General features: G+C 67.8%; 202 protein-coding genes, 2 tRNA genes and 1 riboswitch (2 of these 205 cut by a window edge). Of the genes, 96 read left to right on the plus strand and 108 right to left on the minus strand.

Annotation, left to right across the window (positions count from 1 at the left end; genetic code table 11):
- The 4 genes from FIU88_RS02045 to trmJ form a co-directional block, all read right to left on the minus strand.
- Positions 1-1,023 carry the 5' portion of an aminotransferase class V-fold PLP-dependent enzyme gene (locus tag FIU88_RS02045; protein ID WP_152477990.1) on the minus strand. The gene continues 126 nt to the left of window position 1, outside the view, so the window shows 1,023 of its 1,149 coding nt (coding positions 1-1,023); it begins with the start codon at positions 1,021-1,023; its stop codon lies beyond the left edge, outside the window.
- 21 nt (positions 1,024-1,044) lie between these two features.
- Positions 1,045-1,515 (minus strand): Rrf2 family transcriptional regulator, encoded by a 471-nt coding sequence (locus FIU88_RS02050; protein WP_016855161.1) that lies wholly within the window; start codon positions 1,513-1,515, stop codon positions 1,045-1,047.
- A 106-nt stretch (positions 1,516-1,621) separates the two neighbouring features.
- Complete coding sequence (cysE, locus tag FIU88_RS02055) at positions 1,622-2,506, minus strand: serine O-acetyltransferase (RefSeq protein ID WP_016855160.1); 885 nt, start codon at positions 2,504-2,506, stop codon at positions 1,622-1,624.
- Between the two features lie 126 nt (positions 2,507-2,632).
- A complete protein-coding gene (trmJ, locus tag FIU88_RS02060) occupies positions 2,633-3,415 on the minus strand; it encodes a tRNA (cytosine(32)/uridine(32)-2'-O)-methyltransferase TrmJ (RefSeq protein WP_152477991.1) in 783 nt (260 codons plus the stop codon).
- 145 nt (positions 3,416-3,560) lie between these two features.
- On the opposite strand from trmJ, the gene FIU88_RS02065 reads away from it, so the two are divergent.
- Positions 3,561-4,355 carry an inositol monophosphatase family protein gene (locus tag FIU88_RS02065; RefSeq protein ID WP_152477992.1) on the plus strand — a complete coding sequence of 265 codons (795 nt, stop codon included), beginning with the start codon at positions 3,561-3,563 and terminating at the stop codon, positions 4,353-4,355.
- Between the two features lie 232 nt (positions 4,356-4,587).
- Entirely contained in the window at positions 4,588-4,944 is a 357-nt protein-coding gene (locus tag FIU88_RS02070; RefSeq protein WP_253742680.1) for a hypothetical protein, read from the plus strand.
- A 106-nt stretch (positions 4,945-5,050) separates the two neighbouring features.
- On the opposite strand, the gene FIU88_RS02075 is transcribed toward FIU88_RS02070, so the two are convergent.
- Complete coding sequence (locus FIU88_RS02075; RefSeq protein ID WP_016855156.1) at positions 5,051-5,950, minus strand: LysR family transcriptional regulator; 900 nt, start codon at positions 5,948-5,950, stop codon at positions 5,051-5,053.
- A 118-nt stretch (positions 5,951-6,068) separates the two neighbouring features.
- On the opposite strand from FIU88_RS02075, the gene trpB reads away from it, so the two are divergent.
- Together trpB and trpA are read left to right on the plus strand one after the other, a co-directional pair.
- On the plus strand, positions 6,069-7,304 hold the full coding sequence (gene trpB / locus FIU88_RS02080; protein WP_152477993.1) for a tryptophan synthase subunit beta: 1,236 nt from the start codon (positions 6,069-6,071) through the stop codon (positions 7,302-7,304).
- Between the two features lie 11 nt (positions 7,305-7,315).
- Positions 7,316-8,149 (plus strand): tryptophan synthase subunit alpha, encoded by an 834-nt coding sequence (gene trpA / locus FIU88_RS02085; RefSeq protein WP_152477994.1) that lies wholly within the window; start codon positions 7,316-7,318, stop codon positions 8,147-8,149.
- Between the two features lie 84 nt (positions 8,150-8,233).
- Here the strand turns inward: trpA and secF are convergent, their stop codons facing one another.
- The 5 genes from secF to queA form a co-directional block, all read right to left on the minus strand.
- Entirely contained in the window at positions 8,234-9,157 is a 924-nt protein-coding gene (gene secF / locus FIU88_RS02090; RefSeq protein WP_016855153.1) for a protein translocase subunit SecF, read from the minus strand.
- Positions 9,158-9,166: 9 nt separating this feature from the next.
- A complete protein-coding gene (gene secD, locus FIU88_RS02095; protein ID WP_152477995.1) occupies positions 9,167-11,014 on the minus strand; it encodes a protein translocase subunit SecD in 1,848 nt (615 codons plus the stop codon).
- Between the two features lie 144 nt (positions 11,015-11,158).
- Positions 11,159-11,497, minus strand: a complete 339-nt coding sequence (gene yajC, locus FIU88_RS02100; RefSeq protein WP_016855151.1) for a preprotein translocase subunit YajC — start codon at positions 11,495-11,497, stop codon at positions 11,159-11,161.
- Positions 11,498-11,578: 81 nt separating this feature from the next.
- On the minus strand, positions 11,579-12,697 hold the full coding sequence (gene tgt / locus FIU88_RS02105; protein WP_216647309.1) for a tRNA guanosine(34) transglycosylase Tgt: 1,119 nt from the start codon (positions 12,695-12,697) through the stop codon (positions 11,579-11,581).
- A gap of 74 nt (positions 12,698-12,771) precedes the next feature.
- On the minus strand, positions 12,772-13,809 hold the full coding sequence (gene queA / locus FIU88_RS02110) for a tRNA preQ1(34) S-adenosylmethionine ribosyltransferase-isomerase QueA (protein ID WP_152477997.1): 1,038 nt from the start codon (positions 13,807-13,809) through the stop codon (positions 12,772-12,774).
- A 140-nt stretch (positions 13,810-13,949) separates the two neighbouring features.
- Between queA and FIU88_RS02115 the strand changes: the two genes are divergently transcribed.
- Positions 13,950-14,036, plus strand: a tRNA-Leu gene (locus tag FIU88_RS02115).
- A 580-nt stretch (positions 14,037-14,616) separates the two neighbouring features.
- On the opposite strand, the gene FIU88_RS02120 is transcribed toward FIU88_RS02115, so the two are convergent.
- The 4 genes from FIU88_RS02120 to FIU88_RS02135 are packed head-to-tail and all read right to left on the minus strand — an operon-like array spanning position 14,617 to position 19,290.
- The gene (locus tag FIU88_RS02120) at positions 14,617-15,018 is read right to left on the minus strand and encodes a heme-binding protein (RefSeq protein ID WP_152477998.1); all 402 of its coding nucleotides are present in this window, start codon (positions 15,016-15,018) and stop codon (positions 14,617-14,619) included.
- A 31-nt stretch (positions 15,019-15,049) separates the two neighbouring features.
- A complete protein-coding gene (locus tag FIU88_RS02125) occupies positions 15,050-16,537 on the minus strand; it encodes an aldehyde dehydrogenase (protein WP_152477999.1) in 1,488 nt (495 codons plus the stop codon).
- A complete protein-coding gene (locus FIU88_RS02130) occupies positions 16,534-17,643 on the minus strand; it encodes a mandelate racemase/muconate lactonizing enzyme family protein (RefSeq protein WP_152478000.1) in 1,110 nt (369 codons plus the stop codon). Before FIU88_RS02130 ends, FIU88_RS02125 begins: the two co-directional genes overlap by 4 nt.
- A complete protein-coding gene (locus tag FIU88_RS02135; RefSeq protein WP_152478001.1) occupies positions 17,644-19,290 on the minus strand; it encodes a GMC family oxidoreductase in 1,647 nt (548 codons plus the stop codon).
- Positions 19,291-19,609: 319 nt separating this feature from the next.
- On the opposite strand from FIU88_RS02135, the gene FIU88_RS02140 reads away from it, so the two are divergent.
- From FIU88_RS02140 to FIU88_RS02170, 7 genes are all read left to right on the plus strand, one after another.
- Complete coding sequence (locus tag FIU88_RS02140) at positions 19,610-21,247, plus strand: BCCT family transporter (protein WP_152478002.1); 1,638 nt, start codon at positions 19,610-19,612, stop codon at positions 21,245-21,247.
- 102 nt (positions 21,248-21,349) lie between these two features.
- The gene (locus tag FIU88_RS02145) at positions 21,350-21,970 is read left to right on the plus strand and encodes a GntR family transcriptional regulator (RefSeq protein WP_172977637.1); all 621 of its coding nucleotides are present in this window, start codon (positions 21,350-21,352) and stop codon (positions 21,968-21,970) included.
- Positions 21,971-22,202: 232 nt separating this feature from the next.
- A tRNA-OTHER gene (locus FIU88_RS02150) sits at positions 22,203-22,344 on the plus strand.
- Between the two features lie 829 nt (positions 22,345-23,173).
- Positions 23,174-23,920 carry a ribonuclease activity regulator RraA gene (locus tag FIU88_RS02155; RefSeq protein ID WP_152478004.1) on the plus strand — a complete coding sequence of 249 codons (747 nt, stop codon included), beginning with the start codon at positions 23,174-23,176 and terminating at the stop codon, positions 23,918-23,920.
- Between the two features lie 48 nt (positions 23,921-23,968).
- A complete protein-coding gene (locus tag FIU88_RS02160) occupies positions 23,969-24,976 on the plus strand; it encodes a tripartite tricarboxylate transporter substrate binding protein (RefSeq protein WP_172977638.1) in 1,008 nt (335 codons plus the stop codon).
- A 175-nt stretch (positions 24,977-25,151) separates the two neighbouring features.
- The gene (locus FIU88_RS02165) at positions 25,152-25,646 is read left to right on the plus strand and encodes a tripartite tricarboxylate transporter TctB family protein (protein ID WP_152478005.1); all 495 of its coding nucleotides are present in this window, start codon (positions 25,152-25,154) and stop codon (positions 25,644-25,646) included.
- A 62-nt stretch (positions 25,647-25,708) separates the two neighbouring features.
- Complete coding sequence (locus FIU88_RS02170; protein WP_152478006.1) at positions 25,709-27,238, plus strand: tripartite tricarboxylate transporter permease; 1,530 nt, start codon at positions 25,709-25,711, stop codon at positions 27,236-27,238.
- Positions 27,239-27,682: 444 nt separating this feature from the next.
- Here the strand turns inward: FIU88_RS02170 and FIU88_RS02175 are convergent, their stop codons facing one another.
- Together FIU88_RS02175 and FIU88_RS02180 are read right to left on the minus strand one after the other, a co-directional pair.
- Positions 27,683-29,263 (minus strand): aldehyde dehydrogenase (NADP(+)), encoded by a 1,581-nt coding sequence (locus tag FIU88_RS02175; RefSeq protein ID WP_152478007.1) that lies wholly within the window; start codon positions 29,261-29,263, stop codon positions 27,683-27,685.
- 195 nt (positions 29,264-29,458) lie between these two features.
- Positions 29,459-30,235 carry an SDR family NAD(P)-dependent oxidoreductase gene (locus FIU88_RS02180; protein WP_016855138.1) on the minus strand — a complete coding sequence of 259 codons (777 nt, stop codon included), beginning with the start codon at positions 30,233-30,235 and terminating at the stop codon, positions 29,459-29,461.
- A gap of 477 nt (positions 30,236-30,712) precedes the next feature.
- On the opposite strand from FIU88_RS02180, the gene FIU88_RS02185 reads away from it, so the two are divergent.
- The 4 genes from FIU88_RS02185 (at position 30,713) to FIU88_RS02200 (ending at position 34,524) form a co-directional block, all read left to right on the plus strand.
- Complete coding sequence (locus FIU88_RS02185) at positions 30,713-31,678, plus strand: tripartite tricarboxylate transporter substrate binding protein (protein WP_016855137.1); 966 nt, start codon at positions 30,713-30,715, stop codon at positions 31,676-31,678.
- Between the two features lie 33 nt (positions 31,679-31,711).
- Positions 31,712-32,185 (plus strand): tripartite tricarboxylate transporter TctB family protein, encoded by a 474-nt coding sequence (locus FIU88_RS02190; RefSeq protein WP_152478008.1) that lies wholly within the window; start codon positions 31,712-31,714, stop codon positions 32,183-32,185.
- Positions 32,182-33,699, plus strand: coding sequence for a tripartite tricarboxylate transporter permease (locus FIU88_RS02195; RefSeq protein WP_040478163.1), 1,518 nt, complete (start codon positions 32,182-32,184; stop codon positions 33,697-33,699). The genes FIU88_RS02190 and FIU88_RS02195 overlap by 4 nt, the downstream gene beginning before the upstream one ends.
- A gap of 129 nt (positions 33,700-33,828) precedes the next feature.
- Entirely contained in the window at positions 33,829-34,524 is a 696-nt protein-coding gene (locus tag FIU88_RS02200) for a FadR/GntR family transcriptional regulator (protein ID WP_016855134.1), read from the plus strand.
- Positions 34,525-34,658: 134 nt separating this feature from the next.
- On the opposite strand, the gene FIU88_RS02205 is transcribed toward FIU88_RS02200, so the two are convergent.
- On the minus strand, positions 34,659-35,513 hold the full coding sequence (locus tag FIU88_RS02205) for a hypothetical protein (RefSeq protein ID WP_216647293.1): 855 nt from the start codon (positions 35,511-35,513) through the stop codon (positions 34,659-34,661).
- 113 nt (positions 35,514-35,626) lie between these two features.
- Here FIU88_RS02205 and FIU88_RS02210 point away from each other — a divergent pair, with 113 nt between their 5' ends.
- Entirely contained in the window at positions 35,627-36,481 is an 855-nt protein-coding gene (locus FIU88_RS02210) for a LysR family transcriptional regulator (protein WP_172977639.1), read from the plus strand.
- A 214-nt stretch (positions 36,482-36,695) separates the two neighbouring features.
- Here FIU88_RS02210 and FIU88_RS02215 read toward each other — a convergent pair whose 3' ends face one another.
- The gene (locus FIU88_RS02215) at positions 36,696-36,950 is read right to left on the minus strand and encodes a hypothetical protein (protein ID WP_152478011.1); all 255 of its coding nucleotides are present in this window, start codon (positions 36,948-36,950) and stop codon (positions 36,696-36,698) included.
- Between the two features lie 149 nt (positions 36,951-37,099).
- Between FIU88_RS02215 and aldA the strand changes: the two genes are divergently transcribed.
- The 11 genes from aldA (at position 37,100) to FIU88_RS02270 (ending at position 50,868) form a co-directional block, all read left to right on the plus strand.
- Positions 37,100-38,524, plus strand: a complete 1,425-nt coding sequence (gene aldA / locus FIU88_RS02220) for an aldehyde dehydrogenase (protein WP_152478012.1) — start codon at positions 37,100-37,102, stop codon at positions 38,522-38,524.
- 188 nt (positions 38,525-38,712) lie between these two features.
- Entirely contained in the window at positions 38,713-39,948 is a 1,236-nt protein-coding gene (locus FIU88_RS02225; RefSeq protein WP_152478013.1) for a mandelate racemase/muconate lactonizing enzyme family protein, read from the plus strand.
- Positions 39,949-39,952: 4 nt separating this feature from the next.
- A complete protein-coding gene (locus FIU88_RS02230) occupies positions 39,953-41,575 on the plus strand; it encodes a GMC family oxidoreductase (protein ID WP_152478014.1) in 1,623 nt (540 codons plus the stop codon).
- Between the two features lie 80 nt (positions 41,576-41,655).
- The gene (locus FIU88_RS02235) at positions 41,656-42,411 is read left to right on the plus strand and encodes an IclR family transcriptional regulator (protein ID WP_253742682.1); all 756 of its coding nucleotides are present in this window, start codon (positions 41,656-41,658) and stop codon (positions 42,409-42,411) included.
- Between the two features lie 38 nt (positions 42,412-42,449).
- Positions 42,450-43,355 (plus strand): LysR substrate-binding domain-containing protein, encoded by a 906-nt coding sequence (locus FIU88_RS02240; protein ID WP_152478016.1) that lies wholly within the window; start codon positions 42,450-42,452, stop codon positions 43,353-43,355.
- A gap of 220 nt (positions 43,356-43,575) precedes the next feature.
- Complete coding sequence (locus FIU88_RS02245) at positions 43,576-44,541, plus strand: NAD(P)-dependent oxidoreductase (RefSeq protein ID WP_152478017.1); 966 nt, start codon at positions 43,576-43,578, stop codon at positions 44,539-44,541.
- Positions 44,542-44,695: 154 nt separating this feature from the next.
- Positions 44,696-46,117 carry an aldehyde dehydrogenase family protein gene (locus tag FIU88_RS02250; RefSeq protein WP_152478018.1) on the plus strand — a complete coding sequence of 474 codons (1,422 nt, stop codon included), beginning with the start codon at positions 44,696-44,698 and terminating at the stop codon, positions 46,115-46,117.
- 1,210 nt (positions 46,118-47,327) lie between these two features.
- Positions 47,328-47,972, plus strand: coding sequence for an ABC transporter permease (locus FIU88_RS02255; protein ID WP_301339552.1), 645 nt, complete (start codon positions 47,328-47,330; stop codon positions 47,970-47,972).
- A gap of 46 nt (positions 47,973-48,018) precedes the next feature.
- Positions 48,019-49,176: an ABC transporter ATP-binding protein gene (locus tag FIU88_RS02260; protein ID WP_152478020.1), complete on the plus strand. Its 1,158-nt coding sequence runs from the start codon at positions 48,019-48,021 to the stop codon at positions 49,174-49,176.
- A 4-nt stretch (positions 49,177-49,180) separates the two neighbouring features.
- Positions 49,181-49,912: an ABC transporter permease gene (locus tag FIU88_RS02265; protein WP_152478021.1), complete on the plus strand. Its 732-nt coding sequence runs from the start codon at positions 49,181-49,183 to the stop codon at positions 49,910-49,912.
- Between the two features lie 74 nt (positions 49,913-49,986).
- A complete protein-coding gene (locus FIU88_RS02270; protein ID WP_152478022.1) occupies positions 49,987-50,868 on the plus strand; it encodes a glycine betaine ABC transporter substrate-binding protein in 882 nt (293 codons plus the stop codon).
- A gap of 589 nt (positions 50,869-51,457) precedes the next feature.
- Here FIU88_RS02270 and FIU88_RS02275 read toward each other — a convergent pair.
- Entirely contained in the window at positions 51,458-52,270 is an 813-nt protein-coding gene (locus tag FIU88_RS02275; RefSeq protein ID WP_253742685.1) for a DUF1206 domain-containing protein, read from the minus strand.
- 22 nt (positions 52,271-52,292) lie between these two features.
- Positions 52,293-52,907, minus strand: a complete 615-nt coding sequence (locus tag FIU88_RS02280; protein WP_152478023.1) for an exopolysaccharide biosynthesis protein — start codon at positions 52,905-52,907, stop codon at positions 52,293-52,295.
- Positions 52,908-53,069: 162 nt separating this feature from the next.
- Here FIU88_RS02280 and FIU88_RS02285 point away from each other — a divergent pair, with 162 nt between their 5' ends.
- A complete protein-coding gene (locus FIU88_RS02285) occupies positions 53,070-53,687 on the plus strand; it encodes a LysE family translocator (RefSeq protein ID WP_172977640.1) in 618 nt (205 codons plus the stop codon).
- A gap of 103 nt (positions 53,688-53,790) precedes the next feature.
- Here FIU88_RS02285 and FIU88_RS02290 read toward each other — a convergent pair whose 3' ends face one another.
- A complete protein-coding gene (locus FIU88_RS02290; RefSeq protein WP_152478024.1) occupies positions 53,791-55,443 on the minus strand; it encodes an acyl-CoA dehydrogenase family protein in 1,653 nt (550 codons plus the stop codon).
- Positions 55,444-55,518: 75 nt separating this feature from the next.
- Entirely contained in the window at positions 55,519-56,367 is an 849-nt protein-coding gene (gene kynA, locus FIU88_RS02295; protein WP_152478025.1) for a tryptophan 2,3-dioxygenase, read from the minus strand.
- Positions 56,368-56,532: 165 nt separating this feature from the next.
- On the opposite strand from kynA, the gene FIU88_RS02300 reads away from it, so the two are divergent.
- From FIU88_RS02300 to FIU88_RS02320, 5 genes are read left to right on the plus strand one after another with little or no spacing between them, the layout of a single operon-like run.
- Positions 56,533-57,081, plus strand: coding sequence for an NUDIX hydrolase (locus tag FIU88_RS02300; RefSeq protein ID WP_152478026.1), 549 nt, complete (start codon positions 56,533-56,535; stop codon positions 57,079-57,081).
- Positions 57,078-58,001, plus strand: a complete 924-nt coding sequence (locus tag FIU88_RS02305) for a MoxR family ATPase (RefSeq protein WP_152478027.1) — start codon at positions 57,078-57,080, stop codon at positions 57,999-58,001. Before FIU88_RS02300 ends, FIU88_RS02305 begins: the two co-directional genes overlap by 4 nt.
- Positions 57,998-58,930 (plus strand): DUF58 domain-containing protein, encoded by a 933-nt coding sequence (locus tag FIU88_RS02310; protein ID WP_152478028.1) that lies wholly within the window; start codon positions 57,998-58,000, stop codon positions 58,928-58,930. Before FIU88_RS02305 ends, FIU88_RS02310 begins: the two co-directional genes overlap by 4 nt.
- Complete coding sequence (locus tag FIU88_RS02315; RefSeq protein ID WP_152478029.1) at positions 58,927-61,077, plus strand: DUF3488 and transglutaminase-like domain-containing protein; 2,151 nt, start codon at positions 58,927-58,929, stop codon at positions 61,075-61,077. Before FIU88_RS02310 ends, FIU88_RS02315 begins: the two co-directional genes overlap by 4 nt.
- A complete protein-coding gene (locus FIU88_RS02320) occupies positions 61,064-61,549 on the plus strand; it encodes a glutathione peroxidase (RefSeq protein WP_016855121.1) in 486 nt (161 codons plus the stop codon). The genes FIU88_RS02315 and FIU88_RS02320 overlap by 14 nt, the downstream gene beginning before the upstream one ends.
- Before the next feature lie 13 nt (positions 61,550-61,562).
- Here FIU88_RS02320 and FIU88_RS02325 read toward each other — a convergent pair whose 3' ends face one another.
- Both FIU88_RS02325 and FIU88_RS02330 read right to left on the minus strand, forming a co-directional pair.
- Positions 61,563-62,117, minus strand: a complete 555-nt coding sequence (locus tag FIU88_RS02325) for a cytochrome b (RefSeq protein ID WP_016855120.1) — start codon at positions 62,115-62,117, stop codon at positions 61,563-61,565.
- 98 nt (positions 62,118-62,215) lie between these two features.
- Positions 62,216-62,608 carry a hypothetical protein gene (locus FIU88_RS02330; RefSeq protein ID WP_016855119.1) on the minus strand — a complete coding sequence of 131 codons (393 nt, stop codon included), beginning with the start codon at positions 62,606-62,608 and terminating at the stop codon, positions 62,216-62,218.
- Positions 62,609-62,774: 166 nt separating this feature from the next.
- Between FIU88_RS02330 and fabV the strand changes: the two genes are divergently transcribed.
- The 3 genes from fabV to FIU88_RS02345 all read left to right on the plus strand — a co-directional run bounded on the left by fabV (position 62,775) and on the right by FIU88_RS02345 (position 65,352).
- Entirely contained in the window at positions 62,775-63,971 is a 1,197-nt protein-coding gene (gene fabV / locus FIU88_RS02335; RefSeq protein ID WP_152478030.1) for an enoyl-ACP reductase FabV, read from the plus strand.
- 55 nt (positions 63,972-64,026) lie between these two features.
- Entirely contained in the window at positions 64,027-64,236 is a 210-nt protein-coding gene (locus tag FIU88_RS02340) for a hypothetical protein (protein ID WP_152478031.1), read from the plus strand.
- A gap of 114 nt (positions 64,237-64,350) precedes the next feature.
- Positions 64,351-65,352 (plus strand): GlxA family transcriptional regulator, encoded by a 1,002-nt coding sequence (locus FIU88_RS02345; RefSeq protein WP_172977641.1) that lies wholly within the window; start codon positions 64,351-64,353, stop codon positions 65,350-65,352.
- A 108-nt stretch (positions 65,353-65,460) separates the two neighbouring features.
- Here the strand turns inward: FIU88_RS02345 and FIU88_RS02350 are convergent, their stop codons facing one another.
- Both FIU88_RS02350 and FIU88_RS02355 read right to left on the minus strand, forming a co-directional pair.
- Complete coding sequence (locus tag FIU88_RS02350) at positions 65,461-66,369, minus strand: DMT family transporter (RefSeq protein WP_152478032.1); 909 nt, start codon at positions 66,367-66,369, stop codon at positions 65,461-65,463.
- A gap of 92 nt (positions 66,370-66,461) precedes the next feature.
- Positions 66,462-66,620: an SDR family NAD(P)-dependent oxidoreductase gene (locus FIU88_RS02355; RefSeq protein WP_253742687.1), complete on the minus strand. Its 159-nt coding sequence runs from the start codon at positions 66,618-66,620 to the stop codon at positions 66,462-66,464.
- Positions 66,621-66,726: 106 nt separating this feature from the next.
- Here FIU88_RS02355 and FIU88_RS02360 point away from each other — a divergent pair, with 106 nt between their 5' ends.
- On the plus strand, positions 66,727-67,608 hold the full coding sequence (locus tag FIU88_RS02360; RefSeq protein ID WP_152478033.1) for a LysR substrate-binding domain-containing protein: 882 nt from the start codon (positions 66,727-66,729) through the stop codon (positions 67,606-67,608).
- A gap of 43 nt (positions 67,609-67,651) precedes the next feature.
- Here the strand turns inward: FIU88_RS02360 and FIU88_RS02365 are convergent, their stop codons facing one another.
- Entirely contained in the window at positions 67,652-68,284 is a 633-nt protein-coding gene (locus tag FIU88_RS02365) for a class I SAM-dependent methyltransferase (RefSeq protein WP_152478034.1), read from the minus strand.
- Between the two features lie 189 nt (positions 68,285-68,473).
- On the opposite strand from FIU88_RS02365, the gene FIU88_RS02370 reads away from it, so the two are divergent.
- The 6 genes from FIU88_RS02370 to astB are packed head-to-tail and all read left to right on the plus strand — an operon-like array spanning position 68,474 to position 74,825.
- The gene (locus FIU88_RS02370) at positions 68,474-69,688 is read left to right on the plus strand and encodes an aspartate aminotransferase family protein (protein ID WP_152478035.1); all 1,215 of its coding nucleotides are present in this window, start codon (positions 68,474-68,476) and stop codon (positions 69,686-69,688) included.
- A gap of 50 nt (positions 69,689-69,738) precedes the next feature.
- A complete protein-coding gene (locus tag FIU88_RS02375; RefSeq protein ID WP_016855110.1) occupies positions 69,739-70,809 on the plus strand; it encodes an arginine N-succinyltransferase in 1,071 nt (356 codons plus the stop codon).
- On the plus strand, positions 70,809-71,855 hold the full coding sequence (astA, locus tag FIU88_RS02380) for an arginine N-succinyltransferase (RefSeq protein ID WP_152478036.1): 1,047 nt from the start codon (positions 70,809-70,811) through the stop codon (positions 71,853-71,855). Before FIU88_RS02375 ends, astA begins: the two co-directional genes overlap by 1 nt.
- The gene (astD, locus tag FIU88_RS02385; RefSeq protein WP_152478037.1) at positions 71,855-73,324 is read left to right on the plus strand and encodes a succinylglutamate-semialdehyde dehydrogenase; all 1,470 of its coding nucleotides are present in this window, start codon (positions 71,855-71,857) and stop codon (positions 73,322-73,324) included. Before astA ends, astD begins: the two co-directional genes overlap by 1 nt.
- 11 nt (positions 73,325-73,335) lie before the next feature.
- Positions 73,336-73,470 carry a hypothetical protein gene (locus FIU88_RS19475; RefSeq protein WP_301339546.1) on the plus strand — a complete coding sequence of 45 codons (135 nt, stop codon included), beginning with the start codon at positions 73,336-73,338 and terminating at the stop codon, positions 73,468-73,470.
- A 14-nt stretch (positions 73,471-73,484) separates the two neighbouring features.
- The gene (gene astB, locus FIU88_RS02390; protein ID WP_152478038.1) at positions 73,485-74,825 is read left to right on the plus strand and encodes an N-succinylarginine dihydrolase; all 1,341 of its coding nucleotides are present in this window, start codon (positions 73,485-73,487) and stop codon (positions 74,823-74,825) included.
- Positions 74,826-74,919: 94 nt separating this feature from the next.
- On the opposite strand, the gene FIU88_RS02395 is transcribed toward astB, so the two are convergent.
- From FIU88_RS02395 to FIU88_RS02430, 8 genes are all read right to left on the minus strand, one after another.
- Positions 74,920-75,462, minus strand: coding sequence for an ureidoglycolate lyase (locus FIU88_RS02395; protein ID WP_152478039.1), 543 nt, complete (start codon positions 75,460-75,462; stop codon positions 74,920-74,922).
- 17 nt (positions 75,463-75,479) lie between these two features.
- Positions 75,480-76,886, minus strand: coding sequence for an amidase (locus FIU88_RS02400; RefSeq protein WP_152478040.1), 1,407 nt, complete (start codon positions 76,884-76,886; stop codon positions 75,480-75,482).
- Positions 76,883-77,566 (minus strand): DUF2848 domain-containing protein, encoded by a 684-nt coding sequence (locus FIU88_RS02405; RefSeq protein ID WP_152478041.1) that lies wholly within the window; start codon positions 77,564-77,566, stop codon positions 76,883-76,885. Before FIU88_RS02405 ends, FIU88_RS02400 begins: the two co-directional genes overlap by 4 nt.
- Before the next feature lie 88 nt (positions 77,567-77,654).
- Positions 77,655-78,941: a TRAP transporter large permease gene (locus tag FIU88_RS02410; protein ID WP_016855103.1), complete on the minus strand. Its 1,287-nt coding sequence runs from the start codon at positions 78,939-78,941 to the stop codon at positions 77,655-77,657.
- Entirely contained in the window at positions 78,941-79,516 is a 576-nt protein-coding gene (locus FIU88_RS02415) for a TRAP transporter small permease subunit (protein ID WP_152478042.1), read from the minus strand. The genes FIU88_RS02410 and FIU88_RS02415 overlap by 1 nt, the downstream gene beginning before the upstream one ends.
- Before the next feature lie 53 nt (positions 79,517-79,569).
- The gene (locus FIU88_RS02420) at positions 79,570-80,652 is read right to left on the minus strand and encodes a TRAP transporter substrate-binding protein (protein WP_152478043.1); all 1,083 of its coding nucleotides are present in this window, start codon (positions 80,650-80,652) and stop codon (positions 79,570-79,572) included.
- Between the two features lie 108 nt (positions 80,653-80,760).
- Entirely contained in the window at positions 80,761-81,561 is an 801-nt protein-coding gene (locus tag FIU88_RS02425; protein ID WP_253742689.1) for a putative hydro-lyase, read from the minus strand.
- 109 nt (positions 81,562-81,670) lie between these two features.
- Positions 81,671-82,570 (minus strand): LysR family transcriptional regulator, encoded by a 900-nt coding sequence (locus FIU88_RS02430; RefSeq protein ID WP_172977642.1) that lies wholly within the window; start codon positions 82,568-82,570, stop codon positions 81,671-81,673.
- Between the two features lie 361 nt (positions 82,571-82,931).
- Between FIU88_RS02430 and FIU88_RS02435 the strand changes: the two genes are divergently transcribed.
- Together FIU88_RS02435 and FIU88_RS02440 are read left to right on the plus strand one after the other, a co-directional pair.
- Complete coding sequence (locus tag FIU88_RS02435; protein WP_152478045.1) at positions 82,932-83,681, plus strand: trimeric intracellular cation channel family protein; 750 nt, start codon at positions 82,932-82,934, stop codon at positions 83,679-83,681.
- The gene (locus FIU88_RS02440) at positions 83,678-84,808 is read left to right on the plus strand and encodes a DUF3541 domain-containing protein (RefSeq protein WP_152478046.1); all 1,131 of its coding nucleotides are present in this window, start codon (positions 83,678-83,680) and stop codon (positions 84,806-84,808) included. Before FIU88_RS02435 ends, FIU88_RS02440 begins: the two co-directional genes overlap by 4 nt.
- Here FIU88_RS02440 and FIU88_RS02445 read toward each other — a convergent pair.
- The 5 genes from FIU88_RS02445 to nhaD all read right to left on the minus strand — a co-directional run bounded on the left by FIU88_RS02445 (position 84,730) and on the right by nhaD (position 91,926).
- Entirely contained in the window at positions 84,730-85,548 is an 819-nt protein-coding gene (locus FIU88_RS02445) for a PEP-CTERM/exosortase system-associated acyltransferase (RefSeq protein WP_152478047.1), read from the minus strand. The two genes, FIU88_RS02440 and FIU88_RS02445, sit on opposite strands and share 79 nt — an antisense overlap.
- Before the next feature lie 51 nt (positions 85,549-85,599).
- Complete coding sequence (locus tag FIU88_RS02450) at positions 85,600-88,425, minus strand: EAL domain-containing protein (RefSeq protein ID WP_152478048.1); 2,826 nt, start codon at positions 88,423-88,425, stop codon at positions 85,600-85,602.
- A 44-nt stretch (positions 88,426-88,469) separates the two neighbouring features.
- The gene (locus FIU88_RS02455) at positions 88,470-89,690 is read right to left on the minus strand and encodes a hypothetical protein (protein ID WP_216647294.1); all 1,221 of its coding nucleotides are present in this window, start codon (positions 89,688-89,690) and stop codon (positions 88,470-88,472) included.
- Entirely contained in the window at positions 89,659-90,108 is a 450-nt protein-coding gene (locus FIU88_RS02460) for a hypothetical protein (protein ID WP_216647295.1), read from the minus strand. The genes FIU88_RS02455 and FIU88_RS02460 overlap by 32 nt, the downstream gene beginning before the upstream one ends.
- 345 nt (positions 90,109-90,453) lie before the next feature.
- Complete coding sequence (nhaD, locus tag FIU88_RS02465) at positions 90,454-91,926, minus strand: sodium:proton antiporter NhaD (RefSeq protein WP_253742691.1); 1,473 nt, start codon at positions 91,924-91,926, stop codon at positions 90,454-90,456.
- A gap of 247 nt (positions 91,927-92,173) precedes the next feature.
- Here nhaD and FIU88_RS02470 point away from each other — a divergent pair, with 247 nt between their 5' ends.
- Complete coding sequence (locus FIU88_RS02470) at positions 92,174-92,887, plus strand: DUF3581 domain-containing protein (RefSeq protein WP_016855092.1); 714 nt, start codon at positions 92,174-92,176, stop codon at positions 92,885-92,887.
- 115 nt (positions 92,888-93,002) lie between these two features.
- Here the strand turns inward: FIU88_RS02470 and chrA are convergent, their stop codons facing one another.
- A complete protein-coding gene (gene chrA / locus FIU88_RS02475; protein WP_152478050.1) occupies positions 93,003-94,190 on the minus strand; it encodes a chromate efflux transporter in 1,188 nt (395 codons plus the stop codon).
- Between the two features lie 116 nt (positions 94,191-94,306).
- Between chrA and FIU88_RS02480 the strand changes: the two genes are divergently transcribed.
- On the plus strand, positions 94,307-95,275 hold the full coding sequence (locus tag FIU88_RS02480) for a magnesium transporter CorA family protein (RefSeq protein WP_152478051.1): 969 nt from the start codon (positions 94,307-94,309) through the stop codon (positions 95,273-95,275).
- A gap of 205 nt (positions 95,276-95,480) precedes the next feature.
- A complete protein-coding gene (locus FIU88_RS02485; protein ID WP_152478052.1) occupies positions 95,481-96,719 on the plus strand; it encodes a DUF3422 domain-containing protein in 1,239 nt (412 codons plus the stop codon).
- A gap of 57 nt (positions 96,720-96,776) precedes the next feature.
- Here the strand turns inward: FIU88_RS02485 and FIU88_RS02490 are convergent, their stop codons facing one another.
- The 5 genes from FIU88_RS02490 to FIU88_RS02510 all read right to left on the minus strand — a co-directional run bounded on the left by FIU88_RS02490 (position 96,777) and on the right by FIU88_RS02510 (position 100,752).
- A complete protein-coding gene (locus FIU88_RS02490) occupies positions 96,777-97,469 on the minus strand; it encodes a hypothetical protein (protein WP_152478053.1) in 693 nt (230 codons plus the stop codon).
- 77 nt (positions 97,470-97,546) lie between these two features.
- Positions 97,547-98,401 carry a hypothetical protein gene (locus FIU88_RS02495; protein ID WP_152478054.1) on the minus strand — a complete coding sequence of 285 codons (855 nt, stop codon included), beginning with the start codon at positions 98,399-98,401 and terminating at the stop codon, positions 97,547-97,549.
- Positions 98,388-99,077 (minus strand): hypothetical protein, encoded by a 690-nt coding sequence (locus tag FIU88_RS02500; protein WP_152478055.1) that lies wholly within the window; start codon positions 99,075-99,077, stop codon positions 98,388-98,390. The genes FIU88_RS02495 and FIU88_RS02500 overlap by 14 nt, the downstream gene beginning before the upstream one ends.
- Entirely contained in the window at positions 99,074-100,189 is a 1,116-nt protein-coding gene (locus tag FIU88_RS02505) for a beta-ketoacyl-ACP synthase III (RefSeq protein ID WP_152478056.1), read from the minus strand. The genes FIU88_RS02500 and FIU88_RS02505 overlap by 4 nt, the downstream gene beginning before the upstream one ends.
- Positions 100,186-100,752 carry a diguanylate cyclase gene (locus FIU88_RS02510; protein WP_152478057.1) on the minus strand — a complete coding sequence of 189 codons (567 nt, stop codon included), beginning with the start codon at positions 100,750-100,752 and terminating at the stop codon, positions 100,186-100,188. Before FIU88_RS02510 ends, FIU88_RS02505 begins: the two co-directional genes overlap by 4 nt.
- A gap of 327 nt (positions 100,753-101,079) precedes the next feature.
- Between FIU88_RS02510 and FIU88_RS02515 the strand changes: the two genes are divergently transcribed.
- Positions 101,080-101,529 (plus strand): hypothetical protein, encoded by a 450-nt coding sequence (locus tag FIU88_RS02515; RefSeq protein WP_152478058.1) that lies wholly within the window; start codon positions 101,080-101,082, stop codon positions 101,527-101,529.
- A 51-nt stretch (positions 101,530-101,580) separates the two neighbouring features.
- Here FIU88_RS02515 and arfB read toward each other — a convergent pair whose 3' ends face one another.
- Both arfB and FIU88_RS02525 read right to left on the minus strand, forming a co-directional pair.
- Entirely contained in the window at positions 101,581-101,994 is a 414-nt protein-coding gene (arfB, locus tag FIU88_RS02520) for an alternative ribosome rescue aminoacyl-tRNA hydrolase ArfB (protein ID WP_046079486.1), read from the minus strand.
- Between the two features lie 63 nt (positions 101,995-102,057).
- Positions 102,058-102,273 carry a DUF3820 family protein gene (locus tag FIU88_RS02525; protein WP_016855083.1) on the minus strand — a complete coding sequence of 72 codons (216 nt, stop codon included), beginning with the start codon at positions 102,271-102,273 and terminating at the stop codon, positions 102,058-102,060.
- 195 nt (positions 102,274-102,468) lie between these two features.
- Here FIU88_RS02525 and FIU88_RS02530 point away from each other — a divergent pair, with 195 nt between their 5' ends.
- On the plus strand, positions 102,469-103,101 hold the full coding sequence (locus tag FIU88_RS02530; RefSeq protein ID WP_152478059.1) for an SDR family oxidoreductase: 633 nt from the start codon (positions 102,469-102,471) through the stop codon (positions 103,099-103,101).
- A gap of 6 nt (positions 103,102-103,107) precedes the next feature.
- Here the strand turns inward: FIU88_RS02530 and FIU88_RS02535 are convergent, their stop codons facing one another.
- Positions 103,108-103,989 carry a sensor domain-containing diguanylate cyclase gene (locus FIU88_RS02535; RefSeq protein ID WP_253742693.1) on the minus strand — a complete coding sequence of 294 codons (882 nt, stop codon included), beginning with the start codon at positions 103,987-103,989 and terminating at the stop codon, positions 103,108-103,110.
- Positions 103,990-104,290: 301 nt separating this feature from the next.
- On the opposite strand from FIU88_RS02535, the gene FIU88_RS02540 reads away from it, so the two are divergent.
- Both FIU88_RS02540 and FIU88_RS02545 read left to right on the plus strand, forming a co-directional pair.
- Positions 104,291-104,665, plus strand: a complete 375-nt coding sequence (locus tag FIU88_RS02540; RefSeq protein WP_152478061.1) for a hypothetical protein — start codon at positions 104,291-104,293, stop codon at positions 104,663-104,665.
- Between the two features lie 345 nt (positions 104,666-105,010).
- A complete protein-coding gene (locus FIU88_RS02545; protein ID WP_152478062.1) occupies positions 105,011-105,553 on the plus strand; it encodes a YgjV family protein in 543 nt (180 codons plus the stop codon).
- Positions 105,554-105,591: 38 nt separating this feature from the next.
- Here FIU88_RS02545 and bfr read toward each other — a convergent pair whose 3' ends face one another.
- The 3 genes from bfr to FIU88_RS02560 form a co-directional block, all read right to left on the minus strand.
- Complete coding sequence (bfr, locus tag FIU88_RS02550; protein ID WP_016855078.1) at positions 105,592-106,059, minus strand: bacterioferritin; 468 nt, start codon at positions 106,057-106,059, stop codon at positions 105,592-105,594.
- A 175-nt stretch (positions 106,060-106,234) separates the two neighbouring features.
- Positions 106,235-107,437, minus strand: a complete 1,203-nt coding sequence (pncB, locus tag FIU88_RS02555; RefSeq protein WP_152478063.1) for a nicotinate phosphoribosyltransferase — start codon at positions 107,435-107,437, stop codon at positions 106,235-106,237.
- A 118-nt stretch (positions 107,438-107,555) separates the two neighbouring features.
- Entirely contained in the window at positions 107,556-108,320 is a 765-nt protein-coding gene (locus tag FIU88_RS02560; RefSeq protein ID WP_152478064.1) for a DUF1499 domain-containing protein, read from the minus strand.
- A 215-nt stretch (positions 108,321-108,535) separates the two neighbouring features.
- Between FIU88_RS02560 and nfsA the strand changes: the two genes are divergently transcribed.
- Together nfsA and FIU88_RS02570 are read left to right on the plus strand one after the other, a co-directional pair.
- Positions 108,536-109,267 carry an oxygen-insensitive NADPH nitroreductase gene (gene nfsA / locus FIU88_RS02565; protein ID WP_016855075.1) on the plus strand — a complete coding sequence of 244 codons (732 nt, stop codon included), beginning with the start codon at positions 108,536-108,538 and terminating at the stop codon, positions 109,265-109,267.
- A gap of 160 nt (positions 109,268-109,427) precedes the next feature.
- Positions 109,428-110,060 carry a hypothetical protein gene (locus tag FIU88_RS02570; RefSeq protein WP_016855074.1) on the plus strand — a complete coding sequence of 211 codons (633 nt, stop codon included), beginning with the start codon at positions 109,428-109,430 and terminating at the stop codon, positions 110,058-110,060.
- A 2-nt stretch (positions 110,061-110,062) separates the two neighbouring features.
- On the opposite strand, the gene mapR is transcribed toward FIU88_RS02570, so the two are convergent.
- A complete protein-coding gene (gene mapR, locus FIU88_RS02575; RefSeq protein WP_152478065.1) occupies positions 110,063-111,472 on the minus strand; it encodes a GntR family transcriptional regulator MpaR in 1,410 nt (469 codons plus the stop codon).
- Positions 111,473-111,622: 150 nt separating this feature from the next.
- On the minus strand, positions 111,623-111,910 hold the full coding sequence (locus tag FIU88_RS02580) for a hypothetical protein (protein ID WP_016855072.1): 288 nt from the start codon (positions 111,908-111,910) through the stop codon (positions 111,623-111,625).
- A 196-nt stretch (positions 111,911-112,106) separates the two neighbouring features.
- Here FIU88_RS02580 and FIU88_RS02585 point away from each other — a divergent pair, with 196 nt between their 5' ends.
- Entirely contained in the window at positions 112,107-113,471 is a 1,365-nt protein-coding gene (locus FIU88_RS02585) for a nitrate/nitrite transporter (protein WP_152478066.1), read from the plus strand.
- Positions 113,472-113,564: 93 nt separating this feature from the next.
- Here the strand turns inward: FIU88_RS02585 and FIU88_RS02590 are convergent, their stop codons facing one another.
- Positions 113,565-114,455, minus strand: a complete 891-nt coding sequence (locus FIU88_RS02590; protein WP_016855070.1) for a LysR family transcriptional regulator — start codon at positions 114,453-114,455, stop codon at positions 113,565-113,567.
- A gap of 118 nt (positions 114,456-114,573) precedes the next feature.
- Between FIU88_RS02590 and FIU88_RS02595 the strand changes: the two genes are divergently transcribed.
- Both FIU88_RS02595 and FIU88_RS02600 read left to right on the plus strand, forming a co-directional pair.
- On the plus strand, positions 114,574-115,992 hold the full coding sequence (locus FIU88_RS02595) for a coniferyl aldehyde dehydrogenase (RefSeq protein ID WP_152478067.1): 1,419 nt from the start codon (positions 114,574-114,576) through the stop codon (positions 115,990-115,992).
- A gap of 43 nt (positions 115,993-116,035) precedes the next feature.
- Positions 116,036-116,713 carry a type 1 glutamine amidotransferase domain-containing protein gene (locus FIU88_RS02600; RefSeq protein WP_016855068.1) on the plus strand — a complete coding sequence of 226 codons (678 nt, stop codon included), beginning with the start codon at positions 116,036-116,038 and terminating at the stop codon, positions 116,711-116,713.
- An 84-nt stretch (positions 116,714-116,797) separates the two neighbouring features.
- On the opposite strand, the gene FIU88_RS02605 is transcribed toward FIU88_RS02600, so the two are convergent.
- Both FIU88_RS02605 and FIU88_RS02610 read right to left on the minus strand, forming a co-directional pair.
- Positions 116,798-117,793: an ion transporter gene (locus FIU88_RS02605; protein ID WP_152478068.1), complete on the minus strand. Its 996-nt coding sequence runs from the start codon at positions 117,791-117,793 to the stop codon at positions 116,798-116,800.
- A 129-nt stretch (positions 117,794-117,922) separates the two neighbouring features.
- Positions 117,923-119,011 carry a nitronate monooxygenase family protein gene (locus tag FIU88_RS02610; protein ID WP_152478069.1) on the minus strand — a complete coding sequence of 363 codons (1,089 nt, stop codon included), beginning with the start codon at positions 119,009-119,011 and terminating at the stop codon, positions 117,923-117,925.
- 187 nt (positions 119,012-119,198) lie between these two features.
- On the opposite strand from FIU88_RS02610, the gene FIU88_RS02615 reads away from it, so the two are divergent.
- Positions 119,199-119,642, plus strand: a complete 444-nt coding sequence (locus FIU88_RS02615; RefSeq protein ID WP_152478070.1) for a GNAT family N-acetyltransferase — start codon at positions 119,199-119,201, stop codon at positions 119,640-119,642.
- Positions 119,643-119,674: 32 nt separating this feature from the next.
- Here FIU88_RS02615 and FIU88_RS02620 read toward each other — a convergent pair whose 3' ends face one another.
- Positions 119,675-120,331 (minus strand): 5'-methylthioadenosine/S-adenosylhomocysteine nucleosidase, encoded by a 657-nt coding sequence (locus FIU88_RS02620; RefSeq protein WP_152478071.1) that lies wholly within the window; start codon positions 120,329-120,331, stop codon positions 119,675-119,677.
- Positions 120,332-120,535: 204 nt separating this feature from the next.
- Here FIU88_RS02620 and FIU88_RS02625 point away from each other — a divergent pair, with 204 nt between their 5' ends.
- The 3 genes from FIU88_RS02625 (at position 120,536) to FIU88_RS02635 (ending at position 125,048) form a co-directional block, all read left to right on the plus strand.
- A complete protein-coding gene (locus FIU88_RS02625) occupies positions 120,536-120,880 on the plus strand; it encodes a DUF427 domain-containing protein (RefSeq protein WP_152478072.1) in 345 nt (114 codons plus the stop codon).
- A gap of 169 nt (positions 120,881-121,049) precedes the next feature.
- Positions 121,050-122,810 (plus strand): hypothetical protein, encoded by a 1,761-nt coding sequence (locus FIU88_RS02630; protein ID WP_152478073.1) that lies wholly within the window; start codon positions 121,050-121,052, stop codon positions 122,808-122,810.
- Positions 122,811-122,900: 90 nt separating this feature from the next.
- Positions 122,901-125,048 (plus strand): P-loop NTPase fold protein, encoded by a 2,148-nt coding sequence (locus FIU88_RS02635; protein ID WP_152478074.1) that lies wholly within the window; start codon positions 122,901-122,903, stop codon positions 125,046-125,048.
- Positions 125,049-125,187: 139 nt separating this feature from the next.
- On the opposite strand, the gene recD is transcribed toward FIU88_RS02635, so the two are convergent.
- The 3 genes from recD to recC are packed head-to-tail and all read right to left on the minus strand — an operon-like array spanning position 125,188 to position 134,980.
- Entirely contained in the window at positions 125,188-127,413 is a 2,226-nt protein-coding gene (gene recD / locus FIU88_RS02640; protein ID WP_152478075.1) for an exodeoxyribonuclease V subunit alpha, read from the minus strand.
- On the minus strand, positions 127,410-131,372 hold the full coding sequence (recB, locus tag FIU88_RS02645) for an exodeoxyribonuclease V subunit beta (RefSeq protein WP_152478076.1): 3,963 nt from the start codon (positions 131,370-131,372) through the stop codon (positions 127,410-127,412). The genes recD and recB overlap by 4 nt, the downstream gene beginning before the upstream one ends.
- The gene (recC, locus tag FIU88_RS02650) at positions 131,369-134,980 is read right to left on the minus strand and encodes an exodeoxyribonuclease V subunit gamma (RefSeq protein ID WP_152478077.1); all 3,612 of its coding nucleotides are present in this window, start codon (positions 134,978-134,980) and stop codon (positions 131,369-131,371) included. The genes recB and recC overlap by 4 nt, the downstream gene beginning before the upstream one ends.
- Positions 134,981-135,149: 169 nt before the next feature.
- On the opposite strand from recC, the gene FIU88_RS02655 reads away from it, so the two are divergent.
- From FIU88_RS02655 to FIU88_RS02695, 9 genes are all read left to right on the plus strand, one after another.
- Positions 135,150-135,479 (plus strand): hypothetical protein, encoded by a 330-nt coding sequence (locus FIU88_RS02655; protein WP_152478078.1) that lies wholly within the window; start codon positions 135,150-135,152, stop codon positions 135,477-135,479.
- An 86-nt stretch (positions 135,480-135,565) separates the two neighbouring features.
- Positions 135,566-136,240, plus strand: coding sequence for a GntR family transcriptional regulator (locus FIU88_RS02660; protein WP_152478079.1), 675 nt, complete (start codon positions 135,566-135,568; stop codon positions 136,238-136,240).
- Between the two features lie 255 nt (positions 136,241-136,495).
- Positions 136,496-137,458 (plus strand): tripartite tricarboxylate transporter substrate binding protein, encoded by a 963-nt coding sequence (locus FIU88_RS02665; RefSeq protein WP_152478080.1) that lies wholly within the window; start codon positions 136,496-136,498, stop codon positions 137,456-137,458.
- A gap of 64 nt (positions 137,459-137,522) precedes the next feature.
- The gene (locus tag FIU88_RS02670; RefSeq protein ID WP_172977643.1) at positions 137,523-137,984 is read left to right on the plus strand and encodes a tripartite tricarboxylate transporter TctB family protein; all 462 of its coding nucleotides are present in this window, start codon (positions 137,523-137,525) and stop codon (positions 137,982-137,984) included.
- Positions 137,985-137,999: 15 nt separating this feature from the next.
- Complete coding sequence (locus FIU88_RS02675) at positions 138,000-139,511, plus strand: tripartite tricarboxylate transporter permease (RefSeq protein WP_152478082.1); 1,512 nt, start codon at positions 138,000-138,002, stop codon at positions 139,509-139,511.
- A complete protein-coding gene (locus FIU88_RS02680; protein ID WP_152478083.1) occupies positions 139,508-140,257 on the plus strand; it encodes an SDR family NAD(P)-dependent oxidoreductase in 750 nt (249 codons plus the stop codon). The genes FIU88_RS02675 and FIU88_RS02680 overlap by 4 nt, the downstream gene beginning before the upstream one ends.
- 3 nt (positions 140,258-140,260) lie before the next feature.
- Positions 140,261-141,367 (plus strand): AbrB family transcriptional regulator, encoded by a 1,107-nt coding sequence (locus FIU88_RS02685; RefSeq protein WP_152478084.1) that lies wholly within the window; start codon positions 140,261-140,263, stop codon positions 141,365-141,367.
- Positions 141,368-141,386: 19 nt separating this feature from the next.
- Positions 141,387-142,817: an MmgE/PrpD family protein gene (locus FIU88_RS02690; RefSeq protein ID WP_152478085.1), complete on the plus strand. Its 1,431-nt coding sequence runs from the start codon at positions 141,387-141,389 to the stop codon at positions 142,815-142,817.
- A gap of 135 nt (positions 142,818-142,952) precedes the next feature.
- A complete protein-coding gene (locus FIU88_RS02695) occupies positions 142,953-143,441 on the plus strand; it encodes a metallophosphoesterase (protein ID WP_152478086.1) in 489 nt (162 codons plus the stop codon).
- An 86-nt stretch (positions 143,442-143,527) separates the two neighbouring features.
- Here the strand turns inward: FIU88_RS02695 and FIU88_RS02700 are convergent, their stop codons facing one another.
- The 9 genes from FIU88_RS02700 to FIU88_RS02735 form a co-directional block, all read right to left on the minus strand.
- On the minus strand, positions 143,528-145,051 hold the full coding sequence (locus tag FIU88_RS02700; RefSeq protein WP_152478087.1) for a malonyl-CoA synthase: 1,524 nt from the start codon (positions 145,049-145,051) through the stop codon (positions 143,528-143,530).
- Positions 145,048-146,415: a malonyl-CoA decarboxylase gene (locus FIU88_RS02705; protein ID WP_152478088.1), complete on the minus strand. Its 1,368-nt coding sequence runs from the start codon at positions 146,413-146,415 to the stop codon at positions 145,048-145,050. The genes FIU88_RS02700 and FIU88_RS02705 overlap by 4 nt, the downstream gene beginning before the upstream one ends.
- Before the next feature lie 13 nt (positions 146,416-146,428).
- Positions 146,429-147,763: a TRAP transporter large permease gene (locus FIU88_RS02710; protein ID WP_152478089.1), complete on the minus strand. Its 1,335-nt coding sequence runs from the start codon at positions 147,761-147,763 to the stop codon at positions 146,429-146,431.
- 1 nt (position 147,764) lies between these two features.
- Positions 147,765-148,289 carry a TRAP transporter small permease subunit gene (locus FIU88_RS02715; protein ID WP_152478090.1) on the minus strand — a complete coding sequence of 175 codons (525 nt, stop codon included), beginning with the start codon at positions 148,287-148,289 and terminating at the stop codon, positions 147,765-147,767.
- Positions 148,290-148,351: 62 nt separating this feature from the next.
- Positions 148,352-149,353: a TRAP transporter substrate-binding protein DctP gene (dctP, locus tag FIU88_RS02720; RefSeq protein WP_152478091.1), complete on the minus strand. Its 1,002-nt coding sequence runs from the start codon at positions 149,351-149,353 to the stop codon at positions 148,352-148,354.
- 368 nt (positions 149,354-149,721) lie between these two features.
- Positions 149,722-150,213 carry a methylated-DNA--[protein]-cysteine S-methyltransferase gene (locus FIU88_RS02725; RefSeq protein ID WP_152478092.1) on the minus strand — a complete coding sequence of 164 codons (492 nt, stop codon included), beginning with the start codon at positions 150,211-150,213 and terminating at the stop codon, positions 149,722-149,724.
- Positions 150,214-150,239: 26 nt separating this feature from the next.
- Complete coding sequence (locus tag FIU88_RS02730; RefSeq protein ID WP_152478093.1) at positions 150,240-151,619, minus strand: DNA-3-methyladenine glycosylase 2 family protein; 1,380 nt, start codon at positions 151,617-151,619, stop codon at positions 150,240-150,242.
- Between the two features lie 318 nt (positions 151,620-151,937).
- Entirely contained in the window at positions 151,938-152,066 is a 129-nt protein-coding gene (locus FIU88_RS19290; RefSeq protein ID WP_016855834.1) for a putative transporter small subunit, read from the minus strand.
- 56 nt (positions 152,067-152,122) lie between these two features.
- A complete protein-coding gene (locus FIU88_RS02735) occupies positions 152,123-153,835 on the minus strand; it encodes a sodium:solute symporter family protein (RefSeq protein ID WP_152478094.1) in 1,713 nt (570 codons plus the stop codon).
- Positions 153,836-154,429: 594 nt separating this feature from the next.
- Between FIU88_RS02735 and kynU the strand changes: the two genes are divergently transcribed.
- From kynU to FIU88_RS02755, 4 genes are all read left to right on the plus strand, one after another.
- Positions 154,430-155,662 carry a kynureninase gene (gene kynU / locus FIU88_RS02740; RefSeq protein ID WP_152478095.1) on the plus strand — a complete coding sequence of 411 codons (1,233 nt, stop codon included), beginning with the start codon at positions 154,430-154,432 and terminating at the stop codon, positions 155,660-155,662.
- Positions 155,662-156,459 carry an alpha/beta hydrolase gene (locus FIU88_RS02745; RefSeq protein WP_152478096.1) on the plus strand — a complete coding sequence of 266 codons (798 nt, stop codon included), beginning with the start codon at positions 155,662-155,664 and terminating at the stop codon, positions 156,457-156,459. The genes kynU and FIU88_RS02745 overlap by 1 nt, the downstream gene beginning before the upstream one ends.
- Before the next feature lie 87 nt (positions 156,460-156,546).
- Complete coding sequence (locus tag FIU88_RS02750; RefSeq protein ID WP_152478097.1) at positions 156,547-157,854, plus strand: DUF2252 domain-containing protein; 1,308 nt, start codon at positions 156,547-156,549, stop codon at positions 157,852-157,854.
- A gap of 197 nt (positions 157,855-158,051) precedes the next feature.
- Complete coding sequence (locus tag FIU88_RS02755; protein WP_152478098.1) at positions 158,052-159,530, plus strand: YdiU family protein; 1,479 nt, start codon at positions 158,052-158,054, stop codon at positions 159,528-159,530.
- 52 nt (positions 159,531-159,582) lie between these two features.
- Here the strand turns inward: FIU88_RS02755 and FIU88_RS02760 are convergent, their stop codons facing one another.
- From FIU88_RS02760 to katG, 4 genes are all read right to left on the minus strand, one after another.
- Positions 159,583-160,122 (minus strand): GNAT family N-acetyltransferase, encoded by a 540-nt coding sequence (locus tag FIU88_RS02760; protein ID WP_152478099.1) that lies wholly within the window; start codon positions 160,120-160,122, stop codon positions 159,583-159,585.
- A gap of 45 nt (positions 160,123-160,167) precedes the next feature.
- The gene (locus FIU88_RS02765; RefSeq protein ID WP_152478100.1) at positions 160,168-161,217 is read right to left on the minus strand and encodes a homocysteine S-methyltransferase family protein; all 1,050 of its coding nucleotides are present in this window, start codon (positions 161,215-161,217) and stop codon (positions 160,168-160,170) included.
- A 253-nt stretch (positions 161,218-161,470) separates the two neighbouring features.
- The gene (locus FIU88_RS02770; protein WP_152478101.1) at positions 161,471-162,394 is read right to left on the minus strand and encodes an AEC family transporter; all 924 of its coding nucleotides are present in this window, start codon (positions 162,392-162,394) and stop codon (positions 161,471-161,473) included.
- A 222-nt stretch (positions 162,395-162,616) separates the two neighbouring features.
- A complete protein-coding gene (gene katG, locus FIU88_RS02775) occupies positions 162,617-164,794 on the minus strand; it encodes a catalase/peroxidase HPI (protein ID WP_172977644.1) in 2,178 nt (725 codons plus the stop codon).
- A 433-nt stretch (positions 164,795-165,227) separates the two neighbouring features.
- Here katG and FIU88_RS02780 point away from each other — a divergent pair, with 433 nt between their 5' ends.
- A complete protein-coding gene (locus tag FIU88_RS02780) occupies positions 165,228-166,727 on the plus strand; it encodes a CoA-acylating methylmalonate-semialdehyde dehydrogenase (RefSeq protein ID WP_152478103.1) in 1,500 nt (499 codons plus the stop codon).
- An 82-nt stretch (positions 166,728-166,809) separates the two neighbouring features.
- Here the strand turns inward: FIU88_RS02780 and FIU88_RS02785 are convergent, their stop codons facing one another.
- Positions 166,810-167,481, minus strand: coding sequence for a hypothetical protein (locus FIU88_RS02785; protein WP_152478104.1), 672 nt, complete (start codon positions 167,479-167,481; stop codon positions 166,810-166,812).
- A gap of 112 nt (positions 167,482-167,593) precedes the next feature.
- A riboswitch (TPP riboswitch) is annotated at positions 167,594-167,706 on the plus strand.
- Here FIU88_RS02785 and FIU88_RS02790 point away from each other — a divergent pair.
- Both FIU88_RS02790 and ilvD read left to right on the plus strand, forming a co-directional pair.
- Entirely contained in the window at positions 167,696-169,081 is a 1,386-nt protein-coding gene (locus tag FIU88_RS02790) for a sodium:solute symporter (protein ID WP_152478105.1), read from the plus strand. It overlaps the preceding riboswitch by 11 nt.
- 69 nt (positions 169,082-169,150) lie before the next feature.
- Positions 169,151-170,839, plus strand: coding sequence for a dihydroxy-acid dehydratase (gene ilvD / locus FIU88_RS02795; RefSeq protein WP_152478106.1), 1,689 nt, complete (start codon positions 169,151-169,153; stop codon positions 170,837-170,839).
- Between the two features lie 99 nt (positions 170,840-170,938).
- Here the strand turns inward: ilvD and FIU88_RS02800 are convergent, their stop codons facing one another.
- Positions 170,939-171,610, minus strand: a complete 672-nt coding sequence (locus tag FIU88_RS02800; protein ID WP_152478107.1) for a hypothetical protein — start codon at positions 171,608-171,610, stop codon at positions 170,939-170,941.
- An 89-nt stretch (positions 171,611-171,699) separates the two neighbouring features.
- Positions 171,700-171,975 carry an XRE family transcriptional regulator gene (locus FIU88_RS02805; RefSeq protein ID WP_026068532.1) on the minus strand — a complete coding sequence of 92 codons (276 nt, stop codon included), beginning with the start codon at positions 171,973-171,975 and terminating at the stop codon, positions 171,700-171,702.
- A gap of 248 nt (positions 171,976-172,223) precedes the next feature.
- On the opposite strand from FIU88_RS02805, the gene FIU88_RS02810 reads away from it, so the two are divergent.
- The 6 genes from FIU88_RS02810 to FIU88_RS02835 all read left to right on the plus strand — a co-directional run bounded on the left by FIU88_RS02810 (position 172,224) and on the right by FIU88_RS02835 (position 179,961).
- On the plus strand, positions 172,224-173,642 hold the full coding sequence (locus FIU88_RS02810; protein WP_016855816.1) for an APC family permease: 1,419 nt from the start codon (positions 172,224-172,226) through the stop codon (positions 173,640-173,642).
- Positions 173,643-173,819: 177 nt separating this feature from the next.
- The gene (gene glaH, locus FIU88_RS02815) at positions 173,820-174,800 is read left to right on the plus strand and encodes a glutarate dioxygenase GlaH (RefSeq protein ID WP_152478108.1); all 981 of its coding nucleotides are present in this window, start codon (positions 173,820-173,822) and stop codon (positions 174,798-174,800) included.
- Positions 174,801-174,891: 91 nt separating this feature from the next.
- Entirely contained in the window at positions 174,892-176,088 is a 1,197-nt protein-coding gene (gene lhgO / locus FIU88_RS02820; protein WP_152478109.1) for an L-2-hydroxyglutarate oxidase, read from the plus strand.
- 192 nt (positions 176,089-176,280) lie between these two features.
- Positions 176,281-177,243 (plus strand): TAXI family TRAP transporter solute-binding subunit, encoded by a 963-nt coding sequence (locus FIU88_RS02825; RefSeq protein ID WP_152478110.1) that lies wholly within the window; start codon positions 176,281-176,283, stop codon positions 177,241-177,243.
- A 23-nt stretch (positions 177,244-177,266) separates the two neighbouring features.
- Positions 177,267-177,890, plus strand: coding sequence for a DUF1850 domain-containing protein (locus FIU88_RS02830; protein ID WP_152478111.1), 624 nt, complete (start codon positions 177,267-177,269; stop codon positions 177,888-177,890).
- A 64-nt stretch (positions 177,891-177,954) separates the two neighbouring features.
- Entirely contained in the window at positions 177,955-179,961 is a 2,007-nt protein-coding gene (locus FIU88_RS02835) for a TRAP transporter permease (protein ID WP_152478112.1), read from the plus strand.
- Between the two features lie 89 nt (positions 179,962-180,050).
- On the opposite strand, the gene FIU88_RS02840 is transcribed toward FIU88_RS02835, so the two are convergent.
- Positions 180,051-180,842 (minus strand): YbaY family lipoprotein, encoded by a 792-nt coding sequence (locus FIU88_RS02840; RefSeq protein ID WP_172977645.1) that lies wholly within the window; start codon positions 180,840-180,842, stop codon positions 180,051-180,053.
- A 305-nt stretch (positions 180,843-181,147) separates the two neighbouring features.
- On the opposite strand from FIU88_RS02840, the gene purE reads away from it, so the two are divergent.
- Positions 181,148-181,657 carry a 5-(carboxyamino)imidazole ribonucleotide mutase gene (gene purE, locus FIU88_RS02845; RefSeq protein WP_016855809.1) on the plus strand — a complete coding sequence of 170 codons (510 nt, stop codon included), beginning with the start codon at positions 181,148-181,150 and terminating at the stop codon, positions 181,655-181,657.
- A 27-nt stretch (positions 181,658-181,684) separates the two neighbouring features.
- Entirely contained in the window at positions 181,685-182,797 is a 1,113-nt protein-coding gene (locus tag FIU88_RS02850; protein ID WP_152478114.1) for a 5-(carboxyamino)imidazole ribonucleotide synthase, read from the plus strand.
- A gap of 96 nt (positions 182,798-182,893) precedes the next feature.
- Here the strand turns inward: FIU88_RS02850 and FIU88_RS02855 are convergent, their stop codons facing one another.
- Positions 182,894-183,898 (minus strand): YeiH family protein, encoded by a 1,005-nt coding sequence (locus FIU88_RS02855; protein WP_152478115.1) that lies wholly within the window; start codon positions 183,896-183,898, stop codon positions 182,894-182,896.
- 99 nt (positions 183,899-183,997) lie between these two features.
- Between FIU88_RS02855 and FIU88_RS02860 the strand changes: the two genes are divergently transcribed.
- Positions 183,998-184,918: a LysR substrate-binding domain-containing protein gene (locus tag FIU88_RS02860; protein ID WP_152478116.1), complete on the plus strand. Its 921-nt coding sequence runs from the start codon at positions 183,998-184,000 to the stop codon at positions 184,916-184,918.
- Positions 184,919-185,074: 156 nt separating this feature from the next.
- Here the strand turns inward: FIU88_RS02860 and FIU88_RS02865 are convergent, their stop codons facing one another.
- A complete protein-coding gene (locus FIU88_RS02865) occupies positions 185,075-185,863 on the minus strand; it encodes a TraX family protein (protein WP_152478117.1) in 789 nt (262 codons plus the stop codon).
- 206 nt (positions 185,864-186,069) lie between these two features.
- Between FIU88_RS02865 and cadR the strand changes: the two genes are divergently transcribed.
- Positions 186,070-186,528 carry a Cd(II)/Pb(II)-responsive transcriptional regulator gene (gene cadR, locus FIU88_RS02870; protein ID WP_152478118.1) on the plus strand — a complete coding sequence of 153 codons (459 nt, stop codon included), beginning with the start codon at positions 186,070-186,072 and terminating at the stop codon, positions 186,526-186,528.
- Between the two features lie 6 nt (positions 186,529-186,534).
- On the opposite strand, the gene iadA is transcribed toward cadR, so the two are convergent.
- The 9 genes from iadA to FIU88_RS02915 all read right to left on the minus strand — a co-directional run bounded on the left by iadA (position 186,535) and on the right by FIU88_RS02915 (position 195,219).
- The gene (iadA, locus tag FIU88_RS02875) at positions 186,535-187,692 is read right to left on the minus strand and encodes a beta-aspartyl-peptidase (protein ID WP_253742695.1); all 1,158 of its coding nucleotides are present in this window, start codon (positions 187,690-187,692) and stop codon (positions 186,535-186,537) included.
- A 62-nt stretch (positions 187,693-187,754) separates the two neighbouring features.
- A complete protein-coding gene (locus tag FIU88_RS02880) occupies positions 187,755-188,534 on the minus strand; it encodes a transporter substrate-binding domain-containing protein (RefSeq protein ID WP_152478119.1) in 780 nt (259 codons plus the stop codon).
- 326 nt (positions 188,535-188,860) lie between these two features.
- Entirely contained in the window at positions 188,861-189,628 is a 768-nt protein-coding gene (locus FIU88_RS02885; protein ID WP_016855800.1) for a transporter substrate-binding domain-containing protein, read from the minus strand.
- Positions 189,629-189,765: 137 nt separating this feature from the next.
- Positions 189,766-190,497 (minus strand): ABC transporter permease, encoded by a 732-nt coding sequence (locus tag FIU88_RS02890; protein ID WP_152478120.1) that lies wholly within the window; start codon positions 190,495-190,497, stop codon positions 189,766-189,768.
- Positions 190,497-191,201: an ABC transporter permease gene (locus FIU88_RS02895; RefSeq protein WP_016855798.1), complete on the minus strand. Its 705-nt coding sequence runs from the start codon at positions 191,199-191,201 to the stop codon at positions 190,497-190,499. Before FIU88_RS02895 ends, FIU88_RS02890 begins: the two co-directional genes overlap by 1 nt.
- 24 nt (positions 191,202-191,225) lie before the next feature.
- Complete coding sequence (locus FIU88_RS02900) at positions 191,226-191,996, minus strand: ABC transporter ATP-binding protein (RefSeq protein ID WP_016855797.1); 771 nt, start codon at positions 191,994-191,996, stop codon at positions 191,226-191,228.
- Between the two features lie 218 nt (positions 191,997-192,214).
- Positions 192,215-193,207: a succinylglutamate desuccinylase gene (locus tag FIU88_RS02905; protein WP_152478121.1), complete on the minus strand. Its 993-nt coding sequence runs from the start codon at positions 193,205-193,207 to the stop codon at positions 192,215-192,217.
- Between the two features lie 267 nt (positions 193,208-193,474).
- Positions 193,475-194,494, minus strand: a complete 1,020-nt coding sequence (locus FIU88_RS02910) for an SMP-30/gluconolactonase/LRE family protein (RefSeq protein WP_152478122.1) — start codon at positions 194,492-194,494, stop codon at positions 193,475-193,477.
- A gap of 116 nt (positions 194,495-194,610) precedes the next feature.
- Positions 194,611-195,219 carry a lipocalin family protein gene (locus tag FIU88_RS02915; RefSeq protein WP_216647296.1) on the minus strand — a complete coding sequence of 203 codons (609 nt, stop codon included), beginning with the start codon at positions 195,217-195,219 and terminating at the stop codon, positions 194,611-194,613.
- Between the two features lie 157 nt (positions 195,220-195,376).
- Here FIU88_RS02915 and wrbA point away from each other — a divergent pair, with 157 nt between their 5' ends.
- Entirely contained in the window at positions 195,377-195,973 is a 597-nt protein-coding gene (wrbA, locus tag FIU88_RS02920; RefSeq protein WP_152478123.1) for an NAD(P)H:quinone oxidoreductase, read from the plus strand.
- 52 nt (positions 195,974-196,025) lie between these two features.
- Here the strand turns inward: wrbA and FIU88_RS02925 are convergent, their stop codons facing one another.
- Positions 196,026-197,105 (minus strand): tartrate dehydrogenase, encoded by a 1,080-nt coding sequence (locus FIU88_RS02925; RefSeq protein WP_152478124.1) that lies wholly within the window; start codon positions 197,103-197,105, stop codon positions 196,026-196,028.
- A 105-nt stretch (positions 197,106-197,210) separates the two neighbouring features.
- Here FIU88_RS02925 and FIU88_RS02930 point away from each other — a divergent pair, with 105 nt between their 5' ends.
- A complete protein-coding gene (locus tag FIU88_RS02930; RefSeq protein WP_152478125.1) occupies positions 197,211-198,161 on the plus strand; it encodes a LysR family transcriptional regulator in 951 nt (316 codons plus the stop codon).
- Entirely contained in the window at positions 198,158-199,483 is a 1,326-nt protein-coding gene (locus tag FIU88_RS02935) for a glycosyltransferase (RefSeq protein WP_152478126.1), read from the plus strand. The genes FIU88_RS02930 and FIU88_RS02935 overlap by 4 nt, the downstream gene beginning before the upstream one ends.
- A gap of 66 nt (positions 199,484-199,549) precedes the next feature.
- Here the strand turns inward: FIU88_RS02935 and FIU88_RS02940 are convergent, their stop codons facing one another.
- From FIU88_RS02940 to FIU88_RS02950, 3 genes are all read right to left on the minus strand, one after another.
- A complete protein-coding gene (locus FIU88_RS02940) occupies positions 199,550-200,227 on the minus strand; it encodes a TVP38/TMEM64 family protein (protein ID WP_016855789.1) in 678 nt (225 codons plus the stop codon).
- A 91-nt stretch (positions 200,228-200,318) separates the two neighbouring features.
- On the minus strand, positions 200,319-201,257 hold the full coding sequence (locus tag FIU88_RS02945; protein WP_016855788.1) for a glycine betaine ABC transporter substrate-binding protein: 939 nt from the start codon (positions 201,255-201,257) through the stop codon (positions 200,319-200,321).
- A gap of 74 nt (positions 201,258-201,331) precedes the next feature.
- Entirely contained in the window at positions 201,332-202,504 is a 1,173-nt protein-coding gene (locus FIU88_RS02950; protein WP_152478127.1) for a TauD/TfdA family dioxygenase, read from the minus strand.
- A gap of 107 nt (positions 202,505-202,611) precedes the next feature.
- Between FIU88_RS02950 and FIU88_RS02955 the strand changes: the two genes are divergently transcribed.
- Positions 202,612-203,481, plus strand: a complete 870-nt coding sequence (locus FIU88_RS02955; RefSeq protein WP_016855786.1) for a LysR substrate-binding domain-containing protein — start codon at positions 202,612-202,614, stop codon at positions 203,479-203,481.
- Here the strand turns inward: FIU88_RS02955 and FIU88_RS02960 are convergent.
- From FIU88_RS02960 to FIU88_RS02970, 3 genes are read right to left on the minus strand one after another with little or no spacing between them, the layout of a single operon-like run.
- A complete protein-coding gene (locus tag FIU88_RS02960; RefSeq protein WP_152478128.1) occupies positions 203,478-205,196 on the minus strand; it encodes a glycosyltransferase family 39 protein in 1,719 nt (572 codons plus the stop codon). The two genes, FIU88_RS02955 and FIU88_RS02960, sit on opposite strands and share 4 nt — an antisense overlap.
- Positions 205,193-205,501 carry a lipid-A-disaccharide synthase N-terminal domain-containing protein gene (locus FIU88_RS02965; protein ID WP_152478129.1) on the minus strand — a complete coding sequence of 103 codons (309 nt, stop codon included), beginning with the start codon at positions 205,499-205,501 and terminating at the stop codon, positions 205,193-205,195. The genes FIU88_RS02960 and FIU88_RS02965 overlap by 4 nt, the downstream gene beginning before the upstream one ends.
- Positions 205,498-206,259, minus strand: coding sequence for a glycosyltransferase family 2 protein (locus FIU88_RS02970; protein ID WP_152478130.1), 762 nt, complete (start codon positions 206,257-206,259; stop codon positions 205,498-205,500). Before FIU88_RS02970 ends, FIU88_RS02965 begins: the two co-directional genes overlap by 4 nt.
- A gap of 227 nt (positions 206,260-206,486) precedes the next feature.
- Here FIU88_RS02970 and FIU88_RS02975 point away from each other — a divergent pair, with 227 nt between their 5' ends.
- Entirely contained in the window at positions 206,487-207,149 is a 663-nt protein-coding gene (locus FIU88_RS02975; protein ID WP_152478131.1) for a response regulator transcription factor, read from the plus strand.
- Complete coding sequence (locus FIU88_RS02980) at positions 207,146-208,633, plus strand: ATP-binding protein (protein ID WP_152478132.1); 1,488 nt, start codon at positions 207,146-207,148, stop codon at positions 208,631-208,633. Before FIU88_RS02975 ends, FIU88_RS02980 begins: the two co-directional genes overlap by 4 nt.
- On the opposite strand, the gene FIU88_RS02985 is transcribed toward FIU88_RS02980, so the two are convergent.
- From FIU88_RS02985 to FIU88_RS03020, 8 genes are all read right to left on the minus strand, one after another.
- Positions 208,585-209,391 (minus strand): zinc-dependent peptidase, encoded by an 807-nt coding sequence (locus FIU88_RS02985; RefSeq protein WP_152478133.1) that lies wholly within the window; start codon positions 209,389-209,391, stop codon positions 208,585-208,587. The genes FIU88_RS02980 and FIU88_RS02985 overlap by 49 nt on opposite strands.
- A gap of 4 nt (positions 209,392-209,395) precedes the next feature.
- Positions 209,396-210,985 carry a bifunctional GNAT family N-acetyltransferase/carbon-nitrogen hydrolase family protein gene (locus tag FIU88_RS02990; RefSeq protein WP_016855779.1) on the minus strand — a complete coding sequence of 530 codons (1,590 nt, stop codon included), beginning with the start codon at positions 210,983-210,985 and terminating at the stop codon, positions 209,396-209,398.
- A 177-nt stretch (positions 210,986-211,162) separates the two neighbouring features.
- Positions 211,163-211,429 (minus strand): DksA/TraR family C4-type zinc finger protein, encoded by a 267-nt coding sequence (locus FIU88_RS02995; protein ID WP_152478134.1) that lies wholly within the window; start codon positions 211,427-211,429, stop codon positions 211,163-211,165.
- An 87-nt stretch (positions 211,430-211,516) separates the two neighbouring features.
- On the minus strand, positions 211,517-212,422 hold the full coding sequence (locus FIU88_RS03000; protein WP_152478135.1) for a DMT family transporter: 906 nt from the start codon (positions 212,420-212,422) through the stop codon (positions 211,517-211,519).
- A 225-nt stretch (positions 212,423-212,647) separates the two neighbouring features.
- Positions 212,648-214,255 (minus strand): choline dehydrogenase, encoded by a 1,608-nt coding sequence (locus tag FIU88_RS03005; RefSeq protein WP_152478136.1) that lies wholly within the window; start codon positions 214,253-214,255, stop codon positions 212,648-212,650.
- A 60-nt stretch (positions 214,256-214,315) separates the two neighbouring features.
- Positions 214,316-215,824, minus strand: a complete 1,509-nt coding sequence (gene betB, locus FIU88_RS03010) for a betaine-aldehyde dehydrogenase (protein ID WP_152478137.1) — start codon at positions 215,822-215,824, stop codon at positions 214,316-214,318.
- A gap of 17 nt (positions 215,825-215,841) precedes the next feature.
- Complete coding sequence (locus FIU88_RS03015; protein WP_216647297.1) at positions 215,842-216,621, minus strand: SDR family NAD(P)-dependent oxidoreductase; 780 nt, start codon at positions 216,619-216,621, stop codon at positions 215,842-215,844.
- Positions 216,608-217,837, minus strand: a complete 1,230-nt coding sequence (locus tag FIU88_RS03020; protein ID WP_172977646.1) for a TauD/TfdA family dioxygenase — start codon at positions 217,835-217,837, stop codon at positions 216,608-216,610. The genes FIU88_RS03015 and FIU88_RS03020 overlap by 14 nt, the downstream gene beginning before the upstream one ends.
- 307 nt (positions 217,838-218,144) lie before the next feature.
- Here FIU88_RS03020 and FIU88_RS03025 point away from each other — a divergent pair, with 307 nt between their 5' ends.
- Both FIU88_RS03025 and FIU88_RS03030 read left to right on the plus strand, forming a co-directional pair.
- On the plus strand, positions 218,145-219,047 hold the full coding sequence (locus FIU88_RS03025; protein WP_152478139.1) for a LysR substrate-binding domain-containing protein: 903 nt from the start codon (positions 218,145-218,147) through the stop codon (positions 219,045-219,047).
- Between the two features lie 89 nt (positions 219,048-219,136).
- Complete coding sequence (locus tag FIU88_RS03030; RefSeq protein WP_253742696.1) at positions 219,137-220,108, plus strand: ABC transporter substrate-binding protein; 972 nt, start codon at positions 219,137-219,139, stop codon at positions 220,106-220,108.
- Positions 220,109-220,511: 403 nt separating this feature from the next.
- Here FIU88_RS03030 and FIU88_RS03035 read toward each other — a convergent pair whose 3' ends face one another.
- From FIU88_RS03035 to glcF, 4 genes are all read right to left on the minus strand, one after another.
- Positions 220,512-222,149: a BCCT family transporter gene (locus FIU88_RS03035; protein WP_152478140.1), complete on the minus strand. Its 1,638-nt coding sequence runs from the start codon at positions 222,147-222,149 to the stop codon at positions 220,512-220,514.
- A 471-nt stretch (positions 222,150-222,620) separates the two neighbouring features.
- Complete coding sequence (locus FIU88_RS03040; RefSeq protein ID WP_152478141.1) at positions 222,621-222,929, minus strand: hypothetical protein; 309 nt, start codon at positions 222,927-222,929, stop codon at positions 222,621-222,623.
- A gap of 179 nt (positions 222,930-223,108) precedes the next feature.
- Positions 223,109-223,510 (minus strand): heme-binding protein, encoded by a 402-nt coding sequence (locus FIU88_RS03045; RefSeq protein WP_152478142.1) that lies wholly within the window; start codon positions 223,508-223,510, stop codon positions 223,109-223,111.
- 371 nt (positions 223,511-223,881) lie between these two features.
- Positions 223,882-224,846, minus strand: the 3' portion of a protein-coding gene (gene glcF / locus FIU88_RS03050; RefSeq protein ID WP_152478143.1) for a glycolate oxidase subunit GlcF. The gene runs 277 nt beyond the window's last position; the window shows 965 of its 1,242 coding nt (coding positions 278-1,242); its start codon lies off the right edge, out of view; the stop codon is at positions 223,882-223,884.

Here is a 224,846-nt window from a genome sequence, read left to right on the forward strand (position 1 = left end):
GCCCTTCAGGACATAGGACGGCTCGACGCTGGCGGAGTTGCAGGCCGAGCCGGTGGACAGCGCGATCTCGCGCAGCGCCATCAGCAGCGACTCGCCGTCGACGCCCTCGAAGGCCAGGTTGAGGATGTTGGGCACCGCCTGGGCGCTGGCGGTGTTGCGGTGCACGCCCTCGAGGTCCTCGAGCCCGGCCAGGAAGCGGTCGCGCAGGGTGGTGATGCGGGCCTGGTCGTCCTCGCCCTCGCGGCCGGCGATGGCGAAGGCCTCGCCCATGCCGGCGATCTGATGGGTCGGCAGGGTGCCCGAGCGCATGCCGCGCTCGTGGCCGCCGCCGTGGATCAGCGCCTCGAGGCGCAGGTCCGGGTCGCGCTTCACGTAGAGCGCGCCGACCCCCTTGGGGCCGTAGGCCTTGTGCCCGGACAGAGACATCAGGTCGATGCCCTGGGCCGTCACGTCGAGGGCGATGCGGCCGGTGGCCTGGGCGGCATCGGTGTGGAAGACCGCGCCGCCGGCGTGGGCGACCTCGGCCAGCGCGGCGATGTCGTTGAGGGTGCCGAGCTCGTTGTTCACCGCCATCAGCGACACCAGCACGGTGTCCTCGCGCATGGCGCCCCGCAGCGCCTCGGGGGTGATGCGGCCGTCGCGCTCGGGCTCAAGCCAGGTCACCTCGAAGCCTTCCCGCTCGAGCGCATGGGCGGTGTCGACCACGGCCTTGTGCTCGATGGTGGAGGTCACCAGATGACGGCCGCGCTCGCGATTGGCACGCAGGTAGCCGGTCAGCGCCAGGTTGTCGGCCTCGGTGGCGCCGCTGGTCCAGACGATCTCGCGCGGGTCGGCGCCGATCAGGTCGGCGACCTGGCGGCGCGCGCTCTCCACCGCCTGTTCGGCCTGCCAGCCGGGCATGTGGCTGCGCGAAGCCGGGTTGGCGAAGGTGCCTTCCAGGGTCAGATAGCGGCTCATCACCTCGGCGACCCGCGGGTCGACGGGGGTGGTGGCGGCATAATCGAGGTAGACGGATGCGCTCATGGAATCGGACCGGTAAGGGGTTCAGGGCGAGACGGTGGGGATCTGGTCGTCGTCGAGGCGGCGCCGCTGGCGTTCGGCGATGCGCTGGAAGGCCTCGCGACCGGCCAGCTGGCCCAGGGTCACGCCTTCGAGGTAGCCGTGAATCTGGTCGGACAGCTCGTTCCACAGATGGTGGGTCAGGCAGGTGTCGCCCTGCTGACAGTCCGACAGCCCGCCGCAGCGGGTGGCGTCCACCGATTCGTTGACCGCATCGATCACCCGGGCCACCGAGATGGCGTCCGGCGCCAGCGCCAGCAGGTAGCCGCCGCCCGGACCACGCACGCTGTCCACCAGGCCGCCGCGCCGCAGGCGGGCGAACAGCTGCTCGAGATAGGACAGCGAGATTTCCTGGCGACGCGAGATGTCGGCGAGGCTGGTCGGACCCTCGTCGGCGTGCATGGCCAGGTCGAGCATGGCGGTGACGGCGTAGCGTCCCTTGGTGGTCAGGCGCATGGGGGCATTACCTCGGGGCCGGCGCGGCGCTCGGCCAGCCGCGAGGCGGGCCGATTCCGGCGGCGTCGGATCGGGTCAATATTATGGGGAAACCCGAGTATGGCGGTCAACCATTCTGGCGGTGGCGGGCGGCGCGCTCCCGCCGCTCGCCGTCGGCGTCGTCCCGTTCGTCCGCGTCCTTGTCGTCCTGCTGCGGGCCGCAGCAGCTGTCGACGTCGGCGAGGATATTGGCGAAGTCCTCGTCGCGCAGCTCGGGCAGGTGGCTGTCGCGGAAGCCGGCGTCGATGTGGCGCAGGGTGGTGCACATGCGCTCGAGGCGCTCGTCCACCGCGTGCATGTGATCGAGCATGGCCTGCATCGAGCGGGCCACCGGGTCCGGCATGTCCTGGCTGACGCCGTAGGCGTCGAAGCCGAACTTGCGGCGCATGGCCTCGCGGCGCTCGGGATCGACCTCGAGCGGGGTGACGGTGTCGGGCTCGTCGCGCTTGACCACCTTGCCGGGGATGCCGACCACGGTGGCGCCGGTCGGCACCTCCTTGGTGATCACGGCGTTGGAGCCGACCTTGGCCCCGGCGCCGACGGTGAACGGGCCGAGGATCTTGGCCCCGGCGCCGACGATCACGCCGTCCTCCAGGGTCGGGTGGCGCTTGCCCTTGTTCCAGCTGGTGCCGCCCAGGGTCACGCCCTGGTAGAGGGTGACGTCGTCGCCGACCTCGGCGGTCTCGCCGATCACCACGCCCATGCCGTGGTCGATGAAGAAGCGCCGGCCGATGGTCGCCCCGGGGTGGATCTCGATGCCGGTGAACCAGCGCGCCAGGCTCGACAGGGTGCGCGCCAGCCACTTGAGGTTCTTCTGCCACAGCCGGTGGCTGAGCCGATGGACGAGCAGGGCGTGCAGTCCGGGATAGTTGGTGAGCACTTCCAGGAAGTTGCGCGCCGCCGGGTCACGGTCGAATACGCTGTTGATGTCTTCGCGCAGACGTTGAAACATGCGGCGGTCCTTGGTTGAAGAGCCAGGCGTTGCGGGGCAAGCGGCCGAACGGGAGCGGTAACCTGTTAATAGTGGGGGTGCGGCGGGCCGGCTTCAAGCCGTGGCCCGCCGCGCCCCGGCATCGCGTCAGTCGCCCTCGGGCCCGCGCGAGGCGCGCTCGCCGGTGGCCGGCTGCTCCGGCCGGGCGAGCTTCTCGGTGTTCGAGAGGATGCCGCGCAGGATGTTGAGCTCCATGCGCTCCGGGCGAGCGCGCAGCGTGAAGCGACGCAGCCGCGCCATCAGCTGGCGGGGCTGGGCCGGGTCATGGAAGCCGATCGCGATCAGGGTGCGCTCGAGGTGCGTGAAGTAGTGCTCCAGCTCCTCGTGGCTGGCCAGCGGCTGGGCGTCGTCCTTCTCCGCCGGCGCCTCGCCGTGTGCCATCCACGCCAGCCGGCACTCGTAGGCCAGCACCTGCACCGCCGCGGCCAGGTTCAGCGAGCTGAAGTCCGGGTTGGTGGGGATGTGCACGTGGGCGTGGCAGCGCTGCAGCTCGGCGTTGGTCAGGCCGCTGTCCTCGCGACCGAAGACCAGCGCCACGCGGCCGTCCGCGGCGGCCAGCTCCTCGGGCAGCCGCTCGCCCAGCGCGCGGGGCGTGATCATCGGCCAGGGGAGGGTGCGCGAGCGGGCGCTGGCACCGACCACCAGGGTGCAGTCGGCGACCGCCTCCTCCAGGGTCTCCACGGTGCGGGCGGCGTGGACCAGCGCATCGGCGCCGGAGGCGCGGGAGACGGTATCGGCGGTGAGCGGCTCGCAGCGCGGCGCCACCAGGGCCAGGTCCGCCAGGCCCATGTTGTGCATGGCGCGGGCGGTGCCGCCGATGTTGCCGGGATGGCTGGTGCCGATCAGGACGATGCGGATGCGCTCGAGCATGGGGAGAGCCTGCCTGGTATTGCGTCGATGGTGGAGGAGCGAGAGTCTAGCATGGCGCGGCTTTGCGTGGCGCGGCACCCGTGCTTCTGCTAGGATGCGCGCCGATCTCCGTTCTTTAACACCACCGACTCCCCAAGGCCCGATCATGCATCCGATGGTCCAGTACGCCCTGCGTGCCGCACGCAGCGCCGGCGAACAGTTTCTGCGTATCCGTGAGCGTATCGAGAACGCCCACGAAGAACACAATCTCGACAAGCTGCTCGAGGACACCGCCCGCAACGCCGAGGCGCTGATCACCCGCCAGCTCTCCCGTGGCTACCCCCAGCACGGCGTCGTCGGCCGCTACACGCCGCACCGCGCCGGCGAAGGCGAGGGCGCCGACGTGCTGTGGCGCATCGAACCCTTCCACGGCTATTCCAACCTGGCCGTCGCCGCGCCGAGCTTCGCGCTGTCGCTGGTGTGCCTGGTCAAGGGCCGCCCGGAGCATGCGGTGGTGATCTGCCCCTTCAGCGATGACGAGTACCTGGCCAGCCGCGGCCGCGGTGCCCAGCTCAACGGCAAGCGCCTGCGCGTCTCCAAGGCCACCGCGATTCCCGGCTCCCGCATCGCCATGAGCCTGCCGGAGAGCTGGGTCCGCGAGCGCCAGCTGCCTTCCTACCTGACCGTCACCCAGCAGCTGGCGCCGCAGGTGGACCTGATGCGCGCCTCCGGCTGCGGCCTGCTGGATCTCGCCGAGCTGGCCGCCGGCCGCGTCGACGCCGCCTTCGTGATGGGCATCGACGAGCAGGACCTGCTGGTCGGCTCGCTGCTGCTCAAGGAGACCGGTGCCCTGCAGGGCACGCCGGACGGCCAGCCCTCGGTGACCACCGACGGTCAGCTGATGGCCGCCGGGCCGCGGATGTTCAAGGCTCTGTTGAAGCAGCTCAAGCCGCACTTCTGAGCCTCGGCGCCTGACGACGTCGGCGGATATCGAGACGCCCCCGCGGCCTTGCCGCGGGGGCGTCTCGCGTTTCCGGGCAACAGCGACAGAAGTATGACGTTCTCGAGACTGTTTTGCGCGCGTCACTGGGTGTAGCTTTGGGGAGGTCGGCGGCATTTTCGCCCCGGCTCCATGCACCCCGGCCACCCGCTCTCCCCCGGCCGGGCCATGCCCCTCATTCGCGAGAGGAGTGATGATGGAACCGCTCAGCTATTACTACTACAACGTGCTGGAAAGCCTGGAGAAGCCGTGTGACGTGCCGGCCCTGCACCTCCAGGAAGGCTATGACCTGCTGTACCGCTACGGCGGCCGGGTCGAGATGGACCTGATCCGTCGCGCCGAGGCGGCCAGCGCGAATGGCGAGCCCTACCACTGGCACGAGGCGCTGGACGACGAGCAGCAGGACAAGCTGCGTCGCGCCCTGGCCGACGAGAATCCGGCCAAGATCCTCAAGGTGATGCAGCGCAACGGCTACGCCGGGGTGCTCTATCATCATGCCCGCGAAGTCTTCGCCCCCGATGCGGCCGACGAGGCGCAGGGCGTCGCCTAGGCATTCCCCGGGCGACCCCCGACGCCGCCCACCCGGCGGCACGCGGACCGAGAAGCCCCCGGCGACCCCGGGGGCTTTTTGCTGCCTGGCGGGCGAGGCTGCCTCGTCAGTGGGTGGCGCGGGCCAGTTCCTGCCTCAGCCACTCGATCAGCCGATCGATGTCCCGCCGCGGGGCGCCCGCCGGCAGCCACAGCCCGAGCCGGGCCGGGGTCTCGATGAAGCCCCAGGGCGCGATCAGCCGGCCGGTGCGCAGGTCCTCCTCCACCAGGTAGGACGGCGCGATGGCCACGCCCAGGCCCACCAGTGCCGCCTCGAGCATGTAGTGGAGGTGCTCGAAGGACTGGTCGTGGCGCATCGTCGCGGGGTCCAGCCCCCTGGCCGCGAACCACTGCGACCAGGCCTGGGGCCGCGACCGGGTGTGCAGCATCGGCAGTGTGGTCAGGTCGGCGGCGGGTGGGGGGGCATCGGAGGCGGGCGCGTCGAGCCGCTCCGGCGCCAGCACCGGCCCCATGCGTTCCGGCGCCAGCTCGACCACCCGCACCCCGTCGGGCCAGGGCGGCTCGGCGAAGCGCAGCACGGCGTCGACGTCGGTACCGAGCCGGCCGGCCACCTCCTCGTCGGCGGTCAGGTGCAGGTTCAGCTCCGGGCACTGGGCCTTCAGCCGATCCAGCCGGGGAATGAACCAGCGGGCCAGGAAGCTGCCCGGGCAGCCGAGCACCAGCGGCGCCTCCGAGGCGCGCCGGCGCAGCTGGGTGCAGGCCTGGCCGAGGCGCTCGAAGGCCTGTGAGGTCGAGGCACGCAGCAGCTCGCCCTCCTGGGTCAGCGCCAGGCCGCGGCCCTGGCGCCGGAACAGCGTCACGCCGAGCTGTTCCTCGAGCTGCTTGAGCTGGCGGCTGACCGCCCCATGGGTGACGTGAAGCGCCTCGGCGGCGCGCGTGACGCTCAGCGTGCGGGCCGTCTCGTCGAAGGCGCGCAGGGCATTCAGCGAGGGCAGTCGATCACTCAAGGCGGGCTCCTGACATGTCAGCTTTTCTCACAGATTAGCGAGCAATGATCGCTTATCACAGGGGGCGGCGCGATTTATCGTGGTGGCCATTCCCCACTGATCGTCAGGAGTCGTCACCATGGGTCTGCCACACCCCACCGCCGAGATCGCCCCCGATGCCGATGGCTTCTTCGGCCGCTTCGGTGGCCGCTTCGTCGCCGAAACCCTGATGCCGCTGATCCTCGAGCTGCAGGAAGCCTACGCGTCGGCCAAGCAGGATCCCGAGTTCCACGCCGAGCTGGACGCGCTGCGCCGCGACTACATCGGTCGCGAGAGCCCGCTGTACCTCGCCGAGCGGCTGACCGAGGCGCTCGGTGGCGCGCGGATCTATCTCAAGCGCGAAGACCTGATGCATACCGGCGCACACAAGATCAACAATTGCATCGGCCAGGTGCTGCTGGCCCGGCGCATGGGCAAGCGGCGCATCATCGCCGAGACCGGCGCCGGCATGCACGGCGTGGCCACCGCCACCGTGGCGGCCCGCTTCGGCATGGAATGCATCATCTACATGGGCAGCACCGACATCGATCGCCAGCAGCCCAACGTGCAGCGCATGAAGCTGCTGGGCGCCAAGGTGATCCCGGTGACCAGCGGCACCGGCACCCTGAAGGACGCGATGAACGACGCCCTGCGCGACTGGGTGACCAACGTCGCGGACACCTTCTACATCATCGGCACCGTGGCCGGCCCGCACCCGTATCCGGCCATGGTGCGCGACTTCCAGTCCGTGATCGGCCAGGAGGCGCGCGAGCAGCTCGCCGAGAAGGAGGGGCGGCTGCCCGATTCGCTGGTGGCCTGCATCGGCGGCGGCTCCAACGCCATGGGCCTGTTCCACCCCTTCCTCGAGGACGAGGGCGTGCGCCTGATCGGCGTGGAAGCCGCCGGCGAAGGGCTGGAGACCGGCAAGCACGCGGCCAGCCTGCAGGGCGGCAGCCCCGGCGTGCTGCACGGCAACCGCACCTTCCTGCTGCAGTCCGCCGAGGGCCAGATCACCGACGCGCACTCGATCTCGGCGGGCCTCGACTATCCGGGCATCGGCCCCGAACACGCCTGGCTGCACGAGGTCGGCCGCGCCGAATACGTCGCCGTGACCGACGACGAGGCGCTGGACGCCTTCAAGACCCTGTGCCGCCTGGAAGGCATCATCCCGGCGCTGGAGTCGTCCCACGCCATCGCCCATGCGATCAAGCTGGCGCCGACGCTGCCCGAGGACCACGTGATGGTGCTGAACCTGAGCGGGCGCGGCGACAAGGACATGACCACCGTCACCGAACGCCTGGCCGACGAGCTGGCAGACGACGCACCGGCAGAATGAGGAGAGAGACGATGACCCAACGCCACGACCGCATCGCGCGCCGCTTCGACGAGCTCAAGGCCGCCGACCGCGCCGGCCTCGTCACCTTCATCAGCGCCGGCGATCCCGACTACGCCACCAGCCTCGAGACCCTGCTGGCGCTGCCCGAGGCGGGCGCCGACGTGATCGAGCTGGGCATGCCGTTCACCGACCCGATGGCGGACGGCCCCTCCATCCAGGCCTCCACGCTGCGTGCCCTGGAGGGCGGCCAGACCATGGCCAGGACCCTGGACATGGTGCGCGCCCTGCGTGAGCGCGACGACGCCACGCCGGTGGTGCTGATGGGCTACTACAACCCCATCTACTGCCGGGGCGTCGAGGCCTTCCTCGCCGAGGCCGCCGAGGCCGGCGTGGACGGGCTGATCGTGGTCGACCTGCCGCCGGAGCACGACGCCGAGCTGTGCCTGCCGGCAAAGGCCCACGGCCTCGACTTCATCCGCCTGGCGACCCCGACCACCGATGCCAAGCGCCTGCCGCTGGTGCTCGAGAACACCTCGGGCTTCCTCTACTACGTCTCCAGCACCGGCGTGACCGGCGCCGCCGCGCCGTCCGCCGAGCGCGTGGCGCAGGAGGTCGAGGCCATCCGCGCGCACTCCGCGCTGCCGATCGGCGTCGGCTTCGGCATCCGCACCCCCGAGCAGGCCGAGCGCATCGCCCGCTTCGCCGACGCGGTGGTGGTCGGCTCGGCGCTGACCGACACCGTGGCCGCGGCCGAGAGCCCCGCCGAGGCCTCGCGCGGCGTGCTCGAGCTGACCCGCTCGCTGGCCGGCGCGGTGCGCCGCGCCCGGGAGACGGCCGAGGCCTGAGCCTCGTCTCCGCCTGGCCCACCGCCAAAACGAAAAAAGCCACCCCGAGGGGTGGCTTTTTGCTGGGCGCGAGGCGGCCGGCCGTCAGGGCAGCTCCTCGGCCTCCGGGTCTTCCTTCTTGGTCGGGATCAGATCCTCGCGGCTGAGCTTCAGCGGCAGCAGCAGGGCCGCGGCCACGTAGATCGACGAGAAGGTACCGACACCGATGCCGATGATCAGCGCCACGGCGAAGTTGTGGATCATGTCGCCGCCCAGGGTCACCAGCGCCAGCAGCACCAGCAGGGTGGTGCCGGAGGTGGCCAGGGTCCGCGACAGGGTCTGGTTGATCGCCTCGTTGAAGATCGCCGGCATGTCGTCGATGCGCGACTTGCGGATGTTCTCGCGGATGCGGTCGTAGACCACGATGGTGTCGTTGAGCGAGTAGCCGATCACCGCCAGCACCGCCGCCAGCACCGTGAGGTCGAACTCGAAGCCGAACAGGGCGAAGGCGCCGATCACGATCACCACGTCGTGGATCAGGGCCAGCAGGGCGCCGAGGGCGAACTTGTACTGGAAGCGGAAGGCGACGTAGAGCATCACGATGCCCAGCGCCACCAGCATGCCCATGCCGCTCTGGTCGCGGAGCTGATCGCCGACCTGGGCGCCGACGAACTCGGCGCGCACCAGGTCGACGCTGGCGCCGCCCTGCTTCAGCAGGTCGACCACCTGGTCGCCGACGCCGGCGTCGAAGGCCTGCTGCAGGCGGATCAGCACCTCGGTGGAGGCGCCGAAGGTCTGCACCGCCACGTCCTGGAAGCCGGCGGCCTCCAGGGCCTCACGCACGCTGGCCAGCGCCGGCGCGGTGGCGTAGCGGACCTCGATCAGGGTGCCGCCGGTGAAGTCCAGGCCCAGGTTGAGCCCGTTGATCAGCAGGGCGACGATTGACGCCAGCAGCATCAGCCCGGAGGCGATGAAGGCCAGCCGGCGTTTGCCCATGAAGTCGAGCTGTCGATTGATGAACGATTGCATGGCCTTCTCCTAAATCCAGAGCTTCTTCATGGGCTTGCGGCCGTACCACAGGTTGACCATGGCGCGGGTCACCATCAGCGAGGTGAACAGCGAGGTCAGGATGCCCAGCGACAGCGTCACGGCGAAGCCCTTGACCGGGCCGGTGCCGATCGAGAACAGGATCAGCGCCACCAGCAGGGTGGTGATGTTGGCGTCCACGATCGAGGTGAAGGCGCGCTCGTAGCCGGCGTGGATGGCCTGCTGGGCCGAGAGCCCGCCGCGCATCTCCTCGCGTATGCGCTCGAAGATCAGCACGTTGGCGTCCACCGCCATGCCCAGGGTCAGCACGATACCGGCGATGCCGGGCAGCGTCAGCGTGGCGCCGAGCAGCGACATGGCCGCCACCAGCAGCACCAGGTTGAAGGCCAGCGCGATGTTGGCGATCACCCCGAACGCCTTGTAGCGGATCAGCATGAAGGCCACGACCAGCAGCAGGCCGATCTGCACCGAGAGGATGCCGCGCTCGATGTTCTTCTCGCCGAGGCTCGGCCCGATGGTGCGTTCCTGGGCGAAGTAGATCGGTGCGGCCAGGGAGCCCGAGCGCAGCAGCAGCGCCAGGTCGGCCGCCTCGGTGGGCGAGTCGAGCCCGGTGATGCGGAAGCTGTTGCCCAGCGCGCTCTGGATGGTGGCCAGGCTGATGATGCTGCGCTCGGTGTAGGGCGAGCGAACGACGGTCTCCTCGCCGTCCTCCATCACCGTGCGTTCGCGGGTCTTGTGCTCGATGAACAGCACCGCCATGTTGCGCCCGATGTTGGTGCGGGTGGCGCGGTTCATCAGGGTGCCGCCGGTGCCGTCCAGGTTGATGTTCACCTGGGGGCGACCGTTCTCGTCGAAGCTGCGGTTGGCATTCGAGACGCTGTCGCCGGTGATGATGACGTCACGCATCAGGCTGGCGGTACGCGCTTCGTTGCGGAATTCGTAGCTCTCGGTCTCGGCCTCCGGGGTGTCCGGGCGCGCCTCGAGGCGGAACTCCAGGTTGGCGGTGGCGCCGACGATGCGCTTGGCCGCGGCGGTGTCCTGCACGCCGGGCAGCTCGACGACGATGCGCGCCGGCCCCTGGCGCTGCACCAGCGGCTCGGCCACGCCCAGCTCGTTGACGCGATTGCGCAGCGTGGTCAGGTTCTGGTTGACCGCGTAGTCCTGGATTTCCTGCACGGCGGTATCGGTCAGCGTCATGGCCAGGCCGGCGCCGCGGTCGCGCTCGAGGTCGCTGTACTCGAACTCGGGGAAGTCGCGGCTGATCAGGCTGCGGGCCTCGTCGCGGTCTTCCTCGTTCATGAAGTCCATGGCGATCGAGCGTTCCTCGACCTCGGTGTTGCGGTAGCGGATCCGCTCGTCGCGCAGGGTCTCGCGCATGGCGCTGGCGTTGACCTCGAGACGCTGGGTCAGCGCCGCTTCCATGTCGACCTCGAGCAGGAAGTGCACGCCGCCGCGCAGGTCCAGGCCCAGGGTCATGGGGGAGGCGGCCAGCGATTCCAGCCAGCTCGGCGTGGACTCGGCCAGGTTCAGCGCCACGACGTAGTCGTCGCCCAGGGCCTCGCTGAGCATGTCGCGAGCCTGGATCTGTTCGTCGGCGTTGTCGAGGCGGATCAGGACGCTGCCGGCGTCGCGTTCGACGGAGCGGATGTCGATGTCGGCGTCGGTCAGGGAGCTCTCGAGGCGCTCGAGCTGGCGCTCGTCGAGAGTGAAGTCGCCCCCGTCACTGCTGATCTGTACCGCCGGATCCTCGGGGAAGAGGTTGGGGAGAGAGTAGATCAGTCCGACGGAGAGCACGAGGAGTATCAGCAGATACTTCCACAGGGGATAACGATTGAGCATGGGGGCCCTGCCCTCAGGTTGCTGATGATGGGACGGACGCTGCGCCATCACGAGCACCGGGCGGAGCCGGTCGGCCGGGCCCCGCCTCGGTGGTCGCAGGGCAGCCCGCACGGCCGGGTGGTCGTGCGGGCGCGGGGCATCCGATCAGATGGACTTGAGCGTGCCCTTGGGCAGAACGGACGCCACGGCGGTCTTCTGGACGCTGACCTCGGTGCCTTCGGCGATTTCCATGGCCAGGAACTCGCTGTCGTCGCTGACCTTGGTGATGCGGCCCATGATGCCGCCGCCGATGACGATCTCGTCACCCTTGGACAGGCCGGCGATCAGCTGCTTGTGCTGCTTGGCCCGCTTGGCCTGGGGGCGCCACAGCAGGAAGTAGAAGATCAGCACGAAGCCGACCAGCATCACGATCTGGGCGATGCCACCGCCCGGAGCGGCGCCAGCGTCCTGGGCCATGGCCGGGGAAATGAGGAAGTCCAGCATGTACGACGATCTCCTGAGTCGCGGGGAAACAAGACGCCTTCCAGCGGCGCTCGACGGCCGGCCACCCGGGCCGGCCGTCGATCAATTCGGAGCGGGGGGAACCGGCAGACCGCGCTGCGCGTAGAACCCTTCCACGAAGTTCGCCAATGTACCCGCTTCGATAGCACCGCGCAAACCAGCCATCAGGCGCTGGTAATGGCGCAGATTGTGGATGGTATTGAGCATCGAGCCGAGCATCTCGCCGCAGCGGTCGAGGTGATGCAGGTAGGCGCGGGAGAAGTTCTGGCAGGTGTAGCAGTCGCACGCCTCGTCCAGCGGACGGGTGTCGTGGCGGTGCTTGGCGTTGCGGATCTTGACCGTGCCTTCATCGGTGAACAGGTGGCCGTTGCGGGCGTTGCGGGTCGGCATCACGCAGTCGAACATGTCGACGCCGCGGCGCACGCCTTCCACCAGGTCCTCCGGCTTGCCCACGCCCATCAGGTAGCGCGGCTTGTCGGCCGGCATCCACTCGGGCAGGTAGTCGAGCACCTTGATCATCTCTTCCTTGGGCTCGCCCACCGACAGGCCGCCGATGGCGTAGCCGTCGAAGCCGATCTTCTCTAGGCCCTCGAGCGAGGCCTCGCGCAGCTCGGGATACATGCCGCCCTGGATGATGCCGAACAGCGCCGAGGGCGAGTCGCCGTGGGCGTCGCGGGAGCGCTGGGCCCAGCGCAGCGACATCTCCATCGATTTCCTGGCTTCCTCCACGGTCGCCGGGTAGGGCGTGCACTCGTCGAAGATCATCACGATGTCCGAGCCCAGCGAGCGCTGCACGGCCATCGATTCCTCGGGGCCCATGAACACCTTGGAGCCGTCCACCGGCGAGCGGAAGTGCACGCCCTGCTCGGTGATCTTGCGCATCTCGCCGAGCGAGAAGACCTGGAAGCCGCCGGAGTCGGTGAGGATCGGCTTGTCCCACTGGGCGAAGTCGTGCAGGTCGCCGTGCTCCTCGATGACCTCGGTGCCCGGGCGCAGCCACAGGTGAAAGGTGTTGCCGAGGATGATCTCGGCGCCGATCTCCTTCACCGACTCGGGCGTCATGCCCTTGACGGTGCCGTAGGTGCCGACCGGCATGAAGGCGGGCGTCTCGACCGTTCCGCGGGGGAAGGTCAGGCGGCCGCGGCGCGCCCGGCCATCACTGGCCAGGTGCTCGAAGTTCATGAAGCATTCGTCTCGCATGGGGTCTCTCGAAATTCGTCGAAGCGGTCGGCCGGCGCACGGCCGAGCGGCTCGGGTCAGCGGGCGCGCGTCAGCAGCATCGCGTCGCCGTAGCTGAAGAAGGCGTACTCTTCGCGCACCGCCTCGCGGTAGGCGTGCATCACGGTGTCATAGCCGGCGAAGGAGGACACCAGCATCAGCAGGGTCGATTCGGGCAGGTGGAAGTTGGTGATCAGGGCGTCGACCACCCGCCAGTCGTAGCCGGGATAGATGAAGATGTCGGTCTCGCCGCTATAGGGGGCGATCTCGCCGTCGTCGCTCTGCAGGCAGGCCGACTCCAGGCAGCGCACGCTGGTGGTGCCCACCGCGATGACGCGGTTGCCCCGGGCGCGGGCGGCGCGCACCTGCTCGCAGGCCGCCTCGGAGACCTCGATCCACTCGCTGTGCATCTCGTGGTCGCGGATGTCGTCGGCGCGCACCGGCTGGAAGGTGCCGGCGCCCACGTGCAGGGTGACGAAGGCGCTTTCCACGCCCTTCTCGGCCAGGGCCTCGAGCAGCGGCTCGTCGAAGTGCAGCCCCGCGGTGGGGGCCGCCACCGCGCCCTCGCGACGGGCGTAGACGGTCTGGTAGCGCTCGCGGTCGGAGAGCTCGTCCTCGCGGGTGATGTAGGGCGGCAGCGGCATGTGGCCGTGCCGCTCCAGCAGCTCCACCAGCGGCGTCTCGCCGAGGAATCGCAGCTCGAACAGCGCCTCGCGGCGACCCTCGACCACGGCGCGGATGCCGCCCTCGAACGCGATCTCGGTGCCGGGCTTCGGCGACTTGCTCGAGCGCAGGTGGGCCAGGCCGCGATGGGCGTCCAGCGGACGCTCCAGCAGCATCTCGACGCGCCCGCCGCTGGCCTTGTGGCCGTGCAGCCGGGCCGGGATCACCCGGGTGTCGTTGAACACCAGCAGATCGCCCGGATCGAGCGTCTCGAGCAGGTCGGGGAAGCGGCGGTGCGCGAGCGATCCGCTCTCGCCGTCGACGCACAGCAGCCGGCAGTCGCTGCGTTGCTCGGAGGGATAGCGGGCGATCAGCGCCTCGGGGAGCTCGTAGTGGAAATCGGCGCGCTGCATGGAGTGAAACGTCCGGATGGTGGGATGAGAAGGGCGGCTCGGCCGAGCCTTGGCAAGCCGCCTAGGATACCCTGTCGTCGCCGCGAAGTCAGGGGTCGCGATTGACCTCCGGCCCGGCCCACGTATAATGCAGCGCCGTTGCCGGTGTGGCGGAATTGGTAGACGCAGCGGATTCAAAATCCGCCGGGTGCAAGCCCTTGTCGGTTCGAGTCCGACCACCGGTACCATTTCAGAATCAAATGCTTAGCAGCATTTATCCCTTCTTTGCAGTCCTCCCCTCCTCGGTGTTTGGTCGCAGATGGCCGCATTCAGCGACGGCAGCCGCGCGCCAATATCATCGAGTCCAGCGTCGAACATGTGGCTGTATCGACTGGTCACGATCAGGCTCGAGTGCCCCAACAGATCCCGCACCGTGGTCATGCTCTTGCCGCTTGGCCCAGGGGCGCAAGATTCTACGGCCGGCGTTCGCGTTCCAGTACCTAAAGATGCTTCTGCAAGACTACGAGCACGAGATGTTCAGTGCCCTGAATTGCCCCGTGCTTCGTATACACCGTCAGACCTTATGCGGAAGCCTTCTTACGATCTCATGAGGCCACATCGATTCCTGAATCCAAAGCCCCAAGTTTGAAGTCGCCAAAAAAGCGACGGAGTGAGAGTGTGAATCTCGCTTGGTTTCTGCTCACCCGGTATTAATCTTACAGGGTGAGCAGCGCCTAGGAAGGAGTTCAAGAGCACCTGGGGCGTTATTTAATTCAATGTATGGCTGGAGTTTCCGCCTTAACTAGCCATGTTGGTGCGGCTGTTGTATCAAAGTATGGCGCCATGAGCGGCATTGGCTACCTGTGCATCCTGTTCAGGGGTTACGCCTGATACACCAATAGCGCCTATCACTTTGTCATCGACTAAAATAGGGGCTCCGCCGGTCATGAGTCCTTTCAACGGGGCCGACAGGAAAGCGTGGCGGCCCGTGTTGATCATTTCCTCGAAAACATGCGTTGCCTTCCTTCCTAGAGCGGCGGAGCGTGCTTTCTCTTCTGCTACATGAGAAGACATGGGCGCCGCGCCATCCATGCGAAGGAGTCCCAAAAGATGACCGCCGTCATCTGTTATGGCTATGGTTACAGCCCAGCCATTTTCAAGAGCTTCCTGATGGGTGGTGTCGAGAATTCTCTTTACTTCACTTTCGCCAAGTATTGCTTTGTAGTTCATGCTGTGATCTCGGAAGTAAATAACTTCTTGTTTAAAGCTTGACGGTCACGTTCTTGTTGCGCAGGTAGTTGTCCAGTGCCAGCGGCCCTTTCTCGCGACCGAAGCCTGAGTGCTTGGTCCCGCCCACCGGGGCGTATATGCCGCCGGCAAAGTACTGGTTGATGGTGACCTGGCCGGCATCGATCTCGGCGGCCAGGCGCAGTGCCCGGGAGACGTCGCGGCTGTAGACGCAGGCGGCAAGGCCGTAGTCGGTGCCATTGGCAATCGAGAGGGCTTCCTCGTCGCTGCCGACCACCTGTACCGCCAGCACCGGGCCGAAGATCTCTTCCTGCACCAGTCGGTCATCTCGCTCCAGACGATCGATCACGGTGGGCTCGAAGAACAGGCCCTTGCCGCTCTCGGGATCACGGGTCACCTTGCCGCCGCAGCGGAGGGTCAGGCCGCGGGCCTTGGCATCATCGACATAGGACGCGATCTTGGCCAGGTGGTCGGCGGAGTTGATGGCGCCGATGTCCCGTCCCTTGAGGCCATGTCCCAGTGTTAGGTCTTTCACCCGTGGTAGGAAGGCCTGCATGAAGGCTTCGTGCTGCGACTCGTGAATCACCAGTCGCGAGCCGGCGGTGCAGACCTGGCCGGCGTTGTAGTAGATGGCCCAGACCATGTCCTCGGCGACCTTGTCGATATCGGCATCTTCCAGTACCACTGCGGGCGACTTGCCACCGAGTTCCAGCAGCACGCTCGAGACGTTGTCCGCGGCGGACTTCATCACGTGCTTGCCGGTGGCGACCGAGCCGGTGAAGGTCACGTGCTGGACCAGTCGGTGGGCGGTGAGAGCGTCGCCGATTTCCTGGCCGTAGCCGGTGACCACGTTGACCACGCCGTCGGGCAGGCCGGCCTCGCTGAACAGGGATGCCAGGGTCAGGGTGGACAGGGAGGTCAGCTCGGAGGGCTTGATCACCGCGGTGCAGCCCGCCGCCAGGGCCGGGGCAAGGCCGCGTACCGCGGTCAGCAAGGGGAAGTTCCACGGTGCGACGTGGGCGGTCACGCCCACCGGTTCGCGCCGATTGATCGAGACGAAGCCCTCGCCCAGCGGGGTGGTGGTGCCTTCGATCTTGTCGGCGAGCCCCGCGTAGTAGGCCAGTTGAGAGGCGGCGCCTTGAATGTCGGCTTCGGCCTCGGCGTAGGGCTTGCCTGAATCCAGGCATTCGATCACCGACAGCAGTTCGCTGTGGTGGCGGACCGTGTCGGCCAGGCGAAACAGGTGCTCGGCCCGCGCCGCCGGTGCCAGACGCCGCCACTGGTCAAAGGCGCGCTGGCTGCCGGCGACGGCGGCCTCGACGTCCTCGGGGGTGCCCCGGGCGATGTGGGCGATCACGCTCTCACTGCCCGGATCCGTGACCTCGATGGTCTCGCCGGCAGTGGACGCCTGCCACTGGCCGTCGATGAAGTGACGCGGTGTCAGGTGCGGCGTCGGATCAACCACGCCGGCCTGATCGCAGAGAGTCTTGAGTGCAGTCATGAGAGTTCGCTCGCTCGGTAGTGGGCGGATTGCAGCCAGTCCTGGCGCACGCGAATGCCCCAGCCCGGCTCGTCGGGGATGGCGACCTTGCCATCCTTGGCCACCGGGAAGTTGTCGTAGATGCCGTACTGCCACGGGTAGTAGTCGTCTTCCTCGATGGAAAACTCGAGATAGGGGCCAGCATTGTCGATGGCGCCCTGCAGGTGCAGGGTGAAGATGGTCACCAGGCTCAGGTTGGCGGTGTGGGGGGTGACGACGCGTCCGGCCTTGCGCGCCATCTCCACCACTTGCAGGGTGCGGGTGATGCCGCCCATGTAGCAGATGTCGGGCTGTAACACGTCGACCACGCGGTCATCGATCATCTTCTGCCAGGCCGGCAGATAGTGATCCTGCTCGCCGCCGGTCACGTCCAGTGATAGCGCCGCGGTGACCCGGCGGGTCCAGCCCATCTCCCAGTAGGGACAGGGCTCTTCGAAGTGCTGGATGCCGTTGTCCTGGAGCAGGTGACCGACCTCGATGGCGCGCTCGGGACGGAAGCCGCTGTTGGCATCGGCCAGCAGGTCCACGTCGGGGCCCAGGGCGCGACGAATGGTCGGGATGATGGCCTCGGTGCGGCCTGGCCATTCGTCCAGATTGCGTCCGCATTCGGCGCCGACACGGAACTTGAAGGCGTCGTAGCCGTGGCGATCCTGCAGTCGCAGGAAGCGTTCGGCTTCCTGCTCGGGGGTGATATCGCGCTTCATGCTGGAGGCGTAGACCCGCAGGGGGCGAGGCGTGCCGCCGAGCAGCTCGCACACGCTCTTGCCTTGCGACTTGCCTAGCCAGTCCCACAGTGCGGTCTCGACACCGCACAGGGCGCGGTAGAGATAGGAACCGAGAAACTTGTGCTGGCGCTCCAGCACCAACGCCACGCCGTCGGCGATATCATCGATGCCGTTGATCTCGCGGCCTTCGAACCAGGGTACTACCTGGCGGTGCATGACCTCGACGCTGATATCGGCATTATAGGTGGATACCTGCCCCAGGCCCTGGCTGCCGTCGGCCATGGTGACCCGGACGATGCCCACGTCCTCGGTGTGGAAGGACTCTACCTTGATGATCTTCATTCATGTATTCCAGGACTGGCGGATGATGTCGGCGGCCACCTCGGCCACCATCAGGGTGGGGGCCTGGGTGTTGCCGGAGGTGATATTGGGAAAAACGGAGGCGTCGACGACCCGCAGGCCCTCGGCGCCGTGTACTTGCAGCGAAGGATCGACCACCGAGTTGTCGATGCTGGTGCCCATGGCGCAGCTGCCGCAGAGGTGGTAGATGGAACCGCAGGAGGCCGCGAAGTCGTCGAGGATGGCCTCGTCGCTGTGCATGTCCGCGTAGCCGCGATGATCGATCAAGATGTCCTCGAGAGGTCCCGCGCTGGCCAGCCTGCGTACCTGGCGAAAGGCCTCGAGCAGCTCCGTCCTGTCCCTCGGATCGGACAGATAGCGGTTGCGAATCGCCGGGGCCTCATCGGGATCCGCGCTTTTCAGGGTGATGGATCCTCGGCTATGCGGGCGGCAGACGTTGTAGAACAGCGAGACTTCCGCGTGCTTGTGGAGCTTGAGCTTGCCTCCCGAGGCTTCCGGCAGTGCATAGGAAATGGGGTTGAAGAACACCTGTGCCTTGGCGCTGCCACGGGAGGGTTGCTGGACGTGCTCCTGGAGGGGGTATTCATCCATAGGGACGAAGGCGCCGGCGTGCTTGACCCCGAAGGCCAGCGGTCCCTGGCGCCTGGTGAGGTAGCTCCAGCCCGCGGCGAGCTTGCCTATGGGGCTGTTGAGCGTGATGTTCAGGGTCGGTTCGCGACTGTGATAGAACAGGCTTCCACACAGGTGGTCCTGGAGATGCTGACCCACGTTTGGATTGTCGATAATGCTGGCGATGCCCAATGCGGCCAGGGCATCGGCGTCGCCCACTCCCGACAGCTGAAGCAGCTTGGGGGAATCCACGGCTCCGGCGCACAGGATGATTTCCTGGCGGGCCTTGATGATGCGGCGTACGCCGGCCCGCTGGATCTCGAGGCCGACCGCGCGCTGTCCTTCGAATACCAGACGCCTTGCCTGGGTTCCCGTCATCAGCGACAGGTTGGAGCGTTTGAGTGCCGGCACCAGATACTCCCGGGCACTGGAGGAGCGCAGGCCGCCGCGCACGTTCATGTCGTAGAAGCCGTATCCGTCGAGTCGCTCGCCGTTGAAGTCAGGGTTGTAGGGTAGGCCTATGGCGTCACAGGCGCCGAAGAAGGCATGGCACAGGTCCGGGGCGCTATCGCGGGTGGAGCGAATGCCGATACGGCCGTCGCGACCATGCTGGCTGACATCCGCGCTGTAATGGCGCTCCAGGCGCTGAAAATAGGGCAGTACCGCCTCGTAGGACCAGCGTGGCGAACTGACCTCGGCCCAGTCATCGAAGTCCTGGGGTTCACCGCGCACATAGATCATGGCGTTGATCGCTCCGGATCCCCCGACCCCCTTGCCCCTTGGCTGATAGACCTGCTGGTGGCCCAGCTCTGGTTCCGGCTCCGAGCGATAGCAGTAGTTATAGCGCGGGCTGTTGAAGTGGTAGACGAATCCCGCCGGTACCGAGATCGTCGGGCTATTGCCACGAGAGCCCGCCTCGATCACCAGCACCCGCTTGTCAGGATCCTGTGACAGCCGCTCGGCTAGCACGCAGCCGGCGGAGCCCGCGCCAATGATGATGATGTCGGCCTCGGAAACCATGTGCTTGCTCCAGTCAGGTAAGGCAACGATGCGGCAAATCTAGCATTTTAGATTGAGGGGTGTGAAGGCGGGAATTTTCTGTGTTGTCGAAGTTGTTATTCGACCTTGGTCGCATTTCTGGATGCTTTCCGCTTGACGATATAAAAATAACTAATTGAAAATTATGAAAAAGGTGCGAATTGGCATCCCGTTTTCCCGTGCGGGTGAGAAGGGTTTGGAGAGTTTCATGTTGAAAGCCGAGGTTTTGTCTAGCATGTTAGATTGCGAGATTTTGATCCCGTCCTGCGGGGCTTTCATTTCAACCTGAAAGGCTATGCCCATGCTTCAACAGAAAATAAGAAAGGAAATCGCCGGCATTGATCTGGCGGTGTTCATGCCGGCCCTTGTGCTCACTCTGGTGCTGGCCGTCGTCTTCTCCGTCTGGCCCGAGAGAAGCGGCGAGCTGCTCCACGAAATTCATGCCTTCACCACCAACGAGCTCGGCTGGTTCTTTCTGCTGGCGACCGTCGGTGCGATGAGCTTCTGCCTGTACCTGGCCATGTCCCGCTATGGCAAGGTAGTGCTCGGAGATCGAGACACACGTCCCGAATTCTCGACGCTGACCTGGCTGGGAATGATATTCACCTCCGGTACCGGGGGCAGCCTCTTGTACCTCAGCGCCGCGGAGTGGATATGGATCATGCAGTCGCCACCCTTCGGTGCCGAGCCCGGCAGCGCCGAGGCGGCGCGTTGGGCCAGCGCATTCGGTATGTTCCACTGGGGGCCATCTGCCTGGGCCTGGTACATCGCCTGCGCGGTGCCGATCGGTTACGCCATGTACGTGCGCAAGCAGCGCAACTTGAAGCTCAGCGAGCTGACCCGTCCGGTCTTGGGGCGCTGGACCGATGGCCTGATTGGGCATGCCATCAACTTCCTCTACATGTTCGGCATCATCGGTGGTGTCATGACTTCGATCGCGCTGGGTACGCCGCTGATCTCGAGCACCTTCGCCTACGCCTTCGGCATGGAAGCGGGCAGCGCCATATTGGATGTCTTCGTGATCTTTCTGTGGACCTTCATTCCCATGATGGCGCTGATACTCGGTCTGCAGAAGGGCGTGGCACGTCTATCCAACTTCAACGTCCGACTGGATATTGCCCTGCTGCTGGGCGTGCTGGTGTGCGGCCCGCTGTCTTTCACCCTCAATCAGTCGGTGGATGGCCTCGGCCTGATGCTGCAGAACTTCGTCTATATGAGCTTCGCCACGGACGTGATCCGCGATACCGGCTTCCCTCAGGCCTGGACGATCTTCTACTTCTCCTGGTGGGTGGTGTATGCCCTGCCTTATGGGCTGTTCATCGCCAAGATCTCCCGGGGGCGCACCATTCGTGGCATCGTCTTCGCTGGTCTGGCGGCAGGGTCGCTGGGCTGCATGGTCTTCTATATGGTGTTTCCGGCCTTTGGTATTCATCTCCAGACCAGCGGCCAACTAGATCTTATCGGCGTGATGAACGATGCCGGGCGTGGCGAAGTGGTCAAGGTCATGCTTGAACAGCTACCGGCCGCGGGGCTTTTCATCGTGGTGTTCGGACTGGTGGCTCTTCTGTCCTACGTTAGCGGTCAATGTGCCGTGGGGTACTCGCTGGCTTCGGCTACCCAGAAGACACTGCTCCCCGAGCAGGAGGCATCCCGCTATAATGCGTCGTTCTGGCTGGTGCTGGTCGGGCTGGTGTCTATGGCGCTGTACTTTCTCAACCCTGAGAGCTTGACGCCGCTGCAGACGATCTCGATCCTGACAGGCTTTCCGCTGTGCTTTGTTATCGCGATCGTGGGGCGCAGTTTCATGCTGATGCTGGATCGAGACCTGTTTAACGAAACGGCAGTTAGGGATATCGACGGCAGGAAGTATTTGACCCCGGTCACCGAGGGGATCGAGTCGCCGGATGATGGCCCTGTCACTCGGGCCGAGCTCGGCTGAGGGTCGCAGTCGATCGCTGATCCAACGGGCTCGGTGTCAGTGGCACCGAGCCCGTTAGCGTGATCGCTGGTTGCCGGGAGAATGATGACGAGGAGATGGAAGATGAGTGGCACCGCCGAGACGATGTCGCAGCAGGCATACAGCATCATCAAGGATCGTGTACTCAACGGCACCTACGCCCTGGATCAGAAGATCTCGATTAAAGAGTTGACCGAGGGACTGGGGATCGGTCGCAGCCCGGTGGGTGAGGCGTTGAAGCGGCTAGAGCACGAAGGGCTGATTACCATCTCGCCCAAGAGCGGCAATCGCATCTGGAATCCGACTCTCGCCGAGCTCGAGCAGTTGATGGCCTTTCGCAAGATGATGGAGGTCGGAGCACTGAGAATGGCTAGAGATGTGTTCAAGCTCTCCGACGACTTGCTGAAGCTGTGTCACCACATGGATGAGGCGATGGAGGACGAGGACTGGATGCGTTATGAGGCTTTCGACTATCAGTATCACATGACCTTGATACAGTCGTCGGGCAACCAGTACCTGATCGATTCCTATCGGCTGGTGGCCGACAAGATCCGCCTGGCTCGCAACAACATGACTCGGACTTTCGGCCAGTCTAATGCCGGTCACTACGATATCGCCAACGCACTCAAGCGAAATGCCTTCATGGCCGAGCGAGAGCTCGATAAACACTTGACTGTATCACGAGAGCGATTCACTCGGTCTTGATCTGTTCGGTCAAGGAGTCAGGTGCTCGCCTTGGAAGATGGGAAATCTCGCCTGATCCAGCAATAGCTTTCAGGATGGTGATCTTAAGCGCTTTACGTTTGGCGCGAACTGATAATCGCAGCTCTCGTGCTGGAAATGCGCTTTTAGAAAGCACGCTGCCCTACGCGATAGACGTCCGTCCGCGGTAATGGAGTCCGGGTGTCTGGTCGCAGATGACTTTGTGGTCAAAGTGGCTGGTGTAATAAGTGTAAGCATATAAGTCGCTGGTTATTAATAAAAGCCCCGTTGCAAGCGCGGCCTAGAAATGTCGAAAAACGGATTCAAAATCCGCCGGGTGCAAGCCCTTGTCGGTTCGAGTCCGACCACCGGTACCATCCTGCCTGAGAGCCCAGGAAACATCCGGTTTCACAGGGTTATAGCCTGGATAGGACCCAGAGGCGCGACACTTCGGTGATCCACTCTTGAGTTCTTGCCTGCCTTGCGGAACCTGCCTGACGCGCAGCCGTCACCACACGAACTGGTATACCCGGATCGTCATTCCCCATGACTTCCGTGATGATTGCGGCCCTGGATGCAAGCCACCAGCGCAGACCTGCGGTATCCAGTCCTCCCGAGTCTTGCTCCAGAAACACCTGTGCCGGTGTTCGCTAGCCGAGCCGCTTTCGAGGGCGCTCATTCGGCGTCATGACCATGTTGTGCCGCGTGATGGTCTGGACCGCGCCCCGGTGCGGCTTCAGCAGGAGAATCATGGCCGCTTGCGTCAGCTCGGCCGAGATCCCGGGCGGTCGTGCCGCCAGCAGATAGCCGCATCGACGCTCGACCGGCGTGACCAGACCCGCTTCCAGCGGCCCTGTCGGGCCGCTTTTTTGTGTCCGTCGGTCAGGGGGCGGGCGAGCCGTGCCGTCCCGCAGGCGAGCGGCCCTGGGGCGCTCGCACCGGCAACCTGCTGAAGAAAGGGATCAATAAATACAAATATTGCCTTTTTAGACCTATGTCTAATGATGAGGTTGTGGGCAGTTGTCGAGTGAGAAATTTCATTAAAACTCAATAGAAACAATGTTTTATGTCATGATCGATTCTTCTCTCTCGTTTGATCTCGCGCTCACCATCCTTGCCTTGGCCTTATTTGTAAAAAGTTGTTTGAAAAGCATGCCTCCCCTTCCTATAGTGATCCTGCCATCCACAGAGCCACTCGGCGGAATCATGAACATCATCAACGATTATCCTCACGCAGAGCTGTCCAACCTGACCCGTGAACGCCTGATGACGGCGTCGACGGCGTCACTCCATACCCTGCTGCACAAGCGAGGCCTGAAGAACACCTACATCCAGGGCGTGGGCCGCATGAACGACAGCCAGGTCAAGATGGTGGGGCAGGCCTATACCCTGCGCTACATCCCGGCCCGGGAAGACTTGGATGTGGTTGCGGCCTTCCGCGACCCGGAGCACCCCCAGCGCCTGGCGGTGGAAAGCGTACCGCCGGGGCGCGTGCTGGTGTCCGACTGTCGCCAGGACGCGAGCGCCGCCAGCGCCGGGAGCATCCTGCTGACCCGGCTCCAGGTGCGCGAATGCGCGGGCTTCGTGTCGGATGCCGGGGTGCGTGACTCCGAGTATGCCGAGAGCATGTCCATGCCGGTGTTCTGCACCAAGCCCAGCGCGCCGACCAACCTGACCAAGCACCATGCGGTGGATATCCAGCAGCCCGTCGGGTGCGGTGGCGTACCGGTCTATCCCGGCGATGTGCTGGTCGGCGACGGCGACGGCGTCATCGTGGTGCCGCTGGAGCTCGCCGATGAAGTCGCCGAAGAGGCCATCGGCATGGAGGCCTTCGAGGACTATGTGCTGGACAAGGTGAACGCCGGCGCCGCCGTCATCGGCCTCTATCCGCCGAATGAGCAGGCCCAGGAGGAGTACCAGGCTTACCTGCGCCGGCAGGAAACCCGCGGCTGACCGCGGGCGATTTCGATCCAACGACAATCACAACCATCAGGAGCCGCCATGTTCGCTTTCAACACTCTCGACTCATCCCTTCGTCAACGCCTCGCCAAGGGAGTGGCGGGCGCGACCCTGGCCACCGCGGCCCTGGCCGCCGTGGCCAGCGTGCCCGTTGCCCAGGCCGATTTCCCGCAGCGCGATATCCGCATGATCGTGCCCTGGCCGGCCGGTGGCGGTGCCGACGCCATCTCGCGCAAGATCAGCAGCCTGGCCGAGGAGTCCCTGCCGACGTCCATCTATGTGGAGAACATCGGCGGGGCGGTGACCGCCACCGGCCTCATGCAGCTCGCCAAGGCCAGGCCCGATGGCCACACCATCGGCGTGCTGACCTACGACAGCGTCGTCACCCTGCCGCGGGGCAACATGGTGCCGGGCTACTCGCTGGACAAGCTCGAGCCCTTCGCCCGTGTCACCCAGGAAGCCGACGCCATCGTGGTGTCGAAGCAGTCCGGCTATTCGTCCTATGAAGAGCTGATCGAGGCGGCCCGGGCCAACCCCGGAACGGTCCGCATCGGGGTAGCGCCCCAGGGCTCCGGCCCCTACCTGGCGGTGCGGCGGCTGGAGGCGGCGACCGGCGTGTCCTTCAATGTGATTTCCTACCCCGGCTCCTCCACCGCCGAGGCGGAGGCGCTGCTGTCCGGCGAGATCGACGCCGCCATCTCGAGCCTCGGCGACTTCTCCGGCATCCTGTCGTCGGGTGACGCCATGGGCGTGGTCGAGCTGTCCGGTTCCCAGAACCCCGCCTATCCTGACGTGCCGCCGATCTCCGAGTTCGACGTGGAGCTCGAGACCGGCAGCTTCATCGTGCTCGCGGTCCCGGCCAATACCTCCGAGGAGGCCATCGAGACCCTCGAGTCCACCTACCATCAGGCCTTCGAGAGCGAGGAGTTCCAGCAGTGGGTCACCGGCATCGGTGTCACCCCGGGCTGGCTGGGCAGCGATGAGGTCAACGAGTGGATCGAGGACTACCAGCAGCGGACCTTCGCCGCGATGGATGAGCTCGACCTGTAGCTCCCGGTGATCTCGTGAGGCAGCGTCGTCGCCTGCCGCCCGGTGCCGGCCTCGTCAGGTAAGTCATGGCGTGGCCACGGGGGGTGACGGCGGCGGCCTGCCATCCTGCCGCGAGTTTCGATTCAACGATCATTGCGTGTCGGTCTCCCTGGCCGGAGGCCGAGAGAGGTGCTGCATGTCTCGTTTGCTGTTTTCTTCCCTGTTCGGATCCGGTGCGGCCAGGTTTCATGGCGTGCTGGGGCTGTTGTCGCTGGGCTACCTGATCGGTGCCCTGGCGATGGGGCCGCCCCTCGAGGGGGGCAAGTTGACCCCGTCTTTCTTCCCGCTGTTGATCGGCCTGCTCGCCACCTTGCTGTGTGGCCTGCAGTGGTGGTCGGCCGTGCGCGCCGGGGCCCCCGACGCGGCCGAGGAGGCGCCATCGGGAAGCGTCAGCCGGCGACGCTTCCCGCCCGAGCTGGCCTTGATGCTGGCGACCCTGGCCTACGTGCTGCTCTTCCAGCCGCTGGGGTATGCGCTGTCTACCCTGGCCTATGTGCTGACGGTGATGCTGATGTTCTCCGGGCGCGAGAAGTGGCCGAGCAAGGCCGCCATCGCGCTGGCGATCACCGAGGCGGGGTATCTGTTGTTCCACCAGGTCTTCAATGTCCGTCTGCCGATGCTGTGGGGGTGAGCCATGACGACTGACGCAACCCGCCCGTCGATGCATGCCGGGCGCCTTTCCGGGGGTAACCCATGGATTTCCTGACTCAGGTGATGGCGAGCTTCGGCCTGTTGCTCGACCCCACCGTACTGTTCTACGTGGTGGCCGGCTTTTTGATCGGCACCATCTTCTCGGCGATTCCCGGGCTGACCGCGACCCTGGCGCTGGCGCTGTTGCTGCCGCTGACCTACAGCCTGGACGTGACCACGGCGCTGATGGCCTGCGCCAGCATCTACATGGCCGGCATGTGCGGTGGCAGCATCACCGCCACCACCATCAATATTCCCGGTGCCCCGTCCTCGATGATGACGGCGGTGGAAGGCTACCCGATGCAGCAACGGGGCGAAGGCCCCCTGGCGCTGGGCCATGCCTCCTTCGCCTCGATGATCGGCGGGGTGTTCGGCGCGGTGTTGCTGGTGCTGCTGGCGCCGCTGATCGCCGACCTGTCGCTGCTGGTGCAGACCACCGGCAAGTGTGCGCTGATCCTGTTCGCGCTGATCGTGATCGTCATCGCCCAGCGTGGCAACGTGCGTCGCGCGGCCATCGCCGCCTGCCTCGGCCTGATGCTGGCCACCGTGGGGCTCGATGCCATGGTGCCGGTGGCCCGTTTCAGCTTCGGGATGGGGGACCTGGCGGCGGGGATCGACCTGATGCCGGTGATCATCGGTACCTTCGCCATCAGCGAGCTGTTGACCCAGCTGGCCGAGAACGACGCGGCCAAGCGCATCCGCGAGCAGCTCAAGGGGGTGGCGAAGATTCGTCGCCGCGACTTCATTCCCCCGCGCTCGGCGATCCGTCGCATCGGGGCGGCCTGCTACCTGAAGTCGTCCACCATCGGTTATCTGGTCGGCACCCTGCCCGGCGCCGGTGGTTCCATGGGCGGCTTCCTGGCCTATGTGGAAGCGGTGCGCACCTCTCGCGAGCCCGACAGCTTCGGCAAGGGCAACCCTCAGGGGATCGCGGCGGCGGAAAGCGCCAACAACGCGGTGTGCGGCGGCGCCCTGGTGCCGATGCTGACCTTCGGCATTCCCGGCGACCCGATCACCGCCATCGTGCTGGGGGTCCTGGTGATCAACGGCATCCAGCCCGGGCCCCAGCTGATGGAGTCCCAGGCCGGCCTGATCGCGCCCATGCTGGCGGCGCTGATCTTCAGCGCGCTGATCCTGATCCCGCTGACCATGTACCTGCTGGGGCCCTACTTCATCCGCATCGTGCGCATTCGCCGCGACGTGCTGTTCGGCTCGATCGCCATGCTGGCGGTGGTGGGCAGCTACGTGGCCACCTACTCGACCTTCCAGATGATGATGACCCTGGTCATGGGCGTGCTGGCCTTCTACCTGAGAAAGCACGGCTACCCGGTGGTGACCCTGCTGCTCGGATTCATTCTCGGCCCGGGGCTCGAGGAGTACCTGCGTCGCACCCTGACGCTGTCCAGCGGGGATCTGACGGTGTTCGTGACCCAGCCGGACAGCCTGTTCTTCATCGTGCTGACCGGCATCTTCGTCTACTTCCTGGCGATTCGTAAGCCGGTGCGGTTGAAGGGGAGCGAAAACGCCGGCTGAAGCAACGAAACGACCCAAGCGGGACGCTTCGGCGCCTGCCCCCTGGCACCTCGCCATGGGCAGGCGCCTTTTTTGCGTGGGGCATTCGCTCGCTCGACCACGAGCCGTGTAGGCCCCTGGCAGCGCCGTGGCGAGCCGCAAGAGCCGGCCATGGGGTCTCGCGTGGCGTTGCCTCCGTGTTCCGGGGCCCGCCGCCAGGAGGCGGAGGCCATGCTGGCCGGCGAACGACAACAACGGGCCGGGCAGGCTCGGGGGGGGCATGCGGCTTCAATGAGTCGCGGGCGGGGGGATCCCGAGAGATTGCATGGAGACGCTGTCCACGGCTTCCAGGGAGCATGCCGCCGTGTCCAGGGGGAGCGCGGGACAGATCATGAAGAAGGCCCTCGCCGATGGCGAGGGCCTCTTGGGTGGTCGATGGCGCCGGGCCCGATGCGGGCCCTCGGTTCAGCGCTTGCCGTTCACCTGGCGCGGCAGGCCGAGTGGGTTGTCCGCCTTGAGGCTGTCCGGGGCCAGCGCCTCCGGCATCGCCTGGTAGCACACCGGGCGCAGGAAGCGCTGGATCGCCGCGCTACCCACGGAGGTGGTGCGGGAATCGGAGGTCGAGGGCCAGGGGCCGCCGTGGACCATGGAGTGGCAGACCTCGACGCCGGTGGGCCAGCCGTTGAACAGGATGCGGCCGGCGCGACGCTCGAGCAGCGGCAGCAGCCGGTCGGCCAGCGCGTAGTCGGCCTCCTCGAGATGGACCGTGGCGGTCAGCTGACCTTCCAGGGCGGCCAGCACCTGCTGGATCTGCTCCGCCGAGTCGCATTCGACGACCAGCGCGCAGGCGCCGAACACTTCGTCGTGCAGGGCATCATTGCCCATGAAGGCCGTGGCGGTGGTGCGGAACAGGTGGGGCTGGCAGGGGCAGGCGAGGTGCCCGGTGGCCTTGCCCTTGGCGACCAGCGAGACGTCCGACGACTCGTCAAGCCGGGCCACGCCCTGCTGATAGGCGGCGTGGATGCCGGGGGTCAGCATCAGTTGGGGCGAGGCCTCGCGTACCGCCTCGCCGGCGCGATCGACGAAGCGTTCCAGGGCGGGGCCGGAGAGGGCCAGGATCAGCCCGGGGTTGGTGCAGAACTGGCCGGCGCCCATGGTCAGCGAGGCGACGAAGGCCTCGCCCAGCGCCTCGGCGTTGGCCTCGAGATGCTGCGGCAGCAGCAGGACCGGGTTGATGCTGCTCATCTCGGCATAGACCGGGATCGGCTGGGGGCGTGCCTGGGCGGTACGCAGCAGGGCGGTGCCGCCATTGCGCGATCCCGTGAAGCCTACCGCCTGGATGCGCGGGTCCTTGACCAGGGCCTGGCCGAGCTCGCTGCCGCTGCCATACAGCAGCGAGAACACGCCTTCCGGCATGCCGCAGACCTGGGCCGCCTGCTGGACGGCGCGTCCCACCAGCTCGGAGGTGCCGGGGTGGGCGGAGTGGGCCTTGACGATCACCGGGCATCCCGCGGCCAGCGCCGCCGCGGTGTCGCCGCCGGCGACGGAGAAGGCCAGCGGGAAGTTGCTGGCGCCGAACACCGCTACCGGGCCCAGCGGTACCTGTTGCTGGGCCAGGGAGGGGCGCGGCATGGGAGTGCGTTCGGGCAGGGCGTCCTCGACGCGCACATCCAGGTAGTCGCCGCTGCGCAGCACCTCGGCGAACAGTCGGAGCTGTCCGCAGGTCCGGCCGCGTTCGCCTTCCAGGCGAGCCTTGGGCAGCCCTGTCTCGGCCATGGCGCGCTCGGTCAGGGTGTCACCGAGGGCATCGATATTGTCGGCCGCGGCTTCGAGAAAGGCGGCACGCGCTTCAAGCGGCAGGCGGCGGTAGGCCAGGAAGGCGTCCTCGGCCAGCCGGCAGGCGTGCTCGACTTCGGCCTGGCCGGCCAGCGAGTACCGGGGGGCGAGGGCTTCGCCGGAGGCGGGGTTGATCGCCTCGATGCTCTGGGCGCCGGTGGCGCCGGCCTGGGAGGCGAAACCGATCAGGTGATGACCTTCGAGAGTCATGGGGGCTCCTGAACATGGGGATGATGTCGATGAAGGGGGCTCGGCAGAGGGGCGCGGGGGCTGGCCCGGCGGGCCAGGGTGCCACGGTGCCGACGCTTGGCGGAGCGGCCGGAACAAGGGGCCGGCCGCGAGGGGCTCAGGACGCAGACGGCGCCGGCATGATCCTGCCGGCGACCGGGGCTTGAGCGATCCGCCTCAGGGGCACATCTGGCCGCCGTTGACGTCGATCACCTGGCCGGTGATGTAGCCGCTGGTGGCGTGAGACGCCAGGAACAGGAAGGACGGGGCGACCTCTTCGGAGGTGCCCAGGCGACCCATGGCGATGGTAGAGGCGATCTTTTCCTTCACCTCCGCGCTCTTGTCGGCGTGGAAGGCGGTGTCGATGGTGCCGGGGGCAACGATGTTGAAGCGCACGTTATCCTTGGTGAATTCCTTCACCCAGTTGCGATGCAGGTTGTGCAGCATGGCCTTGCTGCCGCCGTACAGGGAGGCGCCGAGGCCGCCGCCTTCACGGCCGGCGATGGAGCCGGTGCTGATGACGCTGGCGGTTTCGCCACGCTTCTCGGCGGAGGCCTTGAGATGCGGCATGGCGAAGCGGGTGGTCATGATCACGGAACGCAGGTTCAGGTCCATCACCAGCTCGAAGTCGTCGTCCTCGAGGGATTCGAGACCCTTGCGGACACCGAGGCCGCCGGCGTTGTTGACCAGCACGTCGAGGCCGCCGAACTGTTCGACGAATGCGTTGACCAGGGCCTCGCACTCGCCGCTCTTCGTGAGGTCGCGCTCGTAGTAGGCGAAGCGGGCGCCCTCGCTTTCCAGCTGGGCGATCAGCTCCTCGGCGGCGCCGTCCTTCTGGCTGCTGTTGATGCCGACGATGGCGCCGGCACGGGCGAACGCGACCGCGGCGGCACGACCAATGCCCTTGGTAGAGCCGGTGATGAGGACGGTCTTGTCATTGAGATCGGTGAACATGCAATGCTCCTGAACGAATCGGGCCTGCATCAGGCCGCGGGCTGAAGGAGGATGGCGTGAGGGCCGGGCCGGGCTGGGTCGTGACCGGGCCCCGGCATGGCCCGCCAGTCGATGTTCGCTCAACCTTAGACCAGAGCCCGGAGGGTTTCAAACAAATAATAACAAATCGGCGTGTCTTGAAACGCCAATGAGTCTCCGAGATGCTTTATCGGATATCCTGCCGGTGTGTATCCGGCATGTCTTTGTTTATTTAATATTCTGATATTATTGCTGTTTTTGGTTTTCCTTGAGCGTCTATCACGGGCCTGGATGAGCGCCCTTGCCGCGTCGAGGTGGCGGCGTTAGCATAAAGTATAAGTTGTAATAACTTGTCTATTGCATGAGGGCGGGTCACTCTTGCTGGTGTATTTCCCGGCAGCGAGTCTCGCAGGCCCTGCCGGGGGGCTTTTAAACGCTTACCGACAAGAGAGATAACTCATGCGAAAGCTCACCCGTCTCTTCTGTGCCTCCCTGCTGGTGGCTTCTTCGACGGTTGCCCTCGGCGATGACTATCCTGCCAAGCCCATCACGTTGATCGTTCCCTGGTCGGCCGGTGGTGGCACCGATGCGGTCGGTCGGCAGTTTGCAGCGGGCCTGCAGGACGAGCTGGGGCAGCCGGTCAACGTGGTCAATCGCACCGGCGGGTCCGGCGTCGTGGGCCACATGGCGATGAAGATGGCGCCGCCCGATGGCTATACCCTGGGCCTGGGGACGGCCGAGATCGCCACCTACCAGCATATCGGTACCGCGGCTCTGTCCTACGAGGACTTTACACCGATCGCCCTGCTCAACCTGGACTATGCGGCCTTCACCGTGAATGCCGACTCGCCCTGGCAGACCCTGGACGAGGCGCTGACCGATATCGCCGAGTCGCCCAATGAATACACGGTGTCCGGGTCCGCGCCGGGCGCTGCCTATCACCTGTCCTTCGCCGGCTTCCTCGATCAGCAGGGCATCGACCCCAACACGGTCAATCTGGTGCCCAGCGAGGGGGCGGCGCCGGGGCTGCAGGAGCTGGCCGCCGGGGGAGTGGACATCGTGTTCTCGTCGCTGCCCGAAATCGAGTCCATGCGTGAGTCCGGCCGTGTCCGCACGCTGGCCGTGCTGGCCAATGAGCGTGAGGAGGCCTTCCCCGATGTACCGGCCGCCAAGGAAGTGACCGGCGACGACTGGTCCCATGGCTCCTGGCGTGGCCTGGTGGCCCCCGAGGGGCTGCCGGAGGACATCGCGCAGCGGCTCGAGGCCGCCGCGGAGAGCGTCTGGAACTCCGAGAACTTTCAGTCGTTCATGAGCGGGCGCGGTTATGGCGCCGTATGGAAGGGGCCCGAGGGCTTCGAGGCGTTCATGGCCGAGCAGGACAGCAATAACGAGACCATCATCGACAAGCTGGGGCTGGCCCAGTGATGGGGTCGCTCCGACATCCGGGAGGTGTTCGAGATGCGCACCAGTGATGCGGTGTCGGGCGCGATGGCGGCAGCCCTGGGGGCTGCCCTCATCGTGGCGTCGGCCGACCTGAGCCCGCTGCCGCGCCAGGTCTACGGGGCCGGCACCTTTCCCAAGGTGGTGGGTGGGCTGCTGCTGCTGATGGGGGGCTTGATGGTGATCAAGGGGCTGAGACAGCGCCAGCCCTGGTGCCGCTGGACGAGCAAGGTCGCGGCTCGCCCCTTCCTGCTGACGCTTGCCGCCGTGGTAGCGAGCGTGGTCGCCTACGTATGGCTGACGCCGGTGCTGGGCTTCCCCATCGTGGCCTTCGTGCTGCTCAGCCTGCTGTTTCGTGCCTATCACCGCCGCGGGTGGGCGCGGGCAATGTTGACCGCGGTGCTGGCGACGGCGGTCATCTGGCTGTTGTTTGCCCAGCTGCTGCATGTGCCGCTGGAGCCCGGGCTCCTTGAACAGGTGTTGTACCCATGACCGAATTGCTGCAAGCGACAGCCATGGTGTTTCAGTGGGAGGTGATCCTGGTGATCGTGGCCGCCTCCCTGTTCGGCCTCTTCATGGGGGCTATTCCGGGGCTGACGGCGACCATGGCCACGGCCCTGCTGGTGCCGGTGACCTTCTTCATGGACCCGCTGCCGGCCATCGCCGCCATCGTCTCGGCCACCGCCATGGCCATCGTCGCCGGGGATATTCCCGGTGCCTTGCTGCGCATGCCGGGCACGCCCGCGTCCGCGGTGTATGCCGACGAGGCCTTCCTGATGGGCAAGCGCGGCCAGCTTGGCCTGGCGCTCGGCATCAACGTCACCTGCTCGATGCTCGGTGGCGTCATCGGGGTCGCGGTGCTGGCGCTCTTCGCCCCGCGTATTGCCGAGTTTGCGCTGGAATTCACCAGCGATGAATACTTCTGGTTGGCGCTGCTGGGGCTGTCCTGCGCCATCCTGGTGGCCGGAGGTGACCCGCTCAAGGGGGCGATCTCGATGCTGATCGGCCTGGCCATTGCCATGGTCGGCATGGATAGCGTCTCCGGTCAGGTGCGTTTCACGCTGGGCAACTACAACCTGCTGGCCGGCATCTCGCTGCTGCCGGTACTGATCGGGCTGTTTGCCATCACCGAGCTGCTGCGTAGCCTGCCGACCGCAGGGCGAGGGGCCTCCCGCAAGGAGACGCCGCGCCGTGAAGGGTTCGGTGGTGTCGCGGGCACCACCTGGCGCTACAAGGGCGGCGTTGCCCGGGGCGGGCTGCTGGGCACCATGATCGGCGCCTTGCCGGGGGCGGGGGCGGATATCGCCTCCTGGATCAGCTACGCCATCAGTCGCAAGCTGTCCCGTGAGCCGCAGAAATACGGCACCGGCCATCCCGAGGGGCTGGTCTCCGCCAGCGCCGCCAACAACGCGGCCCTGTCCGGGGCCTATATCCCCGCGCTGGTGTTCGGCATCCCCGGCGATACCGTCACCGCCATCATCATCGGCGTACTGACGACCAAGGGGATCACCCCGGGGCCGGATGTCTTCACCGAGCAGGGGGCGCTGGTCAACGCCATCTTCCTGGTCTTCGTGCTGGCCAATCTGCTGCTGTTGCCCCTGGGATTCATGGCGATCAAGGGCGCCGGGCGCCTGCTCTCGGTGCCGACGGGGGTTCTCTACCCATTGATCCTGATGTTTTGTATCGTGGGCGCCTTCTCCGCCAACAACAGCATGTTCGACGTCTGGGTAATGCTCGGGCTGGGACTGGTGGGTGTCTTCCTGATGGAGAACGACTTCCCCCTCGGCCCACTGATCCTGGCGTTCATCCTCGGGCCGATCATCGAGAGCAACTTCATGCGCTCGATCCTGAAGTCCGATGGTGATCTGACCGCCTTCGTCGACCGGCCCATCGCCATGGTGCTGGCGGGGCTCGCCATCCTGGTCTGGACGCTGATCATCGCCAACGGGGTGTGGAAGCGCCCGGGGCGCCGTGCGTCGGCCAGTGAAACGGCCGCCGAGGCTTGAAGATCCGCGCGACAAGGGCGCCTGGGGTGTCGGGAGCGGGCCCCCCAGGCCCCTGATGCAGACGGTAGCAGAGACGCCACCTCGGGGAATGGGGTCATCAGAGAGCAGGGTAACCGGAGCACAAGGAATATGGCACAAGACGAGAAGTTTTCACTGGCTTCGGCGGTCTACGAAAAGATTCTGACGGCGATCATCGAGGGCCAATACCCGGTCAACAAGAAGCTGCCGACCGAGGCGCAGCTGTGTCAGTGCTATGGGGTATCTCGCCCGGTGCTGCGCGATGCGCTGGCCCGCCTCAAGGAAGACGAGCTGGTGGTGTCGCGTCGCGGCTCGGGCAGCTTCGTGATACGCCAGCCCGACAGTGCCGTGCTCGAGTTCGCTCCCATCTCGAGCATCGCCGACATCCAGCGCTGCTTCGAGTTTCGCACCAATGTCGAGGCGAGGGCGGCGCACCTGGCGGCGCTGCGTCGCACCCAGGACCAGCTGGATCATATCCGCCGCTGCTATGACATCATCGACGCGGCCAACGCCCGACAGGACCTGGCGACCGATGAGGATTACCGCTTCCACCTGGCCATCACCGAGGCGGCCAGCAATCACTACTACACCACCGTGCTCAAGTCGCTCAACGAGAGCATCAAGAACGGCATGAACCTCACGCGGGGCCTCTCTCTGATGGCCTCCCAGACGCGGTTGCGCAAGGTGCAGGACGAGCATCTGGATATCGTCGAGGCCATCGAGGCGCAGGATGGGGAACGGGCCGAAGCCGCTATGCGGGCACACATCGACAACGCGCGTCGCCGCATGTTCGAGGGCACTCACTGACCCCGCGAAAAAGGGCGGCTAACGACAGCCCGGGGCGTTCCCGGGCCGCTTCGTATCGCCCCATGTGCCGCACTCGGGCCGCATGGCCCGAGACGGTGCCCGCCACGACGTGCAACACAGTGGGGCGGTTTCCATCAGTCGACGAGGCTGTCATCGCGCATGTTGGCGCGCTCGAGGTGGACCGGTAGCACCCGGCCGTACAAGTGCTTCACCCGATGCGGCGTTCCCACCATGTCGGGCTGGCGCGCCCATGAGGGAATGGCCACATGACGCGCGCGTGAGCCCTGAACCCGTGTCACTCGGTGCAATGTGTAGCGGCCCATAAACAGCTGCATGTCTCCCGCGCCGAGGTCGAGGGTCCGGACCTTCGAGCGGTGGCCCGCCATGACGGCGGCGACATCATCATAATGCTCATCTTCAGGGTCGCGTATGCCCGGCACGTACTCGAACACCCCGCCGTGCTCGGGTGGCCGGATCATCCAGGTCACGGTGAACTCGTTGGTGTCGAAGTGCCAGGGGAAGGCGTCGCCAGGCTGCATGGCATTGAACGGCATGCACGCCAGTGGGTCCGCGAATCGGTGCAGCGGATCGATCTCGAACGCCTGGGAAATGAACCTCGTCATGCCCTCGCTTTGGTACAGCGTCTGCAGGTCCGAGTCGGCATCGATCAGGTCGGAACAGACGAATCCGTTGGTGCGCTCCTGAAAGCGGTTGATCGGATGTGTTTCGCCAAGCTCCGGGCGAGGCTCGCAGAAGTAGGGGTTGTGACTGGCCTGGTGACGATGGGCCTGGGGCGCGAGGAGTTCTGCCTCACGGGCGATGCGCTCAACGGCAGCCGGACGCAGCAAGCCCGGCAGTGTGCAGCAGCCATCCTCGGCCAGCGATGCCTGGCAGCGCTCCACGAGCTTGTCATAGGCGGCCGTGCCGGGCTCGTGAATCGGATATCGTTGCGTGTCGATGATCTCGTCCAGTGCGGCTCTCGTGTTCATCATGGTCTCCGTTACGTCGTTCACGGCATTGTCGATGCTCGCCCTGTGATTGGGGAAACGAGATTTGTTAGTGTCAGAGATCGAAAAAATCGATAGGCAGGATGGGGCAGGCCATGAACATCGACCACATGCGTGCGTTCCTGGAAGTGGCCGCCACCGGCAGCTTCCAACTGGCATCCCAGCGACTGAATGTCACCCAGTCCACGGTGTCGGCCCGCATCAAGGTGCTGGAACAGCGCCTGGGCTGTGTGCTCTTCGATCGCCGGTCCAGTGGCGCCGACCCGACCATGGCGGGGCGTCAATTCCATCGCTATGCGGCCACGGCGGTGCAGGCCTGGGAGCAGGCCCGTCATGACATCGTGCTGCCCGAGACGTTGAGCTCGGTGGTGGGACTCGGGATCCAGACGGCGCTCTGGGAGCGGGTCGGCTACGAGTGGATTCAGCGTATCCAGTCTCGTGCGCCTGAATTGGGGGTGCGCACCGTGGTGGACTACTCGGAGCCACTCACGCGTTTCCTATGCGATGGCTTCCTGGATGTCGCCATCATTTACGTGCCGCAGAAACGCCCGAACCTCACGGTCCAGCGGTTGATGGAGGAAAAGCTCATCCTGGTATCGGGGACTCGTGACCGTGAGCTCAATGCTTCCTGGTCGGAAGATTATATCTACGTTGACTGGGGAGATGATTTTCGCCACCAGCATGCGCTCGCGTTTCCGGAAGCGCGTACGCCGAAGCTGCAGATTGATCATCCCAGCCTGGCGTTTCATTTTGTCCTTGGGCGCGGTTGCTCCGCCTATCTACTGGAAAGCTCGGTGCGCGTCCATCTGGAACGTGGCGATCTCCATCGTGTGCCGGGAGCCCCGGAGTTTTCGTGCCCGACATATATCGCGTACCCCAATGACCCCATCCAGCCGGAGCGACTGACGGTGGCCATCGAGGAGCTGCATCGCCTGATTGCCCCCGGTTGAACCGGGGCGTGCTGTCGGCCGGTACCGCGCGTGTCGGCGCTTCGGCTCGGGGCATGCCGTTTCGCCCCTCGACCCGGTTCGCCCCTGAGTCAGTGGCGCCAAGCCTGAACCGGTCAGGCCCTTGCGGGGAGGCTCGACGACCCGATGGCCACCGGGAACGGCAGTGTCGTCGCAGGGCCGGATAATCGCCCATCCCGATCAAGCATCTTTGTCATCACTCGATGTTCGGCATATGAGTGATGCCAGCCTCATCGAACCCCGGCCCTGCCTCCAGACATCCCTGATTGCCTTCGTGCCCACCGCCCGGTGGCGTGCGGTGACCGCGGCGGCCGGTGTCGATGCTCTCCGCGAGGCCCGCGATCGCTCCATTCAGCAGGGGCAGGGTGCCGGCGAGGAGGGGCGAAGTCCCGTTCATCGCCATCCATTGTGCTTTTTCCCTCGCTATCGTCGGCGAATAGGGCTTGGCCATCCGGTGAGGCGCGGGGCGGGCCCCTCGGAGCGTCGAGCCTCGATGCTTCTTTATTTCATATATGGAATAATAATTTTGTATATAGAATTTTGTTGACGCCTCGAGGAGAGGCTCCTTAGCCTAGGCGTCAAATTCCAGAGGAGTGAGTCATGAGCACCGACGGTAACTTCATCAACAACGAGTTCGTCTCTAGCCCTCAGGCCGCCACGATTCCGGTCTACAACCCCGCCACCGAGGCGTTGGTGGGGCAGGTCCAGGCGGCCACCACCGAGCAGGCGCTCGAGGCGGTAGACATCGCCGCCCAGGCGCAGAGGGCGTGGCGCAAGCTGACCAGCGTCGAGCGCGCGGCCCATATGTACAGGCTGGCCGATGCCCTGATGGAGCGGCGTGAGGTGATCGGCCGGGCGCTGGCCGAGGAATCCGGCAAGAGCCTCGAGGATGCGACCAACGAGGCGATCTATGCGGCAGAGATCACGCGCTACCATGCCGAGTGGGCGCGTCGCATCGAGGGTGATGTCATGCCGAGTGACACGCCCAACGAGAGCCTGCTGCTGCAGCGCGAACCCATCGGGGTGGTGGCCTGCCTGATCCCGTTCAACTATCCGGTCTTCACGCTGCTGCGCAAGGTGGCGCCGGCGCTGATTACCGGTAATACCGTCGTCGTACGCCCCAGCAACAATACGCCCCGCTCGGCCTTCGAGATCGCCGCCGCCGTCAAGGCGGCCGAGTTGCCGGCCGGGGTCGTGAATATCCTGACGATGGATCATGGCACCGCGGAGGCCGTCTGCACGCATGCCAAGGTGGGCATGATCACCCTGACCGGCAGCGTCGGCACCGGGCGCAAGGTGCTGGAATACTCCCAGGTCAATATCGCCAAGTCATCACTGGAGCTCGGCGGCAAGTCGCCGGCCATCGTCGAGCCGGACGCCGATCTGGAGCAGGCCGCGCAGCAGATCGTGGCCTCCAAGACCACCAACTGCGGTCAGCTGTGTACCGCGATCGAGCGGGTCTATGTGCATGAATCGGTCTACGAGGAGTTCGTGGGGCTGCTGAAAGCCAACCTGGAGGCCTGTGCCTTCGGCAATCGCGCCGATGAGCCTTCTCATATGGGGCCGCTGATCAACGAGAATGCCCGCCTCAATATCCACCAGATGGTGGAGCGCGCGATCGACGATGGGGCCAGGCTGGAAACGGGGGGCTATGTGCCCGAGCACAAGGGCCACTTCTACCCGCCGACGCTGCTGACGCAGTGTCGCCAGGAGATGGAAATCGTCCAGGAGGAAATCTTCGGCCCGGTGCTGCCCGTGCTGACATACGGGGACATCGATGAAGCCCTGGAGCTGGCCAACGATCACCAGTTCGGCCTCGCGTCGGTGGTGTTCACGGAGAACTACCGCACGGCCATGACCGTGGCCAACAACATCGAAGCGGGCGAGGTCTACATCAATCGCACGCCTTCCGATCCCTTCCAGGGCTATCACGCGGGCTGGAAGCGTTCCGGCCTCGGCGGCGATGACGGCAAGCACGGCATGCTGGATTACACCCAGACGCGCCTGGTCGTGCTGAACTACTGAGCCCCACCCGGATCATGGCATCGGTGCCCCGGCCTGGCCGGCCGGGGCGCCGCCCATGCCTTCCGTGACCTACCGTCTCTCACCAGCGGCATCGATGCTGCCACCATGCCCGGCGCCGGTCGTCGGGCGAGCGTCGCATCATGCCTGGTCTGTTCCCTACGCCAGCGTATCTCATAGAGGAAACTTGCATGAAAGTCGTCAGCTGCGAGGTCCATGTCGTCGCTACCCCGCCTCCGCATGTCGGTGGCATGTACTGGATTTTCGTCAAACTGGGCACGGCCTGTGGCATCGAAGGGGTCGGGGAGGTCTATGCCGCCTCCTTCCATCCACGGGTGATGGCCGCGGCCGTCGAGGACGTGTTCGAACGCTATCTCAACGGGCATGACCCGCACCACGTGGAGCGCCTGTATCGGGAGGCCTTCTCGAGTGGTTTCACCCAACGCCCCGACCTGAGCATGATGGGCGTGTTGAGCGGCCTCGAGATGGCTTGCTGGGACATCGTGGGCAAGGCCGCGGGTCTTCCGGTCTACGAGCTGATCGGTGGCAAGGTGCATGACAAGCTGCGTTCCTATACCTACCTGTACCCGCGCGACGCCAATGGCCATTACGACTACGACAACGTGGAACTGGCCGTCGAGAGCGCCCTCGAGAACCAGGCGCTGGGCTTCACTGCCCTGAAGTTCGACCCGGCCGGGCCTTACACGGCCTATTCCGGCCATATGCTGTCCCTGGAGGCGATGGAGAAGAGCGCCACGTTCTGCCAGCGTATTCGCGAGGCGGTGGGCAACAGCTGTGACCTGCTGTTCGGCACCCATGGTCAGATGACGCCGGCGGGAGCGATCCGCCTGGCGCAATACCTGGAGCCCTTCGACCCGTTATGGTTCGAAGAGCCCGTGCCGCCGGGGCAGAGTGAGGCGATGGCCAGGGTGGCGGATCATACTTCCATTCCCGTGGCGACCGGCGAGCGCCTGACCACCAAGTACGAGTTCCACGATCTGTTGCGTCACAACGCCGCCTCGATCCTGCAGATGAACCTGGGGCGGGTCGGGGGCATCCTCGAGGGGAAGAAGATCGCGACCCTGGCGGAAGTGCACTATGCCCAGATTGCCCCGCACCTCTACAACGGCCCCGTCGGGGCGGCGGCGAGCATCCAGCTGGCGACCGCCACGCCCAACTTCCTGATACAGGAAAGCATCGGCACCTGGGGCGGGTTCCATGCGGACATCCTCGAACAGAAGATCGAGTGGCGCGATGGCTACGTGATTCCTTCCGACCGGCCGGGGCTGGGCGTGGAGCTGGACATGGCCATGGTCCGGGAGCATTCGCCTTATACGGGCGGGTCGCTGCACCTGAAAATGGATCCGCGACCCTATGACGTCAAGGAACAGTCGGATGCCGGCTGGAAGCAGCGCCCGGGGTCATGACGCGATGGAAGACTACGATTTCGTCATCGTCGGCGCGGGTTCGGCGGGGTGCGTGCTCGCCAACCGGCTGAGCGCCTCGGGGCGCTACAGCGTGTTGATCATCGAAGCGGGTGGGCGCGATAGCTCGCCCTGGATCAAGGTCCCGGTGGGCTTCGCCAAGACCTACTATAACCCCCGGTACAATTACATGTACTACAGCGACGCGGAAGCGTCGCTGGCGGGGCGGCAGATCTACGCCCCGCGAGGCAAGGTCCAGGGCGGCTCTGGCTCGATCAACGCCATGATCTACGTGCGCGGCCAGGCCGATGATTTCGATGACTGGGAAAAAGCCGGCAACCGGGGGTGGGGGCACACGCAGGTGCTGCCCTATTTCAAGCGGCTCGAACAGCATCCCGCCGGGGATACCGAGTATCACTCCGGCCAGGGGCCGATCGGCATTACCCCGTTGAGGGATGGGGCGCATCCGATCTGCCGGTCCTATCTCGATGGCGCCCGTGAGCTGGGCTATCCGATCAACGAGGACTTCAATGGTGCCTCCCTGGAAGGCGCAGGGATCTACGAGGCCAATATTCGTGATGGGCGGCGCGACTCGAGCAATACGGCCTATCTGGTGCCCGCGCTCTCGCGCTCGAATCTGCACCTGAAGCGAGTCGGCCGGGTGGAGCGGGTACGGCTGGACGCCCGGCGGCGTATCGAAGGGGTGGAGTATCGTGACCGGGGCAGGCTCCAGGCCGTTCGTGCGCGTCGGGAGGTGATCCTGTGTGCCGGGGCCGTGGATTCGCCGAAGTTGCTGCAGCTGTCGGGGCTTGGCGATGGTGAACACCTGGGCCGCTTCGACATTCCCCTGGTCCGTCACCTGCCTGCCGTCGGCAAGAACCTGCAGGATCACCTGGCCGTCAGCTATTACTTCAGGGCCCGCGACAAGACGCTCAATGACGAATTTTCCTCCTTGTGGCGGAAGACCCGGGCCGGGCTGCAGTACCTGGTCAACCGTAGTGGCCCCCTGGGCATGAGCGTCAACCAGGCGGGAGGGTTCTTCCGTGGCAGCGAACAGGAGACGAAGCCGAACCTGCAGCTCTACTTCAACCCCATGTCCTATCAGATTCCCAACGACCCGAAGGCGAAACTGACGCCCGATCCCTACTCCGGGTTTCTGGTGGCGTTCAATTCATGTCGCCCGACCAGCCGTGGCAGCGTAGGCATCGTGTCGGCGGACCCGAATGTGGCGGCGGGCATAAGGCCCAACTATCTTAGCACCCGGCACGATGAAGACGAGGTGATACAGGGCAGTCGTCTCATTCGTCGACTGATGCGGACCCAGGCGATGGAGGCGGTGACCGAGGCCGAGGTTTCGCCCGCGGGGGCGGCGCACGATGATGACAGTATGTTAGAGTATTTTCGACGGCATTCGGGCTCTATCTATCATCTGTGCGGCACGTGCACCATGGGGCCCGATGCAGAAAGGGCGGTCGTGGATGAGCGCCTGAAGGTACATGGCGTGGCAGGCCTAAGAGTCATCGATGCTTCGATATTCCCTAATATAACCTCCGGGAATACGAATGCTGCGGTCATGATGGTGGCGGAGAAAGGCGCCGACATGGTGCTGGAGGATAATGGGGAGTGGTGATTGACCTCCCGAGTCGCTATCGCCGAGAGGGTGGCAGATGGTGCGTGCTATGAGAGAGAGGGTGTTGAGGGAAGTCGATCGTGAATCATGAGAAGACGAAAGCGCCAGCCATCGATCATGGTGTCATGATTCTCGATGTCCTTGCGACTTCATCCTATCCATTAACGCTGTCGGAGATCTGTGAGTCAACCGGCATATCTCCGGCAACGGGGCATCGCGTCGTCAATGCCCTGCTGCAGCATCAGCTGGTGGCGAAGGATCCGGGGAGGAAGAAGGCATACTGCATCGGCTCCAGGGTGTTCCAGATATCGTCGACCATCTATAACAAGCAGAGTCTTGTGCCGCTGTTTTATCCGATAGCGGAGATTCTGAAGAACGAGATACATAAATCCATCTTCCTTTGTGTGCCAATCGGCAGCAAGGTCGTCGTGGTGTCGAAGGTCGATGCCTCTTCCAATGACAGCGTCGATATCTTCATTGGAAAGACGATGGCGATGCAGGCGTCGGCAGCCGGGAGGGCGATTCTTTCCATGAGGCCCCAGGCCTATTGGAAAGACTATTGTGATGATCAGCCGCCTCAGGCGCTCGACGATGAGTCGCAAGGCACGTTGTTCGACTCTCTGGACAGGGCGCGCCGGCTTGGTTATGCCATTTCATCGACCCTGGATCAGGAAGGCACCGGCTGTATCGCGACGCCCGTGTTGAATATGCGCAATGAACCGATCGCCGCGATCAGCGCCGTCATCCATGGAGGCGCCATCAAGGCCGAAGATGCCAGGTCCTACTCCAAGTTCCTTGTCCAGGCGGCTCGCCAGTTGTCGGCGAGGGTCATTTGACGCCGCCCTGCGACTCATTTCGTATCCAGAGAGTCCCCATGTCGACGCCCTTACCGATCCACAAGCTGCCACCGCTGAGTTCTCTGAGGGGGTTCGAGGCCGCGGCGCGCTTGCAAAGCCTCAGGGCGGCCGCCGAGGAGCTCCACCTGACGCATCCTGCCGTCGCCAACCAGGTGCAGCGCCTGGAGGAGAGCCTCGGTGTCAAGCTGTTCAAGCGCGCAGGGCGTCATATCGAGTTGACCGCCGCGGGTGAGCGTTTCTATCCCCATGTGCGTGATGCCATTATCACGCTGATCAATGGCGCGGAGGGGGTTCGGCAGCTCCAGCACAGTTCTCCACTGCGGGTTCAGGTGTATGTCACGACGTCGATACGCTGGTTGGCGCCGCGGCTTGCCAAGTTTCACGAGGACCACCCGGAAGTGGAACTGCAGCTGATGACCTATAGCGTGGACTGGGCCTTCGATGAGGCCAATGCCGATATTGCCATCATCTTTCGCGATAGCCCGGTGCCGTCTCACTTGCACTGGACTCGCCTTTTTCCTTCCGAGCTGTTTCCCGTTTGTAGCCCGTCGATGATGGCGGAAGATGAGATTTCTCCCGAGGACTTGAAGCGGTTCCCTCTGGTCGGTGTCTATACCGAAGGTTGGAGTTGGGACAGCTGGTTAAGGCTCCAGTCATCCTCCTCTCTGGAGGAGTCGACTCCGAGAGATCATGTCATTGTGGATACGCTGGCAGCTGCCCTGGAAATGGCCGTTCGTGGAGAGGGTGTCGCGCTGGTTAATGGCCCTTTCGCCGATGATGATATAGCCGCGGGCAGGTTGACCAACCCTGTCGGTAAGGTGGTGGAAACATCGGGGGAGTGGGGCATCATATGTCACCGAGATGTGGCGAAAGACCCCCGGGTCATGGCCTTCACGGACTGGCTGGTGTCTCATATCAATTAGTGCGTGAGATGGCCTTCGTGTGACTGGAAGATCTGCCTTTAAGATGCCTCTTTTTCTGATTGGTAAACAGGGGTTAACGCCGAAAAAATAATATGAATTGCCCCGTTTTCTTGTTTTTCCTAGTCTCCTTTCCTATTCGATGAGTGGAATGGTCGTGTTGGCCCCTTGAGAGGGAGGGCCGGCCATTTTCCGTATTTGTCAGGTGAAAGGAAGATTGATCATGAAAGTGGGTTTTGTCGGGCTTGGAAATGTGGGTGGAAAGCTGGCCGGTAGCCTGATCAGGAATGGCTATGATGTCACCATCAGGGACCTGGAGCGGGACGTGGCCCAGCCGTTTCTCGATATGGGCGCCTCCTGGGCCGAGTCCTCGAAGGCGCTGGCGGAAACGACCGACATGGTGATCACCTGCCTGCCTTCTCCGGCCGCCTGCAGTGCCGTCATGGAAGACGAGGACGGCATCATCGCGGGCCTCTCCGAGGGCAAGGTGTGGCTCGAAATGAGCACCACCGATGACGCGGAGCTGGTCCGCATCGCCGAAAAGGTTCAGGCGACAGGGGCGCTGGCCATGGAGACACCGGTCTCCGGCGGCTGTCACCGAGCCGCCACCGGGAACATTTCCATCTTCGCCGGTGGCGACCGGGAGGCCTTCGACAAGGTCCTTCCCGTTCTCACGACACTCGGGCGGCGTGTGCTGCACACCGGGCCCCTGGGATCGGCCTCGGTGCTCAAGGTGATGACGAACTACCTGGCTACCGCCAACCTGTGCTCCGTTGTCGAGGCCCTGACCGTGGCCAAGAAGGCTGGCCTGGACATGAACACTGCCTATGAGGCCATTCGCATCTCCTCGGGCACTTCCTTCGTCCATGAAACCGAGTCTCAGGTCATTCTCAACGGCAGCCGCAACATCAGCTTTACCATGGATCTGGTGCTCAAGGATGTTGGCCTGTTCGACGAGCTGGCGAAGGAGCTGGAGGTGCCGCTGGAGATTTCCCCGCTGCTCATGGATATCTTCCGTGACGGCCAGGAGCGCTTTGGTCCGCGTGAATGGTCTTCCAACATCGTGCGCCGTTTCGAGGAGACCTGCGATGTCCAGGTGCTGGGCGAAGGCTTCCCTGACGAACTGACGGATGATGAGCCCGAAGAGGCGGGTTACGAGGTCGTCGTGCCCCACAAGCGGTCCTCTTGATCCATCCATGGGCATGGAATCTCTCCAGCGCCGGGGGATGACCGACATGTCGGCAGGGGCGGCTGTCCAGGGCTGGTCTGTTGATGACACGGTGGGCGTCACAGGTGCCTTCCGCCCCTAGCCTCGCTTCACCACGATATGACGGGAGTATCGCATGCAACATTTGACGCATTTCTACATCAATGGAAGCTGGCAGGCGCCTCATGGTAACGAGTGCCTGGAGGTGGTGGATCCGGCGACCGAGGTGGCTTGTGCCTCGGTGCCTCGTGCCACTCAAGAGGATATTGATGCCGCGGTTCATGCCGCCCGCCAGGCGCTTCCTTCCTGGGCTGCGACGCCAGCCAGCGAGCGTCATGATCTCTTGATGGCGGCGGCGAAGGAAATGCAGCGGCGCTATGACGAACTCCGCGATGCGCATGTTCTGACCGTGGGCAGCCCGATCGAGATGGCCGGTGCGATCCATGTGGATGGTCCGATCGAGGGCATGCAGTACTATGCCGAGCGCGCCAGCCGAATGGAGGAAGTCGAGCAGAGGGGAAGCGTTTCCCTGGTGCGCGAGCCTATCGGTGTCTGTGCGTTGATCAATCCCTGGAATTACCCACTTCATCAGCTGATCGGCAAGCTGGCCCCCGCGCTGGCGGCAGGCTGCACGGTGGTCGCCAAGCCGGCCGAGCAGACGCCCCTCCAGGACTTCATCATGGCCGAAATCTTCGAGGAAGTTGGCCTTCCCCCCGGAGTGTTCAACCTGGTGACCGGTGTCGGCTCGGATATCGGCCCGATCATGGCCGCTCATTCCGATGTGGACATGATTTCGTTTACCGGGTCCACCAGGGCGGGTGTCCAGGTCGCGGAGAACGCGGCTCCTACCGTGAAGCGTGTCTGCCAGGAGCTGGGGGGGAAGTCTCCTCTGGTGATTACCGAGAACGCCGATCTCGAAGCGGCCGTTCGCCTGGGGGTCGAAAACGTGATGGCCAATACCGGCCAGACGTGCGATGCGTTCACTCGCATGCTGGTGCCGCGTGCACTGTTGAAAGATGCGGCGGCATTGGCCGGTAATATTGCCAGAGAGCAGGTCGTGGGGGATCCGAAGCGCCCCGGTACGACCATGGGGCCCGTGGTGTCCGAGCGTCAGAAGTCCATCGTGCAGCATTTCATACGGCGTGGCCTCGAAGAAGGGGCGACTCTCGTCGAGGGTGGCCTTGATGCACCGGACCATCTGGATCGCGGCTACTACGTTCGTCCGACGATCTTCAGCGACGTGAAGAATGATATGGAGATCGCTCAGGAGGAAATCTTCGGACCGGTGTTGTGCCTGCTGGGTTATGACAGCATTGATGAGGCCATCGAGATCGCTAACGATACCATCTACGGGCTGTCCTCGGCGGTATATGCTCGCGATGTGAATGAGGCATTGCCGATCGCCCGGCGAATCCAGGCGGGCCAATGCTACCTCCAGGAGGCCGAGTTCTCCTTTGAAGCGCCCTTTGGCGGCTACAAGCAATCCGGCAATGGCCGCGAGTTTGGTGAAGAAGGCCTGCTCGAGTATGTCGAGATCAAGTCCATTATCGGGACCTGATATTTTCCGGCGAGGCCGCCAAGATCACCGGTAATGTGCCTTGTTAACTAAAGGAGCAGGCTCCGAAAGGGTGGCGACGACTTTACCGTATTCGCGCCACCCTCCCTCCCTCCTTCCCTCACGCCTCCTGTAGTCTCTCGGATCGCACCACCATCTCTTGACTGACGAGCCTCGTGCTCTGCAGGAAGAGGGGTGATGCCGTGGAAGTCATGGCAAGAAGAAGCCTCGGCATGCGATGGCGACGGATGATGGTGCTGATCGATGTCAGTCGGCTTCGTGTCTCTACCATCTCCTGCGTAGATGTTTCCGAAGAATGACGGGGAGTCATCATCTCCAGGGTGCCGCTTCTCATTCCTCGTGGAGTCAAGGGGCATCGATGCCGTTGTGATCCCTTCGTCACGCATTATGACCGTAGAGAAGACCTGGTTGATGACATTGGCGTGGCCGGTATGGGTCTTGTGTCGAGGCTTGAGTGTGAGATCTCGGTGGGAAGGGTTGGGCGGGTTTTGATAAGTTTGTTCGGAATAATCATCATGCAATATGATGTTTTTTTGATTGATTTTTTCCGATGATTTTCGATATACCTTTCGGATAAGGTGGGAATAATAATGAAAATTTACCAATCGAAAAAAACTGTGAATTGTTCGGAAATTCCATCTTCAATAGGGTTCCTGTTCCAGGCGCAAAGGGCGCATGTCGTGCCTTTTTGATGATGGCTCGACAGATGGTGGATCCGTCTATTCATCGTTGATCGACAAGAGCTTTCAATGGTGGACAAGCCCTGGAATGGGTGGGTGAGATTGAGCGAGCCCCGCCCACGCCCTTCCGAATAATGCTGACCGTGTCGCCTTTCCGGGAAGGGAGTACCCCTCACCTCAGTGGCATCGGAGCGGGGCGGCCTGGCAAGGGAATGCCGCCGCCCTTCGGGGAGTAAAGCGGCATGGGGTGCCGCGATATCGACATGAATTTCTTGACGCTTTAGCTTCACGGCTTTCCCCGTTTCTCGGCATGATGGCGAGATCAAGGCAGGGGGAGCATGTGATAGTCTGTCACGCTTTATCGGCCAGGCCCCGTCGCTATCGATGCCTCGCTCAGGACCATGAGGAAGCCGTCATAGCAACATGTTACCGTCGCTTATCGTTTGCCAAACGCAGGGCGACGGGGCCTGCCCATCAAGAGGAGAGTTGACTTGGAACTGATCCAATACGCGATGGACAACCTCGACCTGCTGCTCTCGAGGACCCTCGAGCACATCGCGCTGGTCGGGGTCGCCGTCGGCATCGCCACCCTCACCGGGGTGCCCATCGGCATCGCCATCACCAAGAACGAGCGCCTGGCCAAGGCGGTGCTGTATGCGGCCTCGATCATCGTCACGGTGCCGTCCATCGCGCTGTTCGGGATCATGATCCCGGTGCTGTCGCTGATCGGCCAGGGCATCGGCTATCTGCCGGCGGTGATCGCCGTGCTGCTCTACTCGCAGCTGCCGATCATCCGCAACACCTACACCGCCATCCACAACGTCGACCCGGCGCTGCGCGAGGCGGCCCGCGGCATCGGCATGAGCCAGAACCAGCGGCTGCGCATGGTCGAGATCCCGCTGGCGGTGCCGGTGATCATGGCCGGCGTCCGCACCGCCGTGGTGCTCAACATCGGCGTCATGGCGATCGCCGCCTACATCGGCGCCGGCGGGCTCGGCACCTTCATCAGCCGCGGCATCTCGCAGTCCGACCCGCGCCAGCTGATCGTCGGCGCGGTGGCGGTCAGCCTGCTGGCGATCATCGTCGACTACGGCCTGCTGGCGCTGCAGAAGCGCCTGACGCCCCTCGGGATGGAGCGCGCCGCCGAGACGGCCTGATCCCGTCCCGCGCGGGCCCCGGCTCATCAAACAAGGATTCCCCCGCATGATTCGACTCGACAACCTGACCAAGGTCTTCGACACCCCCAAGGGCGCGGTCACCGCCGCCGACCACATCAACATGGAGGTGCCGGCCGGCGAGATCTGCATCCTGCTCGGCCCCTCCGGCTGCGGCAAGACCACCACGCTGAAGATGATCAACCGCATCGTGCGCCCCACCTCGGGCAAGGTGTTCATCAACGGCGAGGACACCACCGACCTGAACACCCAGGAGCTGCGCCGCAATATCGGCTACGTGATCCAGCAGATCGGCCTGTTCCCCAACATGACCATCGAGGACAACATCACGGTGGTGCCCAAGCTGCTGGGCTGGGACAAGGCCAAGTACCGGGAGCGCGCCCGGGAGCTGATGGACATGATCGCGCTGGACCCGGACGCCTTCCTCAAGCGCTATCCCAACGAGCTCTCCGGCGGCCAGCAGCAGCGCATCGGCGTGGCCCGGGCGCTGGCCGCCGATCCGCCGGTGATGCTGATGGACGAGCCCTTCGGCGCCATCGACCCGATCAACCGCGCGGTGATCCAGGACGAGTTCCTCAAGATGCAGCAGGCACTCAACAAGACCATCATGTTCGTCAGCCACGACATCGACGAGGCGATCAAGATGGGCGACCGGGTCGCCATCTTTCGCGCCGGCCGCCTGGAGCAGTACTCCACCCCGGACGAGCTGCTGGCCAACCCCAAGGACGAGTTCGTCGAGTCCTTCCTCGGCGAGGACCGGGCGCTCAAGCGCCTCAACCTGGTCAAGGTGCGCGACGTGGTCTCCGACGAGATCGGCACCGTGTCGCCCAGCGACACCCTGGAGACCGCCCTGGCCCGGATCGACGACTTCGGCTACCAGAACGCGATCCTGGTGGTGAACGATCGCCGCCAGCCGGTCGGCGTCATCACCCGCTCCCAGGCGCGCACCACCCGGGGCTACTGCCGCGACCATTTCCAGAACGTGCCGGCCACCGTGTCGCTGGACGACGACCTGCGCAAGGTCGCCTCGCTGATGTTCTCCAACGACATCACCTGGCTGCCCTGCGTGGACGAGGCCGGCCGGGTCTGCGGCCAGATCACCCAGCGCGCCATGACCCACCACCTGGGCTCGCGGTTCCGCCCCACGGAATCCGCCGCGACCGCCGAACCGGCCACCAAGGAGTAAGCCGATGCCGATCCGGAGCCTGAAGGGGGCCCTGCGCATTGCGCTGCTCATCGCCATCTTCTTCCTCGGCGTGTGGAGCCAGTCCAGCGGGGTCATCGACGACTTCATCTTCTACCTGCCCGACGTCCAGTTCCTGGCCGTGCAGCACCTGTGGCTGACCCTCATGTCCGGCGGCCTGGCCATCCTGGTGGCCATTCCGCTGGGCGTGCTGCTGTCGCGCCCCAGCATGGCCCGCATCGCCGAATCGGCCATGCAGGTGCTCAACGTCGGCACCACCATCCCGACGCTGGCGGTGCTGGCGCTGTCGATGAGCTTTCTCGGCATCGGCACCGTGCCGGCGGTGTTCGGGCTGTTCGTGGCCACGCTGCTGCCGATCACCCGCAACACCTACGCCGGCCTCAAGGGCGTCAACCCGGCGCTCATGGAGGCCGCCTCGGGCATCGGCATGTCGCCGGCCCAGCGCCTGCTGCGCGTCGAGATGCCCAATGCCCTCTACGTGATCTTCGCCGGTATCCGCACGGCGCTGACCATCAACGTGGGCACCGTGCCGCTGGCCTTCCTGATCGGCGCCGGCGGCCTGGGCGAGCTGATCTTCACCGGCATCGATCTCTACGACCCGGTGATGATGCTGTCCGGGGCCATTCCCACCGCCCTGCTGGCGATCGTGGTCGATGCCATCGTGGCCACCACCGCCTTCCTGGTGGTGCCGCGCGGCGTCAATCCGACACGGGACTGAAACGACCCGAGCCTTTTCGGCCGCCCCGGCGGCCTCATGTGAAAGACCAAGCCGACAATACCAAGGAGACCACCATGAAACGCGTGATGATGACACTTTCCGGCCTGGCTCTGGCCGGTGCCATGACCAGCGCCCAGGCCAACGAGATCAACGTTGGCGGCAAGAACTATACCGAGCAGCTCATTCTCGCCAACATGACCGAGCTGTATCTCGACGACTTGGGATATGACGTGACCCGGCGCGATGGCATGGGCTCCGCCGTGCTGCGCCAGGCCCAGGAAAACGGCCAGATCGACCTCTACTGGGAGTACACCGGCACCTCGCTGATCGTCTACAACGATATCAGTGAGTCGCTGTCTCGTGAGGCCACCTATGACAAGGTCAAGGAACTCGATGCCGAGAAGGGCCTGGTGTGGCTGGAGCCGTCCGACGCCAACAACACCTACGCCATGGCCATGCGCGAGGATCATGCCGAGGAGCACGGCATCGCGACGCTCGAGGATCTGGCCGATGAGGTCAACAACGACATGGACCTGACGGTGGGGCTCGACACCGAGTTCTATTCGCGGAATGACGGCTGGCGTCCGCTGCAGGAGACCTACGACTTCAAGGTGGGGCGTAGCGATATCGTTCGCATGGATACCGGTCTGATGTATTCGGCCCTGCGCGACAGCGAGGTCGATGTCGCGGTGGTCTTTTCCACCGACGGCCGCGTTCCGGCCTTCGACCTGCGGATCCTGGAAGACACCAAGGGCTATTTCCCGGCCTATGCGCTGACCCCGGTGGTGCGCGAGGAGACCCTGGAGGCCAATCCGGAGCTCGCCGAGCAGATGAACGCGCTGTCCGCGCTGCTCGACGACGAGACCATGGCAAGCCTCAACGCCCGGGTCGACGTCGAGCGTGAGACCATCGAGGACGTGGCACAGTCCTTCCTCGAAGAGCAGGACCTGATCTAACGGACTACGCAGCGCCAGCAGCGTCTTGGTGCTGGCGATTCGCCGGGGCAAGCCTGGCTGCGGAGAGAGGCCAAGGACGGCGGTTGGTTTATCAGCCCTTGTTGAATGACTGCGACTCCCGCGACGCGGGAATACCGGAAGGGTGTCGTTTCCTCTCCGGTTCGGCACATCCTCGTATCCCTCGACGGCCTTCTCCGGCCGCTTTTCTTCGGCCCGTTTCCGGCCGGGGAGTGCGTCGCCGGGTCGCCGAGCTCGAGCGATAGATAAAAAGTATTCGCATTTTCATTGACGGGGCGGCGAGGAGAATTTACGTTGAGGGCGTGGCGTTGATGAACCGCCACGGCTGACGGCCGCTAGGGTCAGCGGCTGCCAGCTCCTCCTCATTGTTAGTCACGGTCTCTCGCCGCCCCCTCAGGGCGGCTTTTTTCGTTCCTGCCTGATGCCTGCCGGATCGTCATCGTCGCCGAGCATCGGCGATGGCCGTACGCCCCATCCCTGTTGAACGGCGGCCCGGTATCGGGCCGCTGTTTTTTCATGTCGCCTAGCGCAGGGGGGCGCAGTGAGTGTTCGCCGCCTCGGTGGAGTCGTTTCAGTCGAGGCTGGTGTCGCGAATGACGGCGTTGATCAGGCAGTAGAGACCATAGCTGGCCAGGCCGAGAGCCACCGCGCCGAGCAGCCAGGGGCCGAAGGGCTGGGCGGCCAGCACGTTGAGCGCGCCGCCGAGGCCCTGGGCCTCGCTGGGGTCGGTGCGCCAGGCGGCGAGGCACAGGAACAGGCCGATCACCTGGAACACCAGGCCGCGGGCGGAGAGCCCCCAGCAGGTGATGATGTCGGCCAGCCGCTGCTGTAGCGGCCCCAGATCCTGGCGGTACCAGTTCTTGAGGTAGGACTGGCGGATGGCCCGCCACAGCTGGCGCAGGCCGATGGCGATGAACACCAGGCCGACGGCGAAGATCACATAGAGCCCGCCCTGGTGGCTCATCACCTGGGCGGTGCGGTCGCTGGCCGTATCGCTGCCCGAGGCCTCGGCGACGTCGCGCAGCAGGTCGAGGCAGTAGACGCTGAGGCTGGCATGGATGAGGCTGCTGATCACAAAGCCCAGCCGGGTAACCAGCCCCTTGGGGCCGTGCCCGGCGTCCTCGGTGTCCAGCACGGCCTGGAGCAGGCGCCAGGCGGCATAGGCGGCGAGCCCCGCGCCCAGCGCGATGATCATCAGGTCGCCCAAGGGCTGGCGGGCGAGGCCGAACAGGGCCTCCTTGGTGCCGACGTTGTCGCCGCCCAGCCCGACCGCCGCCAGGAAGGCCAGGCCGCCCACCAGCAGGTAGACGATGCCCTTGGCGGCATAGCCGGCACCGGCCGCGAGGGCCACGCCCCGCGTCAGTCGGGAATCGGATCTTGGCATCGTGGGCTCCACGGTCGAAGTGTCAGGCGAGGCCGATGACCACCAGCGCCAGGGTGGTGCCGGTCAGCAGGTAGGCCACCAGTGCCATCAGGCCGTCCTCGGCGAGCAGCGCCAGGCCGAAGAGCGTCAGCGCCAGGCCGCCGCCGTTGGCGGAGAAGGGCACCAGCTCCATCGGTGGCATGGCCAGGCCGATCAGCAGGCAGGTCAGGGCCACCGGCAGGTGGGCCGGGGCGCGGGTGAGCCAGACCAGCCGCGTGCGCAGGTAGCGGTCGATCCAGCGGGCGGGGCGCGCCATCCAGTCGGTGACCCGCACGAACCGCGAGCGGGAGACCCGGCGCTCGAGCAGGAAGCGCGGCAGCCAGAAGTGCTCGCGCCCCAGCAGCAACTGGGCGGCCACCAGCACCACCAGCGTGGCCATCAGGGTAGGCACGCCGGGAATGTCGCCGATCACCGGCGCCAGGGTGACGAGCCCGGCGACCAGCAGGAAGGGCGCGAAGCTGCGCCGGCCGACGGTATCGAGGATCGCCTCCAGGCTCACGTCGTCGCGCTGTTCACCGGCCTGCTGGACCCGGGTGATCAGCGTCGTCAGGCTGCCGGGGCCTTCCTGGGGCGGTACTTGCTGGGCGTCGTCGGTCATGCGGTCCTGCCGTCCGGGAAATGGGAGGATGGGCGCCGGCATGCCCTCGTCGCGCCTGCCGGGCGTCCGGCATCACGATATCGTATGCTGAACGCCCCGTCCTTCCCGCTTTGCCGGCGAGCCTCGATATCGCCGGCCGGCTCTCGAGACAAGGAGACTCTCATGCCGTTTTCGCTATGGATGTCGCTGGCCGCGATCTGTGCCATGGGGGCGATGTCGCCCGGGCCGAGCCTGGCGCTGGTGCTGCGCCATACCCTGGGCGGCGGTCGCGTGCCGGGGATCATGGCGGCGCTCACCCACGCGCTGGGGGTGGGCCTCTATGCGCTGCTGACCGTGTGGGGCCTGGGGGCGCTGATCGTGAGCTTCCCGACGCTGTTCCAGGCCATCACCTGGGGCGGGGCGGCCTATCTGGCGTGGCTCGGCGTCAAGGCGCTGCGGGCCGGCCGCGGCGGGGCGCTGGACGCCCAGGCGATGGCCACGACCCGGCGCCAGGCGGCCCGCGACGGCATGCTGGTGGCACTCGGCAATCCCAAGCTGATCCTGTTCTTCGTGGCCCTGCTCAGCCAGTTCGTGACGCCGGACATGAGCCTGGCCGCCCGGGCGATCATCGTGCTGACGGCGGTGGTCATCGACGGCGGCTGGTACGTGCTGGTGGCCGTCGGGCTCTCCCACTCGCGGGTGCTGCCCTGGCTGCAGGCCCGGGCGCACTGGATCAATCGCATCACCGGCGTGCTGCTGCTGGGGCTGGCGCTGCGCGTGGTGGCGGGGCCGATCATGTAGCGCGGTCGTGACGCCCTGGCGGTAACGCCTCGGACACGGGGCATGGAGCCCCACTGCCGCCGTCACGCCGGCCAGCCGATCGATGGGGAGCGGTCCGGCTCCTTCAGCTCGGCAGGCGGGCCAGGATCTCGTCCACGCGCGCCTCGGCCGGCAGCACCCCGTAGGCGCCGCCGACCCGCTCGCCCAGCCGGCCGCGGCAGTAGCCGTGGCCCACCGCCGGCGGGGCGTGGCGCAGCAGCAGCGCGGCCTGCAGGCACTGGGCCAGGCGCTGGGTCAGCCAGCGGGCGCGGGGCTCGAGCGCCTCGGGCGACTCGCCGATCAGGCCTTCGAGCTCGGCCAGGGCGGCGTCGAGCTCGGCGGACTCGCCCTGCACCGCATCGAACTCCTCGCGCAGCGCGGCCAGCGACTCGGGATGGCGGCCGAGCACGCGCAGCACGTCCAGGCAGATCACGTTGCCCGAGCCCTCCCAGATCGAGTTGACCGGCGCCTCGCGATACAGCCGCGCCAGCGGCGTTTCCTCCACGTAGCCGATGCCGCCGAGGCACTCCATGGCCTCGGCCAGGAAGCCCGGCGCGCGCTTGTTGTGCCAGTACTTGGCCAGCGCCGGCAGCAGCCGGGCCAGGGCGCGTTCGTGGTCGTCGCCTCGCGCGGCGCCGTCGAAGGCCCGGGCGGTGCGCAGCGTCAGCGCCACGCCGGCTTCCACTTCCAGGCTCATGTCGGCGATCAGCGTGCGCATCAGCGGCTGCTCGGCCAGCCGGCGGCCGAAGGCCTGTCGATGCTGGACGAAGCGCCAGGCCTCGACCAGCCCCTGGCGCATCATCGCCACCGGCGCGGTGGCGGCGTCCAGCCGGGTCTGCTGCACCATCGCCAGGATGGTCGCCACGCCGCGGCCGGGCTCGCCCAGCGGCCGGGCCCAGGCGTCGCGGTACTCGATCTCCGCCGAGGCGTTGGCGCGGTTGCCGCACTTGTCCTTGAGGCGCTGCAGCTCGATCGGGTTGCGCGTGCCGTCCGGGGCAAAGCGCGGCACCAGGAAGCAGCCGAGACCCTCGTCGGTCTGCGCCAGGGTCAGGAAGGCGTCGGACATGGGCGCGCTGCAGAACCACTTGTGGCCGGTCAGCCGCCAGCCGTCGCCGGTGGCTTCGGCGCGGGTGGTGTTGGCGCGCACGTCGCTGCCGCCCTGTTTCTCGGTCATCGCCATGCCGAAGGTCAGCGCGCTCTTCTGCTCCGCGGGCAGCGGGCGCGGGTCGTAGTCCCAGGCCAGCAGCTTCGGCGCCCACTCGGTCATGGCCTCGGGCGAGGCGCGCAGCGCCGGCAGGGCGGCGTGGGTCATGGTCACCGGGCAGCAGAAGCCCGGCTCGGCCTGGGTCAGCAGGTAGAGGGCGGCGACGTGGGCCTGATGGCCGCCGCGGCCTTCCTCCTGCCAGGCCACGGCGTGCCAGCCGTGATCCAGCGCCAGGTGCATCAGCTCGTGATAGGCGGGATGGTAGGCGACCTCGTCCAGGCGCCGGCCGTGGCGGTCGAACAGCCTGAGCTCGGGCGGATGGTGATTCGCCGCTTCGCCCAGCGCCTGCACCCGCCGGCTGCCCACCTCGCGGCCCAGCGAGGCCAGGCGGCGGGCGACCCAGTCCGGCGCCTCCCGCGCGAGCGCCTCCCGCAGCGGGGTGTCGTCGGCGAGGGCGTCGCGGTCTTCGGGCGGGGGCGGCTGATTGGTCACCGCATGGGTGGCCAGCCGGTCGCGGGGCGCGTGATCGTGCATGACGGACCTCCGGCAGGCGGACTCCCCTGAGCATGGCGGCTGGCGGCGAGCCGGTCAAAGCCGCCCGGCCTCTCCCTAGAGCGAGGTGCGCACCGACCACAGCTCGGGGAAGAACTGCAGATCCAGCGCCTTGACCAGGTAGTTGACCCCGGCGGTGCCGCCGGTGCCGCGGCGATAGCCGATGATGCGCTCCACCGTCTTCATGTGGCTGAAGCGCCACTTCTGGAAGTTGTACTCCAGGTCGACCAGCTTCTCGGCCAGCTCGTAGAGGTCCCAGTGGGTGGCGGTGTCGCGGTAGACCGCCGCCCAGGCGGCCTCGACCTCGGGCGAGGCGGCATAGGGCTCGGCCCAGTCGCGCGCCAGGTGGCCGTCGGGAATGGCGAAGCCGCGCGCGGCGAGGCGCTGCAGCACGATGTCGTAGAGGCTCGGCGCCTGCAGCACCGCGGTCAGGTGGGCGTGGTGGTCGGGATGGGCGCGGTGGGCCTCGACCATCCTGGCGTTCTTGTTGCCGAGCAGGAACTCGAGCTCGCGGTACTGGAAGGACTGGAAGCCCGAGCTCTGGCCCAATTCGTCGCGAAAGCTCGAGTAGTCCGCCGGCGTCATGGTCACCAGCACCTCCCAGGCCTTGATCAGCTGCTCCTGGATGCGGGCGACCCGGGTCAGCATCTTGAACGCCGGGCGCAGCTCGTCGCGGCGGATGCAGTCGGCGGCGCCGTGGGCCTCGTGCAGGCACAGCTTCATCCATAGCTCCGAGGCCTGGTGGATGACGATGAACAGCATCTCGTCGTGCTGGCGGGAGCGCGGATGCTGGCAGTCGAGCAGGGTCTCCAGGCCCAGGTACTGGCCGTAGCTCATGTCCTGGTCCCAGTGGATGGCCTCGCTGTCGAGGTCGACGCGGGGGCGATGCTGATGCGAGTCGGTCATGGCGGGCTCCGGGAGAGAGTGCGGATGGCGGCGTCGCCTCGACTCTACGCCGCGCCTGCGTGGATGAGGATAGTGCACCCTGGACGCGGGGCCGGCGTGAGCCGATGACGCGTGACGCTCCGGGCCTGACTGAGTAGGCTGAAGACATTTCCCCGGAGAGCCGTGATGACCGACGACGCCCTGGCGCCCGCGCCGCTGCCCGCCCCCCGCATCGCCGACGAGAGCATCCAGCTGGTGGACGCCCGCAACCGGCCCTGCGGCAGCGCGTCCCGGGCCACCATGCGCCGCTATCGCTACTGGCATCGCGCCACCTACATCGTGGTGCGCAACGCCGCCGGCGAGCTGTGCGTGCAGCGTCGCACCCTGACCAAGGAGGTGTTCCCCGGCGGGCTGGACCTGGCCGCCGGCGGCGTGGTCGGGGCCGGCGAGCCGGTGCATCTGGCCGCCCGCCGCGAGCTGGCCGAGGAGCTGGGCATCGTCGGCGAGCCGCTGCGCCACGTGCTGGAGTTCGTCTACGACGCCGACGGCCATCACATCTTCGGCAGCGCCTACCTGGTCGACTACGACGGCCCGCTCACGCTCCAGGCCGAGGAGGTCGCCGACGCCTTCTGGTGCCCGCCCCAGGAGGCGCTGGCGCTGGAGGGCGTGACCCCGGACACCCGCCAGGCGGTGGAGGCCCTGTGGCAGCGCGGCTGGCTGGAGGCGGGCGCGTGAACCGCCCCGTCGACGGCGAACGGCTGGCGGCGGTGCTGGCCGCCCTGGAGGGCGTGGTGCTGGGCAAGCCGCGCGAGGTGCGCCTGGCGCTGTGCGCCCTGCTGGCCCGCGGCCACCTGCTGATCGAGGACCTGCCCGGGCTCGGCAAGACCACCCTGGCCCAGGCGCTGGCGCGGGTCACCGGGCTCGACATGCAGCGCCTGCAGTTCACCAGCGACCTGCTGCCCGCCGACGTGCTCGGCGTCTCGGTGTTCGATCCCCGCGAGGCCAGCTTCCGCTTCCATCCCGGGCCGGTGTTCCACGGCCTGGTGCTGGCCGACGAGATCAACCGCGCCACGCCCAAGACCCAGAGCGCGCTGCTCGAGGCCATGGAGGAGGGCCGCGTCACCGTGGAGGGCGAGACCCGGACGCTGCCCGATCCCTTCTTCGTCATCGCCACCCAGAATCCCCTGGAGCAGGCCGGCACCTTCCCGCTGCCCGAGTCCCAGCTCGACCGCTTCCTGATGCGGCTGTCGCTGGGCTACCCCGACGCCCGCGCCGAGCGCGAGATCCTGCGCGGTCAGGCCGGGCGTTCGACCCTGGGCGAGCTGCCGGCGCTGCTCGACGCCGAGACCCTGCGCCACTGGCAGGCGCGCTGCGAGCGGCTGCACGTGGCCGAGCCGCTGCTCGACTACGTGCAGGCGCTGACCGCCGCCAGCCGCGAGCATCCCGAGGCCGGCTGGGGGCTGTCGCCGCGCGGCGCCCTGGCGCTGCTGCGGGCCGCCCGGGCCTGGGCGATGCTCGCCGGGCGCGACCACGTGCTGCCCGAGGACGTCCAGGCGGTGTGGGCGCCGGTGGTGGCCCACCGCCTCGGCGGCCGGCGCGACGAGGGCGAGGCGCTGGCCCATCGGCTGCTGGGCCGGGTGCCGGTGCTGGGATGAGTGGGCGGCGCCGCGCCTGGCCGCGGAACGGGTGGCATCGCCTGGCCGCCCCGCTCGGCGCGCCGCTGCCCCAGCGGCGGCTGTTCCTGCTGCCGACCCGCTTCGGGCTGGGCTGGGCGGTGCTCATCGTGCTGCTGATGCTGCTCGGCATCAACTACCAGAACAGCCTGATCCATGCGCTGGCCTTCTGGCTGTTCGCCCTGGGCGTGGCGGTGCTGCTGCGCGCCTGGCGCAACCTGCTCGGCGTGCGCCTGAGCCTGCGCCTGCCCGCCGAGGCCTTCGCCGGCGGCGCGGCGCGGCTGGGCGTGATCGCCGAGTCCCGCCGGCCGCGCACCGCGCTGCAGGTGCGCTGCAACCGCGAGCGGGTCCGGTTCGACGTCGAGGACGGCCGCGGCGAGGGCGAGCTGTGTGTGCCCACGCCGACGCGCGGGGTGTGGCGCGTGCCGACGCTGAGCCTCGAGAGCCGCTGGCCGCTGGGGCTGGTGCGCGCCCTGGCCTGGCAGGCCCATGAGCACGAGCTGGTGATCTGGCCGCAGCCGCTGGGCGAGGCCGAGACGTACCGCGCCGACGGCGGCCCCGGCCGCGAGGAGGAGGACTTCGCTGGCCTGCGACGCGCGGCGCCCGGCGACGGGCCGGCGCGGCTGGCCTGGAAGCAGTGGAGCCGCACCGGCACATTGGCCAGCAAGGCCTTCGAGGCGCCCCCGCGGGACGCTGTGTGGCTCGACTACGCCGACGGCCGCGGCGACCCGGAACGCCGGCTGTCCTGGCTGTGCGCCCGGGTGCTGGCCCATCATCGCGCCGGCGAGCGCTTCGGCCTGCGCCTGCCCGACCGGACGCTGGCGCAGGGGCAGGGCGAGGCCCATCGCCGCGCGGCGCTCGACGCCCTGGCCCGCTGCCGGCCGGGGGCGGACGGGGAGGCCGCGCCATGAGCCGGGCGTCACGGCCCCGTTCCGCCGAGGCCCCGGCGGTGCTGGCCGACGGGCGCGGGCTGAGCGGCGCCATGCTGTGGCGGCTGTTCGTCGGCCAGTGCCTGGTGCTGGCGCTGCATCTGGTCTGGATGCCGGCCTGGTTCGCCGGCGTGGCGGTGGTGGTGGCCGGCTACCGCTACCGCCAGCTGCGCCGCGACGCCCCGCGGGCCGGGCTCTTGCTGCGGCTGGCCGCGGTGGGCGCGCTGGTGGCGGCGCTGTGGGGCCAGTACGGCAGCCTCGGCGAGATGCGGGCGCTGATCGGCCTGCTGCTGGGCGTCTACCTGCTCAAGCTGCTGGAGACCCACGACCGGCGCGACGCCCGGGTGGTGGTGGCGATCGGCCTGGTGGCCACCGGTGTGGCCTTCCTCCACGGCCAGGGCCTGCCGCTGGCGCTGGCGGCGTTCGTCGCCCTGGCCTGGCAGCTGCAGTCGCTGATGTGGCTGTCCGGGGCGCGCAGCCGCCGCCGGGCCTGGGGCGAGGTCGGCTGGCTGCTGGGCCTCTCGGCGCCGCTGATGGTGGCGCTGTTTCTGGTCGTGCCGCGGCTGCCGCCGCTGTGGCAGATGCCCGAGACCCCGCGGGCCGCCACCGGGCTCTCCGACAGCGTCTCGCCCGGCGACATCGCCGAGCTGTCGCGCAGCGACGCCCGGGCCTTCCGCGCCGAGTTCCGCGGCCAGGCGCCGCCGCCCGGCGAGCGCTACTGGCGCGTCTACACGCTGTCGCACTTCGACGGCGTCAGCTGGCGCCGGGTCTCGCCGTCGCAGCAGGCCGCGACCCTGGAGCGACCGCTGTCGCGCTTCGTGCGCGAGGGTCGGGCCAGCGCCTGGGCAGGGCAGGATCCGCCACGCTACGACTACGCGCTGTTGCTGGAGCCCGACAGCCGCCCCTGGCGGCCGAGCCTGGGCACGCCGCTGCGCGCCGGCGAGCCCCAGCGCTTCCTGGCCGACGGCACCCTGGCCGGTCGCGAGGCGCTGCGCAGCCGCGCGCTGCTGGACCTCGAGAGCAGCGGCGCGGCGCCGGCCTACGCCGACCCCGCCGGCACCCGCTGGTTCCGGCTGCTGCCGACCGACACCAACCCGCGCACCCGCGCGCTGGCGCGGCGGCTGTGGCGCCAGAGCGACGGCGACCCGCGGCGCTACCTCGACGCCGTGCTGGCGCGCTTCGGCGAGGCACCGTATCGCTATACGCTGTCGCCGCCGCGGCTCGCCGGCCCGCATCGGGTCGATGATTTCCTGTTCGAGGCCCGGGCCGGCTACTGCTCCCACTACGCCTCGGCCACCGCCGTGATGGCGCGGATGGCCGGCATCCCGGCCCGGCTGGTGGCGGGGTTCCTGGGCGGCGAGCGCCATCCCGACGGCCACTTCACGGTGCGCGACTACGACGCCCACGCCTGGGTGGAGGTGTGGCAGGACGGCGCCTGGCAGCGCCTCGATCCCACCGCGGCCATCGCCCCGGAGCGCATCGAGCAGGGCGCGGCGGCGGTGAGCGAGGGGCGCGAGGCCTTCCTGGCCGATTCGCCCTTCTCGCCGCTGCGCTATCGTGGCGTCGGCTGGCTCAACGGGATGCGCCTCGAATGGGAGCGCCTGGAGTACCAGTGGCAGCGGGGGGTGATCGACTATCGGGGCACGGCCCGGGAGCGGCTGATGGCGGAGCTGACCGAGGCGCTGGCGCAGCTGGGCAGGGCCCTGGTCGCGCTCGGCCCCTGGCGTGTCGTGGGCCTCGCCGCGCTGGCGCTGCTCGCCGTGGCGGGGGGCGCACTCGGATGGCGCGGCTGGCGGCGAGGGTGGCGCGGGCGGCGGGACGAGGCCCGGCGCCTCGCGGCCTTCCAGGCCTGGCTCGGGCGGCGCGGCTATCCGCTGCGTCCCGGCGAGTCGCCGGCGGCGCATCTCCGGCGGGTCGCGCGGGACAGGGACGCCGCCGGACCGGCGCTGGAGGCGGCCGCCGAGGCCCTGGAACAGTGGCTCTACGCGCCGCTCGACGCGTCCGAACGGCGCGAGGCCGCGCGCCGCCTGCACGCCGCGCTCGGGCGGGCGCGCCGGGACTGGCGCCGCGCCACACGGCGTGTCATCGTGAAAGCACAGACTGCGAGCACGCGCCATGAGCATCCATGATCACGACTGCCACACCTCCCGTGGCGAGCCCTTCAACCTGCGCGCCCTGCGCGGCCAGGTGCTGCTGGTCGTCAACGTGGCGAGCCAGTGTGGCTTCACGCCCCAGCTGCGCGACCTCGAGCGGCTCTATCGTCGCTACCGCGACCGCGGTTTCACCGTGCTGGCCTTTCCCTGCAACCAGTTCGCCCGCCAGTCGCCGGAGTCGGCCCAGGCCTTCTGTGCCTTCGGCGAGCGGGAATACGGCGTGACCTTCCCGCTGATGGAGAAGGTGCGGGTCAACGGCGGCGGCACGCATCCGCTGTTCGTCGAGCTCAAGCGTCAGGCGCCCGGCATATTGGGCACGGGGATGATCAAGTGGAACTTCACCAAGTTCCTGGTCGGCCGCGACGGCCGGGTGATCCGTCGCTTCTCGCCGCGGGACGGCGAGGCGGTGCTGGTCGAGGCGCTGGAGCGGGCCCTCGACGAGACCTGAGCCGCCCGGCGGACTATTCCCGGTCGCTGCCGCGGGTCATGCGGCGGATCAGCGGCTCCTTCCACACGCGGGTATGCACCCAGGCCATGACGATGTGGCCGACGATCAGGGCGAGCAGCGTCCAGCCCAGCAGCCCGTGCCACTGGCTGCCGAGGCCGGTCATCCATTCGACCTCGGTCTCGCGCCCCTCGAAGATCGACAGGCCCAGGGCCGAGAAGGCCCGGTCGGAGCCGAAGGCGCGGATCAGGGCCACGCCGGGCACCACGATCAGCAGCGCGTACATCGCCACGTGGGCGAGGGCGGCCAGGCGTTCGATGGGGCGGTCGTGCGGCGGCCGGCGCGACAGGTTGAGCAGCCCCCAGGCGCCGCGCAGCACCGCCAGGGCGAGGATCAGCACGCCGTTGGAGAAGTGGTAGCCGAAGAAGAAGTCGGCCAGTGGCGTGTCGTCGACCGTCACCCGCAGCACCACCGAGACGGCCTGCCACAGCAGCAGCAGGGCCATCAGCCAGTGAAACGTGCGGGTGACCAGGCCGTAGCCGTGGCGGTGATCCATGAGGCGGGTGTCCATGGGGCGCTAGCTCCGTGTCGGGACGTCATGCCGGCGGCGCCGGCTCACCCGTCACAGACTGGCACAGCGGCGGATGGGGCGACAGCGTTTCGGGGGCGTCAGGAAGGCACGTCCTGGCCGCGGGCGATCATCAGTCGCTCCATCAGCTCGTTGAAGCGATGGCGGGCCATCATGGTGGTCAGCCCCGAGAACAGCGCCCAGGTCCGGCGGCGCCAGCCGGTCAGCCGCAGGTTGTGGGCCACCAGGCGCTTCATCAGCCGGTAGTCGTCGAACTCGCGCCATTCGCCGGCCACCGACATCTGCTGGCGGGTCAGCACCGGGGCCAGCTCCAGGCGGAACACCCATTCCAGCTCGCGCTCGCTCAGGCCGTGGCGCTCGATCTCCTCGATCATGCGCGCGTAGTCGGTCTCCCGCGGTTCGCGCTCCAGCCACAGCGGTGCCAGCGCCAGCCAGAGGTCGCCGCGCGTGTCGACGAGGGTCTGTGCGTCCATGGGATCTCCTGAGGGTGGGGGATGGCCAGCATCCTGCCCCAGCCGGCGGCCGCGCTCAAGGGCGGACAGCGCCGGACGAGGCCGCTAGAATGTCGCCACGAACGAATTTCCTTTCACCGGGGCGGCGGTTGTCCGCCGCCCCGCTGCGAACGCCAAGAGGTCTAACGTGATCATCAAGCCCAAGGTCCGCGGTTTCATCTGCACCACCACCCACCCCGTCGGCTGCGAGCAGAACGTGCTCGAGCAGATCGAGGCGACCCGCGCCCGCAACCTGGACAAGAGCGCCGGGCCGAAGAAGGTCCTGGTGATCGGGGCCTCCAGCGGCTATGGCCTCTCCGCGCGCATCACCGCGGCCTTCGGCTACGGTGCCGATACCCTGGGCGTGTTCTTCGAGAAGCCGGGCACCGAGAAGAAGCCGGGCACCGCCGGCTGGTACAACGCCGCCGCCTTCGACAAGTTCGCCAAGCAGGAAGGGCTGTACAGCAAGTCCATCAACGGCGACGCCTTCTCCCACGAGGCCCGCGAAAAGGCCATCGAGCTGATTAAGCAGGACATGGGCCAGGTCGACCTGGTGGTCTACTCGCTGGCCTCGCCGGTGCGCAAGCTGCCGGACAGCGGTGAGATGAAGCGCTCCAGCCTCAAGCCGATCGGCGAGACCTACCGCGCCACCGCCATCGACACCAACAAGGACGCCATCATCGAGGCCGAGGTGGAGCCGGCGACCCAGCAGGAGATCGACGACACCACCGCGGTGATGGGCGGCGAGGACTGGGAGCTGTGGATCGACGCCCTGGACAAGGCCGGCGTTCTGGCCGACGGCGCCAAGTCGGTGGCCTTCAGCTACATCGGCACCGAGATCACCTGGCCGATCTACTGGCACGGCGCCCTGGGCAAGGCCAAGGAAGATCTGGATCGCGCCGCCGGCGAGATCGACAAGCGCCTGGCCGAGCGGGGCGGCAGCGCCAACGTGGCGGTGCTCAAGTCCGTGGTCACCCAGGCCAGCGCGGCCATCCCGGTCATGCCGCTCTACATCGCCATGGTCTACAAGGTGATGAAGGAGCAGGGCCTGCACGAGGGCACCATCGACCAGCTCAACCGCCTGTTCGGCGAGCGCCTATACGGCGGCAGTGCCGACACCGACGAGGCCGGTCGCCTGCGCCTGGACGACTGGGAACTGCGCGACGACGTCCAGCAGGCCTGCAAGGACCTGTGGCCGCAGGTGACCACCGACAACCTGTTCGACATCACCGACTATGCTGGCTACAAGCACGAGTTCCTGAAGCTGTTCGGCTTCGAGCGCGACGACGTCGACTACGACGCCGACGTGGCGACCGAGCGGGACTTCGATGTCGTGAACCTGTAACGGGGCCCGGCGCGCCGGCGTCCCGTTTTCCGACCCACGCGCCCGGGAGGTGCCCATGGAGTCACGGGAAAGCAAGACGCCGGACGAGGAGCTGACACACCTGCACGAGGTCAGCCAGCCCGAGGACTACGACCACCCCGAGCCGGACGTGGAGCAGCCCGAGGCCCGCGAGCCCAACAGCGGCATGGCCTGGCTGCTGCCCGCGCTGATAGTGGTGGTGGCCGTGGTGATCGTCGGTCTGCTGGTGATCGGCCTGGCCGACTGAGCCGCCATCGTGCACGACGCCGGGCCTTGCGCCCGGCGTCGGCGTGTCCGCACGGCTGTTACGCCCGACGCCTTCGGCCTAGAATGGGGCTTTTCCCGTTCTCGAGAGTGCCCCATGCCCGATGCCCCGCCCGTTGCATCCGCCGTGCCGCTGTCCCGGCACGTGGGCGTGGTGGTGCTGCCCGGCTTCTCGCTGCTCGCCCAGGCCTGTGCCACCGAGCCGCTGGTGGTGGCCAACCGCCTGGCGGAGCGCAGCCTCTATCGGCTCTCCACCTATGCGATCGACGAGCGTCCGGTGCCCAGTGCCGCCGGCCAGGCGCTGGTGCCCGAGGCGTCGGCCGGCGAGCCGGACCAGGCCCTCGACATGCTGCTGGTCTGCGCCCCCGGGCCGCTCGCCGGCAGCGTGCCCGAGGGGCTGCTCGAGTGGCTGCGTCGCCTGGCCGCCGCCCGGGTGGTGCTGGGCGGCATCGGCGGTGGCACCGAGGTGCTGGCCCGAGCCGGCGTGCTCGAAGGCTATCGGGCGACCCTGCCATGGACGCGCTTCGAGGCCTTCGCCCATGACCATCCCCGGGTGCGGCTCTCCCAGCAGCTGTTCGAGATCGACCGCGACCGCCTGACCTGCGGCGGCGGCACCGCCGCCATGGACATGATGATGACGCTGATCGGTACCCAGCAGGGGGCCGAGCTGGCCGAGCGCATCTCCGAGCATTTCGTGCTCGAGCGCATCCGCATGGGCGACGAGCCCCAGCAGGTGCCGCTGCGCACCCGGCTGGGCAATGCCCCGCAGAGCCTGATCGACGCGGTGGCGCTGATGGAGTCCAACATCGAGGAGCCGCTGACCACCCACGAGCTGTCCGAGCACCTCGGCATCTCGCGGCGCCAGCTGGAGCGGCTGTTCAAGAAGCACCTGCAGGCGGTGCCCAGCCGCTACTACCTCAACCTGCGCCTGCAGCAGGCCCGCAAGCAGCTGCGCGAGAGCGACCGGCCGGCCGGCGAGATCGCCCTGCAGACCGGCTTCTCCTCGGCGGCGCACTTCTCCACCGCCTATCGCAACCACTTCGGCATCACGCCCCGGGAAGAGCGCCTGGGCGACATGGGCGGCGCGTTGCGTCGGTGATCCGCCTGCCGACCCTGGCCGGGCTCGCGTCGGTGACGTCTCCCTGTCCGTCCGGCAACCTGCCGCCTGCTGCAGGCATCTTGTGGTGGAACGCCGCCAGGGTCGTGTCTACTCCTTGGCCTGGTACGGCATGGGCGCATCGGCGTTGCGGCGCTTGCCCGTCTGGATCAGCACCACGCCCCCCAGGATCAGGCCCAGCGCGAGGATGAGGGTGGCGGTGATGTCCTCACCGACCGCGGCGCCGATGATCACGGCCACCAGCGGCGCGATGTAGGTGGCGCCTGCGGCCTGCACGGAGCCGAGCCTCTCGATGATGAAGTAGTAGGTGAAGAAGGCCACGCCGGTGCCCAGCATGCCCAGGCCGACGACGGCGCCCAACAGGGCGCGTGGGTCTCCCGCGATGGCCGTCATGCCGTCGAAGTCGGTCAGGATCAGCAGGGTCAGAAAGGCGAGCCCCGTCTGCCAGGTCGCCAGGGCCAGCGGGGGCAGCCGCAGCGGCGACAGGCACCGCTGGGCGTAGACGAAGGACACCCCGAGGCTCAGCGTCCCGGCCAGCATCCAGAGGACCCCGGTGAGCGCGACCCACTCGGTGCCCTCCCAGGGGCGTGCGCTTAGCGCAATGCCGATGAAGCCCAGGGCAACGCCGGCCGCCATCTGACCGGTCGGACGATCCTGGCGCAGGAACAGGACCGCGCAGAGGAAGGTGAAGATAGGGATCGAACCGCTCAGGAGTCCGGCCAGGCTCGATGGCAGCCGGGCGGTACCGGCCACGAAGCCGTAGTAGTAGAAGGTCGTCGCCAGCACCGACATGACCGCGAAGTGCGGCAGGTGGCGCAACTGATCTCGCGACAGGACCCCGGCTCGCCAGGCCACCAGGGCCAGGGGAAGGAAGCCGAACAGCACACGCAGGAATACCGTCTGTGTCGGCGAGATCACATCGGTGGCCCACTTCATGAAGATGAAGTTCGAGCCCCAGATGATGCCCAGCGCAGCGAGCGCCGCATAGGCACGTAACATGGCGTTCTCCTCGAGCAAGAGCGCAACGAGCCCCCTCCAGAGCAAGGGCGGCCCGTTGCGGTGGCAGGACAGGCGTCGTCAGATGGAGCGGGTCACTCCGCCATCGACGCGAAGGTTCTGGCCAGAGCCTCGCCCTTGCCCGACGGGGAGAGGATGGCGATACGATAGCCATCCTGAGCCAATCTGCGTGCGGCAGCGGCTCCCATGCCGGATCCGCCGCCCATGATAAGAGCCACTTTTTCTTCAGCCATGACGGCCTCCTTTGGTCAGGTTCTGGAGGCATTGTGGCGAGTGACAGCCGAAGTTTCGCGTGATGAATAAACGTGCCAGGCTGTAGAAAAACTATAGGCTATCGCCATGACGCTCTCCCGCCGCAAGCTGCCCCCTCTCAATGCCCTGCGTGCCTTCGAGGTCTCGGGCCGCCGAGGGAGTTTCCGGGCCGCCGCCGATGAGCTGGGCGTCACCCAGGGCGCCGTCGCGCAGCAGGTGCGCGCGTTGGAAGCGCACCTCGGCCAGGCCCTGTTCCATCGCCTGCCGCGCGGCCTCGTCCTGACGCCCCAGGGCGAGGCCTACCTGACGGACGTGACCCGCGCCTTCGATACCCTCGGGGACGCCACCGGACGACTGCTGGAGCGACCGGAGACGATCACGATCAGCGTGGCGCCGACCTTCGCCGCGAAGCTGCTGATTCCTCGTCTCGCCGAGCTGAACGCCGCGCTGCCCGGGGTGGCATTGCGCACGGTCGCCACCGAGGCACTCGCCGACTTCGAGCGCGACCAGGTGGACATCGCGGTGCGCCTCACCCGGCCTCCCTTCCCGTCCGGGCTGGAGGCCGGGTTGCTGTTTCACCAGGAGCTGGTCGCGGTCGCGAGCCCCCATCTGGTCCAGGCGTCAGCGCTCCCCCTCTCTGCCGAGCGGCTGCGGGAGCTGCCGCTCCTGCATGACGCGCACGATCATTGGCCGAGGTTTCTGCGTGCCGAGGGACCACTGCCCGGTACGGTCTTCAATCAGACGACACTGGCGCTGGACGCCGCCCTGGCGGGCCAGGGCATCGCCTTGGCATGTCGGGCGTTCGTGGCGGGAGATCTCGCGGCCGGGCGCCTGGTGCAGGTCACGGGGGAGGCCATGATCGAAGCGCCCAGCTATTACCTGGTGCGCCAGCGGTCATCCCCGCCTCACGCCCGGCAAGAGGCGGTATGGGAATGGTGCCTGGCGCGGCTCTCGCTCCCCGTCGAGTAGCGGGACCGGCCATCGCCTTCGCGTGAACCGGGCCCGCGGCAGGTCAGTCGTCGGCCGGCCGCGCCTTGCGGGCCAGCAGGGCGCGGAACAAGGTGCCCATCATGACCGGGCTGTCCTGCTCGATGGTGAAGCCGGCGTCGTCCAGCAGCGGCCGCGCCTGGCGGGTGATGTCGGTGGCGATGGCCGAGGTGACGAGGTTCAGCGCGCGACGGCCGAGCCCGGCCGGACGCGCGTCGGCCTGGAACTTGTCCATCACGCACAGCTGACCGTCGTCGGCCAGCACGCGATGGGCCTCGGCGAGGCCGCGGGCCGGGTCGGGCATCACCGCCAGGATCAGGTGCATCACCACCACGTCGAAGTGGCCATCGGGATAGTCGAGGGCCTCGGCGTCCATCACCTTGGCCTGGACGTCGCGGTGCAGCGCCTCGGCGCGCCGCTCGAGGCGCCGGACCATGGCCGGGCTGAGATCGGTGGCGTGCAGCTCGATGTCCCGCGGCAGCCAGGGCAGGTCGAGCCCGGTGCCGGCGCCCACCAGCAGCACGCGCAGGCCGGGGCGCCAGTGCACCTGCTTAAGCGCCGTCTGCCGGGCGCGGCGGAAGGCACGCTCGGCCACGGCGTCGTAGATCGGTGCATAGGCGTCGTAGCGTCGCCGATTCCAGGCGGTGGTGTTGAGCATGGGGCGTTTCTCCTCGCAGTCGCCTGCTGTCGACGCTTCCTACCTTAGCCGATTCCCCCGGTCCGGCGTTGCTGCCTTTTTCACAAGTCGTCGTCCCATTGCTGAAAGCCCCCCGCCAGGGGGCTCCCTATACTCGAATGATCCCCGATTCATCCTGAACGAGTTCGGCTCGAGACCACGGAGAACGTCATGACCCACACCCCGACCCGCAGCGATTTCGACCAGTACATGGTGCCCAACTACTCGCCGCAGAAGGCCATTCCGGTGCGTGGCGAGGGCAGCCGACTGTGGGATCAGGAGGGCCGTGAGTACATCGACTTCGCCGGCGGCATCGCGGTGAACTCCCTGGGCCACTGCCACCCGGTGCTGGTCAATGCGCTCAAGGAACAGGCCGACAAGGTCTGGCACCTGTCCAACGTCTACACCAACGAGCCGGCGCTGAAGCTGGCGCGCTCGCTGGTCGAGCGCACCTTCGCCGACAAGGTCTACCTGTGTTCTTCCGGCGGCGAGGCCAACGAGGCCGCGCTGAAGCTGGCGCGTCGCTGGGCCTACAACACCCACGGCGAGCAGAAGGACAAGATCATCTCCTTCCGCCAGTCGTTCCACGGCCGCACCTTCTTCACCGTCAGCGTCGGCGGCCAGCCCAAGTACTCTCAGGGCTTCGGCCCGGTGCCGGGCGGCATCGTCCACGCCGAGTTCAACGACCTCGAGGCGGTGCGCGAGCTGATGGGCGACGACACCTGCGCGGTGATGGTCGAGCCGATGCAGGGCGAGGGCGGCATCGTGCCCGCCACGCCGGACTTCCTGCAGGGCCTGCGCGAGCTGTGCGACCGGCACGACGCGCTGCTGATCTTCGACGAGGTGCAGACCGGCGTCGGCCGCACCGGCTCGCTGTTCGCCTACATGGAGTACGGCGTGACGCCGGACATCCTGACCAGCGCCAAGTCGCTGGGCGGCGGCTTCCCGGTGGGCGCCATGCTGACCACCGACCGCATCGCCCCGGCCATGGCCATCGGCACCCACGGCTCCACCTACGGCGGCAACGCCCTGGCCTCGGCCGTGGCCCTGGCCGCCGTGGAGCACATCGACACCCCCGAGGTGCTGGAGGGCGTCAAGCGCCGCCACGACCTGTTCCGCGAGCATCTCGAGACCATCAACCGCAAGCACGGCGTGTTCAAGGAAGTTCGCGGCATGGGCCTGCTGATCGGCGCCGAGATGACCGACGCCTACGAGGGCCGCGCCAAGGACATCCTGCCGCTGGCCATCGAGGAGGGCCTGATGGCGCTGGTCGCCGGCCCCAACGTGCTGCGCATGGCGCCGTCGCTGGTGATCCCCGAGGCCGACATCGCCGAGGGCATGGCGCGCCTGGAGCGGGCCATCGCCCGGCTGGTGGCGTCCGAGTGAGCCGCGGCCACGCCATGGACGCATCGGAATCATCCGCGGGAGGCCAAGCCATGCTGGTCGTACGTCCCACCCGGCCGGCGGATCTGCCGGCCCTGGAGCGGCTGGCGGGTAACGCCACGCCGCGCCTGACCAACCTGCCGGCCCATCGAGACCGCCTCGAGGAGCGCATCATGCGCTCCCAGCGGGCCTTCGAGGCCGAGGTGGAATTCCCCGGCGACGAGCACTACACCTTCGTGCTCGAGGACCTGGAGCGCGGCGAGGTGGTGGGCACCGCCACCGTGCGCGCCCAGGCCGGCGCCCGGGAGGCCTACTACACCTATCGCCAGGAAACCCTGATCCACGCCTCGCAGCAGCTCGACGTGCGCCGCGAGGTGCAGACCCTGTCGCTGTCTCACGAGGTCTCCGAGGCCAGCCTGCTGTGCGCCTACTCGCTGGACCCGCGCTACCGCGGCACCAGCGCCGAGAGCCTGCTGCGCCGGGCGCGGCTGATGTTCATCGCCCAGTACCCGGAGCGCTTCGCCGAGATCCTGGCCATGGCCTTCCCCGGCTTCCTGGACGACGACCAGCAGTCGCCGTTCTGGAACAGCGTGGGGCGCCACTTCTTCCAGCGCGACTATCAGGACATCAACTACGTGGCCGGGGTGCGCTCGAAGAGCTTCATCGCCGAGGTGATGCCCCAGTTCCCGCTCTACCTGGCGCTGCTGACGCCCCAGGCGCGGGCCGCCATCGGCCGCGAGCACCCGGACCACGAGGCGGCGCTCGACGAGATGCTGGCCGAGGGCTTCCTGCGCTCGCGCCACGTCGACATCTTCGACGCCGGCCCGGTGATCAAGGCCGAGCGCGAGCGGCTCGAGAGCTTCCGCCGCGCCGCCTGGCACCCGGTGCGCATCCGCCCGGCCCACTCGCTGCCCGACGCCGAGCCGGCGATGGTCGCCAACCAGCGCCTCGGCGACTTCCGCTGCGTGGTGGCGCGCTATGCGCTGTCGCCCACCGGCCAGCTGATGCTGTCGCCGGAGCACGCCGAGCGGCTCGGCGTGGAGGAGGGCCGCGCCGTGCTGGCCGCGCCGCTGGGTCTGCCGGGCGACGCCCACGACCCGGGCTACGACGAGGGAGAGCTGTGATGCGCATTCGACCGATCGCCCCGTCCGACCTGGACGAGCTGCAGGCGGTGGCCCGGGAGACCGGGGTGGGCTTCACCTCGCTGCCCGACAACCGCGACTTCCTGGCCGCCAAGATCGACACCGCGGTCAGCGCCTTCGCCCAGCAGACGCCGGTGGACCAGCGCCTCTACTTCTTCGTGCTCGAGGACGAGGCCAGCGGCAAGCTGGCCGGCTGCTGCGCCATCGAGGGCCAGGTGGGCCGCGAGGTGCCCTTCTATCACTACCGGCTGGGCACCCTGGCGCACTCCTCGGTGCAGCTCGACCTGCACCGCACCATCGACACCCTGTTTTTGAGCTCGGATCACACCGGCGACGCCGAGGTGGCGTCGCTGTTCCTGCGTCCCGAGTACCGCGGCGGCGACCGCCGGCACGAGCGCAACGGCGCGCTGCTGTCGATGGTGCGCTGGCTGTTCATGGCCCAGTTCCGCGACAGCTTCCCCGACAAGGTGCTGGCCGAGATGCGCGGCAGGTTCGACGCCGAGGGCAGGAGCCCGTTCTGGGAGTGCCTGGGCAGCAACTTCTTCCCGATGGACTTCAACGAGGCCGACCGGCTCACCGGGCTGGGCCAGAAGAGCTTCATCGGCGAGCTGATGCCCAAGTTCCCGATCTACACCCCCTTCCTCTCCGAGGAGGCCCGGGCCTGCATCGGCGAGGTCCACGATCACACCCGCCCGGCGCTGGCGATGCTCAGGAAGGAGGGCCTGCGCTGGGAAGGGTTCATCGACATCTTCGATGGCGGCCCCACCGTGGAGGCCTATATCGACGACGTGCGCGGCGTGCGCCTGTCGCGGACCTGCCGCGTGGAGATCCAGGCCGGCGAGCCCGAGCGGGCCGAACGGCCGCGCTGGCTGGCCGCGACCACCTCCATGGCCGGCTTCCGCGCGGCCTGGCTGGGCCGCGGACCCGACGACGACGGCGTGGTGACGCTGAGCGAGGCCGAGGCGGCACGCCTCGAGGTCGGCGCCGGCGACACCCTGCGCATTCTGGATAGCGACGAGGAGGCGTGATGAAGGCGACGCAACGGCTGCTGATCGGCGGCGAGTGGCAGGACGGCGAGGCCGAGGGCTTCGCCAAGCAGGACCCGGTATCGGGCGAGGCGCTGTGGCAGGGCCACGCCGCCTCCGAGGCCCAGGTGGGCGCCGCCGTCGAGGCCGCCCGCGCCGCCTTCCCGGCCTGGGCGCGGCGCACGTTCGAGCAGCGCCAGGCGCTGGTCGAGCGCTTCCGTGAGGTGCTCGAGAGCCACCGCGAGGACCTGGCCACGGCGATCGCCGGCGAGACCGGCAAGCCGCTGTGGGAGGCGCGCACCGAGGTCGGCGCGATGATCGGCAAGGTGGCGATCTCGATCCGGGCCTACCAGGAGCGCACCGGCGAGCGCGAGCGCGACCTGGGCGAGGCCCGGGCGGTGCTGCGTCATCGGCCCCACGGCGTGATGGCGGTGTTCGGCCCCTACAACTTCCCCGGCCACCTGCCCAACGGCCACATGGTGCCGGCGCTGCTGGCCGGCAACACCGTGGTCTTCAAGCCCAGCGAGCAGACCCCGCTGACCGCCGACCTGACGCTGCAGTGCTGGCGCGAGGCCGGCCTGCCCGAGGGCGTGATCAACCTGGTGCAGGGCGCGGCCCCGGTGGGGCAGGCGCTGTCCTCCCATGGCGGCATCGACGGCCTGCTGTTCACCGGCAGCGCCAAGGTCGGCGGCCTGCTGCACCGGCAGTTCGCCGGCCAGATGGACAAGATCCTGGCCCTCGAGCTCGGCGGCAACAACCCGCTGGTGATCAAGGACGTGCCCGATCAGGACGCCGCCGTGCTGACCATCCTGCAGTCGGCCTTCCTGTCCGGCGGCCAGCGCTGCACCTGCGCCCGCCGGCTGATCGTGCCGCAGGGGCAGGTGGGCGACCGCCTGCTGGACGCCCTGTCCGATGCCATCTCGCGGCTGCACGTGGCCGGCCAGTTCAGCGAGCAGGCGCCGTTCTACGGCGGCCTGGTCAGCGTGGCCGCCGCCGACGGCCTGCTGGCGGCCCAGGACGACCTCGAGGCCCGCGGCGGCAGCGTGCTCGCGCGCATGCAGCGCCTGGAGGAGAACACCAGCCTGCTCACGCCTGCGCTGATCGACGTCACCGGCCTCGAGGTGCCCGACGAGGAGCACTTCGGCCCGCTGCTCAAGGTCCACCGCTACCGCGACTGGGACGAGGCGATGGCACTGGCCAACGACACCCGCTATGGCCTCTCCGCCGGGCTGATCGGCGGCGAGCGCGAGGACTGGGACGACTTCCTGCTGCGCATCCGCGCCGGCATCGTCAACTGGAACCGCCAGACCACCGGCGCCTCCGGCGATGCCCCCTTCGGCGGCGTGGGCGACAGCGGCAACCATCGTCCCAGTGCCTACTACGCGGCCGACTACTGCGCCTACCCCGTGGCCTCCATGGAGAGCGAGGCGCTGAGCCTGCCCGACAAGCTGCCGCCGGGGGTGACGCTGTGACTCAGAGACTGATGCCCATCGATCCGCAGGCGCTCCCAGCGCGCTCTTGCAAGACCACGGCCGACTACTGCGCCTATCCCGTGGCCTCCATGGAGAGCGAGGCACTGAGCCTGCCCGACAAGCTGCCGCCGGGGGTGACGCTGTGAACCGGGAACCCGATATGAGCATGCGCGAGATCAACTTCGATGGCCTGGTGGGCCCGACCCACAACTACTCGGGCCTGGCCCACGGCAACGTGGCCTCGATGAGCCACGAGGGGCTGGTGGCCAACCCCCGCGAGGCCGCGCTGCAGGGCCTCGAGAAGATTAAGTCGCTGATGGACTCAGGCTACGCCCAGGGCGTGCTGCCGCCCCAGCAGCGCCCGGACCTGGGCGCGCTGCGCGAGCTCGGCTTTGCCGGCAGCGATGCCCGGGTGCTGGCCCGGGCCGCCGACGAGGCGCCCCAGCTGCTGCGCGCGGTGTGCTCGGCCTCCAGCATGTGGACCGCCAACGCCGCCACGGTGACGCCCAGCGTCGACGCGCCGGACGGGCGGGTGCACTTCACGCCGGCCAACCTGCAGTCGAGCTTCCACCGCTACCTGGAGCCGACCACCACCGGCCGGGTGCTGGCGTCGATCTTCGCCGACGAGGCCTGTTTCGCCCACCATCCGGCGCTGCCGGCGACGCCGGCCTTCTCCGACGAGGGCGCGGCCAACCACACCCGGCTGGCCGGCGAGCATGGGGAGCCGGGCGTGCACCTCTACGTCTATGGCCGTCAGGCGTTCGGCGGCGACGGCATTGCGCCGCGGCGCTATCCGGCCCGCCAGACCCTCGAGGCCAGCCAGGCGGTGGCCCGTCAGCACGGCCTCGGCGATGCCCAGACGGTGTTCGCCCAGCAGCATCCCGAGGCCATCGACGCCGGCGTCTTCCACAACGACGTCATCGCCGTGGGCAACGGCCCGGTGCTGCTCTATCACGAGCGGGCCTTCCGCGACGAGCAGGGCACCCTGGACGCGCTGCGCGAGCGCATGGCCTCGCCGCTGATTCCGGTGCGGGTGCCGGTGGAGGCGGTGAGCCTGGACGACGCCGTGGCCTCGTACCTGTTCAACTCCCAGCTGCTCACGAACCCCGACGGCACCATGACGCTGGTGGTGCCCGGCGAATGCCAGGAGCGCGAGGCGGTGTGGCGCTGCCTTCAGGATCACCTGCTGGCGGGCCACAACCCGATCTCCGAGGTGGTGGTGAAGGACGTCAAGCAGTCGATGCGCAACGGCGGCGGCCCCGCCTGCCTGCGGCTGCGGGTGGCGCTCTCCGAGGCCGAGCGCGCCGCGATCTCCGGCCGGGTGCTGCTGGACGATGCCCTGCATGGCGAGCTCGTCGCCTGGGTCGAGCGTCACTATCGCGACCGCCTGGCCCCGGCCGACCTGGCCGACCCGGCGCTCGCCAGCGAGACCCTCACCGCCCTGGACGAGCTCACCGGCATCCTCCGTCTCGGCAGCGTCTACCCCTTCCAGCTCGGCTGAGGGGATCGCGCGGCGCCAGACACGACAAGGCCGGGGGAGGCGTCGAGCCGACCCGGCCTGTCGTTTTTCGCGCCTCGCGTTGACGGCCCTATCGTCATGCCTCCAGCTCGACCGTGATCGATAGCGGCCGCAGCAGGCTCTCACGGCCGGTGGTGTGCTCGTTCAGCATGGCGACCAGATCCCGCGTGGTGGAATGACGGGTCAGCATCAGTGCCGTCACCGGCGCCTCCCTGTCGAGCAGCCTGGTGGCGTGCCAGCAGCCCGGAGACATGGCGATGCCCAGGCCCTGAGGCAGGTGAAAGGCCCTCAGCGAATCGATGTCCGGGGCATCGTCCCGATCGAGACATACGATCTGCACGAGATCGCCGCCGTGGATCGGCACCACGGCCTGGTGGGTCAATCGGTGCATCTCCAGCCGGTCGATGCGCGACGCGCCATCGCGGTAATTCACCCAGAGTACCTCGGCGGGCCCTCCATCGGCGCCGGTATCGAAGCTGAGCTGGTGGATGAAATCGCTGGCGGGGGAGCTGTGTCTCGGCTCGCGTCGTGCGAGATCCTCCGGCCAGCCCAGTACCTTGCCGTAAGGGGAAAACGCACTGGGGGAGAGTGGCGCGATCGGCAGCATCATGGTGGTCATGTCCTTCCTCGAGGGGATCAGCCGTGACCTTGCAACACGGTCTCCACGACGCTGGCGGCCTGCAGCAGCGCGGCGTCCTCGCCCCGGGGGCGGGCCAGCATCAGGCCGATCGGCAGCTCGGCGTCGGCCGCGGTGTAGGGCAGCGAGATGGCGCTGGCGTCCAGGTAGTTGAAGACGCTGGTGTTGCGCAGGGCGCGGCGATTGGCGGCCTGGAAGGCCTCGGCGTCGGTTTCCAGCGCCCGGCGCTCGGGGGGCAGCATGGCCACGGTGGGCAGCAGCACCGCGTCGAAGCCGGTCAGTTCGGCGGCGAAGCGGGCCTGCAGGCCGGGGCGCTGCCAGAGCCGGTCCAGGTAGTCGCTCGCCAGCACCTCGCGGCCGCCGCGCAGTCGCTCGGCGATGAAGGGGTCGTAGTCGGCCTCCCGCTCGGCCAGCTGCTCGTGGTGCAGGGCCGCGGCCTCCGGCACCACCAGCCCGCCCTGCTGGTTGATGGCGTGGGCATCCTCCACCGCGGCCAGCGGCAGGCGCTCGAGGTGCCAGCCGAGGCGACGCAGGCTGGCCACGGCCTCCTCGAAGGCGGCGGCGACGGCGTCGTCGAGCCCCTGGAGCAGGGCGCCGTCGGGTATCGCCAGGCGCAGCGGGCGGGGCGTGGGATCCAGGCGCGGCGCCTGGCCGCTCAGGGCCTGCCACAGGGTGGCGCAGCAGGCGACACTCGGGGCGATGGGGCCCACGCAGTCGAGGCTCGGCGACAGCGGGTAGGCCCCTTCGCCGGGCACGCTCGCCTGGCTCGGCTTGAAGCCGACCAGTCCGCAGAAGGCCGCCGGGATACGCAGGGAGCCGCCGGTATCGCTGCCGAGCGCCGCCGCCGCCAGGCCGAAGGCCACCGAGGCGGCCCCGCCCGAGGTCGAGCCCCCGGTGATGCGGGCGGCGTCATGGGGGTTGGGCGGGGTGCCGACGTGGGGGTTGAGCCCGAGGCCGGAGAAGGCGAACTCGCTCATGGTGGTGCGTCCGGCGAGCAGGGCGCCGGCCTTGCGCAGGCGGGCCACGGCGGGGGCGTCCTGGGTCGCCGGGGGAGTCGCCTCGAGCACCCGCGACCCGGCGCGGGTCACCTCGCCGCGCACGTCGAACAGATCCTTGATGCTGACCGGCACGCCGGACAGGGCGCGCGGCGCCTCGCCGGCCGCCTGCAGGGCCTGCTGGGCCTCGGCCTGGGCCGTGAGGCGCTCGGGTGAGTGCTCGACGAAGGTCTCGCGGGCGATCTCATCGAGAGCCGCGGCGCGCCGGTTCAGCGCCTCGCCGGCCTCGCGGTAGCCGAAGTCGCCGGCCTCGAAGGCGACGGCGAGATCGGACAGCCGACGCTTTGCCGGCGGGCGGGCCCAGAAGGCATCCGCCATCGCCTGGGAGGTCGTGAGGGAAGGCTCGTTCATTGCGCCACCTCCAGGGCCTCGACCCGATAATGGTGGCTGAGGGTGCGGCCGAGTACCGGGTCGGTCAGGTGCATGGTGAAGGGCTTGCTTGAGCGGATGCCGCCGATGGCCGGCACGGTCCCGCACAGCAGCACGCTGTTGGGGGCGAGGCCGCCGTTCGCCGCCAGCGCCGGGGGCAGCTTCTCCAGCAGGTCCGGCACATCGAGCAGCTCGGCCAGGGTGCCCTGCTGGTAGGTGACGGTGCGGCCGTCCTCCTCGATCTCGCTGGAAAGCTCCAGGCGGTCCCAGTGGTCGCGTACCTCCTCGTAGCGCCACACCTCGCGGCCGATCGGCTTGGCGCACAGCTGCTTGGACTCGGCGACGCCGACGGCCTCCAGCTGGCGGTCGGTGTGGTCAGAGGCCAGGGTCACCCACAGGGTGCCCTCGGCGTCGCTGATCAGGCAGGCCTCGACCTCGCCGGATCCATGGGTACCGAGCATCTGTACCTTCTCCTGCTGGGTCAGCAGCTCGACCCCGCCCCGGTAGAACAGCGGGGTGGTGGAGGGCGGCTTGACGCCGAGCTCCGCCAGTTCGTCGATGTGGTGCTGCACGCCGGCCTGGTCGCGGCCGGCCCAGCCGGCAATCGCCAGGCGCTCGGGGGTCAGGGTGAGGGTGCCGTCGGCATGGGTGAAACTCAGCATGAAGGACTCCGGTCTTGTTGTCGGGAGCGCCGGCCGGTGGGCCGGCGCCCGGGGTCGGGACGATCGATTCGGGGCGATCGCGTCGGGGCTACTGGCTCAGGGTCTGGGGCAGCCACAGGGCGATGGACGGGAAGCTCACCAGCAGCACGGCCATCACCAGCATGGCGGCGAGATACGGCAGGGTGCCGATGATCACCTCGGAGAAGGCCTCGCCGCGGCGCGAGGCCTGGACGATGTAGAGGTTGAGGCCCACCGGGGGGGTGATCAGCGCCAGCTCCACGAACAGGATCATCACGATGCCGAACCACACCTTGTCGAAGCCGGCGGCGATGATCAGCGGGGTGACGATGGGGATGGTGATCACCATCAGCGACAGGGTCTCGATGAAGAAGCCCAGCACGATGAACAGCACGATCACCGCCATCAGCAGCGCGAAGGGCGACAGGTCGTAGGCGTTCAGCAGGCCGGTGAGCTGCTGCACCATGCCCGAGGAGGCCAGCGCGAAGTTGAGGAAGGAGGCGGCCAGGATGATGAACAGGATCATCGAGCTGGTCTTGATGGTGCCGTCGAGGGCGGCCATCAGCATCCTGCGATCCAGGGTGCGGTTGAGGGCGGCCAGCCCCATCGAGGCGATCACGCCGATGGCGGCGGCCTCGGTGGGGGTCGCCCAGCCCAGGTAGATCGAGCCGACGATCACCAGGAACAGCGCCAGCAGCGGCAGCAGGAACTTGAGGCTGTTGAGGCGGGTGGCCCAGGAGGCCACGTTGCTGGGGCCGCCAAGCGCAGGCTTCCACAGGCACAGCAGCAGCGAGGCGATCATGAACAGCAGCGCCAGCCCCAGCCCCGGCACCAGGCCGGCCATGAACAGCTGCGGGATCGAGGTCTCGGTGAGAAAGCCGTAGACGATCAGGTTGATCGAGGGCGGGATCAGGATGCCCAGGGTGCCGCCGGCGGCGATGCTGCCGCAGAACAGCTTGGCATCGTAGCCCAGCGTCTTGCCCTGGGGCAGGGCCACGGTGGAGACGGTGGCGGCGGTGGCCACCGAGGACCCTGAGGTGGCCGAGAACAGCGCCGAGGTGGTGATGTTGGCGTGCAGCAGGCCGCCCGGCAGCCAGGACAGCCAGTGATCCATGGCCCGGTAGGCCTTCTCGGCGATGCCGGCGCGCACGATGATCTCGCCCATCAGCACGAACAGCGGGATCGCGATCAGCAGGAAGGAGTCGGCGGCGGACCACAGGTTCTGCCCCAGCGCCTTGGTCAGCGGGAAGATCGAGAAGAACTGATCGACGCCGAAGGCCAGCAGGAACAGCGTCACGGCGACCGGAATCCCGGCCAGCAGCAGGCTCAGGATACCGATGGAGAGAAAGGCAAGCATCAGGTGGCCTCCCGGGCGGTGTCGCCCTTGTCCGGCCCGGCCAGGGCCTCGATGGTGGCGGCGTCACGGGTGAACAGCGCGGCCAGCACGCGCACGCCGAGCACGCTGGTGGTGATCGCGAACCACGCATAGCCGGACAGCCAGACCAGCTGCGGGATCCACAGCGGAGTGGCCAGCGGGGTGTTGGCGGTGGTGCCGTTGGCCAGCGACTTGGCCAGCACCGGATAGGCGTTGAGGGCGATGGTCCAGGCGACCAGGTTCAGGGCCAGCAGGGCGATGATATCGAGCGCCTGGCGCGAGCGCGGCGAGAGCTGGCCGTGGACCACGTCGATGCGGATATGGGCGCGTTCCAGCAGGGTGTGCGAGAGCCCCCAGGCGGAGAGCACCGCCAGCACATAGCCGGAATACTCGTGGACCCCGGAGAGGGCGTGGCCGAACAGCTGGCGCATCAGGATCTCGGCGCCGATGAACAGCACCACCGCCAGCAGGGCGAGGCCCATCAGGCGGGCGGCGAATCGGGACACGAGGCGCGTGGCGGCGACCACGGCATCGAGCGCGGAAAGGAGCGTCGTCATGGGAGTACCTCGAGGGTTGGCCGCCCCGCCAGCGCGGGGCGGCGAACGGCCATTCAGGGCGTGGTGGCGGTCAGGTCGACGACCTGGCCCACGCTGGAGTTCCAGGCCTCAAGGGTGTCGGCATCGACACGGGCGGCCCAGGCGGGCAGCACGGTGTCCTCGAGGGCCTGGCGGGCGGCGGCCAGGTCATCTTCGGTGGCGTTCACCAGGGTCATGCCGGCGGGGTCGCCCAGCGGGCACTCGCCCTGGCCGGTCAGGCAGGCGATGCCACGCGCGGTCTCGGTGCGGGCGTTGTCCCATACCGGGGCGACGAACTCGCTGTCGAGGCTCGACTGGATCTGGTCCTGGGTGGTCTCGTCGAGGCCGTTCCACTTGTCGAGGTTGATGGCGGTGATCACGTAGTCCCAGCCGCCCATCGGCAGCGCCAGCAGGTGGCTCGAGACCTCGTGCCAGCCGGCGCTGTAGCCGGACAGGGAGCCGGTCACCGCGCAGTCGATCACGCCGCGCTCCAGCGAGCCCGGCACCTCGTTGAAGGCGATGTTGAGGCTCTGGGCGCCCAGCGCCTCGATGAACTCGCCGGTCGAGCGGCCGCTGGCGCGGACCTTCTTGTCGGTCAGGCTCTCGACGCCCTCGATCGGGGTGTTGCAGAACAGCACCTGGGCCGGGTAGGGCACGATGGCCAGCACGTGGCTGTTGAAGCGCTCGTTCATGGTCGACTCGGCCAGCGGGCGGAAGGCGTCGGCGACCCGCTGGGCGGAGTCGATGTCGCTGGCCATCATCGGCAGGTCCAGGCCCTCGAGGGCCGGGGCGTCGCCCACGGTGTAGTCGGCCACCGTCATGCCCACATCGAAGAGGCCATCGCCCAGGTAGCGGAAGACGTCGCCGCCGGTGATGCCCATCTGGTCGTGGGTGGTGACCTGGGTGGCGATCTCGCCGTTGCTCTGCGCGGGCAGGGTCTCGCTCCAGAAGGGCTTCTCGAACTGGCGGTGCAGCTCGAGGCTGCTCCAGCTGCCGACCACGTTGAGGGAGGTCTCGGCGCTGGCCGAGGCGGCGAGGCCGATCAGGCCGAGGCCGACCAGGCGGGAGGCCAGGCGGGTCGGGCGACAGGCAGAGACGGGACGACGGAATGCGGTCATGGGGGGCTTGCCTCTTGTTGCTGTTATGTCGTGTTGTCGTGGTGAATCGTCGGATCGCGATGCCCGAGGATGCGGGGTCGAGCCGGCCCCGAGAACGAGCGGCCCGGCTCAGCCGAACTTCAGCTGCTGGTTGGGCAGGTCGGTGATCAACATGTGGCCCGGGCTGTGGGTGATCACCAGCGGCAGTTTCGCCTGTTCGATGGCGAGCTGGGGGGTCACGCCGCAGGCCCAGAACACCGGCAGGTCGTCGTCGTGCAGCACCGGCGGCTCGCCGAAGTCCGGCGCGGCCAGATCCTCGATGCCGAGCAGCTCCGGGTGGCCGAGATGGATCGGGGCGCCATGCACCCGCGGCATGTCGGTGGTGAGCTGGATGGCACGGATCGCCTGGGCGGCCGGGAAGGGGCGCATCGACACCACCAGCTCGCCACGAAAGACGCCGCTCGGGGTCAGGGCACGGTTGGTGCGATACATCGGCACGTTGCGGTCATGGGTGACGTGGCGCACGTCGAGGCCATCATTGATCAGCGCCTCCTCGAACGAGAAGGAACAGCCGATCGAGAAGCCGACGAAGTCGTCCTGCCACAGCTCGGCGATGTCGCTGCACTCGCCGTCCAGGGCGCCGTGGCGATAGAGCCGGTAGCGGGGCAGGTCGTGGCGCAGGTCGATCCCCTCGCCCAGGCCGTGGGGCACCGGGTCGCCGGGACGGGTCACGTCCAGCAGCGGGCAGGGCTTGGGGTTCATCAGGCAGAAGCGCAGGAAGTCGTCGGCATACTGCGCAGGCAGGATCACCAGGTTGGCCTGGGCGTAGCCGGCGGCGAGGCCGCTGGTGTGACGCGTCCACTCGCCGCGGCGAATCGCCTGGCGGCATTCGGCGGGGCTTGCCGAGGCCATCGAGGAAGAAGAAGGCATGGCGATATCTTCTGTTTGTGATTATGCCTTCACGATAGGAACCCGCCTTTGATAAATCCAATCGATTCTTACGATACTTTTTGATCGGCAAAACCTTTCATTCCGCCGATCAGCCGTCCTCGTGGGCCGCCTGATCGCGCTGGGCGATCTCGATGGCAAGCTCGGTGACGCCCTCCGCCAGGGTGCCGTCGAGGTGCTGGGGCCAACAGGCGGTGAAGGTCAGGGCGGGCAGTTGGCAGGGCAGCTGGACCAGCGCGCCGCTGGCCAGTTCCTCCTTCACGATGCGTGGCGGAATGGCGCCGATGCCGAGCCCGTCGAGGGTCATGCGCACGATGGTCCACAGCGAGCTCGAGCAGTGCAGCTTGACGTCGTCGATCCCCTGCTGGTGCAGCAGCGAGCCCAGCTCGTGGTAGGGGCGGGTGTGACGGGCGAAGGTGATCAGCGGGGTCTGGCCCAGGCGCGGCAGCGAGAAGAAGGCCGGGTCGAAGCCCAGGGCGGGGCTCGCCACCAGGCCCATGGTGTAATGGCACAGGTAGCGGTTGAGCACGTTCTCGATATTCACCGGGCCCATCAGGAAGGCCAGGTCGATGTCGTGCTGGGCGAGCTTGTCGGCGAGCCCCGGCGACCTGTCCACCTCGAGCTCGAGCGTCATCTCGGGGAAGCGTCTGGCCAGCTCGGCCAGGAAATCGGGCAGCCAGCTGTGGGCCACGGTTTCCACCACCCCCAGGCGCAGGGTGCCCTGGAAGGGCGTCTCCAGCTCCAGCATCGTGAGCGCCTGCTGGCGTGCCTCGAGCAGCTGCTCGGCATGGCGGTAGAACTGGCGGCCCTTGGCGGTGGGCTTGACCGGGCGCTGGGAGCGCTCCAGCAGCCGCTCGCCGATCAGCGCCTCGAGCTTGCCGATGCGGTCGGACACCGACGGCTGGGTCAGGTGCAGGTGATGCGCCGCCAGCCGGAAGGAGCCGAGGCGCACGATCCACACGAAGGCTTCGAGTTCCTTGAAGTCGAACATCGTCAGCCGGCCCCGCCCAGCATGCCGCTGCGCAGGCCTGTCTGGTCGCTGACGGGCAACCCGAACAGGGCGGTGGCGACCGCGGTCAGGGCGGCGGCGAAAGGACGGCAGACAGGAGGCGGCAACGAAAACGGCATCGGGAATGGGGCCTTCGAGAACGATGACATGATTTAACCATGATGCATGAAGCATACCCCCGGCCCCATCGCGGTGACATCCCCAGGGCGACCCGGCCGAGGCCGGCCGAGGGGGTGGGCGCCCGCCACCGGGCCCGTGCCACGCCTCTCGGCGATGCTACGCCGCGCCACCGCATATCGCGTATCCTGAGTCCAGACGAGGCACGAGAGCAAGGAGCGACGACGTGACGGGGCTGGTCTACTGGCTGGACATGGCGGGGGTGATCGTCTTCGCCCTCTCGGGGGTGATCCTCGCCTGCCGTTCGCGCATGGATCCCTTCGGCATGCTGGTGCTGGCGGCGGTGACCGGGATCGGCGGCGGCACCCTGCGCGACCTGGTGCTCGGGGTGCGGCCGGTGTTCTGGGTCGGCGATCCCGCCTACCTGTGGGTGATCCTGGCCACGGTGGGGCTGTCGGTGCTCGGCTTCCACTACATCCATCGCCTGTCGCGGGGCTTCCTGCCGGTGGCCGATGCCTTCGGCCTGGCGCTGTTCACCGTGATCGGTACCCACAAGGCCCTGACGCTGGAGGCGCCCGGCGTGGTGGCGGTGCTGATGGGGCTGCTGACCGGGGTGGCCGGCGGCATGATGCGCGACGTGCTGGCGCGCCGCGTGCCCATGGTGCTGCGCCAGGAGATCTATGCCACCGCCGCCATTGTCGGCGGCGTCGTGCTGGTGGGCCTGGAAGCGCTGGGCACGCCCTTCGCGCTGAACGTGGCGGCTTCGCTTGCCACCACGCTGGGCCTGCGGCTGTCGGCCATCCACTGGCACCTCGCCCTGCCGGTCTTCGCCTGGGTGACGGTGGCGCCGCCGCCCGCCCCGGCGCCGAGCGAGACGGACGACGACGCACCGCCGCCCGCGCCGCCGCGCCGGCCCAAGGCACGGGTCAAGCTGATTCCCCCGGAGCGGTCACGCCGCCGCAGGAGGTCGTCATGAACCGGCACGCCCCATGGCGCCGGCTGCTCGGCTGGGGGCTGGCACTGCTGCTGGCCGGCTGTGCCCTCGGCCCCGCCCCGAGACCCAGCGACGAGACGGTGGCGGCCGAGATTCGCGCCACCTACGAACGGGCCCTGCCGACCCTCTCGGCAGGCAAGCAGCGCCACTATGCCCAGCGGCTGTATCGCATCACCGGCGACGAGCGCTGGTTGCCCCTCAATCGGGCCTACGGCGAGCGACTGGTGGCGTCGCTGCGCGAGGAGATCGCCAGGCTGGACGAGCCCGGCTATGTGGCGCGTCGCAGCCGCGAGGGCGTCGAGGGCTATCCCGAACGCACCGCCAAGCAGCGCCGGCGCAAGCGCATGCTGGCCGATTGGGGCGAGATCCACTACGCCAAGGGGCTGGCCTTCGACCTGACCCAGGCCCACTACCACGGGCTGCTCAACGAGCGAGACCTGCCGGGCTACCGGCAGGCGCTGGCGTACCTCTCGGGCATCGACTTCCTGGCCTTCGTGACCGACCCGGAGGTGCTCGACGTCTACGCCGCCCAGGTCGCCAACCTGGTCTACTACCTGGAGGATCTGGGCGTGGCGGACCTGCGCGGCGAGGCCATCGCCGCCTTCCGGCAGCGCTTCCCGCCGTCCCGGGACGCCTCGCTCGACCGGGCGCTGTACCGCAACAAGATCTACGGCATGACCCACTTCGTGATCGCCGCCAGCGACTACTATCAGCGACCGGTCTCGGCGGACGAGTTCGCCTGGGTCCTCGACGACTTCGCCGACGACCTGGCGCGAATCCTGGCCGATACCAAGGCGGACATCTATACCGAGGTGGGCATCAGTTTCCTGCTGGCCGGTCGGGAGCAGGCGCCGGCCGTGACGCGCCTGCGCGAGGCGCTGGTGGCGGCCTATGATCCCGTCGCCGGGATGGTGCCCTCGGAGTGGGGCGGCATCGATCTCGAGCACGGCGAGCATCGCAACGTGCTGGCGATCATGCTGCTGGACTGGCCGGAGCGGCTCTATCCGGGCCCGATCCTGTCGTCCGGCCGTCAGGACGGGGCGCCGAGCGCCTGCCGGGGCAGGGCGCCTTCCAGCTGCGAGGCCAGCGTGCGCTTGATGTCGCGATAGAGCGGCAGCAGGTCGCGGTTCATGTCCCCCTCGACCCGGCGCTGGTCGATGTAGAAGGCGCCGCGATTGCCATGGAAATCGATGACCCGGCCGACCGGGGTGAACAGGAAGCCCGACATCGACAGCAACCGCGGCAGTCGTGGCTCCATCATGGCGAAGGCATGCGGGCGACCGGACAGGCCCAGCAAGGCGTAGGTGGCCAGGAAGAGGCCGATCACGATCAGCGGAAAGGTCTCGCGCTGCTCGGGGGTGAAGACGTGCTGGTCATGCAGCAGCCCCTCGATCTCCTCCTGGGTCGAGCGCCGGCGAAACAGCGGCGAGACCGCCAGTCGCGATACCTCGCAGACCGCGTCGTGGGTGAAGCGCTGGGGATGAAGCGTCGGGTGGTCCAGGCTGTCGCCGGCATAGTCCTCGAGCGGCAGGCGCGGGACGCCGTCATGCCGGGTGGCCCTCGGCAGCACCAGACGCATGCAGCCCGCCGAGAGGCCGGTCTCGCGATGTTCGATCAGGCACAGGATGGCGTGCTCGTCGTGGGCATCGAATTCCAGGTGATGCACCGGATCCGCCGGTGCCTCGTACCCCAGCTCCTCACAGTAGACGTCGTGACGCAGTCGGAAGATGCGGCGTCGCGTCTCGTCGTCATCGGCGAGCCGGAAGGCGAAGGTCTGCTGGAACCGCTCGAAGAGGTGGGGGGAGATCCGTGTGCGGCGTGGCGTCTCCTTCGCGGTGGTCGAGGACATGGCATGGCATCCCTGTGTCGTTGAGTTCTGGTTGGCGGAGCGTGGCCCCGATCAGGTGCCGTCGTCGAGCAGGGTCTCCAGCGGTCGCGGCCGCCCGAGATGGAAGCCCTGCCCGTAGGTGATGCCGTAGGCATCCAGCAGCGGCAGCACCTCGTCGTTATCGACGAATTCGGCGATGGTCTGCTTGCCGAAGCCTGCCGCGAGATCGGCGATGGCCCGGACGATGACGCGATTGTCGGGGCTATCGGTCAGGTGGCGGATGAAGGAACCGTCGATCTTGATGTAATCGACCGGCAGCTGGCCCAGGTAGTGGAAGCTGCTGAAGCCGACGCCGAAGTCGTCGAGGGCGCTGCGGCAGCCCAGGTCGCGCATCGCCTGCAGCACGCCCCGGGCCGTGGAGAAGTCGGTGACCGCCGCGGTCTCCGTGACCTCGAGAATCAGATGATGCGGGTCGGCGCCGCTGCTGGCCAGCTCCTCGGCGAGGAAATGCTCGATTCCCTTGTCGTGCAGTGACTGTCCGGAGAGATTGACCGCCAGGCTGATGCCCTTCGCTTGAAGCCGTTGAAGGGCCTGCAGGCTGTGGCGCAGCACCCAGCGGTCCAGCTGGACGATCATGCCGTTGCGCTCGGCGACCGGGATGAAGTGGGCGGGCGAGATCAGGCTGCCGTCCTCCTCGCGCATTCGGACCAGCACCTCGTAGTGCTTCACGTCGCGATCCGCGAGCCGCATGATCGGCTGCACCATCAGCACGAAATCGTCTTCCTGCAGGGCCTTGCGCAGCCGCTCGACCCAGTAGACGCGCTCCTTCAGCTCGCTCTTGGCATTCTCCAGCGTGGACAGCAGGTGCCAGCGCTGGTGGCCGTGTTCCTTGGCCTTGTACATGGCGACGTCGGCGCTGGCCAGCAGGTCGGCGGGGGTATCGCCGTGGGCGGGATACTGGACGACACCGATGCTGGCGATGGCCCGGTGACGCCGCCCGCCGGCCCGGAAGTGCATGCCCTCGAGGAGCTGGTTGCACTGCTGTGCCACGCCGATCGCCTGCTCGGCATCGGCGCCTTCGAGCAGCAGGGCAAACTCGTCGCCGCCCAGCCGCGCCAGGCTGCCGCGCCGGCCGAGATGGAACTGCAGCGCGTCGGCGACCTCGCGCAGCAGCCGGTCGCCGGCGTGGTGGCCGCTCAGCTCGTTGACCACCTTGAACTGGTCCAGGTCGAGCAGCAGCAAGGCGCCGTGGCCGCCGCGCTCGAGGGCCGTCTGGACGGTCTCCTGGAAGTGGCGACGATTGTAGAGTTCGGTGAGCGGGTCGCGTTCGGCCAGCCAGGTCAGGTGGCCCTCGGCGGCCTTGCGCTCGGTGATGTCGAGCCCCACCGAGAGGCGCGCCATGCCCGTGTCGCCGCCGCTGGTCAGGGGCGCGTGATACCAGACGATGGTATGCACCTGGCCATCGACGGTGAGCAGGGTGCGCTCCTCCTCCTCGGTGCTGCCGACATCCGCGATCGGCGAATGTCCGGGGAGCGGGAAGAGGTCGTCGAAGTGACGCCCGATCAGCGTCGCCTCCTCGACGTCGAGGATCGACAGGGTATAGGCATTGACCAGGCTGATCCGCCTGGCGGCGTCCTGGGCGATGATGAACACCCGGGCGGTATCGAGCAGGCCGCCGACGAAGTCGCGCTCCCTGGCCAGTTCGTCGACGCGCTCGGCGAGCTGTTCGCCCCGGGCCTGAACCTCGCCCTCGAGTCGCTCGAGCTGGTGGGAGAGCTCGACGGTGGTGCCCTCCAGCACGTCGATCTCGTCGGGCCAGCGTCCGGGCGCGGCGGGAATGGTACTGCGCGCCTCGGCGAAGCCGCCCCGGGCCAGGGCCGGCAGCACGCTGGCGACCCGCCGCAGCCGCGCCATGGGGCCCAGCAGGATGGCCAGCAGCAGCAGCTCGGCGGCGAGCCAGCCGGCGACCCCGGCACCCAGCAGGATCCGCGTGTCTTGATTGATGGAATTCACCTGGGCGGTGATATCCGAGATCAGCAGCAGATAGCCGGCATCGTCAGCGGATCGAATCCGGGTCACGGGAATGGCCGACAGTTCCTTCAGACGCTGCTCGTGGGGCAGCTGTAACGGGCCGTCGGCGAGGGTGTCCAGCGACACCCGCTGGGCGGCCCGTCGCAGCAGCGACAGGCCCGGCTGCTCCTCGGTCAGGGCCAGCAGCTGGCCTTGCCAGCCGGACAGCCGACGCGCCGGCACGGCGTCGTTGCTGGAGCGAGAGGAAGCGCCCAGCAGCGCCACCTCGCTGTTCGAGACCGACTTGATCTGGAGAATCACGTCGGCGAGCGTCCGGGACAGGATGACCAGGCCCACGCTGCGCCCGTCGATCAGCACCGGCACGGCGGCATACTGGCGGCAGTCGACGTCACAGCGCAGGGTCGTCAACGGTGTCTCTGTGCGGAACACCTGTGCGATCCAGCTCTGGAGGGGGGTGCCGTGCTCCGGCGAGCTGCCCCAGTTCGCCATCGCCTCGCCCCGGTCGTCGAAGATCCGGATCTCGTCGATGCCCGCGTCCAGCTGCAGGCTCGGCCATTGGGCCGCCAGCGAGGCACGTACGGCGGCGTGATCATCGGCTTCCAGGGCCTCGCCCAAGCCCGAGGACGCCGCGGCCAGGCCGGCCAGTTGGCGCAGTTCTTCCTCCGAGCGCTGCAGGATCAGGCGCACCTCGCGGTGATGGAGCGCATGCTGCTGCAGGCGACCCTCCTGGAACTGGCGGGTCAGCGTGGTATGGCCCAGCCAGGTGAACAGCGAGACCAGTACCAGCAGCAGCAGGCTGCTGAGCGCGATCACGCGCCAGGTCAGGCTCAGCGGTCGGCGCTGGCGAAACAGCGGGGGCAGGGTCATTGCGCCGGTTCCTTGGCTGTCATGGAGGAGGCGTCCGGAGAGCGCTAGAAGCGGAACGCGACCTGGAACAGCAGCATGTTCCAGTAGCGGTCCGTGTCCGATGGTTCGGGGTTGTCCTGGGCCGGCAGCCAGCCGGTGCCGTCGATGTAGTGATATTCGCCGGCCAGCATGATCCGCGGCGTGGGCGTCCATTGCAGGCCGAAGGTCCAGTCCCGGGCGAACTGCGAGTGGTCAGGGCCGGCGCCGCTGGCGGCGAAATCGTCACCGGAGGGATCGTCGCGGTTGGCCAGGAGATGGTCGTAGCGTACCAGCCACTGCCAGTCGTCGAAAAAGCGCCGCTGGTACTGCAGGTACCAGCTCTCGCCGGTGGTATCGAAGTTGAAGCGCGGGTCGTTGAAGCCTTCCAGGCCGGAGTTGCGCAGGGCGTACTCGGCGGTGAGGCTCCAGAGCTCGGCGTTGTACTGCAGTGACAGCACCCAGGGCCGGAAGTAGAAGTCGCCATCGCTGAGCCCGGGCTGGCGCGAGTCGAAATGGGCGCCGACGTCGGCCGTGCTCAGTGCCGCGACGACGCGTCCCCCGTCGTGCTCGTAGCGGACCTGGCCGATGGCGGAGGTGTGCGGCTCAAGATCGCCGGGAAAGCGGTCCAGGCGCAGGGTCTCGAGCAGGTCGTCGCCGGCCTGGACGCGGCCGACGCCCGCCTGGAAGCTCAAGGTGCCCTGAGGCAGGCGTTCCTCGTAGTAGCCCAGCACCCCGTCCGCGGAGAGGGCCAGCGAGCGGGTGCGATCGAAGTAGATCGACTGCGGCAGCAGGATGCCAGGGCGCGTGAAGGCCACGTCCCGGGTCTGGTTGTAGAAGCCGAAGGGGTTCTTGAAGCGGCCCAGTTGCACGCCGATGTTGCGCTGCTGGTTGGACAGCAGCTGATAATCGATCAGGCCGTAGTCCAGCTTCGGTTCGGCGTCGCCGCTCTCGCCGCCGGCCCGGCGGCTGAGCACCTGGGCCGCGATCAGCACGTCCTCGTGGGGGCGCAGCGAGACGTTGGCCCCCAGCTCGGTGAACTCCAGGCTGCCGCCGTGTTCGCTGCTGGGGCCGAAGAAGTCGTTGTCATCGGTGATCACCAGCGCCTGGCTCAAGAAGCCGTGCAGCTGCAGCGTGTCCAGCACCTCGCCCTCCCTGGCGTGCGCCGGAGCGACGGCGGCCAGCAGTACCGCGCCGAGAGCCCAGGCGGTGCATGGCTTATTCCATGGTAATGACTTGGACACGGTCATCCAGCTTCTCCCTTTCCAGATATCCCAGGGCGCCTGGGGTGCTGGCGATCTGTTCGAGCATCTCGGCCTGGCTGCTCACCCGCTCGGGCGCCTGTCCCGTTCCGGAAAACACCGCGCGGTCCCAGGCCAGCTGCAGCTGGTGGGGATAGACCGACAGGCGCTGCTTGACGAAACGGGCGTGCACGGGGTGGCGATTGGGCAGCACGAAGATGCGGGTGGCCTGGCCGTTGGGCCAGGTGCGCTGGCGCATGGCGAACAGCGCCCGGGTGGCGTCGCGGGGCAGGCGATGCGTGGTGACGCCCGGGTGGGCCACCAGCAGCACCGCCTGCGGATCCTCGCCGTTGTCCTGAGCCGCCGCCGAGGGCGCGAGCCCCAGCAGCAGCCATAGTCCGAGGGCCTGTATCAGACGTCCGAGCATTCAGACCCTCCCCATGATGACGTGAGCCGGGCTCGCGCTGGAGGAGCCTCGCAGCGGACACGACGGCTCACGCCGCAACGCCGGCCGGTCCGGATCGGGCGCCATCGGGACACTGGCGCTGAAGGAGTGCGGGATGAGGACGATGGCGCTATCTCCCTGGCGACTCGTCGGGCGTTGTCGTTATGTCGCTCGCGGCGACCCTCGGCCGGGCGAATGGCCCGGCCCGGGGCGCGATGAGCATTCACGCACAGCTTACCGTCATTCAATGTATGACGAAAAGATAATGCACTCACGGTGCGGCTGCCTCCCGGAGGCGCTCCGGCGGCCCCGTCGACGGGCCTGGCCTCAGCCATAGACGCCGAAGCTGCCGGCGTTGATCCACAGGTGCGTGGCCACGCTGGCGGCGTAGCCCAGGGCGATCACCGGCGACCAGCGCAGGTGGCCCATGAAAGTGTAGTTACCCCGTGCCTGGCCCATCAGCGCGACCCCGGCCGCGGAGCCCACCGACAGCAGGCTGCCGCCGACCCCGGCGGTCAGCGTGATCAGCAGCCAGTGGCCGTGGGACATGTCCGGCTCCATGGTCAGCACCGCGAACATCACCGGGATGTTGTCGACCACCGCCGAGATCACGCCGAGCACGATGTTGGCACCGGTGGCGTTCCAGCCGGTGTAGAGGGCATCGGACAGCAGCGCCAGATAGCCCATGAAGCCCAGGCCGCCCACGCACATCACCACGCCGTAGAAGAACAGCAGGGTGTCCCATTCGGCCCGCGCCACCCGCTTGTAGACGTCGAAGGGTACCACGCTGCCCAGCTGCTCGAGCATCTTCCAGTCGCCGCGCTGGGTGTAGAGGGTGCGCTTGCGCTCGATCGAGCGCGGCAGGGTCTGTCGCAGGTAATAGCCGAAGAACTGCAGGTAGCCGAGCCCGGTCATCATGCCCAGCACCGGCGGCAGATGCAGCAGGGTGTGGCAGGCCACGGCGGTGCTCACGGTGAGCAGGAACAGCACGATGATACGTCGCGCCCCGCGCTTGAGGAACACGTCTTCCTCGAGGCTGGCCGGTACGCGATTCTCGATGAACAGGCTCATCACCGCGGCGGGAATCAGGAAGTTCACCAGCGACGGCACCAGCAGGGCGAAGAACTCCTGGAAGTGCACGATGCCGGCCTGCCACACCATCAGGGTGGTGATGTCGCCGAAGGGGCTGAAGGCGCCGCCGGCGTTGGCCGCCACCACGATGTTGATGCAGGCCAGGTTGATGAAGGCCTTGTCGCCCTCGGCGACCTTGGTGACCACGGCGCACATCAGCAGCGCCGTGGTCAGGTTGTCGGCCACCGGCGAGATCACGAACGACAGCAGGCCGGTCATCCAGAACAGGGTGCGGTAGCTGAAGCCCTTGCGCACCATCCAGGCGCGCAGGGCGTCGAAGACGCCGCGTTCGTCCATGGCGTTGATGTAGGTCATCGCCACCAGCAGGAACAGCATCAGCTCGGTGAACTCGAGCAGGGTCATGCGGAAGGCGTGCTCGGACTCGCTCGACATGCCGGACTGCACGTAGACCCAGCCGATCAGCCCCCATATCAGGCCGGCCGCCACCAGCACCGGTTTCGACTTGCGCATGTGGATCTTTTCCTCGGCCATGACCAGCGCGTAGGCCAGCACGAAGATCATCACCGCCAGGCCGCCGACGAACGACTGGGTCAGGTCCATCGAGCCGGTGGCGGCCGCGGCGGGAGAGGCGAGAAACGCCAGCGGCGCGAGGGCCAGCCAGCGAGGGGCAGGGAATCGAGCGGGAGGCGAACGGTGGAGAGTCTGCATGGCGACGATCATCCCGTAGCGAAGAGTGTGTGAAGCATCCGGAAAATGAGGTGTCTCCTACAGATTACTGAGGCGCGCCGTCGACGGTATTGCCTCTTTGGTAGGGGGTGGCGCTGCGTATCAACGCTAGGGTCGACACCGGATGTCGGATTGGGCGCCCGAAGAGGGAAATTTTGTGGCATCATCTGCCCCCTCCGGCGCTGACCGGAACCGCATCGCCAACGACTTCAGGGCAGGCTCTCGACGCATGTTTCTCGATGATTACCACTCGCGCACGGACTCGCGGCTCTGCATCACCGCCGAGCAGGCCAGCCGTTTCGCCAAGCGCGTCGCCGGTGACTTCAACCCCATTCACAATCCGGATGCGCGTCGTTTCTGCGTGCCCGGCGACCTGCTCTTTGCCCTGGTACTGGCCCGTTTCGGCCTCTCCCAGCACATGACCTTCCGTTTCCTGAGCATGGTCGGCGCCGAGGTGCCGCTGGCCTTCGACGAGGACGACGACGGCCGGATCCGCGTGCGCGACGACGGCGGCAAGTGCTATCTCGAGGTGGAGCGCAGCGGTGACATCACCCACGACGAGGCCGTGGTCGAGGCCTTCACCCGCTGCTACGTGGCCTTCTCCGGCAAGAACTTCCCGCACTATCTGAAGCCGCTGATGGAAGACCGCGGGGTGATGTTCAATCCCAAGCGCCCGCTGGTGATCTACGACAGCATGGGGTTCTCGCTGGAGCGCCTGGACGGCATCGAGCCCGGCCTGGAGCTGGCCGACGCCTCGCTGGAGGTCATCGGCAAGCGCGGCGATGCGTTGCTCGAGTTCCGCATCATGGCCGGCGGCGAGGAGGTCGGTACCGGCTCCAAGAAGCTGGTGGTCAGCGGCCTGTGCGACTACGACGCCTGCACCATGGACGCCGTGGTCGAGGAGTTCTATCGCCTCAAGGCGGCCCACGACGCCGAGGCCTGAGCCTCGTTCGCATCGCCGCATCGCACTCGCCTCATCGCATGCGACAGGACCGCCCTTCGGGGCGGTCCTTGCGTCTGGGGCCATATGTAAGGGCCACACGTCTGGCCTCGCACGGTCAGGGCGACGACGGAAGCCCCAGCAGCATGCCGCCCAGGCCGCACAGCAGCACCACCCACCAGGCCGGGCGCTGCCATACCGTCAGCAGCAGAAAGCCCACCAGGGCCAGCGCGAACTCTGCCGGCCCCAGGACGGCGCTCGTCCATACCGGCCGATACAGCGTCGCCGCCAGCAGGCCCACCACCGCGGCGTTGGCGCCGCGCATCGCCGCCTGCAGCCCCGGCCGGGCGCGCAGGGCGCTCCAGAACGGTATCGCCCCCGCGAGCAGCAGCATCCCCGGCAGGAAGATCGCCCCCAGGGCCAGCAAGGCGCCGGGCACGCCGCCCGTGACCATGCCCAGATAGGCCGAGAAGGTGAACAGCGGCCCCGGCACCGCCTGGGCCGCACCGTAGCCGGTCAGGAAGTCGTCCGGCGACACCCAGCCCGGCTGCACCACCTCGGCCTGAAGCAGCGGCAGCACCACGTGGCCGCCGCCGAACACCAGCGCCCCCGAGCGGTAGAAGGCGTCCACCAGGGCGATGCCCTGACCGACGCCCGCCTGGGCCAGCAGCGGCAGCCCGACCAGCAGGCCGGCGAAGGCCAGCAGGCAGAGTGCGCCGGTGCGCCGACTCAGGCCCACGTTCAGCACCGCCGGCGTGGCCTGGGCGGCCTCGCGGCAGATCAGCCCGCCGGCCAGGCCGCCGAGCACGATGGCCAGCAGCTGGCCCGCGGGGCCGTTCACCGCCAGCACCAGCAGCGTCGCGGCCACGGCGATGGTGGCGCGGCGCCGGTCGGGGCACAGGCGGATCGCCATGCCCCAGACGGCATGGGCGACGATGGCCACCGCGACCACCTTCAGGCCATGCAGCAGGCCGTCGCCCAGCGGGCCGGACAGGCTTGCCGCGCCCAGCGCGAAGGCCATCAGCAGCAGCGCCGAGGGCAGGGTGAAGGCCGCCCAGGCGGCCAGGGCGCCCAGCGGGCCGCCGCGCAAGAGGCCCAGGGCGAAGCCGACCTGGCTGCTGGCCGGGCCCGGCAGGAACTGGCACAGCGCCACCAGATCGGCGTAGGCGTGCTCGTCGAGCCAGCGGCGTCGCACCACGAATTCCTGGCGGAAATAGCCCAGGTGGGCGACGGGGCCGCCGAAGGCGGTCAGGCCCAGCAGCAGGAAGGCGCGGAAGACGTCGGCGACGCGGGAGGCAGGGGACATGATCGCTCCGGACAGGATGTGGCAAGACGAGCTGGCAGACGGCCGCGGCCGGGGTGGGCAAACGCCGGCCCATGCCGCAAGATGCCGACATTATCCCGTCAAAGGATGACCGAGCGATGATACGTACCCTGCTGGTGGAGCCGGGCGAGGCCGAGCGCCGCGGCGGCGAGGAGCTGATCGCACGCTGGCGAGAGCGTCCCGACAGCCATCTGTGGGTCGACCTGCAGGGGGAATCGGTGGCCGACGAGCGAGCCTTGCTGGAAGACTTCGGCTTCCACCCGCTGGCCATCGACGACGTCCACCGCGAGCGCCATCCGCCGAAGATCGAGGAGTTCGAGGACCACACCCTGATCCTCTATCGCGGCATCTCCTCCTTCGACGCTGAGCTCGCCTATGTGCCGCAGCGAATCGCCTTCCTGCTCGGCGAGCGCCTGCTGATCAGCCTGCATCCGGGCCTGGCGCTGAGCATCGATCGGCTGATGAGCCAGGACGCCGGCGCCCTGCTGGCGCGATCGCCGGAATACGTGGCGCTGCGGGTCATGTACGCCTCCGCCGGCTACTACCTGGACGGCCTGCTGGCCTTCGAGACCGAGCTGAGCGACCTCGAGGACGCCCTGATCGAGAACGGCAACGACGAGCTGATGCGACGGCTGATCGGCTATCGCTCGCGGCTGGTGAAGATGCGCCGGCTCTACAACTACCACCTGGGCATCACCCAGGAGATCACCGCCTACGATTACGCCCACCTGCCACGCGGCAACGAGGAGACCCTGCACGCCATCAACGACGTGCACGAGCGCTTCGAGCGGCTGCACAGCCTGACCCAGATGTACTACGACATCTGCGGCGACCTGATCGACGGCCACCTGTCGCTGTCCTCGCACCGGCTCAACGAGACCATGCGGGTGCTGACGGTGATCACCGCGATCTTCGTGCCGCTGACCTTCATCGCCGGCATCTACGGCATGAACTTCGGCCACATGCCGGAGCTCGACTACCGCTACGGCTACTTCATCGTGATGGGCGTGATGCTGACGATCGGCGTCGGGCTGCTGTGGTGGTTCCGCCGCGTCAAATGGCTATGAACGGGTCCGGTGGGGCATAGTGCCGCAGCGTTGACGCCACTCACGCCGGCGAGGCGCGCCTCGATCGAGGCTAACGCCATGATTGCATGGCGTTATGGCCCGCCTTTCCGGCCCGTGCGCTGCCCATGCGTGCGGCGAGGCAGGGTGAAGGCCGCCGCCGAGCCACGTAGTCTCGAGGCTCCCTCTTTCTGACGCGGCCCCGACCATGCATCCCCAGCGTGAACAACTGCACAACGAGCTGCACGCCCGGCCCTCGATCTACTTCGCCGGCCCGGCGCACCTCCACCACTATGCCTTCCTCGACACCGACGGCGTCTGCGACGGCATCGTCCGGCGACTATGCGAGCTGACCGGCGCCCAGCCGGCCCCCGACGACGTCCAGGGCATCCTGACCCTCGACGGCGACCGGGTGCTGAAGTGGGAGCGCCACACCGAGTTCTTCACCCTGACGCTGATGGCGCCGATCGCCGACGGCGAGCCGCTGTGGCCGGCCCCGCCGCGGCGTCTGGCCGAGATCGCCGAGGCCCACCACGAGGCGCTGATCAGCGCCTCGCTGATCCGGGTCGAGAACGAGGCCGACTGGGCCGGCGACACCGCGCACTACGGCTTTCGCGACCCGGCCGGCTCGCGGGTCGCCGGCGGCGACGCCACGGCCTGGAGCGACTTCCAGCTCGACGAGGCCGGCATCAACCGGCTGCTGATCGTCAATCGCGCCCTCAACGACTTCCGCCTCGGGCGTATCGCCCGTCGGCTGCTGGAGATCGAGACCTATCGCATGATGGCCTCGCTGGCGCTGCCCCAGGCCAAGGCGCTCGGCGCCGAGCTGGCGGCCTTCGAGGCGGAGCTCGGCGAGCTCTCCGACCGCAACGCCGAAGACCGCCCCGAGGGTCCGCGGCCGCTGCTGGCGGCGATCGCCTCGCTGTCGGCCAGGCTCGAGCGCAGCGGGGCGCGCAGCCGCCACCGCTTCGCCGCCACCGAGGCCTATGCGCGGATCGTCTTCGCCCGGGTCGAGGAGCTGCGCGAGACCCGGGTCGGCGACTGCCAGCGGCTGGGCATCTTCCTGATGCGCCGCTTCCAGCCCACGGTGCGCTACTGCGCCGCGGTGGATCGCCGCCAGGAGCGGCTGGCCGAGAACGTGGCGCGCCTCAACGACCTGCTGAGAACCCGCGCCCAGGTGGAGATCGAAGAGCAGAACGTCGAGATGCTGCGCAGCCTCAACGAGCGCACCAGCAGCCAGCTGAAGATCCAGAAGGCCGTCGAGGGCCTGTCGATCATCGTCATCAGCTACTACATCTTCAGCCTGATCAAGCTGGCGCTGGTCAGCCTCGAGGCGCTGGGCATGGCGATCGCCCCGTGGCGGGCGACGGCGATCTTCGCGCCGCTGGCGATCCTGGTCATCGCCGTGCTGGCCTGGCGGATCTGGCGGGTGAGGCGACACGAGTAGGCGGGCGCCGAACGGCGCCCCGGGGAACGGGCCCGCATGCGGGCCCTTGGCCAGGGGCTACTTCAGGTAGACCTGGCCCTGCTCGTAGAGCGAGCGGCAGTCGTTGGCGTCGTGGTAGCGGTCCTCGTCGATGTTGAGCGAGTGCACGCCCGGGCCGGCGAAGCGCGGGTCGTCGCACTCGCCGTCGTTGGCCCAGCGGCTGGTGTTGTCGCCCCATTCGATGCCGTTGCTCGAACGGCTCGAGCCACTGGAGGCGCCGGCGCCGCTCCAGGACGGGCTGGCCTCGGAGACGTAGAGGTTGGCCTGGGGCAGGTCGCCGGACGCGTAGGTACCGACCCAGATGTTGTAGTTGCCGGAGGGCGGATCGTTCCACTTGATGCCGGGGTTGGTGCCGGCGGCGGTGGAGTAGTCATCGTTGCAGTGCCAGTTGCCGGCGGCATCGTAGACCACCAGGGTGATGTCTTGCTGGGCTTCGGCGTAGATGCTCAGGGTGTACTGGCCGGCCTGGTAGTTCAGGTCCAGGTCGGGGTCGCCGCTGACGTAACCGCTGCAGTTGGGCCCCGCCTCGCTCGCCGAGCGGCTGCCGCCGGCGGTGAGTGAGGTCACGTGCGGGTCGGGCTGGAAGCCGGAGTTGAGGTTCACGGTGCCGTAGGTCGGGGTGGCCTGCCAGTCCAGCGCCTGGGCGCCGGCGCTGAGACACAGCAGCGGAAGGGCCACGAGTGCAGCCTTGCGATGAGTTGATGACAGCATAGTCCAGTTCCCTTGCGTTCTTTTTGAGTCCGGGTGCGCGATGCACCGGATTCATAGTACTGCGCCTCCGGGGAAAGTCACGCCGTCTCCTCCTTCTGGCCGAGGCCCTGCTCCCGGCGGAGCGTCTCCAGGCGGGCGTAGAGGTGCTCGGTGAAGAAGCCGTGCATCAGGAAGCGCTGGCTGAGATTCCAGGGCCCGACCAGGTAGTGCGGGTACTTGTTGTAGGCCAGCTCGGCCAGGGTCGGATCGCCGATCATGCGGCCGATGCGCAGCGCGATGGACTGGTCGAGATTGAAGCCGTTGATGGCGTCGCGGTACTCCTCGCGGGTCAGCAGCAGGCAGAACAGGCACATGAACAGCACGTGGGCGCTCTCGAAGTCGAGCACCTGGGTGCGCCGGCGCTCGACCGTGAACTCGGTCATGTCCAGCGGCCGCCAGTGTTCCCAGCCCAGCGCCTCGGGCGGGCGCGGCGCGCTGTCCTGGCCGCGCTCGCCGAGCTCGGCGATGGCCCGGAACAGTTCCTGGTCGTGGTCGACGAAGCTCGCCGTCAGCATGTCCTCGATGCGCCGCGGATACAGCGCCAGCGGCTCGACCTCGCCGGCGGCGCCGTTGTCGATCAGGAAGTTGATGACGTTCGATTCGGTGGCGTAGTGGCGCAGGATCAGCAGATTGGCCTCGGGGCTGACCACGTGGCGGCAGAACCAGCAGATCAGCCGCTGCAGCAGGCCGTGGGCGCGGAACTGGGGCAGCGGCAGCCGCTTGAGGAACCAGGTCAGGTGCAGCAGCGCGCCCAGCACCAGCTGCAGCAGCGGGCGCAGCGACCAGCGGGTGGGGCGCTCCATGTCGTCGAGCCAGAGCCGCAGCGCCTCGCGCTCGATGGGCAGGGTGTCGTCGGCCTCCAGGGCGCGCAGGAAGGGGCTACGCCGGCTCATGGTCGATCTCCTCGAGCTGCAGGGCATAGAGCCGCGCCACCACCCGGGCGGTGCGCAGGATCGCCCGGCGCTCGGCCTCGCCGCGACACACCCGGTCGAGCAGCGCGTAGAGCTTGTCCAGGTGGGCGTCGTCGTTGGCGCCGTGATAGCGCATGAAGCGGGTGGCGCCGCCGTCGCCGCCGAGGGCCGCGTCGATGCGTCGGGCCCAGTCGTCGGCCATCTTGTGGCCGAGCCCCTCGATGATCCACATGGCGCCGATCAGGTCGACGGGATTGGGCTGGCTGGCGCGATGCATCATGAAGGCGTGCAGCGCCTCGCTGCCGGCGTTGCGCTCGGCGTGAACGATCGTCTCGCGCTCGCCGCCGGCCGCCACGTAGTCGGCCTCCAGCATCTCGTAGTCGCGGTGCTCCTCCCGGGCGTGCTCGATCACCATCGAGCGCACGTCGGCGAAGTCGCGCTCGAAGCTCGAGGCGCCGCGGGTGATCCAGCGCGCGCCCTCGATCACCTGCTGGCGCAGGTGGCACAGCAGCCGGCGGTAGTCCTCGTCGCTGAAGCGGTCGCGCTCCAGGCGCTGGAGGATCGGCACCCGGCCGAGCTGGCGCTCGAAGTCGAACCAGACGCGCATCAGGCCCTGCAGGCAGGCCTGGCCCTCGGAGGTGGTGACCTTGTCGCTCATGGGGTGGCCTCCCTGACCACGGTGAGGTGCATGTAGACGTTGTTGAAGCGCCCGCTCTCGGGCACGAAGCACAGCAGGGTCTCGCCCTCGGCGAGCTCGTGGGTGCGGCGGAACTCGTCGAGCATGATGAACAGCGAGGCGCAGCCGGTGTTACCGCGGGTGTAGAGGTTGGTGTACCACTTCTCCTCGGGAATGGCGGCGCCGGCCTGGGTCAGCATGTCGAAGATCTGGCCGCGGAAGTGATGCGAGGAGTAGTGACACAGCAGGTGGTCGACCTCGTCGACCCTCACTCGGCCCTCGTCGATCAGCCGCAGCAGGCCGTCGACGCCGAGCTTCACCAGGTGATCGAGCAGCCGCACGTCCTGGCGGATCAGCAGCGCGCCGTCGGCCTCGGCCTCGGCGTAGGTGGGGTAGTCCTGCCAGCTCGGGTGGCGCCCCTGGCCGTTCGGTCGGCCCACGCTCATGCACACCGGGAAGGCGTCGGCGTGGGACAAGCCGCGGATCCAGTCGATGCGGAAGCTGAGGCCGCGCGGGCGGTCCTCCAGCAGCAGGGCGCCGGCGCCGTCGGAGAGCATCCAGCGCAGGAACTCGGCGTTGAAGTCGGGCGTCGCCCCGGCGGCCTCGAAGCGGCTGGCCTTGAACAGCCGCGAGGCCAGCTCGCTGGCGACCACCAGCGCATTGCCGTGCTCGCCGGCGCGGATCGCCGTCCAGGCGGCCTTCAGCGCCATCATGCTGCTCGAGCAGATGCCGTGGCTGGTGTGCAGCTCCAGGCTCGGCAGGCCCAGCTCCGCCTGCACCATGCTGCCGAAGCCCGGCAGCACCAGGTCGCCCTGGCTGGTGGCCACGCTGAGCATGTCGAGGCGGGCGTCGGGCAGGTAGCCCCGATCCAGGCAGTCGCGGCCGGCCAGGGCGGCCATCTCGCCGTTGCTGATCGTGGTGCGATGCTCGGCATCGATCGCATAGTGGCGCGTCTGGATGCCGTTGGCCTCGAGGATGCGCCGCTTGAGCCGGCTGGGCTTGCCGTGGACCCGACCCAGCACCTCCTCGATGCGGTCGTTGTCCACCGGCTCGCCGGGCAGGTGATGGCCGGTGCTGGTGATGTAGACGCTCATGCCGACCTCCGGTGCTTCAGGGCATGGACCAGGCAGCGCAGGTTCTCCTCCGCGTAGGGGAAGATCGCCAGCACCGCCATGAAGGTGAGATAGAACGGCAGATAGCCGGCGCCGCCGTGGGGCACGGTCAAGGGGACCAGCGACAGCTGGCCGGCCCAGTCCAGCGTCAGCAGGTCCGCCACCACCGGGCCGTTGAGCACCGCGATCAGCGCCAGCATGTAGAGCGGCAGGCTGGCCAGGTAGTTGTGGGCGTGCATCTCCCAGATGCTGATGTGGCGGCGCGGGGCGGCGTAGTGGACGTCCCAGTGGGCCACCAGCTCGTGCAGCACCCAGGCCGCCAGGCAGATCAGCAGCACCAGCACGTTGACTTCAAAGAGCAGGCACAGAAGGATCGGCGCGCCGACCTGGAGGCCCATCAGCGAGTGGACCAGCGATTCCTTGAGCCCCGAGGTGGCCTCGATGCGGGTGGCACGATGGCAGCACCAGTCGACGAAGCCGGCGATGCCCCAGAGCGGCAGGAAGACGTAGAGCAGGACCTGGATCAGCAGTGCATCGGTGGTCATGGCATGGCCTCGCGGCGACGGCGTAAGACGATGGGTGACACGAGGAGGGCTCCTTTCCATGGAGGGATTCGGTGTTTGAAAACACTGTTCGAAAACGAGTCTAGTCGATCGCCATCAGGATGCAAACGGTTGTTTCAATCCGGCCGGGACGAGGGGGCGTCAGGCGCGCGACGGCACGGTGGAGCGGGGGACTCGCGGCACCCGGTGGCGCATAGAATATAAGCCATGGTGCATGGAAATGCTCGCCGTCGGCAGGCGGCGGGGCGGGGCACTATGCTGAAGGGGCCATTGTGCTTGCCCTGAATACTGCATAGGGAGGTTCACGCCATGCCCACCACATCCTTCGCCGCCCGGTTCGGCCGCGGCCTGCTGCTGACGCTGCCGCTGTTCGCCGGCACGGCGCTCGCCAGCGAGGGGCGGGACCTGGTCTTCCAGGGCGATGCCAGCTTCCAGGGGCCCCACGGCGGCCAGGCGATCCAGGCGGCGCTGGTCGACACGGCCCTCGACGAGACCATCGCGGTGGAGACCGGCAAGGTGTCCGGCGAGGACGACCCGAGCTTCTCCTTCACCTTCCAGCGCGCGCTGGTGGCCGACGGCCAGTACGCCGTGCACTACTGGATCGATGCCAACTTCGGCGGCGGCACCGCCGGCAACTGCGATCCCATGCAGCACGATCACCAGTGGCGCGTGCCCATCGCGCCCGGCGACGGGCCGGTGACGCATACCGAGCATCACGACCCGTCGGCGCAGAGTGCCGTCTGCGACACCTTCCGCTGAGCGAGCTTGGCCCTCACGGCCGGTGCCCCGGGCCGGCCGGCTCCGTGTCGCTCAGAGCTTCACCTTGCCGCGCAGCGCCTTGGTCTGGCCCTTCTTGACCTTCTTGTCGACCCGGCGGCGCTGTGAGCCCTTGGTCGGCTTGGTCGGCTTGCGCGCCTTGCGCTGCTGGATGGCCTGGCGGATCAGCTCGCGCAGCCGGTTCAGGGCATCTTCCTTGTTGAGCTCCAGGGTGCGGTGCTCCTGGGCCTTGATCACGATCACCCCGTCCTTGCTGATGCGCTGGTCGGACAGCGCCAGCAGGCGCTCCTTGTAGAACTCCGGCAGGCTGGAGGCGGGGATGTCGAAGCGCAGATGCACCGCCGAGGCGACCTTGTTGACGTTCTGCCCGCCCGCGCCCTGGGCGCGGATCTGGTGAATCTCGATCTCGTGGTCGGGTACTTCCACGGTATTGGAGATACGCAGCATGGTGTCCTCGCGGTGGCTGGGTGAAGAGGGGATGAATCGGGAAATCGGCGGCGGAGCGGCCGTTCAGCCGCGCTGGCGCAGCGGTTCGAGCAGCTCGCCGAGGCCGTTGTGGTCGATCTCGTGCATCAGCTGCAGCAGCTGGCCGATCTGGCCCGCCGGGAAGCCCTCGCGGGCGAACCAGGCGAGATAGGGGCCGGGAAGATCGGCGATCAGGGTGCCTTCGTACTTGCCGAAGGGCATGCGCTGGGTGACCAGGCGTTGCAGGTCCTCGGGTTGCAAGGCGCCGCTCCTCTAGGTGTTGTCCGCAAAGTCGGGTGAATGAAAACGGGGATGGAAAGCGGTGAAAACGAGGCCGCAGGGTACGCCACCGAGGGCCGGGCGGCCAGTCGACGGCGGATTTCCCGCTCCGCCCTTGAATCGCGGCGGGCCGGCCCGCATTGCTGTCGGACATCCATGGCACACGAGGGACCTTCCATGACCACACTGGTGATCGGCGCCAACGGCCAGATCGGCCGCCTGTTCTGCGAGCTGGCCCGGCAGGCCGGCGAGCCCGTTCGGGCGATGGTACGCAATGACGACCAGCGTGCCTGGTTCGAGGCGCGGGGCATCGAGACCGTGATCGGCGACCTGGAGGGCGAGCTGCGTCACGCCTTCGAGGGCTGTGACCGGGTGGTGTTCACCGCCGGCTCCGGGCCGCACACCGGCCCCGACAAGACGCTGCTGATCGACCTCAACGGTGCCATGCGCGCGGTGGATCTGGCCGCCGAGCTGGGGCTCGAGCGCTTCGTGATGGTCAGCGCCCTGCGCGTCGACGACCCGCTGGCCGGGCCGGAGGCGCTGCGCCCCTATCTCGCCGCCAAGCGCGCCGCCGATGCCTATCTCAAGGCCGCCGAGGTGCCCTGGGCGATCCTCAAGCCGGGCCGTCTCACCGACGAGCCGGCCACCCGACGCGTCGCCGCCTCGCTGGAGGAAAGCGGCGGCAACAACGAGGTCTCCCGGGCCAACGTCGCCCATGCGCTGCTGCATCTGGTGCAGGGCAAGGCGGCGAACGGCCGCGAGTACCCGCTGCTGGACGGCGAGCGCGAGCTCGAGGCGGTGCTGGCCTGAGGCCGCTCAGCCCGCCTGGGTCCGGTTGCGGCCGTCCTGCTTGGCGCGATAGAGCGCCCGGTCGGCACGTTCCAGCAGCACATGGCAGGCCTCGTCCGCGCGCAGCGCGGCGATGCCGGCGGAGAGCGTGACGGAGAGGTCCGATCGGCCCGGTGACGCGCTCGCGATCCGCGTGCGCAGGCGTTCGAGGCTCTCATGGGCCTGCTCCTGGGTGGCGCCGGGCAGGATCACCAGAAATTCCTCGCCGCCCAGCCGGGCCAGCACGTCATAGTCGCGCAGCTCGCCGCCCAGCCTCGCGGCCACGTCGCACAGTACCTCGTCGCCGGTGGCGTGGCCGTGGCGGTCGTTGATCTGCTTGAAGTTGTCCAGATCGATGATGGCCACGCACAGCGGGCTACCCTGCCGGCGGGCGCGCGCGATCTCCTCGCCCAGCCGCGCCATGCCGGCGCGGCGGTTGAGCAGGCCGGTCAGCTCGTCGTGGCGGGCCAGGAAGTCGAGGCGCCGCTCCAGGGCCTTGCGCTCGGTGATGTCGGTGATGAAGATGACGCGCTTGAGCCGCCCGGCATCGTCCTTCAGGCGCGACGACTCGGCGATGATGCTGTGCGTCTCGCCGTCGCGACCGACCACCTCCCATTCCTGACGCTCGTCATGCTCCTCGTCGCCCTGCATGAAGCATCGATGGCGCCTGAGCATGGCCTCGCGCTCGGCCTCCGGCACCACCAGGGCGAAGGAGCGGCCCAGCAGCTCCTCCTCCGCGTAGCCGTAGAACTCGCAGAAGGCCGGGTTGACCATCTCGAGGATGCCCGCCTCGTTGGTGATGCAGATGCCGATCGGGGCGGCACGGATCAGCCGGGGCACGTTGTCGGAGCGGGTCAGGGTCAGCGGCATGCGGTCATCCTCGGTTGGGCGAGCGAACGGGTCGCCCTGCCGCAGCGGAAGGCCGGCCTCGAACGGCCGGTGTGCCGCCATGGGGGCACGCCTTGGGCGCTCAGGGTGCCGATGTCATCCCCTGCCACCCTGAGCCGACACGCCGATTCGGCGATGATGAAAGAATAATTTGCTTATTTTTCATGATGGCTCGGCGTTGTACAAGATGGGGCCTCAACGCTTCGACGCGGGGCGTTGCGGGCGCCATCATCCCGGCGCACCATCGTCCGTTTTCCCTGTCGTCCCCCGAAGGAAAGGATTCATGCCCATGCACGATGCCGAGGCTTCCCTGCCGGCCCGCGCCCGCCGGCTGCTCGAGACCGTCCCCGAGGCCGAGCTGCCGCTGACCTACCAGCGGCTCGCCGAGGCCCTGGCGCTCACCCCGCCGCGGACCATCCGCCGCGTGGCGCTGGCCCTGGAACAGCTGATGCGGGAGGACGCCGCCGCCGGCCGTCCCTTCATCGCCGCGCTGGTGGTCAGCCGGCAGGGCGAGGGCCTGCCGCGCGAGGGCTTCTTCGCGCTGGCCCTCGAGCTGGGGCGCTTGCCGCAGGACCCGGCGCGCCACGCCGAGGCCTGGCGGGAGGAGTTCCGGCGCGCCGTCGACGCACGCGACGGCCACCACCACGACCCGGCCTGACAACGACCCGGCCTGAGCACGACGACGCCCGCCGAAGAGGCGGGCGTCGGGGCTCGTGTGAGCGGAGGCGCGGCGAGGGCCCGGCTTGGCAGACAAAAAAGGGCCGGCCCCCTGGTGGAGGCCGGCCCAATATCGAAGGAAACAGCAAACCATGCGCCGGTGCTAGCCAGATCATAGTTCGCTACCTAACAATTCTACCGCGCCGCAGCCGGCTTGGCCAGAGGGCGAGGCGGCTGGCGTAAGGGGGCCGCGTTTCGGCGCGGAGGCGCGAGTGAGCCCCGAGCGCCGGCGCGGCATGCTAGCCTGACGCGATGCCAGAGGACATCGCGATGAAGGGAGGCGCGCATGGAAGCATTCGGCCTGAGCGGGCTGGCGACGAGGGAGTGGCTGGGGCAGGGCGTCAGCCTGGTGGCCCTGGCGCTGTGCGTGGCCGGCTTCGCCAGCCGGCGCGACGATCGGCTGTTCGTGCTGCTGCTGTTCGCCAACGTGGCCTTCGCCGCCCAGTTCGCGCTGTTCCAGAGCTGGGTGGCGGCGGGCATCTCGGCGCTGATCGTGCTGCGCATCGCCCTGGTGCGTCGCTACCCGGGCAGCGTGGCGGTGATGGCCGCGGTGCTCGTCGCGACCCTGGCGGTCGCGCTGCTGACCTGGAGCGGCCCGAGCGACGTGCCGGCGCTGCTGGCCGGCCTGCTCGGCACTTGGGGCATGTTCATGCTGCGCGGCGTCGCCATGCGCGGGGTGCTGGCCGCGGCGGCCTTCTGCTGGGTGATCAGCAACCTGCTGGCCGGCTCCATCGGTGGCACCCTCGCCGAGACGCTGATCCTCGTCACCAACCTGATCACCATCTGGCGCCTGCGGCGCGCCGCCCGGCGCTATGGCCTGAGCCCCTGAGCGAAGGCGGCCGGGCCGAGGGAGCCGGCCCGAGCGGCCTACATCTGGGCGACGAGGTAGTTCTCGCGGCCGACCAGCTTGATCAGGCGCAGCTGCTGTTCCAGCCAGTGGGCGTGATCTTCCTCGGTGTCGGAGAGCAGCGGCAGCAGGATGGCGCGGGTGTTGAAGTCGCGCTCGCGCTCGCATAGGGCGATGGCGGCCTTGAGGGCGTCGCCGACCTCGTACTCGAGCTGCAGGTCGTAGCCGAGCATCTCTTCCACGTCCTTGCCGATGCGCACCTGGGTGCGGGTGTGGATGTCCGGCTTGCCTTCGAGCATCAGGATGCGCTCGATCAGCTTCTGGGCGTGGCCCTTCTCGTCGTGGAACTCGTGGTCGATGCGCTCGTGGAGCTTGGTCAGCCCCATGTCGGCATACATCTCGGCGTGCACGAAGTACTGATCCATGGCGGCGAGCTCGGCGGCGAGCAGGCCGTTCAGGGCGTCGATGATCTCTTGATGGCCTTGCATGAGCGTTCTTCCCTGTCGACGTGACGTATCAGCTGCGCATCCTAGTCCGGGGCGCGGGATTGGTCAATTTTTCTCGGCATATCAATGACTTGAGATTGCCTTCGCGTGCGATTCGCATTCGGTCCAGGTTTCGCGTCTCGCCTCCTGCCCGTTTCTCCCGGCGGGGCGAGGCGGTTCAGGCGGTCACCCCGAAGACGCTCTTCAGATAGCGCACATAGGCCTCGTCCCGGGACAGCATCTTGCCCGGGGCATCGGAGATCTTGGCCACCGGCTGGCCGTTGCAGGCCACCATCTTGATCACCATGTTCATCGGCTTCACGTCCGGCAGGTCGCAGGTGAGGCTGGTGCCGATGCCGAAACTGGTGCGGATGCGTCCGTCCAGGGCGGTCTTGATGCCCATCGCCGAGTCGAAGGTCAGGGCGTCGCTGAAGATCAGCGTCTTGCCGCGCGGGTCGATGCCGAGCGCCTCGTAGTGGCGGATGCACTTCTCGGCGAACACCATGGGATCGCCGCTGTCGTGCCGCAGGCCGTCGAACAGCTTGGCGAAGTACAGATCGAAGTCGGCCAGGAAGGCGTCGAGGTTGATGGTGTCGGTCAGCGCCACGCCCAGGTGGCCGCGGTATTCCTGCACCCAGGCCTCCAGCGCGGTGCGCTGGCTGTCCACCAGCCGGCTGCCGAGCTGCTGGTGGGCCATCACCCACTCGTGGGCCATGGTGCCCATCGGCGCCAGGCCGTGGCGCCGGGCGATGTCGACGTTGCTGGTGCCGACGAACTGGCCGGGGAACTCCTCGGTCAGCACCTCGACGATGGCCTCCTGCACCGGCTGGGAGAGCCGCCGCCGGGTGCCGAAGTCGGCCAGCCGGAAGTCGGCCAGCTGGGCCGGCGTGTAGTCGCGGCGCAGCCGATCCATCTTCGTGCGCAGCTGCGACACGGCCTGATCGACGCTGGCCCCGGGGTTCAGGGTGTGATTGCGCACCTCGCTGATGATGGCGAGGATCACGATCTCGAACAGGATGCTGTGCGTCCAGGGGCCGTCGATGACGATGCACAGCTCGCTGCCCTCCATGTGCAGGTCCACGTACTCGGGGCGGAAGCGGTACAGCTCCAGGAAGCGCACGAAGTCCGGCGACATGTAGGCGAAGTCGCTCAGGTAGGCGGATTCCGCCTCGCTCAGCGACAGCGAGGCCAGGCCGTCGATCTGGGCGCGGATCTCGTCGAGATAGGGGCGCAGGTCCTCGGCGTCGCGGCAGCGGAATTCCCAGGTCACGCTGGCATTGGGGTAGTTGTGATGAACCCCCTGCATCATGGTGAGCTTGTACCAGTCGGTATCCAGCAGCGAGGTGATGATCTGACCCGGGGCGCGGTACGTGGCCGCCATGAAGGATGCTCCCTGTGAATGATGGTGGACCGCTGCAGCGGCCCGCGAGACCGGCGTCTCGCGGGGGCATGATGGTAGCGTGTTCACGGTTCGGTGACGAATCGACCCCGCAGAGGAGTCAGGGCGCGAGCCGGGCCGTCAGCGCCTCGAGGAAGGTCTGGATGCGCGCCGCATTGGTGCCCAGGTCGCTCTGGCCGAGGCGCGAGGCCGAGCGCATGTCCACCGTGGTGCCCGCCGCACTCGGCGTCAGCCGGACCACGATATCGTCCTCGAAGCCGAACCAGCGGGTGGTCGCCACCGCCTCGAGCCGGCGCTCGCGCACGGCCGCGATCGACCAGCCGCGCTCCCGGGCCAGGGCCTCGGCGGCGTCGCGCACCGCCGGCAGCGGCCGCGGGATCTCCACCGGCCCCAGGTGCGGATAGCCCTCACGCTGGGCCTCGGCGAAGGCGGGGGGATAGTCGAGCGCGTTGGGCGCCGCCCGGCGCGCCTCTGCCAGCGCCTCGAAGGCCGGCGGGTCGGCGAGGTCGGTGGTGATGTCGTGGATCGGCGGCACGCTGCGGGCCAGCTCGCGCATCTGCAGCGGCTGCGCGACGATCGCCACCCCCGCCCCGATCACCAGCAGGCTCGCCAGCACCGGCCTGGCGCGACGACAGACCCCGGCGACCAGCAGGGCGACCACGGCGACGAGCGCCGCGCCCACGGCCAGCAGGGCGGCGCGATGCAATAGCGAGAACGACTGCCCGAGCGACAGCCATTCCAGGCGATAGGCCGGCCCCGTGCCGGCCATCAGCGCCGCGGCCATCGCCAGCAGCAGCACGGCCAGCCAGGCCAGGGCGGCCGGCCAGCGGCCGCCGCGCGGTCGGGGCTTGAAGGTCAACGACATGGCGTGGCTTCCTCCCTTCGTTGCGGCATGGCCCCTACTATAGTGCCCGAGGACGCTCGTGCCGATCCTGCCGGTAGGCGCCGGTCGCCGATAGGCCGAGGCGATGGCGCCCATGTTGGCATGTCGTGAGCATGTTAAGTATCTTGGACGGGTCTTGGCGGGCTCGGCGATCCGGCCGACCCCGAACCATCCGAACACGCTTTCTGCGAGGCCCCATGAATCCGACCATCGAACTGCTGAAGTCCCATCGCTCGGTGCGCAAGTTCACCGACCAGAAGATGCCGCCCGAGCTGCTGCGGGAGCTGGTCAGCGCCGGCCAGGCCGCCGCGTCCTCCAACCACGTGCAGGCCTACAGCGTCATCCACGTGACCACCCCGGCCAAGCGCGAGCAGATCGCCGAGCTGGCCGGCGGCCAGGGCTACGTCGCCAGCGCCTCCGACTTCCTGGTGTTCTGCGCCGACATGAAGCGGCCCACCGACGCCTCCGAGCGCACCGGCGCCAACGTCGTGCGCGGCATGACCGAGCAGCTGCTGGTGGCCAGCGTCGACACCGCGCTGATGGCGCAGAACGTGGCCGTGGCCGCCGAGTCCGAGGGGCTCGGCATCTGCTACATCGGCGGCATCCGCAACAACCCGCAGGCCGTCAGCGAGCTGCTCGAGCTGCCGGAGCATGTCTATCCGGTGTTCGGCATGTGCATCGGCTACCCCGCCCACGACCCGGACGTGAAGCCGCGCCTGCCGGTCGAGGCGATCCTCAAGGAAGACCGCTACACCGACGACCGCGAACAGGTCGACGCCTACGACGACGAGATGCACCGCTACTACGGCGAGCGCACCGGCGGCACCAAGGACACCAACTGGTCGAAGAGCCTCGAGCCGCTGTTCGACACCAAGCTGCGTCCCCACATGCGCGACTTCCTGGTCAAGCGCGGCTTCGAGATGAAGTAGGCGCTGCCGGCCCCGATGTATTCTCGGGGCTTGCGCTCCCAACTGATCCCCTTTTTTCGCGACCTTCTGCCCCTGTTATGGCCCCGGCCGTTCTGTCATCTTGACCGCCCACCACAGGGGCCGCGGGACGCGGGCCGGTTTCCAGGGTTTGAGGGGTGTCATGATGATCTACGTCGCGTTCTTCCTGATCTTCGTCGGTGTGACGTTCGCGCTGCATCAGGTGTACAGCGTGCACTACGCGATCAACTTCGAGGACGAGGAGGAGCGCCCGGAGCGGGTCAACCAGGCGCTGACGACGCTTTGCGACGCGGCCGAGGAGTGCCGCGACGGCCGGCCCTCGGCAGGGTTCGAGCAGGCGGTGGCCCGCATCTTCGGCGGCGGCGTCGACCCGCGGCTGGTGCTGGCGGCGCTGGCGCCGGGCCGGCGGAAGGCCTTCGCCGAGCCGCTGCTGCGCCGGCGCGGGCGCATCGACACCCGCGGCGAGCTGACCGTGGCGCACCTGCCGGGCTGGAAGACCCGTCCGCCGCGGCGCTATCGGCGCGGGCCGATGCTGGTGCTGGTCATGGCCTGCAGCCTGCTGGCGCTGTTCTGGGGCGGGATGAGCATCTTCACCGCGGCCTATCCGGTGGCGGTGCCGGCGCTGGCCTGGGCCAACAACCTGGCCGTGCTGACGGCGCTGGTCTATGCCTCGGCGCTGCTGGCCTTCGCCGTCTCGAAGCTCGACCTCTACCTGCACGATCTCCAGCAGATCGGCCGGCTGAACCGGCGCCTGCACGAGGCGCCGCGCGCCTGAGTTCAGAAGGCGTCGATCAGCTCGCCCAGCGTCGCCATGGCCGCCTCGCTGCGCGGCGTCCAGGGATGGCCGTAGCTCAGGCGCAGGCAGTGGCGAAAGCCCTGGGTGGCGGAGAAGATCGGCCCCGGCGCCAGGCTGATGCCACGCTCCCGGGCCAGATGGAACAGGCGCAGCGAGTCCACCCGTTCGGGCAGTTCGAACCACAGGAAGTAGCCGCCGGCCGGGCGCGTGGCCCGGGTCTCGGCCGGGAAGTGATGCGCGGCCGCGGCCAGCATCCGGCCCTGCTGGGTCTCCAGGGCATGGCGCAGCTGGCGCAGATGGCGGTCATAGCCGCCATGCTGAAGATAGTCGGCGATGGCCGTCTGGGCCGGCACCGAGGGCGAGATGGTCGTCATCAGCTTGAGCCGCGAGATCGCCTCCGCGAAGCGCCCGGCCGCCACCCAGCCGACCCGATACCCCGGCGCCAGGCTCTTCGAGAACGAGCCGCAGTGGATGACCAGGCCCTCGTCGTCGAACTGCTTCACCGGCTTCGGCGGCGTGGTGGCGAAGTGGAGCTCCGCGTAGGCGTCGTCCTCGATCAGCGGCACCTGGTGGCGCTTGATCAGCGCGTAGAGCGCGCGTTTCTTGTCGTCGTCCAGGCTCGCGCCCAGCGGGTTCTGCAGGTGGCTCATGAACCAGCAGGCCTTGATCGGCAGCCGCGCCAGGCTGTCCGCCAGCACGTCCAGGTCGACGCCCTCGCGCGGGTGCACGGGAATCTCCACCGCCCTGAGCTTCAGGCGCTCGAGGATCTGCAGGCTGGCGTAGAAGGCCGGCGACTCGATGGCGACCAGGTCCCCGGGCTCGGTCACGCACTGCAACCCCAGGTTCAGCGCCTCCATGGCGCCGCTGGTGATCACCAGCTCCTCGGGCGGCAGCGGCATCCCCTTCAGCGTGTAGCGCAGCACGATCTGGCGGCGCAGGTCGGCGTCGCCCGTCGTCATGTCGCGCAGCACGTCGCCGCCGCTCATCCCGCGCAGGCCCTTGGCCATGCTGCGGGCCAGCCGGGCGAGCGGGAACAGCTCCGGGCTGGGGAAGGCCGAGCCGAACGGCACGGTGTCGGGGTCCTGGAGCGAGTCGAGCACCGAGAACACCAGCTCGCTGACGGCCACGTCGGCGCTCTCCTGCCGGCGCGGCGTCATGCGCGGCTCGTGCAGCACCCGCCGGGCCTGCTCGCGCACGTAATAGCCGGAGCGCGACCTGGCCACGATCAGCCCGCGATCCTCCAGCAGGTAGTAGGCCTGGAAGACGGTGGAGTGGCTGATGCCGTACTGGCGACTGGCCTGGCGCACCGAGGGCACCCGCTCGCCCGGGGCCAGCACGCCCTCGCGGATCAGCTCGGCGATCCGGTCGGCGAATGTCTCGTAGCGTTTCATCGGCGGCTCGCGGCCCCGTCATCGAAGTGGCGGAAGGAAGAGCATTCCACCACGCCCGGCGCCGCGGCGGAAGGCCGGCAGGGGGCGTCACGACAACGCCCCGGCCAGGAAGGGCCGGGGCGTGGGGCTAGCCGATGGAGGCACGGCGCATCACTTGAAGCGTGAGCGGGCCTTCTCGAGGGAATCGCTCAGCGAGCTCCAGGCGCTTTCCGCGCCGGCCTTGAGGTCGTCCCAGGCGTCGTCGCTGGAGTCGCGCAGTTCGTCGAGCTTCTGGCGCATCTCGTCACGCCTGGCCTCGAGCTCGTCGACTTCCTTCTCGTGCTCGATGCGCTGGTCGGCCTCGGCGCTCCTGGCACGGGCCTTCAGCTTGTCCACCTCGGCCTGCAGCTCGTCCAGCTTGGCGCGCAGCTTCTGTTCGTAGGCATTCCGGTCGCTCATGGGAAGACTCCTTTCCGTGGGCGCGTGAATCACGATTCGCTCGTGCCCGTCGCGGGGCAACACGATGTGGTCGTTACAGGGTGGCATATCCCCCCCGGGAACTGGCAAGGTCGCGCGTACCGGCATATGTCCCGTCGGTGCCGTGCGGCGCCGACCCTCCACTGACCATCAGCCCGGCGAGCCTGGCGGAGGTATCATGAAGTCTCTTACGAGCACGAGGTTCGCAATTCTCGGGGCGGCGCTGGTCGCGATCAGCTACGGCCTGGCGCGCTTCGCCTTCGGCCTGTTCGTGCCGCAGATCCGCGACGCGCTGGAGCTCACGCCCTACGCCATCGGCATCATCGGCGCGCTGCCGCTGATCAGCTTCCTGCTGTCCACGGTGGTCGCGCCCTTCATCACCGACCATCTCGGCGCCCGCAACACGGCGGTGCTGTCCGGCCTGTTCGGCGTCGTCGGCCTGGGGCTGATCAGCCAGGCCTCCGGCGCGCTGATGCTGGGCAGCGGCGTGTTCGCCTGCGGCATCTGCACCGGCCTCATGATGCCGGCCCTCTCGGCCGCCATGCAGGCGATGGTGAGGCGCTCGCTGCACGGGCGGGTCAGCTCGGTGATGAACGCCGGCACCAGCATCGGCGTGATCGTCGCCGTGCCCACGGTGCTGTTCATGGTCGGCGCCTGGCGGCTGGCCTATCTCTCGTTCGCGATCTGCACCGCCATCGGCGTGATCGCCGCCTGGTGGTTCCTGCCCTCGGTGTCGCGCATCGTGCCCTCGAACGCCGCGCCGCCGCCGCCGCTCCCCGAACTGCCTTGGTCGCGGCTGGTGCGGCTGTCGCTGTTCTCCTTCGTGATGGGCTTCGTTTCGTCCGCCTACTGGATCTTCGCGCCCGACCTGGTCGTCACCCTCGGCGGCCTGCCGCCGGCCTCCACCGGTTGGCTGTGGCTGGCGGTGGGCATCGCCGGTCTCGGCGGCGCCGTGGTGGCCGACCTGGCCGACCGCAACAACCCGCCGATCACTCACGCGCTGATGCTGATGATGCTGGCCGCCAGCCTGGCGCTGCTTGCGGCCAGCCCCGCCCAGACGCCGCTGGCGGCGTTCTCCGCGCTGGTCTTCGGCCTGGCCTACATGAGCCTGACGGGGCTGTATCTGATGACCGGCATCCGCCTGCTGCCGGGCCGGCTGTCGGTGGGGCCGGTGCTGCCCTTCATGGCGGTGTCGCTGGGGCAGGCCACCGGCTCGCCGGTGGTCGGCGGGCTGGTCAATGCCTTCGGCTATGCGACGGCGTTCTCCATGTTCGCCGCGCTGGGCATCCTGGTGGCCATCCTGTCGCCCTTCTATCCGGGCCATATCGAGCAAGCGGACGAGGACGCGGAAGCCGAGGAGGATACCGGCCTGCAGGCGGCCTACGACCAACAGCTGCAGAACGAGGAGGGCGAGCCGCTGGAGGATCCGGAAGAGCCGCAAGAGTCGCAAGAGTCGCAAGAGCAGGAGGCGCCTGCCGAGGCGTCCGCCGATACCGCTTCCGAAGAAGGGCCGGCGGAGCACGCTCGCCAGAGTGCCCGGTAACGCCTCTGGCGATCCGCGCGGCCTCGGGGCTCGCGACGAGAGGTCGCGTCAGCCGCCGGGGGGCGGCTGACGACAACGGCCGGCCCGTGCGCCTCACTCGGGCAGGCGCAGTTGCTGCAGCAGGGTCTGGCGGGCGTGGGCGACCCGCGCCTGGCGCAGGGCCTGCGGCCTCCATACCAGGTAGTAGTGGATCTCGTGGGTGCCCACGGGGGAGGCGATCTCGGCCAGCTCGCCCCGGGCCATCTGCTGGCGGCAGAGGTACTCCGGCATCACCGACCAGCCGAAGCCCTGCATGAGCAGCTGACGCTGGGCCCTCAGGTCCTGGTTGACCACGTAGGGCACCAGGTCGTCGGCGCCGATCCGGTTCTTTTGCAGCCAGCGCTCGATCATCGACAGTTCCAGGTCGTAGGCCAGCAGCGGGGTCTCGCGGATGTCGCCGGCGAAGTCGTCGGACGCCGCCAGCCTTGCCGCCACCGCTGGCGCGGCCACGGGCAGTACCCGGCTGGTGAAGAGCGGCTCGCTCTTCAGGCGGCCGTCGACCACCGGGTGAGCCGAGATGCCCAGGTCGCAGTGGCCTTCCAGCAGCATGCTGGTCACCATGTCGCCGCCACCGCTATGCAGGCGCACCCTCACGCCCGCCTCGAGCAGCGGCAGCAGCCGCTGGCCGAGAATCTCGGCCATCACATCGGCATGCCCGACCAGCTGCAGCACCCCCGAGATATCCATCGACCGGGCCCTCGCCGAGGCCAGGGCGGCCTCGGCGGCGTCCAGCTTGTCGCCGATGTCCATGGCCAGCGCCTCGGCGGCGGCGGTCGGCGTCACGCCGGTCGGCGAGCGCTCGAACAGCGGCCGGCCGACGGCGACCTCGAGCCCGGCGATGTGCTGCGAGACGGCGGGCTGAGTGAGATTCAGCGCTCGCGCCGCGCCGCTGATGGAGCACTGGCGATACACCTCGATGAAGGTGCGCATGCGGGTCAGGGACATGGCCGATCCATAAATTTTCTTATGACCCCGGCAGCCTAGCATTGTTACCCCTCCGACACCCGTCAGGCCTAGGATGCCGACATCGAACGTCATCCACGCCCCGACGGCAGGAGGAATCATGTCCAGCGAGAACACGCGCCACGATCTGCTCAAGGTCCTGAACAGCATGAAGCAGCGCCAGGCCGCGGCCGGCACCGCCGACGCGGCGCTGCGCAAGGATCGCCTGCAGCGCGGCATCCGCCTGATCCGTGACCACCACGAGGCGCTGATCCAGGCGATGAGTGACGACTTCGGCCATCGCAGCCACTTCCAGGCCGGCTCCTCCGACCTGGCCGGCAGCATCAAGATGCTGCAGCACGCCATCGACCACGTCGACGAGTGGATGCAGGCCGAGACCGCGGAAGCCCCCGACCCCGGCATGACCACCGAGATCCACTATCAGCCGCTGGGCGTGGTCGGCGTCATCAGCCCCTGGAACTTCCCGATCAATCTGGCCTTCGGCCCGCTGGCCGGGGTGTTCGCCGCCGGCAACACCGCCATGCTCAAGCCCTCCGAACTGACGCCGAGGACCTCCGATCTGCTGGCCGAGCTGATCGGGCGCTACTACGGCCCCGAGGAGTTGGCCGTGGTGCTGGGCGAGGCCGACGTGGCCCAGGCCTTCAGCACGCTGCCGTTCGACCACCTGGTGTTCACCGGCAGCACCGCGGTGGGCCGCCACGTGATGCGCGCCGCCGCCGACAACCTGGTGCCCGTGACGCTGGAGCTCGGCGGCAAGTCGCCGGTGCTGGTGTCCCGCGAGGCCGACCTGACCAAGGCCGTGGAGCGCACCCTGACCGGCAAGACCTTCAACGCCGGACAGATCTGCATCGCGCCCGATTACGTGCTGCTGCCGGAAGAGCAGACGCGGGACTTCACCGCCCTGGCCCGGGACTTCCTCGCCCGCAGCTACCCGAGCGTCCAGCACAACGACGACTACACCGCCATCGTCAGCGACCGGCACTACCAGCGGCTGATCTCGCTGCTGGAGGATGCCCGCGAGAAGGGCGCCGAGATCGTCAACCTGGGGCCCGAGGACGAGCCGGCCTACCGGGAAGACAGCCGCAAGATCGCCCCGCACCTGGTGATCGGCGCGACGGATGACATGGCCATCATGCAGGAGGAGATCTTCGGGCCGCTGCTGCCGATCCGCACCTACGACCAGGAGCGTGAGGCGGTGGCCTATATCACCGGCAACCCGCGCCCCCTGGCGGCCTACTACTTCAGCGAGGACGCCGAGGCGCAGCGGGCCTTCGCCGAGAGCACCATCTCCGGCGCGCTGGTGGTCAACGACGTGATGGCCCACGTGTCCATCGATTCGCTGCCGTTCGGTGGCGTCGGCCCCTCCGGCATCGGCGCCTACCATGGCGTGCACGGCTTCCGCCGCTTCTCCCACGCCAAGCCGCTGGTGGTGCAGAGCGAGGAAGGCCAGGGCAACCTGCGGCTGCGCGCGCCCTATGATGACAAGTACGCCGAGCTCAAGGCCCTGCTCGAGGGCTGAGCCTGCCGCGCGACCGCCGAATGACACGACCGAGAGGTGACCGATGAAGATCCTGATGGTGCTGACATCCCACGACGCGCTGGGCGACACCGGCCACAAGACCGGCTTCTGGCTCGAGGAATTCGCCGCCCCGTACTATGCATTCCGTGACGCCGGCGCCGAGCTGGTGCTGGCCTCGCCCGAGGGCGGCCAGCCGCCGCTGGACCCCAACAGCGAACTGCCGGACTTCCAGACCCCGGCCACCGAACGCTTCCGCGAGGACGCGCAGGCCCAGCATGCCCTGGCCGGCACCGTGCGCCTGGACGAGGTGAACGAGGCCGACTTCGATGCGGTGTTCTACCCGGGCGGCCATGGCCCGCTGTGGGACCTGGCCGAGTCGCGCACGTCGATCGAGCTGATCGAAGCCTTCGAGCGCGCCGGCAAGCCGATCAGCTTCGTCTGCCACGCCCCGGGCGTGCTGCGTCACGTGAAGGCCGCCGATGGCGCCCCGCTGATCCGGGATCGCCGGGTCACCGGCTTCACCAACGGTGAGGAAGCCGGCGTCGGCCTGACCGAGGTGGTGCCGTTTCTGATCGAGGACGAGTTCCAGCGCCTGGGCGCCCGCTACGAGAAGGGCGAGGACTGGCAGTCCTACTGCGTCGAGGACGGCCGCCTGATCACCGGCCAGAACCCCGCCAGCTCCGAGGCCGTGGCCCGGGCCCTGCTCAAGCGGCTGGGGTGACCGCGGGGCCACGCGGCCCCGCGCTTTCCCGGGGCCGCGTCCGAGGGCGCGGGCCAGCGCCTTCCTTGCCGGCGCCGCGCCGCCTCACTGGTACTTGTGCTGCCAGCCCTTCACCGCGATCTGCTCCTTGAGCAGGTCCAGCATGTCCACCAGCACCTGCTCGGTGATCCGTTCGGTCTCGGGGTCGGTGCGCAGCCAGGCATCGAAGCCGCTCTCGGCCAGGTGTTCCACCAGGGCGGAGAACTCCGACGACTTCAGCCCCGCCAGCGCCTCGTCGACCAGGTGGCAGGCCAGGTCGGAGAGCGAGGCCTCGAGCCCGCGGGTCAGCGGGCCGCCCATCGGCAGGCGCGCGAGCCGCCTGAGCTCCGGGCTCTCGGCCAGGGTGCGGCCGACCAGCCCGCGCACGTAGCGCAGGGTGTCGTCGCGGTTGCGGTCGTAGGCGTCGCCGGCCATGGCCTCCAGCCGCTGGCTGATCTCGCGGATCAGCGCCTGCTTGCGCGGCTGCACCACCCGTTCGATCACCGGCGCCGAGAGCCCGTCGCCGGCGCGGATCTCCTGCTGCACGTTGTCGAGCATGCGGATGGCGATGCGGTCGGTGAGCTCCTCCAGCAGGATGTCGTAGTACTTGGCGGCCACGCCGTAGAGGTACCAGCGGCGCACGTCGATCAGGCCCATGCGCTGCAGGCGGTGCAGCAGCGAGATCACGCGCAGGATGCGCAGCAGCCGGAAGCCGCCCAGCGGGATGCAGCCGAGCACGTCGTACCAGTGCACGAAGGGGTAGAAGAACCAGCGGTGGTAGTGGCGCTCGGCGATGGCCACCGCCCAGCCCAGCAGCACGTCGAGCAGGAAGATGCCGACGAACGCCAGGTCGACGGTGAGGAAGTTGGCGTGGATGTGCCGTTCGTAGGCGCCGTGCAGCCCGGGGGCCACGGCCTCGAAGGCGGCGTTCAGCGGCGGCAGCAGGAACAGGCTGTCGAACAGCAGCAGCCCCAGGTTGGCGATCACCAGCGCGATGATGAACAGATCCCACACCAGGTGGGCCCGTTCCAGGGCGGGCGAGGTCGTGCGCGTGGCAGGCATGGCGCCTCCTTGAGCTCGATGCCGAAGGGTCGCCTCTCATCCTAAAGCCTCGATCCCTCCTCGGCACCCCGGGCGTCTCCAACGACGGCGCCGCCGCCGGGCACTCGGGGAACGGCCGTGCCCGTGCCGTCAGGCGCCGCCTCGCCACTCCCGAAGCAGGCGGCTCACCAGCTCGCCGGCGGGGAGCTCGCGCGCCAGCGGCGCGCCCTGTCCGGCCCAGTGCGCCGCGAAGTCATGATCGCCGCGCTCGGCCGCCGCCGCGTTGAGCCGCTTGGCCGCGTCGTACGCCAGCGGATAGGCGGGCGGCCTGACCCTGAGCGTTGCCCCGGTCGTGGCATCGGGCGTGGCCTCGGCATGGCGCATCAGGCGATTGAGGATGCCGCGCGCCGGGCGCCCGGATAGCGCCGTGGTCATGCGGGTCGTCTCGGCGCGCTCGCTCTTGAGGGCCACGCGGTAGCCCTCGTTGGCCGCCGATTCCGGGCACAGCAGGAAGGCCGTTCCCAGCTGGGCGGCGCAGGCGCCCAGCGCCAGGGCCGAGCGGATGCCCTGGCCATCCATGATGCCGCCGGCCGCGATGATCGGCAGGTCCATCTCCCTGACCAGCCGGCGAACGAGCACGGCGGTGCTCAGCCGCTCATCGTCCGCCGCCGGATCGAAGCAGCCACGGTGCCCGCCCGCCTCATCGCCCTGGGCCACGATGGCGTCGACGCCCGCTGCCTGGATCTCTCTCGCCTCCCGCAGATTCGTCGCCGTCGCCAGCGTGTAGATGCCGGCCTCGCGCAGCGCGCGTATCCGCGCCTCGGGCGGCAAGCCGAAGTGAAAGCTGACCACGGCGGGGCGCGTCTCGAGCAGCATCTCGAAGGCCGCCTCGTCCTCCACGAAGCTGCGGTAGATCTCGTCGAGCCCCGCCGGCGGCTCGCGATCGTATGCCCGGAACAGCGGCGCCAGGTGCGACAGCCAGGCCGCCTCCCGGGCCGGGTCGCGCACGGCGGGCGCATGGCAGAAGACGTTGACGTTGAACGGGCGGGGCGTCAGCGCCCGGGTGCGCTCGATCATCGCCCTAGCCTTATCGACGCCGCTGGCGCCGATGCCCAGCGAGCCCAGGCCGCCGGCATTCGACACGGCCGCCGCCAGCGCCGGCGTGGCCACGCCGGCCATGGGCGCCTGGAGGATTGGCTGGATGCCCAGCCGGTCGGTCAGGGGATTCAACGATGTCATGGGAATGGCCTCCACGAGTGCGGGATACGGTGGCGTCGGTTGACAGCAGTGGGCGGCATGGCGTCTTTTATCGGCGCGCCAGCCGCCGCGACGTCGCCCGAGCGCCGGGCCCTTGTCTCGACCCGGCCGCCACGAGGCGGCGCACGACGCCATGGCGGATAGGGAACAAGAAACAGGGGAGTGTGGGATGTACGTCGAGAGTGTGGAAAAGGAAGACTACCGCGAGCTGCTGGAGGTCTGGGAGGCCTCGGTCAGGGCAACGCACGACTTCCTGCGGGAAGACGACCTGCTGGAACTGAAGCCGCTCATCTATGAGCAGTATTTCGGCGCCCTCGACCTGACCTGCGTCAAAGGAGAGGGCGGTGACATCCTGGGCTTCTGCGGCGTGCAAGGCGGCAAGATCGAGATGCTGTTCGTCGCGCCCCAGGCGCGCGGCGCCGGCATCGGCGCCTTGCTGCTGGATGACGCGGTGGCCGCCCAGGACGCCTCCCGGGTGGACGTCAACGAACAGAACCCGCAGGCGCTGGGCTTCTACCGCCACAAGGGGTTTTCCGTCACCGACCGCTCGCCGCTCGACGGCTTGGGCAAGCCCTATCCGCTGCTGCACATGGCGCTGGTGCCCACGCCGTGACGCGCCGCGCCCCTGGCCTCGACGGTGACGCCTCAGCCCGGTAACAAGCTCTCGCCGAGCGCCTCGCCCAGCCTATCCACCGCGGCGGCCAGCCTCTCGTCGATCACATGGAGATACTCCGTCCAGTCGTCGACGTGGTTGAGCTCCGCCTTGCCGTCCGAGATGCCGCGCAGCACCACCAGCGGCACGCCGAAGCGGGTGCAGGCGCGCAGGCAGGCGTAGCTCTCCATGTCCACCATGTCGGCGGCGATGGCGGCATAGGCCGCGCCCGAGACGATGTTGGCGCCGGTGGAGAGCGACGCCTCGGGAATCCCGGGAATGCGCAGCGGCAGGGGCAGGATGTCCGGCAGGTCGAGGAAGGGCGTGACGCCCTTCTGGAAGCCGAGCGGCGAGGCGTCCATGTCGCGGTAGGCCACCGAGGTGGCCTGGTAGACCTCGGTCTGCTCCAGCGCCCGGCTGCCCGCCGAGCCCAGCGACACCACGAGGTCCGGCCGTTGCCCGCGCGCCGCAAGCTCCGCCAGCGCCGCGGTGAGCTCCACCGCCGCCTCCACCGGCCCCACGCCGGTCATGAAGGGCGTGAAACGCTCCCGCAGATGCGGGCCGTATTCCGCGTCCGCCGCCATCACGAACAGCACGGAGCGGCCGCCGAGCGTGGTCAGCGGCGCCGGTGCGCGTGGTGTCTGGTTCATCCCCAAGTCTCCCGCAGCTATAAAGGCCACCATCATGGCGGGCAGAGGCGTTGGCGCCAAGCGGGCGAGGGCTTGAGAGAAGCGAGAGGGTCGTTCCCGCAAGATCGATCTAGATCAAAAGCCGAAGTGAAATTGTCACCAAGCGGTGACATTCTTGATCCCTCGTTCTAGGCTGAGTGATCAGCCAACCAGCAAGGGACTGCCATGGCCGATCACTCCACCGAATCCCGTATCACTTTGCATCCGCATTCCCGGCGCGTGCGCATACGTGCTGGCGACACCCTGATCGCCGATACCTGCAACGCCATCGAACTGCGCGAGAAAGGCTATCCACACCGCCACTACATCCCGAAAGAGGATGTGGATATGGCGAAGCTGTCGATTTCCTCCACCGTCACCCACTGCCCGTTCAAGGGCGATAGCACTTATTACTCCCTGCCCGATATCGCCGATGTGGCCTGGAGCTATGAACGGCCTAACGATGAGGTTCAGGCGGTTGCCGGGAGGTTGGCGTTTGATACGGACAAGGTGACGGAGATTGTGGAATGACACGCCAAAAGTGCTCCATTACGGCTTTCGTAGGAGCGCAGCCTGCTGCGCGAGGGGATGGTGGCTTCTGGCTTAATCCCGATGCCCAGGAAATAAAGCCGGCGCGTTCAAGTCAATAAATGAGCCGGCTATCTAATTCCTGTTAGCACCACTACAAGGAGGTGTCGAGATGCCTGATAGATTAGAACTCACGAAAAACTCCCAATTTTACACTCCAAAAGTTGAGATAATCGATGAAGTTATTGAAGATATTCTCAATGAAGCATCAAGCAACATTGATGAAGATGCGGGCTTTATCATTGATGTTTTTAGACAAGAGAAAAGCGTTGAAGAGCATGAACTGAACTATATATACTCAATTAAAGTATTTCCTTCAGTTAGGCCAGTGTACTTTATTGATGAAGCCCTTGAAGACAAAATTCATGCATACATTATTTTAATTGAAATTGATGGGTATTTGGCTGTATTAAAGAAAAGCTGCTCAAGCATAACAGAAAAAATAAAAGAATACTTCAGCCTAGTAGGTAGTAGTGAGCTTGGCAAAACATTTGGAGACAATGCGGAATATCAAAAACTTGCGTTAAGGAATATGACTATTTCAGATAAGGCTCTAAGATCTAGATCTTATGAAGCAGCGGATCTGAAAGGTCTATTATCAACTCATGCGGCCGGGAGGTCTATACCGTTCTACTTGAAGATAAGGCAAGGTTCTTCTATTAAATCAATTTCTGGTACTGGACGTGTTGTTGAATCTTCACAAAGAAAATCAGTTGATGATATAGCTGTTTGGATAAAAAGCCAAATACAATTACTGGAATCAGCCAGTGAGAATGAATTCCTTGACTCTTTCGCAAAGAAAGTAGAGTTGCAAGAGGTTTTGTCTGAATGTGAGCCAAACGCAATACTAATTGAAAGCTCACTTCTTTATGAAAGAATAAAAAGCGATTCTTTACCTCTGAAATATAGAAGTAAGAAAGGAAGCAATATACTTGTTTCTGAGCGAGTGACAAACAAGCTGTTCTCAGAGCTGGAAAAAGTTTATGAAATTGATAGCGAAGATAAAGTCATAGGAAGAGAGGGCTGCTCAAAAATACGTAGAAATGAAAAAACATTAACAATAAGTTCAAAGATGCTCACCAAATTCCGAGTTATTGAAAATGGAAAAGACATACCATTACAGAAGTATATAGTGAAAAATGGTTTCTATAGTATAACTTTCACAGACCCAAAGTATATGTATTTCATGGGGGCATGCTTTGAGGATCAATCTGGAGTCTCAGAAATAAATAGCATTCTCGATATATTGCAGCCTCAGGCAAATATGGGGGGAGTTACGTCAGAAAAAGGTACATTCTCTACTACACATACAAACTTCGATGTAGACTCTATGTTTTATCTCGTTGAGGATGCACATAAAAATGATGATTACATATTTTGTGATGATCTTGGAATAGAATGGGCTGATCATATCACTTTGAATCTTTCAGAATCATGCATTTCATTTGTTCACTCTAAGCATGGAAGCCCTACTACATCTGCTAGTAAGTTGCATGATGTCGTGGGTCAAGGGATAAAAAACCTAGGCAATATGTTTTTTACTCATCAGCAGTTATTAGAAAGAGTAAATGGTAAGTTTTCTGATCTGTACAGTAATGGCAGTGTAAATACCCAAATAACAAGAACAAGAAAAGGAAGTGCCGCATCTATTGGTGGGGACTTAGAAAACCTTCTGAAAGATTATCAGCTTCATAGGAAATGTATCTTATGTTGCTCCTTTATATCAAAATCAAGTATAACAGCTGAATTCTCGAAAATCCAAAATAATCAAAGCGTACCAGGTCACATAACCCAGCTTCTATGGATTATTTCTTCTTTTGCACATGCAGCGCGAGATATGCATGCAATACCAATCATTTACTGCTCGCCGTAGTGATAGCAAGTGCATCAAATGGATAATCGGGGTCTACCCCGTTTCCCGCTGCTTTTTGATACAGAAAAAATAGAAAAGGGAAGGTAGTGTATGGGGAGTTATCATAATGATCAGCCTATTAGCGGAGAAGAAGAGAGCCCCGATCTTTTAAGTAGAAAATCGTTTTCTGAGCGTTTAGCGAGCGTGCTTCTAGTCGCTCCCGGTGATGATTGCATGACGGTATCTCTTGAGGGCGATTGGGGCTATGGAAAAACTTCAGTAATCAACCTTGTTAAAAAAACATTGTCACAACAGGAGAATAGTCCTGTTATAGTAGAATACAATCCATGGCTGGCAGGAAAAGCAGAGGCTTTAGTACAAGATTTTTTGGTTCAGTTTTCCGCGCAGCTCAATATCCCCGATAGGCCAAAAGAAGGGCTGAGAGCCTCTAAGGAGTTATTGGCGTACTCAAAACTGTTTAACGTTATGAAATTCATTCCTGGCGTGGAGCCGTGGGCTTCAACTGTTCAAGGAGTTTTTGGAGCTGTTGGTGGTGCTACTAAAAAAATTAGCAAGTTAAAAGAGCTTGACCTACTAGGAAGAAAGAAGAAGATAAATGCTCTTCTAAAGAGCCTAGGAGTATCAATAGTCGTCGTTATTGATGATATCGACCGATTGGCACCTGATGAGGCTTTTCAAGTAATTAGATTGGTAAAGGCTGTAGCTGATTTTCCCGGGACATCTTTTTTGTTGTCCTTCGATCCCTCATATCTTGCAAGCTCACTTGAAAAGCAGGGTATTGATAATTCAAGTCAGTATATAGATAAAGTGGTTCAGTTAAGGATTCCTTTGCCTCTTATAGCTCATCGTGATCTTCAAAACTTGGCTGATATTGAACTTAGAAATTTGTCAGATAAATCTTTAACTGATAGCTTTGAGCGTGATCAAGAAAGGTTGAGCTATTTGTATCATCGGTATGCCAAACATATAATACGTAGCCCGCGTGAGCTAAAAAGGATATTCAATCATCTGCGTTTTGTACTGGCTCAGACCGAAGGTAAGGTGTGCTTTACTGATTTGTACTGCCTTTCCATTTTGGCTATAAAAAGCCACGGTGTATATGAGTCTATAAAGTCCTCTCCTGAGTTTTATGTCGGTCAGAAGTTTGGCGGTGATCTTTTTTTTGAAAGCCGGGAAAAGGTTATAGAAAAAAGCAAGGAAGAGCGAGAGTCCATTCTTACGAATTATCCTGAAAAGGATGCGCCATATATAAGGGGGATTCTAAAAGAGTTATTTCCACTTCTCGATGACGTAGGGTATTCAATGTACGGCACCGATTACGATCAGTGTGGTCGGGTCGCGTCAGAAAAACGGCTATACACTGCTCTTCACTATCAGGTTCCACCTGGCTTGGTGTCAGATACGGAGATAGTTTCATTCCTAACCGGTGCGATCGATCGTGAAGAGTACTTGAGAGAAGCAATTTCGGAAGACTTTGTTGAGAGATTGTTCGAGCTCCTGAATCATAATATTGATAAAGCTGAATACGATGACGCAACTCTTTCCCTAAAAGCCATATACAATGTCTTTCTTGATTCCGAGTATTTGAAAGTTTTTGAAGACAGGGTGCATGGTTTTTTCGGATTTGATCCTTATCGAAACGTAATGTGGTTAACGTTTTCAGTTATTGAGAAAACGGAGAATAAAGAGGTTTTGCTTTTCGAGTTGCTTGAAGATAGACAAGCACTTCCTATTACGGCAGATGTGGTACGTCGCTTGTTGTTGCAGCTAGGAAAAATAGAGACAGACGACCCGCGGTTAAAGCAAGAGCAATGGCTCTCAGAAGAGAAAAGCGAGAAATATATAGATCGTTGGTCTGATTTGGTCATGTACCAGTTGCTGGAAGGGAGTCTTGTGGACTCTATTCATGCTTCGCATGTTTATTTTGTGTTTCGTCGTGCATCTAAAGAAAAAGCCGAGCAGGTTTTTAGTAGATGGCTAAGTGAAGAGTCGGGATTGGAGAAAGTGGCGAAGCTAATAGGTCGATGTGGTAGTGATTCAACTAATGGCCCGTATGCAGAAATTTCTGAAGAATCACTGTCCGGTCTATTAGACTATCAGTTGCTTAGAAAACTTGCTGGCAAAAAGATTAAAGGTTCGGGGGGTAATCTTTCAGCATACTTTAAGGCTGTGTATAAAAGTATTTTAACAGGAGAAAAGTACTACCTTAATGATGCCTCTAAGGGTGAAGGATTCTAATGCTATTGGTAATCAAGTAGACATAGAAAACGGTGGGGTGATCCTGCCAGAGATGGGTGTTACATCAGAATATTTCTAACGTCTGTTTCCGGCCTAAAGCTGAACTAGACATTTGCTTTAATAAGGGAGCCGAAGCTCATCAACTCCCCAACCCACTCACCCGCATCACTCGCCGCTGCGCCGCGTCCATCAGCAGGCCGCGGCCGGTCTCCACCAGCGTCAGCCAGTGGCGGGCGCGGGTGATGCCGGTGTAGACCAGTTCCCGGGTGAGGATGGGGTTCGGCGCGTCGGGCAGCACCAGGGCGGCGTGGGTGAACTCCGAGCCCTGGGACTTGTGCACCGTCATCGCGAACACCGTCTCCACCGCCTGCAGGCGCGAGGGCAGCACCCACTTGATGCGGTCGGTGCCATCACCGGCGGGGAAGGCCACCCGCAGCAGGCGGCTGCCGTCGCCAAGCGCATTGTTCGGGCGCTGTGAAGAGTGCATTGCATCCGGGCGTGGCATGTCCAGGGTGATGCCGATATCGCCGTTCATCAGCCCCAGGCCGTAGTCGTTCTTCGTCACCAGCACCGGGCGGCCGGGATACCACCGCTGGCGGCCGTCCTGGCTGTCGATCAGCTTTTCCCGCTCCAGCGCCTGGCGCACCCGCTCGTTCAGGCCTTCCACGCCCCAGGGGCCGCGGCGCAGCGCGCACAGCAGCTGGAAGTCGCCGTGGGCGGCTAGCACCTCTCTTGCCCAATCATCGAAGGCGTCCTGATCCGCCTCAATCGCCGGGCGCCGCTCGGCCATAGTCGTGAGGAAGTGGCGATAGCCCACCGGCGGCGCGATGGCGGCGCGGGCGCCGGGCTGATGGTGAGCGAAGCGCTCGGGGCAGCCGGTCACCGCCAGGCGGGCCAGGCCGCGCTCGTCGTCGGCGGAAAGCTTCTGGTGCGAGAGGTCCGCGAAGCCGGCGCTCAGCGCGTCGCCAATCGCTTTGCGCTTGGCCGCGGGCTCGTCCTCCAGGTTGATCGCGGCGGCCAGCTGGCCGATGCCGCTGTCGGCGGTGAAGCGGTGGCTGACGCGCAGCATGGCGATGGCCTGGTCCAGCGGCTGGCCGTCGGCGTCCCGCGTCTCCGTGGGCAGCGGCTGGCCGGTGGCATCCCTCAGCCACTCGGCGGTGGCCGGGGTGTAGTGGCCGCCCTCGGCCCGGGCGCACAGGTCGCCGAGCACCGAGCCGGCCTCCACCGAGGCGAGCTGGTCCTTGTCGCCGAGCAGCACCAGCCGCGCCCGGGGCGGCAGCGCCTCAAGCATCGCGGCCATCATGCCCACGTCCACCATCGAGGCTTCGTCCACCACCAGCACGTCCAGCGGCAGCGGGTTATGGCGATCGTGGCGGAAGCGTCGGGTGTCCGGCCGCGAGCCGAGCAGCCGGTGCAGTGTGCTGACGTCCTTCGGAATCACCTCGCGCAGCCGCTCGGGATCGTCGGCCAGGCCGTCGAGGTCGAGCCGCGCCACCTGGCCGGCGATGGACTCGTTGAGCCGGGCCGCGGCCTTGCCGGTGGGCGCGGCCAGGCGAATGCGCAGGGGCGGTGCGCCGTCCGCTTCGCTTTCCTCGTCTTCGCTATTGCCCATGGCCAGCGCCTGGAGCAGGGCGAGCAGGCGCACCACGGTGGTGGTCTTGCCGGTGCCGGGGCCGCCGGTGATCACCGCGAAGCGCGAGCGGCCGGCCAGGGCGCAGGCGGCCTTCTGCCAGTCGATGGCTGGCGGCGCATCGCCCCGCTCGGGAAAAAGCGCATCGAGGATCGGGCGCAGGCGGGCCGCGTCCGGCGCCTCGTCGTTCTCCCTACTGCCGAGCCGGGCGAAGATCCGGCTGTGGATATCCTGCTCGTGCTGCCAGTAGCGGCGCAGGTAGAGCCGCGGGCGCGCATGGGTGCCGGCGAGCACCAGCGGGGTGCTGCCCGGGCCCTCGGCGACGAGCTCGGGCTGGGCCAGCGCGGCGCGCCAGGCGTCGAGCTCGAGCGAGGCCATCACCCGGCTCGGCAGCGGCGGCGGGTCCTCCAGGCTGTCGCCCTCCGGCGGCAGCGAGAGCGCCAGGTCCGGGGTGGCCAGCGTCTGGGCCAGGTCCAGGCACACGTGGCCGCGGCCGAGCTGGTGGCTGGCCAGGGCCGCCGCCAGCAACAGCAGGGGTGAGGCCTCACTTACCCCGTTGGCCACCGTCGCCTCGCGATGCAGGAAGGCGGCGAAGGCGCGGTCCAGCGAGCGCAGCCAGCCGCGCGCCACCCAGCGGTCGAGCAGGGCGAACAGCGCCGCGTGATCGGCCAGCGCATGTTCGGGCGCTTGAATCAGCGCCTGTGCGGCAACTTCGTTGGGAATATCCGGGGTCATGGGTTGGCCTCCTCGGCGGCGCGGAACAGGGCATCGAGCGCGAGGATCAGCTCGCTGGGCGGGCGTTCGGCGTGCACGCCGCGGGAGGGCGCGCGGGTGCCGCGCAGGAAGACGTAGAGCGCCCCACCCAGGTGGCGCTCGATGTCGTAGTCCGGCAGCCGGGCCTCGAGCAGCCGGTGCAGGGCCAGCAGGTAGAGGCAGTACTGCACGTCGTAGCGCTTCTCGAGCACGGCCTCCGCCATCGCCGCCTCGGTGTAGGCGGCATCGTCCGCGCCCAGGTGGTTGGACTTCCAGTCGAGCACGTAGAAGCGCCCCTCGTGTTCCACCACCAGGTCGATGAAGCCCTTGAGCATGCCGTTCAATGTATCGGGCTCCAGCGCCGGCCGCGGCCGCCCGCCGAGTGTGTGAGCGCTTACTAGGGCGTCCATCCTGCGGGTGTTGACCCTGTGCGCGGCGAACCAGAACTCCAGCTCGACCCGGTAGCCGGCAAGCGCATCGAGGCTCAACGGTGCGGCCTCGCCATCGCCCGGCTTCGGCACCGGCAGCGGCGTGGTCAGTAGCTCCGGCAGCCACTGCGAAAGGGCGGCGATCTGGCCCTCCCAGCCGCGGCGGTTGGCGCGCCGGGCCAGGGTGTCGGCGCGCAGCGCGTCGTCCTCGGCCACCCGGGCGAAGCCTTCCTCGCCGGCCCATTCCAGCAGGCCGTGCAGGAAGGTGCCCGCCGAGGGCCCGCGGGGGAAGCGGTGAAGCGAGCCCTCGCTCACCGTGGCCGCGGCGGCATCGAAGGGCTCGTGGATCACCTCCATGGCGGTGGCCTCGTCGGCGGTGGTGGGCTCGGGCGACGGCTCGGCCTCGGCAGTCGATTCAGCTTCTTCGTCCGGCGTGGCGCCGGTGCGCAGCGCCGAGTAGCTGGCGATCCACCAGTGCTCGCGGATCGCCCGGGTGGGCGCGCGGGCCTCACCCAGCGGCGCGTCGTCGCCGGCGAGCTCGACCGGCGTGGCATCGGCCTCGGGGGCGTCCTGCACCGCGACCTGTTCGTGGTGATCGCTGCTGTTCTCGTCGGCCAGCGCTTCGAGCGCCGGGCGCAGGTTGTCGGGCGAGAGCGCCTCGCCCCCCTTGAGCAGATGGCCGATGGCGCTGCGCTCCATGGCGTCCAGCGGCGCCAGGCCGAGCCAGGTGGCGTGGCGGGCGCGGGTCAGGGCGACGTAGAGCTTGCGCAGATCCTCGCCCAGGCGCTCGTGGTCGGCGCGGGCGAGTATCGCCTCGTCGGCGGCAAGCGAAAGGCGCAGGTGGCCGTCGTCGTCGTGCCAGCGCAGCGGCAGGTCGCCCTGCTTCACCGGGCGGAAGGCGGCGATGAAGGGCAGGAACACCAGCGGGTACTCCAGGCCCTTGGACTTGTGGATGGTGACCACCTGCACCAGGTCGGCGTCGCTCTCCAGGCGCAGGCGGTGGGTGTCGGACTGCGCGTGCGGATGCGCGCGGGATTCGGCCAGAAAGCGTAGCAGGGCGTGCTCGCCGTCGATCTCTGCGCTGGCCTCCTGCAGTAGCTCGCCGAGGTGCAGGAGGTCGGTGAGCCGTCGCTCGCCCTCGGGCACCGCCAGCAGCCGGCCGGGCACGGCGAAGTCGGCCAGCAGCCGGTGCAGCATGGGCAGCACGCCGCGGCGCTGCCACTGGCGGTGGTAGTCGCGGAACTGCATCACCCGCGCCTCCCAGGCCAGCTCGTCCTGCTGGGGGCCGCCGTTCAGGGCGTCGAGCTCGGAAAGCGAGAGCCCCAGGCTCGGCGTGGCGAGTGCCGCGCGCAGGCAGCGCTCGTCGTCCGGCGCGGCGCAGGCGGCCAGCCACACCTCCAGCTCGGCGGCGGCCTCGGTCTCGAACACGCCCTCCTTGTCGGAGAGATAGACGCTGCGGATGCCGCGGGCCAGCAGGGCGGTGCGGATGGCGCGGGCCTCGCTGGCGTTGTTGACCAGCACGGCGAGGTCCGACGGCGCCAGCGGGCGCAGTTCGCCATCTTGGGTAAAGCCCGTCTGCCCGGCCTGGCCTTCACGCAGCAGGCTCGCCATCTCGGTGGCGCAGCGCGCGGCCAGCTCGGCCAGGTAGGCGCCCTTGGGCAGGGTGTCGTCGCTGGCCAGGTGCCAGAGCGTCAGCGCCGGCTGCGCGGCGCCGCGGCGCACCAGGGCGTCCTTCCTGCCGTTGGCGTCGACGGGGGCGAAGGGGACCGGGTTATCGTCCCCGCGGCGGAACAGGAAGGCGCCGGATTCACCCTGCTCGGCGTGGGCGAACACCCGGTTCACGGCCTCGACCATGGGCGTGGCGGAGCGGAAGTTGGTGCCCAGCGTGACGTGGCGGCCGGCGGTGTCGCGCCGGGCCTGGAGGTAGGTGTGGATATCGGCGCCGCGGAAGGCGTAGATCGCCTGCTTGGGGTCGCCGATCAGCAGTACCGCGCTCTTGTCAGCGCCCGACGCCGCGCTATTTTCAGCGCCCGACGCCGCGCTATTTTCAGCGTCCGGAGCCGCGCTATCGCCTCGATTCGCCGCCATCTTATAGACCCGGTCGAACAGGCGGTACTGCACCGGGTCGGTGTCCTGGAACTCGTCGACCAGCGCCACCGGAAACTGCTCGCGGATGCGCGCGGAAAGCGTCTCGCCGGCCTCGCCCGCGAAGGCGGCGTCCAGCCGGTGCAGCAGGTCGTCGGGGCCGAGCTCGGCGCGGCGGCGCTGCACGGTCTCGCGGCGCGCGGCCATCCAGTGCACGGCGTGGGCGAGCAGGTCGGCGAACGGGTCGGGCAGCTCGGCGAGGCGCTCCGGCAGCTCGGCCAGGGCCTCCAGCGCCGGCAGGTTGGGGGCCGGCTCTTCCTTCCAGATCTCGGCGATGCCGTCCGGCGTCAGGCGCTTCCAGGCGGCCGGGGTGAGGTCGGGGCTCGCGAGTTCCGCGTCATGGGCCCAGTCGCGCAGGGCGGCGAGCCAGTTGGCGCGGCTCCTGGCGTTGAGCTTCTGGCCGTTGAACGCCTTGCGCTTGGCGGCGGCCTCCAGCAGCGCCTCCAGCTCGTCGAGCCAGACCGGCCAGGGCGCCTTCAGCTCGGCCAGCGCCGCGGCGCGCTGCTCGCGATAGTTGGAAAGCGCCTCGGCCGGCGGCGGGGCCACGGGCAGGGCGGCGGCGTGGGTGCGCAGCCGGGCGGCGGTGTCGTTGAGGACGTCCGGCGTGGTCCAGTAGCGGGCGACGATGGCCAGCGCCTCGGGGTCGAGGTCGTAGTAGAAGCTGCGCCAGTAGTCCCGGGCGATCTCGAGGTCCATCTCCGACTGGTCCAGCGCCATCTCCAGCGCGAACAGGCTGCCGCTGTCGAAGGCGTGCTCGCGCAGCATGCGGTGGCACCAGGCGTGGATGGTGGAGACCGCGGCCTCGTCCATCCACTCGGCGGCCAGCCGCAGCCGGCGGGCGCAGGTCGGCCAGCTCTCGCGGGGGTAGCTGTCGCGCAGGGCGAGCAGCGGATCGCTGCTCGGCGCTTCGTCGTTCGTGGGGAATTGGGGACAGACCCCGATTTCTCCGAAATCGGGGTCTGTCCCCAATTCCGGTTCGGCGAACAGGTCGCCGGTCTCGTTGGGAAACAGCTCGGGCGCGGCGTCGGCCGGCGGAAGTAGCGTCTCGGTCGCGGCATCGAGCGACGTAGAGAGCGAAAAGGCGTCCGCCGCCTCCACCAGCCGGGCGCGGATGCGGTCGCGCAGCTCCTGGGTGGCGGCGTTGGTGAAGGTGACCACCAGGATCTCCGGCGGCGTCAGCGGCCGCGGGAAGCTGGCCGCGTCCGCTTCATCGCGCGGGCCGAGCACCAGCCTCAGGTAGAGCAGGGCGATGGTGAAGGTCTTGCCGGTGCCGGCGCTGGCCTCGATCAGCCGGCTGCCGGTGAGCGGCAGCGCCACGGGATCGAGCCGAGGCGTCTCGGCCGCGTGCAGGGTTTCCGTCATCGTCATGCCTTGCCTCCCTGGCCCTTGCTCCCGTTCTTCCTGGTTTTCACCGCATCGTGAAGGGGCGCGTAAAGCGCCGCGGTCAGCTCGGTGAAGCGCCGGCCGGCGGCCTCATGGCGCACCAGACCTTCGAGGTCGCGCCACTGGCGGGCGAGGTACGGATCGCGGCCAAGCTCGCCATGGTCGCCGTTGAAGCCGGTGCCATGGAAGGCGGTGACGGCGGCCTTCCAGGCCTTGTGATCGGCTTCTTCCGCTTTCGCCTCGTCGCCGAAGACGCGGGCCAGGGCGCCGGGGTCGCCGCCCTTCTCGTGCCAGGCGAAGGCGGTGTCCCGGGCCAGCGGCAGGGGGGTGGCCATGCCGGCGCGCCAGGCGCGGGCGATGGCCTCCAGATGCGCGCGAGCGGTGCCGGCGTCCAGCGGTGCCAGGGTGCCGCCGCCGGCGCGGGAGAGCAGCACCGTGGTCATGGGGCCGAGGGTGAGCTGGCCGGCGAGGTGGGCGACCCAGGGGGCCAGCCAGTGCTTCCAGTGATATTTTCCCTTGTTGACCAGGCTGCTGGTCATCAGCACCAGCCGGGAGCGCTCGCCGTCGGCGTTCTCGCGCAGGCCGTCCAGCCAGTCCTCGATGTGCAGCGGGTCATTCGACTGTGGGCTCTGGTCGGTGGCGAGCGTCAGCGACACGGCGGCCGGCGTCTCCCAGGCGTGGGGCCAGGCCTCGAGCTGGTCGGCGTAGTCGCCGAGCAGGCCGTCCAGCGGCTCGACCAGGTGCTCGCGCATCAGCTCGGCGAAGCCGCCCATGGCGAGGCGGCCTTCGCGCTCCAGGCGTTCTAGGGTGTCGTGCACGGCGGGCATCGGCGGCTCGGCGGCATCGACGGCGCGGCGGCCGGCCTCGATCAGCGCCTGCTGCAGCTGCCAGTGGTCCAGGCCGTCCAGGGCGAAGGGCTCGTGGTCGGGGCTCTCCAGCGCCTCGCGCTCGAGATACACGCCGAGCCGGGTGGTGAAGAAGGCCTTCACCGGGTCCTTCATGAAGCCGCTGAGGCGCGACAACGTCAGCGCCGTGTCCACCTCGATCGGCGGCAGCTCGCCGTCGGCGGCGGCCTCCGGCGTCGGCCGGCCGTCGTGCACCGCCCGCCACTCGCGGGCATAGGTAAAGAGTTGAGCATTATCTGCGAAGTAGCTTCTGCTGAACGGCTGCAGCGGATGCTCGGTGGTCAGGGCGTCGACCAGGGCCTGGTCGGCGTCGTCCTCGTGCTCGTGGCCGGCCAGCCGCCAGCCGGCGGCCAGATGATCGCGCAGCTGGCCGAGCAGCACCGAGGGCGGTCGCGGCTCGTTGTCGTGGATGCTGCGGCCGACCCAGCTGACCATCAGGCTGTCGCGGGCCGAGAGCAGCGCCTCGAGGAACAGATAGCGGTCGTCCTCGCGGCGTGAGCGGTCGCCGGGGCGGTAGTCGTGGCCCATCAGGTCGATGTCCAGCGGGCGCTGCACCCGCGGGTAGTCGCCGTCGTTCATGCCCAGCAGGCACACGTGGCGGAAGGGGATGGCGCGCATCGGCATCAGGGTGGCGACGTTCACCGCGCCGGCCAGGAAGCGCTGGGAGAGGTTGGCCTCGTCGAGCTGGCCGAGCCAGTGCTCGCGCACCACCGAGAGCGGCAGCGCCTCGGTGAGGCCGGCGTCCTCGCTGGTTTCCTGCCAGGTCTCCAGGCCCTCCTCCAGGCGGCTCAGGGTGGCGAGGTCGGCCTCGTCCTCGGCGGCGAAGCAGGCGGCGAGCAGCCCGCGCAGGCGGCGGCACCAGGTGGGCACGTCGGCGGGCTCTGTGAGCGCGCGCCACTGGGCCTCGAGGGCGTCGAGCAGGTCCATCAGCGGGCCGGCGAGCGCCGCCTCCAGGCCGCCGATGTCGCCATAGGGCTCGATGTCGTGCCAGGGGCCGTCGGCGGTGTCGCCCACCGCGTAGCCCAGCAGCAGGCGGCGCAGGCCGAAGGCCCAGGTGTTGGCGGTGAGCCCGCCGGGCAGGTCGAGCCGGGCGCGCTGCTCGGCGTCGAGCCCCCAGCGGATGCCGGCGCCCTCGATCCAGCGGCGCAGCACCGGCAGGGCGTCGGCGTCCAGGCCGAAGCGGGCGCGCAGGGCGGGCACTTCCAAGAGGTCCAGCAGGTCGCTGACCGTCAGCCGGGCCTCCGGCAGGTGCAGCAGCGCCTCCAGCGCCACCAGCAGCGGCTGGCGATGGCGGCTGGTCTGGTCGGAGAGCGTGAACGGAATGTGGCGCGGGTCCTCCGGCGGCAGGCGGCCGAACACCGCCTGCACGGCGGCGGCGTAGGTGTCGATGTCCGGCACCATCACCAGCACGTCCCGCGGGCGCAGCGTGGGGTCGGCGTCGAAGGCGGCCAGCAGCTGGTCGTGGAGGATCTCGACCTCGCGCAGGGCGCTGTGGGCGACGTGGAAGCGCAGGCTGCGATCATGGGCCGGGTCCACGGCCGGCCAGGCCTCGCGGGTCTCCTGGGGCGGGCGCAGCTCGAGCACGTCGTCCTGCAGCTGCTGGAGCAGCCCCGGGGCCTCGCCGTCGGCAGGCGAGTCGAACAGGTCGATGCGCATCGCCTCGGCGTCGAACAGCGCCCGGTAGGCGTCCTGATCATCAAACTCGTCGAGCAGGCGCAGGTAGTCGCGGCCCTGCTTGCCCCAGGCGGCCAGCAGCGGCTGGGCGTGGAGGTGCAGCTGGGTGTCGTCGAGCGCGAGCGGCATGCCGGGGCGATGGCGCTGGCGCCGGCGGGCGGCCCGCAGCAGGTCCTTGTGCTCGATGATGTCCGCCCAGAAGTGGCGGCAGGGGTTGTGCACGCAGAGCAGCACCTGGGTGACCTTCGACACCGCGGCCAGGGCCTCGAGCGTCTGGCGGGGCAGCGAGGAGATGCCGAACACTACCACCCGGCGCGGCAGCCCGGCCGGTCGCGTTTCGGGCGTCAGTTCGCGGCAGGCCTCGAGGAAGCGGGTATGCACCCAGGCGCGGCTGGTGGCGAGGCCATCCTCGCCGATGTCGTCGCGAAGGCGCCGCCACAGCGCCGGCTGCCAGCGCTGGTCCTCGGCCAGCGGCCGGGCCTGGCCGCGGGCGTCGATCAGCTCGTCGCGGCCCTCGGCCCAGGCGGCCAGCCAGTCGGCGCGATAGACCTGATACTGGTCGAACAGGTCGGCCAGGCGCTCGGCCAGCTGGTGGCGCTTGCGGCGGTCCTCGTCGTCGGCCAGAAATCGCGCCAGCGGGGCGAAGGTCTCGTCGTCCGTGAGCTCCGGCAGCAGGCGCATCAGCCGCCAGATCAGGCGCGGCTTGTCCAGCGGCGAGGCCGGCGGCACGGCCTCGTTGCCCAGCACCGCGCGGTAGGCCTGCCACAGGTAGCGCGCCGGCAGGGTGACGTCCATCGCCGCGGCGATGCCGGCGCCGGCGGGCGGATCGGCGGCCAGCGCCAGCTTCAGCCACTGGCTGATGCCGTTGCTCTGTACCAGGATCACCTCGTCCTCGAGCGGCCCCAGCGGGTGATTGCGCAGCCATTCCACCGCCAGGTCGCGCAGCGCCTCCAGGCGATTGCCGTGGATCACCATGAAGCCGGGCGTCAGTTCGGTCTTGGCGGTGGCGAGCATGGCGAATCCTGCGCGGCGATGAAACGGAGTTCAATGGTGCCGCAAAACGCCGGGGGCATGAAGCGGGCCGAGGGCCGGATGAACCTCCGCGGCGGACACGAGTCGAGAAGGCATGCCGGCCTTGCCTGGCAAGCCCCGAACGCTCACCTGGCAGGGAGGCACCTTCACCATGAGCTCATCGACGCCGCTGACCACGCCGGACGGCCGCTATATCGTGGTCCGCGGCCGCCTGTGGCGATGTACGAATCCCGAGCTGCCCGAGGCGCAGCGTGAGGCGTGGGTGCGGCAACTGATGCGGGCCCGGCGCGGCGTGGCCCAGGCGAAGCGTGCGCAAGACCCGCAGGCCGAGCGCGAGGCTCGCGCTCGGGTCGACGAGGCAAAGCGGGCGCTGGGCGAGCGCGGGCCGGTGTGGTGGCGGGACGGCGCGCCGGATTACACCCGGTGCAAGGTCGAGAACACGCCCTATTCGGACTGGTATGCCGCGCTGGTTGACGGTTGAGGAGAGTGCCTATTCGTGGGGTCCCTTTCGAGGGAGACAGGTGGTATCGTCAACAGTTGACAATCAGTCTGCCATGAAGGCCTAGCATGGACTCAACCAAGGACCGCATTGGTCAGCGCCGTTCCAGCACGCTGACTTCCATCGCTCGAGATGCCATCGAGCAACTGATTATTTCTGGCGAGCTTTCTGCCGGGGACCGTATCAATGAAAGCGCCTTGGCGGCCAGGTTCGATATCAGCCGGGGGCCGATTCGCGAGGCCTGCCGAAGCCTTGAGTACGCCGGGTTGATTCGCAATGTTGCCAATCACGGCGCCTACGTGCGCGAGATGAGCCTGGAGGAGGCCCACGAGCTCTATGAGGTACGTCGTGCCTTGACCGCCCTGGTGGGCGAGTTGCTGGTCGAGAGGGCCACGCCCGAGGTGATCGCGGAACTGAATCGACTGGTCGATCAGATGGGCGAGGCCGCTGAGCGTGAGGACCTCGATGGCTACTATCAGCTGAACCTGCAATTCCACGATGCCATGATGGCCAATACCGGGAATAGCTCCCTTGCCCGTTACTACGACGACATCATCAAGCAGCTTCACCTGTTCCGCCGGCGCGGGCTGGTGCAGCGGGGCAATCTCAAGGCTTCCAATGCGGAGCACGAGGAAATCGTGAGGGCGATTGCCGAGCGCGACGCCGATCAGGCATCCAAGGCCTTGCGCGATCATGTCATGGCAGGGTGGCGCCGCATGTCGGAAGCGCTTGCAGAGTCCTGAGCCGGTCGCTTCGCTGTATCTAGAACCTTCTGTCTCTCTCGCAGAGCCTTCCAGGAGCGCCTGCATAGCGCTCCAGCGGCGAGGACCGGACGACTCCCAGCGTCGGTCTGAGCCGAGTTCCCCCTCACGCACATAGACCAACGTCTACTTATGACGAGGTAAGGGCTCTGTTAGCGTTCCTTTCTGTAAACTGTTAACAGTTTACAGTCGGTTTCGAAGCAGGCCTCACTAACAACGACTTCAAGGAGCACCACCATGCCTCATTGGTTCACAACCGGCATGCTGGCGGTGGGTATGACCTCTGCCTCCCTTGCCTCGATCGCCCAGGCGGCAGACGACTTTCCGACCGAACCGGTCGAAATCGCCGTTCACACGTCACCCGGAGGTGGCACCGACACGACCGCCAGGATGGTGGCCCTCTCGACCCAGGAACAGCTCGACCACAACGTCTTCGTCCAGAACAAGAAGGGCGGTGGCGGTTCCGTGGCGATGAGCTACGTCAGCGACAAGCCCGCCGACGGACATACCCTGATGGCGGTCACGCCGACCCACCTGTTCACCATGCTGCGCGGCAACGCCCCGATCGGTATCGAAGACATCCAGGGTGTCGCGAGGGCTACCGACGACCCCATCATCATCATGGTCCAGGGCGGCAGCGACTATGCCACCCTGGACGACCTGATCGCCGCCGGCCAGTCGGGCACGATCAAGTGGGGCGGCACCCAGATCGGTGGCGTCGATCACATTGCTGCCATGAGCTTCGCCAACGAGGCGGGCATTAACGTCTCCTACGTGCCCTTCGACAGCGGTGCGGAATTTGCCGCCGCCCTGTCCCGCGGTGACATCGATGCCGCCGGCCTGAATATTTCGGAGTCCCAGGACCAGGTCGACGCGGGCGACTTTCGTCCCCTGGCGGTGATGGCGGAAGAACGCATGGGCGCATTGCCGGACGTGCCGACCCTGTCCGAAAACGGCATGGACGTCGCGTTCTCTACGGTCCGCGGATACGTGGTGCTCAAGGATACCCCCCAGGAGCGTGTCACCGCGCTCGAACAGGCCATGCTCGGCGGTATGCAGAGCGAGCGTTACCAGGAATACCTCGACGGTATCGGCCTCGACGGCTCGAGCATCGCTGGCGCCGAGGCCTGGGACACGCAGCTTCGTCGCATGTACGAGGCGGGCGAGACCACCATGTCCGACCTCGGTCTGCTCCCGTGACCCGTGTAGCAGGGGCCGCGCATAGCGGCCCTGTCCCTCTCCCATGCGAGACAAGGAGACGCTCATGATTCGTCATTGGCGAGATCTGCTCCCGGGTGGCGTGCTGCTGGTGCTGGTGGGCGTGCTTTACGGGATCACGGCGGGCTTCGACAGGGTGCCCCCGTCTTTCGCTCAGGGCATGCAGGCGGCGGATATGCCGCGCCTGATCCTAGTCGTCATCGCCGTGCTTTCACTGGTCATGATCTACCAGGGACGCGGCCAGGAGGAAGAGGCCAAGTCGGCCATCTCCTGGCGCATGTGGGCCACGGCGCTGGTGCTGCTGGCCGCGGTATTCCTGTTCAGCCTGCTCGGGCTGACGCTGACCACCATGCTGACCTGCCTGATTATCCCGCTGCTGTGGGGGGAGCGACGCAGGCTGTACGTCCTCATCTATGCCATCGCAGTGCCGGCCTGCATCTACCTGCTCTTTACCTTTGCACTGAAACTTCGGTTGCCGCAGGGCGTGCTCAGCCCGTGGCTGACCTGAGGGAAGGAGACGACCATGGATCCCATTCTGACAGGGTTCAGCATACTCACTGATCCCACCTCCCTTGCCGTCATCCTGCTGGGTACCATCATCGGTGTGCTGGTTGGGGCGCTGCCGGGGCTGAGCTCATCGATGGCGGTGGCGCTGCTGCTGCCCTTTACCATCTATCTGGAGCCGATACCGGCGATCTCGATGCTGGCCGCGCTCTATTGCGCCGGTACCTTCGGTGGTTCCATCACGGCGATTCTAATCAATGCCCCAGGCGCCCCGCCCGCGGCCGCGACCGCCTTCGATGGCTTTCCCATGGCGCAGCGCGGTGAAGCCGGTCGCGCGCTTGGCATGGCCGCGGTGTCCAGCGTCATCGGCGGTATCCTTTCGCTGATCGTGATGGTGCTGGCGGCCCCGGCACTCGCCAACATCGCTCACTCCTTCGGCCCTCCCGAGTACTTCGCGCTGGCGATCTTCGGGCTGTCCATGCTGGCGTCGATCAGCGGCAAGTCGCCGGTCAAGAACCTGATCGGTGGGGCACTCGGCCTGCTGATCGCCACCATCGGGGTGGACCTGACGACCGGCGTCGAGCGCTTCACCTTCGGCGTGCCGCAACTGTATGAAGGGATCAGCTTCATCCCCATCCTGATCGGCCTGTTCGCGGTGGCGGAGCTCTTGTCCCAGTCCGATGTCATCGACCGGGCCAAGGACCGCATTTCGCTCAACGCCATCAAGCTGCCGTCTCGGGATGACTTCAAACGGGTTTGGAAGACCATCCTTCGCTCTTCCGGTATCGGGACCTTCATCGGCATCCTGCCGGCGGAAGGCAGCACCATGGCGTCGATGATCGGTTACAACGAGGCACGACGCTGGTCGAAGCATGGCGACAAGTTCGGTACCGGCGAGGTGGAGGGCATTGCGGGGCCGGAAGCGGCCAATAACGCTGCTACCGGCGGCTCCATGGTGCCGACGCTGGCGTTGGGGATTCCCGGATCCGCCACGGCGGCCGTGATCCTGGGCGGCCTGCAGATCCACGGGATTCGCCCCGGCAGCTACCTGTTCGAGAATCAGCCCCACCTGCTGTACTCCATTTTCGCCGCTATGCTGGTGGCCAACCTGGTGTTCCTCGTCTTCGGTCTGGCCGGCGCCAAGCTCTTTTCGCGCATCTCCATGATCCCCCGAACCTTCCTGTGGCCGGCAGTGTTCGCCCTGTGCGTGGTGGGCGCCTATGGCGTCAACCAGAGCCTGGTGGACGTCACCATCATGCTGATTGCGGGCTTCATCGGCTTCTGGCTCAAGCGCTACGGGTTCGGTGCCGCCCCGATCATCATGGGGGTCGTTCTCGGTTCGCTGGTCGAGAACTCCCTGGCCCAGTCGCTGATCATCTTCGATCAGGACGCGACCCGCTTCCTCGAACGGCCAGTGGCCCTGCTGTTCTTCGTCCTGGCGGCGTTGAGCATCTTCTACAAGCCTCTTTCCTCCATGCTTCGTCGCATGCGCGGTGCCGCATCCAGCTCACCGGGGGGGCGAGTGAGATGAGCCACCCCCTGACAGGCCGCGTTGCCCTGGTGATTGGCGGCAGCCGCAATATCGGTCGCGCGGTGACGCTGGAGCTCGCTCGGCAGGGCGCCGATGTGGCGATCATCGCCAGCCACCATGGCGAGGCCATGAGCGAGACCCTCGCCCAGGTTGAGGCGCTCGGGTGTCAGGGGCTCGGTCTTGTCGCCGACCTCGCGGACGCCGAGGCGGTCGAGCGTGCCGTGCAACGGGTGAGCGAGCGCTTCCACCGGCTCGACTCCCTGGTGTGCTGCGCCGCTATCCGGCCCCATACGCCATTCGCCGAGCTGACTCTCGAGGAGTGGCGTCGGGTGATGGCGATCAATCTCGATGGAGTCTTTCTGGCCAGCAAGGCCTGCCTGCCCCTGCTGCTGGATTCCGACCAGGCCGCCATCATCACCCTCGGCGGCGTCAGCGCGCACCGGGGCGCGGCGGAGCGGGCCCACGTCATCGCCTCGAAGATGGGCGTCGTGGGGCTGACCCGGGCGCTGGCGGTGGAGTTCGGCGAGAGGGGTGTGACCGCCAACTGCATCGTGCCGGGACAGATCGACACCGAACGGCCGGCGGGCTCTCCGCCCCCCAGGCTGCAGGGAGGCGAGGAGCCTCCCGTCGGCCGCCTCGGGCGTCCGGAGGAGGTCGCCGCCCTGGTGTGCCACCTGGCGGGGCCGATGAGCCGCTACACCACTGGCCAGACCTTCCACCTCAACGGCGGAAGCTACCTGGGCTGATCCATGAGCATCGATCTGAAACCCGATCGCCCCAGGGCCGCCTTGGCATTCTGGTGGCAGAGCTTCCTGCTGCCCGGCGGCATCGCCCTGGTCGGAGGCGGCGTCTGGAATGCCCTTGGGCTGCCGCTCGGCTGGCTGCTTGGCGCGGCCATCGTGACCGGCATCTGGGCGGGCATCGGCCGCCCGGCTCGTGCGCCCAAGCCGATCCAACGCACGGGGCTGCTCGTGGTGGGGGCCAGCGTCGGGCTCTGGATCACGCCCGAGGTGGCCCGTCAGCTACTCGGCTGGCTGCCGGTGATGCTGGCCTCGGCGGCCCTCGGCGTGGCGCTGACCATCCTGGTCACGCCGCTGTACGCCCGGCTTTCCGGGCTCGACAAGGCCACGGCCTACTTCTGCCTGCTGCCGGGGGGCGTGATCGAGATGGCCGAGATCGGCGAGGGCTATCGCGCCAACCGGGCGGCCATCGCGGCGCTGCATGCCACTCGGGTCGGCCTGATCGTCACCCTGCTGCCGGCGGCGCTCTTCGTGATCAGTGCTACCCCGTCGATGATGCCGGCCGAGGCAGCGCAGCCGCCTATCGACATGGTGACACTGGCCGCGCTGCTGGTGCTGTGTGCGGCGGTGAGTGGGGGCGCGGGGCGGCTCAGGATGCCATCCGCCTGGTTCCTGACGCCCCTCGTCGTCGCGGGGGTGCTGGCCGGAAGCCAGGTGCTGCCCTCGGCGCCAATCCCCCAGGAGATTCTCGTCATCGCGCAGGTGGTGGTGGGCTTCAACCTCGGGGCCAAGTTTCAGCAAGCCACCCTGCGGATGTTGCCGAAGGCCATCGCCACCGGGGTGCCGGTCCTGATGCTGATCGGCCTGGTGGCCGCGATGGCGGCCCTGGCAGTGACGGGGGTGTCGTCATCCGGGGAGTCCCCCGCGACCCTCGTGCTCGGTTTTTCCGTGGGCGGCATGGCCGAAATGACCCTGACCGCACAGGCCCTTGGCCAGAATGCCGCCCTGGTGGCGGGGTTTCATGCCATTCGTGCCCTTTCCGTCAACCTTTTTGCCGGTCCCCTGTGGGGGCGGCTGTCCCGCCTGCCGGGGTTCCAAGATTCACCCCATGCCTGAACCAATAAGGAGCATTCTCATGTCAGTCGCTACTAACGTGTTCGCCAACATGCCGGAGAATACCCGTATCACCGCAGAGGCCGCCGACTTCGTCGAGTCGGTGCGCTTCGAGAACATTCCCGATGAGGCCGTGCGGATCGGTATCCGCTGCGTGCTGGACGGTGTCGGCCTCTTTGTCGCGGGGTCGGAGGAACACACGGTGCAGATGTTGGCCGAGGAGGCTGCCGAGACCGGCGGTCGCGCCGACGCTCTGGTGCTGGGCCAGCGTGGGATCAAGGCGCCGATGGCTCAGGCGGCTCGGGTCCTCGGCACCGCCGGTCACGCCCACGACTGGGACGACAGTCAGGTCAGCAAGGACCCGGCGCATATCTACGGACTGCTGACGCATCCCACCATCCCCCCCTTGACCGCCTCGCTGGTCGTCAGCCAGCGACTGGGCGGCGTCGATGGCAAGCGCTTCATGGAGGCCTTCCTCACCGGCTTCGAGGTCGAAAGCAAGATCTCCGAGTGGATGCTGCCCCAGCACTACATGCAGGGCATGCACTCCAGCGGCACGGTGGGCACCTTCGGGGCCTTCGCCAGCGCCGCCAAGCTGCTGGGCCTGACGGGTGACAACCTGCGCCATGGCTTCGGTATCGCCGCCAGCCTCGCCGCCGGTATCCGTTGTAACTTCGGGACCATGACCAAGCCCCTGCACGTCGGTCGCGCGGCGGAAAACGGCGTGACCGCAGCCCTGCTGGCGAGCCGCGGCTTCACCGCCGACCCGGAGGCGCTGGATGGCCCTTGGGGCTTTATGGCGGTGCAGGGGGGAGGCGTCAGTGAGGACAAGCTGTCCCAGGGCTTCGGCAAGACCTGGTCCATCGTCGAGCCCGGGGTTTCCATCAAGCCCTACCCCTGTGGCGTGCTGACGCATCCGACCATCGACCTTATGCTGCGCCTGGTGCTCGAGGCCGACGCCAAGCCGGACGATATCGAAGAGGTCATCGTCCATGCCGGCTCCAACATCCTGAACCCGATCCGCTATCCCATCGCCGCCAACCACCTGCAGGCCAAGTTCTCCCTGCCCGCGGCGCTGGCGATGATCGCCCTCAACCGCCAGGCCGGCAAGGTCGAGTTCTCCGATGAGTTCGTGGCCTCGGATGCGATGCAGGAGATGCAGCGTCGCATTCGCACCGAGTTCGATGAAGAGATCGAGGCTCAGGGCTTCGACAAGATGCGCTCGCGCATCACCCTGCGCCTGAAAGGTGGCCAGGACGTCAGCGGTTGGGCCGATGAGCGCTATCGCGGTGGTCCCGAAAATCCCCTCAGCGATGCGGAGGTCGAGCAGAAGGTGCGTTCCTGCTGCGACGGCGTGCTGGACGAGCAGGCCCAGGCCGATCTGATCGACACCGTCTGGAAGATTCAGGAGCTGGACGATGTCGCTGCCCTGGCCGAGAAGCTGAACGGATAAGAGCCAGCTTTCGGGTTGATGGGTGGCATCGGCAGCAGGCGGAGGAGGGGCATTGCCCCTCCTTTTTTGCGTGCGGCGCTGTCTTCCTGGCGTCTCGGGCGCCACCATGGGGATGAATCGCCACCAGGGGGCCCGATGACAACCGAATGCTTCGAGCTCGATGCCCCGATCGGCGTGATCGCCGACACCCACGGCACGCTGCGCGACGAGGCGCTGACGATGCTCGAGGGCTGCGGGCTGATCCTGCATCTCGGCGACGTGGGCAGCCGCGACCGCGATGCGGCGATCCTCGCGCGGCTGGGCGAGCTGGCGCCGGTGCATGCCGTGCGCGGCAACGTCGACACCGCGGACTGGGCCGAGCGGCTGCCCTGGCATCGTGACCTCACGGTCAACGGCTGGCGCCTGCACCTGGTGCATGACATCGCCGACTTCGCGCCCGAGACGCCCAGCGACGCCGTGCTCCACGGCCATTCCCACAAGGCGCGTAACGAGTGGCGCGACGGCCGGCTGCTGTTCAATCCCGGCGGCGCCGGCCGGCGGCGCTTCACCCTGCCGCTGACCCTCGGCAAGCTGTGGGCCGACGCCTCGGCCCTGCGCGGCGCCATCCTGCATCTGCCGCTGTAGGCGCTATCAGCCTCCCCAACGACGACGGCACCGCCAAGGCGGTGCCGTCGTGTTCGTGGTGGCGGTGTTTCGCCCGCCTCGCAGGCCTAGCGATAGGTGGCGTCGAAGCGCTGGCGCAGCTCGTTCTTCTGCACCTTGCCCATGGTGTTGCGCGGCAGGGAGTCGATGAAGAACACCCGCTTGGGCTGCTTGTACTTGGCCAGCCGGCCCTGCAGGTGGGCGATCACCTGGGCCTCGTCGAGCTGGGCGCCGGGCTGGCAGACCACCGTCGCGGTGACGCCCTCGCCGAAGTCCGGGTGGGGTAGGCCGATCACGGCGGATTCCAGCACCTCGTCCATCTCGTCGATGACCTGCTCCACCTCCTTGGGATAGACGTTGTAGCCGCCGGAGATCACCAGGTCCTTGTCGCGGCCGACGATCTGCACGTAGCCGCGCTCGTCGCGGGTGACCAGGTCGCCGGTGATGAAGAAGCCGTCCTCGAGCAGCTCTTCCTTGGTCTTCTCGGGCTTGCGCCAGTAGCCGACGAAGACGTTGGGGCCGCGCACCTGAAGCAAGCCGATCTCGCCGTCGGGGACTTCCTTGCCGGTGTCGCGGTCGACGATGCGGATCTCCACCCCGGGCAGCGGCATGCCCACGGTGCCGGCGCGGCGGTCGCCGTCGTAGGGGTTGGAGAGGTTCATGTTGGTCTCGGTCATGCCGTAGCGCTCGAGGATGGCGTGGCCGGTCTTCTCGGCGAACAGCTCGTGGGTCTCGGCGGTCAGCGGCGCCGAGCCGGAGACGAACAGGCGCATGTTGGCGGTGACCTCGGGGGTGAGGCGATCGTCGGCCACCAGCCGGGTGTAGAAGGTCGGCACGCCCATCATCACCGTGCCGCGGGGCAGCTCCTCGAAGATCACGTCGGCGTCGAACTTCGGCAGGAACAGCAGGCTGGAGCCGGCCATCAGGGTGACGTTGCAGGCCACGAACAGGCCGTGGGTGTGGAAGATCGGCAGCGCGTGGATCAGCCGGTCCTCGGGGGTGAAGCGCCAGGCCTCGACCAGCGCCGCGGCGTTGGAGCCGAGGTTGCGGTGGGTGAGCATCGCGCCCTTGGAGCGGCCGGTGGTGCCGGAGGTGTAGAGGATCGCCGCCAGGTCGTCGTCGCCGCGGGGCACGGCGTCGTCGAAGGGCGTGGCGGCCGCGGCGCGTTCCATCAGCGAGCCGTCGGCGGCGGTGCCGAGGGTCTCGACCGCCGGGCAGCCGGTCTCGGCGGCCAGCGCGCGGGCTTCCTCGAGCACCGCCGGGCGACACACGAACAGCGCCGGTTCGGCGTCGCTCAGGAAGTAGCGGATCTCGTCGCCGGTGTAGCCGGTGTTGAGCGGCAGGTAGACCGCCCCGGCGCGCAGCGTGGCGAGGTAGAGCAGGATCGCCTCGGGGCTCTTGTCGACCTGCACCGCGACCCGGTCGCCGGGCGAGACGCCGAGCGCGACCAGGGCGCCGGCCAGCCGGGCGCTCTCGGCCAGGGCATCGGCGTGGGAGTAGCGGCGGCCGTCGCGGGTGGTGATGAAGTCGGCGTCGCCACGGGCCTGCATGCGGGCTGCGAAGGTCTTGAACAGGTTGTTGTTATCGGTCATCTGGCGGTGTCTCCCTTGCCTTGCGCCTTGCGGGCCTTGCGCACGAGGTCCTTGACCTCGCCGGAACGGGCCACGGTGGCGTTGGCGGTGTAGTTCTCGTGATTGCGCTCGATGTCGTTGAGCACGTAGAGGTAGTTGACCATCAGCCCGGCGGCCTGCTCGAGGCCCTTGGCCGAGGTATCGCCGAGCCAGTTGATGCGGTGAAGCTCGGCGCCGTTGCCCAGGTGGAAGCGTGCCACCGGGTTGAGCGGCAGGCCCCTGGGGTTCTTCTCCTCGGCCAGGTAGCGGGCGGCCAGCGGTCGCACGATGGTCTTGAGCGCCTCGGCGCGCTCGGTGTCCTGATGCCAGCCGGGAGACTCGAGCTCGGCCAGCGCCTCGCGGGTGGATTCCGGCAGGGTGGTGTCGCCCTGGCGCTCGGCCAGCCACTGGGCGAAGCCCGGCACCGGCGAGAGCGTGACGAAGTGCTTGAGCTGCGGCAGTTCCTGCTTGAGCTCCTGTACCACCTGCTTGATCAGGAAGTTGCCGAACGAGATGCCGCGCAGCCCCACCTGGCAATTGCTGATGCCGAAGAAGGCGGCGCTGTCGGCGTCCTCGGGTTCCTCCACGTGCCCCGGTGCAGTGGGATCGCCGGCCAGGATCGGCTGGATGCGGTCCGGAAGCCCCTTGCACAGCGCCACCTCGACGAAGATCAGCGGCTCGTCGCCGGTGGCCGGGTGGAAGAAGGCAAAGCAGCGGCGGTCGCGGGCGTCGAGCCGGCGGCGCAGGTCGTTCCAGTCCTGGATCTCGTGCACCGCCTCGTAGCGGATGATCTTCTCCAGGATCGAGGCCGGGGTGTTCCAGTCGATGCGCTTGAGCATCAGGAAGCCGCGGTTGAACCAGGAGCCGAACAGGTGGGCGAAGTCGGCGTCGATGGCCGCGAGCTCCGGGTTCTCGCGTCGCAGGGCCAGCAGCTGCTCGCGCATGCGCACCAGCTGATAGGTGCCCTCGGGGGCCAGGTTGAGGCGCCGGAACAGCTCCTGGCGCTTCGGCTCGCAGGCCTCGAACAGCGCCTCCAGCGAGGCGTTGTCACGGGTCTCGCGATAGGCGGCGTAGGTGGTGTCGATGCGCTCGGGGTCGGCGGCGAACTCCTCGGCCAGGCGCATGAAGAAGTGCCTGCGCGGGTCGGCGTCGAGCCGCGCGTACATGGCCAGGGCGCGGCTGGCCAGGGCGATGCTCGAGGCCTCGCCGTCGCTTTCGAGCAGGGCGCGACAGGCCTCGACCAGCGCGTCGTGGGTGGGGGCATCGTCGCCGTCCGAGCGCCGCCAGCGCAGGGCGTCGCGCTGGGTGATGTTGTTGAGCAGTTCCTGAAGGAAGGTCATGTTCATGGCGTCGTCTCCTTCAGCCCATGATCAGGTCGGGGAGCCACAGGGCGATGCCCGGGAACAGGCACAGCAGCACGATCGCCAGCACCATGCACAGGGCGTAGGGCAGGCTGCCGGTCAGGATGCTGCGCAGCGAGATGTCCGGCGCGATGCCCTTGATGATGAACAGATTCAGTCCCACCGGCGGGGTGATCAGGCCGATCTCCAGGTTGATGGTCAGCACCACCGCGAACCAGTAGGGGTCGAAGTCGGCGGCCAGGATGATCGGCAGCAGGATCGGTGCGGTCATCACGATCACCGCCACCGGCGGCAGGAAGAAGCCGGCCACCAGCAGGAAGACGTTGATGACGCCCATCAGCACCCAGCGGTTGACCTCCAGGTCGGCGATGGCGCCGGCCACGGTCTGGGTGATGAACAGCGACGACAGGGCGTAGGCGAAGACCTCGGCGCAGGCGATGACCAGCATGATCATCACGCTCTCGCGCAGCGAGTCGCGCATGATCAGCTTGATCGGCCCGGCCTGCCACATGCGGTAGATCAGGATCGCCAGCGCCAGGCACAGGAAGGCGCCGACGCCGGCCGCCTCGGAGGGCGTGGCCACGCCGCCGTAGAGCGCGAACAGGATGCCCGCCACCACGGCGAGGAAGGGCAGCACCCGCACCACCGCCTTGAGGTTGGAGTCGACGTTGGCCTTGACCGTCTCCTTGAGCCGGCCGGCGGCCTCGGCCGCGGGGTTCTGATAACCGCCGGCCAGCTTGCAGGCGATGATCGTCCAGATCATGAACAGCCCGGCGAGCATGAAGCCCGGCACCACGCCGGCGATGAACAGGCGGCCGATGGAGGTCTCGCTGGCGATGCCGTAGATGATCATGGTCACCGAGGGCGGAATCAGGATGCCCAGGGTTCCGCCGGCGGCGATGCAGCCGGCGGCCACGCCGTCCGGATAGCCGCGGGTGCGCATCTCGGGGATGCCCATCTTGCCGATCGCCGCGCAGGTGGCCGGCGACGAGCCGGAGAGGGCGGCGAAGATCGAGCAGGCGCCGATGTTGGAGACGGCGAGCCCGGCCGGCAGGCGACCCATCCACAGGTCCAGCGAGCGGTAGAGGTCGCGGCCGGTGGGCGAGGAGGCCACGGCGGCGCCCATCAGGATGAACATCGGGATGGCGACGAAGCCGAACTCGGCGATGCGCTCGAAGAAGGTCTCGCCGAAGTAGGTGAGCTCCGGCATGCCGCGGTCGTAGAGCAGCGCCATCAGCGAGACGCCGCCCAGGGCGAAGGCGATGGGGGTGCCGATGGCCATCAGTACGATGAGGCCGACGGCGACGATGATGCCCAGCGTGATCGGATCCATGTCAGTTCTCCTCGCCGCGCAGCAGTTCCGCGACGTACTGCAGCGTCAGCAGGGTGGCGCCGAGGGCCACCGGCAGCAGGGCCGGCCACAGCGGCGGGTTCCACACCGTGCCGGTGGTCCACTGGCCGTGCCAGGCCTCGGCGACGTAGACCCAGCTGCCGTAGGCCAGCGCGGCGCAGAAGACCAGGCCGACCAGCGAGCCGAGCAGCAGCATGAGTTTTCGGCCCAGGCCGCCGACCAGGTCGGGCAGCAGGGTGATGGCGACGTGGCCGCCGGTCATCAGCACGTAGGCGCTGCCCATCAGCATGGCGCCGGTGACCGAGAAGATGGTGAATTCGGTCTGCCAGCTGGTGCTCATGCCCAGCGCGTAGCGCACGAAGACCATGTGGCAGATGGCGCCGACGCCGGCCAGGAACAGCGCGCAGGCGACGTAAGCGGCGCCGCGGGAGACGCCATCCATCAGGCGGATGTAGCCGCCGACCAGCGGCAGGCGTCGGGCAAGGGGTGAGGTATTGGCCATGGCCATGTCGTCCTCCCGGAGTCAGAGACACCGGCCCAGGGGCCGGTGTCGTGGGGGCGGAAACCCGGTTACTCGACGGCCAGGGCGGCGTCGATCAGGGCCTGTCCGTTGGGGACGTTCTCGGCGAAGTTCTTGTAGGAGGTCTGCTTGGCGATCTCCAGCCAGGCGTCGTAGTCCTCCTGGCTCATGGTCACCACCTCGACGCCGTTCTCCTCGTAGGCGTCGACCATCGCCTGGTCGAGGCCGGCGGCCTCCTCGGCGAAGAAGTCCTCGGCGGCCTGGCCGGCGGCGGTCAGCGCCTGCTGCTGTTCCTCGCTGAGGCCCTGCCAGCTGCGCTCGGAGATCAGGATCGGCTCGTACATGAACCACAGGGCGTGCTCGCCCGGCGCGGTCATGCAGCTCACCTGCTCGTAGATGCGGTAGGAGACGAAGGACATCGAGGAGGTGTTGGCGGCGTCCAGCACCCCGGTCTGCAGGGCGGTGTAGATCTCGGACGACGGCATGGAGGAGATCGAGGCGCCGGCGCCAGCCAGCATTTCCTCGAAGGCCGGGCCGGCGGCGCGGAAGGTCTGGCCCTCGACGGTGTCCGGCGAGGTGATGCACTGTTGGCTGGAGGCGAAGCCGCCGGCCAGCCAGGCATCGGCCAGCACCCGGGCGCCGCCTTCCTGGATGACGTCCTTGATCATGCCCATGAACTCGGAGTCGTTGAGGCGGCGGGCGTGCTCGTGGTTGCGCACCACGCCGGGCATCAGGGTGGCGGAGAATTCCGGGTGGCGGCCGCTGGCGTAGTCGAGCGGCAGGGCGGTGATGTCCAGGCGTCCGCGGGACAGCGCGGCCCACTGCTCGCGAGCCTTGAACAGCGACTGGCCGGGATAGACCTCGATCTCCAGGCCGACGTCGGCCTCGGCGACCTTGTCGGCCATCAGCTGGACCATCTCGTCGCGCACGTCGCCCTGGCCACCGGGGAACTGGTGGGAGGCGCGCAGCACGGTATCGGCCGAAGCGGCGGTGCCGGCGAGAGAGGCGGCGAGGGCGGTGCCCGCGACGATGGGGAGCATTGAGCGTTTCATGGCGTCTCCAGATTGGCGTTGTTGTTATGGGCCGTTTGTTGAGAGCAACTTCTCTTTACAGCAACAGCGCGAGAGCGGCTGTTGTACGAAGCTTTCTTGTGTGAAGTGTCTATCAGCGGTGCTGATATATATTTCAATAGGCGAAGTGAAATACTACTGTCAAACCGGGCGGCTTAGACAAAGGCATCAGCTGCGATGCAGCAAAAGCGCCGAAAGGCGCTCGTGGCGGGCGGTCGAGCGGGACGAAAGAAAATCGGGGGAAATCGTCGCGACGCTCGCCCAAGGCGGGGCATCGCGACGGTAGAACGATCCGGGTGCCCGGCTTGGTTCAGAGAAGCCTGGTTCAGAGACACTCGGTTCAGAGGCACTCAGTTTAGAGAGAAAGGAATCTCGCCGGCCTCGTGCGCCAGCAGCCACTGCTTGCGGCCGATGCCGCCTGCGTAGCCGGTGAGCCGGCCATCGCTGCCGATCACCCGGTGGCAGGGCACCACGATGGCCAGCGGGTTCTTGCCGTTGGCCGCGCCCACCGCGCGCTGCCCGCCCTTGCAGCCGAGCTGCTCGGCGATCTCGGCGTAGCAGCGGGTCTCGCCGAAGGGGATGGTGGCGAGCGCCTGCCATACGCGGCGCTGGAAGTCGGTGCCCTCCGGCGCCAGCGGCAGGTCGAAGGCCTGGCGGAGGCCGTCGAAGTATTCTGCCAGCTGGGCGCGGGCCCGCTCGGTGTGGGCGTTGGGCCGTGCCGGCTCGTCCTCTTCCATGACGAAGGCGATCTCGGTCAGCCCGGCGTCGGAGGCGCCGAGGCGGATCAGGCCGAGGGCCTCGGTCTCCGGCGGGCGGAAGTAGTCCAGGGCATCGTCGGTCATCGGCTTGGCTCCTTGTTGTATGAACCTCAGGGGGTGGAAGACCAGAGCTGCAGGGTCAGGTAGCTGCGCCAGGGCGCTCCCCGGGCCGGCTCGGCGCCCGCCAGGCGGGGCAGGGCGCGGCGCACGCCGGCATCGCCGTCCAGCCAGATATCGGGGGCGCCGGTGCCGCGCAGCGCCGCGTAGTTCGCCGTCCAGGGCCCGATGCCTTTCAGCGTCGTCCAGGCCTGCGGATCGTCGTCGGCGTCGCCTTCAGCGTACCAGCTCGCGAAGCGCCTGAGCGTCGCCTTGCGGGCGCCGGGCATGCGCAGTTCGTCGAGTTCGCTGTCGGCGATGGCCTCGGGCACGGGGAAGTGATGGCCGTGCTCGGTCGGCTCGCCCCGCGCCTCCACCAGTCGCGTGACCAGGCCGCGGGCGGCGTCGGTGGAGACCTGCTGGCCGAGGATGGCGCGGATGCCAGCCTCGAAGGGCGACCAGATGCCGGGGAGCCGCAGCCCCTCGACCAGTGCAAGGCCGGGGAAGGCGCCGGCCAGATGGGTCTCGATGGTGGTGGTGTCGGCGTCCAGATCCAGCACCCGGCGGATGCGCCGCACCACCGGCGACAGTGCGCGCAGGTCGTCGAGCACGAGGCGGACCCGGAAGGCGTGGCGCTGCGGAACGTGTTCGGCGGTGAACGAGCCGCGCGCGCCGCCCCAGCGGATATGCCGGCCGTAATATGCCTCGCCGACCCACTCCAGGCCGGCAATGGCACGGCCGGCGTGGAAGTCGCGCAGCGCCGGCCAGGCATAGGGCGGGCGATAGGCCAGCCACAGCGTCAGCGGCTCGCCGTTCTGGCCGCCGTTGGCGCTATCGGCGGCGCTTCGGCGCAGTTCCCGCGGTGCCAGGCCGAGGCGGGTCACGAAGGCATCGTTGAAGCGTCGCAGGCTGCGAAAGCCGCTGGCGTAGGCGATGTCGGTGATCGGCAGCGTGGTCTGGTGCAGCAGCTGCTTGGCGAACAGGCACTGGCGATACTGGGCGTAGGCCTTGGGCGAGACGCCGAGTCCGTCGTGGAACAGCCGCCTCAGGTGACGCTCGCCGACCCCGAGCCGCTGGCACAGGTCGCCCAGCGAGCCGTCGCTCAGGGCGCCGTCGTCGATCAGCCGCAGCGCTCGCTCGAGCGTGGTGCGGGTGCCGCGCCAGGCGGGGGAGTCGGGGGCGCTGTCCGGCCGGCAGCGCAGGCAGGGACGGAAGCCGGCCTCGGCGGCGGCCAGGGGCGTATCGAAGTAGCGCACCCGGGTGTCTTTCGACGGGATGGCCGGGCAGATCGGTCGGCAGTAGATGCCGGTACTGGTCACGCCGACCACGAAGCGGCCGTCGAAGCGCGCATCCCGGGCCAGGCGCGCCTGGCGGCACTGAGCGGCATCCAGCATGGCGGCGTTCCTCGGTCTCGGTTCCTGTTCGCAGTGTAACGCGCCGGCGCGGCGAGACTCGCCGGAAACGGACGTCAAGCCGGACGCTTCGTGCAGGTCACGCGGCGTCTTTGCCTGATTGTGCGTCGAGTGCGCGTCGATACCGTTAGCGCAGCCGCGCCCGGTGGCCTTCCATCGGGCGCTGGCCGAGGGCCTCGGCCTCCGGCGGGCGGCCCAGTCTAGCCTCCCGTGTCGTTGGATTGAACGAAAAGGACCCCGCCGGCAGTGGCCGGCGGGGTCCTTGGCAGGGCGGCGATCAGGGGATCGCCAACCTCCGCGTCAGACGAGCTCGCGCTGCTCGCGCCTGGCGTCGCGGCGGTCGCGCAGCACCGCGCGGCAGATCAGTACCAGCACGCCCAGGGTCAGGGCGGGCCATACGAGCACATAGAAGCCATAGAGCAAGTTCATGGCGGTTCTCCTCGTGGCGGCGCCGGCACCCGGCGCCGTGGTGGATGGGCCCCGGCTCAGCGCTGGCCGGCCAGGGGGGTGGCGTCCTTGGGCGGAGTCGGCTGACGGCGCGATGCCTCCGCGGGCGCGCCCTGGATATGGTCATAGTCGCCGACCCGTTCGCCGATGGTGGCGAAGTCGAAGCGTTCCTGACGGCTCGCGAGGCTCATCACCACGCACACCAGGGTGCTGGTGCCGTAGGCGGTCAGCGAGGCCAGCAGCACGGTGTATTCGCGCAGGAAGCCGGTGGCGAAGACCAGCATGGCCGCGAGTGCCAGGATGCCGGCGAGGAAGCCCATCGTGCGGCCCAGGAAGCCGAACACCATCAGGCCGATGATCACGCCGCCGCCGATGCTCGCCAGCAGTTCGAAGAGCAGGCCGGTGGCGCCCGCCAGCGGCAGCCACTCGAAGCGCGCCAGGCAGAACATCACCATGGCCACCAGCACCGAGGTGGTGAAGGCCGCGTTGGTGATGCGGTCCCAGAAGCAGCTGGCGATCACCGGGAAGACGATGGCGCCCCACAGCGCGCCGACGAACACCAGCATCACCAGGATATCCAGCGAGAAGCTGGCGAAGACGATGCCCGCCGCGGTGGCGATGATCATGGTCAGGCGGCCCACCAGCAGCATGCGCTGGGGGTCGGCCTTGCCGCGGGCCAGGTTCTTGCCGTAGACGTCGGCCATCATGATCGCCGACAGCGCCGAGAGGTCGGAGTCGGCGGTGGAGGAGAGCGAGCCGATCACCAGGATGAAGAACAGCGCGATGAACACCGGCGGCAGGTAGCTCGACACCATCTGCGGGATCAGGTTGTTCATGTCGCCATTGAGCGGCTCGATGCCCAGCGTCAGGGCCATCAGGCCGATCATGCCGAGGCCGATGACGATGGCGCCATAGCCGACGGTGGCGGTGAGGAAGGTCGGCTTGATGTGCTCCTCGTTCACCGCGAACAGGCGCTGGGAGATGGTCTGGTTGCCGATGGCGTAGGCCAGCACGGCGACGAAGAAGGGCGCGCCCTGGTTGAGGATGGCGTCCATCGAGAAGAAGTCGGCCTGCTCAGCGGTCAGGTTGTCGAGGCCGGCGACCAGCTCGCCGGGACCGCCCATGGCGAAGAACACCGCGGGGATGATCACCACGGCGATGGCCATCAGGGCCACCAGCTGGGCGAAGTCGGTCAGCACCGAGGCGCGGAAGCCGGACCACAGGGTGTAGAGCAGCACGCCGACGCCGGCGATGATGACCCCGGCCTGGAAGGAGAGCGGCGAGAGCACCGAGACCAGGGCGCCGGCGGCGGTGAAGTTGACCATCAGGCTGATCACGCTGCCCAGCACGTTGGAGAGCGCCAGGATCAGCTGGCTGGAGCTGCCGTGGCGGGCGTGGATCAGCTCGCCCAGGGTGTGGGCATTGGGGGCGAGCTTGCGAAAGCGCCGGCCGAACGGGTAGATGAAGAGGATCATCAGCGCGCCCCAGAGCCCGTAGTGGATGGGGCCGGAGACGCCGTAGGTGTAGCCGGAGGTGGCGGCGGCGTAGAAGGAGGCGGCCCAGATCCAGGTGGCGGTCATGCTGGCCGCGCCGATGCCGAAGCCGATGCGGTGGTTGGAGACCATGAAGGCGTCGGCGTCTTCCTTCTTCTTGCGGATGCCGAGCGTGAGCAGGTAGGTGCCGCCGTAGAAGGCGAGCATCAACAGGAGGATGGTCGGGGTCGAGAATTGATGAAGCGATGCGCTGTTCAAAAGCAATCCCTCGGTGAGTGGAAGGGGCGCGTCACGAAACGGCCACGCAGGGGTGCCGGCCGGACGCGATGGTCGGTTGGGTCGTGTTGATCGCGCACGCGAAGACGTCATCGGGGCGTGAGCCGATGAGGCGACGATGGAATGACGCTCGGCCGCTCGAGGCGGCGCCGCGTGGCGTTACCCGGGGAAGGGAGAGGCTGGGGGCGGGCGGCGCGGCATGCAGCGGCCCTGTTCACTGTAGTGGGGCGACATGGATTCCTTCTCTATCGATGACGTCGACGACGGACAGTCGAAAGCGGGGTGATCCAGTCTGCGGTGAAGCGAGACCAGTCGGTCACGAAGGGTGACCACCTCGGGCGCGGTGTCGATGTTCCCGGCCGAGGCGCCATTACCCTACTGACTCGACGGCAAGATGTCCAATCGTCACCCAGATGGCGGGCAACGGACGCCAGTGTCTCGAAAATTGAGAAGAAACGTCTGGGACGAGGGGGCAACAGCGACGGCCTCGGAGAGGGCGCCGAGGATCGGGCGGGCGTCGCCCGTCCTCGCCTAGAATGATCGCAGGCCTTTCCCCTGTCCCTGCGGAGACCCGACATGAGCGTCAGCCTGGACCGCGTTCGCGAGCTCGATCGCCACGATCCCCTGGCGGGCTTCAAGCCCCTGTTTGCCCTGCCCGACGGGGTGATCTACCTCGACGGCAACTCCCTCGGTGCCCAGCCGACGGCCGCCCGGGAGGCCGTCGCCGCGACCCTGAATCAGTGGCGCGACGAGCTGATCGGCGGCTGGAACCGGGGCTGGTTCGACGCCCCGGAGCGCCTCGGCAACCGGCTGGCGCCGGTGATCGGCGCCCGCGACGGCGAGGTGGCGGTCACCGACAACATCACCCTCAACCTGTTCAAGCTGCTGGGCTATATCCTCGAGCGGCGCGGCGATGGCAACCGTGGCGCGGTGCTCAGCGAGGGCGGCAACTTCCCCACCGACGGCTACATCGCCCAGGGCTTCTGTCGGCTCGGCGGCGTCGAGCATCGCGTGCTGCCCGAGGGCGCCGAGCTCGCCGAGCACCTGGACGGCGTGGCCGTGGTGGTGCTCAGCCAGGTCAACTATCGCACCGGCCGGCTGCGCGACATGGCGGCCACCACGCGGCGGGTGCACGAGGCCGGCGGCGAGGTGATCTGGGACCTGGCCCACTCGGCCGGCGCGCTGCCGGTGGACCTCGGCGGCAGCGGCGCCCGCTACGCGGTGGGCTGCACCTACAAGTACCTCAACGGCGGCCCCGGCGCGCCGGGCTTCCTCTACGTGCACCGCGACCACCAGGACGGCGGCTGGCAGCCGCTCTCGGGCTGGCACGGCCATGCCGCGCCCTTCGCCTTCGACGCCGACTATGCCCCGGCCGGCGACATCACCCGCTTTCGCACCGGCACCCACTCCGCGCTGGCCTACAGCGCCCTGGAGGCGTCGCTTTCGATGTGGGGCGATGTCGACATGGCGGCGCTGCGGGAGAAGAGCCTGGCGCTGGGCAGGCTGTTCCGCGACGGCCTGGCCGACCTGTTCGAGGCGCACGGCATCGAGGACATCACCCCGCCGGCGGGCGAGCGCGGCAGCCAGGTGTCGCTGGTGGATGCCGACAACGGCTACGCCATCGTCCAGGCGCTGATCGGTCGCGGGGTGATCGGCGACTACCGCGAGCCGGGGCTGATGCGCTTCGGCTTCGCGCCGCTCTACCTGAGCTTCGAGGACGTCTGGCAGGCGGCGCGGCACTTCCGCGAGGTGGTTGAGGGCGGCGAGTACCGCGAGCCTCGCTTCCACGTGCGCGGAGCGGTGACCTGATGGCCGGTCGCGACGCGCAGGCGGCGCGGGATCATGCCTATTCGCCGAGTCGCTTCGCCCGCGACGTCGAGGCGACGCTGGCGCGCCAGGCGCACGCCGGCCGCGCGCTGGCGGCCCGCCATCGGCCGCTCGAACTGGTCGACGACGACGATGCCGAGGCGCGGCTGGACCTGTTCATTCCCGAGGGCGCGCCCGGGAGCATGTCGGCGAGGGAGGCTCCCTGGCCGCTGATGGCCTTTATCCACGGCGGCTACTGGCAGGAGCTCGATCACACCGCCAGCGACTTCCTCGCCGAGCACTATCTGGCCCGGGGCATGGCCTTCGCCTCGCTGGGCTACGGGCTGGCGCCGGGGACCGCAATCGAGGCCATGATCGCCCAGTGCGCCCGCGGCCTCGCCATGGCGCGGCAGGCGCTGGAAGCACGCGGCGGCGCCGGGCGGGTGATCCTCGGCGGCCACAGCGCCGGCGCCCAGCTGGCGTGTCGGGTGGCCGCCGAGGCGAAGGGAGAGGTCGACGAGCTGCTGCTGGTCAGCGGCGTCTATGACCTCACGCCGCTGGTGGATACCTACATCAACGCGCCGCTGGGCCTCGATCGGGCGCGGGCCCGGGCGCTGAGCCCGCGCTTCGGCGAGCTCGCCGCGCTGCCGCCGAGCCGGGTGGTGATCGCCGAGCGCGATCCGCCGGCGTTTCGCTCCCAGGGCCGCGACTTCGCGGTCGCGCTCGAGGCCGCCGGTGGCGTGGTCGAGCTGACCGACCTGGCCGGCTGCGATCACTTCGACGTGCTCGATCATCTGTAATCCTTGCCGTCGACGCCGGGGCTTGCTTGACTGAACGCTGCGCCCGCCGGCGTTCGTCGCACCGCCCATGTCGGAAAAGGAAGCTCCATGACGCCACCGCTGACCCGCCACAATCGCCCTCGCCAGGTGCTCGATGCCATCGCCGCCGCCAACGCCTCGCTTGCCGATGACGACCGCGAGGCCAAGTACGCCAAGCTGGCCGAGTCGCCGTATCGCTTCTTCCGCGGCACCAACCACCTGTACTGGGGCGACGTCTGGCACGACTGGCGCTTCGCCCTCTACGGCGGCCTGCCGGAGACCCAGACCTGGCTGCAGGGCGATGCCCACGTCTACAACTTCGGCGCTTACGGCCATCACGACGATGCCGTGCGCTACGGCATGGACGACTTCGACGACGCCATGGTCGGCGACTACCAGTACGACCTGTGGCGGCTGGCGATCAGCCTGGTGCTGGACGCGCGGGAGAACGCCGGGCTCTCGCGCAAGGGCATCGACAAGTCGCTCGAGACGCTCATCGAGGCCTACCTGGACGAGCTCGACGACCACGCCGAGGGCGAGGTGCCGGGGGCGGTGACCCTGGACACCGCCAAGGGGCCGCTGGAGCCCTTCCTGGAGAAGGTGGCGCGCAAGGAGAGCCGGGCCAAGATGCTCGACAAGTGGACCGTGCTCGGCAAGGACGGCCGGCGCTTCGCCGTCGACGAGCGCCCGGAGAAGCTGGCCCGGCTGCCGGCCCACCTGGGCAGCCAGCTGCGCAAGGCCGTGGAGGAGGAGTACCGCGAGACGCTGCGCGGCGCCCGCGCCGAGGCCGAGGAGGATCACTTCCGGGTCAAGGACATGGCGCGGCGCCTCGACGCCGGCACCGGCTCGCTGGGGCTCGAGCGCTACTACGTGCTGATCGAGGGTGGGCGCGACCACGTTCACGACGACGTGATCCTCGACGTGAAGCAGCAGACGGCGCCCGAGGGCTGGCGGATGATGAACGCCGCCGAGAAGCGCGACTGGCGCCGGGCCTTCGCCCACGAGGGCGCCCGCCACGCCGCCGCCTTCACCGCCATCGCCGAGCACCCGGACATCTACCTGGGCTGGCTGCACCTGGGCGACACGGTGTTCTCGGTGCGCGAGCGCTCGCCGTTCAAGGAGGACTTCCCGACCCACAAGATCGACGGCGACAAGCCCTATCGCAAGCTGGCCAAGCAGTGGGGCCGGATCCTGGCCCGCGAGCACCTGCGCGGCGCCCAGGCGCTGACCCCCGACGATCCCGGCGCCTTCGCCCGGGCGGTGACCGGCCGGGTCGAGGGCGGCCAGGAGCACTTCGTGGACATGATCTCGACGCTGGCTTTCGGCTACGCCGACTGCGTGGCCCGGGATCACGCCACCTTCGTCGATTCTCTGTAAACGGGAACCGATGTGTTCGGCGAGGGGCGCCATGCCCCTCCCCGGGCGCTACCGACGCCTTCCCTGGCGCAGGACCCCCTCTTCGCCCCGTCCCCGGCGTGTTCCACGTTCAGCGCCGTTCTGAATCGCGCCGATACGCCTTGGGTGCAGCCCCCCGGTCGCTGTAGGCTGGGGGCAATTCGCATTCAGGAGGCGCCATGTTTCCCCCCTTCACGCTGCGCTATGCGCGCTTCCCCGACCGGCTGCGGGCGCCCGCCCGGCCGGCGCCCGTCGAGCGCCCCGAGCTGGTGGCCTTCAACCGGCCGCTGGCCGAGTCGCTGGGCTTCGATCTGGACGCCTTCGACCCCGAACGGGCCGCCGAGCTGTTGTCCGGCAACGCCCTGCCCGAGGGCGCCGAGCCGGTGGCGCTGGCCTACGCCGGCCACCAGTTCGGCAATTTCGTGCCCCAGCTCGGCGACGGCCGGGCGGTGCTGCTGGGCGAGGTGACCGACCGCGCCGGCCGGGTGCGTGACCTCCAGCTCAAGGGCAGCGGGCGCACGCCGTTCTCCCGCGGCGGCGACGGCCGCGCGCCGCTGGGCCCGGTGCTGCGCGAGTACCTGGTCAGCGAGGCCATGCATGCCCTGGGCGTGCCGACCACCCGGGCGCTGGCCGCGGTGACCACCGGCGAGACGGTCTATCGTCACGTGCCGGAGCCCGGCGCGGTGCTGACCCGCGTCGCCGCCAGCCACCTGCGGGTGGGCACCTTCCAGTACTTCGCCGCCCGCGACGATCAGGAGGCCGTGCGGCTGCTGGCCGACGAGGCGATCGAGCGCCACTATCCCCATCTCGCCGACCGGGACGAGGGCGAGCGCTATCTGGGCCTGCTCGAGGCGACGGTGGAGCGCCAGGCCGAGCTGGTCGCCCGCTGGATGGGGGTCGGCTTCATCCATGGGGTGATGAACACCGACAACGCGGCGATCTCCGGCGAGACCATCGACTATGGCCCCTGCGCCTTCATGGACGCCTACGACCCGCGCACCGTGTTCAGCTCCATCGACGAGCGCGGCCGCTACGCCTTCGTCAACCAGCCACCGATCGCCCAGTGGAACCTGGCGCGCTTCGCCGAGACGCTGCTGGCGCTGATCGACGAGGATCGCGAGCGGGCCATCGAGCGCGCCACCGCGGTGCTGAAGGCCTTCGAGGATCGCTTCGAGGCCAGCCGGATGCGGGTGATGCGGGCCAAGCTGGGCCTCGTGACGGAGGAGGAGGGCGACGCCGCCCTGGTCGAGGACTGGCTCGCGACGATGCAGGCCGCCCGCGCCGACTTCACCCTGAGCTTCCGCCGCCTGGCCGATGCCCTGGAAGGCCCCGAGGGCGAGGCGCGCCTGGCGGCCGAGCTGTTCGGCGACCGTGAGGCGCCGGAGGCGTGGCTGTCACGCTGGCGCGAGCGGCTGTCCCGCGAGGACGCCGATGCCGCCGAGCTGGCGCGGCGCCTGCGCGGCGTGAATCCGGCGGTGATCCCGCGCAACCATCGCGTGGCGGAGGCCATCGCGGCGGCCGAGAACGACGACTTCGGCCCCTTCGAGGCGCTGCTGGCGGCGATCACCCGGCCCTTCGAGGCGCCGACCGGCGAGGTCGACTACACCCGCCCGCCGCAGGACGACGAGAGGGTGCTGCGGACCTTCTGCGGCACCTGACGCAAGCGCATCGTCACCGCGACAGGGGCCCACGCCTCGCCCGGCGCGTCTGTCACCAGAAGGCCGGGTCGTTGAACGCCTCGACACAGCGGGCCCTGCCCCTCAGCGGCGTCATCTCGGCCTCGGTGAGGGGTTGTGCGAGCCAGCCCTCGGGGTATTGCAGCGCGAACGGCGCCGGGATGATGGTCGTGGTGACCGGCGCAAAGCCGACACGCGAGTAGTAGTTCGGGTCACCATAGGTCACGACGATGTCGATGCCTGCCTCACGCAGCGCCTGCAGGGCATGGGTCAGCAGCTGCCGTCCGACCCCCTGGCCTTGCCACTCGGTCGCCACCGCCACCGGGCCGAGCACCCGCACGCGCCGGTCATCCTGGTCGTAGGTCAGCCTCGAGAAGATCGCCGCGCCGATGACCGCACCATCGGACTCGGCGGTGAAGACATGCCGATCCGGCGCGGGTGTGCGAGACAGCAGGTTACCCACCAGATCGCCGATCAGCGTGCCTTCCGACGCTCCCTCGGCGGCGGTGAAGGTCGCCGTGAACAGTTCGACGAGCGCCTGATCGCGCCCCTGGGCGCCTTGCGAGAATTCCATGCGGGTTCCTTGGCTGTCGTACGCAGGTTCAGGGTAACGGCCCCTTCAGGCCTTTTCCCCCAGGGCGGCGATGTGGTCCGGCAGGCGATCATGGGAGCCGTACATGAAGTGGTTCTCCATGCGCTCCGCAAACTGGGCGGCTTCCGGTTCGCGTCCCACCGCCATGGCGACCTCACGCACGTGCATCGGCGATGCGCCGCAGCAGACGCCGAGGTAGTTGACCCCCTGGGCATGAACGTCGCGAGCAAAGGCGCCGAGTTCGTAGCGGTTGCAGAACAGCGGGTCCAGAGCGGTCGGGAAGGGGCGCCCATGGGGCGCCGGGCAGCCGCATCCCTGCTGGTCGGAGAGGTTGAAGAAGGTCGGCTCCCGCTCGGTGGTGCGATAGGTGACCGGCAGCGCCGCCACATGGCAGGCCACGGCATCGCGAATCCGCTGGATCCAGGGCCGCATGGTATCCGGGCCTCTGAAGCAGTTCAGGCCGACCACGCTGGCGCCCTTCTGCTCCAGGGCGAGGCAGGTTTCCACGATGCCGGGGCCATCGATCATGCGATCCTCGGCCATCGGCGCCAGGGTGACGACGGCGGGCAGCCCCTTGGCCTTGATCGCCTCCAGGGCCGCCTCGGCTTCTCCGGCATAGTAGAAGGTTTCCGCGATGATGAAGTCGGCGCCTTCCTCGACGGCCCACTGCACCATCTCGTCGAACATGTCGCGCACGCTCTGCTGCGAGGCCGGATCCTCGGGGTCCCAGACGTTGCTGTTGGAGATGTTGCCGGCCATCAGGTTGCCGGCCTTCTCATCGGCCACCTTGCGGGCAATCCTCAACGCGGCCCGATTCAGCGGTTCCAGCAGATCCTCCTTGCCGATGACCTTCATTTTTTCGCGGTGGCCGTTGTAGGTGAAGGCCTGAACCACGTCCGACCCCGCATGCTGGAAGTCCCGGTGCAGCGCTTCCAGCGCGTCCGGGCGCAGCAACGCCACTTCGGGAACGAACTCGCCGGCGGAGAGATAGCCGCGCCGTTCGAGCTCGAACAGGAAGCCCTCGGCACAGATGAGGGGGCCCCGGTCGAGTCGTTGGGTGATCAGGTCGTGTGCCATGGATGCATGCCTCCGCGGTGGCAGGTGTCTGGAGTCAGGCCGCATTCTGGCAGTCGTTCAGGCCCCGTCACCAATGAAGGTTTTCCGGCTTCAAGATGAATCGAATTCATTCAACCTGTTGCTTTCAGCAATTTGATGAATGTTCGCCGGGCGTCCTTGACGCTCGAGGCATCGGCGGGCCTCTATCACCGGCGGCGCCGGCCTCCCGTCCCCGGGTGATATCGCCAAACGGATCACGTCGCCTCTACTGCCGCTAGAGCCAGTAGAGGCACAGCGACAGCGTTACCACCGAGCCCAGCGTCGAGAGCAGCACGGTGCGCGAGACGACCGCCGCCTCGCGCCCGTAGAACTCCGCCAGCATGTAGGGCCCGGTGCCGGTGGGCAGCGCGCTCATCAGCAGCGCCGACTTGGCCCACAGCGGCGGCAGCGCGAAGACGTGGAACGCCAGCACCCAGGTGAGCAGCGGATGCACCAGCAGCTTGAGGCCGACCAGCCCCCAGGCGCCCTCGGCGGAGCCGCTCTGCTTCTGGGCCAGGAACAGGCCCAGCGAGACCAGCGCGCAGGGCGTGGTGGCATCGCCCAGCAGGCGCAGGAAGTCGTCGAAGGGGCCGGCCAGCGACGGGCCGCCGAGCGCCCACAGCGCGCCCAGCAGCGGCGACACCACCAGCGGGTTCCTGGACAGGGCCTTGAACACCTTGCCGAGTGCTCGGGCGAAGGAGGGCTCGTCCTGCAGGCCGACCTCGATGCAGACGACGGCGATGGCGAACAGCACGCAGACCACGATCAGGGTGGCGACCAGCGCCGGTGCCAGGCCCGCCTCGCCCAGTACCAGCAGGCTCAGCGGGATGCCCACGTAGCCGGTGTTGGCGTAGGCGGCGCCGAGGCCGTCGATGCTGGCGTCGACCAGCCGGCGCCGGCCGCGCAGGCGATAGCCCACGGTGACCGCGAACAGCAGCAGCGTCGGCAGGGTCACGGCGGCGATGAAGCCCGGATGCCAGATCTCTTCCCAGCGGGCGCTGGCCGTGGTGCGGAACAGCAGCGCCGGCAGGCACAGCCAGACCACGAAGCGGTTGAGTTCGGCGGCGGCGGTCTCGCCCAGCCGGCCGGTGCGGCGGCACAGGTAGCCCGCCAGGATCAGGCCGAAGATGGGCAGAACGACACCGAGAACGGACGACATGACGGGGCGGCTCCTGGGCGATGACACGATGAAGGGGTCAGCCTAGGCGGATCTGGTACTACCGTCTAATGTCCTTTGGTCCGGTGGTCGAGGCCTCGCCCGCCCGAGGCGGCCCAGGCGCCCGCGGGTGAGGGGCAAGGGGGCGGACCAACGAAGCGCGCCGGCCACGAGGGCCGGCGCGATGTCTTCATGGGCCGCCGCGGGCGCGGCGGCGAGAGGCGATCAGGCCAGATCGAAGCGATCGGCGTTCATTACCTTGGTCCAGGCGGCCACGAAGTCCTCGACGAACTTGGCCTGGCTGTCGTCCTGGGCGTAGACCTCGGCGTAGGCGCGCAGGATGGAGTTGGAGCCGAACACCAGGTCGGTGCGGGTGGCGGTCCACTTCACCTGGTCGGTCTTGCGGTCGCGGATCTCGTAGAGCCCCTTGCCCGCGGGTTTCCAGCTGTAGGCCATGTCGGTCAGGTTGACGAAGAAGTCGTTGGTCAGCTGGCCCACGCGGTCGGTGAACACGCCGTGTTGGGTGCCGCCGTGGTTGGTGCCGAGGACCCGCATGCCGCCGACCAGCACGGTCATTTCCGGTGCGGTGAGGCCCAGCAGCTGGGCGCGGTCGAGCAGCATCTCCTCGGAGGCGACGACATAGTCCTGCTTCTGCCAGTTGCGGAAACCGTCGGCGAGCGGCTCGAGCGCCTCGAAGCTGTCGGCGTCGGTCATCTCGTCGCTGGCATCGCCGCGTCCCGGCGAGAAGGGCACGGAGATCTCGGTGCCGGCGGCCCTGGCGGCCTGTTCCACGCCGACGTTACCGGCCAGCACGATGGTGTCGGCGATCGAGGCACCGGCCTCTTCGGCCAGCGGCTCGAGCACGGACAGCACCTTAGCCAGGCGCTCGGGCTCGTTGCCGGCCCAGTCCTTCTGCGGTGCCAGGCGGATGCGGGCGCCGTTGGCGCCGCCGCGCTTGTCGGAACCGCGGAAGGTGCGGGCGCTGTCCCAGGCGGTGGCGATCAGATCGGCCATCGGCAGGCCTGCGGCCGCGATCTTGGCCTTCAGGTGGCCGATGTCGTACTGGGTCTCGCCGGCCGGCACGGGGTCCTGCCAGATCAGGTCTTCCTGCGGCACGTCCGGGCCCAGATAGCAGGCCTTGGGGCCCATGTCGCGGTGGGTCAGCTTGAACCAGGCGCGGGCGAAGGTCTCGGAGAAGTACTCCGGGTCGGCCATGAACTTCTGACAGATCGCGTTGTAGGCCGGATCCATCTTCATCGCCATGTCGGCGTCGGTCATGATCGGCATGCACTTGATCGACGGGTCTTCCACGTCGGCGGGCATGTGCTCCTCGCGGATGTCGATGGGCATCCACTGCCAGGCGCCGGCCGGCGACTTCTTGAGCTCCCACTCGTAGCCGAAGAGCATCTCGAACCAGCCCATGTCCCACTGGGTCGGGTGGCTGGTCCAGGCGCCCTCGATGCCGGACACCACGGTGTCACGACCGATGCCGCGGCCCTTGGTGTTCATCCAGCCGATGCCCTGGTATTCGACGTCCGCCGCTTCCGGATCCTCGGAGAGGTCGTCCGCGTTGCCGTTGCCGTGGCACTTGCCGATGGTGTGGCCGCCGGCGGTCAGCGCCGCGGTCTCCTCGTCGTTCATCGCCATGCGGGCGAAGGTCTCGCGCACCTGGGCGGCGGTCTTCAGCGGGTCGGGCTGACCGTTGACGCCTTCCGGGTTCACGTAGATCAGGCCCATCTGCACGGCGGCCAGCGGGTTTTCCATGGTCTCTGGCTGGTCGACGTCGTCGTAGCGCTCGTCGGAGGGGGCGAGCCATTCCTTCTCGGCGCCCCAGTAGGTGTCCTTCTCGGGGTGCCAGATGTCCTCGCGACCGAAGGCGAAGCCGAAGGTCTTCAGGCCGGCCTGTTCGTAGGCGATGGTGCCCGACAGGATGATGAGGTCGGCCCAGGAGATCTTGTTGCCGTACTTCTTCTTGATCGGCCACAGCAGGCGGCGGCCCTTGTCGGTGTTGACGTTGTCCGGCCAGGAGTTCAGCGGCGCGAAGCGCTGGTTGCCGGTGCCGCCGCCGCCGCGGCCATCGGCCAGGCGGTAGGAGCCGGCGGCGTGCCAGGCGACGCGGGCGAACATGCCGACGTAGGACCCCCAGTCGCTCGGCCACCAGTCCTGGCTGTCGTTCATCAGCTGGCGCAGGTCGTTCTTCAGCGCCTCGACGTCCAGCTTCTTGAGCTCTTCACGGTAGTCGAAGTCGGCACCCAGCGGGTTGGTCTTGGTATCGTGCTGATGCAGGATGTCGAGATTCAGGGCATTCGGCCACCAATCCATGACCGAGTCGCCGGTCTCGGTCATCCCGCCATGCATGACCGGGCACTTTCCTGCTCCGCCTTGTTGAGTAGCGTCACCCATCTTGCTCTCCTTCGATCGCGTGTTGTGCTGCTCCTGACGAGCAGAGGTCGTGTCGCTGGTCCGTCATCGATCATCGACAGCGCCGTTTTCGAGTGGGTTCCAGCCTTTCCCACCCAGTTTAGTGGCGGCACAAGAGACCGCCATTTTTCTTTCCCGAAGACATTGATAGCAAACCTTTATCGTCTTTCGACGATGAGAGGGCGCCGGCGTTCCGCGAGGCGGCGACTCGTCCATTGGTCGCCCCCCGGTTGCCTGGCGATTTGCGGCCTACCTACACTCGATGGCTCGGTAATCGTGAGCCTGCATGAGCGTTTCGTCGTTCTCGATCCGCCCCCGTCGAAGCCTCGACGGGGCCGGACCCCGGATAACAATCACAAACCGCGGGCCCGGGGAGGGCAGGAAGCCTTTCCCGGGGTCGCCAAGGAGCCGCTAGATGTCCGTCAGAGAGATCCCGCTGTATATCGATGGCCAGGCCGTCACCTCGCAGAGCCAGGAATGGCGCGACGTGCTCAATCCGGCCACCCAGGAGGTGGTCGCCCGGGTGCCGTTCTGCACCCTCGAGGAGGTCGACCGTGCCGTGGCCAGCGCTAGGGCCGCCTTCTTCGAGTGGCGCCGCACGCCACTGGCCAAGCGCCAGCGCATCATGCTGCGGCTGCAGGCGCTGATCCGCGAGCACACCGAGGAGCTGGCCGCGCTGATCACCGAGGAGCATGGCAAGACCCTGCCCGACGCCGCCGGCGAGGTGGGGCGCGGGCTCGAGGTGGTGGAACACGCCTGCTCGATCACCTCGCTGCAGCTCGGCGAGCTGGCCGAGAACGCCGCCACCGAGGTCGACGTCTACACCCTCAACCAGCCGCTGGGCGTCGGCGCCGGGATCACCGCCTTCAACTTCCCGATCATGCTGCCGTGCTTCATGTTCCCGCTGGCCATCGCCACCGGCAACACCTTCGTGCTCAAGCCCTCGGAGCAGGATCCGAGCTCGACCATGCGGCTGGTCGAGCTGGCCCACGAGGCCGGCGTGCCGGACGGCGTGCTCAACGTGGTGCACGGCGGCCCGGACGTGGCCAACCGCCTCTGCGACCACCCGGACATCAAGGCGATGTCGTTCATCGGCTCGACCCACGTCGGCACCCAGCTCTATCGTCGCGCCTCCGAGGCCGGCAAGCGCGCCCAGGCGATGATGGGGGCCAAGAACCACTGCGTGGTGATGCCCGACGCCAACCGCAGCCAGGCCATCAACAACCTGCTGGGCTCCGCCTTCGGCGCCGCCGGCCAGCGCTGCATGGCCAACTCGGTGGTGGTGCTGGTGGGCGAGGCCCGCGAGTGGCTGGACGAGCTGGCCGAGGCCGCCCGCCACATGAAGGTCGGCCCCGGCACCCAGCGCGACGCCGACCTCGGCCCGCTGGTCTCGCCGGCCGCCCAGGCGCGGGTGGAGGACCTGATCGCCACCGGCGAGAAGGAAGGCGCCCGGCTGCTGGTCGACGGCCGCGGCTGCGAGGTCGAGGGCTATCCGGACGGCAACTTCGTCGGCCCGACCCTGTTCAGCGACGTGACCGCGGAGATGGCCATCTACCGCGAGGAGATCTTCGGCCCGGTGCTGTGCGTGGTGAGCGTGGAGACCCTCGACGAGGCGATCGCCTTCATCAACGCCAATCCCAACGGCAACGGCACCTCGATCTTCACCAACTCCGGCTGGGTGGCGCGGCGCTTCGAGACCGAGATCGACGTCGGCCAGGTGGGCATCAACGTGCCGATCCCGGTGCCGGTGGCCTACTTCAGCTTCACCGGCTCGCGGGCCTCCAAGCTCGGCGACCTGGGCCCCAACGGCAAGCAGGCCATCGCCTTCTGGACCCAGACCAAGACCGTCACCGCCCGCTGGTTCGAGCCCGAGAACGTCTCCGGCGGCATCAACAGCACCATCTCGCTGAGCTGATCCCCTCCCGCTCGGCGGTGAGCGACGGCCCCGTCTCGAGAGAGGCGGGGCCGTCCTGTTGGCCGCCGGGAAGGGCGCTGAATCAGCCCAGCGCCATCTCCAGCAGCTCGCCCACCGGCGCCAGCTGGCTCTCGTGCAGCAGCAGGTGGCTCTCGCCGGGAGCGTCATCGGCGGGGTGGACCACGGCGAACTCGCCTTCCTCAAGATGAAATTCGTGGATCTCGCGGAGGCCTCCGGGCGTCTCGCAGCGGATCGAGCGGTAGGCCTCGTCCTCGCCGTAGGTCAGGCGGTGATAGACCTTGAAGAAGGTGTAGAGCGACAGGCCCCGGGGAAACGCCGGCCAGCGGGCCGGGTTGGCGCGGGTCTCGGCGTCGATCTCGTGACCCTCGGCCTCGGCGCCGTCGATGGCCGAGGCCAGCGGTGCGGCGAGCAGGGTGGCGGCCTCGCCGGGCAGCGGCGCCAGGGCCTCGACGGCCTGCCGGTAGCGCTCGGCCGCGGCGTGCAGGTCGGCCATCGTGCGCAGCGGATGGTCGCTGTGGCGCAGGTCCTCGGGCGCGCAGACCCCGTTCTCCCAGCCGTGGATCACCCTGAGCGTCAGTCGCCCCTCGCGCATCGGCGCCTCCAGCAGGGCCTGGAGGGCGACGCGCAGATGCAGCTGGCGCTCGGGGACGCCGTTGGCGAAGGCGGCGTAGGGCTCGGCGAAGATCCGGTGCAGGCAACCGGGGGCGTGTTCCTTGGCTTCGGTATACGGCATGGCGGGGTCCGGGCTGGTTGTTCGAATGGCGGGAAGGATGTGTCATGCTGGCGCGGCTATCCGGATATCGGCCATGTTGGCCCTGTCTTGAGGATCGCCACCACCATCCATTCACTGTCGCCAGGGGAGTCTCGCCGGCATCGGCGGGGCTGAGAGAGCGTGCGTCGCTGACCCTGGAACCTGATCCGGTTCATGCCGGCGGAGGAAGTGCGACATGCCTTATCTGACGTCAGCCGTGCTTGGCGCGGCGCTTTTGTGTTTCACCGTGCTGGGCCTGCGTGCCCGTCGGGCGGACGGTCCGCTCGACGACTACGTCACCGCCCGCAACTCCCAGTCGGCCCCGACCCTGGGGCTCTCCTTCCTGGCCTCCGGCATGGGCGCCTGGATCCTCTTCGCGCCGCCCGAGATCGGCGCCTTCGTCGGCCCGCTGGGCCTGGCCGGCTATGCCATCGGCTCGGCGCTGCCGTTCATCGTGCTCGGCGCCTTCGGCCCGGCGATCCGCCGCCGCCTGCCCGAGGGACGCAGCATCGGCGAGTACGCCGAGGCCTGCTTCGGCGCCGGCATCCGCCGCTGGGTGGCACTGGTCTCGGTGCTGTACATGGGCTGCTTCCTGGCCGCCGAGCTGACCGCCATCGGCGCCATCACCGGGCTGCTGTCGGACGTGCCGGTGGCGCTGGTGGTGGTCGGCGTGGCGGCGGCGACCCTGCTCTACACCGCGCTGGGCGGGCTGCGCGCGAGCCTGGCCACCGATCGCTGGCAGGCCTGGCTGCTGCTGGCCCTGCTGCTGCTGGTGGGCGGCGTGGCGCTGGCCCGGCTGCCCGAGCTGCCGGCCGGGGCCGCGCTGCCGTCGATTCCCGCCGCTGACGCCCTGTCCGTGGCGCTGACGCTGGTGATCGCGGTGACCGCGGCCAACCTCTTCCACCAGGGCTACTGGCAGCGGGTGTGGGCGGCCCGGGACGACCGGGCGCTGGGGCGCGGCGCCTGGCTGGGCGGGGCCGTGACCGTGCTGGTGGTGGCGGTGGTCGGCGGCCTCGGCATGCTGGCCGCCATGGCGGGGGTGTCGCTGGGCGAGCCGCCGATCCCGTTCTTCGCGCTGCTCGCCGAGGCGCCGGGCTGGCTGGCGCTGCCGGCGCTGGTGCTGGCGGTGACGCTGGTGGCCTCCAGCGTCGATACCCTGCAGAACGGCATCGCCTCGCTCGTGGTGGCCGGCAGCGGCTGCCGCGGCCTGTCGCTCAGGGCGGCGAGGTGGGTCACCGTGGCGCTGATGGTGCCGGTGGTGGCGATCGCCCTGCAGGGGCTCTCGGTGCTGCGGCTGTTCCTGATCGCCGATCTCTTGTGCGCGGCCATCGTGGTGCCGGTGCTGCTGGGGCTGTGGGCGCGGATGAGCGCCGCGGCGGCGCTGGCCGGCGGCCTCGCCGGGCTGGCCGGGGCGGTGCTGCCGGGCTGGGTCGCCTCGGGCAGTGCCCTCGACGGCCTGCTGGCGGCGAGCTTCCCCGGCGGGGTGCCGACCCTGCCGCCGTTTCTCGGCGCGCTCCTGGCCTCCAGCGCGGTGGCGCTGCTGGTGGCCTGGCGGCGTCCGCTGGCGCGGCGCACGGCCTGAACGGTTGCCAGGCCGGCGGATGACCGCCACCCTCTGAGGGTCATCCCGACCTGACGAAGGAGCCGTGCCATGAGTGATACGCCACAGGATCCACGCCGTCGCCATTCCGCCCCGGTGGTGGACGGCGTCGGCAAGTCGGCCAGCCGCGCCATGCTGCGCGCGGTGGGCTTCAATGACGACGACTTCACCCGGCCCCAGGTGGGCATCGCCTCCACCTGGAGCCGCGTCACGCCCTGCAACAGCCACATCGGCGAGCTGGCCGAGCAGGCCAGCGCCGGCGCCGATGCGGCCGGCGGCAAGGGCGTGATCTTCAACACCATCACCATCTCCGACGGCATCGCCAATGGCACCGAGGGCATGAAGTACTCGCTGGTGTCGCGGGAGGTGATCGCCGATTCCATCGAGACGGTGGCCGGCTGCGAGGGCTTCGATGGCCTGGTGGCCATCGGCGGCTGCGACAAGAACATGCCCGGCTGCCTGATCGGCCTGGCGCGGCTCGACCGGCCCAGCGTCTTCGTCTACGGCGGCACCATCCTGCCCGGCGAGGGGCACACCGACATCGTCTCGGTGTTCGAGGCCATGGGCGCCCACAGCCGCGGCGATCTCGACCTCATCGACGTCAAGCGGATCGAGGAGACGGCGATTCCCGGGCCCGGCGCCTGCGGCGGCATGTACACCGCCAACACCATGGCCTCGGCCATCGAGGCGCTGGGCATGAGCCTGCCCGGCAGCTCGGCGCAGAACGCCGTGTCGCGCAACAAGCGCGATGACAGCCGGGCGGCGGGGGAGGCGGTGCTGACGCTGCTCGAGCGCGACATCACGCCCTCGGACATCATGACCCGCGAGGCCTTCGAGAACGCCATCACCGTGGTGATCGCCCTGGGCGGCTCCACCAATGCGGTGCTGCACCTGATCGCCATGGCCGACGCCATCGGCGTGTCGATCACCCTCGACGACTTCACCGCGATCGGCAAGCGGGTGCCGGTGCTCGCCGACCTGCGCCCCAGCGGCCAGTACATGATGAGCGAACTGGTCGAGATCGGCGGCATCCAGCCGCTGATGAAGACCCTGCTCGACGCCGGGCTCTTGCACGGCGACTGCCTGACCGTGACCGGCGCCACGCTGGCCGAGAACCTGGCCAAGGTGGCGCCCTATCCCGAAGGTCAGGCGATCATCGCGCCCCTCGAGGCGCCGCTGAAGGCCCAGAGCCACCTGCGCGTGCTGCACGGCAACCTGGCCCCGGAGGGGGCGGTGGCCAAGATCACCGGCAAGGAGGGCACCCGCTTCTCGGGCACGGCCCGGGTGTTCGGCTCCGAGGAGGAGGCCCAGGCGCGCATCAACGACGGCAGCGTGGTGGCCGGCGACGTGGTGGTGATCCGCTACGAGGGGCCCCGCGGCGGGCCCGGCATGCGCGAGATGCTCACGCCGACCTCGGCGATCATGGGGCGCGGGCTCGGCAGCGAGGTGGCCCTGATCACCGACGGCCGCTTCTCCGGCGGCAGCCACGGCTTCGTGGTCGGCCACGTGACGCCCGAGGCCTTCGACGGCGGCCCCTTGGCGCTGGTCGAGGACGGCGACACCATCACCCTCGACGCCGAGGCCGACACCATCAATGTCGCGCTCACCGTCGAGGAACTCGAACGCCGCCGCGCGGCCTGGCAGCGGCCGGCGCCGCGCTACACCCGCGGGGTGCTGGCCAAGTACGCGCGCACGGTGAGCTCCGCCTCGACCGGGGCGGTGACCGACCGGCCCGACTAGCGTCGCCACGGGTGACTGATGCCAGACACGACGACGCCGCCCCGAGGGGCGGCGTCGTTCGTGGCGGGCCGGTAAGGCAAAGCCCGGTGGCGGCCGCGCTTACTGCGAGAGGGCGTCGCCCATCATGTCGTCGAAGGTCATGGCGTTCTCGGGCAGCTCGAAGGCCGAGGCGGCCGGGGTCTCGTCGGACAGCGAGGCGATCCGGAAGCGGTCGCCGAAGCGCAGCATGCCGAATCCTTCTTCCTCCAGCGCCGTGGCGATGGGATCGGGCTCGCCGGTCATGGTCCGCTGGTAGGCGTGGAAGGCGCTCATCAGCTCGCGGACCTGATCGTCGTCGCTCAGCACCAGGGTATCGTCGTGGGCGTTGCCGGCCTTGTCGGTCCAGGCCAGCTGGTAGACCTCGCCCTCCAGGCCGGCGATGGTTTCCTGCTCTCCGGTGGCCTCGAGGGACTCGATCGAGTCGGCCTGCTGGCTGGTCAGCCCGGCCATGGCCTGGTCGTTGCCCATGCTCTCGGCCATCTGCTTGAGGCGGGCCATGTCCATGACCAGGGTCTGGCCCTGCATCTCGGTCACCATGTAGCCGTTGCCGTCCTTGAGCAGCATGAAGCCCGCCTGGGCCTGCTGGGGGAAGTCCATGCGCAGGTCATCGCCCGCCCAGCTGACTTCCATGGTGGCGTTGCCCTGGTCGGAGCGGCTCTCGAGGGTGGCCTGGCCATCGGCCAGGGCGGGCAGCGAGGCGGCCAGCAGCAGGCCGGTCACGAGGTGGCGCATCGGGAATCTCCCTGATCTCGAATCCATGAGGCAGAGGGCCGGCCAAGCCGGCCCGGACCCTGGTCGCGGGCGAGCGGATCGCCGGGCGGCTAGGGTGGCGTGAGTTCGTGGTCGATGGTGTTGCGCAGTGCCTGTAGCTCATCGAGGGTGAGCTGCTCCAGGCGGCCGGCGAGGAGGTCGCTGATCTTCTGCATGGGCAGGCCCGCGCGGCGGGCGATCTCGCGGTTGCCGAGATCCGATACGGCGATCAGCCGGGTGATGATGCGCATGAGGCGCGTACGTTGTTCCAGGTCCCTGACGTCGAGGTCAGGGCATCGTCGCGGAGGGTCGAGGAGTTCCGCGTTGGAAAAGCTTGCCGTGCTCATGATGCTCCACAGGACAGAATCGACCGCTACAGCATGAAGCCTTTTGACGCGTTTCGCTAGTGGTCGAAAGGGGGAGAGTGGTCGGGAGAGGAGCCGGTGTCGCGGACGAGATTTCTCGATGGCGGAAACCGCAAAGGCAAGGCCTTCTCTGGCCAGGGAAAGAGTTTGAATTCGTCGCAATTGTTGTTTATTTTCAACATCGTTCGATAAATACAACGTTTCATGTCGCGACTCAAGGACACTGTAAAATGAACAGCGATACAACGCATCTCTCGCGCGTGCTGGCGCGCAAGGACGTGCTGGCCCTGGCCTTCGGCGCGATGATCGGCTGGGGCTGGATCGTGATGACCGGCAACTGGATTCAGTCGGCGGGCAGCCTGGGTGCCATCACGGCGTTCCTGATCGGTGGCGCGGTGATCGTGCTGGTGGGGCTGACCTATGCCGAGCTTGCCTCGGCCATGCCCCAGGTGGGCGGCGAGCACGTCTACAGCTATCGCGCCATGGGCCATTTCCCTTCCTTTCTCTGCACCTGGGCCATCACCCTGGGCTATGTCAGCGTGGTGTCCTTCGAGGCGGTGGCGCTGCCCACCGTGGTCGAGCATCTGTTTCCCGACTATGCGGTGGGGCAGATGTGGACCATCGCCGGCTGGGACGTGAAGGCGACCTGGGTGGCCGTCGGCGTGGTCGGCGCGCTGGCGATGACCTGGATCAACTACCTCGGCGTGCGCACCGCCGCGCTGGTGCAGAAGGTGGTGACCCTGCTGATCCTGGCGGTCGGCGTGATGTTCATCACCGGGTCGCTGTTCGAGGGCAGCACCACCACCATGGAACCGCTGTTCAACGTCGAGGGCGGCGTGATCGGCGGCATCATGACGGTGATCATCATGGTGCCGTTCATGTTCGTCGGCTTCGACGTCATTCCCCAGGCCGCCGAGGAGATCGACCTGCCGTTCAAGGAGATCGGCCGGGTGCTGATGATCTCGGTGGTGCTGGCGGTGTTCTGGTACGGGCTCATGATCCTCGGCACCGCGCTGATGCTGGATCCGGCGGCGCTGTCCGAGAGCTCGCTGGCGGTGCCGGCGGCCATGCAGGCGGTCTTCCAGACGCCCTGGGCGGAGAACCTGATGATCCTGGCCGGCATCGCCGGCATCATCACCAGCTGGAACGCCTTCTTCATCGGCGGTTCCCGGGCGATCTATGCCCTGGCGCACTCCGGCATGCTGCCGGCCTTCCTGGCCCGGCTGCACCCGGAGCATCGCACGCCCACCAACGCCGTGCTGGTGATGGGGGCGCTGTCCGCCGCCGCTCCGCTGCTGGGGCGCCCGGCCCTGGTGTGGCTGGTGGTCGCCGGCGGGCTGGGCATCGTCATCGCCTACCTCTTCGTGTCGCTGTCCTTCGTGCTGCTGCGTCGCCGCGAGCCGGAACTGGTGCGGCCCTTCAAGGTGCGCCGTGGCAAGACCGTGGGGGCGCTGTCGGTGATCCTCTCCCTGGCGCTGATCGGCCTCTACCTGCCCGGCAGCCCGTCGGCCCTGTCGCCCTTCGAGTGGGCGCTGTTCGCCGGCTGGATGCTGGTCGGCCTGGCCCTCTACGGCTGGTCGCGGGCGCGTTACGGCGTCGACTACAGCGATCGGATGATGCAGCGCGAGCTGGCCCAGTCCTCGTCCTGACGGGCCTGATATCGCCGCCCGCCTGACCGAGACCCCGGCCCTGTGGCCGGGGTCTTTTCGTTGCTGGTGCTTCGACTCTTCTCCAATGCGGCTCCTGTGGGCAGGCGGTATTTTGTTGATGTTTTATAAAAATGTAGATATTTTTGATCCATCGATCCTCGACCCCCTGGAGCCCCGATGACCGCGCTGACCCGGATTCCCGAACTCGCCATGCCGCTGCCCGCCGACCCGCAGGGCTTCACCCTGACGCCGTCGGCGCAGTCGCCGCGCCTGCTGCAGATGACCTTCTCCCGCGAGGTCGTCGAGGCCTTCGTCGAGGCCGTGGCCGACTGGCCGGTGCAGGCGCTGGAGTACAAGTCGATGCTGCGCTTCCGGGTGGCGAAGATCCTCGATGACCTGTGCGGCAACACCCTGCAGCCGGTGTTGATCAACAGCCTGGTGGATCGCGCCACCGGCGGGCTGCAGGTGGTGCCCGAGGGCCTGGACGACGTCGCCCAGGCCGAGGAGATGGTCAAGTTCGCCACCGCCGTGGCGCACCTGATGGGGCGTTCCAACTTCGATGCCATGAGCGGCCAGTTCTATGCGCGCTTCGTGGTCAGGAACGTCGACGAGTCCGACAGCTACCTGCGCCAGCCGCACCGGGTGATGGAGCTGCACAACGACGGCACCTTCGTCGAGCAGGACACCGACTACGTGCTGATGATGAAGATCGACGAGCAGCACATGCAGGGCGGCGATTCGCTGCTGCTGCACCTGGACGACTGGGAGGAGCTGGAGCGCTTCTATCGCCATCCGCTGGCGCACCGCGAGATGCGCTGGGCGGCGCCGCCGAGCAAGAAGGTCGCCGCGGATGTCTTCCATCCGGTGTTCGACGTGGATCGCGAGGGGCGGCCGGTCATGTCCTACATCGACCAGTTCGTGCAGCCGAAGGACTTCGAGGAGGGCAACTGGCTGTGCGATCTGTCCGCGTCGCTGGAGGCCAGCGCGGGGATCCTCTCGGTGCCCAATCCGGTGGGCAGCTTCCTTTTGATCAACAACCACTTCTGGCTGCACGGCCGGGATCGTTTCACGCCGCATCCTGAGCTTCGCCGCGAGCTGATGCGCCAGCGCGGTTACTTCACCCACGCCGCCACGCTGCGCCGCTCGCGTCAGCGTTGAAGACGCCGCGGGCCATGGGCCGGTCCGGGGCCTATCGAGGGCTCCGGAAAACGCGCCTAATGGACGCCCCTACAGCAGGAACGAGGACGGCATGTACGATTTCATCATCATCGGCGGCGGCATTCTCGGCATGTCCACCGCCATGCAGCTCCAGCAGGCCTATCCGGACCGCCGGATGCTGGTGCTGGAGAAGGAGCGCGAGCCGGCCTGTCACCAGACCGGCCACAACAGCGGCGTGATCCATGCCGGGGTCTACTACACCCCGGGCAGCCTCAAGGCGCGCTTCTGCCTGGAGGGCAACCGCGCCACCAAGGCCTTCTGCGACGCCCACGAGATTCCCTACGACAGCTGCGGCAAGCTGCTGGTGGCCACCAACGACCTGGAGATGCAGCGCATGCAGGCGCTGTGGGAGCGCACCGAGGCCAATGGCCTGGAGCGCGAGTGGCTGGGCCCGGAGGCGCTGGCCGAGCGCGAACCCAACATCACCGGCGTCGGCGGCATCTTCGTGCCCTCCAGCGGCATCGTCGACTATCGCGCGGTGACCCGCGCCATGGCCGCCGAGTTCGAGCGCCTGGGCGGCGAGATCCGCTACGGCGCCGAGGTCGAAGGGCTCGAGGAGCGGCGTCAGGAGGTGGTGGTGACGACCGCCGCCGGCGAGTTCCGCGGGCGCTATCTCGTGACCTGCTCGGGGCTGATGGCCGACCGGGTGGTGCGCATGCTGGGCCGGGATCCGGGCTTCACCATCTGCCCCTTCCGCGGCGAGTACTACCGGCTGCCCGAGCGCCACAACGCCATCGTCAATCACCTGATCTACCCGATCCCGGACCCGTCGATGCCGTTTCTCGGCGTGCACCTGACGCGCATGATCGACGGCTCGGTCACCGTGGGGCCCAACGCCGTGCTGGCGTTCAAGCGCGAGGGCTATCGCCGGCGCGACGTCTCGCCGGTCGACCTGGCGCGCATGTTCACCGACCCCGGCATCCTGCGGGTGCTGGGCAGGAACCTGCGCCCGGGGCTCTTGGAGATGAAGAACTCGCTGCACAAGCGCGGCTACCTCGAGCTGGTGCGCAAGTACTGCCCGAGCCTGACCCTCGAGGACCTCACGCCCTATCCGGCCGGGGTGCGCGCCCAGGCGGTCTCGCGGGACGGCCGGCTTGTCGACGACTTCCTGTTCGTCAACACGCCGCGCACGGTGAACGTGGGCAATGCGCCGTCGCCGGCGGCCACCTCGGCGCTGCCGATCGGCGCGCATATCGTCGCCAAGGTGAAGGAGCTGGTCGGCGAGTGAAGGCGGCGTTGAAGGGCGGGCCCCGGCCCGCGCGCAGGATGCGCTAAAGTCGTCGCCGTATCGACGTTGGTGGTGTGGCCCCGACGCGCGGGGCCTGCTAGCGTTTTTCCAGGCGCGCCGGCCAGTTATCGACCGAGCCGGCATCGCTCGAACAAGCACAACAATTCCCTCGCATCGTCTGTAGGAGGCTTCATGCGCGCACTCAAGACGGCCCTCGCCGCCACCCTGCTGGTGGCGGCCCCCGCGGCCCTGGCCCAGCAGCAGCTGTCCATCGCCACCGGCGGCACCGGCGGCACCTACTATCCCTACGGCGGCGGCCTCGCCGAGCTGATCAACGAGCACGTCGAGGGCTATGACGCCGTGGCCGAGGTCACCGGCGCCTCGGTGGAGAACATGGGGCTGGTCTGGCGCGGCGACTCCGACCTGGCGCTGGCGCTGGCCGACACCGTCTACCAGGCCTACAACGGCACCGGCGACTTCGAGGGCCGCCAGCTCGAGAACATCCGCGCCCTGGCGTCGATCTATCCCAACGCCGTGCAGATCGTGACCATGGCCGATTCCGGCATCGAGTCGCTGTCCGATCTCGAGGGCAAGGTCGTCTCGGTGGGCGCCCCGGGCAGCGGCACCGAGATCAACGCCAGCACCCTGCTGGAGGCCAACGGCATCACCTATGACGACATCGACGCCCGCCGCCTCAACTTCAACGAGACCGCCGATGCCCTCCGCGACGGCGACATCGACGCCGGCTTCTGGAGCGTGGGGCCGCCCACCAGCTCGATCATGAACCTGGCCACCACCCGCGACATCCGCCTGATCGGCCTCTCCGACGAGGAGATCGCCAACGCCCAGGCCGAGGAACCGGTGTTCGCCGCCTATGAGCTCAAGACCGGGCTCTACGAGGGCATGGAGGAGGCGGTGCAGACCATCGGCATCCCCAACGTGCTGGCGGTGAGCAGCGAGATGGACGAGGAGCTGGCCTACCGGATCACCCAGACGCTGTTCGAGCACACCGACCAGCTGATCGCCATCCATCCGGCGGCCAACGACACCACCGTCGAGTTCAGCGTCGAGTCCACGCCGATCGCCTTCCATCCCGGCGCGCTGCGCTACTACGAGGAAGTCGGCGCCGAGATCGCCGACCGCCAGCGTCCCTGAGGGGCGCCGCGATGAGGTGTTCGATGACCCCGGGGCGAGCCGTCAGGCTCGCCCCGTCGTCGTGGCGGTCCCTGGCAAAGGCTCTGCCGCTGGCGCTGATGCTCGGCGGGCTGGCGCCGCCGGCGCTGGCCGGCTGCCCCGGCCATGCGCTGACGGTCCGCGACGCCGAGCACCGGCCGCTGGTTCGCCTGCCGATGCCGGAAGGCGAGGGCTGGTGCCTGGCCTGGAACCATTCGGTGGAGGGCTTCACCGTCCTCGACTGCTATCGCAACGTCGCCGGGCACATGGTGCTCACGCGCAGCCATCTGCCGGACTTCGCCGCCGGCCTCGACCACATTCCCGGCCGCGGCCGCCAGGTCTCCGACGGCCACGGCGGCTACTGGATCGAGGCCATCGACGAGCCGGTGCCCGGCGATGCCTATCGGCTCCGGGTCGGGTCGCCGCGTGTCGATCATCGCCTGGTCAGCCGTCCCGAGGGCACGAGTCTGGCGACCCTGCTGGCGAACGCCCGGGACTGCGCCGCCGGCGAGGGATATCCCGAGGCGGCCGAGTCGCCGATGGTCGTGAGCCTGAGTGGGCTCGCCGCCAACGAGCGGGTGACGCTGGCCCTGGAGGCCGCGACGCCCGACGACGGGGGCGCCCGATGAGGAACGACCCGCAGCGTCGAGCAACGGCTTGCTTCCATCCCACTGCAACAAGAGAGACACGCCCATGAGCGAAGCGGGTGCATCCCCCATTGTCCCCGGCAGCCAGGCGCCACACTCGCGCCCGGTGCTGTGGCTGATCAGCCTGGTGGCCGTGGCGCTGTCGCTGTTCCAGCTCTACTCCGCCGGCATCGAGCCGCTGGGGCTGTTCTACCAGCGCAGCATCCACCTGGCGCTGATCATGATGCTGGCGTTCCTGATGTTTCCGGTGTTCGGCGCCCGGCACGGGCGGGGCCCCCTGGGCGGGGCGATCGACCTGGCGTTCTTCGCCGGGGCGGTGATCACCGGCGGCTACATGGCGCTGTATCTCGACGAGATCATCAATCGCGCCGGCTTCTGGAGCCAGACCGACATCACGGTCGGCATCATCGCCACCGTCACCGTGCTGGAAGCCAGCCGTCGGGCGGTGGGGCTCGGCATGACGGTGATCGGCGTGCTGGCGATCCTCTACGCCTTCTCCGGCCCCCGCGGCGAGCTGCCCTGGCTGGGCGAATGGCTGCCCGGCATCCTCGAGCACCGCGGCTACGGGCTGGATCGCCTGGTCGGCCAGCTCTACCTGGGGCAGGAGGGCATCTTCGGGCTGCCCATGGGCGTGGCGGCCACCTATATCTTCATCTTCGTGCTGTTCGGCGCCTTCCTCGAGATCACCGGCGCCGGCAAGTTCTTCATCGACCTGGCCTACGCCGCCACCGGCCGCCAGCGCGGCGGGCCGGCCAAGGCGGCGGTGATCGCCTCGGCCGGCATGGGCTCGATCTCCGGCAGCGCCATCGCCAACGTGGTGACCACCGGCGCCTTCACCATCCCGCTGATGAAGCGCCTGGGGTACAAGCCCCACCAGGCCGGCGGCATCGAGGCGGCGGCCTCCACCGGCGGCCAGATCATGCCGCCGCTGATGGGCGCCGGCGCCTTCCTGATCGCCGAGTACACCCGGATGCCCTACCTGGACGTGGTCAAGGTCAGTATCCTGCCGGCGATCATGTACTTCGGCACCGTCTACCTGTTCGTGCACATCATCGCCCTCAAGCAGGGCATGCAGGGCATGGCCAGAAGCGAGCTGCCGCAGCTGCGCGACGTGATGGGCGCCGGCTGGCACTTCCTGCTGCCGCTGGCGGTGCTGGTGTGGCTGCTGGTGATGAACATGTCGCCGATGCGGGTGGGCTACTACGCCATCCTCACCATGCTGGCGGTGGCGGCACTGCGCTTCGCGGTGTGGTTCTGCTTCGTTGCGCCCAGGCGCGGCGAGCCGGTCACCGGGGCGGCGCTGGTCCAGGCGCTGAAGCTCGGCGGGCTCAAGGTGATCGAGGGCCTGGAGCTCGGCGCGCGCAACGCCGTGGCGGTGTCCATGGCCTGCGCCGTGGCCGGCATCATCGTCGGGGTGGTGGGCCTCACCGGGCTGGGGCTCAAGTTCTCGGCCATGATGATGGCGTTCTCCGACGGCAACCTGCTGCTGGCGCTGGTGATGGTGCTGCTGGCCAGCCTGGTGCTGGGCATGGGGCTGCCGGTGACCGCCAGCTACATCGTGCTGATCGTGCTGGTGGGGCCGGCGCTGACCTCGGAGTTCGGCGTGCCGCTGCTGATCGCCCATCTGGTGGTGTTCTGGTACTCCCAGGATTCCAACGTCACCCCGCCCATCGCGCTGGCGGGCTTCGCCGGGGCGGCGATCGCCGGGGCCAATCCGATGGATACCGGTTTCCAGGCCTGGAAGTTCGCCAAGGGGCTCTACCTGATCCCGCTGTTCATGGTCTTCAATCCGGAGATCATCATGGGCGGCCCGCTGCCGCTGCTGGCCTGGACCACGCTGACGGCCTTCCTGGCCCTGGCCGCCTTCGCCGCGGCGCTGGAGGGCTACCTGTTCACGCGCATGTCGACGCCGGTGCGGCTGGTGCTGCTGCCGGCCATCGTCGGGGTCTTCTACCCGAGCCTGATCGCCGAGGCCGCCGGCGCGGCGGTGATGGTGCTGGCGCTGGCCGGGAACTGGGTCGCCAGCAGGCGAGAGGCCGCCGTGGCCGGTTGAGGGCTTCCCCTGCGGCCGGAGACATGGCCAGACGACAGACGGCCCCGCCCGGGCGATCCGGGCGGGGCCGTGTCATGGAGCGCGATGGCTTATTGAGCCGACTGGGAGTCGTCCTCCATCATTTCCTCCACCTCTTCGTGGGCCTCCTCGGCGGCCTCTTCGCTCGCGGCGGCGGCGTCCTCGGCGGTCTCCTCGGTCGCCTCGGCGGCATCGCCGGCGGCGTCCCGGGTGGCGTCGACCGCATCGCCGGCGGCGTCCTGAGTCGCGTCGGCGGCATCGCCGGCGGCCTCGACGGCATCACCGGTGGTGTCGGCCACGGCATCGCCGGCCTGGTCCGCGGCGTTCTCGGTGTCCTCCAGCGCCTGGCCGGCGATGGAGCCCTGGCTGGCCACCGGCTCCAGGCTCACGGTGATCGGCGCCTGCTCGGCGTCCGGGCCGACCTCGACCTGATGGCGCTGCGGGCTGGTCCACAGCAGGTTGCCGTCGTCGTCGCGAATCTCGGCGCGCACGGCGTGGGCATGGCCCGGGTCGACCTGAGTGGTCGGATAGTCGAGGCTGAACTCGACCGGGTCGTTGCCGCTCACGTCGACCGTGGTCTCGCTGATGGTGGTGGCCGGCGCGTCGGCCCGGGCCACGTCGAGCAAGCTGACCTTCACTTGCGCGTCGTCCGGCAGCGGCGTATCGGTGGCGACGAACTCCATCACGCCCTCGAGGGTCCTGCTGGCCTGCTGCTGGTCGGTCTGGGCCTGTTCGCCAGCGGTCGTCTGTTCGGTCTGGGTGGCGGTATTGGCCGCGTTCTGTTCGCTGTCGTCGGCCTGGTCACAGCCGGCCAGCGCCAGGGTGCCGGTCAGGGCTGCCGCAATGAAAAGTTGACGCTTCATGGTCGGTCTCCTTAACACGTGTGCCGTGTGGGGGTATGTGGTCGCGTCCCTGTCGACCGCTTCGATCATCACCCTAACAAGGCAATCTGCAGGAAGGTTGAAACCCGTTGTCGCCTGGTGGCGACGGGCGTGCCGCAAGGGAACGGTGCGCATCGGGACCACCTGCCGCGATCGCCCCCTTTCCCGGCGCTGTGGGAGAGGTCGGCGAGGCGCGGCTCTGTTAGAATAGTGGGCTTCCAATTTTCATCATCCGCCCGCGGCATCGGCTGCGAGGTGGTGTCATTCCCGTTTTTCAGGAGCCCAGGATGACAGCATCGAAGGAGACGCCGCGGGTCGGCGTGATCATGGGGTCGAAGTCCGACTGGCCGGTCATGGAGCATGCGGTGACCATGCTCGAGCGCCTCGGCGTGCCCTACGAGACCCGCGTCGTCTCGGCCCACCGCACCCCGGACCTGCTGTTCGACTACGCCAAGTCCGCCGCCGAGCGCGGCCTGCAGGTCATCATCGCCGGCGCCGGCGGGGCGGCCCACCTGCCCGGCATGGTGGCCTCCCAGACCGCGCTGCCGGTACTCGGCGTGCCGGTGGAGTCCAAGGCCCTCAAGGGGCTGGATTCGCTGCTGTCGATCGTGCAGATGCCCGGCGGCATCGCCGTGGGCACCCTGGCCATCGGCAAGGCCGGCGCCACCAACGCCGGCCTGATGGCGTCCCAGATCGTCGGCCTGCAGGACGGCGAGGTGCGCGAGGCCGTGGAGGCCTTCCGCGCCGAGCAGACCCAGACGGTGCTGGACAATCCCGACCCGCGCCCCCTTCCCTGATCGCGAGTGACGAGCGAGGCAACCACGATGAACATCGGCGTACTCGGAGCCGGCCAGCTCGGCCGGATGCTGGCCCTGGCGGGCTACCCGCTGGCCAACCGCTTCACCTTCCTCGACACCACCGGCCACCCCAGCGCGGGCATCGGTGACGTCATGGTGGATACCGATCAGAAGCACCTCGAGCGCTTCCTCGAGAAGGTCGATCTGGTCACCTACGAGTTCGAGCACCTGCCGGTGCCGCTGGTCCAGGCGATCGAGGAGCGCAAGCCGGTCTACCCCGGCAGCGAGGCGATCCGGGTCTGCCAGCACCGCGCCGAGGAGAAGGCGCTGTTCGATCGGCTGGCCATCCCGACCCCGGCCTATCGGCTGGTGGACAGCGCCGAGGCGCTGGAGACCGCGGTGCGCGAGCTGGGCACGCCGGTGGTCGCCAAGTCCGTCACCGAGGGCTACGACGGCAAGGGCCAGGCGGTGATCAAGGACCCGGCCGATGCCGCCGAGGCCTGGCGCTCGATCAACCACCCGCGGCTGATCGTCGAGGCCTTCGTCGACTTCGTGCGCGAGGTGTCGATCATCGCCGTGCGCGGCCGCGACGGCGAGGTGGCGTTCTATCCGATGGCCGAGAACGTCCACGTCGACGGCATCCTGCGCTATTCGGTCGCGCCGATGCCGGACCTGGACGACGCCGTCCAGCAGACCGCCGACGGCTACATTCGGGCGCTGCTCGACGAGCTCGACTATGTCGGCGTGCTGACCCTGGAGCTGTTCCAGACCCGTGACGGCGGCCTGCTGGCCAACGAGATGGCGCCCCGGGTGCACAACTCCGGCCACTGGACCCAGGACGGCGCGGTGACCAGCCAGTTCGAGAACCACCTGCGCGCCATCCAGGGCCTGCCGCTGGGCAGCACCGCGGCCCGCGCGCCGACCTGCATGGTCAACGTGATCGGCCGCGAGGGCGAGGCGGCGAAGCTGCTCGAGATCGACGACGCCCACCTGCATCGCTACGACAAGGGCGAGCGCCCGGGCCGCAAGCTGGCCCACGTCAACCTGGTGGCGCCGACCTATGATGCGCTGCTGGAGAAGGTCCGCGCCTGCGCGGCCCTGCTGCCCGACGCCCCGGCGCCGCGCTTCAGCTTCGAGTGAGGCCTCGCCTCATCGGCCGAAAGGAGAAGGCCGCGCCCTCGGGCGCGGCCTTCTGCGTGATGGCGATGAGTCAGCCGTCGTCGAGCGCCCCGCCGGTCAGCCCATCAGCAGCCAGCTGGCCAGGCCGCCACCGCTCACCAGCAGCGCAAACAGGATCAGGGCCAGGATGAAGGGCTTGATGCCCAACGCCTTGAGCTTCTCCAGGCGTGTCTCAAAGCCCAGTGCGGCCATGGCCATGGTCAGGGCCAGCTGGCCGAGCTGTACCAGGGCCCCATGGAGCGCGGCGGGCAGGGTCACGACGCTGTTGAAGACCACCATGGCCATGAAGCCGAAGGCGAACCAGGGAATCACCAGGCGGGTCTTGCCCTCGGCGCCTGAGGCCGCGTGGCGGCGCAGCCACCATTGGCCGACGATCAGCAGGAAGGGCACCAGCAGCATCACCCGAACCAGCTTGACGATCACCGCGTTGGCCAGGGCATCGGTGCCCACCGCCTCGCCGGCGGCGACCACCTGGGCGACCTCGTGGATGGTCGCGCCGATATAGATGCCGAACAGCTGTTCATCCATGCCCAGCAGCGGGTAGAGCAGGGGGTAGACCAGCATCGCCAGCGAGCCGAACAGCACCACCGTGGCCACCGCCATGGAGGTCGCGGCGGGACGCGAGCGAATGGTCGACTCGGTGGCCAGCACCGCGGCGGCGCCGCAGATCGCGCTGCCGGCGCTGGTCAGCAGGGTGGTCTCGCGGTCGAGCCCCAGCCACCGGGTACCGATCAGGTAGCCGGTCACCAGCACCGCGCCGATGACCAGCGCGTCCAGCAGCAGCACCTTCGGCCCCAGGCCGACGACCTGCTGCAGCGTCAGCGACAGGCCGAACAGCACGATGCCGCCGCGCAGCAGCCGGCGAGTGGCGAAGGCGAGCCCCGGGCCGGCCAGGCTCAGGTGGCGAGACAGGCGCCGGGGCAGGGGCAGGTTGCCGGCCACGATGCCCAGCAGCAGGGCCATCACCAGCGGGCTCACACCGCTCTCGGCGAGTATCGGCAGCCGGGAAAGGGCGCTACCGCCGGCGGTCAGCAGGGTACAGAGGACGAGGCCTTGCCACATGGGTCACGCTCCGGGATGTTGTGGGTGACGGCCATGCTATGCGCTAATAGCGATTTTGGTTATCAGCTAATAACGAACCTGCTTTTCGGAAAAACCGATATGACGCCACAGGTCAGCTTTCGCCAGCTCCAGGTCTTCGCCGCCGTGGCCCGGCGCGGCACGGTGAGCGGTGCCGCCGCCGAACTGGCGCTGTCCCAGTCGGCCACCAGCCAGGCGCTCTCCGACCTGGAACGCCAGCTCGGCATGGCCTTGTTCGAGCGCCCGGGCCGTCGGCTGATACTCAACGACCTCGGGCGGAGCCTGCTGCCACGGGCCGAGGAGTTGCTCGACGGCCTGGCCGGCTTCGTCGCCGCGGCTCGGGAACCGGAAGGCGAACTGCGCGGCACGCTCGGCATCTCGGCCAGCGCCACCGTGGGCACCTACCTGTTGCCGGGCCTGGTGGGGCGCTTCAGTGAGGCGCATCCGCACGCCGAGCTGCGCCTGGGGCTGCGCAACACCCACGAGGTGGTCGGCGACGTGCTGCGGCTGGAGGCGGATCTGGGCCTGATCGAGGGCGAGTGCCGCGAGCCGGCGCTGGTCAGCGAACCCTGGTGCGAGGACCGGTTGGTGGTGGTGGCCGCGCCCGGGCACCCGCTGGCGAGCGGCGGCGGCCTCGAGGACGGCGATCTGGCCGAGGCCGGCTGGATCCTGCGCGAGCCGGGCTCCGGCACTCGCGAGGTGTTCGAGCAGGCCATGCGCGACCTGGGCCTGACGCCCCGGGTGCGCATGGCGCTGGGTCAGCACGAGGCGATCAAGCAGGCGGTGCTGGCGGGCCTCGGCCTCGGCTGCCTGTCGGCGCTGAGCGTGGCCGGCGAGCTCGAGCGCGGCGAGCTGGTGGCGCTCGACAGTGCCCTGGTGCTGCGCCGCACCTTCTCGCTGGTGTGGCACCCCGACCGCTATCGCAGCCCGCTGTGGCAGGCGTTCAAGGTGTTCCTCGTCGAGTGCCGGGCCGAGGGCACCAGCCGCGAGCCGCCTGCTTGATCCGCCTCGGCGCGCCCTCGCGGGCTGGCATGCCCTGAAGGCCGGTCGAGACATCGGGGCCTGCCACCGCGAGGCCGAAAGCCGCGGGCCGGACCCTCGCCGGGCGTGGTGCTGGAGGCGGTCGGCGGCTTCGGCGTCATCGCCGGCGAGGCCGGCTCAGGTGGCGATAGCCAGCCATAGCGCGATGGCCGCGAAGTGGGCGGGATACCAGGCCAGCCACAGGCGGCGCGGCATCGAGCACGGCACCCGGGGCGAGAGCCGGTGGGCGCCGGCGGCCAGCAGCAGGACCGCCAGGCAGGTGGCGACGGTGAAGGCCTTGGCCATCTCGGAGCTGTTCATCAGCCCGGCGGTGACCACCACCGGCAGCGCCGACACGAGCCCGAGCAGGCGCTCGCCCGGCGCCCCCCCGGCCGCGTGCAGGCGCTGCATGGCCAGCATGTAGAGCGGGATCATCAGCAGGCCCAGATGACCATACTCCACGACCCGGCCCGCCAGCGCCCACACCGCCAGGGCGGCCAGCGTCTCGGCGGTCAGCCGCCAGGCGGCGAGACCGCGCGCCCGCCGTGCCGGCAGGCTCAGCAGCCAGGCGCCGCCGATCAGGCCCAGCGACAGCGTGAAGCAGATATTGAGGATCAGGCCGTCGATGTCGCGGGGCATCAGCGCATAGGGCAGCTGGGCGACCAGGCCGATCACCAGCACGCGCCGGGCGTAGCGCAGCGGATCGCGGGTGTTGAACAGCCCGTGCCAGGCGACCATGGCGGCGAACAGCGGGAAGGCGATGCGCCCCAGCGAGGAGTCGATCCAGCTCAGCCCCCAGGCCTCGGGCACCGCGTAGCGCGACAGGTGATCGAGGGTCATGGTGATCAGCGCCAGCCACTGGCCCCAGCCCGTCCAGGCCGAGGAGGGGCGGGCGATGCTGGCATCGGCGTTGGCGGCGAGGGACATCGCGATCTCCTTGTCGTGGGTGGCCCTATCGATGACCGGCCCAAGGCGAGCGGGTTCGAGGCATGGCGGCACCTTGTCGATTTTCTGCACAGGGTGTCGCCGACCGGCATCGGCGCGAACGCCGTCGATGCCGGCTTGTCTCACGCAATACCTATAGTCACTATAGGAAGTGTCACGACCGACCACGCCCTTATCGGAGCCTGTTCATGAAGATCGGCGAGCTGGCGCGGCGCACCGACTGCCGCGTCGTCACCATCCGCTACTACGAGCGCGAGGGGCTGCTGCCCGAACCCGCCCGCAGCGAGGCCAACTATCGCCTCTACGGCGAGGCTCACGTCGAACGGCTGGCCTTCATCCGCCACTGCCGGGCGCTGGATATGACGCTCGACGAGATCCGCGCGCTGCTGGACTGCCACGATCATCCCGACCGACCCTGCCACGAGGCCGACGCGCTGATCGACGCCCACCTCGATCACGTGGCGGCCCGCATCGCCCAGCTTCAGGCCCTGGAAGGCGCCCTGCAGGCCCTGCGCGCGCGCTGCCAGGGGCAGCACTCCGCCGCCGAGTGCGGCATCCTCGATGCCCTGACACACCCGCCGGAAGACGCCGTGGCCAACGCCTCGGCCGACGGTGACCACGTGGCGGGGGTGCATCCGAGGCTGTGAGCCGGGTCAGGGGCGACGATGCACTCGGCGCCCCATGGCCCAGACCTCGTCGATGGCCCAGGCGTCATCGGACAGCACCAGCAGGTCCGCGTCGTGCCCCGCCTGCAGGCGTCCCTTGCGTGGCAGGCCCAGGGCGTCTGCGGCGTGGGTGCTGGCCGCGCCGATGGCCTGGTCGAAGGCTACGCCGTGTCGTTCGATGCACTCGCCGAGGGTCTCGAACAGGCTGCCCAGGCGGCCGGGCTGGAGGCCGGCGAAGCGGCCCTCGGCGTCGAAGCGCGGCAGCGAGGCGTTGGCATCGGAGGACAGCGTGATCCGCGAGGGATCGACGCGCGCCTCCAGGGCTCGGGCCACGGCGAGGGCGGCGGGCACCTCGCCGTCGGCCAGCAGCTCCGGTGTGGTGCTGGTGGTGAAGTCGATGCGTCCGCCCTCGCGGCCGAAGCGCAGGCCGTCCTCGAACAGTTCGGCGGTGCGGTTGATGTGGGTGGGCAGGAACTGGGCCAGCGGCAGGGCGCTGTGGCGGGCCGCCTCGCGCAGCGGCTCGAGGCCGCCCTCGGCGTCGCCGGTGTGGATGAAAACGATGCCGCCCTTGCCGGCCAGCATTCCGGCGGTGCGGGTTTCGGCGGCCAGCCGGGTGAGTTCCTCGCGGCTCGGCTGGGAGCCGCGGTGGTCGCTGATGGCCACCTCGCCCAGGCCGATGAATTCGGGAATGAAGGCGATGTCACTGGCCACCGAGCCGGTCACGGTCACCGGCGGCAGCTGGTAGGAGCCGGTATAGCAGTAGGTACTCAGCCCGCCCGCGGCCAGCTCACGGGCCTTGCCCAGCAGGTTGGCGGGCGTGCGAGTCAGGGCGTCGGTGCCCAGGGCGCCGACCAGGGTGGTGACCCCGGAGGCCAGGGCCTCGTCCAGGCCGAGCTCGGGGGTGCGGGTGCCGAACCCGCCCTCGCCGCCGCCGCCGATGAAGTGCACCAGGGGGTCGACCAGCCCGGGAATGACGCGACGGCCTTCCAGGTCCTCGACCGTCACCGCCGGGCCCTGAGCGGGCAGCGCCGAGCCGGCGTCCGCCGGGACGATGGCGGCGATGCGGCCGTCGCCGATCAGCAGGTGGCACAGGCCCTTCGGTTCGGGGGCATGCAGCCGGGCGTTCTTGAGCAGGGTCAGCATCATCGCTCCTCTCGAAATGAGGACGCCGGCGGGCCGCCGGCGTCCGGTGAAGGCCGAAACGGGGCCTACAGCTTGACGTCGTAGCTGAAGTACTTGGCCATGATCTCGTCGTAGGTGCCGTCGGTCTTCAGCGCCTGCAGGGCCTCGTTGAACTGCTCGGCGAGCTCGCGGTCGCGGTGGCGGAAGGCCACGCCGACGCCCTGGCCGAAGTAGGTCTCGGGCTCCTTGATGAAGTCGCTGATGCGCTGGAAGTCGCTATCGGCGGTGTCGATGTCGATCGTCGCCTCGGCGATCGGATAGTCCATGAAGGTCAGATCCAGCCGGCCGGTGCGCATGTCGGCGACCACGTCGTCGGCGCTGGCATAGCGGCGCACGTCGAGGACGTCGCCGTAGAGATCGGTGACGTAGCGATCCTGCAGCGTGGCGCGCTGGACGCCGACGGTCAGGCCCTCGAGGCTGTCGCGGTCCTGCAGGTCGATGTCGTTGCCCTTGGCCGTGATCCAGGCGCTGGGAGTGGTGTAGTAGGGCTCTGAGAACAGCACCTGGCGGGCGCGCTCCTCGGTGATGGCCATCGATGACATGATGGCATCGAACTTGCGGGCCTTCAGAGCCGGGATCATGCCGTCCCAGGGCTGCTCGACCCAGCGGCATTCGCGCTCCAGGTATTCGCACACGGCGTTGCCCAGATCGACCTCGAAGCCGGTCAGGGTGCCGTCGGGCAGCTTGTACTCGAAGGGCTCGTAGGGCACGTCCACGGCCAGGCGAATCGGTTCGTTGGCCTGGGCGGTCGCGGTGACGAGGCCGGCGCCGAGGATGGCGGCCAGCAGCAGGTGGCGATGGGACATGAGCTGTCCTCCCATGGTGGGTGTGCGTTGGTGTCGTGTCATCGATCGCGCCGGTGTGGCGGCGCAGCGGGGTTCGGCGTCAGTGGCGGGGCACGGGCGTGCCGGGACGGCCTGGCCGGCCATCCGGAGGGTTCACTCGTCGAACCATTCGCTGAGGTAGAAGCGCGGGGCGGGCGAGCGGATGGGCTTGGCGCCGGCGGGAAGGCGATGGCCTCGCATGGGCGCGGGGGCACGATGCCGCCCCGGGGGTTCCGGGGCGGCGATCGCTGCGGTGAAGTCTGCGTTCACGGGAGAGATCTCGCCGAAGGCCTTATTCACCCAGGACCTCATTCACCGAAGTACTTGGCCTCGATCTCGTCGTAGGTGCCGTTGGCCTTGAGCGTGGAGAGCGCCTCGTTGAAGGCCTCGGCCAGCTCGCCGTCGCGCTGGCGGAAGGCGATGCCGAAGCCTTCGCCGAAGTATTCCACCGGCTCGCTGATCGTCTCGCCGACGGTCTTGTAGTCGCCGGCCTCGCTGTCGATCAGGGTGGACTTGCCGATCGGGAAGTCGAGGAAGGCGATGTCCAGGCGGCCGGCATCCATGTCCAGCACCATGTCGTCGGCGGTGGCGTAGCGGTTCACGTCGGCCACGTCGCCGTACATGTCGGTGACGTAGTTGTCCTGCAGGGTGCCGCGCTGCACGCCGATGGACTTGCCGTCCAGGGACTCGGTGTCGGGCGTGGTGATCTCGCTGTCAGCCGGGGCGAACCAGGCGGAGGGCGGGGTGATGTAGGGATCGGAGAACAGCACCTGCTCGCGACGCTGCTCGTTGATGGTCATCGAGGACATGATGGCGTCGTACTTGCGCGCCTTCAGCCCGGGGATGATGCCGTCCCAGCCCTGGACGACCCACTCGCACTGGATGCCGATCTCGGCGCACAGGGCGTTGCCCAGGTCGATGTCGAAGCCGGTCAGCTCGCCGTCGGGGGTGCGGAACTCCATCGGCTCGTAGGGCACGTCGACGCCGATGCGGATGTCGCGGACGTCGGCACTGGCGGTGCCGGCGATCATGGCGGCGCTCAGCACGCCGAGGCTCAGGATCTTCTGAAACTTCATGGAGGGACTCCCCTTGTTGTTGATGGTCCGCCATGTGGGCGGCGATTGCGGGATGACCCGCCCACCTTAGCGGAAGGCCGGGCGGGTCGAAAGCTCGGGAACGAACGTTGGTTCCCAACGTTCGTTTGACGCTTGTCTCAGTGGCCCGCCGGCTTGAGGTGCGCGAGCAGCCGATTCTCCAGTCGACGGAAGAAGAAGATGATCGAGAAGGTCAGGCACAGGTAGATCGCCGCCACGAACAGGAAGGCGTCGAAGGGCGCGTAGAAGCGGGCGTAGACGAAGCGGGCCGCGCCGGTGAGGTCCATCAGCGTCACCACGCTGGCGATGGCGCTGGCGTGGAGCATGAAGATCACCTCGTTGCCGTAGGCCGGCAGGGCGCGGCGGAAGGCGCTGGGCAGCACGATGCGGCGCATCATCAGTCCCCAGGACATGCCGTAGGCCCGGGCCGCCTCGATCTCGCCCCTGGGCGTGGACTTGATCGCGCCGCGGAAGATCTCGGTGGTGTAGGCCCCGGTGTTCAGGGTGAAGGCGATCAGCGCCGGCACGAAGGGCTTCTCGAGGATCACCCATAGCCAGGTCTCCTGGATGCCCTCGACGAACACCACCCCGTAGTAGATCAGGTAGAGCTGCACCAGCAGCGGGGTGCCGCGGAACACGTAGCAGTAGAAGAAGATCGGCAGGCGCACCCAGGCCTTCTTCGAGCCGCGGCCGATGGCCAGCGGCACCGCCAGCACCACGCCGATGATCAGCGACAGGAACACCAGCTGCACGGTGGTGACCAGGCCGTCGCCGTAGTAGCCGAGTGTCTGCAGGGTGAAGATGCTGTTGTCGGCCAGCCGGGCCTCGAGCCAGTTCATCAGGGCGTCCATCAGTTCGCCTCCCCGTAGCCGATGTCATAGCGCTTCTGCAGGCGGGCGAATCCCCATTCGGAGACGCTGGCGATCAGCAGATAGACGGCCGCGACGATGATCATGAAGGTGAAGGGCTCGCGAGTCGCCTTGGAGGCCTCGGAAGCGACGCGGACCATGTCCGACAGGCCGATCACCGAGACCAGGGCGGTGGTCTTGAGCAGCACCATCCAGTTGTTGGACAGGCCGGGCAGGGCGTGGCGCATCATCTGCGGGAAGCGGATGCGGCGGAACACCAGCCAGGGGCGCATGCCGTAGGCGCGGCCGGCCTCGATCTGGCCGCTGTCCACGGCCATGAAGGCGCCGCGGAAGGTCTCGCCCATGTAGGCGCCGAAGATCAGGCCGATGGTGACCACGCCGGCCACGAACTCGTTGACGTTGATGAAGATGTCGACGTCGAACTGGTAGTAGAGCCAGTCGGTGACCATGTTGATGCCGATCTGGCCGCCGAAGAACAGCAGCATCATCAGCACCAGGTCCGGCACGCCGCGGATGACGGTGGTATAGAGGGTGCCGAGCTGGCGCAGGCCCCAGTGGCGGGACATCTTGGCGCTGGCGGTGGCGAGCCCCAGCACGATGGCCAGGAGCAGCGACAGCACCGCCAGCTCGACGGTGATCAGGGCGCCTTCGAACAGGCGCGGGCCGTAGCCGTGCAGATCGATCATGGGTGATCTCCTCGTGCGGGCGCCTTAGTGCTTGGGTGCCAGGAACTGCTTGAGACGCTCGGAGCGCGGATTGCCCAGCACCTGCTCGGGCGGTCCGGCTTCCTCGACCTGGCCCTGGTGCAGGTAGACGACCTGGGTGGAGACGTCGCGGGCGAAGGCCATCTCGTGGGTGACCACGATCATGGTGCGGCCTTCCTCGGCCAGGTCGCGCATGACCTTGAGCACGTCGCCGACCAGCTCCGGGTCGAGCGCCGAGGTCGGCTCGTCGAACAGCATCACCTCCGGGTCCATGGCCAGCGCCCGGGCGATGGCGCCGCGCTGCTGCTGGCCGCCGGAGAGCTGGGCCGGATAGTAGTCGGCGCGCTCGCCCAGGCCGACCCGCTCGAGCAGCTCGCGGGCGTGCTTGATGGCGTCCTGCTTCGACTTGCCGAGCACCTGCACCGGGGCCTCGATGACGTTTTCCAGCAGCGTCATGTGGGCCCACAGGTTGAAGCTCTGGAACACCATGGAGAGCCGGGCGCGCATGGCCACGACCTGCTTCCAGTCCGCCGGCTCGCGGCCGTGCTTGGTCTCCTTGAAGCGGATCGTCTCGCCGTGGACGATCAGCTCGCCCTCGTCGGGCTGCTCGAGCAGGTTCATGCAGCGCAGGAAGGTGCTCTTGCCGGAGCCGGAGGCTCCGATCAGGGTGATGACGTCGCCCTTGTGGGCCTGCAGGGAGAGCCCCTTGAGGACGTCGTTGTCGCCGAAGCGCTTCTTGATGTTGCGCACTTCCAGCGGAATCGGGGTGTCGGCCATGGAAAAGGCTCCAGTTCGAAGGGATCACCTGGGCGCTGCCGGAAATCGCACCGGCGACGCGACTTCGGGCAGGGCCCCAGAGACCGTTCGAGACGGTCCGGCGTGAAAAAGGGGGCGATTCTACCAGTCTCGACCGTGAACGGCAGGCCTTCTTGCCTCTGCGCTCGTTCGACCTTGGTCCGATAGTCAGCTGGCATCCTGCCAGACTGCCGTGCCGCTCAGTCGCTCTCGTCCGGCGCTGCGACCGCGCTGACCAGCAGGGCGGCGCGGGCACCGATCTCGACGGTGGCGTTGGGGAACACCACCCGCAGCGGCGCCTCGCCGACCGTGAAGGGGCCGTCGATCGCATCCTCGGCCAGCCGGGTGCCGGGGGCGAATTCGGTGAAGTTGGGCGTGTCGTCGGCGAAGCACAGCCGGAAGTCCTCGGCGTGGCGCTTGAGCTCGTGTTCGACGCGGAAGAAGGCCATGTCGGCCGTCGGGCGTTCCGCCGGGAGGCGGTTCTCGATCAACGCCGCGAGCAGCGCGCCCATGGGCGCCAGGGGCGCCAGGTCGTTCTCGCCGAAGGGCAGGGCGCGGCCGAGCTCCAGGGTGAAGGCCGCCGCGCCGTGGTAGTGCTTCGAATAGTGGGAGAAGGTCCAGCTGTGGGTGTGCTGGTGGAGCACCGCCTGGATGTCGGCGCCGGCCAGCCAGCGCCACTGCTCGTCGGGCGTGGCGGCCTCGGCGAACGGCTCCACGGCGAAGCGCGGATACTGGCTGTCGCGGATCGCGGTGTGCAGGTCGTGGTGGATCCGGCGGCGCCCGCTGTGGTGCGCGAAGAAGGCGTCCACCGCGGCCATCAGCTCGCGGGCGCGGTCCGCTTCATGACCCTCGGCGCCGAGGTCGCGGCGGAACAGCCGGTTGAGGTTGGTCTCGACGAAGCGGCTGCCGGCGCGGATGGCCTCGAGGTTGCCGAGGATCACCAGCGTCGGGCTGGCCGGCGTGAGCCGTCCGGCCTCCAGCCGCGCCAGCAGGTCGCCGAGCAGCTCGATGGGCGCGGTCTCGTTGCCGTGGATGCCGGCGGAGAGCACCAGCGCCGGGGCCGTGGGCGACGGCGAGGCGGGCAGGAGCTCGAGCAGGCCGGGGCCGTGGATGCGGTAGCGGCCGCCGGGCAGCTCGCCCTCGGGGGCGGCGGCGGTCCCGTCCAGGGTGAGGGACAGCCACTCAGCCAGCATGTCGACCTCGCGAGATCGGCGGGCGGCCGGCGGCGGCCGGACAGGCCTCGGGCAGCGTGATGCGGGGCATGGGGCAGAATCCTTGTTATGTCGTTGTGGAGGCGGAGTCTGACCCTACCTTCCGGTGCCGCGCCGGCCGCCGCAAGGCCGGCTGTCGATTTGATGAAAGAGCCGGTGCCTGAGTGAAAAGCCGGCGCCCGGCCATCGGGGCCGGGCGCCGGATGAATGGCGCGCCGCACGCGCCTCGAGCCGCGTGGCGGGGCGGGATCAGGCGCCGCGGGCCCCGGTGTAGAGGGTGTAGACGGAGCGGCTGGCGGTCATCATCAGCCGGTTGCGGTCCTCGCCGGTGAAGCAGACGTTGGCGCAGACCTCGGGCAGCAGGATGCGGCCGAGGCGCTCGCCCTCGGCGGTGAAGATGCTGACGCCGTCCTTGCCCTCGCCGCCGGAGGTGCCCACCCAGAGGTTGCCGTCCTCGTCCACGGCCATGCCGTCGTAGCCCTCGCCCTGGCCCTCGAGCAGGCGCTCGCCCTCGGAGACGGCCTTGCCGTCCTCGGCGAGCGTGAAGCGGAAGATGGCGGCGGGCTGGTCGGGATGGTGCGAGGGCGCGGTGTCGGTGACGTAGAGCGTGCGCCGGTCCGGGCTCAGGGCGATGCCGTTGGGCTTGTAGGGCGCGGTGGTCAGGCGCTGCGGCTCGTCCAGGGTGTCGTCGACGTAGTAGACCGCCGGCTCGATCTCCAGCTCGCGCTTGTGGCCCTCGTAGTCCACGTGGGCGCCGTAGCCGGGATCGGTGAAGATGACGCCGCCGCCGGGCAGGGTGACCAGGTCGTTGGGCGCGTTGAGGCGCTTGCCCTGCCAGCCGTCGGCCAGCACGGTCACGCCGCCGTCCCACTCATAGCGCACCACCCGGGCCGGGGAGTGCTCGCAGGCGATCAGCCGGCCGCGGTCGTCGAAGGCGTGGCCGTTGGAGTGGCCGACCTGGTGGCGCAGCACGCTGACCGTGTTGCTGGCCTCGTCCCAGCGCATCTGGCGGGCTCGGGGAATGTCGCTGAACACCGCGTAGCGGCCCACGGCGTTCCAGGCCGGCCCCTCGAGCCACAGCCCGCCGCTCCAGATCCGCTCCAGCGGCGAGTTGAACAGCATGTAGCGCTCGAAGCGCTCGTCGAGCACCTGCCAGCAGTCGTCGGGATAGCGTGCGGGCGGCTCGGCGCGGGCGAACAGCGAGGGTGAGCCCGCCGCGGCGGTCAGGGCGGCGGTCCCGGCCAGGAACTGACGGCGTCCTATCGTCATGTGTCACCTCATGTGAAGCACGTGTGGGGGTCGGAGTGCGTCCATGAGGATGACGTGAAGTGCGTGAATGTGTAACTACGACAAACGTATGTTGTACATTTTCGCGTGGCGCGCGATCAGCGCTCGCGGCGCCAGGGCGCGCAGGCGGCCTCGCCCTGTTCCACCTCGATCAGCTCGTCCACCGGGAAGTCCAGCGCCTCGGCGCGCTCGACCAGGTCGCGGTAGGTGTCCGGCGCCAGCTCGGGGGTGCGCGAGAGCACCCACAGGTAGTCGCGGTCGGGGCCGGCGACCAGCGCCCAGTCGTAGTCGTCGGCCAGCGCCAGCACGTTGTAGCCGGCATAGAAGGGGCCGAAGAAGCTGACCTTGAGCCGGCCCTGGCCGGGCTCGCCGATCGGATAGGCCTTGCCCTCCGCGACGTCGACCTCGCCGGCGTCCAGATCGATGCCGCGGTTGATCACCCGGATGCCGCCGTCGTCGCGGCGGGCGTAGTCGGCGGTGACGCAGTCCAGGCCCTCCTCGAAGGAGTGATCGAAGCGGGCGACCTCGTACCAGCGGCCCAGATAGCGCTCGGCGTCGAAGCCGTCGACCGGCTGGGTGCCCTGGGGCATGCCGGTGCAGGCGGCGAGCCCGAGCGGCAGCAGGGCGACGCCGAGCAGCGCCCGGGCGCGGGGCATGGCGAGCGGATGCGCGTCGGGCGCGGGGCAGAGACGGGTGGGATGGGGCATCGGGACCTCCGTGTCGAGTGCGTTGCGGCCAGCATAAGCGCGATCCGGCGACGCCACCAGGCGCAGATCGCCGAGGGGGGTCTAGACTGCAGGGAGCGCGTTCGCGACACCCTCGTTCCCTGGACGCGCAGGACACTCTTTCGCGGGAGGCAGATTCATGACCAAGGTACTGGTGCTCTATCACTCGATGTACGGCCACGTCGACACCCTGGCCCGGGCCGTGGCCGAGGGGGCCGGCCGGGTCGACGGCGTCGAGGTCGACCTCAAGCGGGTGCCCGAGACCATGGGCGCCGAGGCGTTTGCCAAGGCCGGCGGCCAGACCTTCGACACCCCCGAGGCGAGCCCCCAGGAGCTGGCCGACTACGATGCGCTGATCGTCGGCACGCCCACCCGCTTCGGCAACATGTCCGGCCAGATGCGCACCTTCTTCGACCAGACCGGCGGCCTGTGGGCCAAGGGGGCGCTGCGTGGCAAGGTGGCCAGCGTCTTCACCTCCACCGGCACCGGCGGCGGCAACGAGTCCACCGTGCTCAGCGTGTGGCCGACCCTGGCCCACCACGGCATGGTGATCGTGCCGCTGGGCTATGGCATCGAGGCGCAGTTCGACATCTCCGAGGTCAAGGGCGGCTCGCCCTATGGCGCCGCCACCCTGGCCGGCGGCGACGGTTCGCGCCAGCCGAGCGATACCGAGCTCGAGCTGGCGCGCTTCCAGGGCGAGCACGTGGCCGGCATCGCGGCGAAGCTGGCCGGCTAGTCGGCCATCGCCTCGCTCTTCTGGCGCCCCGCTCCATGCGGGGCGTCGTCGTTCAGGCGTCGGCGGCGATGCGCTCGGCGATGGCGCGGCCCAGCCCCTCGGTGGTGCCGCGGCCCTTGAGGTCCGGCGTCAGCGTCGCGGCGTCGCCCTCGGCGAGCACCGCCTCGATGGCGGCGAGGATGGCCGCGCCGGCCTCCGGGTGGCCCAGGTGCTCGAGCATCATGGCGCCGGACCAGATCTGGCCGATGGGGTTGGCGATGCCGCGCCCGGCGATGTCCGGGGCGCTGCCGTGGACCGGCTCGAACAGGCTCGGGAAGGTGCCCTCGGGGTTGATGTTGGCCGAGGGCGCGACGCCGATGGTGCCGGTGCAGGCCGGGCCCAGGTCGGAGAGGATGTCGCCGAACAGGTTGCTGGCCACCACCACGTCGAACCAGTCCGGGTGCAGCACGAAGTTGGCGGTGAGGATGTCGATGTGGAACTGGTCGACCGCGACCTCCGGATAGCGCTCGCCCATGGCGGCGACGCGCCTGTCCCACCAGGGCATGGTGATGGCGATGCCGTTGGACTTGGTGGCCGAGGTCAGCTTCTTGCGGGGTCGGGTCTGGGCCAGGTCGAAGGCGTACTTCAGCACCCGGTCGACCCCGGTGCGGGTCATCACCGTCTCCTGGATCACCACCTCGCGCTCGGTGCCCTCGAACATGGTGCCGCCGACGCTGGAGTACTCGCCCTCGGTGTTCTCGCGCACCACGTAGAAGTCGATGTCGCCCGGCTTGCGCCCGGCCAGCGGGCTCTCGATGCCCGGCAGCAGGCGGCACGGCCGCAGGTTGACGTACTGGTCGAACTCGCGGCGGAACTTGAGCAGCGAGCCCCACAGCGAGACGTGGTCCGGCACCGTCTCGGGCCAGCCGATGGCGCCGTAGTAGAGGGCGTCGAAGGCGACCAGGGTCGAGTGCCAGTCGTCGGGCAGCATCTGGCCGTGCTCGAGGTAGTAGTCGCAGCTGGCGAAGTCGAAGGCCTCGAAGGTCAGGTCGAGGTCGAAGCGGCGGGCGGCGGCCTCCAGGGCGCGCAGGCCCTCGGGCATGACTTCCTTGCCGATGCCGTCACCGGCGAGCACGGCGATGCGCTGGGTCATGGGAACTCCTGTCTTGGGATGAGCCTGCGCCCAGTCTAGCGGCGGACAGGGCGGAGATAATCGGGGTAACATTCAAGCCATTGTTGATTTCAGGTGGAGAATGCGGTGACGCCCCTCGACGATCTGGCCTTCTTCCAGCGCCTCGCCCGGGCCGGCAGCCTGACCGCCACCGCCCGCGAGCTCGGGCTGTCGCTGTCGGCGGTGAGCAAGCGCCTGCAGCGGCTCGAGGCGCGCCTGGGGGTCTCGCTGGCGGCGCGCACCACCCGGCGCCTGACGCTGACCGCCGAGGGCGAGCGCTATCTGGCCCGCGGCGGGGCCATCCTCGACGACCTGACGGAGCTCGAGGAGACCCTCGGCGACCATCGCGCCGAGCTCTCCGGGCCGCTGCGCATCAACGCCACCTTCGGCTTCGGGCGCCGCCACGTGGCACCGCTGCTGTCGGCCTTCCGCGCCCGGCACCCGCGTCTGGAGGCGAGCCTCGAGCTGACCAACTTCCCGCTCGGGCTGGCCGACCAGGGCATCGACATCGGCATCCGGGTCGGCGAGCCGCCGGACTCGCGGCTGGTGGCCCGTCGCATCCTGGCCAGCCGGCGGGTGCTGTGCGCGGCGCCGGGCTACGTGGCGACGATGCCGCCGCTGCGCGAGCCCGGCGACCTGGCACGGCATGCCTGCCTGGTGCTGCGCGAGATCGCCAGCGACTACGCGGTGTGGCGCTTCGAGCGCCGCGAGGCGCCCGGCGAGGAGCGGGCGGTGAAGGTCACCGGCCCCATGGCCAGCAACGACGGCGAGGTGATCCGTGGCCTGGCTCGCGACGGCCAGGGCATCGCCCTGCGCTCCTGGTGGGACGTGCACGAGGATCTGGCGGCGGGGCGGCTGGTCGAACTGCTGCCCGGGTGGCAGGGCGTGCGCGCGGACTTCCATGCCGTGTATGATCGGCGCCGCCACGTCCCGCTGCGGATTCGTGCCTTCATCGCCTATCTTGAGCAGGAGATGCCGGGACGCGTGCCGGCACAGGACGTGCTTTCGCAAGCCAGGCAAGGAGAGTCGCCACCGTGAATGTGCTGATGTTCACCAACACCTATCTGCCCATCGTCGGCGGCGTCAGCGAGTCCGTGCAGCGGCTCAAGCGACAGCTCCAGGCCACCGGCCACAGGGTGCTGGTGGTGGCCCCGCGCCTGGAGGGACAGCCGGACTTCGAGGCCGACGTGGTGCGGGTGGCGGCGGTCCAGCACTTCAACGGCAGCGACTTCTCGTTGCCGGTGCCGATTCCCGGCCAGCTGTATGACGCCATCGAGGCCTTCGAGCCCGACCTGGTGCACACGCATCACCCCTTCCTGCTCGGCGACACCGCGGCCCGGGCCGCCGAGACCTACGGCCTGCCGCTGGTGTTCACCCACCACACCCTCTACGAGCACTACACCCACTACGTGCCGGGCGACTCGCCGCGCATGCAGCGCTTCGCCGTGGCGCTGGCGACCCAGTACACCTGGCTGTGCGACGCCGTGATCGCGCCCAGCGAGAGCATCCGCGACCTGCTGCTGGCGCGCGACGGCAATCCCGAGATCCGCGTGGTGCCGAGCGGCGTGGACACGGCGCGCTTCACCGACGGCGACGGGGCCGGCTGCCGGGGAGCGCAGGGCATTCCCGAGGGCGCCTACGTGATCGGCCATCTGGGGCGGCTGGCCCACGAGAAGAACCTGGTGTTCCTGGCCGAGGCCGTGTGCCGGACGCTGGGCGCCCGGCCGGAGGCCCACTTCCTGGTGGTCGGCGACGGCGACGCCGCCGAGGGCATGGCCATGGTCGCCGAGGAGTGGGGCGTCGACGAGCGCGTCCACTTCACCGGCCGCCTGCAGGGTCAGGCGCTGATCGACGCCTATCACGCCATGGACGTCTTCGCCTTCGCCTCTCACAGCGAGACCCAGGGCATGGTGGTGGCCGAGGCCATGGCCGCCGGCCTGCCGGTGGTGGCGGTCGAAGCGCCGGGCGTGGTGGAAGTGGTGGCGGACGAGGAGAACGGCCGGCTGCTGGCCGAGGACGACGCCGAGGCCATGGCGGCGGCCCTCGACGCGCTCGGTGACCCGGCGCGGCGCCTGCCGCTGCAGCACGGTGCCCTGGCCACCGCCGCGGACTATGACGAGCGGCTCTGCGCCGAGCGCTGCCTGGCCGTCTACCGGCGGGCGATCGCCAGCGGCGGGCCCTTCACCCACGCCGACGACGGCGGCTGGGACCGCGTGCGCGGCCGGCTGGGCGCCGAATGGCAGATGCTGCGCTATCGCGGGCGGATCCTGCGCCACCTGGTGCAGGAGGAGTGGGAGCAGGAGCGGCCCTCCTGGTGGCCCGGCAACCGTTCCGACGAGCCCGAACTGCCCTCCAAGTGAACCGCCTTCCGAGCCAGGAATGTCCGGCTCGGCGGCCCCTTCGTCAATGCCCCGGGACGGCGCCCGTCAGCGCCGCCGGCGGCGTTCGGCCCAGCGCTTGAGCCCGTAGAGCATCGCCGCGCCCAGCACCAGCCCGCCGAGGGCCATGACCACGTCCTGGCGACTGTCGGCGGCGGCCAGCTGGCCGAGCTGGCTGCCGAGCAGCGTCACGCCGGCGAGCCCGGGCAGGATGCCCAGGGTCGAGCCGATCATGTAGTCGCGAAAGCGCAGGTGGAAGGCCCCGGCCATCATGTTGGTCAGGGTGAAGGGCGCCAGCGGCAGCAGGTTCACCACCGTCATGGTGCGGATGCCACGCCCCGAGAGGTAACGCGACAGGCCTTTGAGGCGCTGTCCGCCGTAGCGCAGCAGGGCGTCGCGGCCCAGCTTGCGGCCCACCCACCAGGTCAGCACCGAGGCGCTGAGCGTGCCGGCCAGCGCGTAGCCGAAGCCCCACCAGGGGCCGAACAGCAGCCCCGTCAGCGCCACCAGCAGGCTCAGCGGGAACATCACCAGCGAGGCGCCGGCGTAGATCGCCATCACCACCAGTACCGCCCAGGGCGCGTCGCGCCAGGCCACCGAGCCCTTGGCCAGCGCCATCAGGCTGTCGACGGTGAGCAGGTCCTGCATGGCCAGCCATTGCCACAGCAGGCCCAGGGCGATGAGCAGGGTCAGGACGGCGGTGAGAAGGCCGAGGGATCGGGACATGGGGCGCGAGCTTCCTGAAGGATATCGCGCCCTAGCATACGGCAGAGGCGGCGCCGGCCAAAGGACCGGGCCGCCGGTCTGCACCGGGCCATCAGAGGCTGGCCTGCACCGCCGGCCAGGCCGGGTCGCCGTCCGAGGTGGTCACGCCCTCGAGCATGGCCGCGACGCGTTCGGGGTGCTCCTGCAGCCACTGCCGGGCGACCGCCTCGACCTCGCGCTCCTCCTCGCCGAACTGCTGGATCATCCAGCTCTGTTCCTCGGCGGCGAAGGTGAACTGCTCGAAGAAGCGTTCCAGGTTGGGATGGGCGTCTCCATAGTCGCTGCGCAGCACGGTCAGGACGTCGGTCGCGCCGTTGTCCTCGCCGAACAGATCCTTGGGATCGTCGAGGTAGCGCATCGGCAGCGCGAGGTTCATCCAGTGCGGTGTCCAGCCGACCCAGACGATGGGCGCCTCGCGGTCGATGGCGCTGCTGGCGGCGCCGAGCATGCCGATCACGCTGGTGTCCACCACCTCCCAGTCGCCCAGTCCCCAGGCGTCGTCGTCGATGGCCTGGTAGAGCCTATCGCTGGCGGCGGAACCGGCCCCGAAGCTATGGATCTTGCCGTCGAAGGCCTCGCGATGGGCATCCAGGTCGGCGAAGCTGGTGATGCCCTGATCATGGAGGTAGTCCGGGACCGCCAGCGTCATCTGGGCGCCCTCGACGTTGTTGACCAGGCCCTCGATCACCCCGCTTTCCTCGCGGGGAGCGAACATCTTCTGCTGGGCCGGCATCCAGCCGCCGAGCAGGGCATCGATGTCGCCGGTCTCCAGCCCCTGGTAGACGACCTGCAGGCCAACGTCGTGGGTGCGGGTCTCGTAGCCCAGCGGGGCGAGGAGCTGGCTTGCCATCTCGCTCTTGACCGTGACCCCGGGCCAGGGGGGCACGCCGATGTCCAGGGTGGCGTCGTCGGCGAGGGCCGGGCTCGCCAGGCCCAGGGCCAGGGGCAGCGCGATCAGCGGCAGGGCGGGGGTCGTCGGCGAAAGACGCATGGGATCTCCTTGTGATGGGGGAGGCCGCTACCGGATTGATGTTGTGTCGGGCAGCGTCCAGGACGGCAGGGGGATCAGGCCTCGCGGGCCAGCACCCGCAGGCGCGATTCGCACATGTCGAGGTCGAGGTAGGTGCCCTGCAGGTGGCGCCGGCCGGTACCGGGGTCGAAGGCGTTGCGGCCGTGCATCACCCGGCGGTTGTCGAAGGCGACCATCTCGCCCGGGGCCAGGGAGAACTCGAGCCGGTTCGCGGGATCCTGGGCCAGCGCCCAGAACGCGCGGTAGGCGTCGTACCAGGCATCGATCTCCTCGAGGGGCAGGCGCAGGGTGTCGCGGATCCAGTTGTTGAGACGGACCTCGATGACCCGGCCCTGCTCGTCCAGGGCGAGCACCGGCGCGGTCCACACCAGGTCGTGCTCCTCGTCCTGGAAGCGGAAGTCGATCGGCGTCTCGGCCAGCCGCCGGAAGGCCTCGGGGGACTCGACGCGCAGCGCCTCCGCCGCGGCGAAGCCGTCGAAGAAGGTGGACTCGCCGCCCTCGGCATCATTTTCCAGGCAGTAGAGCAGCTGGATGTCCGGCGGGTTGCGCCAGTTGGGCAGGTCGGTGTGCAGGGCCAGGCCGATGGCGGTATAGGCGGCGTTGTTCGGGTTCGGCTTGGACTTGACGTCGAAGCGGGCGCCGAAGTTGGTGGCGCGCAGCGGCCCGATGCGACCCGCCAGGCGGCTCACTTCCTCGTCGGCCAGCGGGCCGTTCTCGAGCAGCACCAGGCCATCGCGCAGCAGGGCGGTGAGCCAGGCGCGCTCGCCCTCGGCGCCGGCCACGAAGTCGGCGTGGTCGACGCGGGTGGGGCGGTAGTCGTGGGCCCAGGGACGGCGCGTCGGCACGGCATCCTCCCGCGCCTGGCCCGGGCGGCGCTGATGCAGCCAGACGGCGTCGAAGCGGCTGACGTGACCGTCGGCCCAGGTGAGGACCAGGTTGCCGTCCTCGAGCGCCGTCGCCGGGGCCTGTTCCGGCACCTCGAGGGCCATGTAGAGGCGCTCGCGGGTCATCGGATGGCGGCATTCGTCACAGGCGCAGTGGTCGCGCAGCCAGGTCAGCGGAAACCGGGCCCGGTCGCCGTTGCCCCAGCCAAGGGCCAGCTGTCGTCCGGCCGCCGTGGCCTCGATGAGCGCCGGTCCCTCGGCGTGGGGGATCAGTTCGCCCATGGGCAGGACGGCGCGTGCGTCGGCAATCGGCGTATCGGTCATGATCGGCTCCTCCCTTGTGAAGGCGCCCATGGTGGCGGCTGGCCGGTTCGCCGACAAACGATTAATCTGGCCCCTATGGCCCCATTCAATTTATACGTAGGTTATTCATGAGTCGGCTTCCCCCCCTGCTGTGGCTGCAGGCCTTCGAGACGGCGGCGCGCACCCTGAGCTTCACCGCCGCCGGCCAGGAGCTCGGCGTGACCCAGGCGGCGATCAGCCAGCGGGTGCGCCTGCTCGAGGATCGCCTGGGCCAGAAGCTGTTCGTGCGCCACCCGCGCAGCCTCAGCCTGACGCCGGCCGGGCAGGCCTGGCTGCCGTGCCTGCAGGACGGCTTCACGCGCCTGGCCGAGGGCACCGAGGAGGTCTTCGGCGGCGGCGGGGAGGCGCCGGTGACGCTGCGCACCACGCCGGTGATGCAGCAGTACTGGCTGGCGCCGCGCATCTGCGCCTTTCGCCGCGAGCATCCCGAGGTGGCGCTGAGGCTGATCAGCGCCATCTGGCCGGATGACTTCGGCGCCGAGGGCGCCGATCTCGAGATCCGCTACGGGCAGGGCAGCTGGCCGGGGATGGAGGCGGTTTCCCTGGGCCGGGAGACGATGCTGCCGGTGTGTGCCCCGGCGCTGGCCGGGCGCATCACCGCGCCGTCGGACCTGGCGGCGCACACCCTGTTGCACGCCGTGGGGTTCGAGGTGGGCTGGCCGGCCTGGCTGGAGGCGGTGGGGATGCCGACCCTGGCCTCGCGCTGCGCATCGCTGACCTGCGATACCCAGAGCATGTCGCTGTCGCTCGCGGCGCTGGGCGAGGGCGTGGCCCTGACCCATCAGCGGCTGGTGGAGGGGCGCGACGACCTGGTGGCGGCGCTCGACTGGCCGGTGGAGAGCGACGAGGGGTTCTGGCTGGTGCGCCCGGCCCGGCGCCAGCCGCGCCCGGAGGCCGAGCGGCTGTGGGCGTGGCTGGCGCAGGGGCTGGACGGCTAGTCGGTGATCTCGTCGGGCGGGGTGGTGGGCGCCACGTAGAGCGGCGCGGCCTCGGCATCGCCCCGGCAGGCGGCGAAGGCGGTGCCGGGGATCAGCCACCAGGTTTCGCTGTTCTGCATGCCGAGGTCGCGGGCCTGGCCAAGGTCGGCGCAGGCGATGGCCTCGTCGCGGTGCTGGGGCACCAGCATCCAGCGCTGGTCCGGCGCCGCCTCGAGCCAGGCGAAGGCGCGTGCGAACTGGTCGGTGTCCGGGGTGTGGTAGCCGAAGTGGACCATCGGCTGGCGCGCCTGGAGCAGGAACTCCTCGTCGAAGTCGGGCATCGCCAGCCAGGCCTCGGGACCGGTCTGCGCGACGATCGTCGCCATCAGGTCCCGGGGCGAGCGGGCGTGATCCATCAGCGCGTAGCCCCAGGTCGACCAGCTCAGCCAGAACACCGCCAGCCAGGCCGAAAGCATCACCAGGCCGCGGCGCGGACGCCCCCAGGCCAGCAGCCCCAGGGCGACGAGCCCGAGCAGGCTCCACCAGGTCCAGGGCACGACGCCGTGAGTCTCGGCCAGCTCGGCCAAGGCCGGCAGCCCCAGCCAGCCCAGCACGCCGGCGCCGAGGAAGATCACGCCGAACAGCGCCAGCACGGCGCCGCCCAGCCACTGCAGCCGCGGCCGGCACAGCAGGCCCGCCAGCATCGGCGCCGAGGCCAGCACCAGCAGCGGCAGGGTCGGCAGCAGGTAGACGCCGCGCTTGCCCGGCGACAGCGAGAAGAAGGCGATGATCATCACCAGGCCGCCGAGGGGCAGCAGCACGCGGGCGTCCAGGCGCCTGCCGCGACGCCACCAGGCGGGTACCAGCCAGGGGAGCGCCAGCACCAGCGGCAGCCAGGCCCAGGGAATCACCTCGGCCAGGAAGTAGTACCAGGGCTTCAGGTGATGCCAGGAATCGGCATAGCGCTCGCCGGTCTGCTTGAACAGGAGGTTGTCGCGATAGGCCGTGAGCGCCGGGTCGTCGCTGAGGCTGGTGATGATCGCCATCGGGCCCACCCACAGCAGCACCACGCCGAGCAGCACGGCAAGCCCCAGGCCGAGATCGCGCCAGGTGGGGCGCGTCGCCTGGCCGCGCCAGGCCAGCAGCGCCCAGAACGGCACCATCAGCAACGGCAGGAAGCCCACGCCCTTGGTCAGCACGCCCAGCCCCATGCCGGCGCAGCCGATCAGCCACCAGCGGCGGTCGGGGCCGAGCAGGGCATGGCGCATCAGGCCGTAGGCGCCGAGGGTGATGAAGCCGGTGACCAGCATGTCGATCTGGGCGGTGCGCGCCTGCAGGCCGAACTGGAAGCACGACAGCAGCGCCAGGCCGGCCAGCCAGGCCATGCGGCGGCCGTACAGGCGGCTCGACAGGTCCATGACCAGCGCGAGGGTCGCCAGGGCGCCGAGCAGTGAGGGCAGCAGGAAGCCCAGGCGCACCGAGCCCGTCAGCTGGATGCCGGCGGCGATGGCCCACATGAAGATCGGCGGCTTGTCCGGATAGGGTTCGCCGCCGCGGAAGGGAATCCAGAACTGCCCGGTCCTGAGCATCTCCAGGGCGTTGAGGGCGAAGCGCGGCTCGTCGGCGGGCCAGGGATCGCGCAGGCCGAGGCCCACGCCGAGGAAGATGGCGGCGAGGCCCAGCAGCCACCACCAGGAGAGGGACGGCAGACGGTGAAGATAGGCGGGGCGGGTCATGATCGATCGGCGGCGGCGTGTGGGGACTGGCGAGCCCGGCTGAAGCGGGTCTCGCGGCGGATCAGCATCAGGTTGCGGAAGTAGATGAACAGCCCGGCCCCCTGGCCGGCGATGAACACCGGATCGCGCCGGTAGAGGGCGTAGGCGAGCAGGGTGACGCCGCCGGCCAGGCTGAAGAACCAGAACGCCCTGGGCACGATGCTGCGCCGGGCGCGCTCGCTGGCCAGCCACTGGACCAGGAAGCGCGCGGAGAACAGCGCCTGACCGAGAAAGCCGACGGCCAGCCACAGCCATTCGGTGGTCATGAGGTTTCCTCCTGCGGCGTCGGGGTGTGGCGGCGGGCGGTCTCGAGCGTCGTCAGGCCGGCGGGCAGTTGCGAGCGATGGCGCAGCCACATCACGCCCAGCAGGTCGAGCAGCCCGGCCCACAGGCGATTGTTGAGGCCGTAGTGGGAGCGGCCGGCGCCCCGCGGGCGGTGGTTGACCGGCAGCGAGACGCAGCGCCCGCCCTGCGAAAGGATCAGCGCCGGCAGGAAGCGGTGCATGTGATCGAAGTAGGGCAGGGCCAGGAAGGCCCGGCGATGGATCACCTTGAGCCCGCAGCCGGTGTCCGGGGTGGCGTCCTTGAGCAGGGCGCCGCGCACGCGGTTGGCCACCTTCGATGACAGGCGCTTGGGCCAGTCGTCATGACGGGTGGTGCGATGCCCGGCCACCAGGCCGACGTCGCCCCGGCGGGCGCGCTCGATCAGCCGCGGCAGGTCGGCGGGATCGTTCTGGCCGTCGCCATCGAGGGTCGCCAGCCACTCGCCGCGGGCGCGGTGGGCGGCCTGCCACACCGAGGTGCTCTGCCCGGCGCTCTCGGCGTGGCGCAGCGGGCGCAGCCGCGAGTCCTCGGCGGCGCGGGCCTGGAGCATGGTCCAGCTGCCGTCGCGCGAGGCGTCGTCCACCACCAGCACCTCATGGTCGACGGCTGCCAGAGCGGCGGCGATCTCGTCGAGCAGGGCCGGCAGGTTGCCCACCTCGTCGCGCGCGGGAATGATCACGGAAACCAGCGGGACACTCACTTGGGTCGCTCTCCACCGTCGTTGGCCAGGGCCCGCTACGCTAGGCCAGCCAGCTTAACCGGGCCTTAAGCGGGAGTCAGACGGGTGGCGGAGAGGTGGCTAAGCGGCATGGCCGCAGGGCGCGCGACGTTCTCGCCTTGCGCAGTCGGTTAGCTTAAGCAAGGCTTAAGAAATCGCCCGGACAATGGCCGCACTAGTCGCGACCGGGACAAGCAAAGGAGAGGCGCATGCGCGTGCTGCTGGTGGAGGACGACCCGCTGCTGGGCGACGGCATCAAGACCGCGCTGCAGCGCGAGGGGTATGCCGTCGACTGGTTGGACAACGGCCGCGAGGCCATGGCCGCGGCCCGCTACGACGATTTCTCGGTGATGGTGCTCGACCTGGGCCTGCCCGACGTCGACGGGCTGAAGGTGCTCGAGGCGGTGCGCGGCCGCGGCTCGCTGCCGGTGCTGATCCTCACCGCCCGCGATGACATCGACTCGCGCCTGGCCGGACTCGACGGCGGCGCCGACGACTACGTGCTCAAGCCCTTCGACCTCGCCGAGCTGCTGGCCCGCCTGCGGGTGGTGACCCGCCGCGCCGAGGGCCGGGCCTCGCAGTATCTCGACGTGGGCGAGCTGCGCATCGACGAGGCTCGCCACCGGGTGAGCTGGCAGGGCGAGGAGATTCCCCTGACGCGCCGCGAGTATGCGCTGTTGCTGGAGCTGGCGCGCCATGCGGATCGGGTGATGACGCGCCCCAGGCTCGAGAACCTGCTCTACGGCTGGGAGGAGGAGGTGGCCTCCAACGCCGTGGAGGTGCATGTCCACCACCTGCGCAAGAAGTTCCACAAGGGGCTGATCACCACCATCCGGGGCGTCGGCTATCGGCTGAACGCCGCTGACGCATGAGGTCGATTCGCCGCTACCTGAGCCGCACCCTGGCGCTGGTCCTCGCCGGGGTGACGCTGTTGGTCGTCACCGCCGCCTACCTGATCACCGCCCACGAGACCGAGGAAATCCTCGACGCTCAGCTCAGCCTGCAGAACCGGGTGGTGGCCAGCCTGATCGGTCCGAATGACTCCGAGGCCACCTATCGCCGGATCGCCGAGCGCATGAGCCATCCGAAGCGTCTCGCGAGCTTCTATCCGGATGGCGAGGCGCCGCTCGAGGCCTCCGGTCGGGTCGCGGCGCTCTATCATCACGAGGAGCGCGAGCTGTCGCTGGGTTTCTGGCACCGCGACGGCCGCCCCTACCTGACCGGCGCGCCCTGGAGCGGGGCCGGGCCTTTCCCGCCGCCCGAGGAGGAGGGCTACGCCTGGGCCGAGTACGACGGCGGCCGCTGGCGGGTGTTCTCGATGTTCGACGAGGACAGCGAGCTGTGGATCCGCTCCGGGGTCAGCATCGAGTTCATGCACGAGCTCGAGCGCAAGGTGGCGCTCGGCAACCTGGTGCCGATGCTGCTGGCGCTGCCGCTGCTGCTGGTCGCCATGGGCTGGATCGTGCGCCGGGGGCTGATCCCGATCGGCACCCTGTCGCGGGAGGTGGCCGGCCGCGACGACCGCGACCTGGCCTTCATCGACGTCGGCGTGCCCCGCGAGCTGTCGGGGCTGCGCGAGGCGCTCAACGACTTCATCGCCCGCCTGCGCGAGACCCTCGAGCGCGAGCGGCGCTTCACCGCCGATGCCGCCCATGAGCTGCGCACGCCGCTAGCCGGGCTGAAGATCCACCTCGACAACGCCCGGGCCGGCGAGCGGGACTCGCTGGACAAGGCCTATCGTGGCGTGGAACGGCTGCAGCGGGTGGTCGAGCAGCTGCTGGTGCTGGCGCGGCTGGACCGCCGCGAGGCCCGCGAGGCCCGCGACATCGATCTCTATCCACTGGTGCTCGAGCTGGTCGCCGAGCTGTGGCCCTGGGCCCAGGCCCGGCATCAGGAGATGACCCTGCACGGCGTTCAGGCGCTGTGGGTGCGTGCCGATCCGGTGGAGGCGGGCATTCTGATCCGCAACCTGCTGGACAACGCCCTGCGCTACACGCCGGAGCACGGCGAGGTGGCGATCACGCTCTCCGAGACCGCTGACAGCGCCGTGCTGGCGGTGCGCGACAGCGGCCTGGGCATTCCCGAGGAGGCGCTGGCCACCATCACCGAACGCTTCCGGCGCGCCGCGGACCAGCGCACCACCGGCAGCGGCCTGGGGCTGTCGATCGTCAAGCAGCTGGCCGAGCGCCAGCAGGCCGGGCTGACGCTGCGCAACTGCCATCCTCACGGCCTCGAGGCCGCGCTGCGCTGGCCGGCCCGGCCGCCGGCGCTCGCCCGCTCGCGGACGGACGCGGCGGAGCGCGATGATCAATCGGAGGGCGGCGAGCGCCAGGACAGCGGGTCGAGGCGGAAGTAGCGGCCGAGCAGGGCGTAGAGCTCGGGATAGGCGGCGTCCAGCGCCTCGGGGGCGGCGAAGAAATACTCGCAGCTCACCGCGAAGCACTCGCCGGGATGGCTTGCGGCGTAGTCGTCGATGGGCGTGGCCTCGCCGCGGGCGAGGTGTGCCTGGAGGTCGTCCCACACGGCGGTGAACACGCGATGCCAGTCCCGGGCGGCCATGTCGGCCGGCAGCGGCGGGAAACCGTCGGCGTCCAGCGAGTTGGCCATGTCGAGCTTGTGGGCCAGCTCGTGGATCACCACGTTGAAGCCGTCCAGCGCGCCGCTCGCCATCAGGTCCGGATAGGCGACCACCACCGGCCCCTGGTGGGAGGTCTCGCCGGCGCGCTCGTCGTCGTACTCGTGCATCACCCCGAACTCGTCCATCTCCTCCACCCGGCGATGAAAGGCGTCGGGCACGATCAGGATCTCGTGCAGCCCGGCGAAGGCCTCGCGGTGGGTGGCCTCGTCCCAGCCCAGGGTCAGCAGGCAGCCCTGGGCGGCGATGGCCAGCCGTGCCGGCACGTCGAAGTCGATCGACGCGTCGAGCTCGGGATGACGGCTCAGCCGCTTGGCATGGGCAAAATGCCAGGCGCGGTGCCCGAGGCGCTCGGCGGCCTCGTCGGGCAGCGCGGCGAGCAGCGGCAGCCGCGCCCGGGCCTCGTGCCACTCGGCCGCGGGGAAGGGATGGCGGGCCTCGAAGCGTGCCGCCCGCCAGCGCTTCAGGCGTTCCAGCACGGCCTCAGCCTTCGTCCGTGTCGCGGGCGCCGGATGGCCGTCCCCCTGACTTCCACGACCAGTCGCGCAGGCGCAGGTCGAACAGGTCCTGGCGGCGGTCCTTGAGGTTGGTCACCGAGCCCTCGTTGCGCACCACCTTGAGGCGGTTCAGGTCCAGGTCCGAGAACATGATCATCTCGGTGTTGGGCGTGGTCTCGGCCAGCACGGCGTCGTGGGGGAAGGAGAAGTCCGACGGCGAGAACACCGATGACTGGGCGTACTGGATGTCGAGGTTCTCGATCGATGGCACGTTGCCGACGCTGCCGCACAGCACCACGTAGCACTCGTTCTCGATGGCCCGCGCCTGGGAGCAGTGGCGCACCCGCAGGTAGCCGTTCTTGGTGTCGGTCCAGAACGGCACGAACAGGATGTCCATGTCCTGTTCGGCCAGCAGCCGCGAGAGCTCGGGGAATTCCACGTCGTAGCAGATCTGGATGCCGACCCGGCCGGCATCGGTATCGAACACCTGCAGCTCGTCGCCGCCCTCGATCACCCAGTCGCGGCGCTCCTGGGGAGTGATGTGCAGCTTGGCCTGGCGCTCCACGGAGCCGTCGCGGTGGCACAGATAGGCGACGTTGTAGAGCCGGTCCTCCTCGCCGAACTCGATCATCGAGCCGGCCACGATGTTGATGTTGTAGGCCACGGCCATGCGCGAGAGCTCGGTCTTGAAGCGCTCGGTGAAGCCGGCCAGGAAGCGGATGGCGGCGATCTGGTCCTGCTGGGCGGCGCGATCCTGCAGGCCCATCAGCGGGGCGTTGAACAGTTCGGGGAAGACCGCGAAGTCGCTCTGGTAGTCGGCCAGGGCGTCGACGAAGTACTCGACCTGCTGCAGCACCGCCTCGACCGAGTCGAACTCGCGCATCTGCCACTGCACGGCGCCGACCCGCACCTGGGTGCGGCGGCTCTCCAGCACCCGCTCGGCGGGCTCGAAGAGGATGTTGTTCCACTCCAGCAGGGTCGCGTAGCCCTGCGACTTCTCGTCCTCGGGCAGGTACTTGCGCAGCAGGCGCTTGACCTGGAAGTCGTTGGCCAGCTGGAACGACAGGATGGGGTCGTGGATCTCCTTGCGCGCCACCTTGTCGATGTACTCGGCGGGCGAGAGCTCGTCGGCGTACTGGTGGTACTGGGGGATGCGACCGCCGGCGAGGATCGCCCGCAGATTCATCGAGCGGCACAGGTCCTTGCGCGCCTCGTAGAGCCGCCGGCCCAGGCGATAGCCGCGATAGTCCGGGTGGATCAGCACGTCGAGGCCGTACATGGCGTCGCCCTCGTCATCGTTGAGGATGATCTCGCGCTGGCCGATCAGGTCATCGTACTGGTGGGGGTTGGAGAAGTCGTCGTAGTCGACCTGCACGGTCAGGGCCACGCCGACCAGCCGGCCGTCGTCCTCGATGGCGATCTGGCCGTCCGGAAACTCCTCGATCAGCTTGTCGATGGTGTGTTCGGGCCAGGCGCCGCCGATGTCGTGGTAGACGGCGTCCATCAGCGTCTTGAGCTGCGGGTAGTCGTCCTGCGTCAGGTTGCGCAGATTGAGGTGCAGATCATCGAGGGACATGCCGCGGGCTCTCCGGTCGGGGAACGAAAGCCGCAGTTTAGCAGCCTCTTGCCCTCGGGCCGACAGGCGTTGCGGGGTTACTGGGCGCTACTCTTGCCCTGCGCGAGAATCGCCTCACCCTTGGCATACACCCCTCTACGAACCGCCTCCCGGCTCCAGAGCTCGTGTTCCGCCGTGTCAGCGCAGCTGGCTGTCCTTGCTGCCGCGGCGATTGAAGCCGCCGCCAGGGCCCTGGCGCCGGTCGCGCTCGGCCTGGCAGGAAAGGCACAGCCGCACGCCGGGCACCGCCTGGCGCCGCGCCTCGGGGATCGGGTCGCCGCATTCGTCGCATTCGTGGGCGCTCTCGCCGCGGGGAATCGAGCGCCGGGCGCGCTCCAGTTCGTCCTGCACACTGTCGTCTATCTGCTGCTGGACGTCGCCGTCCTTCGACCAGCCTCCGGCCATCTCCGCCGTTCTCCGTGGTTGTTGTGGTGTTGTGGTTTCATCCTAGGGCCTGTGCGGGCCTTGTCCAGGGCGCCCGGCCGGGATTGACTAGCCCGTGTGCCGCGCCCCCTCGCGGCTGACCAGCGGCCGCGTCAGGGTCTGGGCCATCACCACGCCGGCGAGAATCAGGGCGCCGCCCAGGAAGTGGAAGGCGGACACGGTCTCGCCCAGCGCGAGCATGGCGATGATGGCGCTGAACAGCGGCATCAGGTTGATGAAGATGCTCGAGCGGTTGGCACCGATGCGGCGGATGGCGTGCATCCACAGGTAGGTGGTGACGATGGAGGCGGGAATGCCGGCGTAGGCGATCAGGCCGATGTTGTCGGCGCTGACCGGCGTCATCGGCCCCGCCAGATAGGGCGGCAGCAGCAGCAGCACGGCGAAGACCACCTGGGCGTAGAGCAGCACCCAGGGCGGCAGGTCGATCGTCCAGCGCTTGAGCATCACGCCGTAGAGGGCGTAGCAGGTCGCGGCCACCACCATCAGGGCGTCGCCGGTGGCGACCCTCAGATCGAGCAGCGACAGCGGGTCGCCCTGGCCCAGCAGCACGCTCACGCCAACGAGCGCCAGCACACCGCCGGCCACGCCGCCGAGGCTCGGCGGCTCGCGCAGGATCAGCGCGCTGAGCAGCACCGTGATCAGCGGCACCATGGCGGCCAGGATGCCCATGTTGGTGGCCGAGGTGGTCTCGGCGGCCACGTAGGCCAGGCCCTGCCACAGCCCCATGCCCAGCAGGCCCAGCGTCGCCAGCTTCGGCCATTCGCGGCGGATGGTGGCGCGATGGCGCCAGGCGGCGGGGGCGACGAAGGGCGTCATCACCGCCAGCGCCAGCAGCCAGCGCAGGAAGGCGATGCTGCTCGGGGCGATGGCGCCGACGGTGAGCTGATTGATGGTCATGTTGCCCGACCAGATCAGCACGGCGCCGAGCGGCAGCAGGAAGACGAACGGTGACATGGCATCCTCGCGTCGATGAAGGGGCGGTCGTGAGCGGCCTGAAGATGAGCCCTCGATGATAAGGTCGTCGACGGCAGGGGGCCAGACGCGAGCCGCCCCCTGGGTCGGCCACCGCGATGCGGCGTTGACCCAGGGGGCGGCGTCAGAGGATGAGCGGCCTCAGCGCAGCTGACTGCCGCGCCTTGGCGATACCGGCATTCGCCAGTCAACCGCGGACTTCGGCGTTCACGCCTGCTGGCGTAGCAGGTCGGCACCTCGTTCCGCAATCATGAAGGTGGGAGCATTGATATTGCTGCCTACGATGCGGGGCATGATGGAGGCATCGATGACCCTGAGTCCCTGCACGCCTTTCACGCGAAGATCCGGTGTCACCACGCTCAGCGGATCATCGGCCGGCCCCATCTTGCAGGTGCCGCAGGGGTGGTAGGCACTGGCGCTGTGGTCCCGGATGAAGGCGTCCCACTCAGCATCGTCTCTCACCTCGGGGCCCGGCGAGGTTTCCCGCTGGTGATAGGCCGCGAAGGCGGGTTGGGTGAGTGTCTCCCGGGCGAGCGCGAGGCCTTCCCGCATCTGTCGTCGGTCTTCCGGTGTCGCCAGATAGTTGGGGTCGATCAGTGGGGCCTCGCTCGGATCGGCGGAACTCAGTCGTACCGTGCCTCGGCTCGTCGGGCGCATGGGGCCGGCGCCCAGACGGTAGCCATGGATGCTGGCACTGGGCAGCCAGTCGCTGCCGAAGAAGACCGGGAAGAAATGGAACTGGATGTTCGGCCGCCCGTCGGCCGAGTCGCTGCTGAGGAAGGCGCCGACATGGCACTGGTTGACGGCGGCGACTCCGCGCTTGAGCGCGAACCACTGCAGGCCGGCCCAGAGCATCCGATGGGGGCGGAGTTCGGCGTTGAGCGAGACGGGGCGGTCGGTCTCCACCTGCACATGGGCCTCGAGGTGATCCTGCAGGTTCTCGCCGACGCCGGGGAGGTCATGCACCACCTCGATGGCGTGTTGACGCAGGTGGTCGGCGGGGCCGATGCCGGAGAGCATCAACAGGTGAGGGCTACCGAAGGCGCCGGCGCTGAGGATGACCTCGCGCTCGGCGAAGTAGTGCGTCCGCTCGCCGTGGGACTCGACCTCGATGCCCTTGGCACGGCCATCATTGATAATAAGACGCCGCACCCGCCCCCGAGTCATTACCTCCAGGTTCGGCCTGTCGGCTACCGGGTGCAGATAGCTGCGCGCGGCGCTCGAGCGCAGGCCATCGCGCACGCTCATGTCGAAGCGGCAGAAGCCTTCTTGCCGGGCGCCGTTGGGATCCTCGGTCGCGGCGAAGCCCGCCTCTGTGCCGGCCGCCAGGAAGGCGCGGTTGAGTTCGCTCAGGCGTTGCTGGCGCTGGACCCCCACGGGCCCGCTGCGGCCTCGGTAGGCCGAGTCGCCATGGTCGCAGCGCTCGAGTCGCTTGAAGTAGGGCAGGCACTCCGCATAGGTCCAGCCCTCACAGCCGAGTTCGGCCCACTCATCGTAGTCGCGTGGATGGCCGCGCAGGAAGGTCATGCCATTGATCGACGAGGAGCCGCCCAGGGTCTTGCCTCGGGGTTGCTGGATGCGACGCCCGTTCAGATGGGCCTGGGGGGTGGTCTGGAACCACCAGTTGAAGCGGCTGGTCGGCTTGAACACCGAGCGCAGCCCGGCCGGCATCCTGAGAATCCACGAACCGTCGCGCGGCCCGGCTTCGCATAACAGGACGCGGCAGTTGGGGTCTTCCGAGAGCCGGTTGGCGAGGACGCAGCCCGCCGTACCGGCGCCCACGATGAGGTAGTCGTATGTCTGGTGTTCGGGCATGAGGGCTTATCGGCTGGGGAAAGGAAGGGGGCCGGCGGCCTCGCCGCCGGCCGAGGGCGCTCAGTAGACCTTGGGGACCTTGCCGAGGTTGGCGTAAATCGTCTTGATCTGGGTGTAGGCCTCGATGGCCTGCAGGCCATTCTCGCGGCCGAGGCCGGAGTGCTTGTAACCCCCGAAGGGAATCTCGGGCGGCAGGGCATTGTAGTCGTTGATCCACACCGACCCGGCCTGGAGCTCATGGGCCACGCGGTGGGCCCGCGCGAAGTCCTGAGTGAAGACCGCCCCGGATAGGCCGTAGCGGGTGTCGTTGGCCCGCTCCACGACTTCCGTCTCGCTGTCGAAGGGGAGCACCGCCATCACTGGGCCGAAGATCTCCTCGCGCACGAAGCGCATGTCATCACGGCAATCCGCGTAGATGGCCGGTGTCACGAAGTTGCCGCGGCCGAGCGAATCGTCCGTCAGCCTCTCGCCACCGACCACGCGCACCGCCTCACTGGCGTTGGCGTCATCGATGTAGCTCATCACCTTATCCAGATGATCGCGACTGATCAGGGCGCCGACCTGGGTATCGGGGTCGAAGGGATCACCGAGGCGCATCTGTTCGACCCGCGGGCCCAGCTGCTCGACGAAGGCATCGTAGATGCCGCGCTGAACGAAGACGCGGGTGCCGTTGGAGCAGACCTCGCCGGCGGAATAGAAGTTGGCGAACAGGGCGGCGTTGACGGCGCTCTCCAGGTCGGCGTCATCGAACACGATCAGCGGCGATTTGCCGCCCAGCTCGAAGGTCACGTGCTTGAGGTTGCTGGTGGCGGCGTCGGCCATGACCAATTTTCCGGTCTCGGCTTCACCGGTGAGCGTGACCTTGGCTATTCCTGGGTGGCGGCTCAGCAGCTGCCCGGTGCGGCCATCGCCCTGCACCACGTTGAAGACGCCGGCCGGTAGCCCCGCCTCGGCGAAGATCTCCGCTAGCTTCAGGGAGGTCAGCGGCGTGAGCTCCGCCGGCTTGAACACCATGGTGTTGCCGCAGGCCAGCGCCGGGCCGGCCTTCCACATGGCGATCTGGATTGGGTAGTTCCAGGCCCCGATGCCGGCGCAGACCCCCAGGGGCTCGCGGCGCATCATGGCGAAGGCCTCGGGCGGCAGGTCGATATGGTCTCCATGCAGCGATTGGGCCAGGCCGGCGTAGTACTCCAGCACCTCGGCACCGGTGACGATATCGACCTCGCGGGTCTCCTGGATCGGCTTGCCCGTGTCCAGGGTTTCCAGTTCCGCCAGCTCGTCGTTGCGTTCACGCAGAAGCTTAGCCGCGCGGCGCAGGATGTCGCCGCGTTCCACGGCGGGGGTGCGCGACCAGCTCTTGAAGGCCTCCTGTGCCGCCTTGACGGCGTGGTTCACATCGGCCTCGTTGGCCTGTTGAACCTGGCAGATGATCTCGTTGGTGGCCGGGTTGACGGTATCGAAGACGTTCCCGCTAGTGGCATCCACGTAGTCGCCGGCGATATGCAGCCGTTGCAGAGGCAGGGTGGTGTCCGAGCCGTATTTTCCGGGCAGCGAATCGTGATGGGACATGAAGAATACTCCTATGGTTACCAGGCGATGGGGGCGCGGTGACGAAAGAACCCGCCGGTGGGGCCGTCGTCGGGGAGGGTGGCCAGCCAGATGGCAGTATCCGCCCCCTCCGCGGGGGTTCGAGGTGCCGCCGGGCCACCGACATCGGACTGCACCCAACCGGGGCACAAGGCGTTGACCAGGATGCCGCTGTCGGCGAGCTCCGCGGCAAAGACGCGCGTCAGGGCGTTGAGCGCGGCCTTGGACAGGCGATAGCCGACATCACCGCCGCCCATATCGGCCAGTTGGCCGGAGCCGCTCGATACATTGACCACCCGGCCGAAGCGGTGGCGTTGCATCAGGGGGGCGGCGAGCTGGGTCAGGCGATAGGCACCGAGCAGGTTGGTTTCCAGGCTCTCTCGCACCATGGCGACCGACTGTTCCTGGGCCAGCGTCGGGCTGGCAGGCTGTCGATGGGGCGCCTCCAGGTAGACGCCCGCGTTGTTGACCAGCACATCCAGCCGTCCGTGGCGCTGTGCAACCCGCTCTATCAGACCGACGAGGCTTTCCTCTTCCGTCACGTCGAGGACGGAGGGTAGCGGAGTACCCGCCGATGTTTCGGCGGTGAGCCTGGCGGCGGCGCGTTCGGCGGTGTCCGCATGGCGGGAGGTGAGATAGACGATATATCCATGGGCCAGCAGGCCGCGGGTAATCTCACGGCCGATGCCGCCAGCTCCACCCGTGACGAGCGCCACGCGCTGCTCGGTGGTCATGTACGACTTGCCTGTTGGTGATGAAGTGGCGTCAAACAGCGCCATTGGGGAACTCGAAATGGGTCCCTTCGCGACCTTCCCGGGAGAGTAGGAGGCGCAGCCGGCTATGAAACTGGTCGCGGTCGGTGGTGCAGATTCGCAGGTGGCGGCGCTGGGTCAGGCCCTCGAAGCCTGTGCGGCCATGCAGTACGCGCTGATTGTCGAAGACGATCGCCTGGCCCGGCGCGAGATGACGGTTGACCATGAATTCCTCGCTGTACACTAGGGTGGCGAGCTTGATCAACGCGTGGTAGACGCTATCCATGACCTCGGGCGCCATGTCGAGTGGGGCGATGGATCGTTCATGGAAGCGGAAACCACAGACCTCGCCGTCCCGGTCCAGCTTGATGATTGGCGCCATGGCGCGCAGATGCACGTCCGCCCCCTGGGGCACGGGATCCTCGCGGTAACGCACGAATGGCATCGGGGTCGCGGCCAGCAGGTCGAAGGCGGCGGGGTCTTGACGACGCAGGGCCTCACAGACCGCGAAGCCGTCAACGATCTGCGAGGTGCCTCCCTCGGATTCGCTCGCCTGCAGGCAGTGCAGCATGCTGATCCCCGGCGGCGAATAGCGGTAAGGGTCATCCGTATGCGGATGCAGAGGCTGATCGGACTGAGAGAGATCCCAGACGTTCGGCTCCGACACGATGTCGAAGATCCGGCCGAAATCGGTCTCGCGGATATACGCGATATAGCTGGCGAGTTCCTCTGTGCCCTCAGCGGTGGCGGGGACGTTGTTCACCAAGGCGAAGCCGTGGTCGGCCACGGTTTCCAGCAGGGCGAGGTGGCCCGCCCGACTGGTGCGGACGTCGCCGAAGTCGACGCTCGGCCAGTTGTCCTGGCGCTCCGCACGGTTCCACCGCCGGGGGCGACGCTTGCGCGCCTGGCGGCTCGCCGGCTCATAGCAATGCGCACGCAGCCAGGTGGCTGAAAACGTCGACTGATGTGCCTCCGGGGTCCAGATGATCTCGATATCGCCGGCGGAGGTAAGTCGCGCATCGGCGATGCTCAACGCCGGATCGACGTCCGCCAGGCTGAAGCTACGGATCGCGGACAGCTTGTCGCCGCCGCTGCTGCAGTTGTCGCGCAACCACAGGGCATTGAAACGGCTCGTGTGACCATCCCCCCAATGCACGACTAGATCGCGATCCTGCTGTTCCAGACCGGTCACGGTATATCGCTCTACGGCCGGTGATACCGCCTGTTGTACTTTCTCATGCATGCATCGGGTCTCCATGATGCGTTGATTAGCAATATGACATCCGCTGATGGTCGGGCCACGACCATCGCTTGGAGCCAAAAATTTTAGGGAGAGGAACAGGCGGTCAACCAACGATAATTTTTTCCCCGGTGGGGAAAAATTTATCGTGCCACAAGGCCTGACTTTCTATTGCCGGAATCTTCATACTGATACCGCCTCGTTGTTGGGTAACGAGTAAGGAGATCCACGATAGCCATCACGATTTGGCGATCACATGAAACACCGCCGGCAAGTCGTTTTCGCAACTTGAATAAAGGGAGTCGCAACATTGCATCGGTCTCTTCCCGCTCTCGCCTGGCTACGTACCTTCGAAGCATCGGCCAGGCTGCTGAGCTTCACGGCTGCCGCTGACGAACTGGCATTGACGCCTTCGTCGGTCAGCCAGCATGTCAGGTTGCTCGAAGACTGGCTCGGTGAGGCGCTGTTTCAGCGTCTGCATGGGGGCTTGCTGTTGACGGATGCGGGAGCCGCCTTGCTGCCCAGAGTGACCGGCGCTCTGGACATGCTCGAGACCGGTGTCGGTGATCTCTTTCATAGCCAGCGTCCGCGCTTGACGGTGCGTTTTCCGGCATCGCTGGCGACGATGTGGTTGGCACCGAGGCTGCATCAGTTTCAACGTGCTCATCCAGAAGTGTCGCTACGCATCAGTACCGGCGTGTGGCCGACCGACAGCGAGTCGATCACCAGTGAACTTGAGGTACGCCATGGTCTTGGCAATTGGGCCGGCTATAACAGCGAACGCCTGACCCATGACGTGATGATTCCGATGGTGGCTCCGAGTCTGTATGAAGAGGGGGCCGACGGCGATGCGGCCGACCTGCTTCGTCAGCATCAGTTGTTGCATGTGATGGGCTATGAGCGGGGCTGGTCGGACTGGATGGAGAGTCATTATGGAAGCCGGTTGAGAGAGCTCAGGACCCTGCCGCTAGATAGCGAGATGGTGGCGGCGACTATCGCCGAGAGTGGCCAAGGGGTGACATTGGGGCGTTTGCCGCAATTCCAGAGACTGATCGACAGTGGCCGCCTGATTACCCCACTCGGATCGTCCCTGACCGTTGAGGAAGGATTGTTTCTGCTTACCCATGCCGGGCATACGCTATCGAGAGAGGCAAAGCTATTCCGTGACTGGCTTATGGCGTCCTTTGAGGAAGAAATGAGTCGTTATAGATAAGCAATTGTCACGTGTGGAGAAGCATCATCGGTCAAGAGTTTTCGAGCTTCCGATGATTTATAACAAGATTGATTTTATAAGGAGTTGATATGCGATATCCGAAGGCGAAAGTGTCTACTTTTCTGGGTGGTTCCATGCTGGCCGTCTCTTTGTCGTTGGCGGCACCTTATGCAGTGGCTTCAGAGGATGTGGAAGTCACTTTCGCTTCGCCACCCTGGCCAGGAGTGACCGTCAAGACCACCATTGCCTCGATGCTGCTTGGTCACTTGGGCTATGAAACAAGCCAGCAGGAGGTTTCTGTGGCTATCGCGTACGAGGCACTGGAGACCGGAGACGTCGATGCTTTCCTGGCAGCTTGGCTTCCCAATCAGCAAGCCTTGTATCGCCAGTATGTCGAGAAAGGCAGTGTTCTTGATCTCGGCGGGAATGTCGAAGGGGGTCAGATTGGCTTGGTGGTTCCTCGTTATGTTGCCGAAGCCGGCGTGACTTCGGCCGAAGATCTAGATAAGCAAGAGTTCTCCGAGCGATTCGGTCGTACTATCTATTCCATCGAAGCGGGATCCGGGGCGAGCGAGATTCTTAATCAGGGAGTGGAAGACGATATATACGGGATTGGTGATTGGGCCCTGAGTGAAACTTCGACTCCCGGTATGCTCAGTGCCATCGACAATGCCATTGATCGGGAAGAGTGGGTCGTTTTTCATGCTTGGAATCCCCATTGGATGAATATTGAATATGATGTCGTTTATCTGGATGATCCAGAGGGTATGTGGGGAGACGATGGAGGCCGAACCGAGATACGTACCCTGATGAACCCTGGCTTTTCAGACGCTCATCCTAATATTCGGCGTTTTCTTGATCAGCTTGCTTTCACTGCCGATGACCAGAGTGCCATGATTCGGGGTTTCAGCTATGAAGAACGATCCCCCGAGGCTGTGGCACATGATTGGGTTAATTGCCATCCCCAGCGCATTAGAGAGTTTGTCGAGGGAGTGACGACACGTGAGGGGGAGGCCGCTTGGTCGGCTCTGCAAGAAGCCTTCAGTTTTTCTGACGCTTAAAAGAAACTTCCAATGCTAATCCGCGGCAAGAGTCCTGTGTCAGAATCTGGACGTGGAATGATCGCGGTCCCTCGGGTCGCCTGGCTAGTTGTCGATGTAGATAAGCACTGATTTGTTATTGACGCTCGCCATCCAGGCCACCGGCCGACCTCGCGCACGAGCCCGGTCAGAACTCCCATCAACTGACGTGTGTTAACTGCGGCTTTGCGATTCGACGCCGGCCCGCCTCTCGTCGCTTATGACATAAATCAGCGCTTCCTTAGCAGTGCGATACCTCATGGCGGGTTTTTCTCGGTGACCGTTGTCGTCTACTTCGGTTCTCGTCGAGCCGCCCGGCCCTCGTCGCATCCTGGTCGAAGCGATGTCGGTCGGGCGGCCCGATGCGTGGCAGTGTCAGGCGGCCTCAGCGCAGGGCGCGCAGCTCGCCGTTCAGCGCCTTGATGATGGTGAAGCACATCAGAATCATCACCACCGAGAACGGGATCGCGGTGGCCGTGACCCCGGCCTGCAGCGCCGAGAGGCCGCCGCCGATCAGCAGCACGATGGCGATCAGGCCTTCCACCGTGGCCCAGAACATGCGCTGGGGGCGCGGCGCGTCGATCTTGCCGCCGGCGGTGATGGTGTCGATCACCAGCGAGCCGGAGTCCGACGAGGTGACGAAGAAGATCAGCGCCAGGATGATGCCCAGGGTCGACATCAGGCCCGACAGCGGCAGCTCGTTGAGCATGCCGAACAGCGACAGCTCGGGGTTGTAGTTGTCGATCACGTATTCCTTGACCAGGCTGCCGGCCGGGTTGGAGTAAAGCTGATCGAGGGCCGTGGCGCCGAACACGCCCATCCAGATGAAGATGAACAGGCTCGGGATCAGCAGCACGCAGATCACGAACTCGCGCACCGTGCGGCCCCGGGAGACGCGGGCGATGAACATGCCGACGAAGGGTGCCCAGCTGACCCACCAGGCCCAGTAGAAGATGGTCCAGGACTGGCGAAAGGCGTCGTCCTCGCGGCCGAACGGCGCCGACAGCGGGAGGAACTCCGTCACGTAGGTCTCGAGGCCGTTCCAGAAGCCGGTGAGCGAGGCCAGGGTCGGGCCGGCGAAGAGCACGAAGAAGAAGAACAGCACGGCCATGCCCATGTTGATCTCGGAGAGCCGCTTCACGCCGCCGTCCAGGCCACGCCACACCGACACCAGCGCCACCGCGGTGACGGCCACGATCACGATCACCTGGGTGGTGATGCTGACCTCGAGGCCGAAGACGAAGTTCATGCCGGCGTTGGCCTGCTGGGCGCCGAGGCCGAGCGAGGTGGCCAGGCCGAACAGGGTGGAGAACACCGCCAGGATGTCGATCAGGTGACCCGGCCAGCCCCATACGCGGTCGCCCAGGATCGGGAAGAAGGCCGAGCGTATCGAGAAGGGCAGGCCCTTGTTGTAAGTGAAGATCGACAGCGCCAGCGCCATGACCACGTAGACGGCCCAGCCGTGGATGCCCCAGTGCAGGTAGGTGCCGGCCAGGCCCATGGCGGTGGCGTCGGCGATGGCGTCCGGATTCAGGGTGCCGTCGGCGCCGAAGGGCGAGGGGGTGCCCAGCGGGGAGGAGACGTTGGCGTGGTAGACCGGTTCCAGCACGCCGAAGAACAGCAGCCCGATGCCGATGCCGGCGGCGAACAGCATCGCGAACCAGGAGAGATAGCCGTACTCCGGCGTGGCCTCGGGCCCGCCCAGCCGGACCTTGCCGTAGGGCAGCACCACCAGCGCCAGGCTGAAGACGATGAAGCCGTCCACCACGAGCATGAAGTAGCTGTCGAGGGTGCCTGTGGAGAAGCTGACGATGGACTGGAAGAGGCTGCCGGCTCGCTCGGGAAACAGCAGGGTGAGGACGATGAAGGCGATCGAGGCCAGCGCCGAGATGGCGAAGACCCGGTTGTGGATATCGAAGCCGATGGGGCCGAGGTTACCCTCGATATTGTCCTGGCCGACGGTATAGTCCGTCTGCATGTCGTCCGACCCCGGAGGGGGAGCCGGCTCGCTTGGTGTACTCATGAAGGTTGCTCCTGTGGATGGAAACACATTGGCCGCGTGAGTCTCTCACAAGTCAGCTATTGCATGCGCACGGACAGGCGATGCGACGACGTCGCCCTGCCATGGCGGAAAGGCTGGGTTCACGGCGTCAATATGAGCACTCAACACAACGGTCCCCCTGGAGCTGTCCATCACGCGAAGATCAGCACCGGGGGGAGTCGCCTATGAGTCGTGGACGGATCAGGGAAGGCGGCGCAGCTCTCCGTTCAACGCCTTGATGATGGTATAGCACATCAGCGTCATCACCACCGAGAAGGGGAGCGCGGTGGCCGTGACGCCGGCCTGGCGCGCCTCGGCGCGACGCCAAGCGGGCCTTCGTGGCCTGGATGATGGCCAGCTGAGCCTGTTCGGACCCGGTACCGCCCCGGAAATGAAAAACCCCGGCCGTGGCCGGGGTTCGGGGGCATTCGCCTTCCCTGGTCTGCGCGACCCTCAGTCCTCGGGGGCGTTGGCAGAATCCACGCTGCTTTCGGTCGTCATGTCGTCGTCGATGCTGCCCTCGGTATGAGTGTCGGCCTCCTGCGAGGGATCGTTGGCGCTATCCGTGCCCCCCTCTTCAACGATGGCTTCGTCGCTCATGGCGCCGTTGTGACCTTCCATGGTGCCTTGCTCCACGTCATTGGCGCTGTCGACGCCGTTGTCGGGAGCCATCTCATGTTCCTCGTGATGCGCCGCCAGAGCGGAGCCTGAGAGCATCATCAGTGCGCTAAGGGTGATGGCAGCAGTCGCGTTACGTTTCATGGTGCACCTCTCGTCCTTTATGGGCGTGGTAGGCATCCGTGCGTTTCATCGAATGCTATACAAAACCTATTCAAAAAATGGCTGATTCGCAAGGCTCGTGTGGAAAAACTTCGGCGTCGGAACGTCGGAACCCCGGCATGGCCGGGGTTCCAGGGACGATGCACAGGGCGTGCGGCGGGTCAGACCAGGGCGGCCACCGCGGCCTTGGCGACCTGCACGTCCTGGTCGGGCTTGACGCCGGAGATGCCGACGCTACCGGCGACCTGGCCGTCGACGAGCACCGGCACGCCGCCGGCCAGCAGCGCCTGCATCGGCGCGGTGACGAAGGCGGTGCGGCCGTTGTTGATCATGTCCTCGAAGGCCTGGGTTTCCTTGCGGCCGATGGCGGCGTTGCGCGCCTTCTCGGTGGCGACGCCGGCGCTGAAGGGCGGTGCGCCGTCCAGGCGGCGCAGGCCGAGCAGATGGCCGCCGTCGTCGGCCACGGCGATGGTCACGGCCCAGCCGTTGGCCTCGGCTTCCTTCTGGCCCGCGTCGAGCAGGGCGTTGACGTCGTCAAGGGTCAGTACAGCTTTGGTTTGCATGGTAATTTCCTCTTCTCGATGACTGCTTGCAAGTGAGACTCGCCGAGTCGCGCCGATGGTCACGCCAGCGCCTCGTCCACGATCTCGATCCAGTGCCGTACCGGCGTTCTGCCGGCACCGTTCAGGTGGGTCTGGCAGCTGAAGGAATCAGCGCGCGTCACGATCACGCCAGCGCCTCGTCCACGATTTCGATCCAGTGCCGTACCGGCGTTCTGCCGGCACCGTTCAGGTGGGGCTGGCAACTGAAGGAATGAGCGCGCGTCACGATCACGCCAGCGCCTCGTCCACGATCTCGATCCAGTGCCGTGCCGGCGTTCTGCCGGCACCGTTCAGTGGCGTCTGGCAGCTGAAGGAATGAGCGCGCGTCACGATCACGCCAGCGCCTCGTCCACGATTTCGATCCAGTGCCGTACCGGCGTTCTGCCGGCACCGTTCAGGTGGGTCTGGCAACCGATGTTGGCGGTCACGATCACCTCCGGATCGCCGGCCTCCAGGGCGTCGAGCTTGTTGTCGCGCAGCTCGGTGGCGAGCTCGGGCTGGGTCACCGAGTAGGTGCCGGCCGAGCCGCAGCACAGGTGCGCGTCCTGCACCGGGGTCAGCGAGAAGCCGAGCCTGGCCAGCACGGTATCGACGCTGCCGCCGAGCTTCTGGGCGTGCTGCAGGGTGCAGGGGCAATGGAAGGCCAGGCGCTTGTGCTCGCGCAGCGTCAGCGGCTCCAGGTCCTCGTCGCGCAGGATCTCCACCAGGTCCTTGGCCAGGGCGCTGATGCGCGCGGCCTTGTCGGCGTAGTCGGGATCGTCGGCCAGCACCTCGCCGTATTCCTTGACCATGGCGCCGCAGCCGCTGGCGGTCTGCACGATGGCTTCCACCCCGGGCTCGCCCTCCTTGTCGATATGGGGCCACCAGGCGTCGATGTTGGCGCGCATCCGCGCGCGGCCGGCGTCCTGGGCGTTGAGGTGGTAGTCGATGGCGCCGCAGCAGCCGGCCTCCGGCGCCGGGGTCAGGCCGATGCCGAGGCGGTCGAGCACCCGGGCGGTGGCGGCGTTGGTGTTGGGCGAGAGCCCCGGCTGCACGCAGCCCTCGAGGATCAGCATCTGGCGCTCGTGGCGGCGGCCCTCGGGGCGGCTGCCGGCATCCACCGGCGCCGGCGGCATCTTGTCGCGCAGCGTGCCGGGCACCAGCGGGCGGAAGGTCTGGCCGAGCTTGAGCAGCGCCTGGAAGCGGGCCGGCTCGACCAGCGCCTTGCGCAGGCCGAAGCGCAGGGCGCGCTCGGCGGCGGGCCGCGGCGCCCGGCGCTCGATCTCGGCGCGGCCGATGTCCAGCAGCTTGTGGTATT

The sequence above is a fragment of the Halomonas sp. THAF12 genome, assembly GCF_009363675.1.
GTDB classification, from domain to species: domain Bacteria; phylum Pseudomonadota; class Gammaproteobacteria; order Pseudomonadales; family Halomonadaceae; genus Halomonas; species Halomonas smyrnensis.

Excerpts from the sequence above, each read along its gene's own strand:
- FIU88_RS02805 (WP_026068532.1), bottom strand. The coding sequence starts at position 171,975 with ATGAGCACGGCAAGCTTTTCCAACGCGGAACTCCTCGACCCTCCGCGA.
- FIU88_RS02140 (WP_152478002.1), top strand. The coding sequence starts at position 19,610 with ATGCTTCAACAGAAAATAAGAAAGGAAATCGCCGGCATTGATCTGGCG.
- astB (WP_152478038.1), top strand. The coding sequence starts at position 73,485 with ATGAGCATGCGCGAGATCAACTTCGATGGCCTGGTGGGCCCGACCCAC.
- FIU88_RS02495 (WP_152478054.1), bottom strand. The coding sequence starts at position 98,401 with ATGAGCCGGCGTAGCCCCTTCCTGCGCGCCCTGGAGGCCGACGACACC.
- FIU88_RS02370 (WP_152478035.1), top strand. The coding sequence starts at position 68,474 with ATGACCCACACCCCGACCCGCAGCGATTTCGACCAGTACATGGTGCCC.
- FIU88_RS02655 (WP_152478078.1), top strand. The coding sequence starts at position 135,150 with ATGAGCTCATCGACGCCGCTGACCACGCCGGACGGCCGCTATATCGTG.
- arfB (WP_046079486.1), bottom strand. The coding sequence starts at position 101,994 with ATGCTGCGTATCTCCAATACCGTGGAAGTACCCGACCACGAGATCGAG.
- FIU88_RS02125 (WP_152477999.1), bottom strand. The coding sequence starts at position 16,537 with ATGACTGCACTCAAGACTCTCTGCGATCAGGCCGGCGTGGTTGATCCG.
- FIU88_RS02940 (WP_016855789.1), bottom strand. The coding sequence starts at position 200,227 with ATGTCCCGATCCCTCGGCCTTCTCACCGCCGTCCTGACCCTGCTCATC.
- FIU88_RS02070 (WP_253742680.1), top strand. The coding sequence starts at position 4,588 with ATGATGGAACCGCTCAGCTATTACTACTACAACGTGCTGGAAAGCCTG.
- bfr (WP_016855078.1), bottom strand. The coding sequence starts at position 106,059 with ATGCAAGGCCATCAAGAGATCATCGACGCCCTGAACGGCCTGCTCGCC.
- FIU88_RS02755 (WP_152478098.1), top strand. The coding sequence starts at position 158,052 with ATGTTTCCCCCCTTCACGCTGCGCTATGCGCGCTTCCCCGACCGGCTG.
- ilvD (WP_152478106.1), top strand. The coding sequence starts at position 169,151 with ATGAGTGATACGCCACAGGATCCACGCCGTCGCCATTCCGCCCCGGTG.
- FIU88_RS02175 (WP_152478007.1), bottom strand. The coding sequence starts at position 29,263 with ATGACTCTCGAAGGTCATCACCTGATCGGTTTCGCCTCCCAGGCCGGC.
- FIU88_RS02965 (WP_152478129.1), bottom strand. The coding sequence starts at position 205,501 with ATGACCACCGAATGGCTGTGGCTGGCCGTCGGCTTTCTCGGTCAGGCG.
- FIU88_RS03020 (WP_172977646.1), bottom strand. The coding sequence starts at position 217,837 with ATGCATGAGAAAGTACAACAGGCGGTATCACCGGCCGTAGAGCGATAT.
- FIU88_RS02600 (WP_016855068.1), top strand. The coding sequence starts at position 116,036 with ATGAAGATCCTGATGGTGCTGACATCCCACGACGCGCTGGGCGACACC.
- FIU88_RS02190 (WP_152478008.1), top strand. The coding sequence starts at position 31,712 with ATGCGCACCAGTGATGCGGTGTCGGGCGCGATGGCGGCAGCCCTGGGG.
- FIU88_RS19475 (WP_301339546.1), top strand. The coding sequence starts at position 73,336 with ATGCCCATCGATCCGCAGGCGCTCCCAGCGCGCTCTTGCAAGACCACG.
- FIU88_RS02975 (WP_152478131.1), top strand. The coding sequence starts at position 206,487 with ATGCGCGTGCTGCTGGTGGAGGACGACCCGCTGCTGGGCGACGGCATC.
- FIU88_RS02840 (WP_172977645.1), bottom strand. The coding sequence starts at position 180,842 with ATGAAGCGTCAACTTTTCATTGCGGCAGCCCTGACCGGCACCCTGGCG.
- FIU88_RS02665 (WP_152478080.1), top strand. The coding sequence starts at position 136,496 with ATGCCTCATTGGTTCACAACCGGCATGCTGGCGGTGGGTATGACCTCT.
- FIU88_RS02460 (WP_216647295.1), bottom strand. The coding sequence starts at position 90,108 with ATGCTCGGACGTCTGATACAGGCCCTCGGACTATGGCTGCTGCTGGGG.
- FIU88_RS02310 (WP_152478028.1), top strand. The coding sequence starts at position 57,998 with ATGAGTGGGCGGCGCCGCGCCTGGCCGCGGAACGGGTGGCATCGCCTG.
- FIU88_RS02690 (WP_152478085.1), top strand. The coding sequence starts at position 141,387 with ATGTCAGTCGCTACTAACGTGTTCGCCAACATGCCGGAGAATACCCGT.
- FIU88_RS02850 (WP_152478114.1), top strand. The coding sequence starts at position 181,685 with ATGAACATCGGCGTACTCGGAGCCGGCCAGCTCGGCCGGATGCTGGCC.
- aldA (WP_152478012.1), top strand. The coding sequence starts at position 37,100 with ATGAGCACCGACGGTAACTTCATCAACAACGAGTTCGTCTCTAGCCCT.
- FIU88_RS02425 (WP_253742689.1), bottom strand. The coding sequence starts at position 81,561 with ATGCCTTCTTCTTCCTCGATGGCCTCGGCAAGCCCCGCCGAATGCCGC.
- dctP (WP_152478091.1), bottom strand. The coding sequence starts at position 149,353 with ATGAAACGCTCAATGCTCCCCATCGTCGCGGGCACCGCCCTCGCCGCC.
- FIU88_RS02485 (WP_152478052.1), top strand. The coding sequence starts at position 95,481 with ATGCATCCCCAGCGTGAACAACTGCACAACGAGCTGCACGCCCGGCCC.
- FIU88_RS02415 (WP_152478042.1), bottom strand. The coding sequence starts at position 79,516 with ATGACGACGCTCCTTTCCGCGCTCGATGCCGTGGTCGCCGCCACGCGC.
- FIU88_RS02830 (WP_152478111.1), top strand. The coding sequence starts at position 177,267 with ATGACCCCGGGGCGAGCCGTCAGGCTCGCCCCGTCGTCGTGGCGGTCC.
- FIU88_RS02515 (WP_152478058.1), top strand. The coding sequence starts at position 101,080 with ATGCCCACCACATCCTTCGCCGCCCGGTTCGGCCGCGGCCTGCTGCTG.
- FIU88_RS03000 (WP_152478135.1), bottom strand. The coding sequence starts at position 212,422 with ATGTCACCGTTCGTCTTCCTGCTGCCGCTCGGCGCCGTGCTGATCTGG.
- FIU88_RS02135 (WP_152478001.1), bottom strand. The coding sequence starts at position 19,290 with ATGGTTTCCGAGGCCGACATCATCATCATTGGCGCGGGCTCCGCCGGC.
- FIU88_RS02355 (WP_253742687.1), bottom strand. The coding sequence starts at position 66,620 with ATGGCTGAAGAAAAAGTGGCTCTTATCATGGGCGGCGGATCCGGCATG.
- FIU88_RS02455 (WP_216647294.1), bottom strand. The coding sequence starts at position 89,690 with ATGACCGTGTCCAAGTCATTACCATGGAATAAGCCATGCACCGCCTGG.
- FIU88_RS02615 (WP_152478070.1), top strand. The coding sequence starts at position 119,199 with ATGTACGTCGAGAGTGTGGAAAAGGAAGACTACCGCGAGCTGCTGGAG.
- FIU88_RS02980 (WP_152478132.1), top strand. The coding sequence starts at position 207,146 with ATGAGGTCGATTCGCCGCTACCTGAGCCGCACCCTGGCGCTGGTCCTC.
- FIU88_RS02745 (WP_152478096.1), top strand. The coding sequence starts at position 155,662 with ATGGCCGGTCGCGACGCGCAGGCGGCGCGGGATCATGCCTATTCGCCG.
- FIU88_RS02545 (WP_152478062.1), top strand. The coding sequence starts at position 105,011 with ATGGAAGCATTCGGCCTGAGCGGGCTGGCGACGAGGGAGTGGCTGGGG.
- FIU88_RS02705 (WP_152478088.1), bottom strand. The coding sequence starts at position 146,415 with ATGAACATGACCTTCCTTCAGGAACTGCTCAACAACATCACCCAGCGC.
- trpB (WP_152477993.1), top strand. The coding sequence starts at position 6,069 with ATGGGTCTGCCACACCCCACCGCCGAGATCGCCCCCGATGCCGATGGC.
- FIU88_RS02535 (WP_253742693.1), bottom strand. The coding sequence starts at position 103,989 with ATGCCGCTGACCCTGACCCGCTCCGACAACGTGCCCCGGCTGATCCGT.
- nfsA (WP_016855075.1), top strand. The coding sequence starts at position 108,536 with ATGAATCCGACCATCGAACTGCTGAAGTCCCATCGCTCGGTGCGCAAG.
- glaH (WP_152478108.1), top strand. The coding sequence starts at position 173,820 with ATGACCGCGCTGACCCGGATTCCCGAACTCGCCATGCCGCTGCCCGCC.
- FIU88_RS02710 (WP_152478089.1), bottom strand. The coding sequence starts at position 147,763 with ATGGATCCGATCACGCTGGGCATCATCGTCGCCGTCGGCCTCATCGTA.
- FIU88_RS02700 (WP_152478087.1), bottom strand. The coding sequence starts at position 145,051 with ATGACCGATAACAACAACCTGTTCAAGACCTTCGCAGCCCGCATGCAG.
- FIU88_RS02450 (WP_152478048.1), bottom strand. The coding sequence starts at position 88,425 with ATGACCCTGCCCCCGCTGTTTCGCCAGCGCCGACCGCTGAGCCTGACC.
- FIU88_RS02240 (WP_152478016.1), top strand. The coding sequence starts at position 42,450 with ATGTCGACGCCCTTACCGATCCACAAGCTGCCACCGCTGAGTTCTCTG.
- FIU88_RS02315 (WP_152478029.1), top strand. The coding sequence starts at position 58,927 with ATGAGCCGGGCGTCACGGCCCCGTTCCGCCGAGGCCCCGGCGGTGCTG.
- FIU88_RS02595 (WP_152478067.1), top strand. The coding sequence starts at position 114,574 with ATGTCCAGCGAGAACACGCGCCACGATCTGCTCAAGGTCCTGAACAGC.
- FIU88_RS02590 (WP_016855070.1), bottom strand. The coding sequence starts at position 114,455 with ATGTCCCTGACCCGCATGCGCACCTTCATCGAGGTGTATCGCCAGTGC.
- FIU88_RS03005 (WP_152478136.1), bottom strand. The coding sequence starts at position 214,255 with ATGCCCGAACACCAGACATACGACTACCTCATCGTGGGCGCCGGTACG.
- FIU88_RS02325 (WP_016855120.1), bottom strand. The coding sequence starts at position 62,117 with ATGGACACCCGCCTCATGGATCACCGCCACGGCTACGGCCTGGTCACC.
- FIU88_RS02065 (WP_152477992.1), top strand. The coding sequence starts at position 3,561 with ATGCATCCGATGGTCCAGTACGCCCTGCGTGCCGCACGCAGCGCCGGC.
- FIU88_RS02570 (WP_016855074.1), top strand. The coding sequence starts at position 109,428 with ATGATGATCTACGTCGCGTTCTTCCTGATCTTCGTCGGTGTGACGTTC.
- FIU88_RS02255 (WP_301339552.1), top strand. The coding sequence starts at position 47,328 with ATGGACAACCTCGACCTGCTGCTCTCGAGGACCCTCGAGCACATCGCG.
- FIU88_RS02480 (WP_152478051.1), top strand. The coding sequence starts at position 94,307 with ATGATACGTACCCTGCTGGTGGAGCCGGGCGAGGCCGAGCGCCGCGGC.
- FIU88_RS19290 (WP_016855834.1), bottom strand. The coding sequence starts at position 152,066 with ATGAACTTGCTCTATGGCTTCTATGTGCTCGTATGGCCCGCCCTGACC.
- FIU88_RS02990 (WP_016855779.1), bottom strand. The coding sequence starts at position 210,985 with ATGTCCCTCGATGATCTGCACCTCAATCTGCGCAACCTGACGCAGGAC.
- FIU88_RS02895 (WP_016855798.1), bottom strand. The coding sequence starts at position 191,201 with ATGATCGATCTGCACGGCTACGGCCCGCGCCTGTTCGAAGGCGCCCTG.
- FIU88_RS02860 (WP_152478116.1), top strand. The coding sequence starts at position 183,998 with ATGACGCCACAGGTCAGCTTTCGCCAGCTCCAGGTCTTCGCCGCCGTG.
- FIU88_RS02680 (WP_152478083.1), top strand. The coding sequence starts at position 139,508 with ATGAGCCACCCCCTGACAGGCCGCGTTGCCCTGGTGATTGGCGGCAGC.
- katG (WP_172977644.1), bottom strand. The coding sequence starts at position 164,794 with ATGGGTGACGCTACTCAACAAGGCGGAGCAGGAAAGTGCCCGGTCATG.
- FIU88_RS02195 (WP_040478163.1), top strand. The coding sequence starts at position 32,182 with ATGACCGAATTGCTGCAAGCGACAGCCATGGTGTTTCAGTGGGAGGTG.
- FIU88_RS02800 (WP_152478107.1), bottom strand. The coding sequence starts at position 171,610 with ATGCGCCACCTCGTGACCGGCCTGCTGCTGGCCGCCTCGCTGCCCGCC.
- FIU88_RS02155 (WP_152478004.1), top strand. The coding sequence starts at position 23,174 with ATGAACATCATCAACGATTATCCTCACGCAGAGCTGTCCAACCTGACC.
- FIU88_RS02810 (WP_016855816.1), top strand. The coding sequence starts at position 172,224 with ATGAACAGCGATACAACGCATCTCTCGCGCGTGCTGGCGCGCAAGGAC.
- FIU88_RS02170 (WP_152478006.1), top strand. The coding sequence starts at position 25,709 with ATGGATTTCCTGACTCAGGTGATGGCGAGCTTCGGCCTGTTGCTCGAC.
- FIU88_RS02210 (WP_172977639.1), top strand. The coding sequence starts at position 35,627 with ATGAACATCGACCACATGCGTGCGTTCCTGGAAGTGGCCGCCACCGGC.
- FIU88_RS02445 (WP_152478047.1), bottom strand. The coding sequence starts at position 85,548 with ATGTCCTCGACCACCGCGAAGGAGACGCCACGCCGCACACGGATCTCC.
- FIU88_RS02230 (WP_152478014.1), top strand. The coding sequence starts at position 39,953 with ATGGAAGACTACGATTTCGTCATCGTCGGCGCGGGTTCGGCGGGGTGC.
- FIU88_RS02900 (WP_016855797.1), bottom strand. The coding sequence starts at position 191,996 with ATGGCCGACACCCCGATTCCGCTGGAAGTGCGCAACATCAAGAAGCGC.
- FIU88_RS03015 (WP_216647297.1), bottom strand. The coding sequence starts at position 216,621 with ATGGCGCTGTTTGACGCCACTTCATCACCAACAGGCAAGTCGTACATG.
- FIU88_RS02610 (WP_152478069.1), bottom strand. The coding sequence starts at position 119,011 with ATGACATCGTTGAATCCCCTGACCGACCGGCTGGGCATCCAGCCAATC.
- FIU88_RS02395 (WP_152478039.1), bottom strand. The coding sequence starts at position 75,462 with ATGACCACCATGATGCTGCCGATCGCGCCACTCTCCCCCAGTGCGTTT.
- secF (WP_016855153.1), bottom strand. The coding sequence starts at position 9,157 with ATGCAATCGTTCATCAATCGACAGCTCGACTTCATGGGCAAACGCCGG.
- FIU88_RS02280 (WP_152478023.1), bottom strand. The coding sequence starts at position 52,907 with ATGACCGACGACGCCCAGCAAGTACCGCCCCAGGAAGGCCCCGGCAGC.
- FIU88_RS02620 (WP_152478071.1), bottom strand. The coding sequence starts at position 120,331 with ATGAACCAGACACCACGCGCACCGGCGCCGCTGACCACGCTCGGCGGC.
- mapR (WP_152478065.1), bottom strand. The coding sequence starts at position 111,472 with ATGAAACGCTACGAGACATTCGCCGACCGGATCGCCGAGCTGATCCGC.
- FIU88_RS02505 (WP_152478056.1), bottom strand. The coding sequence starts at position 100,189 with ATGAGCGTCTACATCACCAGCACCGGCCATCACCTGCCCGGCGAGCCG.
- FIU88_RS02890 (WP_152478120.1), bottom strand. The coding sequence starts at position 190,497 with ATGGACGCCCTGATGAACTGGCTCGAGGCCCGGCTGGCCGACAACAGC.
- FIU88_RS02490 (WP_152478053.1), bottom strand. The coding sequence starts at position 97,469 with ATGCTGTCATCAACTCATCGCAAGGCTGCACTCGTGGCCCTTCCGCTG.
- FIU88_RS02675 (WP_152478082.1), top strand. The coding sequence starts at position 138,000 with ATGGATCCCATTCTGACAGGGTTCAGCATACTCACTGATCCCACCTCC.
- FIU88_RS02780 (WP_152478103.1), top strand. The coding sequence starts at position 165,228 with ATGTCCGTCAGAGAGATCCCGCTGTATATCGATGGCCAGGCCGTCACC.
- FIU88_RS02685 (WP_152478084.1), top strand. The coding sequence starts at position 140,261 with ATGAGCATCGATCTGAAACCCGATCGCCCCAGGGCCGCCTTGGCATTC.
- FIU88_RS02530 (WP_152478059.1), top strand. The coding sequence starts at position 102,469 with ATGACCACACTGGTGATCGGCGCCAACGGCCAGATCGGCCGCCTGTTC.
- kynA (WP_152478025.1), bottom strand. The coding sequence starts at position 56,367 with ATGACCGACTCGCATCAGCATCGCCCCCGCGTCGACCTCGACAGCGAG.
- FIU88_RS02560 (WP_152478064.1), bottom strand. The coding sequence starts at position 108,320 with ATGTCGTTGACCTTCAAGCCCCGACCGCGCGGCGGCCGCTGGCCGGCC.
- FIU88_RS02275 (WP_253742685.1), bottom strand. The coding sequence starts at position 52,270 with ATGCCAAGATCCGATTCCCGACTGACGCGGGGCGTGGCCCTCGCGGCC.
- FIU88_RS02130 (WP_152478000.1), bottom strand. The coding sequence starts at position 17,643 with ATGAAGATCATCAAGGTAGAGTCCTTCCACACCGAGGACGTGGGCATC.
- purE (WP_016855809.1), top strand. The coding sequence starts at position 181,148 with ATGACAGCATCGAAGGAGACGCCGCGGGTCGGCGTGATCATGGGGTCG.
- FIU88_RS02270 (WP_152478022.1), top strand. The coding sequence starts at position 49,987 with ATGAAACGCGTGATGATGACACTTTCCGGCCTGGCTCTGGCCGGTGCC.
- queA (WP_152477997.1), bottom strand. The coding sequence starts at position 13,809 with ATGCAGCGCGCCGATTTCCACTACGAGCTCCCCGAGGCGCTGATCGCC.
- astD (WP_152478037.1), top strand. The coding sequence starts at position 71,855 with ATGAAGGCGACGCAACGGCTGCTGATCGGCGGCGAGTGGCAGGACGGC.
- FIU88_RS02880 (WP_152478119.1), bottom strand. The coding sequence starts at position 188,534 with ATGTCCCATCGCCACCTGCTGCTGGCCGCCATCCTCGGCGCCGGCCTC.
- FIU88_RS02160 (WP_172977638.1), top strand. The coding sequence starts at position 23,969 with ATGTTCGCTTTCAACACTCTCGACTCATCCCTTCGTCAACGCCTCGCC.
- FIU88_RS02200 (WP_016855134.1), top strand. The coding sequence starts at position 33,829 with ATGGCACAAGACGAGAAGTTTTCACTGGCTTCGGCGGTCTACGAAAAG.
- astA (WP_152478036.1), top strand. The coding sequence starts at position 70,809 with ATGCGCATTCGACCGATCGCCCCGTCCGACCTGGACGAGCTGCAGGCG.
- FIU88_RS02510 (WP_152478057.1), bottom strand. The coding sequence starts at position 100,752 with ATGACCACCGATGCACTGCTGATCCAGGTCCTGCTCTACGTCTTCCTG.
- FIU88_RS02945 (WP_016855788.1), bottom strand. The coding sequence starts at position 201,257 with ATGCGTCTTTCGCCGACGACCCCCGCCCTGCCGCTGATCGCGCTGCCC.
- FIU88_RS02440 (WP_152478046.1), top strand. The coding sequence starts at position 83,678 with ATGAACCGGCACGCCCCATGGCGCCGGCTGCTCGGCTGGGGGCTGGCA.
- FIU88_RS02635 (WP_152478074.1), top strand. The coding sequence starts at position 122,901 with ATGGGGAGTTATCATAATGATCAGCCTATTAGCGGAGAAGAAGAGAGC.
- FIU88_RS02340 (WP_152478031.1), top strand. The coding sequence starts at position 64,027 with ATGGAGTCACGGGAAAGCAAGACGCCGGACGAGGAGCTGACACACCTG.
- FIU88_RS02695 (WP_152478086.1), top strand. The coding sequence starts at position 142,953 with ATGACAACCGAATGCTTCGAGCTCGATGCCCCGATCGGCGTGATCGCC.
- FIU88_RS02245 (WP_152478017.1), top strand. The coding sequence starts at position 43,576 with ATGAAAGTGGGTTTTGTCGGGCTTGGAAATGTGGGTGGAAAGCTGGCC.
- nhaD (WP_253742691.1), bottom strand. The coding sequence starts at position 91,926 with ATGCAGACTCTCCACCGTTCGCCTCCCGCTCGATTCCCTGCCCCTCGC.
- FIU88_RS03040 (WP_152478141.1), bottom strand. The coding sequence starts at position 222,929 with ATGAAACGTAACGCGACTGCTGCCATCACCCTTAGCGCACTGATGATG.
- trmJ (WP_152477991.1), bottom strand. The coding sequence starts at position 3,415 with ATGCTCGAGCGCATCCGCATCGTCCTGATCGGCACCAGCCATCCCGGC.
- recC (WP_152478077.1), bottom strand. The coding sequence starts at position 134,980 with ATGCTCGCCACCGCCAAGACCGAACTGACGCCCGGCTTCATGGTGATC.
- cadR (WP_152478118.1), top strand. The coding sequence starts at position 186,070 with ATGAAGATCGGCGAGCTGGCGCGGCGCACCGACTGCCGCGTCGTCACC.
- FIU88_RS02470 (WP_016855092.1), top strand. The coding sequence starts at position 92,174 with ATGTTTCTCGATGATTACCACTCGCGCACGGACTCGCGGCTCTGCATC.
- FIU88_RS02360 (WP_152478033.1), top strand. The coding sequence starts at position 66,727 with ATGACGCTCTCCCGCCGCAAGCTGCCCCCTCTCAATGCCCTGCGTGCC.
- FIU88_RS02180 (WP_016855138.1), bottom strand. The coding sequence starts at position 30,235 with ATGTTCACCGATCTCAATGACAAGACCGTCCTCATCACCGGCTCTACC.
- FIU88_RS02400 (WP_152478040.1), bottom strand. The coding sequence starts at position 76,886 with ATGAACGAGCCTTCCCTCACGACCTCCCAGGCGATGGCGGATGCCTTC.
- FIU88_RS02365 (WP_152478034.1), bottom strand. The coding sequence starts at position 68,284 with ATGCTCAACACCACCGCCTGGAATCGGCGACGCTACGACGCCTATGCA.
- FIU88_RS02215 (WP_152478011.1), bottom strand. The coding sequence starts at position 36,950 with ATGGCCAAGCCCTATTCGCCGACGATAGCGAGGGAAAAAGCACAATGG.
- lhgO (WP_152478109.1), top strand. The coding sequence starts at position 174,892 with ATGTACGATTTCATCATCATCGGCGGCGGCATTCTCGGCATGTCCACC.
- FIU88_RS02770 (WP_152478101.1), bottom strand. The coding sequence starts at position 162,394 with ATGTCGTCCGTTCTCGGTGTCGTTCTGCCCATCTTCGGCCTGATCCTG.
- chrA (WP_152478050.1), bottom strand. The coding sequence starts at position 94,190 with ATGTCCCCTGCCTCCCGCGTCGCCGACGTCTTCCGCGCCTTCCTGCTG.
- FIU88_RS03045 (WP_152478142.1), bottom strand. The coding sequence starts at position 223,510 with ATGCAAACCAAAGCTGTACTGACCCTTGACGACGTCAACGCCCTGCTC.
- FIU88_RS03030 (WP_253742696.1), top strand. The coding sequence starts at position 219,137 with ATGCGATATCCGAAGGCGAAAGTGTCTACTTTTCTGGGTGGTTCCATG.
- cysE (WP_016855160.1), bottom strand. The coding sequence starts at position 2,506 with ATGTTTCAACGTCTGCGCGAAGACATCAACAGCGTATTCGACCGTGAC.
- recD (WP_152478075.1), bottom strand. The coding sequence starts at position 127,413 with ATGACCCCGGATATTCCCAACGAAGTTGCCGCACAGGCGCTGATTCAA.
- FIU88_RS02835 (WP_152478112.1), top strand. The coding sequence starts at position 177,955 with ATGAGCGAAGCGGGTGCATCCCCCATTGTCCCCGGCAGCCAGGCGCCA.
- FIU88_RS02765 (WP_152478100.1), bottom strand. The coding sequence starts at position 161,217 with ATGGCACACGACCTGATCACCCAACGACTCGACCGGGGCCCCCTCATC.
- FIU88_RS02165 (WP_152478005.1), top strand. The coding sequence starts at position 25,152 with ATGTCTCGTTTGCTGTTTTCTTCCCTGTTCGGATCCGGTGCGGCCAGG.
- FIU88_RS02730 (WP_152478093.1), bottom strand. The coding sequence starts at position 151,619 with ATGCTGGATGCCGCTCAGTGCCGCCAGGCGCGCCTGGCCCGGGATGCG.
- tgt (WP_216647309.1), bottom strand. The coding sequence starts at position 12,697 with ATGAACTTCGAGCACCTGGCCAGTGATGGCCGGGCGCGCCGCGGCCGC.
- FIU88_RS02260 (WP_152478020.1), top strand. The coding sequence starts at position 48,019 with ATGATTCGACTCGACAACCTGACCAAGGTCTTCGACACCCCCAAGGGC.
- wrbA (WP_152478123.1), top strand. The coding sequence starts at position 195,377 with ATGACCAAGGTACTGGTGCTCTATCACTCGATGTACGGCCACGTCGAC.
- FIU88_RS02580 (WP_016855072.1), bottom strand. The coding sequence starts at position 111,910 with ATGAGCGACCGGAATGCCTACGAACAGAAGCTGCGCGCCAAGCTGGAC.
- betB (WP_152478137.1), bottom strand. The coding sequence starts at position 215,824 with ATGTCCCATCACGATTCGCTGCCCGGAAAATACGGCTCGGACACCACC.
- FIU88_RS02585 (WP_152478066.1), top strand. The coding sequence starts at position 112,107 with ATGAAGTCTCTTACGAGCACGAGGTTCGCAATTCTCGGGGCGGCGCTG.
- FIU88_RS02350 (WP_152478032.1), bottom strand. The coding sequence starts at position 66,369 with ATGTTACGTGCCTATGCGGCGCTCGCTGCGCTGGGCATCATCTGGGGC.
- FIU88_RS02205 (WP_216647293.1), bottom strand. The coding sequence starts at position 35,513 with ATGAACACGAGAGCCGCACTGGACGAGATCATCGACACGCAACGATAT.
- FIU88_RS02410 (WP_016855103.1), bottom strand. The coding sequence starts at position 78,941 with ATGCTTGCCTTTCTCTCCATCGGTATCCTGAGCCTGCTGCTGGCCGGG.
- FIU88_RS02050 (WP_016855161.1), bottom strand. The coding sequence starts at position 1,515 with ATGCGCCTGACCACCAAGGGACGCTACGCCGTCACCGCCATGCTCGAC.
- FIU88_RS02950 (WP_152478127.1), bottom strand. The coding sequence starts at position 202,504 with ATGACCGATACGCCGATTGCCGACGCACGCGCCGTCCTGCCCATGGGC.
- FIU88_RS02905 (WP_152478121.1), bottom strand. The coding sequence starts at position 193,207 with ATGCTGGCTGAGTGGCTGTCCCTCACCCTGGACGGGACCGCCGCCGCC.
- FIU88_RS03035 (WP_152478140.1), bottom strand. The coding sequence starts at position 222,149 with ATGAGTACACCAAGCGAGCCGGCTCCCCCTCCGGGGTCGGACGACATG.
- FIU88_RS02750 (WP_152478097.1), top strand. The coding sequence starts at position 156,547 with ATGACGCCACCGCTGACCCGCCACAATCGCCCTCGCCAGGTGCTCGAT.
- FIU88_RS02660 (WP_152478079.1), top strand. The coding sequence starts at position 135,566 with ATGGACTCAACCAAGGACCGCATTGGTCAGCGCCGTTCCAGCACGCTG.
- FIU88_RS02330 (WP_016855119.1), bottom strand. The coding sequence starts at position 62,608 with ATGGACGCACAGACCCTCGTCGACACGCGCGGCGACCTCTGGCTGGCG.
- FIU88_RS02500 (WP_152478055.1), bottom strand. The coding sequence starts at position 99,077 with ATGAGCGACAAGGTCACCACCTCCGAGGGCCAGGCCTGCCTGCAGGGC.
- FIU88_RS02345 (WP_172977641.1), top strand. The coding sequence starts at position 64,351 with ATGCCCGATGCCCCGCCCGTTGCATCCGCCGTGCCGCTGTCCCGGCAC.
- FIU88_RS02250 (WP_152478018.1), top strand. The coding sequence starts at position 44,696 with ATGCAACATTTGACGCATTTCTACATCAATGGAAGCTGGCAGGCGCCT.
- FIU88_RS02955 (WP_016855786.1), top strand. The coding sequence starts at position 202,612 with ATGAGTCGGCTTCCCCCCCTGCTGTGGCTGCAGGCCTTCGAGACGGCG.
- pncB (WP_152478063.1), bottom strand. The coding sequence starts at position 107,437 with ATGGCGGCCACGTACCGCGCCCCGGGTCAGATCATCACCTCGCTGCTG.
- FIU88_RS02375 (WP_016855110.1), top strand. The coding sequence starts at position 69,739 with ATGCTGGTCGTACGTCCCACCCGGCCGGCGGATCTGCCGGCCCTGGAG.
- iadA (WP_253742695.1), bottom strand. The coding sequence starts at position 187,692 with ATGATGCTGACCCTGCTCAAGAACGCCCGGCTGCATGCCCCCGAACCG.
- FIU88_RS02625 (WP_152478072.1), top strand. The coding sequence starts at position 120,536 with ATGGCCGATCACTCCACCGAATCCCGTATCACTTTGCATCCGCATTCC.
- FIU88_RS02420 (WP_152478043.1), bottom strand. The coding sequence starts at position 80,652 with ATGACCGCATTCCGTCGTCCCGTCTCTGCCTGTCGCCCGACCCGCCTG.
- FIU88_RS02285 (WP_172977640.1), top strand. The coding sequence starts at position 53,070 with ATGCCGTTTTCGCTATGGATGTCGCTGGCCGCGATCTGTGCCATGGGG.
- FIU88_RS02785 (WP_152478104.1), bottom strand. The coding sequence starts at position 167,481 with ATGCCGTATACCGAAGCCAAGGAACACGCCCCCGGTTGCCTGCACCGG.
- recB (WP_152478076.1), bottom strand. The coding sequence starts at position 131,372 with ATGACGATGACGGAAACCCTGCACGCGGCCGAGACGCCTCGGCTCGAT.
- FIU88_RS02405 (WP_152478041.1), bottom strand. The coding sequence starts at position 77,566 with ATGCTGAGTTTCACCCATGCCGACGGCACCCTCACCCTGACCCCCGAG.
- trpA (WP_152477994.1), top strand. The coding sequence starts at position 7,316 with ATGACCCAACGCCACGACCGCATCGCGCGCCGCTTCGACGAGCTCAAG.
- FIU88_RS02605 (WP_152478068.1), bottom strand. The coding sequence starts at position 117,793 with ATGCCTGCCACGCGCACGACCTCGCCCGCCCTGGAACGGGCCCACCTG.
- FIU88_RS02120 (WP_152477998.1), bottom strand. The coding sequence starts at position 15,018 with ATGAACTACAAAGCAATACTTGGCGAAAGTGAAGTAAAGAGAATTCTC.
- FIU88_RS02910 (WP_152478122.1), bottom strand. The coding sequence starts at position 194,494 with ATGACGATAGGACGCCGTCAGTTCCTGGCCGGGACCGCCGCCCTGACC.
- FIU88_RS02670 (WP_172977643.1), top strand. The coding sequence starts at position 137,523 with ATGATTCGTCATTGGCGAGATCTGCTCCCGGGTGGCGTGCTGCTGGTG.
- FIU88_RS02290 (WP_152478024.1), bottom strand. The coding sequence starts at position 55,443 with ATGCACGATCACGCGCCCCGCGACCGGCTGGCCACCCATGCGGTGACC.
- FIU88_RS02865 (WP_152478117.1), bottom strand. The coding sequence starts at position 185,863 with ATGTCCCTCGCCGCCAACGCCGATGCCAGCATCGCCCGCCCCTCCTCG.
- secD (WP_152477995.1), bottom strand. The coding sequence starts at position 11,014 with ATGCTCAATCGTTATCCCCTGTGGAAGTATCTGCTGATACTCCTCGTG.
- FIU88_RS02630 (WP_152478073.1), top strand. The coding sequence starts at position 121,050 with ATGCCTGATAGATTAGAACTCACGAAAAACTCCCAATTTTACACTCCA.
- FIU88_RS02225 (WP_152478013.1), top strand. The coding sequence starts at position 38,713 with ATGAAAGTCGTCAGCTGCGAGGTCCATGTCGTCGCTACCCCGCCTCCG.
- FIU88_RS02725 (WP_152478092.1), bottom strand. The coding sequence starts at position 150,213 with ATGACCGACGATGCCCTGGACTACTTCCGCCCGCCGGAGACCGAGGCC.
- FIU88_RS02145 (WP_172977637.1), top strand. The coding sequence starts at position 21,350 with ATGAGTGGCACCGCCGAGACGATGTCGCAGCAGGCATACAGCATCATC.
- FIU88_RS02995 (WP_152478134.1), bottom strand. The coding sequence starts at position 211,429 with ATGGCCGGAGGCTGGTCGAAGGACGGCGACGTCCAGCAGCAGATAGAC.
- FIU88_RS02715 (WP_152478090.1), bottom strand. The coding sequence starts at position 148,289 with ATGGCCATGGCCAATACCTCACCCCTTGCCCGACGCCTGCCGCTGGTC.
- FIU88_RS02925 (WP_152478124.1), bottom strand. The coding sequence starts at position 197,105 with ATGACCCAGCGCATCGCCGTGCTCGCCGGTGACGGCATCGGCAAGGAA.
- kynU (WP_152478095.1), top strand. The coding sequence starts at position 154,430 with ATGAGCGTCAGCCTGGACCGCGTTCGCGAGCTCGATCGCCACGATCCC.
- FIU88_RS02790 (WP_152478105.1), top strand. The coding sequence starts at position 167,696 with ATGCCTTATCTGACGTCAGCCGTGCTTGGCGCGGCGCTTTTGTGTTTC.
- FIU88_RS02915 (WP_216647296.1), bottom strand. The coding sequence starts at position 195,219 with ATGCCCCATCCCACCCGTCTCTGCCCCGCGCCCGACGCGCATCCGCTC.
- yajC (WP_016855151.1), bottom strand. The coding sequence starts at position 11,497 with ATGCTGGACTTCCTCATTTCCCCGGCCATGGCCCAGGACGCTGGCGCC.
- FIU88_RS02320 (WP_016855121.1), top strand. The coding sequence starts at position 61,064 with ATGAGCATCCATGATCACGACTGCCACACCTCCCGTGGCGAGCCCTTC.
- FIU88_RS02540 (WP_152478061.1), top strand. The coding sequence starts at position 104,291 with ATGCCCATGCACGATGCCGAGGCTTCCCTGCCGGCCCGCGCCCGCCGG.
- FIU88_RS02960 (WP_152478128.1), bottom strand. The coding sequence starts at position 205,196 with ATGACCCGCCCCGCCTATCTTCACCGTCTGCCGTCCCTCTCCTGGTGG.
- FIU88_RS02185 (WP_016855137.1), top strand. The coding sequence starts at position 30,713 with ATGCGAAAGCTCACCCGTCTCTTCTGTGCCTCCCTGCTGGTGGCTTCT.
- FIU88_RS02430 (WP_172977642.1), bottom strand. The coding sequence starts at position 82,570 with ATGTTCGACTTCAAGGAACTCGAAGCCTTCGTGTGGATCGTGCGCCTC.
- FIU88_RS02855 (WP_152478115.1), bottom strand. The coding sequence starts at position 183,898 with ATGTGGCAAGGCCTCGTCCTCTGTACCCTGCTGACCGCCGGCGGTAGC.
- FIU88_RS02300 (WP_152478026.1), top strand. The coding sequence starts at position 56,533 with ATGACCGACGACGCCCTGGCGCCCGCGCCGCTGCCCGCCCCCCGCATC.
- FIU88_RS02825 (WP_152478110.1), top strand. The coding sequence starts at position 176,281 with ATGCGCGCACTCAAGACGGCCCTCGCCGCCACCCTGCTGGTGGCGGCC.
- FIU88_RS02760 (WP_152478099.1), bottom strand. The coding sequence starts at position 160,122 with ATGGAATTCTCGCAAGGCGCCCAGGGGCGCGATCAGGCGCTCGTCGAA.
- FIU88_RS02885 (WP_016855800.1), bottom strand. The coding sequence starts at position 189,628 with ATGAAGTTTCAGAAGATCCTGAGCCTCGGCGTGCTGAGCGCCGCCATG.
- FIU88_RS02265 (WP_152478021.1), top strand. The coding sequence starts at position 49,181 with ATGCCGATCCGGAGCCTGAAGGGGGCCCTGCGCATTGCGCTGCTCATC.